The organism is Agrobacterium vacciniicorymbosi (assembly GCF_040427045.1).
GTDB lineage: Bacteria > Pseudomonadota > Alphaproteobacteria > Rhizobiales > Rhizobiaceae > Agrobacterium.
The window spans coordinates 1-230,686 of sequence record NZ_JBETMF010000007.1; the positions used below are offsets into that span (position 1 = coordinate 1).

Below are 230,686 nucleotides of genomic sequence, written 5' to 3' on the forward strand. Positions count from 1 at the left end.
GAATTTGTTCGTCGTCTTGCTTGTCATAGACCCTACTTCTCACGAGTTGGGGTCTCCGGTAAATCCGGGGCGGTTCATAGCGTCGTTTTACTTCCGCTCAATTCGATGCAAGGAGAAGCTCTTGAGTCACGATTACAAATTTGATGCTGAGCAAGCCGCAGATCTACTGAGTGTTCTAGCCAATAAGCGGCGCTTAGAAATTCTTGGGCTCATCACGGGGCAAGAATGGAGCGTATCAGCACTTGCGAATGAAGTGAACCTCAGTCAATCATTGGTGTCGCAACATCTCAGTAGATTCCGAACAGCCAAATTAGTCGATGTCAGAAGAGACGCTCAGACCCTGTATTACTCGTGTTCCTCGGAAGCGATCCTGAAAGTACTGGCCACGCTTGACGAAATTTCCCAAAGTGGTTCGTTGGAGTCCAAGACAGTCGCCTAGCCTTTATCGCTCTACGGATATAGGCTTCGGTGGCTAGCCTATTTTGGGTCCATAGCGTGACAAATGACGATGGCGAAATCGATATGACTGATCCCTTGGGCCAAGTGTTGCCTACTAAGTATGATCTACTTCCTATATGTGCAATTGGTGCATCTGCAGGTGGTGTTGGCGTTTTACAGAGCTTGTTTCGGCAGATTCCCGGTGACCTGGGACTAGCCTATGTCGTTATTCTCCATCTCTCTCCCGACGAGCCCAGTTCCCTCAGCGAAATTTTAGCGCTTTGCACGTCCATGCCTGTTTATGAGATTGGTGATTATGCAAAGCTGAATGCAAACTGTGTGTATGTCATCCCGCCAGACCACGAGCTTATCATCAACGGAGATGGTATCGAGGCTCGTCATTTCAGCGAGCCTCGAGGTAAGCGCGCTCCCATCGACATGTTTTTTCGCTCCGTCGCCGCAGCTCGTGGCGATGGCGTTGCAATCGTTCTGTCCGGAGCGGGTGCAGACGGCGCCCTGGGGGTTAAGGCCGTTAAAGAAGCTGGCGGAGTCATCATGGTCCAGGAACCCTCAGAGGCTACCTTTCCCGCTATGCCACAAAATGCAATCGCAACAGGTGCGGCAGATTTTGTAGCCCCGGTAGCCCAGCTTGTCGGATATCTGACAGAGGTTGCCCGAAGTAAGGATGCTGTCCGATCGCTTGATATGGCCGGATCCGCTAACGACCTTCGCCGCATCGTCGCGTTGCTACGTTCTCGAGTTGGTCATGATTTCTCAGCATACAAGCGCGCCACCGTCATGCGTCGTGTTGTCCGGCGCATGCAGGTTTGTCGGATGAAAAGCTTGGCAGACTATGCCGACCACCTGACGACGACGCCCGAAGAAGCTCAAAACCTTTTTTCAGATCTTTTAATTTCGGTCACAATGTTTTTTCGGGATGAATACGCTTTCAAGGCCTTGGCCAGTCAGGCCATACGACCTCTTGTTACTGATTATGACGCCGAAAGCGATGAGAGCATTAGAGTATGGGTCGTAGGCTGCGCGACAGGCGAAGAGGCATACAGTATTGCAATCCTCCTGCACGAAGAGATGGCCTTACAGAACGTCAAGGTTCCAGTGCAGATCTTCGCGACCGATCTTGATGATGCCGCACTGGCTGTGGCCAGAGAAGGACGCTATCCGCGCGCCATTGAAACCGATGTCTCTCAGGAAAGGCTTGCGAGGTTCTTCATTGACGAAGGCACCCACTTCCGTATCAGGAAGGAATTACGTGAAACGATTTTGTTTGCAAAACATAGCGTCCTGAAGGAGCCGCCATTTATGCGGCTCGACTTGATCACTTGCCGTAATTTGCTGATATACCTCGAGCGCGCACTTCAGGCGCAGGTTTGTTCACTGTTTCAATATGGGTTGCGAACGGGGCGATATCTCTTTCTTGGATCAGCAGAAACAGTAGATGTGGCGGCGGATCTTTTTGCGACTGTTGACAGACAGGCTCGAATATATGCTTCACGACCACAAAGCGGTCACCTTTTACCCATTCTTCCGCAGTTCGCCGCTCCTGAACAACCCACAAATTATACGCGACCCGCTTCAAATGTCGCCGAACGGACCTCCGTACCTGCGACGGTCCACATCGGCGCTTTGGAACAACATGCACCAGCAAGCGCGCTTGTCGACGATGCTCAAAACATTTTGCATCTGTCGCCAACAGCAGGTCGCTTCATCCTTCATTCCGCAGGGCCCGTCTCAACGTCTTTGACGTCTGTTGTGAGACCCGAGTTGCGTCTTGACCTTGGCATTGCGCTTGCTAGGGCTTTCGAGATGGGGCAGCCTAGCGTTACGCTTCCAACTGTAGTCAGTTTCGACCAGGGAAAGAGGCGCGTCTCTTTGCAAGTTACACCGCTGCCGAACGAAGGTAAGGTATCGCAGGTCCTGGTATTTTTTATGGATGGCGGCATAGTTGTCGAAACCGATGAACTTGAGAACTCTACTGACGCTCAACCAGGAGAAGTTCGGCGTGTCTACGCCGAATTAAAGGCCTCGCAAGAAGCATTAATGATGAGCCGTAACGGCCACGAGGCCTTGGTTCAGGAACTGCGTGCAGCAAACGAAGAACTTCAGTCGATGAATGAGGAATACCGGTCGACGGCTGAAGAACTCGAAACGTCCAAGGAAGAGCTTCAATCCATCAATGAGGAATTGCATACAGTCAACGCTGAGCTGAAAAGCAAACTCGATAGTATTTCAGCGGCCCATAGCGACCTGCAAAATCTTTCGGCAGCCACCGAAATTGGCACGCTTTTTCTCGACCCAGACCTACGCATCCGTATGTTTACGGCGCCTGTGGCGGAACTCTTCAATGTCACGCGGCATGATATTGGTCGCGCCATAACCGACTTCACTCACCAACTTGACTATAATTCGATGGATAAGGATGCGCGCAAAGTTCTCAAGGACCTGATACCCATTGAGCGCGAGGTCACAAGTCGGCAAGGCCGAGAATTCTCTATGCGGCTACGTCCGTATAGAACAGTGGAAGATCGCATCGATGGTACGGTCGTTACCTTTGTGGATGTTTCGGAACGCGCGAGAATAGAAGCCGCCTTGAGGGAATCTGAAGACCGTCTGCGTCAGTTTGGCGAGGCATCTCAAGACATACTCTGGATCCGCGATGCAAAGACCTTTCAGTGGTCGTATCTCACCCCGGCATTCGAGGAAATCTACGGGCTTGACCGGGAAGCGGCGCTGCGCGGAGACAATTTAGTCAGCTGGTTAGAACTGATCCTGGCGGAAGACCGGGGCATGGTCGCTGATAACTTACAACGTGTTCGAAACGGCGAATGGGTGACGTTTGAATATCGTATACGTCGACCTGAAGACGGTGCAATTCGATGGCTGAGGAACACAGATTTCCCCATCAAAGACAACCGCGGGGAAGTCTTACACATCGGTGGCATCGTCCACGATATTACCGAAATAAAACATGTGGAACAGGAACTGGCCCGAGCTGAAATCCGTCAACGTGCACTTTTGGAGGGAATCCCGCAGCTGGTTTGGCGCGCTGTTGATGGTGGGACTCTAACATGGTCCGGACCCCAGTGGACTGCATATACGGGACAGGCGGAAACGGAAAGCCATGGCATGGGTTGGCTGGATCCGGTGCATCCAGAGGACCGCGACACCGCTATGATGAACTGGTCGAAAGCTAGCACGACCGGCGGCTTCGAGGTTGAGTATCGCATTCGACAAGCGAGCACGAATGAGTATCGGTGGTTCCACACTCGTGCCACTCCTGTTCGCGACGAAAATGGCGATATTATCGAGTGGCTAGGGACGTCAACTGACGTTGAAGATCTTCGCAGCCTGCAGGCACGGCAAGAAGCGCTTGTGGCAAAGCTTCAAAATCAAGCTGCGAACCGCGTACCACAAACCGGTGAGCGAAAATCGCCCGAATGAGGGAGTTTTGTGACAGCGTTCCGCGTATTGCGTACCACTTCGCTCTACAAGCTTGCTTGATGATGCAGGTCTGGTAGCTTGAAAAATAGATCAACGGCTGAATTACCCGAGAAGTTGGCGAACTGGCACTAGCCGATTTCACAGCTAGTTTCAGGTGACTTTGTGTTCTCGAAGTCCGGTGCAATTTCCAGCATAGTTTGGCGAATATGTGCCCAGCGATACGTGAGCCGAACTCCTGGGCTGATGCGGTCGCGCGTGCTGGGCCTGCTGCATGCGGCATCGTTTCCTACACAGGTCGACATCTCCCACAATGGGGAGTTCTCGATTGCTACGAGCAATTCGTTTGTGGTTTGAAATTTGAATGTTAAAGCCAACCAATTGGCTGACAGGATCTGATTGGTCGTCCGGAATGCCTACGTAGACAAAGGAACTTTCAGAATACCTGCTACCCGGAGATTTTTATCTTTACCAGGGATACTGCGCATTATCTTCGCACGGGTTCAACCTTGTTAAGCCAGATGTTCGGCTTTCGGGGCCGCGGCATATTCCGGCTCGGCCCAATAAAAGCTCAAGATCGTCTCTCACGTTACAAGCGTTCTGGGTAGCCAATTCGAGCGGCGAATTACTTCTGCATATGGAATCATAAGCGAGATATTGCCCTACGAGCCTATCTACGTTCGGTGATGCGGTGAATGCGGGCGACGCAACTAGTGTAAACGAGAGGCACAAGACTTTCACAACGCCGTCCTCGGTGGTATTCAAAAAACTATAGGTTGAAAATATAGATAAGTCGACAAAATTCATGCTTGCTCAAGTGGCCGTTAAAGCAACAAAGCTAATATATATTTATTATCCTATAGTTGAGCCAAGCTTAATATGCTGCATTACCTATTCACGCAGGCGACCAGCGTGCTTTGTTATAATTTTGCTCGCCCCCAACGATGAAGCAATTATGGTCTGGATAATGTCGAGTTTGTTGCGGACCTTCGAGTTCGGAAGAACGGGCGAGGCAGACCCCCTCGCCCGGAAGCAAGGCACGCACTGAAAGGACTCGAACCTACCCGCGCTGTTGTTTCGCGTCGATCTCCCGAACGGTTAGGGATGTCAAAGACCTAGAATCCCAGTCCACGACACAGTTGGCACTAGAATCCTGCGCCGCTTGTCGTAAGTCAGGACTGAAGCAAGCTGCAGCTTAAGAAGAGCTACACAGAAGTCTAGTGTGCTGCTCCGCTCATATCACGCCGCGACAGACTGATGCTTAACCATATTGCCGAAACAAGAAAATAGAACGCTCCGAAGCCCGCATAACCGACGACCGTGGAGATCGAAGGTTCCAACGGCATGTGCGCTTGATACATGAAGACAGCGCCTGCTAATGCCGATTGACCGCCACTTAGAACCATAGCCCACTGACCTCCGCTCGTTTTCCCACGCCTGACAGCGGTGCCGAGCTGCAGAAGCCCTGAAAAAATCGCCCAGAGTCCAAAGGCGCCCAGAACCCAGTTCATACTCATCATCAAAGCGATGATCAAGGCGATTGTCATTATCGCGCTTGCAGTGGCGTTGATCGCCTGGCTGCGGTTGACTGCCAAGCCACCACTCCTGGCCGCGTCAAGAACGTTGGCGGCCGCATCCCAAGCCGGATAGGCGATCAGCAGTGCAGCAGCTGCCCCGAATGACTGCCGCCCGATGGTCAATGCCGCCGCGACCCACAACACAGAAAACGCCGCACGCGCAAAGTAATACTGCTTAAGCCATTGCTCGTTGCCGCTCGCGGCAATGAAGGTCTGATTGTTTGCCATTGTTTTTTCCACTTTTTGGATAATGAGATTTACTAAAGCGAGCTCGGTCAGAAAAAGCCGACATGTTTGCCAAATGCAGTATTGTCGTCCCACTTAAATCGGCCAATTCGGTCGCTTTCGCCGGAGAGCTTCGCAGCTGGCTTTTCTAGGAGCTCGACGGTCGGTGAGCGGTCGTGCGAAGGATCCACGAGAGCAATGCCTTGATGACTTTCCTGGCGCATGCGCTTGTCGAATGCCTCGGTGATCTCCCCTTGGCGCTTTGCGACCCATCGACCGTCGGGATCAGAGAGGATCGAGTTGGTTTGACCGATCTCAACAGGTGGCGAAGAAGCGATCGCTGAGACGGGCATTACTTTTTGAACTAGGCGTCTGCTCATGCGATGTGATCCCGTGGTTTGCTTTTTGATTGCCTCAGATGCCGGCGTACCATTCGTACCCGCGGTCTTCCCAATAGCCGCCGTTGCCTCCCCACAAGCCGGCAAAGCTGTCGACCAGCTCGATGCGCATGATGTATTTTGCCTGTTTGTAACCCAGCTGCCGCTCGACCCTCAGCCGCAACGGCGCGCCGTGGCCGACGCTCAGGTCTTGGCCGTTCATCTGGTAGACGAGGATGGTTTGAGGATGTACTGCGTCGATGAGATCGATGCTCTCGTAATAGCGGCCGCTCCCGTCGAGAGTCTTTTCGAGTTCGTCGGCACAATGAAGCACGACATAGCGCGCCGTGGGCTTCAACCCGGTCAGCCGCAAAAGACTGCCGAGCGGAACGCCCGTCCATTTGCCGATGGCGCTCCACCCCTCCACGCAGTCATGGCGGGTGATCTGGGTGCGGGATGGGAGCGCCTTCAGATCGGCAAGCGACAACATCTGAGGCCGATCAACAAGACCGTCGATCTTTAGTCGCCAGTTTGCAAATTTGCCTTCCAGCAATTCCTCATATTCCTCGCTGTCGGGCGCGCTCGTTCCATTGACACGGAAAGAGGGAGAAATGTCCTTTTCGTCAAACTCACGCGCCAGAGCATCACGTCCCTGAAGCAGTCTCTGTGCCTTCATCGTTAGGTCTTCGGCCGAACGGAGAACATTGGCGACGTTCGCGTTTTGGTCGAGCAGGTCACATCCGGAAAGGGTCAAGGCGCTAGCGCCAAGAGTGCCACCAATCAAGAAGCGACGTCGAGTAAAGAGCTTGCTCATGAGTTCGGGCCATTTTCCTGGATCGCATAGCGTCCGGTGATCATCGAGCGGATGTTGTTCCAAGTCCCGGAAAGCACGACCATGGCGACATGCACAATAACGAAGACGACAAGCGCCGACGCTGTGACGAAATGGATCGTGCGCGCGGACTGGCGTCCGCCGAAAACATCGACAAGGGACGGCAGAGCGGCATCGACGCCCGGCGACATGGTCAGGCCGGTCAAAACCATCAGAGGCAGGAGGACGACAATGACCGCCAGATAGGTGAGCTTTTGAAGCGCATTGTAGTGCCTAGCCTCCTTCCCTTCGGGAAAGCGCAGACGGGCGTGGTCGAGAACCTCGCGGCCGAGATGGCGAGGCGAGAGTTCGTTCACCTTCGGCGCCAGGTCTCGCTTGAAATGTCCACTTTGCAGGCTGAACCCCAGGTAGAAAATGCCATTGATCACAAACAGCCAGGCAAAAAAGAAATGCCAGCGACGTCCAGCCGCGAGATCCTGGAACGAGGGAATTGTTGCCCAGGATGGGAAAGCTCGCGCAGTCGGCTCCCCATCAACATTGGAAACACCGAGGACGCCGGTTGTAGGGATCTGTAGCCCTGCGACACGCAAGAAGCCGCTTGGCGTGCCCGCATCCTCGTCGGAGCCGATTGTCAGGACGGCCGGGTCACCGTTCGCGCCGTAATGACCCCAATAAAGCTCCGGGTGGGCATTGAAGATCTGCAACCCACTCAAAAGAAGGAAGCTTAGGCAAAGCACGTTCATCCAGTGCGTAAGCCGGGTTACAACGGAGTGGCGGCGGATGAAGATCGTCCGAGGATATTGAACATTGTCATTGGAAGCGTTTGCGCTCATCTCAACGTCTTTCATCTGTGGCATTTACGGCTTAAGACCAAGCAGCGTCGATCTGTAGTCGCTGGCCGAAGCAGTAAGGCGGCTGCTCCGGCCAGTGACGGCGTGGCTCACATGGGGGGAACCACGCCATTCTTACCGACGACCACCTGGTGGGCGATCGGGCCGGTTGCAGCCTTTTCGGCGGTAATGAAGACAACGGCGCCGGGAACGAGATCATCCTTGGTGGCTCCAGCGATGGTCACGACAGGTGTCCCATCCGGAATGGCGATCTTCTTTTCCTTGCCATGATAGGTCACGGTGACAGTCCGGCCATCGACGCCCTTAACGGCATCCGCGACCGTCGCATTGGTCATGCTGCTGTCGGGCTTCAGATCCCAACCGTAACTACCCTCGCCGGTGCCTTTCATTGCCGGCGGGAAAATGAGGACCTCAAGCGCGCCATCGCCGCCGTCGGCTTTCGGCAAGGATGCGATACCCACGAAATCGCCCGGCTTGATGTCGGTGATCTTTGCGTTGGCAACGCTGGCGACTTTCCAGTCGTTGGCTAGGGCGACGTCGACGGTCTCGCCTTCGCGCGTCTTCACTCTGAGCGTTGAACCCTGGTAGTCGACGACGCTGCCGCGGACATGGATTGGCGCAGCTTTCTTATCTTCGGCAGATGCGGGTGTCGAAAGGACTGTTACCGAAAGGATGCTGGTGAGGCCAAGGGCTAATGCAGAAATAACGTTTCCCATAAATATCTTCCTACTAGTTGGTAGTTTCGTTCAACGCGATTGACCTGAGCAGGCTGGCTACGCAGGATTAGTGAGAGACAGTTGGCATAAGGCGGCTGAGAGCAGGTGCAAGTATCGTCGAAAAGACCTCCGGTTTCCCGTAGGCTCTCGCTGAAAGCATGGCCCCGTACACCGTCGCTAGAAAAGCTTCGGCTTCAACATGCGGTTCGCTCGTGAGATTGAGCGCCCCATTTTTGCTTCCACGCTCCATCACCGTCGTCAGCCACGATGAGATGAAGCGAAAGAAATTCGTCACTTCGGTTGCGACTTCCGGCGGAAGGGATGGCAATTCACTGGCAAGCAAGGCGCACACACAGTAAGGTCTGCTTGCATCCTTGATGCATTTCGCCCAGTGGTTTGCGTAGACTTTAAGGACGTCCAATGCGTCTGGAACATTCTGTTCAAGAGTGACAACGCTTGCCTGGCCATCTTCCCGATAGCGCTTGACCAGTTCACGTACCAGATCGACCTTGCTGGGGAAATGGTGGTGAATGCTGGCCTTGCGAATGCCGACCACTTCAGAGATATCTGCATAGCTGAACCCGTTGTACCCCCCACTCATAATGAGGTTGCGCGCAGAGGCCAGGATTTCGTCGGAAGTGTTAGAAAGATTGCTCATGGGACTTGTCTACCTTCTAGTAGGCAGATCGTCAATAGCAAAAGTTCGATTTCTTGTTAGCCGTCCGTGGAGACGGTCAGAGCTTTCCAAGATGCAAGTTCCTGCTGCAAACGTTCGATCCGCGCCGTCACGTGGCTGAGGGCATCGCTACCAAGAAGGAGCTGCGGCGGAGGATTGTCCGATCCTATGAGAGTAAGCACAGCGGCAGCCAGTTTTTTGGGATCACCAAGCTGCTTGCCGCTTACCGCCTGACGCGCCTCGCGAATCGGATCGAACAGGGTATCGTAGTCCGCAATCGACCTCTCTGTTCGGACCATGGAACGCCCAGCCCAGTCTGTCCGGAATGAGCCAGGGCAAAGCGTTGTCACCTGAACTCCAAACGGCGCCATTTCCGAGCGCATGACCTCGGAAATTCCCTGAAGCGCAAACTTGCTGCCGCAGTAATATGCGATGCCGGGCATGGTGATCATACCGCCCATCGACGTGACGTTCACGATAAAGCCACGGCGCCGCTCACGGAACCTTGGAAGAAATGCCTTGGCCACAGCGACGGCGCCGAACACGTTCACGTCAAACTGACGTCGCATTTCTTCAAGTGGCGATTCCTCGAGCACACCCTCATGACCGTATCCTGCATTGTTGATCAGCACGTCGACTGGCCCGTGCTCGTCCTCCGCTTTCTGGACGACGTCGGGAATGCGGTCGAAATCGGTGACGTCGCAAAGGACCGGGCGCAGTTCCGGGAGGCTCTTTGCCAGCCCTTCGCGCGAGGCTTCGGTGCGGACGGTCCCGATGACGGTGTGACCGGCTTCCATTGCGGCAATGGCGATCGCCAATCCGAAGCCCGAATTCGCCCCTGTTATGAAAAACGTTTTGATCGACATTTCTGAAACTCCTTGATTAATCATGGATGACAGATAATCTGAAGGCAATCTGAACTCGATTGCGGATTGTCTCAAGGTTTTGCTTAATCCTATGATTATTGAAGAACAGTCCGCCGTCCATGACCGGCTGGTCGGCTTGGCCGGACAACTGGCTCCTCGCCTCGGCTACAATCAGACTGCGATCAGCTGTGTCCGCATCCTGCGCACTGAAGCGGTACTTGATGACGTTCCGGTTCTCTATAAGCCGGGGGCAGTGTTCGTATTACGGGGAAGCAAATATGGAATCCTGGAAGGCGAAATCTACCTCTATGACGAGGAACATTATCTCGCTGTCTCAGTACCCGTTCCATTCCGGATGACTTCGAAGGCAAGTCCACAACGGCCATTACTTGCCGTCTATCTGGAGTTTGATATGCAGATGGCGGCCGAGATTGCTTTGCAAGTGGAAGAACACGCAGGTCCCTCAGGCTCCAAACCGAGAGGGCTGCTATCGAGCAAAATGGATTGCAATATCGAGGACGTCCTGCTTCGCCTGCTGACTGTGCTCAGCAACCCCGTCGATGTCGCCGTGCTCGGGCGCTCCATCCTGCGTGAACTGCATTATCGGGTCATGTCAGGGCCGCAGGGTGACGCGGTGACCGCGGCCCTTCAACGCAAAGGAACCTCGGGAAGACTGATCGAGAGCGTGACGTGGCTGCGGGAGAATTACGCTTCCGAAATTGCCGTCGCGGATCTGGCCAAAGAGGTGGGCATGAGCGTTCCGTCCTATCACGTCCATTTCAAGAACCTGACCGGCTCAAGTCCGATGCAATATGTTAAGGCGATGCGGCTCCATGAGGCGCGACTTATGATCGCCCGCCGGAGCGGGACCATTGCAGACGCAGCTGCGTCGGTCGGCTACGTCAGCCCTGCCCAATTCAGCCGCGATTTCAGAAGGCATTTTGGACGCACGGCGTCGGAAGAGGCGAAGTGGGTCCACCAGCATCTTGGTGAGCAGGGCTAACCGATGCTCTAGCACACTCCCGCAAATTAATCGCCAGATTCGCAGCGTGTTACTGCAATGCAGCTCGAAGGGCTGCGTCACAGTGAACCAAGGTCGTATCGAAGACGGGGACGCCGACATTACCCTCATTCAACAGCATCCCTACCTCGGTACAACCAAGGATCAGACAATCACTGCCTTGATCAATTAGTCGCTGCGCAATCCGTTCATACGTCAATCGACTTTTCTCACGAACCACATCGCGACACAACTCGTCATAGATGATGCGGTGGGTTTCCGCTCGATCATCGGCGTCAGGAATTATTGGTGACAGTCCTTGGGCGGTCAGGCGATCGGTGTAGAAATTCTGTTCCATCGTGAAAGCGGTTGCCATTAGCCCCGGCCTACGGAAACCGCTATCAAGGATCGCTGTCGCAGTTGCATCTGCGATGTGAACGAACGGGATCGACACCCCGCCCAGGATCTTGTCCGCCACCTTGTGCATGGTATTCGTCGCCATGATGAGCAAGTCGGCACCTCCGCGCTCCAGAGCAATGGCTTTTTCGTTGAGGATGTTTGCCGCTGCGTCCCAATCAGACGATGCCTGTAATTTCTCGATTTCGTCGAAGTCGACCGATCGTATGAGCAGCTCGGGAGAATGGAGTCCTCCAAGGCTCTCGCGTGTCAGCCTGCAGAGTTCCCGATAATAAATCTGGGTCGAGGCTGCGGACATTCCGCCAAGTATACCGATTGTCTTCAAATGCTTTCTCCATATTCACAGGCTTCAGTTTTTTGCCACCAAGACAGTCGAACCAACATCCTGTCATCAGGAAAACCCGACGACAGAGTGTGGAATGTAGTTGATCTCAAGAGCTTGTATTTCAGCGCCGGTCAGCCTTATGGAAAGTGCGGCGACAGCGTCGTCCAAGTGCTGCAACTTGGTTGCGCCGATGATGGGCGCGGTGATCTCGGATTTAGACAGAACCCATGCCAGCGCGATCTGTGCTCTTGGCACGTCCCTCTCCTGCGCAATCCTGGCAACCGCCTCCGCCACGCGTCTGTCGGCGTCCTCGGTGGTTCGGGTGTAAAGGCCCTTTCCGATCTCGTCGGTTTCAGAGCGATCGCTCTGCGCGCTCCAATCGCGGGTCAGGCGACCACGTGCGAGCGGGCTCCACGGGATAACGCCAATACCCTCGTCTTTGCAGAGTGGAAGCATTTCCCTCTCCTCCTCGCGATACAACAGGTTCAGGTGGTTCTGCATGGAGACGAACCGTGTCCATCCGTTGGCCTGCGAGACAGCGAGCATTTTCGAGAACTGCCACGCGTACATCGAAGACGCACCAATGTAGCGGGCTTTGCCCGCCTTGACGACGTCATGCAGCGCTTCCAGCGTCTCCTCGATAGGTGTCTGATGGTCGAACCGATGGATTTGATAGAGATCGACGTAGTCAGTCCCCAAACGTTTTAGGCTGGCATCTATCTCGGAAAGAATGGCTTTTCGCGACAGACCTGCCCCATTTGGTCCGGGCTTCATCCGACCATTGACCTTTGTGGCGATGACCACATCGTCTCTCGTCGAGTACTCTCTTACAGCGCGGCCGAGGATTTCTTCGCTCGTTCCATCCGAGTAGACGTTGGCGGTGTCGAAGAAGTTGAACCCCAATTCGATCGCTTTGCGGATAAAGGGGCGGCTTTGTTCTTCCGTTAGCGTCCAGGGGTGGCTTCCACGATCGGGCTCGCCATAGCTCATGCACCCAAGGCAGAGCCGGGAAAGCTCAAGGCCCGTATTTCCAAGGCGTGTATATTCCATGTCTATCTCCAATTTTCGCAGCGAGAACCTGCCTGGTCGATCGGCAGTTCCCGCCTTGCTTAATGTTCAAGCGCTTATGCCGCCATCGACGAGGATGCCCGAGCCGGTGATGTAGCCAGCGCCTGGCCCCGCAAGGAATGCAACGGCCTCTGCGACCTCTCGGGTCCGACCGTATCGGGCAATAGACAGACTCGGCAAGATCGCAGGTGCCAGAGCGCCATCGGCAGGGTTCATATCGGTGTCGATCGGGCCAGGCCGGACCAGATTGACGGTAATTTCCCGCGGACCCAGTTCGCGCGCTAGACCAAGTGTAAAACTTTCCAGAGCGGACTTGGTCGCTGCATAGACAGCAATTCCCGCGAAAGGCACAGCCAGGCCTGCATTGCTGCCAGTACTGATGATGCGGCCTCCGTCCGGGATGTGCTTCAGCGCTGCCTGAGTGATTAGAAAGACGCCGCGCACATTAACGTTCAGCTGAAGATCGATCTCTTCTAGTGGCTGTGTGGAGAAATCACCGGCAACCAGGACGCCGGCATTGTTGACCAGGATGTCGAGGCCGCCGAGGTCAACGACAGTTCGCTCAACCGCGGCTTTAGCAGCTTCTGGGCTCGCGGCATCAGCTTGAATTGCAATGGCTTTGCGGCCCATCATTCGGATCTCGGCGACGAGGGCTGCGGCCTTTTCCACCGACCTCTCAAAGGTGATCGCGACGTCGGCACCATCTTCTGCCAGTTTTAAAGCGATGGCGGCACCGATACCGCGTGCCGCACCGGTCACTAGAGCTCGCCTTCCCGCAAGCGGAGGAGTGGGAATGTTGTTCATGGGGTTTACCTCAAAATGTTGCATGTCGATCGGCCGAAAAATGGATTGTCCGAGGGTGGCCGACTGGGAGTGGGAATGGTCAAACTTTTAAAGGAAGAGCCGATGGCTCAACGTTCGCACTCATCGGTGGACTTCTTTGTCCGATGGCAGGCCCGCGGAAAGCCAACCTGCAATGAGGAGACAAAGACCAATCGCGACGGCTGCGATGCTGTAGGCATGGCCGATGGATCTCTCATCGGAAGCTGAACCCAGGGTTGAGAAAAACAATCCGCCAATAAGCGCTGTTGCCAAAGCGCCCCCTATCTGGAGCATCGAATTGACCAGGCCGGAGGCCAAACCCGACCGCGCCGGGTCAACCCGCTGAACGACAGTCTTAACGAGATTTGGGAGCGCAATTCCCTGACCGGCGCCAATAAGGAACAGGGCGACGAATAGAAACTCTGGTGCTCCGAATGAGATCAGGGCAGCGGTCCCGAACAATCCAGCCGCTTCAAGCGTCATGCCTGCGGCGGCAGAATATCTCCCGAAGACGCGCAGGATGCTCCCGCTCGCGAATGGCCCCAAAACGAACCCGAGGGCCGCGGGAAGGATTGCAACTCCAGCCTCAAAAGGCGCACGGCCCAGGCCGCCCTGTTGGTAGACCGAAAATGTCAGCCAGAAAGCCGCAAAGGCGTAGAAAAACAAGGCTGAGAGCAGCCCGCGCGTCAGTCCAGGGACCTGGAGCATGCGAGGTTCGACAATCGGATCTCCCCCCGCGGCCCCTACCCTTAGCTCGTAACGCCAAAACAGCAGAAGAAGTGGCAGGGAAGCCGATAGCATCAAGATCGACCAGATCGGCCACCCTTGTTCACGGCCCTCAATGAGCGGCGAGATCAACGCAAACAACGCAACTGCGATCAGCATTGCTCCACCCATATCCAGCTTCCTTGCATGCTCCGATCGGGTCTCGCGCAACATGACCAGCGCGGCCGGCGCGGCTATTGCGATCACGGGGAGGTTGATAAGGAAAATGGCTCTCCATCCGAGGCCAAAGACATTCAGTGCAATCAGCGCCCCACCGAGAAACAGGCCAGCCATTGATGCTACCCCAAATGTCAGGGCATAAAAGCTGAGTGCCTTCGACTTTTCGTGATCGGGAAAAATGGCATTGATTGACGCCAAGGCTTGAGGTGCCATGATCGCTGCCGCAAACCCCTGGAAGATACGACCGGCGATCAAGACCGAGGGTGACCAGGCGAAGCCGCACAAGGCAGAGGCGGCGGCGAATGCGACCATTCCAGCCAGAAAGACTTTTCGCCGACCATAAAGGTCGCCAAGCCTGCCGCCGGTGATCAGCATGACTGCGTAAGTGGTGGCGTAGCCTGAAATAATGAGCTGCATCGTCGAGGCTGAGGCCTGAAAGTCCTGCCGGATCGAGGGCAGTGCCACGTTGACGATGAAGAAATCCAGCGGGGGCAGAAAAGCCCCGGTCAACAAGATGGCCAGCGCCGTCCACCTGCGCGGATCAAGACTGTCCTTGGCGTCATGGGGTTGTATCAACTTTCTCTCCATATCGAGAAGCGGAACCGCTCAGCGGTTTGCGAAATGCGTAAATTAGGAACCGATTGGTTCCTTATTAAGGTTAGTCGAGCGGCTTCAGTGCGAAGTCAACCATCGCCCTGGTGGCTTCGTGATCGGCCCCTGTTTTCCCTAGAACTCTCATTCCCTGGATCTGACACACGAGGAACCTCGCCAGAGTTCGCTCGTCCAACCCAGGATCAATCTCACCAAGTGCTTGAGCTCTTATAATGGCAGCGGCATAAAGATCCTGCAGTCGCCGAAACAGTCGCGCAATTCGAGCGGAAACCTCTTCGTCCGCGGGAAGCATTTCGACGGCAGACAATACGACAAAGCAACCGCGCAGGCCCTCTTTACCTGAAGAATCCTCGACCTGCCGCGAAAAGGCTTCTCGAATTGCGGCTTTCGGCGACGGGTTTGCATGCAGGATTTCGCCAAGCTTACGAATGGCATCTTCAATGTAGACATCAAGCGCGCGGAGATAGACTCCGCGCTTATCCACGAACGCCTTGTAAAAACTACCTTTCGATAGTTCCATGCCTTCGAGCAAGTCGGGCAAAGACGCATCGTGATATCCACGGTCCCAGAAAACGCCCAATGCCTTTCGAACTGCGTCGTCAAGCTCGAATTCACGAGGGCGCCCAACCGACCGGGATGTCTGACCGCGTTTAACCATGGATGCAATATGGAACCATTCGGTTTCTATTGCAAGTCATATTTTTTGGCATTAGGTAGTCGCTCATGATTTCGTGGCGGCGCCCTTGGCTACTTAAGCCGCAAATATTCTGAAGGAAAGTTTAGGCCAATGGATCGAGAAGTCATCATTCCCGACGAAATGCGCGAAATCGTCGCCCGTGCAGGATATGCCCCGGCGGTTAAGGTTGGCGATACGATCTACGTCGTCGGGCAAGTCGGCCGCACGATGGACTTGCAGGTGATTGAGCACCCGCGAGAACAATTCAGGGCCATGTGGGATAACCTCCGCATCGTCCTTGAGGCCGCGGACTGCACCTTCGACGACGTCGTGGAGATGACTAGCTATCATGTGGAGATGTCGAAGCACATGGATATTTTCCGGATGGCAAAGAACGAGGTCTTTCCAAAAGGAACCTACGCATGGACGCGCATCGGCGTATCTGAACTCGCGCATCCTGGCCTGCTTGCGGAGGTGAAATGCGTCGCGGTGAAGCGATAGCGGTTAGGTTCACACCGATCGGTGAGTGGCCAATGCACTCTCGGTCGGAGAGCGTTACCGCATGGAACGGGGTCCCAAGCTCTTGAAAAGCATCGAACCCGAGATCCGCGCCACAAAAGGACTAAAGGGTTGCAAGTGCTGTGACTTGTTATGCGAACGGCTTACTGTAGCGCGACGTAACTGCTCGATATGTGAGGATTAAAAAATGGCCGAAGACGCAGGCGTGATAGCTGTGGACCATACGGGACTCTCGGTCGCCTCGTTGGAGAAGGCGATCCAGTTCTGGACTGAGGCGATGGGTTTTGACCTTGCTCGCCAAGGAGAGATGAGTGGAGAGTTCTTACGGGAGGCCACGGGGGTTGACGATCCGCGCTGCCGAATGGCGCTGGCGACTGCTCCAAATGGCTACCCTATCGAGCTTCTCGAGTATTCGACAGACCTTAGGTTGGGCCGGACACCTCTTAGCGCTGGTGCGATCGGCGCCGCTCATATCGCCTTCCCGGTTACAGATATCCTCATGGCGATCGCGCGGGTCGAGAGGGCGGGGTGGGCAGTGAAGGGTGCCGCAGCCAATACCAGCCGGCCCCCGATGCGGAACAATGGTCGCGTATATCTCCGGCCCGGATGGTATCATCCATAGAGCTGATGCAGCCGCCTGTTCAACATTCCCGCATCGTGTAAGGCCCCTTAGGTCCGGGGAAAGCTGAACCTTGTGTAGGCTTTACGTTCCGTTGCTGTTACCCCTACGCCTACTGGGTCTTTCCCGAGAAGATCGATCCTGGCGAAGGATACCATGAATAGCGTCCTTGCGTTCAAAGCGACTATTAAGGGTCGTCGGCATCTGGCTGGCGGACTTGTTTTTCTCAGTGTTCCTCATTGGCGATCAGATTAATGATCTCGGGAGAAGGCATCATACACGCCTTGATAAGAATCGAACCGGCGTATGCGCTTGACAGCTATGCAAGATGATTGAAATTTCAGGGAGTTGAGGAGGGACATTAAGACCGCTCCTCCCTTCTGGTTTTTGTGTTAGCAAGAGCAAGCTAGGCCTAGACCTTTGACGCAGCGTAGTTATGACGTTGGTGAACTGAAGGTCAATAAACCGTTGTTGTTGCTCATTATGGATAGGCAGTTGCCCCATCCGGCTTGCGCGTGACCTTCCGCTCCCAGTGGACATAGTCGTCCTTCTGAAGCACCTTTTCGTCAATCTCGATGCCCCAGCCCGGACGATCAGGGCGGAGCTCCATATGCCCATCCCGTGGGATGTAGGGATCAAGCGCCCACGGCGCATGCACGTGCGGCTTGAACTCGAGCACCTGAAAATTCGGCTGTGCTGCGCAGAAATGGACGTTGACGGCGGTGGCCAGCGGTCCCATCGGATTATGCGGGGCTACGGTGACATAGTGCGCTTCCGCGATGGTCGCGATACGCCGCATTTCCGAGACGCCCCCGACCACGCAAATATCAGGCTGGATGATGTCCGCACCATGATTGGATAGGAGATTGAGGAATTCGAAGCGGTTATAAAGCGACTCGCCGGTGGCCAGCGGTACTTTTACCTTGGACTTCAATTCCTTCCATGCCGGGATATGCTCCGGGCGGATCGGCTCTTCGTAGAAAAGGGGATCGTTCGGCGCAATGGCGGCAGCAAGCTGCACAGCCTTGTAGGGCTCGAAAATCTTGGCATGCGCATCGAAAGCAAATTCGAAATGGGAAGGCGTGATCTCGCGAATGCGCCCGAACCAGTCTCCGGTCTCCTTCACCAGCTCGCCCCAGCGGCCGGAATGAAGATCGCGGCGGTAGGGGCTGAGTTTGAATGCCGTGTAGCCGTAATCCTCATTCAGCTGGAGCGTCTGCTCAAGCACCTGCTCAGGGTCAGGCGCGGTATAGACACCGCAATAGATGCGAACCCGGTCACGGACGCTACCGCCGAGCAGCATGTAGACAGGAAGCCCTGCAGCCTTGCCAGCGATATCCCACAAAGCGTGATCGATTGCGGAAATCGCGGCAAGACCGAGCGCTCCGGGAGGAAAGCGGCATTGCTGGTTAAGCTTCAGGACGAGGAATTCAACGCGCCGCGGATCCTCGCCTTCGATCTGGTGGAAAAGGTAGTCGAGCAAAGGAGGCAGCGCCCAGTCGGGACCGTGATTGTAGCACTCGCCCCAACCCGAAATGCCTTCGCTGGTTTCTATCTTGAGAAGCAGGCGCGGGCGATCGTCCACGCGCTGCATGTAGGTCTTGATTCCGGTAATATGCACGTTTTTCTCCGATCAGGCCGCGAGGGCTTCAGCCTTGACGCGATCAACGATGGCGCGAAGCGCCTCACGTTCCTCGTCATTCAGCGACACGACACCTGGCACGCGCACGGGGCCGACATTGTTGCCAAGCATGCCGAGAGCCTCCTTGACGACCGTCACGTTGGCACCGTTGTTGTACTTGGTGCGCAGTGCCTCAAATCCGGCAATCGGGTCGATGAGCGCGCGTGCACCTGCGTAATCGCCATTTTCTAAAGCACGGTGAATGGCGTGAGAGCGCTCCGGGAAGACGTTTACGAGACCGGAGGTAAAGCCACGCGCACCCATGGCGTAGAAAGCTGGCGCCCAGCCCTCAGCCAGACCGCAGACCCAGACCGCCGGCGCATCGAGCGTGGAACGAATGACGTCCGACAGAAGCATGAGGTTGGCCGAGGCAAATTTGATGCCTGCAATGTTGGGATGAAGGGCCAGTCTCCGGAAATCGGCGACTGAAAAGCTGTCGCTGCGCACATAAGCGATAACAGGTACCGTTGAGAAATCGGCAAGCTCAAGGAAATAGCCAGCTTGATAGGACGGCCCTGCGAAAGGATCCATCGGGTGGTGGCCCATGATCGCGTCGGCACCCGCGGCAATCGCGTCTTTTGCAAGCGCTTTCGCTTCCGTCAGCGACCGCCCGACAGCTGCGCTGACCAGGGATTTTCCAGCGACGGCCTCGATTGTGACGGCGTGGACTTTACGCACTTCATCGATTGTGAGGGTGAAGAACTCACCAGTATTCCCTGCCGCCATCAGATTATGCACCTTGGCGTTCGCGAGTGCCTTGATGAGACCTGTTAGTTTAGCAGTGTCGACCGAGCCGTCCTGCTGATAGGGTGTCACTGGCACACCAGAAATTCCGGTTAGCGCGTTTCTCACGGTCTGGAGTTTGTCACTCACGTCAGATTTCTCCCTCTTTCTTAAAAATGATGCTGAGATATGTGTCACCCGAACGGACGACATGGTCACGCATGGTGCGCTCTGCCCTGTCGGCGTCAGCAGCTGAAATTGCTTCTGCAATCGCTATATGCTCATCGAGCGCCTTCTTTCGTTCAGTCGGATCCAAATGGATGACCCGGCGAATGCTGGCATCGTAAAATTGCTGGCGCTCGATCAGTTTGGCAAGATAACCGCATTGCGAAGCCCGATGAATGTGATCATGAAAGCTTTCGTTGAGAGTGATCAAGCCATCGGCGTCTCCTGATGCCGTTGCCTCTCTCATGCGGTTGGCTATCGCTTGAATCTCCGCCCTGCCCTTTTTGTCTACGCGCTTAGCAGCGAGATGCGCGATCATCGATTCCAACGCAGCACGCGCCAGAATCATCTCTTCCGCCCAGGAACTGCTGAACTTCACGATTACACCTCTGCGGGGAAGTGCTTCGACAAGACCTTCCGTTTCCAGCTGGCGCAGTGCCTCTTTGATCGGCGTCGTACTGACGCCGAACTGCTCCGCAAGGTTTCGCTCATTGATCTTTTGTCCGGTTGCGAACCGCCCGGAAATGATCGCACTGCGCATTGCGCGGTGGACATGATCGCGCACCGTGACTTGGAAGCTTGCATCGATCTTTTCAAAGTCGGCCGTACTTACTGGAGACAGGTTTGCAGTTGCCATTTTCCGAAAATCCGTTGACGAGGATCGAATTGTGTGAAACTTGATATATCAGATTTGAAATCCATGTCGATATCGAAATTTCGATTTGGTGAGGTTGAGGAGCCTTGGGAGGCTGAAATGAAGACGCTCACACGCGCAGCTTTGACATGCGCAATCGCCGCTGCGGCATTTAATCCCGTTCACGCAGCGACTCCTAAAAACGAGTTGGTCATCGCCATCTCGATGACCAGTATGCGCGGGCTAGACCCGCACGAGATAAATCAGCTGGAAGCTGCCGAGGTTGTCGCAAACCTGTACGACCGTCTGATTGCGCTGCCTGCGGACAACATAACGGATCCCCAGCCATCGCTGGCCGAAAGTTGGACGATTTCCGACGATGGAAAGACCTTCACGTTCAAGATTCGTGACGGCGCGCGTTTCCATTCCGGCAATCCGGTCACGGCACGGGATGTGGAATGGTCGTTACATAGACTGGTCAAGCTCGGTCTGGCGCCGTCAACTGACCTGCGTCAGTGGGGCTTTTCTGCCAAGAATGTAGATCAACTCATCCGGGCCACAGATGACCGGACACTTGTTCTCGAAACACCTGAAGTCTGGAACTCCAACCTCATCCTTTACTCGCTGGCCAGCTTTTCCACGTCGATAGTTGATAGCAAACTCCTTGCCAGCAAGGAGAAGAATGGGGACTGGGCGCGAAACTATCTCCAGACTGCGGATGCTGGCTCTGGACCCTACGCCCTCATCACCTGGCGTTCCAACCAGCTCCTGATCGCTGACGCGTTCGAGGATTACTGGAAGGGCGTGCCTGCCATGAAGCGGGTGTATCTCGGCCACGTACCGGAATCGTCTGCGCAACGTCTGCAGATCGATGCAGGGGATGTCGACGTTGCGACCCGCCTCTCATCGACGGATCTTGCCGGTCTGGAACGTGATGGCAAAGTTACGGTGCAGAAGGTCCCCGGCTTCGGCTTCTATTACCTTGCCTTGAATCAAAAGGACGAGATTCTTTCAAACCCGAAAGTGCGCGAGGCGTTTCGCTACCTCATCGACTATGACGGTCTCGCCGGTTCGGTGATGAAATATTACGGCATCAAACAGCAAACCATCATTCCCGCAGGCCTTCCGGGTGCATCAACGGAGATGCCCTACAAGCTGGACATCGTTAAGGCGAAGCAGTTGCTTGCCGAAGCTGGGTATCCGGACGGGTTTTCGAAGGTCTATTTCGCCCAGCCCGGCACACCGGAATCCGAAGTCGGCATTTCACTGCAAAACAGTGCCGCCAAGGCAGGCGTCAAGCTCGATCTGCAAATCGGCGACCAGATCGGAAAGTTTCGTTCGCGCCAGTTTCAACTGTTCTCGTCACGAACGGGCGAGCGCCTGCCTGATCCACATTCAGTCCTTCAATCCTATGCAACAAACGCCAACAACTCCGACGAAGCCAAACTGACGGGGCTGGTCGCGTGGCGCTCGGCCTGGGACGTGCCCAAGGAAATTCAGGACATGGTCAAGGCGGCGGCCCACGAGACCGACCAAGTCAAGCGCGAAGAGCTATATACGCGGATTAACGAGGCCTACCTACGATCCTCGCCTGCGCTCGTCACATCATTCCAACGCACCGACCCGAAAGCTGTGCGCAACGAGGTGAAAGGCTACGTCGGGCACCCGACATGGCTCACCCGGTGGGACACCGTGACCAAGGGCGAGTGACGACACAACTTCAAGGACAGTGGTATGAGCATTACCCAGACCTCCGATGCCCAGCCGATCCGGAAATCCCGGTTCCCAAGGGCTGCAGGCAAGATCGCGACATCTTTTACCGTCATCCTGACGACACTCCTCGGCCTGATGATGATCACCTTCACAGTCGGACGGATGGTTCCGGCTGATCCCGTAATCGCTGTCATCGGCGACCAGGCGGATCAGGCGACCTATGACCGTGTCTACAAAGAGATGGGTCTGGACCGACCCATCTATGTGCAGTTCGGTCACTATTTAAGTGATGTTGTGCAACTAGATTTTGGCCAGTCTATCATTACCAAGCAGGACGTGTCGAAGGATTTGGCACGGGTATTCCCGGCGACCATCGAACTGGCGACGCTGGCGATAATCTTCGGTGCCGGTCTTGGCATCCCACTGGGCGTCATCGCGGCGGTACGCAAAGGTACTTGGGTCGATCATCTCGCCCGCGTCGTCGGCCTCTTGGGTTATTCCACCCCGATCTTCTGGTTGGGCACCATCGTCATCCTCGTCTTCTACGCATATCTGGGAGCAATTCCGCCGGGTGGTCGAATTTATCTTTACGACGAAGGCATAGTACACGTACGCACCAACTTCATTCTGATCGATGCCGTGCTGGGCGGTCACTGGAACGTATTCTGGAGCGCGCTCCACCACATCATCGCACCAGCAATCATCCTTGGTTACGCTTCTATGGCCTATATCAGTCGCATGACGCGCAGCTTCATGCTCGAGCAGCTTCGTCAGGAATATATATTGACGGCGCGGGCCAAGGGCCTTGGGCAAAGACCCATTGTCTGGCGACACGCCTTTCGCAATATCCGCGTCCAGCTGTTGACAATCATCGCGCTTGCCTATTGCGGCCTACTTGACGGCACCGTGCTGATCGAAACCGTTTTCGCGTGGCCGGGACTCGGGTCCTACCTCACATCGGCGCTCTTCTTCGCCGATATGAACGCCGTGCTCGGCAGCGTGCTGCTGATCGGCACCATCTCGATTGCCATCAACCTGCTCTCCGACATCGTCTACCGCTTCATCGATCCGAGGACCCGCTAATGGCCAAGTCCGGTACTTTATCAAACCTGCATAACTGGCTCATCAGCGAAGACTTCACGTCTTCGAGGCAGGCACGCATGCACAGTGCCTATCTTGGCTGGCTGAGCCTCGTCGCAAATCCGCTCGCTCTGGCTGGGTTCGCAATCGTCGTTCTGCTCGTCGTCGTCGCAGCGCTCGCACCGGTCATCGCTATTCACGATCCCTTTGTGCAAGACTTCGCAATGGCGCTGAACGCTCCGTCTGCTTCGCACTGGTTCGGCACCGATGAGTTCGGACGCGATGTCTTCTCGCGACTAGTTTTTGGTGCACGGACCACTCTCTACATCACAATTCTGGTGACGGTCATCGTCGCCCCGATAGGCTTCGTGATTGGCGCGACGGCGGGGTATCTCGGCGGCTGGGTGGATATCGTTCTAATGCGCATAACCGACATCTTCCTCTCCTTTCCAAGCCTTGTTCTCGCACTGGCCTTTTCGGCGGCACTCGGCCCCGGCATCGAAAACGCCGTAATCGCCATCGCACTCACCGTCTGGCCGCCGATTGCCCGCCTTGCACGTGCCGAAACCCTGACTTTCCGCCAAGCCGATTTCGTCGTTGCCGCCGAACTTCAAGGCGCCAGTGTGGGAAGGATCTTGCTGCGCCACATCGTTCCGCTCTGCGCGCCATCGATCATAGTTCGCCTTACGCTCAACATGTCCAGCATTATCCTTACCGCCGCAGGCCTCGGATTTCTTGGTCTCGGCGCTCAACCACCGATGGCGGAGTGGGGAGCGATGGCTGCTTCCGGTCGCCAGTATCTTCTCGATGCCTGGTGGCTGACGACTGTCCCAGGCATTGCTATCCTGACAGTCAGCCTTGCTTTCAATCTGCTCGGTGACGGGCTTCGCGACATCATGGATCCCCGCAATGGCTAACTCATCAGACACAATTTTGACGGTCGAACACATGTCCGTCCAGTTCCCGACACTCTCCGGCGTCACCACGGCAGTGAGAGATGTCTCCTTTACCGTCGGTCGGGAAAAGATCGGCATCATTGGCGAATCCGGCTCCGGCAAGAGCACGACAGGCCGAGCCATCATGCGCCTTCAGCCGCCGCAGGCGATCGTGAAAGCCAACCGCATGCGGTTCGAGGATGTCGATCTGCTGACTGCAAGCGAAGCGGAGATGCGCTCTATTCGTGGACGCCGCATCGCGATGATCCTGCAGGATCCGAAGTATTCGCTAAACCCGGTGATGACGGTTGGCGAACAAATCTCGGAGACGGTAATTCTGCACGAAAACGCCACACCGCAGGAGGCGCGCAGCCGCACCCTCGCCATGCTGGAGCGTGTCAACATCCGCGACCCGGAACGTGTATTCGGCCTCTATCCTCATGAGGTCTCCGGTGGAATGGGTCAACGCATCATGATCTCGATGATGCTCATTGCCCAGCCATCGCTGATCATCGCCGACGAGCCGACTTCGGCGCTCGATGTGACGGTGCGTCAGCAAGTCCTGTCTATCCTCGATGACCTCGTGGTTGAACGCAACATTGGCCTGATCTTCATCAGCCACGACCTTAACCTCGTGCGCAGCTTCTGCGACCGCGTCATTATCATGTATGCTGGTCGTGTTGTCGAAACGATTGCGGCGGCCAACCTCGATCAGGCCCAACATCCCTATACGCGCGGTCTGCTGAATGCGCTCCCGAGTCTCGACCACCCCAGGGACAGGCTTGAAGTCCTTCGTCGCGACCCGGCATGGCTGGAGAACTGAGAATGTCCATGATCAAAACCAAAAATCTTGCCGTCTCCTACGGTAATGGCGAAACTGCGCTCAAGGTCGTTAAGGACGTCTCCTTCGAAGTCGAAAAAGGTGAGACCTTCGGCCTTGTCGGCGAGAGCGGCTGCGGCAAGTCCACCATTCTGGGCGCTCTTGCCGGTCGAAACAGACAATGGGCAGGATCGATCGAGATCGACGGTGAAAAGATCGCCCAAAAGCGCACCCGCTCACAGCTCGCCAAGCAGCAACTGGTGTTTCAAGATCCTTTTGGCTCCATCCATCCGCGACACACGATTGGTCGTACCCTGCTGGAACCCTTGGAAATCCATAGCAAGGACAGCCGACAGGAACGCATCGAAAAAGTGCTGACAGATGTCGGCCTGCCCTTAAACTTTCGATATCGCTATCCGCACCAGCTTTCCGGCGGCCAGCGACAGCGCGTGGCGATTGCTCGCGCTCTTATTCTTGAGCCAAAAATCCTCCTGCTCGATGAGCCGACCTCTGCCCTTGACGTGTCCATTCAGGCAGAAATCCTCAATCTGCTTAAAGATTTACGTGAGCGTGAGAAACTGACTTATATCCTTGTCAGTCACGATCTCGCGGTGGTCGCACATCTGTGTGATCGGGTCGCGATCATGCAGAGCGGCGGTTTCGTTGAGATTGCCACGAGGCAGCAACTGCTCCAGAACACCGTAGAGCATCCCTATACGCGCACCTTAATGGATGGCAGCCGCGGCTATGTGAGCGAGAGGGGGAACCGTGAAAGGGTGGCATTGCCCGCATAGATCTTCTCGACAAACTTTCTATCCCCCCCAACAGAGAGACGTTTTGAACAATCAGGCCTACATTGGGCTACTCGCCTTTAGCCGCCTTGCTTATCGGAAAAATCCCGCGATAGAACGTCGAGTCTCACTTGAGAGTGTCGCCTAGCACCATGCCGTGCAGGAGGTGCCTTCAATCCAAATCGTTGAAGAAACGCTTTGGTTAAGGGTGAAGATACGCCAGGAGAACTGGCGCACAGGCTGGGATAGAGAGTCTCGTCACCGTTCGGTCGGACGGCTTCAATCCGCACAGGTGCCAAGGATCGGTGTCATCATCCTGACATGCGTATCGACGCGCTCAAGAACTTTCTGCGGCACGACTTGCCGTTCCGGCCATGACCACCAAAGTTTGTTGGCAAGTTCAACCGTCTCTTGGTCTGAGTATCGTCCGCCAAGGCGACGAGGATAATTGCACGTCGCGCAAGGGCGTCGGTATCGGCAGAAACGGTGCATTCACATCCTATGTCTGCGTTCCCTACGGCAATTGCCACACGCTGCCGGACAGTCTCGACATGGATATCGCGGCACTGGCAGAGCCGATGACAGTATGCGCGGAGGCTGTCGCGACGACTGAGGTTACGGCAGGTCAGACAATACTCGTAGTCGGGCCGGGCTTCATCGGTCAAGGTATCGCAATTCTGGCGCGCTCGCGCGGCGCTAAGGTTGTCGTCATGGGACGTGATGATGGGCCACGTCTTGAGAACTTAGCCGCTGCCGGTTTTGAGCATCTGATCGATACAAACGACAGAGACATGGAAACCGCGCTTTCCGAATTTGCGCCGTTCGATGCGATTATCGAGGCGGCGGGTGTGCCAACGCTCGTCGCCGCTACCCTGCCATTCCTGAAAAAGCGCGGAATTTTCACCGTCGTCGGCATTCATCCCAGACCCGCTGAAATCAATCTCACAACGCTTGTGCGCATGCACCAGCAAATACGCGGCTCCTATAGAGCCCACGCAGCCGACTGGGATGGCGTCATCGCCTTTCTTGATGGCCATCAGGATTTGATGCGGCAACTGATTTCGCACACCCTGCCGCTCAACGATGCTCTGGCCGGTTTTCAGGCTGCCCATGACCATGTCGCCTCCAAAGTCATTTTACGAATGGGAGAGGTTTGATGGCCGCAGCCATACTCGCACTCTGGAACGATTATCCGTCAAACCTCGCCGAAGAATACGCATCGTGGCACACGTTCGAACATGTACCCGAACGTTTGACCGTACCGGGCATGCAGGCCGCCCGTCGTTACGTGTCGGCCAGCCAAAGCGAAACCTATTTCACACTCTACGAACTTGAAAATCTCGGGGTGATCGAGCATCCCGCTTATCTCGATCTCGTCCGCAACCCCACGCCCTGGTCGCTCAAGATGCGTCAGCATTTCTCAAGGGTCCTCAGAATTCCGGGAGAGATCGCGGCGAGTGGTGGTAACGGGATTGGCGGGGCCGCAATTGTTCAGGCCTACTCCGTAGATCGAGCCAACACGCAATCATCGATACAGGCCCTTGAAGCCGGGTTGCAACAGTTAATCACGGAGGGCCACCTTGTTGGCTTTAAAGTAGCTCTCGCCGAACCAAACCAGATGTATGAAGTTTTTAGTCAGGAGGAAACGACGGACCCCAACACCGTCAATCTAGTGGTCATTGCAGAAGGCGAATCCGTTGGATCACTTACGGGGGTAAACAAAAAAATAGCCGAGCATATCCACGCTGAGTTCGGCCCACGAAAAACTCTGCGCAACGACCTTTTCAAGATGTTAGTCAGCTATCGCGGCCACGAGTTTCCAACAGATCGATCGCAAATCGCTACAACCGGATATTCGAGACGCCAGCCAGATTTCACTGACCTGTAACCCGTCGGTTCGTGGAGGAGTGATCCAGTGCGTCATGTATCAACACAGGCTGTCAACACGTACACTTTTTTCTCTTATAATAAACAAGGAAGGTAGATCTTTTCACAACTTTTTGAAATATATTATTCTATTTCAATAGCTTATGATGGCTACCGAAACTAAAAAACGGAATCAAGGGCGTTCGATTGAAGACAGCTCACCCACTTATTCTGACAGGTCGTATCGAGGACAGTGATCTCGAGCCCTTTGATCGTCTTCGGCAAGCACATTTCCCACCAGATCGAAATTTTCTTCGCGCTCATCTGACTATGTTTCATCGGCTACCCGGCGAGTATGAAGCACCGATTGTCGACAGGCTCCTCCGCATTGCGCATGAGACGGATACTATCATTGCGGAGGTGAGCGGTGTCAGGCATCTTGGAGCAGGCGTTGCCTATTCGATCGAAAGCTTGAAGCTGCAAGACGTTCGGGCAGCTTTAAAAAGAGAGTTTGTCGCGTGGCTTGGCCCCCAGGATAAACAGAATTGGCAACCGCACATAACGGTGTTGAACAAATCTACAAAAATCAAGGCCGACGACCTCTACCGTAACCTGAGCCAAGAGTTTAAGCCGCACCCAATTCGGATCACCGGACTCGATTTGTGGGAATATCTTGGTGGGCCATGGAAGCAGAAAACACATGTGTCCTTTTAGCGCTCCAACTGAAGTCACCTGAGGGTATGCAGGGCTTGGATTATACCCCTCAACGCTCACAGGTGGGGATCGCCAGTGCGGCTGCTGTTGCGGCCAAGAACATTGTGGCGCAGGGCCGTTTTGCCGGGCCGGCTCCAAAATGGAAACTACCTGCCGGGCGATCAATCCTCGCTGACGCGACAAGCCTCTCAAGCATTGACCGTAGCTCACAGAGGCACTGGGTCTGAATGCCTAGTCGTCTGGCACGAAGTCGGTGCCATCGATCGTGTTTACCGCCAGATGTTCAAATAATTGCGGTCTTGAGCGGACGAACGTTTTCACTCCCGATTTCCAGCCTGCCAAGGTCTGCGCGCCTGATCTTATGGCGTTGCGGTGGTCCAAGGCATCAAGAATGACGATGTCGGCCAATTCACCGACAGCGAACCCGTAAGGCGCGCGCATGATCTTCGCTGCGTGCGCGCCGACCATATGGAAAACCGACTCCATATCCTCATCGCGGGAGAGCTGCATGACGTTGGCATAGAGACTGGCCATTCGCACCAGCGAGGCATCTCCAAATGGGGTGAAGGGATTGAGAATGTTGTTGGTCGCGATCGCAGCCTGCACTCCCTCTTTAAGCAGGAGATGTGCGGGTGTTATGCCTCGAGGAATGTTGAATTGGTGATCGCGTCCCGTCAGAAACAAATCCGTGGCAGGCAACGTCACCACGGCGATCCCGGCATCGGCGACCTTACGTGCAATAGCTGAACGTGCTGCCGGAGCAAGCGCGGAGAGGTTGGTGACATGACCAATCGTCACTCTGCCATAATACGCGTTTGCAAGCGTAGCCTCCATGACCGCTGGCAGGTCTGTCTTTTTCGGGTCGAGGTTGAAATCCAGATGGAAGTCCACGTCGACGTCATGCTTTCGTGCCAGCGCGAATATACGCCTGATGTGCTCCTCCGGTCGGGGATCGGTGTAGGGGCAACCACCTATGAGGTCCGCTCCGGTGCGAAGCGCCTCATCCAGCATGGCTTCCGTTTCAGGCTCCTGCGTCAGCCCCTCCTGTACGAAGGCACAGATCTGGATGTCTATGGCAAAGGAAAACCGCTCGCGCACGCGCTTGATCGCTTCAAAAGAGCGCATGCCAGCTCGGGGATCGATCTCCACAAAGGTGCGCATGCGCGTGGTGCCGTGGACGATGGCTTGCCGGACGATGACAGACGCTCGCTCAAAAACGTCTTCTTCAGAGAATCCGGCCTTGGCTCTTGCCGTTTCATGCACGGCTTCTTCGAGCGTACCCGCGCAGATGGTACAGCGATCCAATATGCAAGCCTTGTCGAGATGGACATGGCTATCGACAAAGCCGGGAAACGCGACATTGCCCTCCACATCCTCCTCGATAATCGCATCGCAGCGGATGTTCGCGCCGATCGCAGCGATGCGACCATCCTTGACCGCGATATCTACCGGCCGGGGCTGATCTGTCAGCTGTGCATTTCGAATGACAAGATCGGCGTGCATTTCTACCCTCAAATACCGATGGCGCAGCCATCGCTGCGAGGATCATGTGCGCCGTCGATCCAGCCATCACCGTTCACTCGGATCACGCCCGCCTGCCCGGCCAAAGCGCTAAGCGCGGGAATGGCAATCGTTTCATGGCCCATTCCATGTAGTTTCGCGATAACCCCGTCTCCAACCGATGCCTCTATCTTGAGGTTATCGCGTGTATCGGAGAAAGTTCGACCGAGTAGGAAACGGGGGGCAGCAAGCGCCGAGAGCGGATCGAAGCAGTGGTCGATCAGACGGCTCAACAACAGTGTTAGGGTCTGTGGCTGCCCATCGGCCCCTTGTGTCCCATAAAGAAGATGCGGTTTGCCGTCTCGCAAGCCGAGGCCGGGGTTGAGCGTATAAAATGGCCTCTTTCCCGGAGCCAGAACATTGGGGCTTGCTGGATCGGCACTAAAGGCGGCACCGCGATTTTGCCAGAGAATGCCGGTGTCACCAAGCAACACACCGCTTCCCCAGTCATAATAGGTGCTGTGCAAAACGCTGGTGCAACGACCTTCGTGATCGACCGCGGCAAGATAAACCGTGTCGCCGGTTTGATGGACGGCTGGCCAAGGGCGGGCAACGTTCCGATCAATTTCTGCCGCCTTGCGTGACAGGACGATTTCGCTCAACAAACTCCCACATTCCTGCGTTACGAAATCCGGGTCCGCGATAGCACCACGATCACGAAAGGCCTGCTTCACCGCCTCCACGCAGAGATGGTAGAATTCTGCTGATGACGGGTCCACGTTTGCCATGTCGAAGTTCGACAGAACACCCATGATCCCGATTGTCGTCACGCCTTGCGATGGCGGCGGCGGTGCCAGGAGTTCAATGCCGCGATAGACCAGAGAGACAGGATCAACAATCCGTGCTGCGGTCTTTTGCATGTCGCCCAGACGGATTGGGCTGCCAGCATATTCGAGGCCAGCTACGATGCGGTGGCCAAGCTCGCCCTCATAAAATTCGCGGTGGCCGTTGAGAGCGATCCGCTCGAGTGCCGAGGCCAGTTGCGGTTGACGCTGAATGCCTTCGGTGACGAAGTGGGCGTCGAAACCGGGCCAATTTACGACTTCGTTCGCACGATAATCATACCAGTGCTTTTGGGACTCGCTGACAGGAAAGCCGTCCGCGGCAAGTTCAATCGCGTCCGCCAGCAGAGCCCCTAAGCTCTCTGTCCCCCGCCAGTTCTCGGAGGAATATCGCAGGGCTTCGCCCCAGCTATCGACCAGCGCTGCCGTTGTTAGAGCCGAGAGGGGGCCACGCTGCGGGATGGCATCCAGCACCGGCAGATTTTCAGCTGCCTGACCGATCCCCATGATTGTCTTTCGCCGACCTGTGTGGTCTGCAACGATCCATATCGCGTCTCCGCCCAGCCCGCAGAAATGCGGGTAAAGAACGGTGAGCGCTGCACCGGCGGCAATCACCGCCTCTATTGCCGTACCGCCACGCCGCAAGACTTTAGAACCAGCTTCACTCGCCGTGTGATGGGGCGTCGTGATCATGCCCTTATTCGAGCGGGCCGCCGTGTTTTCCGATTGACGCATGCACTCTCCTAATCGGATACCGAAATATAGCGGCTGAGAATCTCGGTGATATCAGGACCATCGTCCTTCTCGTCCACCTTGGCCCTGTCTTCGACGGCATGCAGGTGATGATCCATGATGCGAGTTGCCGTTTCAGCATCGAGATTTTTAAGTGCCTCGATCAACTGGACATGCTCATCGATTCCGCATTCGGCAGAATGCGGACGCCCGAAGCGTGCCAGAATAAGCGATGAGCGCGAGACAATCTGGCTGATGAAATCGATCAGCAGTTTGGAGCCCGTCAGTTCGGCAAGAAGAATGTGGAACTCGCCAGCTAGCCGGATCGAACGGGGGGACGATGCCTGCAGCGCCCGCTCTTCCTCGCGTACGTGACTGATCAGGGCATCGATCCCGTCTCTGGGCATACGCTTGCACAAACGGCCGATGACCTCGCGCTCCAGGCAGCGCCTCAACGCAAAAACTTCTTCCGCTTCTTCCAGCGTCGGCATGGCAACGGCCGCGCCACGATTGGGCTTGATCTCAACCAGACCATCGGAGGCTAGCCGTAACAAAGCATTTCGGGCGCTGGTTCGGCTTACGCCGAATGTATCGCCTATGGAGTCCTCCGGCAATTTCGTTCCGGGTTTCAACGCTTGCTCGAGGATCGCACGACGAAGCGAGGCGTAAATCGCGTCACTTCTGCTGAGATTTGTAGACATAACACACGCTCGTTATCTGGTGCAATTTTGACCGTGTATCGCACAATTATTGCACAAAATCCATTCCTTTAAATTGCATGCAATTTTTTATTGATTTCGCATTCAAACTCCATTATCCTTGGCTATAGACTGCAAAAATGAGCTTAAAAGCCGTTTGCAGCAACGGGTTTCAACAGCGGTTACTCCAGTTAGCGAGAGAGTGCCGACAACATTGAATGCAATCCGAGGGGATCTAATAAATGCAATTATCCAGAATCATGATGGCAAGTGCAGCGTTTCTGGCGCTGGCAATGCCAGCATCAGCGACGACATTGAAATGGGGAGCGTCTCGAGACATCAGCTCGCTCGACCCTTACTCCTACGGTGACAGTTTTGCGCTCGGTGTCCTCAATCATTCCTATGAAGGATTGATGCGATATGACCGCAACTTGAAGCTCGAGCCTGCCCTTGCGGTTTCGTATGAAATCGTTTCGCCCACCACATGGCGTTTCAAACTGCGCGAGGGCGTGAAATTCCACAACGGAGCCGATTTCACAGCAGACGATGTGCAGGCGTCGCTTCTGCGCGCCACCAACCCGAAATCACCGCTGCGCGGCAACATTCCGGCCTATAAGGGTTCACGCGTCATCGACGCCCACACCATCGAAATCGACGTCTCCGCCAACTACCCGCTGTTGCTGAACGATCTGACGACGATATACATTTTCGATGCGGGTTGGCTAAAGGACAACAATGCCGAAGCCCCGACAGATGTCGGCTCTGGTACCGAGGGTTACGCGACCTACAATGAAAACGGCACCGGCCCCTTCAAGGTGGAAAGTCGCCAGCCGGATGCAAAAACCGTCTTCGTGAAATATGACGGCTGGTGGGACAAGCCCCAGCACAATATCGACCGCATCGAGCTCACGCCGATTGCCTCCAGCGCCACGCGCGTCGCCGCACTTTTGTCCGGCGATATCGACTTTACGGATCAGGCACCGGTGCAGGACTTGCCGCGGCTTGAAGCCGCCTCCGGGCAGGTCAAGCTTCTCGAAGGGACCGATCTTCGCACCGTCATGATCGGCTTCAGCCAGCGCGACCAACTGCTGTCGGGTGCACCCAACCCGATGAAGGATCTGCGCGTTCGTCAGGCCATGCAGCTCGCAATCGATCTGGATTTGATCCAGAAGCGCGTGATGCGCGGCAATTCCCGCAATGCCGGCGCACTCGTAGCACCGCAGATCCCGGGATATGATGCGGCACTGGACGAACCGGTCAAAGCCGATCCAGAGAAGGCAAAGGCACTTCTCAAAGAGGCTGGTGCTGAAGGTTTTGAATTCGAATTCAACTGCGCAGATACTTTGGTCAATGAAGAGCAGATGTGTCAGGCAGTCGCATCCATGTGGTCCCGCGTCGGCCTCAAGCCAAAACTGGATCAAGGTCCGCGCGCGGTCCAGACACCGAAACGGTCTGCGGGCAAGGTCGATGTCTATACGCTCGGCTGGGCCACTCTGCCCATGCTGGATGCCTACAGTCTGACATCGCAGGTTCTCCACACCAAGGAAGGTTCGTTCGGGATTTTTAACTGGGGTGGCTGGTCTGACAAGGAATTCGACAAGGTGACAGAAGCATCGGCGGTTGAGCTCGATATGACCAAGCGCCTTGCACTGGAAGCACAATCGCTGAAGATCGCCAAGGACCACGCGCTGATGATCCCGCTCCATCAGCAGCCACTCGCCTGGGCCACAAGCGCCAAGATTGCTGATTTTCCGCTCTTTTCGGATAACCTGCCGCGTTTGTGGCTGGTGAAGATGTAATCCGCGCCCCCGCCAGGATTTTGGCGGGGGACCGCTCCTTCACGTCGGCCAGATCAAGGACACTTCACGATGCTCGCTTTCCTCATCAAGCGGATCGGCAATGCCGTTCTCGTGATGCTGACAGTTGCTTTTTTTGCCTTTCTCATCTTCCGTTTTCTGGGAGATCCCGTCGAGATGATGGTCAACGAAAGCGCGACCCAGGTTGATCGCGACGAGTTGCGCGGACGCCTCGGCTTGAACGACGGCTTCCTCGTGCAATATGTTCGCTTTGTCGCCAATGCCGCGCAGGGGGAATTCGGCCTGTCCTGGCGCAATCAGCAGTCCGTACTTGGTCTTATTGCTGAACGTTTCCCCGCAACCTTCGAACTGGTCATCATCGCTACCATTCTGTCGCTCGCCATCGGTATACCGCTGGGTGTTTTCACGGCCATCGGTCGGGGGAAGTGGTGGGCGGAAAGCCTTCAGTTCAGCTCGATCATTGGCGTATCCCTGCCGAGTTTTCTCGTAGGCATTCTCCTGATCCTGATATTTTCCGTTACGCTCGGCTGGTTGCCGGGTTATGGGCGAGGCGATGTGGTGCGCATCGGCTGGTGGTCCACGGGGCTGCTGACGCCTTCAGGCCGCGCCGCTGTCATTCTGCCGTCCCTGTCTTTGTCGCTTTTCCAGATTACTCTTGTCATGCGGCTGGTGCGGGCAGAAATGCTGGAAACGTTGCGGGCGGATTTCATCAAGTTTGCCCGTGCACGTGGCGTCAAGCGCCGCGCCCTGTGGTTTCGCCATGCACTGAAGAACTGTCTGATGCCGGTCGTCACCTTGACTGCCATGCAGGTGGGCAACCTGATTGCCTTTGCCCTCGTCACAGAAACGGTTTTCCAGTGGCCAGGCATGGGCATGCTGTTCATGCAGGCCGTCACCTTCGTCGATATCCCCGTCATGGCGGCCTATCTGTGTATCGTATCCTTCATCTTCGTAACGCTGAACACCTTCGTCGACATCGCCTATGCGGTCATAGACCCGCGTCTGCGCGCCGCGTGACAGGAGCACCACCATGACCGCCGTCCAGCCAACACCAACAACGACCAGACCATCGCGATTTGCACGATTGCTGCAATCCGATCTGGGATGGAGCTTTACGCATCATCCATCTGCGATCATAGCAGCAATCATGCTTCTAGGTCTGATCGCATCGGCTTTTCTGGCCCCTTTGTTTACGGTGCAGAACCCCTATGATCTCGCCTCTCTCGATCTGTTGAATGCCGAAATCCCGCCGATCTGGATGGCTGAGGGACAGTGGCCCTACATTCTTGGCACCGACGTTCAGGGACGCGACCTGTTATCGGCCGTCCTTTACGGATCGCGGGCGTCCATCATCATCGGTGCCGCATCCGTGGCGGTGTCGCTGGTGGTTGGCTCTACGCTCGGACTGATTGCCGGCTACCACGGCAAATGGGCCGACAGCCTGCTGATGCGGGCGGGGGATGTGCTGCTATCCATGCCGACAATGCTGATCGCCATTCTCGTCTCCGCACTCGCCCGGCAACTCCTGCCGCCCTATCTGCGCGAGGCAGGCTCATCGGGCGTCATCGTGTTTGCGATTTCGCTGTCTGCGTGGGTGCAATATGCACGAACTGTGCGAGCGCAGACGATGGTCGAGCGCAATAAGGAATATGTCCAGGCGGCAAGGCTCATCCGGGTGCCGACATGGCGCATCATGCTGAAACACATCCTTCCCAACACCACGACACCCCTGCTGGTGACAGCCACGCTGAACTTCGGTTTGGGCATCCTGATCGAGGCGACGCTGTCTTTTCTCGGCGTCGGCATGCCGCCGGAACAGCCATCGCTCGGAACGCTGATCCGCATCGGTAATCAGTATCTGTTCTCCGGTCTGTGGTGGATCGTGCTTTTCCCGGGCCTCCAGCTCTGTCTGCTCGTTGTGTCCATCAACGTGCTCGGCGACTGGCTGCGCGACGCCCTTAACCCCAAATTACGCTGAGGCATTTTGATGACCGATCTTCTGATTACCAATGCAAGACCCATGGGTGGCGCAGAGGCCGATATCCTGATCAAGGATGGCCGCATCGCTGAACTCGGCGCGAACATCGCGGCCGACGGCGTAACAGTCGAGGATGCGGGCGGCCGCATTGCCATTCCCGGTCTGGTCGATGCCCACACCCATCTTGACAAGTCGCTGTTGGGATATCCCTGGTACGTCAACACAGTCGGCCCGCGGTTGATCGACAAGATCGACAATGAGCGCGCGGTAAAGCGTGAATACGGTCTCGACGCCCATGTGCAATCCATGCGCCAGTCGTTGCAGTCTGTGGGATATGGCACGACTCTGATCCGCACCCATGTTGACATCGACACCGACCAGGGCTTGATCGCACTGGAAGGCGTGATGGAAACGCGGCGTCAGCTTTCGGGCGTGGTCGAAATTGAAATTGTCGCTTTCCCACAATCAGGACTGATGCGCAGACCCGGCACCGCCGAACTGCTGGACAAGGCCATGGAGATGGGTGCCGATCTGGTCGGCGGGCTTGATCCTTGCGGCATGGATCGTGATCCGAAAGGACATCTCGATACGATCTTCGCCATTGCTGAAAAACACGGAAAAGGCATCGATATCCATCTCCACGAAGGCGGAGAGCTGGGTGCATTCTCGATGGAGATGATCTTCGAGCGCATCCGCGCTATGGGCATGCAGGGTAAGGTCGCGGTCAGCCATGCCTTCTGCCTGGGCCTTCCGGATTGGAATGTCTCGCAAGCCCTGATCGACACCTGCGCAGAGCTGGATGTGCCTATTTTTACGACGGCACCGCCATCGCGTGAAGTCCCGTCGCTGAAACGTCTGCATGCTGCGGGTGTTCGCTTCGGTGCCGGGGTGGATGGCTTCCGCGATACGTGGGGGCCCTATGGCAATGGCGACATGCTGGAACGGGCCATGCTGCTGGGCATGAAAAACAACCTACGCCGCGATGATGAGCTTGCCATGGCTCTTGACGTCTGCACCACGGGAGGCGCTTTGGCGATGGACCGTTCCGCGCATGCACTTGAGGTGGGCGGTCGTGGTGACGTCGTGCTTGTCGAAGGTGAAAGCGTCGGCGAAGCCATCGTTACACACCAGCCGCGCAAACTCGCGGTCACCGCCGGTAATATCGTTGCACGCGACGGCGCAAGCCTGAGAGCACGGCCATGAGGAATGCTGACTGGTCCAAGCTCCCTCTCGGCAAACGTCCGGCCGGTCGCTGGGCGCTGGCCGCGCGTTACGTGATTGCCGACATGCCGGAAGGCAGGCGCCTGATAAACGGCGGCGAAGTGGTCATCGAGAACGATCGCATCATCTGGGTCGGGTCCCGTTTCGACGGCGAGCTGGCCGCGCGTTACGACATGGGCGAAGCCCTCATCGGCCCGGGCTTTGTCGATCTCGATGCGCTCTCCGATCTCGACACGACCGTGCTTGCAATGGACAACCAGCCCGGCTGGAAAAAGGGGCGCGTCTGGCCCTCCGAGTACGCCGCACGGGCCTATGAGATGTACACGCCAGAGGAACTGGCATTTCAGAAACGCTACGCTTTTGCTCAGTTGCTGCTGAACGGCATAACGTCGGCGCTACCCATCGCATCGCTTTTCTATCGCGCATGGGGTGAAACGGTCGCCGAATTCGAGGCTGCCGCCGTCGCGGCAGAAGAACTCGGCATCCGCGTCTGGCTTGGCCCGGCCTATCGCACAGGCGGCGTCATCCTCGATGAAGCGGGTGCCATGCAGCCGGTGTTTGACGAGGCACGCGGACTTCGCGAGCTTTCGGATGCTGCCGAATTTGCCAAAAGGGTTCACGGCACCGGCAAGGGCCTGATTTCTGGCATGTTCGCTCCCGACCGTGTCGAAACCTGCACGGAGGAGCTGCTGCGCCAGACATTTGCCTATGCCAATGATCTGGATCTGCCCGTACGTCTGCACATGGCGCAAGGCGAAATGGAACTGCAGACCGTCCAGCGGCTGCATGGCACCACCGCGCCGCAATGGCTTGATGGTCTCGGCTTACTCTCCTCGCGACTGATCGCACCGCATGCGACAGTGGCAACCGACGAAGATCTGCTGCGGTATGCGGCAAACGGCGTCACCGTCGCCCATTGTCCGCTTGTGTCTGCGCGGCACGGTTCCTCGCTCAAGTCCTTTTCCCTATTGAAAGCAAAAGGCATCCGCATCGGCCTGGGAACAGATACGGCCCCGCCCGACATGGTGTTGAACATGGCCGTTGGCATGATGGCAAACAGAATTGCTGAAGGACGCGGCGATGCCGGATCGGCAGCCGAGTTCTACGACGCTGCAACTCTGGCAGGGGCGGATGCCCTTCAGCGTCCCGACCTCGGACGCATTGCTGTTGACGCAAAGGCCGACATTGCCGTGTTCGACATGGCCGATCGGATGATCGCGCCGCGTATCGATCCCATCCAGACGCTTGTCTATGGCGCAACAGGTCGCGTCACCCGCGCGACAATCGTCGATGGCCGGATTTCCATGCGGGATGGACAGGTAGCCGGAATTGATCTCGTCGCCGCACGAGGTCAGGCACAGCAGCAATTTGACGGTCTGATCGCCCGTTATCCCGAGCGTACCTATGGCCATCCGCCGGTGGAGGACATCTTTCCACCCAGCTATGCTTCCCTCCAGAGTGAGGTGTCGTCATGAACTCAGCAGGTGCCTCCCCCGCTCTCGAGGTCAAAGGTCTGTCTGTCGAATTTCCAACCCGCAGTGGAGTTCTGACTGCGTTGTCGGATGTGTCCCTGACAATTGCGCAGGGCGAAATCCTCGGTGTGGTCGGGGAGTCGGGTGCTGGAAAGTCGATGACCGGCATGGCCGTTCTCGGTCTTCTCGAACCGCCCGGCCGCATCGCTTCCGGCGAAATCCATATCGGCGGCAAACGGACGGATAATCTGAACGATGACGAGATGGAAAACGTGCGAGGCCGGATGGTTGGTGCCATATTTCAGGACCCGCTGACCTCGCTCAATCCTTTGTTTTCAGTCGGTCAACAACTCATCGAAACCATCCGGCTGCATTCGGACCGCAACCGTGCGCAGGCGCGTCTTCATGGCATTCATCTGCTGCAACAGGTGGGTATTCCCGGTGCGGAAGAGCGCATCGACCATTATCCGCACCAGTTTTCCGGCGGCATGCGACAACGCGTCGTGATCGCCCTGGCACTTGCGGGAAATCCGCAACTCATCATCGCCGATGAGCCGACCACAGCGCTTGATGTTTCGATACAGGCGCAGATTACCAGCCTGCTGCGCAAGCTGTGCCGGGAGCAAGGTGCTGGCGTCATGCTGGTCACGCACGACATGGGCGTAATCGCAGAGACGGCCGACCGCGTAGCGGTGATGTATGCAGGCCGCATCATCGAGATCGGCACCGTTGAAGATGTCATAGCCCGCCCGAAACATCCCTATACGCGCGGCCTGATGGGCTCCATTCCCGCCCTTGGCGCACGTGTCGAGCACCTCACCCAGATCGACGGTTCCATGCCACGACTGAACGCCATTCCACCTGGCTGCGCCTTCAATCCACGCTGTCGTGCCGTCGGACCACGCTGTCTCAAAATCCGCCCGGCGCTGATACCCCAGGCACATGGTGCCGTAGCCTGCCTGCTTCATGACGGAGGTGTTGCATGAGAACTTCCAAGAACGCCCTTGAAGTCGACCAGCTAACGCGGGTCTTTGATGTGTCGACGCCGTGGCTGAACAGGATGATCGAGCGCAAGCCGAAACGCTATCTGCATGCCGTGCAGGATGTCACTTTCATCGTTCAGAAAGGCAAGTGCTTGGCACTTGTCGGCGAGTCCGGTTGCGGGAAATCCACTGTCGCACGGTTGGTGACGCGGCTCTACGCCCCGACCGAAGGCGCCATCGTCTTCGCACCGGCCGGCGACGGCAAGCCAATGGAAGCGCAGATGATCTTCCAGGACCCGCATGCAAGCCTCAATCCGCGCTGGCGCATCGGCGATATCATTGCCGAACCCATCCGCGAATTTGGCCTGCGCGACAGTCCGGAGGCAGTGACCGAGCGTGTGGCCGATCTGCTGAAGATCGTTGGCCTTTCACCCGATGATAGCAGGCGCTATCCGCATGAGTTTTCCGGTGGTCAAAGGCAGCGTATTTCGATTGCCCGTGCACTCGCCAGCGAGCCGGAATTCCTCGTCTGCGACGAACCGACATCGGCTCTCGATGTCTCCGTACAAGCGCAAATCCTCAATCTGATGCGCAAGCTTCAGGATGAGCTTGGGCTGACCTACCTGTTTATCAGTCACAATCTTGCCGTCGTGCGCCACATGGCAGATAGAATTGCCGTGATGTATCTTGGGCGGATCGTGGAAGAGGCTGAGACGGAAGCGCTATTTGCCAATCCGCAGCATCCCTACACAAAATTGCTGCTCCAGACGATCCCGGATGTGGCCTCCCCAAATCGCGACCGGGCGCTGATGGGTGGCGAACCGCCCAGTCCGCTTGATCCACCCAAAGGCTGTGCTTTCCACCCACGCTGTCCCTTTGCCGCCGATATTTGCAGCCGGGAGGCCCCGAAGTCACGCGAGCGCCAAGGCGGCGGTGTTGTCGCCTGCCATATGGCCTCGCTTTAGCAGTCGCCACCATTTCGACGTCGAAGACGTCATAAGTTGCATTAGGAGTTTCAATCACCATGACAAAGACTGTCTTCACCAATGCCAACCTGGCAGACGGCCTGCTGAGTGACATCAGCGTAGAGGGCGGACGGATCACATCGATCGAACCTGCCGGGTCGGATAACGCCTCTGCTTCCGTCATCGACATTGCCGGAGATATGCTTGTACCGGGATTTGTCGAAGGACATATCCATCTGGATACAAGCTTTTACGGCGACACATGGATACCGCATCGCCCCTGCACGAATGGCTTCGACGTGCATGAGCGCGTCGCATTCCAGGCGGAAAACATGGCTATCGCTGCGCCGATGGACAAACGAGCGCGCGACCAACTCGATCTTTGCATTGGCAATGGAACGCTGCACATGCGCAGCCACGTCATGGTGGATGGCTCCGTCGGCCTGAAATCGCTGGAGACCATTCTGGCAGTTCGTGAAGACTATAAGGATCTGATCGATATTCAGTTGGTCGCATTTCCCCAGAGCGGCATTCTGAAAAGTCCCGGCACACCGGAACTGCTGGATGAAGCAATCAAACTGGGTGCCGACCTGGTTGGCGGACTAGACCCGGCAAGCTTCGACCGCGATGTGAACGGCCATCTCGATGTCGTTTTCGGCGTGGCCGAAAAACATGGCGTAGACATCGACATCCATCTTCATGACGCAGGAAGCATGGGTGCGTTCACAATCGAGGAGATTTGCGCGCGAACAGTCGCGCTTGGAATGCAAGGTCATGTTGCAATCAGCCACGCCTATGGGCTTGGCGATCTTGCGCCGGACCCAGCCAGAAAAATTGCTGCGACCATTGCAAAGAGCGGCGTCTCGATCATGACAAACGCGCCCGGCAATCACAATTTCCCGCCCGTTGCCCTTTTGCGCAGCGAAGGCGTCACTGTTTTCAGCGGAAGCGACAACATTCGCGATTCCTGGTGGCCCTATGGCGACGGCGATATGCTGCACCGGGCCGAGATTATCGGCTATCGCTCCGGTTTCTATACCGATGTTGAACTAGAGATGGCATTTGACATCGTCACGGCTGAAGGCGCAACTGCTTTGCGATTGTCGGATTGGGGTCTTTCTGTTGGCGCAAAGGCTGACTTCGTTACTTTGGCGGCCACGTGCATTCCCGAAGCCGTCGTCGCTTTCCCCAAACGCCGCAACGTTTTCAAAAACGGCAAACTGGTGGCCAAGGATAACACGGTCCTCCGCTAATCGCGCCCCGTTGATGCCTTTGAGGATTGAATCCGGCGATTCAATCCTCCTCGCCTGCCGAACTGAGATGATCCCGAAATGTCGAGCCGGATTTGGTTCCGACTTGAAGGTCATCGGGGCATTTACGACCCGCCATCATATCTGTGGGGTTCGATTAAACCTAATATCCATCAAAGGTTCGAATGAGCAGGCTACGAAACGCGTCCATCCGCAGCTCTCGCGTTTGACCTGTCGGGCTCATGCCGCTGGTGAAACCATCTTTCAAAAAACGAGACATAAGCTGCGGATCATCCGTGATGATATGCGCCGGTACCGCTCTTGATGCGCCCGGCCCCGTTATGATGGACGCGGGCTGGTGATCGCCAAGAATGATGTAGGTGGCGCCACGTCCCTGCCGGGCGATGAAATCGCCCAGTGTTGCCAGAGAATAATCGATGGTCTGGATATACTGAGAGCGGACGCGGTCGGGATTGGCCCACACGACCGCGGGGGCATCCCCGCTGGTAGCCTGTTGATCGAAAGCCGATCCATCGCTTACCGCGTTCCAGTCGATGAGTTTGGGGACCGGCGTCCAGGGCGCATGGCTGGAAATGAGGGCTATTTCCGCCATAACGTTTTGGCCGCGCGCATGAGCAGGCTTTATAGCAAGGCGATCAAAGGCCGACAGGGTGTATTGATCTGGCATCGTGACCCAATTGAAGGGCTTGCCCTTATATTCCAAGCCTGACGCCGAAAGAACCTGATCATAGCCGAAATAGTCAGCCTCCGGCCAGTCCATGGTGATGGCGGGCATGACAGCCACGCTGTGCCAGCCCGCCTGTGAGAACAACCGGTTCAGGCTCGGTTGGCGGCTGATCATCAGCCGATCGTAGCGGGCCTGACTATCGACCCAAAGTCCTGACAACAAGGTGCCGTGGGCCAGCCAGCTTAGCCCACCAACCGTGGGAGAGGTAATCCAGCCGCTTGCGGAATGGAGGCCCGCCGCTGCGATCTGTTTATCCATTGCGAAGAATCTTGGTGACGTGACGCTGGCGTATTGAGGATCTTCGACAGCGGACCTTCCGTAGGATTCCACGAAGATGAGAATGACATCCTTGCCCTTCACCGCCTGGAAGAGGTTCTTTCCGTCGCGTGGGGCGATACCTGTCGCGAGCTCCCGTTCGAAAACCTGCATGTCCGCGACGGAACGCACGATGAGATTGAGCCGTGCGGAAAGATAAGTGGGCGTCGCTAAGGTGATCCTTTGCGCCCCGAGCAAGAGCAGCCCAACACCAGCGACCAAGATGGCCGCAAAGGCTCCCAGCAGCAGGTGCCTCAGGCGTCCCTTTGACTGCGCCATCCACTTCAGTGACTTGAGGAATACCGTTGCCACCAGAAGAACGATGAGGATGCCACCGACCAGCGCGGCAACGGCTGCCGGGGTGCCGATAGTGCCGGATATCAGGTTCCAGCCATCCATCAGCATTTTCAGGTCGAGATAGGGATTGAACTGCCGCTGAAACGCGCTTTGCACGCCGATATCGGCGGTCTTCAGAAACAGAACGAGAAAGACGATGAAGCCGCAGACAAAGATGGTGACGCGCCTCAGCCATCCCTGTGTGACCAACGCCAAGAGAGCCATAAGTGGCCATTCCAATGGTAGCCGGGCAAAATTGCTTGCGCCGAGTGCATCGGGGTGGTCAGGCAGCGTGAAGGCGAGGAAAGCAGTAACAGAGAATAGCGCTGCACCGATGACCGCTTTCAAGTTAATGTGTTCACGAGCTGATACGATGTTGCCCATTACTTCAATCCGCTTTCCGATACGGCTCGTATAGGCCTGCTGGAAAAACAACCATCATACAAAGGCCGCCGCGCTTGAACAAACTGCGAATAGTTGCATCCGTCGTCACGCTGGCCGTTCTTGCTGTGATCATCCTTCGCACCGATTTGGCGGCGCTTAACCAGTCGCTTGCGCGCATTTCGTGGGGCGCTATCATCGGATGTCTTGTGCTGGTGCAGGTGCAGATCGTTCTTTCGGCATTGCGGTGGCGCTTCACGTCCGCTCGTCTGGGCCAAAATATTGGGCGGTTCAAGGCGATCAGGGAATATTATGTTGCGAGCTTTCTCAACCAAACTCTGCCCGGCGGCGTGGGCGGCGATGCCGTTAGAGCCTGGAGGATGCGCAGTGACGAGCCGGGCGGCTGGAAGCAACCGGCCAAGGCGGTGGTCTTCGAAAGACTGTCTGGGCAGATTGCGTTTTTTGCTTTGGCAGCGACCGGCCTCGCCATCTGGCCATTCATCACCCGCGACGATTTGAGCCATCAGATGCGCTATATCCTCATCATCGCGATTACGGTGAGTGTCATCACCATAATTGCCGTGTTGCTGAAAAAGCGGAGTGGCGCAGCCATAAGCACGCTCAATGGGGAGTTTATGGAGGTTTTTGTCCGGCGAAAGGCCTGGCTTTTTCAAGCCGTCACCAGCGTCGGTATTCTTGCAAGCTATATTGGCGTGTTCTTCATCGCGGCGCAGGCCACGGGGTCGCAGCTGCCCTGGGTCGCGTGTCTGACGGTCATTCCCTTCTCTCTCGTTGCGATGCTCATTCCAACCGGCTTTGGTGGCTGGGGCACCCGCGAGGCTGCGGCGATGGCGCTTTGGCCCATGCTGGGAGCATCGTCCGTTGACGGCATTGCCGCCAGCATCATCTATGGGTGGCTCTCGCTTGCGGGAGCAGCGCCAGGCATCGTGTTCCTCGCCGCAGTGGATTTCCGAAAGCGGCCAAGCGACGCGTGAGGGCGATCTCACGTTCGCTTAACCTTGGCATAGATATCGCCGGACGGTGTAACTTGCGCGATGGACTGCAACGCCTCCAACATCTCGGCGCCTGTCTTCCAGTCTGGAGACACGAAGCGGTGCGTTTCTCCCTCGACGCGGTTGAAACGATAATCGGAGAGCGCCTGCAGCAACCCGGTGGCTTGAGACGCGACTGACGGCATGGCGGGGATATATTCGAAAGCGTCGAGATCGATCGGCTTGGTGAGACCAGATAGCACTTCGGCTTCTGCTCCCTCCACATCGATCTTGCAGAAGCTGGGCAAGCCAATGTCTTGATCAAATCATCCATCGTCACCATCGGCACGGTAACTTTCTTGTCCCAGTCGACATGGGCAAAGCCCGCGCTTTGTTTGACAGTATCCACGAAGCTGCTGGAGACACTGGTGACTGTTGGGTGGCGGCTTGAGATCAATAGCTCGACCTGCCCCTGTGCGCGACCGACGGCGACAGGCTCAAAGCCTTCAAGCTCGTCCCCAAAACGCTTTTCGACAAAATCCGCAAACATCGGCTGAGGCTCGATAGCAACGACTTTCGCACCAATATCCAGCAACGTCCGCGTTCGGCTGCCCACATGCGCGCCGATATCGAAGGCAAGATCACCAGGCGCGACAAGACGCCGATAAAAACGTTTCAGCGCATAACGCCGCCATGGCTGCCCGTAGTAGACGACGAGCGAACGCGCCAGCCCTAGTTAAGGCGACAGGCTGGAGGCGATTGTCATGCCCTCACGCGCTGACGCACGAGATAGACGACGTCGATGGCAAAGGAAACGACCAGCATCGCGAGTGCGACCGCTGCCAGATAGGCTGACATCGGGACCGTAATGGCTGGAACCAGAATCAGGCAAAGGGTGACAACCTGCACCACGCAAATGAACTTGCGTCGCAGCGACGGGGGCAAGTCGGCGCTGAGTAATGGTGCAGCCCAGCCTGCGGCGACAAAGATATATCGCATCAGACCTATCATGAGCACCCAGGCACCGGCCTTATCCATCATCGCCGCAGCGACCGAAAGCACCAGAATGAGGAGAGCATCAACTTCCATATCAAAGCGCGCGCCAAGCTCGGACTCCTGGCGATACCGCCGCGCGAGATAGCCATCGATCCCATCCAGAGCCAGCGCAAAAACCACGACCCCGACCAGTACCCAGAGAACGGTGTCGGTCTTGTGCAGACTTTCAAAACACAGAACCGTCGCACCTGTCAGGCTGACAAGCGATGCCCGGAACGCCGTGACCATGTTGGCATAGCCAAACCGTCGGTGCGGATAACCTGGAAGAAGATACACGACAAAACCAAAGATGATCGACAGTGAAAGCACAGCAGCGGCCACGAAATCCCAACCAAGAGACATCTCCGTGCGGAGCAAAAGAGCAACAATAACTGTACCCAACATCAGGCAGGCAAGATGCGACAAGGTATTGTGAACGAGGGGCTTTCGCCCCCTGCGATCATTGGGCACTTCGCCGTGGATCAGAGCCATTCATTCCTCCCGATCAGCGCACTCACTCGGCTGCCACCAAAGTCTTGATATCCATGAGATGCCCGGCCCGAAGAGTTTTGGTGCGGAGGTAGTTCTGATTTTCTGCCGTCACTGTTCCTGTCACCGCAGCACGTGCATCGACCTCGATACCACCTGCTCTCAAAGCACTGATCTTTGTCGGATTGTTGGTATAGACAGCCACCTTTGATATATTCATGTGCCGCAGCATGGCAACCGCTGCCTCATACCGGCGGTGGTCCTCTGCGAGGCCAAGCTCAGCGTCCGCATCGATCGTGTCGAGACCCAGATGCTGATAACCGTAGGCTCGCATTTTCGCACCGATACCGGTTCCGCGTCCTTCCTGATCGAGATAGAGCAGCACGCCGCCACCCGGCTGCTTCAAAAGGGCCAAGCCGTTGCGTAGCTGATCGCCGCAGTCGCATTTAAGCGAGCCGCAGAGGTCACCGGTGATGCACGAGGAATGGATGCGAATGGGCACGGTGCGCGAGACATTCGGTTTTCCGACGACAATTGCGACCTGATCCTTCTGCGCAAGTCCACCCCGGAAAACGACAAAGTCGCAGTCGCCCAAATCCTTGAGAGGGACGCGTGTGCGAACGACCTTTTCAAACCTCTGGCGCGCAGCGTCTGCACCGTTGAGCCGAGAGGCCGACAGCTGGCAACATCCCGCAAATCTCTCGTGAGAAGCCGAGACGTCTGCGAGAACCATTGCCGGCAGAAGCAACGCGATCCGCGCCAATTCAGCCGTTTGCGATGCAAGTTCGTCGGCTTCCACCCACTTCGTAGGACCAGCAGCCCCCAAAACATAGGACAGCGCAGAAGCTTGGTCGAAATCCACACCGGACAGTGGCGTCAAGATATCCGCGTTTCCAATGATGCCGAAACGGCTGGCACGCGGGGCGGTGAGCAACAGGGAATGGCTGCGATCCGTCGCTATGGCAAACTGATCGTACAAAGAGGGCGCAACGGCATCCAGCGCCATAACGGCCAATTTTCGTGGGCCGGATGTCAGAACGATGGGGCGACCGAAACGTAGCTCGGAAACAGCGCGCTCGACTTCGATCTCAGGCGTGGTGAACTGAAAAGCGTGCTGACTGATAGGCGACATATGACATTCTCTCCCTAGCGTTATTGTTTTTTACGGAGAAGATCGTGAGTGGATTTCTCGCGGGACTGAAATTTATTTTGGCAACCTGCACGGAACAAAACGCGCGTCTCGGCAATACGCTCCATTGAACAAGCATTTAATGGGATCACCCTTTTGGCATCTCCTACCATCACTGCAGACCCGCATCAAAAGGCGACGTGCCGAGCACTCTGGATCGAAAAAGCAAATCATTGCGTCGTTAGGGAAAGTGCCGTCGAATCCATCAACGGCGATGAGGTATTCGTCCGCACCCTCTACAGCGGCATCAGTCGGGGCACGGAATCTCTTGTCTTCAAGGGTGCCGTGCCGCAAGCTGAGTTTGACCGGATGCGCGGGCCTCATATGGAAGGCGATTTCTCGTTCCCGGTGAAATATGGCTATTCTGCTGTGGGCACAGTGGAGGCCGGGCCGGAGGAGCTTGTCGGTAAGACCGTCTTTTGCCTTCACCCTCACCAGAATTTCTTCGTCACGACGAAAGATATGATTTCCGTGCTGCCGGACAATCTTCCACCCGCACGAGCAGTGCTGGCCGCCAATATGGAAACCGCGCTCAACATTGTCTGGGATGCCCGTATTCAACCCGGTGACCGCGTCGCGGTCTTTGGCGGCGGCGTCGTCGGGACCTTGATCGCCAACCTTTCGGGCCGCATTCCCGGCACAGAGACGGTTCTGATTGATATCAATGCTAAGCGCAGCGCTCATGCACAAGCGATGGGCATCCGCTTCGTCGAGGCCAGCGGTCTCGAAGGTGATTTTGACGTGCTTATCAACGCTTCGGCATCTGATGCGGCTTTGGCAGATGCCATCCAGCATGCAGGAGTAGAGGCGCGGATCGTGGAGGCGAGCTGGTACGGCGACAAGTCCGTGACGATCCCGCTGGGTGGCACGTTTCACTCCAAGCGACTATCGCTCATCAGTTCGCAAGTCGGCTCAATTCCCGCATCGAGAAAGGCCCGCTGGACGTTTTCGCGAAGGATGGCGAAGGCGCTTGAACTGCTTCACGACGACCGTGTCGATCACCTGATTTCCGGCGAGACAGCCTTTACTGATCTGGCCATCGATTATCCACGTATCCTGTCATCGCAGGACACGCTTTGCCACCGCATCGTTTACGAATGAAAGAGAGACCATGTTCGCAGTCGAAGTTCGAGATCACATCATGATAGCCCACAGCCTTCCAAGGCCGGTTTTCGGCCCGGCTCAGGGCATGCATGGCGCAACCTTTGTGGTGGACGCGGCATTTTTCACCAAGGACGTCGATGAAGACGGTCTGGCGGTCGACATCGGGGCGGCAACGACTGTTCTTTCCGATGTCCTAAAGCCGTTGAACTACCAGAATCTCGATGAACTCGATGTCTTCAAAGGCAGAGTCAGCACGACTGAGGTCATCGCAAAACATATTTTTGATGCGCTTGCGGCTGCGATCACGGCAAAGCGTCTCGGCCCCGGCAGTCATCGGATTTCTCGCCTGAAAGTGACGTTGCATGAATCGCACGCAGCCCGTGGCTGGTACGAGGCGGATCTTTGAAACCACACCTCACCTTTGCCTATCCGGGAAATCTTGAACTGAAGACCGGCGGATATGGTTATGACAGGGAAGTCATAAAGGGTCTGCGCAACCTCGGTTGGAATGTCGACCATCTAGCGCTCGGTGAGGGCTTTCCCTCACCCAGCACTCTGACGCTGCAGGAGGCGGAGAGACGGCTTTCTACGCTCGAACACAACAGTCTCGTGATGATCGATGGGCTTGCCTTCGGCGTCATGGACGAATGGGCCGAGCGTGAGGCACAACGCCTCAGTATCATTGCACTGGTTCATCATCCTCTCGCACTTGAAACCGGGTTGAGTGAAGAACAGCAGGCACCGCTTCGGCAAAGCGAAGAGACGGCGTTGGCCGCTACGCGCCATGTTATCGTGACGTCTCCCATGACGGCCCGAGAGCTGGTCGAAAATTTCGCGGTCCGACCTGAGAAAATCAGCGTGGCCGTTCCCGGAACGGCAAAGCCCTCTGCAACAAACAGGTTGCCGAACAAAATCCCGCAAATCCTCTCAGTTGGATCTCTTACGCAGCGCAAGGGACACGATATTCTGATCGCCGCGCTGAAAAAACTCGCTCATCTTGATTGGCAGGCAACGATTATCGGAAGCAGGAATTTGGACCCGACCGTTGCGCAGGCTCTCGCCGATCAGATTGAAAAGGAGCAGCTTTCGGATCGCATCATCCTCACCGGGGAATCCGATGATGTAGCGGCGGCCTATGGGCATGCTGATATTTTTGCGCTGGCCAGCCGCTACGAGGGTTACGGCATGGTCTTCGCAGAAGCTCTGTCTCACGGACTGCCGATTGTTGCCTGTGCAGCAGGTGCGGTGCCGGATGTCGTTCCCGAAGATGCAGGTTTTTTGGTGCCCGTCGATGATGTGGACGCAACTGCGACTGCGCTTCAAGCTCTGCTAACCGATCCGCACGAGCGGGAGCGCCGTGCACAGGCAGCAGCCCGCGCCGGTACCCTGCTGCCAAGCTGGGCAGATACATCAGAGATCATTTCCAACAGATTGAAAGAATTGCTATGAGCGGCTTTGACAAGGACTGGTTGAGACTTCGAGAGCCTGCCGACCGAAACGCACGATCAGTTTCTCTGCTGGACACATTCACGCAATATCTGAGCATGCGTCCCCAGCCGCAGACCATCATGGACATAGGATGCGGCACAGGATCGACCTATCGCTCGCTTTCGCCTTTGGTGCCCGGAGCAACCTGGAAGCTTCTGGACTATGAAGTGGCTCTTCTGGACGAGGCACAGCGCCAGATCGGCGCTGCAGAGAGCGTCGAGCTCCACCGTCAGGATCTAAACCATCTTGAGGAGACGCTGCTGGATGGCGTCGATATCGTAACGGCATCAGCTCTTTTCGACCTCTGCTCGGCTGAATTCTGCAACCTGTTCGTAGAAAAGCTCGCCGCTCGCAAGATCGGGCTTTATGCGGCGCTGAATTATGATGGAAAGATGGAGTGGACCGTTCCTCATCCATTGGACGGACAGATCGTGGAAGACTTCAACCAACATCAGCGCTCTGACAAAGGCTTCGGACCGGCGCTTGGGCCGGATGCATCAGATCATCTCTCTACGTTGTGCAGAGCTCAGGGCTTTTCGGTAAAAACCGCTGAGAGCCCATGGCAGCTTGGTCCCGACATGGCCCAGTTGCAAACGGATTTTCTGGCGGGGCTTCAGCGCCCGATCCATGAAATTGGAAACACGGACGATGATGCTTTTAATGAGTGGCTCGAATTTCGCTTGTCACACACTGACGTAGAGGGCAGCGTCTGTATCGTCGGCCATACGGATTTCCTGGCTGTTCCGCATGACTGAGGGTTTTTCGGTCTTCAAGCGACAGTCGAACAGCACATCACTCCCAAGCGCGTAAATATCAGCGGTGGGGCGGTGCGCGTTACAGAGTTCGGCAATCGGCGGCAAGGAAATGCCACACGGACCCGAGCCAATGATCAGTGGCGATATGGCGACGTGGAGCCGATCGACAAGGTTCGCGTCGATGAAGCGGGCGATTGTCCTTGCCCCACCTTCGACGAGTATCCGCTTCAGGCCCCGATCCGCGAGGTGCTCAAGAATGTGACGAGGATCTAGCCCGGCAGGCCCGCGCATAAGCCCTATCACGTCGGCACCGTGCATCGCGTCTGGTGCATCATGCCCCTGAATGACGATCACCGGAGCGCCACCATCGTGAAAAAGTCCCTCATTGCCGGTCAATTCGCCGCGACAATCGATCACGACGCGCGTTGGGCTGGGACCTTTCACTTCGCGAACCGAAAGGCGCGGATTATCATTCTGGACAGTACCGATACCCACAATCACCGCATCGACCAGAGCGCGGCAGCGGTGAAGATGGGCAAGGCCATCCGGCCCGGATATGTCACGCGCGTCTCCGCTTGGCGTCGCGACGCGACCATCCAGTGACTGCCCCACTTGCGCCAGAACGAAACCTTGACGTGCCGAGGCAATAGGGCCGTAAAGCGTCAAAGCAGCATCGGCCTCCGCTCTTTTCATGACATCTTTCCCATCGCGGATGGTGAGGAGCCGTGTCCAGAGCCTGTCAGTCATATGAAGGTTGCGCATCGACATCCCTGTCTAAAGAATACGGTAAAGCGTCGTGTCTCGGCGGATCAGATGATGGAAGATCACTGCCAACATGTGTAACGTGAAAAGCGCCAAAACGATCCATGCGCTCCATTCGTGGATGGCAGACAATGTCGGCGCAATCTGCGGTGACTTCGCAAGCGGGCTCCAGATCGGCACAAGACCGAACCATTCCAGCGGGAAACCATGGGCGTTGGTTGCCAGAAACCCCGAGAAAGGCATGATGATCAAAAAGACGTAGAGCAAACCGTGGACCGTGTGTGCTGCCATGCGTTCCATCCCTGCCCCCTGAATTGGCGGGGCAGGTGCAACCAGCCGCGCACCAACCCTGAGCAACATGGCCCAGAGAACGAGGAAGCCAAGGCTTTCATGGACGAGATAGAAATCGAGTTTGACCTCGTCCTTCACGAAGCCGATCATCAGACCCAGTGGCCATGTCAAAAACAAAAGCAGTGCCACGATCCAGTGTAACGCCCGCGAAACTCTGCTGTATTTCGTGACATGATGTGTCGGATCATGGGCCATTCGTCTTCCTTCTCCAGAAACAGGCGACGTCCACCATACCAGAAGAGTACACGGTTTTACGCAGCCGGAAACAGGGCGGATCACAACATGGGAAGTCCCATCGCTTGCCATGGCATCTGTAACCAGGAATAAGGAAGACCAAGGTCTTGAAAATGCTTCTGGAGGAAACCGCATGAAGAAGATTTTGGTACTCACAATCGCCACCGCTACATGTCTGGGTCAGACCGTTCCAGTTTTCGCACAAAGCAATGATTTCAATCTGACCTATTACGTTGAACGCACCCCGGAAGCAGCACTCGACATCGAAACCTGCGGTGCAATCGTTGAAGAGACCGCCGCCAAGGCAGGCTTTGAGGCGAATGTACAGAACTTTTCGGGACAGCTCGTCCTCGTCAGTGGAGGCAAGGAGGGACACGGTGTCTTCACCGTTCAGTGTATTGCAGTCGAAAAGACGACCGTAAGCGTCGTTCAGGGCATCGACTACCGGAACAGGAAAGGTCCTCTCGGTCAGTATGCAGACTATGTTCAAGCGGCGATCATGGCTGCGAAGAAGTAGGCCGGCTTACGCTTGCGGCCACATCACGGATGAAATACCAGTTATTGGTCACGTCGGTCTTCACCGCTTATAATTGCGTTGGCGAAAGCGGCATCACACGGCGATCGTCAGAATCTCGCTGCACCACCCCTCACAGACGGGCGATCAGGTTGAGCTTTTGGGTGACGCAGGTCCGCTGAGGTAGTGATGTGTTGACTTTATAAGTGTGCGCTTTGATAGATAGCGATGAACTCGCTTGCGGGAAGAAGTTTGGAGTACAGTCCCGGCCGAGACATTCCTAGACGGTGTCCATGAGGATGATCGTGCAACGGTAATCGCAAATATGAAATTGACGGCGATCGAAAGTCGACCCTTCCAAGTCATCGACCGTGTTAAACGTGGTAAAGCCTTCGTCCGGGTACATGATTACGGTCAGTGCATCAAGAAAGCTGACGGTTACTCAACGCTCTTCACGGACATTGTCGTTGAGGCACCGCCTGCCGACACCATGGCAAGCAACTGAAACTTGCCCTGAAGGCATCTGACTGCCGGTCAACACCACGGCACTTCTCACACAACCCACGTTGGAATAGACCAACAGATCGAACGGATCAGCGTAGTTCGCCATGGTTAAGGCACACGCAGTGCATTCAGCTAATGTGCGCTATTCTTTTGAGATCAGCCACAGCACCCGGCGCCCCAGCGACTACGGGAGCGCCTTTGGTTAGCCGTTCGCCTTCGGTAGGGAACGGGTGAAACCAGCCGCCTGCTTCGCGAACGAGGCAGAAACCGGCCATGCAATCCCATGCATGCATGTAAGGCTCGTAATAACCGACCAGCCGACCGGCAGCGACGTAAGCCAGCATCAGCGCACCGGAACCGTTGCGGATGAAATTGCCGCCGGATGCGAGAAGGTCTTCGACCATGCTGGCAACGAAGGCTGGCGTCACATAATTGTTAGCCCCAATGCCGGTTACAGAATTGCGTATGTTGCGTGTGTTATCAAGCGTAAGTGCCTTGCCGTTCAGCGTCGCGCCCATGCCCAGTGCACTGCTGTACACTTCAACGTGGCATGGCGCGTTGATCACGCCGATCACCGGCTCGCCGCCACTGATCACCGCAATCGAAACGCACCAGTTGGGCATGCCATTGACGAAGGGGCTGGTGCCATCGATTGGATCGACCACCCAGGTGAAGGGGGATGTACCGGCAATCAGACCGTATTCCTCCCCGAGAAATCCATCGTCAGGAAATGCCAGCGCAACGCGGTCGCGAATGAGTTTTTCGACCTCACGGTCCGCGATAGACACCACGTCCTGCGGGTCGCGTTTTGTTTCGATAACCAAAGCATCGCGATTATTGTAATAATCGAGCGCCACGGCACCCGCCTCGCGTGCGATCTCCTGTGCCAGCTTCAGCCGGGCTTCGATATCCTGTTGTGTGGACTGCATGAACTGATCTCTCAAAAATTGACCTATAGTGAAATGATGGCGATGCCGCGCTCTTTGAAGCCAATCGCCACATCCGTTGCCGGGTGGATCGGCCGCTCCACCGAAGGATCGACAACGAAGAGCGCGCCGCCATCGGTCTCCACTTCATATTCGATGTGATCACCCAGATAGGCCGCGCTGATGATCCGCCCGGGAAAATCCGCTTTGGTCGCCGGAGAAAGCGTGACGGAATTCGGTCGCACCGCCAGTTGCCCGGGGCCGGGCTTGACGCCGCGGCTGGGTACGCGATGGACCAAATCCTGCACGCGGATGACTGCCTGATCGCCCTCGATACCCGTGACCGTGCAGGGCACGACATTGGCCTCGCCCATGAAATCGGCGATGAAGGCGGAGGCAGGGCTTTCATAGAGATCGCGCGGCGATCCCTCCTGCGCGATGTGTCCGTCCTTCATGACGATGATGCGATCCGAGACGGCCAGAGCCTCGTCCTGATCGTGGGTGACATAGACGGCGGTGAACTGAAGTCGCTGCTGCAACTCGCGAATTTCGGTGCGCACACGGCGTCGAAGACGGGCATCGAGATTGGACAGGGGCTCATCCAGCAACAACACCTGTGGCTCCAGAACCAGTGCACGGGCAACAGCAACGCGCTGCTGCTGGCCGCCCGAAAGTTCTGCCGGAAGCCGTTGTCCCATGCCCGCAAGACCGACCAGTTCGAGGCCGTTTTCTGCCTTTTGCCGGGCTTCCTTGCGGCTGAGACCGGAGGATTCCAGACCGTATGCTACGTTGTCCAGCGAGCTCATATGCGGAAAGAGCGCATAGGACTGAAACACCATCGAAACATCGCGCTCATTGGCTGGCAGCATGGTGACATCCTTGCCGCCAATCAGGATGCGGCCGGAAGTGGGGTGTTCGAGGCCAGCCAGCATGCGCAATGTCGTCGTCTTGCCGCAGCCGGATGGCCCAAGTAATGTCACAAGGGTGCCGGGCTCGATGGTGAGCGACAGATCGTGAATGGCGGTGAAAGCACCGAACTGCTTGCGGATATTCTGGAGGACGACCGAGCCGGGACGGTGGTTCATGTGGCTTTCTCCTGAGTGGCCGTGCTCCCAATCGGGGCGGCAATGGGTGTCGTCGCGGTCACGGCAATGCCGTGGACACGGTTTTCGCGACGCAAGCGGCGTTCACCGACCAGCAGCTGGAAACCGGTTATGACGGTGATCATCACGACAATCAGCATCGACGAATAGGCGATGGCGACGCCGTACTCGCCGTTCTCGACCAGGCCAACAATATAGGATGTCGCCATGTTATATTGAGCGCTGACGAGGAAGATCACGGCGCTGATGGAGGTGATGGCGCGGACGAACGAGTAGACCAGTGCCGCGGTAATTGCCGGCCGCAGCAACGGCAGGATGACCTTGCGGATGGTGCGGAAACTGTTTGCGCGCAGCGTCATGGAGGCTTCATCCAGGCTCTTGTCGAGCTGGCTCATGGCCGCAATACCGCCGCGCACGCCGACCGGCATATTGCGGAACACGAAACAGGCAACGAGGATCAACGCTGTGCCGGTCATTTCCAGCGGCGGCAGGTTGAATGCCATGATGTAGCTGATGCCGATGACCGTGCCGGGAATGGCAAAGCTCATCATCAACGCGAATTCGAACAGCCCACGCCCGGCAAATTTCTGGCGCACGATGACATAGGCCGTCGCCAGACCGACCGCTGCCGTGAGCGGTGCGGATATGAGGGCGATTTCCATGGTCGTCCAGAACGAGTTCCACGCAACGCCTGTCCAAGCAATGCCGCCATCGCGGAAGCTGAACGAAAAGGCACGTGCGTAGTGATCCAGTGTCAGCGAGTTATCCAGGCCCCAGGTTTTGACGAAGCCGCCAAAAGCGATCATGCCGTAAACAACCACCGTAAAGATCATCCAGGGAATAACCAGCGCATGTACGAAGATGGACAGCGACTTCGGCAAGGCGATATGCGACCCGGAATCGCCCTTGCCAGTGACGGTGGCGAAGTTCTTCCCGGCCAGCCAGAAGCGCTGCGCCAGAAAGGCCGAAAGCGTGAAGCAAAGCAGGATGAGGGCGAGCACGGCAGCACGCGACGGATCGTTCTGTGAGCCGACGACGGCAAAGAAGATTTCCGTCGATAGCACACCATGGCTGCCACCCAGCACCAGCGGATTGCCGAAATCCGCCATGCTCTCGATGAAGCCGATCAGGAAGGCATTGGCCAGCCCCGGCTTCATTAGCGGCAGCGAGACGCGCCAGAAGGTGCGCCAGCGATCCGCGCGCAGGGTCTGCGATGCCTCTTCCATCGATGGACTGACACCTTCGACGACACCGATCAGCACCAGAAAGGAAATCGGTGTGAAGGAGAGGACCTGCGCAATCCAGATGCCGGTCAGGCCGTAGAGCCAACGGCTGGGTTCGATGCCGAACAGGTCAGAGAGCCCCATCGTCACCATCCCGGCACGGCCAAACAGCAGCGTTAGTGCTAAGCCGATGACGAAGGGCGGCGTGATGATCGGCAAGACCGTCAGCAACCTCAGGCCCTTCTTGAAAGGAAAGCGGGTGCGGGTGGCAACCAGCGCGAACGCCAGACCCAGCAGCGTTGAGCCGGTCGCAGTCATGATCGCCAACCACAAGGTTCGCCACGCCAATCCGCAGCGGTCGCCGCCGACAATGCAACTCAGGCTCCAGATGGATGGGTCCTGAATATTACGGGCGAAGCCTGACCCGTTGAACGAGCCATCGAAATCCTGAAAACCGCCAACGAACATACTGCCGATGGGATAAAAGACGAAGATTGCGACGAGAAAGACCAGAAGCGAAATGGCGGCGACGACGAATGCATCGCCCTTCATCACACCACGCTCAGCCAGCCCGAAGGCGAAAATCAGAACGAAAAGGAAGGCCGAAAGCATGGCGCCAGCGCCCATCGCTGGCTGGCCATTGGCAAGAGCGCCGAACAGGTTTTCGGTGATTGACCAATTCCAGCCCGAAAAGCCAATCGCAAGCCCCTGTAGTGCCAGAAAGACCACGCCAACACCGCCCGCCCAGGCCAATACGGTCCCGCGCAGCATCGAATTGGTGATGAAGCGTGCACATATCGCTGCCAGTAGTGCCAGAAAGGCGACCGCCAGCCACAAGCGTCCATATGCGAAAATCTGCAACAAGCCAGGGCCATCGGCTGCATCACTGAAGAAACTCGATAGCCAGTTGAAGGACAGAAAGCCGCCTTCGATCCGATACCACGGCAGAATGAGGAAAGCTGCAATGCCAGCAATCAGCGTCAGGTCTAGCCTTCGGTTGCGATTGTCCATAACGGTCGCACGTCCTTCGATGGTCGAGTGAGACGAGGGAAAGGAGAGCTGCGCAGCCGTAACGAAGACAGCTGCGTAGCGATGGTCCGATGTATAGGATCAGTTGGCCTTTGCGCCGATCTGGGTATCCCAACGGCCCAGCAGTTCCTTGCGCTTTTCAGGATCGCCATAGGTCTTGAAGTCGTAGTCGATCAGCTTGATGTCCTCGAACTTCGGTGCCTCTTTGGGAATTTCGGCATTCTTGTTCGATGGCAGCTGGAAGGATTTGGCGTCCTTCATGTGCGATTGCACTTCCGGCTTCAGCGCCCAATCATACCAGATTTTGGCATTTTCCAGATTGCGCGCACCCTTGATGATCGACATGGAGCCTATCTCGTAGCCTGTGCCTTCGCAGGGAGCGATGGACTTGATCGGGAAACCTTCCGCTGTCTGCGCAACGGCGTCATGCATGAAGACGATGCCGATTGCCGTTTCGCCACGCGCGGCAGCCTTGACCGGTGCGGAACCGGACTTGGTATATTGGGAAATATTGGCGTTGAGCTTGCCGAGATACTCGAATGCCTTGTCCTCACCCATGATCTGGGCGAGAGATGCGAGCGCCGTATAGGCAGTGCCAGAGGAGTTCGGATTGGCGATCTGGATTTCGCCCTTGAAAGCAGGGTCCAGAAGATCGGCCCAACACTTGGGCTCCTTGTATCCCTTGGCCTTAAAAATCTCTGTATTATAACCCCAGCCAAGCGCACCGGCGTAAACACCAACGGTCTTGTAGCCAGAGCTTTCCGCCTGCTTCTTGGCCCAGTCCTGCAACTGGTCGAGCATGGGCGATTTATATTCCAGCGTCAGATTTTCGGATGCGGCCTGTAAATGCGGATCGCCCGTTCCTGCCCACCAGACATCGGTCTTCGGATTGCGAGCCTCGGCGCGGATCTTGGCATAGGTTTCGCCGGACGACAGGCGAACCATGTTGACCTTGATGCTGTTTTCCTTCTCGAACATGTCCTTCATCTGCTCGCAGATGACCACATCGGCCGAGCAGATGAGATTGAGATCGCCAGCAGCCAAAGCCGTCGATGCACTGAAAGCCAGGCCAGCCGCAAAGCCGGCCGCTGCGATATGCGCTGCGCCCATGATTCTTCCTCCCATTTTGAATGACGCCTCCACGTCACACGCTTTGCAAGCGTGTGCAAAGACTTGATGATGCCGCTGGCAATGTCAACCGACAATCTGCGATATTACCAATTTTAGAACCTAATCGGCTGTCATCAGCCTGTTGCACACTCTTGCAAACATGTGCAATGAATGCGCAAACGAGGCCGCCATGAACGACCGGAAGATTTTTGTCAGCGCCAAGGACGTAGCCGACCGAGCGGGAGTATCGCGCTCTGCCGTATCGCGCACATTTACCGCTGGCGCCAGCGTTTCAGCGGAGACCCGCCGCAAGGTGACGGAAGCGGCAGAAGCGCTGGGTTATCACGTCAACCACCTCGCGCGCGGGCTGATGCGCAACGAAAGCGGCATCGTCTGCCTGGTGGTATCCGAGCTTGATACGCCCTACCGCGCAGGTTTGATCAAGGCCTTGACGCAGGAATTGCAGGCCAATGCCAAGGTGGCGATGCTGATCAACACCGACCGCTCGGACCACAGCGTGGAACTGGCGCTCAGACAGGCCATCCGTTATCGCGCTGATGCATCGATCATTCTTTCAGGCATGCCGGATAAATCGATCACTGATCTCTGTCTGCGCAACGGTCAGCGGCTGGTGCTGATCAACCGCGACGACGAGCAGGCCGGTCCTCTGCGTATCAATCTTGACGATCGCGAAGCGGCACGCCGTGCCTTTACAGCCTTTTTGCGCGCCGGCTGTCGGGAGTTCGGTTTTGCCAATTCCCAGGCCATGACCCCGAGCCTGATGGCGCGTGAGGAAGGCTTCGTCGCTGCGGGACGCGAACGCGGCATCGAGATCAGCGTCGAACGGTTTGGCCCAACGTCCTACCAGAGCGGCACGGTTCTGGCGCAGCGTTTCATGACCCGGGCAAAGCGGCCGGATGCAGTGTTCTGCGCCACCGATCTGCTGGCTTGCGGCTTCATGGATTCCGCCCGCCACCAGTTCAAAATCGATGTCCCGTCAGAACTCTGTGTCATCGGTTTCGATGACATAGAGCAGGCGTCATGGTCATCCTACGATCTCACAACCTTTGCCCAGCCGGTAAGGCTAATCGCCCGCGAGGCCGTTTCCTGGCTCAGCCAGCCGGACGACGTGGAAATGTCTACAAACCTGTCGAAACTTATGCCGGAGTTGATCTGGCGCGGGTCCGTAAGAGGCAAGTAACTGTCTAGATTGTTTGGATTATGCGATGTCTGGAAACACGCGTAAAATGGACACCTACTGCGGCTACATAAGTAGATGAGCGTCAGGGTGACCGGTGGTGTTTCGACTGATGTGCACTTCGGCGGCGCTCAAAAGTTCAGAACAACTGGAAATGTCGTCACCCGAATTCTGAGACGCCAACACATGTCGAAGTAGGGCCGCTATCTGCGGCCCCCACCTGATCAGAACTGGCGGCGGAAGCCGACTGTAACGGCATGGCTGTTGAAATCGGTGCTCGATGTTGTGCCATCATTCGCGGTGAAATCGAAGTCATTTGCAGCTGTGTAACGATAACCGATATCGAATGTTGTGTTGGTGAAGAGGTTCGTATCACGCAAAAACGAAATCGTGTTCAGGTCAATGCCAACGCCCGCATCCAGATGATAGGCAAACTTCGTATCGTCGTCGTTCATTTGAACGCCGGTGCCAGATGTGCCCTGGCGACGGAGCTTGAGGTTCATGGCGCCAACACCGCCACCTAGATAAGGTGTGACTGCCGTGCCGGTTGGAACATCGAGATAGCCGTTGACGTAGCCCTGGATGGTGCTGGCCGAGCCGAATGATCCACCGCCAGCGCCGATGCCGTCGACCGTATGCTCATCGACATCCGCACGGCCATAGCCGATTTCGAGTTCAAGACGCGGCGAAACAAACCCGTATGAACCAAAGCTGTAACCGGCTCTCAATGCGCTGTAGGTGCCGAGATCATAATCCGTGTTGAAGCCAGAACCTACCGCACTAAAGTCCGTGTCATCCAGAAATGTCAGGCTGCTCAATGTACCGAGGTAGAAACCGCCGGGATTGGCGACAACGACAGGCTCGTTCTGAACAGCAAGGTCTGCGGCAGAAGCAGACGATGCCAGCAGTGCCAACACGCCCGTAAACTTGAGAAGACTTTTCATCTGAAAACCTTTTTGAATCAGCCCCCGCCGATAGGTTGAGCGTGGTCGATTCCGCCTTAGCTGTCTATGACGTCTTTTGTTTTCCGGTATTTTCGAAATTAGAAATGAAAAGAGCGTTGCACCACGGCAACGAATGAGCATGACGCCTAATGCGAAGGTTTGGTGGGATTTCTGCGCGTTACAACAATGCGTGACGGGTGGTCCGGGAACAAAGTGGCCCAGCGGTTGTTGTTAGTCACGACCTAAAACCGCTCATTTACGGTGTAAAATGGACCCCTACCCTTCCAACGCTACCTTGCCTGTGCTGTCATCTGACGATCTTGAAGAGATAGACCGGTTTCACACTGCGTGGTGCGAAGAAAACAATATCGGGAAAACGGACGAGAGGGCCGCCGAAGTGGCGTCAGCCCTAATCGACTGGTATTCGACAAGCCCTTCCTATCGCCAGCGCACGAAGCTTGACCATCCACCTGAGCTGCCGATCTCCCAGACTATCGAAACGCTACTTGAGCGCCTTGGTCGGGTTAGACAATAATCATTGTAGGCAATGCAGATGCCGGTGCGGGTTGTCTGAAGACAGATCATGAGCTCAGTTCAAAGAGCGCGGTCTGAGGTCAACATTAGACCCACCTGCCTGTCCATCGCTCAATCCGCTTCAACCCTATTTCCATCTCGGTCAAAGACATGGAGCTTATCTTCAGGCAGACCAACGCTGATCGATATGCCTGGCTGTAGCAACGCGCGGTCGGATGAGAATAGTTTGAAAGGTAGGCCGTGCACCTTCAAGTGCAGGATGATACCAAGACCTGTAGGCTCTACCAGTTCGACCTGCGCCTCAACACCGCCCGCTTGAGGAGCCACGATGACGTGCTCGGGTCGAATACCGAGCGTCATCGCTTCGCCTTGTTCGACCGGAAGTTTTCCGCCAAGACCAAGTTCGCTGCCGTCGGGTAGAGCCATATAGCTGCCCTCTGCCTTCTGCACACAATGCCCTTCAAGGAAGTTCATTCCCGGCGACCCGATGAAACCTGCGACAAACAGGTTTGCCGGTCGGTCGTAGAGATCGAGCGGCGCTCCGATCTGTTGAACGTAGCCCTCATTCATCGCCACGATCCTCGAGGCCAGGGTCATCGCTTCGATCTGGTCATGTGTGACGTAGACCGAAGTCGCGCCGAGGTCCGCGTGCATGCGTTTAATCTCGGCCCGCATCTGCTCCCGTAGACGAGCATCAAGGTTCGACAGCGGTTCATCGAACAGGAATGCCTTTGGCTGTCGCACGATGGCGCGTCCCATGGCGACACGCTGACGCTGTCCACCGGACAGCGCCTTCGGGCGACGTGCGAGATAGGGGTCGAGCCCAAGTTTGCTCGATGCGGACGAGACGGCGGCGGCAATCACTTCTTTGGGGCTGCGCCGCAGACGAAGGCTGTAGCTCATATTATCCGCGACGCTCATATGGGGATAAAGAGCGTAGGACTGGAAAACCATGGCGATATCCCGGTCCTTCGGCTTCAGGTCGTTGACCATCTGCCCGTCGATGGAAAGCGTGCCTGATGTAATCTCCTCCAACCCAGCGATCATGCGCAGCAAGGTGGATTTGCCGCAGCCGGATGGGCCGACGAGAACGACGAACTCGCCATCCGCAATGGAAAGGTCAACGCCGTGCAGCACAGGATGATCGCCATAGGACTTGACGACGCGGTTAAGCTCGATGGAGGCCATGGATTTATCCTTTCACCGCGCCAGCCGTCAGGCCTTGCACGAGATATCGTTGAATAAGCAGGAAGAAGAGGCACGCCGGAATGAGCGCGAGAACGCCCGCCGCCATCATTTGCCCGAAATCGACCGAGAACTTTGAGACGAACGTCAGCAGACCGACCGGGAATGTCGCACTCTCGTTTCCTGAAATGAGCATCAGCGCAAAGAGCAACTCGCTCCACGCCGCAGTAAAGACGAAGCCCAGCGTTGCCGCTATTCCCGGCAGCGTCAAAGGCAGGATGATCTGCCGGAACGCGGTGAAGCGGCTGGCACCATCAATCATCGCGGCCTCTTCCAGATCTTTCGGAATGCCGTCGAAAAAGGACTGCATCAGGAATGTGGCGAAGGGCACGTTGAACGCGGTGTAGACGATGACAAGCCCGGTCAGGCTATTGGTCAACCCAAGCGGTGAAAGCATCTTGAAGATGGGCGCCACCAACATGACCAGCGGAAACATCTGCGTAATTAGCATCAGCGCGATGATCCAGTATTTCCCACGAAAGCGGAAACGCGAGAGGGCGTAACCCGAAAGAGAGGACAAAATCGTCACGGCAAAAGCAGTTGATCCTGCCACGATGACGCTGTTCTTGAAGAAGGTCGGGAAGGCACTGTTTTCGATCACGAACCTGTAGTGGTCGAAGGTCGCGCGCGAGGGCCAAATGCGGACACCCTCGCTATAAAGCAGGTCGTTCGGCGTCACCGAAACCTTGAGAAGCCAAAACAGCGGAAATAGCGCAAAGGCAATGTAGGCGAGGATTGCCAGACGATGCGAAACGGTGACGAGAATTTTGCCGGTCATGGGTCAATCCTTCTCGATGAGACGCTGGCGCATGATGACGATCAGCATGGAGTAGGCAAGCAGAAGCACCAAAAGCACGAGGGCGATTGCCGAGGCATAACCGAAATCCAGCCGCTTGAAGGCTTGCGTGAAAATGTAGCTCGCTACGATCTGCGTGCGATCCGCCGGGCCGCCATTTGTCATGACGATGATGAGATCGGCAAAGTTGGCGATCCACACTGTGCGCAGTAGCACGGTTATAGCAATCGTCGGCGCGAGAAAGGGAAGCGTTATCGATGTGAAGCGCTGAAGCGGACTGGCCCCGTCTATGGATGCGGCCTCATAGAGATCGCGGGGTATTGCCTGTAGAGCAGCCAGCAAAGTGATGGCAAAAAAGGGAATGCCCCACCAGACATTTGCGATGATTGGGCCCCACATCGCCAAATTCGGGTCGGCAAGAATGTTGTTGGGAGCCGATAGCACTCCAAGCCACGTCAACCAGTGCGGCAGCGGGCCAATGACAGGATTGAACAGCCATGCCCAATTCAGGCCTGCCAGAAAGGTCGGCACGGCCCAGGGCAAGAAAACCAGTGCCTGCGCCAGTCCTCGCCCTGCGAAAGGTTTGTCGAGCAGCAGCGCAAGAATAAGGCCGAAGAAGAACTGCAGGAAAACCGATGCCCCGGTCCACCAAAGAGTGTTCTTGAGCGCACGGTAAAACGCTGTGTCCTGCGAGAGCGTTTTCAGATGATCAAGCCCCACAAAGCCGCCGGAAAACGGATTGAGCAACTGAACATCGCGAAACGCATAGGAAAGACCTAGCAAAAGCGGCACCATCATCACGGTTATGATGAGGACCAGTACGGGTGCGCTGTAGAGCCAGGGCTCGGCTGCGACAGCAAGCCGTCGGCGTAATGCGGGTCTACGCTGCGCCATAGGCCCGGCGTTTTGAGTGTAGGACATGTCTTGCTCCTCAGCGACATAGGGTCATGGCGGCATAAGACGCCATGCGCTGATCTCAGGTGTTCCGGTCTTGCGGCACGGTCACGCAGCGCGCCCTTTTGAGCGCGCTGCGTTTCTCGTTCACTTCGTAGACAGGAACTTCTCTTGAGCCTTCGTCATGTAATCAGCCCACTGCTTGGCAAGATCTTCCGGTGTGATGTCACCCAGAAGAGCTTCCTGCGAGGTTTTGATCACGAGCGAATCCTTGAAATAGGCGAATTCCTGGAGATAGGTTGGCATGGTGGTTGGCACCGCGTTCTTGTCTGCCAACTCCTCGAACCAGCCCTTGAACTGTTCGCTGGCGTAGAAGGGATCCTTTTCCGCAGAAGTGTGGACGGGAAGAGCGCCGGTCTTCTTGTTCCACTCAATATTGCCCTCTGGCCCTTCAAGTGTTTCGATCAGCTTCCAGGACAGGTCCTTATCCTTCGACGTTGCCATCATCGACCAGCCGGCAAACCCGATGGTCGGGAACGCTTTGCCATCAGGTCCTTTAGGCATTGTCATCACGCCAAAATCTTCCGCTTTCATGCGCTGTGCAATCGCAATCAGAGCATCCGGGTCCTGATCGAGGAACGCGCAGGTGCCAGAATAGAAACCTGCAACGATTTCATTAAAGCCCCAGTTGACGCTGTCCTTCGGTGCATAGCCATTCTTGTAGAGGTCGATGACATAGGTCAGGCCCTTGATCCAGCCCGGGCTATCGAAGGTCGATTTGCCGTCCTTTGTGAAGAATTCGTTCGAACCCGCCATCGCCGCGCCGAACATGACCCAACCGTTCAGACCACCCGCACCGCCGCGCAGGCAATAGCCATATTTGCCGGTAATGGCCGCAATCTTCTTCGAAGCGTCGGCAAACTCGTCGAGCGTCTTCGGTAGTTCCTTTACACCGGCCTGATCGAGAAGCTTTTTGTTGTAGAACATCGCGCGCAGGTAAAAGCCATAGGGCAGCATGTAAGCGGTGTTCTTGACATCGCGGCCTAGTTCCAGGGCACGTTCGCTCAAACCAGGAGTATGCTCCCACTTGGCGAGATACGGCTCCAGACTTTCGAGCATGTTGTTATTCGCATAGAGCGACAACCAGGTGTCGGGCATTTCAACGACGTCTGGAACGTCGCCCGCTGAAACCATGGTGGCGAATTTTTGAAAGGCTTCGTTCCAGGGAAGCGAAATGATCTCGACCTTCGTGCCGGGATTGGCAGCTTCGAATTTGGAGACCAGACTTTTCAATACTTCCGTGCGCTCAGGGCTTGTAATGACTTCCACAAGCTTCAGGCTTGTATCGGCAAACGCCGTACCGGCCATCATGGCGGTGAAGAATGCTGCTGCTACCAGTTTTTTCATTTCGTTCTCCCTTTTGTTTTGGTCAGTTCTTTAGAAACGTCAGGCCGCGGCGGAAGCCTCCCTGATCGCGGGTTCAAGGTCATTCCAAAGTGCGTCGGTGCCCTCCAGTCCGACATGCAGGCGCACGGAGCGCGGGCTGATGCCGAACGTATGCGCCGAATTTGGCTGCGCCTTCTGTTCGAGCACCACTTCACCGGGGACGACCAGGCTTTCATGCCCTCCCCAGGAAACTCCAAGTTTGAAAAGTTGAAGCCGGTCAGCGAAGGCGCGGACATCGACACCCTCGCGGAAAATGAAGGAAAACAGGCCGGATGTGCCGTTAAGACCAGCAGGCAGGCGGTTCGCCAAGCCGGGATGGCAGACAGTTTCCACCACATCGAGTGCCTGTAGCCGCGACGCGATTTCAAGCGCCGATTCCTGATGTGCCTTCATGCGGATTGGCAACGTACGCAGACCGCGTATCAGCAACCAGGCATCGAAGGGTGACATCTTGCCGCCAAGATAGGGATAGGCTTCTGCACGGATGCGGTCGATCATGGCTTTGGAACCGGCGACGACGCCCGAAACGACATCACTGTGTCCGCCGAGATATTTCGAAGCAGAATGGAGAACCAGATCAACACCAAGCGACAAGGGCTTCTGAAAGATCGGGCTGGCCCATGAATTATCGATCACCGAGATGGCGCCATGGCGTTTTGCAATTGCCGCCAGCGCGCCAACATCGTGCGCCTCCATGACCCAGCTTGTCGGGCTTTCCATATAGAACAGCTTTGCACCGGGCATCGCCTTTTCGATAGCCGCCTCATCCCGGCCATCTACATAGGTCACCTCGATGTTCATGCGCCTCAACAACGTGCCGAACAGACGGAAGGCATCCGGGTAAACGTGGCGTACTGCAAGGATACGATCTCCGGGCGACACGAATGACAAAACGGTAGACGAAATCGCCGCCATGCCGCTCGCAAAACCAAGCGAATCTTCCGCGCCCTCAAGCTTGGCCAGCATCTCCTCGAACATGCGCACCGTGGGGTTCAAACCGCGGGTGTAAACCGGGCGGCTCTTTTCCCCGCGATAGGTAGCGACCATTTCGTCGTAACTGGAGAAGGTGAACAGAGACGTCTGCACGATTGGCGGCACGACCGCGTCGAAAGCATGCACGCCATCATGGGCTACGATTATAGATGCGGGATCGAAAAGATCAGAGCCATCGCTCATTTGGACATGTCCTTGATATCTTCCTCGACAATGGCGAGGATTTTCAATGTCTCCGCCCGCGCAGCACCGGCGTCTTGGGCGACAATCGCGTTGAAAAGCGTGCGGTGAAATGGAAATGAGCGAGAAGCGAAATCCGGCCTGTCGAACGGCTTTGACCAGAAACGTTCGAAGCCCTCGCGCATCTGCTCCAGCAGTTGCTTGAACAGCGAATTATGGGTTGCGTCGTAAATGGACAGATGGAATGCGAGGTCGGCCTTGCCGGACGTGCCTTCGGCGAGATGAACCCGCTCCATTTCCTCAAGCCGCAGCCGCATCCGCTCAACGTCGTCATCGGTCCTGCGGCGTGCAGCCGCCATGGACGCTTCCACCTCTATGCCACGCCGCACCTCCAGCGTCATGAGCAGCGCATCACGAAGGCTTTCGGCTTCGATCGAGATTGGCATATGCACAGTCGCGCCAGAAATTGGCTTGATCAGATAATTGCCGCTGCCTTTGCGACTATCGATAACGCCCAGCGCCTGAAACTTGCGGATGACTTCGCGAATGGTGGAGCGGCCAACGCCAAGAGCCAGCATCAGCTCCCGTTCCGCTGGAAGGCGGCTGCCCGCCTTCAATCCCGCACGCTCGACAAACTCCGAAAGCGCGACCTCAACCTGTCGCACCCGGTCGACAGCGGGCAAAGGCGTCATCAATGCACTTCCGGCACCCTGCTTCATACAAGTCTCAACGCGATTAATTGGTCTGACATCTTACCGATTAACAGAGTTTGGACTTTTATCAAGAGGAGAATTTGATAGCCCACAGGCCACTATGGGGCTGCTCGCAACGGTCATTTGTGTAATTACTGCCGACCTTTAACAGCCACTTGCTAAGCAACTTTCGCGTGCTTAAAAGACCTTCAGCTTAATATGTGTTGGAGAGGACCAATTCGTGGAACAGGCAAATTCCCAGACCGGCAAGCGTAAGTCCAAGGCGCTTTTGATTTCCGCAGCGCTTATCGCTGTTGTCGTAGCCGGTGGCATGGGGGCAAAGATTTTCTACGAAGGAAAAGTCAAGGATTTGATCGCTCGCAGCGGTGCAACAGCAGGTTCCGTCGATGTTGATTTTCTGGGAAAGGTTCACGTTCGCGAACTGACCCTGCCGCTTGAAGATGGCAAGAATATTCGTATCGCGGCAATCGATGGTCGACCGAAGTTATCATTTCTGGATGGTGTTCTGGAGATGAAGGACGTCACAATCGACGCGCCCACTGGACAGATATCGATGGCTGAGGCTCGCGTCGAGAATGTTGCTTTCCAGAGAAAGCAGGGCGTGTCGGACCAACAGCGCGCTAATTCCCTTTCAAGGCGGATCGAGCGCTTTACGGCAAAGAGCATCTCCACGCCTGAGATGGTCTTCACCCAATCCACTCCGACCCTGCAGCAGAAGATCACCTACAAGAACGCGGCTCTCACAGACGTTGCCGACGGCCGCATCGCGCGTTACTCAGTTGAGACGGCCAGCTATGACATCCAGATGGATTTGCCTGATGCCAGCGGCGAGTTGAAAAAGAAGCACGTTGTCGGATCGAATGGGATGTTGGTCGGTCAGGATATCGACCTCGCTTACCTCGCCAGAATCTATTCGGAAAAGGCAGGCCCCGACGATAAGGAAGCAAAACCGCTTTACGGTCCGCTCTCAGTCAAGAGCATATCCTTTTCGGAGGGCGACAGACGTTTCGGCTATGATGAAATCCGCAGCGACGGCTTTAGCGTTCGCATGCCAGCCGAACCACTTGCGGACACCATAGCTGCACTGACAGCGAACAAAAATCCCAATGAGCTTCCACCAGCCGAGCAAAAAGCGCTTTTGACCAAAGCGCTCTCAATTTTCGACATATTCGGCAAGAGCAACATGCAGTTGCTCGGGTTCAAGGCAGATGTGCCGGATAAGGAAGAAGGGTCGACAGGGAAAAGGGTCAAAGGCGAAATCGACCGTATGGACATGCAGATGGACGGTCGCAAGGTCGACTTCGCCATGAATGGAATGCGGATTGGAAGCGACAACGACAAAATTGGAATTGATGAGTTCAGCCTGAAGGGCTTCGACTGGACTGCCACTGCAAAAGGCCTATCCGAAATCGTCGGGCTGGATGAAGCTGAACTGGCGACCTTTCAGTTTCAGCGTCTCATACCGGAACTCGGACGAATTCGTCTCGGCGGGATCAATATCGATGCCACTGCACCCGAACAGCCGGACGGAGCAACAACCGGAACGCCCGAGCGCATCAAGTTCTCGCTTCGAAACTTCGAAATGGCGCTGACAAAGCCCTTCAACGGCATCCCAACCGATGTCGAAATCAGGCAGGATGACCTTTCACTACCTGTCCCGGCAGACTCGTCTGAGGAAATCTTCATTGAGGCGCGCAAACTGGGATTGGACGCGCTGACCTTTTCCTATGGCTTCTCCGCGGGATGGGATGAACCGAGCGACAATCTCAATATCCGCGACATTTCCCTCAGCAGTAAGGATTTCGGGAGCGTCAATCTTTCAGGCCTCATCAGCGGCTTCACGCAGGAGTTCTTCTCCCTCGACATCAATCGCGCCCAAGCCGCGCTTTTTGGGCTCGCCGGTCGGGAAATGAAGCTCACGGTCAAAGACGAGGGCATGATGGCGAAAGCGATCAAGCTCTACGCCCTGCAAAACGATATGACCGAGGATCAGGTTCGTGGCACCCTTAGCTTAGGCGTCAATGTCATACTGATGCAAATCGCGGGCGAACAACCCAAACTCCAGAATGCTATGGAGGCCCTCGCCCGCTTCGCCAGCGATCCGGGTACGCTGACAATCACTGCCAAATCAACAGGCCCCAACGGCCTCGGAATCTTCGATCTCATCGCCGCGTCCGAAAACCCGATGCTCCTCTTGGATAAGGTCGATATCCAGGCGACTGCTGAGTGAGGATGCGGCAAGATTGAGATGTCCATCGGCGCTTTTTTCTGCGCCGATGGACATTAAGCGGGCCAGTTTGCTTCCCCGCTCGCTTTGTAGTCTCGGCTAAAGACGCGACATTGTTTCTTCATCGCGTTTGCCATCATAGAAGCGATGGATCGCGCGCTCAAAAAGTACGTCAGTTTCGCTGACGGCAGAAAATAGCGTCATGCAGGAGTGAAATTTCATATCGTCCGGAGAACCGAGAATGTCATGCGCGCTGTGATCCGAATGGCTTAGCATGGCCTCGGTACATTCCACCAGCCTTGCGCCAAGCAGAGGATGGTCAAGGTAGGCTCGCGCTTCCACAAGACCGGAGATGGCATAGAGACGGGCCGTTTCAGAGGTACCAAGGCCTGCTATCTGCGGAAAGATGAACCACATCCAGTGCGAACGCTTCTTGCCTGCTTGCAGCTCGCCGAGCGCAACCTCGTAGGTAATTTTCTGCGCGGCGATAAAACGCTCTAGCTTGAACTGCATGCCTTCCATCCTCTTCGAAGTGGTGGCTCTTGAACCGTGCATTGTCAAAACACGACCCGTCCAGGATTCAATTCAGCGATCATGACATGAGCGTTGTGAGCTGCCTACGGATGAATACCGATCGCAAGGAACTTTGAGAGTTAAACTCGGTTTGGGGAGGAACAGGGAGCAACGCCATGCCTGACATCAAATCTCCAGCCGTAAAATCACTCGAAGATGACGAAAAGACAAAGCGCGACCAACCCGATGTTTTAGACGTGGGGCTTGAGGGCACGTTCCCAGGATCAGATCCTGTTTCAGCCACGACCACGGCGACCACTGGTGCCGTAGAACCAGGTTCCGACAATCCTGACGTCGATCAGGCTACTGTGGCGCCTCTGGTGGATGAAGCTCTCGAAGCCGTAGCGACCCAGCACGATGACACCTACTCTGAGGCCCGAGAAGGCGTTGCGGCGCTAAAAGGCGAAATCGAGAGCGTAGCGTATCGTGGTGCTACCATGGCAGACAATGTGAGGGATCGCGTATGCGAGAGACCTATGCAGGCAGTGGGGCTCGCCACGCTTATCGGCTTCTTTTGGGGTATGAGTCACTCACGACGCTAGACCAGCCCTCGCTCTTTGCTAATCGTCTCTTGCCCACAGCTGTTCAAGTATCGCTTTAAGTTTTGCCTCTGCTTTGGTGTACAAAAACGTTCTGAATAGACCAGAGTCCTGCCTCATAGCAGGCGCCACGTAGCTTTGAAAGTTTGCTCAGCTTGATTGTTTTTTATCCTTCACTGAATGACTGGGCCGCTGGCGGCGTAACAGTATTGATATGATCGGTATTGCGCAGCTCGAAACAACCGCGGCGACGATGAACGCCGTGTTATAGCCAAAGCGCTGCGCCATCGCACCCGCACCGATGCCGCCACCCATGCTGACGATTCCATCCATGCACTGGAACAGAGTAAAATCGACCCCCGCCTGCCGAGGGTCGGACCAGCCCATGAAACAGGCGTAAAGCGCAACGAAACCGATCGACATGACGCCAGAAGAGCTTGTCACAGCCACCATCATGACGATCCAATTCGCGGTTTCACGGTGAAGGCTAAACCACGCGAAGGCGCAGAGCAGAAGGATTTGGGCAGCAATCGACAGCGTCAGCACACGCGATGGCCCATATAGACGCACGAGAAGCCCCCCAAGCAGTGCACCGCCGAAACCGACAATCATGCTACCGGCTCCGTTGGATTTCCCTAATGTCGCCAGATCGAAGCCGTAATCCACAAGGAATGGTCCGAGCATCGCCAGCCCCCATTTTTGGGCTGCGACATAGACCGCTGCAATCATGAGGCCGCTGCGTATTTGAGGCCGCTTGAGTGCCAAGACAACGGAGGGTGTGCTATTACGGGTCTCTACTCTTGCTTTCGAGGCAGGCCCAAAAACGAATGGCAACGCCAGCAATAATAAAAGGCCCGCCATGACCAATGTCGCGGTATGCCACCCATAATAATCGACAAGGACAAGAAATAGGCCCGCGCCGATGGCGGAGCCGAGATAGGAACCTCCCACCTGAGCTGCGTTACCCCAGCCGTGATGTTCGGCGGCGAGTGCTTCGACTGCGTAACCGTCACAGGCGATGTCGACCGTTGCTGTGACGACTGCGACCCCGAACAGAATGGCAATTGCCATCATCACCGATGATGGACCCGTGAACGCAAGAACCACAAGCCCACATGCGCAAAGGACGACACCCGCACCCACGATGATCCGAGATCGGTTTTTTCCCACCCTTGGCAATCGGTAACGCTCTATATAGGGCGACCAGAGAAATTTGAGCGCCCATGGCAGAACGACCAGATAAAGAAGACCGATCTGGTCGAGCGGAAGGCCAGCCATTCTTAAAACGGCTGGAAGACCGAGAAACGTCAATCCGCCGATGATGCTTTGCCCGATATAGAGACCTCCCACCGCCATGAAAACGGCAATGGGCGACGGCCTCTCAGGTCCAAAATTTTGCCGCATCATCAAAAGCGATACTTGACGCTGGCAACGACTTTTCTGCCTTCGTCATAGTAGCAGAAACCTGTCGTGCAGACCTGTTTGACATCATTGAGCAGATTGGTGGCGTTGACCTGCAACTTGACGCCTTCGAGCGACGATATCGCTTTTCCGAGATCGTAGCGCAGCGATGCATCGACGAATGTTCGGGCTTCATTGTTGAGAACAGGCGTATGCTGATTGTCCCCGAAGCTGGAGCCGACATACCGCACACCGGCACCAATGCCGAGCCCTTCGAGGGTGCCACTCTGGAACTCGTAATCCGCCCACAGGGAGAAGGTATGGTAGGGCGTCGAATTCAGTTGGTTGCCCAAAGTCTCCGGGGTGAGCCGGGTGATTTCCACATCATTGTAGGAATAGGCGGCGATGGTGCTCCAGCCGTTGTCCAGCGAAGCGGTGGCTTCCAGTTCTATACCGCGTGACCGCAGATCGAGCTGGCGCAGCAGGTTCAGGCCCGAGGATGTTTCATAGACGGTGGCATTATCCTGATCGATGTTGAAGAAGGCAGCGCTGAACAAAGCGTTGTATTCAGGAAGGGCAAATTTGACGCCCAGCTCATATTGCTTGCCTTCCGTGGGCACGGCCTGTCCGGTGACGGAGCCGGTGGTAATGATGACACCAGGATTGGCGACGAAGGATGTACCGTAACTGACATAGGGCATAATGCCGTTGTCGAACACATAACCAAGACTTGCCCGGCCCGTGGTTTTGGCGTCATCACCTTCGTAGCTGGGTGCCGTGGCTCCGCCCACTGTCTGCGCGCGATATTCCGTATCCAGCCAGTCATGGCGAATGCCTGCCGTCAGCCGCCATGCATCGATCTCGATCTGGTCCTGCGCATAGATGCCGATGGTGTTCATGCGCTGCGTCAGCAAAAGGGATACGTCCGGCACATAGGTGAAACTGTCCGTGAAGGGCAGCGATCCACTGCCCTGCTTGGACGTATAGGACATGTGACTGAAATCCACGCCGGTCACCAATGTGTGTTTCGCCGGGCCGGTGTCGAACTCTGCCTTTATGAAGTTGTCGGCGGAGATGCCGTCATTATCCTCCAGGGTGATCCCGGGATAGCTGTCGAAAACCCATTGCTGGTCGGAAGAGAGCCCCGAATATCGCGCCTTGCTGTAAAAGGTGACATTGTCGTTCAGTTCGTGTTCGAACTCGTAACCGATGCGCCATTGCTTCTGGTCAAAGTCATTGAAGCGCTTGTCTCCGCCATATACCGGCGTGGCACCGATCGAGGTTCCGCTGGAACCGTAATTGTTGATATATCCCCATGTGCCGCCGGTGGTGCTGTCCATATATTCGCCGAGGATGTTCAGCTTGGTGCCATCGTCCGGTTGCCAGGTGATCGCTGGCGCAATGAACAGCCTGTCATCCTTGATAGCGCTCACCTCATTGCGGGCGTCGCGTGCCACGCCTGTCAGCCGATAGAGAACGCTTTTGTCCTCGGTAACGGCACCTGAGAGATCAAAAGCGGCCTGAACTCTGCCGAACGAGCCATATTGAACCTCGACTTCACGAAGGGTCTCCTCCGTTGGTCGCTTGGAGATGATATCCACAATGCCACCGGAGCTGCTGGCTCCGTATATCGACGCGGCAGGGCCACGCAGAATGGATATGGCTTCGACACCATAAGGCTCAAGGCGGGCGCTGCCATTGGGGCTCGATACCTGCCGCAAACCATCACGGAAGATGCCTGTCGTGGTCAAATCGATGCCTCGAACCTTGAAGGCATCGAAGCGCGGTTCGGCACCGTACTGGCCTGCGCGGACACCGGGTGTGTAACTGACGGCTTCCGTCAGGTTCTGTGGTTTGAGATCGTCCAGTTGCTTGCGGCTGACCATCGATACGGACTGTGCCGTTTCTGCAATCGGGGTATCGGTCTTGGTGGCAGTTCGTCCCGATTTGGCAACATAGCCATCGGTCTGCGCGATGCCCGCAACGCCATCTTCTCCAGCGCCCTGAACGACAATCGTTTCCAGAACCGTGGAGCCACTGGCGCTTGCTGCGGTTTGATGTCCCGACATTGAAGGATCGAAAATTTGAACGGTGTTGGCGCCGGTGATCGTAAAGCTCAAACCGGAGCCGGCAAGAATCTGGGTCACTGCGGCAGAAACGCTGAGAGGTCCCCGGACGCCTGATGTCGTTTTACCCTTGGTAATCGCGGAGGGGTAAAGCATACGTAAGTTGGCCTGACGCCCAAGCGTGAGAATGGCGCTTTCCAACGGCCCGGCAGGAACCGACAATGTGTTTGCTGCGGGTGCGGAAGCGACATTTTGAGCCTTGGCGCATGTCGCTCCAGACAAAGTCGCGACCGACAGTCCAATCATCGCGGTCGTTGTTAGCCAGAGCGGCTTACGCACCCTCTTCGCAAAAGTCATTTCATGTCCCTTCCACACCTGATCAGCAGTTCACTGCGCAACGGCGCAATGCGTTCTGCTGACCTAGAGTGAAAAGCGGCCCGACATCCTGACGTGGTTTTGCAAAAAAATTATTGGGAGCGGACGACAACCATAATGCCGGAGAGCCTAGTTACCGCGACAGGGAGATCGGCCTCCAGAATACGAAGCGCCTGATCGGTGTCCTTGAGATCGAAGATGCCGGAAACGTTCAGTCGCGCAGCCCGCTCATCCAGAACCACGATCCGGCCATGGCGATACTGCTCAAGGACTTTCAAAACCTCACGCAATGGCTGGCCGGAAAAAACGAGTTTACCCTCGCGCCAGGCCGTGTTGTTGGCAACGTCCTGTTTGGAGCGAAGCAGCTTTCCATCGATGTCGCGTGTAACGACATCGCCCGCGCCCAACAGTGCCGCACCGGCTTGCGTCGCCACCTCGACCTGACCTTCCTCCACCTGAACTTCCTGCGGCAACGAGCCGTTTTCGGCCCGCACGGAGTAATGGGTTCCAAGCGCTTTTGCCGTCAATCCATCGCTATCGACGATGAAGGGACGTTGCGGATTTTTCGTCACATCGAAGAAAGCCTCGCCACGCAGAAGAACGATGCGGCGCTCCCGCGCCGTATAACGAATCTGGATAGCCGCATCGGTGTTCAGCGCGACCTGCGTTCCGTCTCCCAGGGTAACGACACGGGTTTCACCGACAGCCGTGTAGTAATCCGCCTGCAAACGGTCGACCACACCGATCTGCTGGAACAGCAGAGCTGCCAAACCCAAAAGACAGATGACACCGAGGGTGATCGCAACGGCGCGGCCAGATCCAAGGCCCTTTCGATCAACAGGAAGGAGAATATGCACATCGCGCATATCACCCCACAGGCTTTTCATCTCGTCATAGGCCGAAGGATGCGAGGGATGCGATGCGAGCCATTGTTGAAACGCACTGTGATCCGCCTCCGTCGCATCGGATGACTGCATGCGCGCCACCCACAAGGCGGCCTCGTCGGCAAGACCATCGTCGGGTAGGTCGCTTTGTTTTTTGCGCATGGAAGGATCGCCGTTCTCGTATCGGATCAAGTGTCATCTTTATATAAAGAGTGAGAAAGACACGAGCGCCTGACGTTCTATCATAGATTTATTTTTGCGCGGGCTGCACGGCAGTGGAGTAGGGCTTTTATGATGTGCTTTTCCACCATATTTCGGGATATGCCGAGTCTGGCTGCGATTTCGCCATTGGAAAATCCATGAATGCGGCTCAGCACGAAAACCTGCTGGCAGCGTTTTGGCAAACTCTCAATCTCGCGCGCCATGATAATAAGATGTTGGCGTCCCGCGACAATTTGCTCTTGATCCGGCCTCTCACAGGGTATGGCAAGACCGTTTTCCAAGGGGGTCGACAGCGTACGGTCACGCGACTGCCGAATGATGGTTAATCGTGCAACAGATTTTGCGATCTGAAAAAGATACGCCCTCGGGTTTTCAATTAGGTTCGCTTGCGAGACCTGCAATGCGCGTAAAGCGGTCTCCTGCATTGCGTCGGCTGCGTCTTCTCGGTCTCGAAGGCGTTGACGGAAAAAGCGGTTCAACCGGCCCTCTTCCTCCGTCGTCAAAAGGTGCAGCAATGATCTACTCATAAACAGACTTCACTCGACGGCTGCGGTCGCCTAACGCGACCAACTGCCTCGATCTAAGCGCCATAATACATGATTATTATAATCATCTTTATAACGGGTTCAGCAATGAAGCTAGCCCAAAAAAGGCCACATCGAATCGCGACGTCGATCTGAGGGCCATCCCGTCAGACGGCCAGAAAGCCCCCGTCAACGCTCAGGACAGCGCCGTTGACCATCGCCGTATCTGGCGAAAGCAGCGCGGCGATCGTGCGCGCGACGTCTTCAACCTCGGCGAAGCGGCCGACTGGGTGGCGTACCATCATCGGCTGCGACTTGACCGGATCGCTCCAGGCGGCCATTGCGAGTTCGGTGAGTGTTATGGTCGGCGCGACGGCGTTGACGCGGATGCCGTGCGGGCCGAATTCTTTGGCGAAGACGCGCGTTGCACCTTCCAGCCCTGCTTTTGAGGCGGCGTAGCAGAGATGCTCGGCGAACCCGCGGTGCCCGGCGATGGAGGTGATGTTGACGATAGCCCCGCCGCCGCCAGCGGCAACACGCGCGCGGCCAAACTCCTGGCAGGTGATGAGGGCTGCGCGCAAGTTGATGCCCATGACGGCCTCGTAGCCCTCTTCCGTCATGTCGAAACTCGTTTCCAACACATTGATGCCAGCACTGTTGATGAGGAAATCCGCTGTTCCTGCCTGCGCCATGGCCCGGCGCGTCGCTGCCGGATCGGCGAGGTCAACGACAACCGAGCGACCGCCGATTTCAGCGCGCAGACTGTCGAGATCGGAGGCGGTGCGGCTGAGAGCGACGACTTCAGCCCCTCGCTCCGCCATGATTTTGGCACAGGCGCGGCCAATCCCTTTGCCGGCGCCGGTGATGATGACGGATTTGCCTGAAAACTGCATGATGTCTCCTCCAGATATGCGCTAGTTGCGGCGGGTTAGTGCGAGCCTGCTCTCAACAATGGCTCGATGTCATCGCGCACCTCGCGCGCAAGGTTTTGAATTTTAAGAAAGGCCTTGTAGCGTGCCTCATGCAGGGCCCGGGCGGGTCCAGAGGCTGGCTCGCTTCGACCGGCAAGGCTCGACATGGCGGGCATGGCTGCCTGTAAATCGGGATAGGTTCTCGCCGCAACGGCGGCCAGCATGGCAGAGCCGAGTAGAACCGGCTCTGGGCACGCCGTCACCTCAACAGCAATGCCAGTGGCATCCGCCAGAATCTGGCGGGTCAGCTTGTGGGTTCCGGCACCGCCCGATACCGAAATCGAGGAAACAGAAACACCATGTTCTGCCTGCGTGTCGATGATCTGGCGCAGGCCGTAGCCGAGACCGCAAAGGCCTGCGATATACAGCGCCACCAGATTTTCGGGACCGGTTTCCATTCCCAACCCCATAACGACCGCACGCGCTGAGGGATCGGCGAAGGGTGCGCGATTACCGAGAAACTCGGGAACGACGTTCAACTGACCAGCAAGAAACACCGCTTGTGATGGGTCGTCAACCGAGGCCAGTGCGCGCGCAGCCAGCCATTGCGGCAGACCTAAGCCCTCGCGCGCGGCCTCCTCCTGTGCCTTTTCTGCGTAGGGATGCAGGCTCAGCAACTGGTCGATTGCCGCGCCAGCAGCAGACTGGCCACCTTCGTTGAGCCACATGCCGGGCACCATGGCGGAGTAATACGGCCCCCAGACTCCCGGCACGGAAATTGGTTCTGACGTCGTGGTCATGGTGCAGGACGACGTGCCAAAGACATAACCGAGGCAGGCGGCGGGGTTTTCTGCTCCGCCTCGCGCTGCCACGGTGCCGATGCCACCCGCATGCGCATCGATCAGCCCTGCGGCGACGGCAATGCCGGGTCGCAAACCCATCTCTTGCGCCGCCTCAAGGGTCAGGCCCGCGCCAAGTGGAGTGCCGGGAGGAACGATGCGCTCCCCGATGCGTCTGAAGCCGTCTGCGGCGAGATCGTCCAGCCCAATGGCTTCGAAGTAGCTTTCGTCCCAGCGATCCTCATGAGCGAGATAAGTCCATTTGCAGGTGACCGTGCAGGATGAGCGCTCCAAAGCATCAGTCGCTTTCCAGGTCAGGAAGTCGGTCAGATCAAAGAAATTCCGGGCGCTTGAATAAATGTCAGGTCGGTTTTCTTTCAGCCAGAGCAGTTTCGGTGTTTGCATTTCCGGCGAGATGACGCCACCAACATAGGACAGGACGGTATGGCCCATCGCGTTGATCCGTCGGGCCTGCTCGATCGCGCGATGGTCCATCCAGACGATAATGTCGCGTTCCGGGTGCTGCAGATCGCCGACACCGCCAGCGGCACCCTCGACCACCAGCGAGCAGGTTGCATCGAAACCCAGCCCGGCAACGTAAGCCGGATCAATGCTAGCAGAGGCGACGGCATCGCGAACCGCAGCGCAGACAGCGTCCCATATTTGCGCGCTCGATTGCTCTACGTGGCCACTGTCGTCGCGGAATATCAGGATGTCATGCTTGGCAGAGGCCAGCAACGTGCCGACAGCATCGAAGACCCCGGCCCGCGCGGACGCGGTGCCGACATCAACGCCAATAAAAAATCCGTCCATGACATCCTCCACTTATTAAACTCGTCGCGCCATGTCCGAAGACCAGGCGCGACGACGCCTTTATCCGTTTAGACGCGGTCAAAATTGGTCGGCAACACCAGCATATCGCGGATCGTCACATTCCGATTGCGTGTCAGAATATATTCCACAGCATCAGCGACTTCCGACGGTTCAATGATGCTGCCCGACTCCTTTGCCTTGCGAAGATTTTCTTCCGGCCAATCTGCCAGTAGTGCCGACAGCACAGGGCCCGGAGAAACCTGAGAGACGCGCACCCCATGCGGAATCATCTGGCGGCGCATGGTCTGAACGAAGCAGGTGACAGCCCATTTGGAGCCAGCATAGACCGGCTCCCAATGGGTCGGGTAATGCCCAGCAATCGAACTGGTGACGATGATGTCGCCGGTCTTGCGTTCGCTCATATGCGGCACGACGGCATGAACGTTCTTCATGACAGCGTTGATATTGAGATTGAGCATACGGTCAATCTCTTCGGCTGTTGTTTCGGTGAGATCGCCACCGATATAGGTGCCAGCGTTGCAATAGAGGATGTCGATGTGATCGACCTTCGCGAGGATCTCCGGCACCATTGCGGCGCAGCTTTCCGCATCAAGCAGGTTAGTGACCTGAGGAATGGCGTTTTTGCCGAGCTTGGCGACAAGCTCATTCAGCGCCTTCTCGTTCCAGTCGACCATGACCACGGTGCAGCCATTTTCCAGCAGCTTTTCGGTGGTCGCTAGTCCGATGCCCGAGGCAGCGCCGGTGATGACGGCAATTTTGCCTTCCAGTGATTGAGCCATTTGGTTTCTCCTGTGATGTATGGTTGGGAGGTTTTAGGTCAGCGCCATTCGCGCGCGATATAGATGGCGAGAAGGATGATGAAACCGCGGATGATGTCCTGCAGATAGGGGTTGATGCCCATGAGATTCAGGCCGTTGTTGAGAATGCCGAGCAGCACCGCGCCGATCAGCGTCCCGAGGATCGAGCCGCGCCCGCCTGCAATCGCCGTACCGCCAAGAACGACGGCGGCGATGGCATCCAGTTCGAAACCAACACCCGCATTGGGCTGGCCAGACATCAGGCGACCGGTCAGGATGATGGCGGCGAGGCCAGCAGTGAGCCCTGAGAGGGCGTAGACGGCAAGCTTGATACGCCCGGTTTTGACGCCTGAGAGTTTCGCAGCCGTTTCATTGCCGCCGATGGCATAGACGTGGCGTCCGAAGGCGGTGCGTTCCAGCAGGACCCAAGCCAGTGCATAAACGATGACCATGGCAATCACCGGCACTGGAATGATACCGATGCGACCAACGCCGAACCAGGAAATCCACGAGGGCAAACCGGAGACGGGATAGCCGCCCGAATAGATCAGGCCTGCACCGCGGGCGATGCCCATCGCGGCAAGGGTAACGATGATGGCTGGCATCCGACCCCAGGCAACAAGAATACCGTTGAACAGCCCAAGCCCGATAGCTAGAGCGACACCGGCGAGCAAACCAGCCCAGCCCGGCATGCCGAAATGCACCATAAGCCCAGCCGCAATCGTGCCCGCCAGCGCCATGACCGCACCGACAGAAAGATCGATGCCGCCTGTCAGGATAACGAAGGTCATGCCGACGGCAAGAATGGCGACGATGGATACCTGTCTCAAAACATTGAGAATGTTCGAAACGGAAAAGAAGTTGTCCGAGGCAAAACCCATCAGCAATGAGACAACAATCAACCCTGCCAGTGGCAATGCCAGCGGCGAATGGATGATCGATTTCCAGATTGGCGTCGCGGCCTCTGCCTGAGCGCCGGTAATAGCGTCCGCATCATGCGACATGTCGTGTTCTCCCGGTTGTTGCGTGGGTCATTACCTCTTCGGAGGTGATTGCGTCGCCTTCCACGGTCGCGACGATGCCTCCCGAGCGGAAAACGCAGACTCTGTCGGACATGCCGATCACTTCCGGCAGCTCCGACGAAATCATGATGATGGAATAGCCGCGCGCGGTGAAATCGCGCATGAGCTGGTAAATCTCGGTTTTGGCCCCGACATCGATACCGCGTGTCGGCTCGTCAAAGATCAGCACTTTCATATTGTGGTTGATCCAGCGCGCGATCACGACCTTCTGCTGATTACCGCCTGAGAGAGTATCGACACGTACATGCGGGTTTGGCGCCTTAACGCGCACGCTCTGCATCGCCGCGCGTGTATCGCGTAGCTCGCGGCTGCGGTTGATGAAGAAATGGCCAAGAAGATATTTGCCGTAATTGTTGAGCGAGACGTTATGCAGAATGGGGAAACTGGTGATCAGCCCCTGTTCCTTACGGCTTTCGGGCAGAAGACCGATACCGGCAGCCAGCGCTTCGGAAGGGTCGGCAAAGCGTATCTCCACGCCATTCATCCGCAGCCTGCAGCGCGCGGCGGGATAGGCTCCAAGCATGGCCAGCGCCGTTTCCGTTCGACCGGAGCCTACCAGACCGGCAAAACCTAAAATTTCCCCTGCCCGCAATTGGAAACTGGAAACAGGGCCGCCTTTAGCGAGCTGGACTTCCTCGACATCGAGAACGACATTGGCGTCGGCAGAGACGACTGGCTTTGGCGGAAAACTGTTCTCGATCCGGCGTCCAACCATCATCTCGACAAGCCGCGACTGATCCACCTCGGTAACATCGCAGGAAGCGACATATTCTCCATCGCGAAGCACGGTGATGCGGTCGCATATCTCGAAGATTTCCTCCAGGTGATGCGAGATGAAGATGATGGCAACGCCCTGCGCGCGAAGGCTTCTCATCACCCGGAAAAGGTGCTCGACTTCGGCAGGCGTCAGCGTCGCCGTCGGCTCGTCCAGCACAAGGATACGGGCGTCGAGCGCCAGTGCCTTGGCAATTTCAACGAATTGCTGTTCCGCGACAGAAAGGCTGCGAATAGGTACGCCCAGCGGAATGGCGATGCCAAGCTGCTTCATGATATCGCCAGCACGCTTGCGCATAGCGGCGCGCTTCATGAAACCGAGGCCATTGACGAGTTCGCGCGCCAGAAACATGTTTTCGACCGCGTTCAGATAGGGAACCAGCGAAAACTCCTGAAAAACGACGCCGATGCCTGCATCGATGGCCTCGTTGTAGTCGGCGAACTGGCGTATCTCACCATTGATCCGGATTTCGCCTTCGCTGGGCTTGAGAATACCGCACAGGATTTTCATCAACGTCGATTTACCGGCACCGTTTTCGCCCAGGAGAGCATGAACTTCGCCCGCCTGCACGGTGAGATCGACGCCGTGCAAAACCTCGATTTTGCCGAAGCTTTTCTTGATGCCTCTGAGTTCGAGCATCGTTTCCTCCCGCAATTGAATGGATAGGGATCACCCCCGCCTTATGGCGAGGGTGACGCTCGGGAGGCGCTTACCAGCTGAAATCGGCAGCGTTTTCCTTGGTGACAGGGCGCACATCGATTGGGACTTCCTTCGGCACCACACGCGCACCCCACTTCTGGGCAAGCGCCATGGCAAGGCCGACACGCACCTGGTCGCGTGGGAACTGTGCCGTGGTCTGAACGAACTGCGTGCCATCGGCGATAGCCTTGACGGCCTCCGGTGCGCCATCGACCGAGGTCAGCTTGACGTCACGGCCAGAACCCTGAATGGCGGCCAGAGCGCCCATCGCGCCGCCGTCATTGACGGAGAAGATACCCTTCAGGTTAGGACGCGATTGCAACATGTTTTCGACGACTCCGAGAGCGACCGAGCGGTCCTGACGGCCGTTTTGTGTATCGACCAGCTTGATACCCTTGAATTCGGCAAGGGCTTCCTTGCAGCCTTCGACACGCTGCAGGATCGGCACGACAGGGATGCCGTCGAGGATCGCAACTTCACCCTCCCCGTTAATGGCCTTGCCGAGTGCCTGGCATGACTGGTAACCGGCATCCTTGTTTTTCGATCCGACGAACGTATCAACCGGACCGTTGGCATTGGCATCCACTGCAACGACAATGACGTTCTGCGCCTTCGCCGCCTGCACTGCAGCTTCAACGCCAGCGGAGTCGGTTGGGTTGAGAAGCAGGATGTCGATTTTCTGCTGCAGCATGTCCTCAACATCGGAAATCTGCTTGGCGACGTCATGTGCGGCATCGGTGACGATCACCTGTGCACCGATGGATTTGGCTGCCTCATCCAGCGCTTCCTTCATCGATACGAAATACGGATTGTTCATTTCCTGAAAGGTCATGCCGATCTTGAGCTTGGCATCCTGCGCAAGAGCCGAACTTGCCGCCAGTGTAGCTACGGCAATCGACAACGCGGTCAGTGTCTTTTTCATCCCGGTTTCCTCCCTTTGGACGACGACAGGCAAAGCCTGTCCGTTTCCGGAAAGCACCACGCTTCCCGAATTGCTGTTCCCCGCGAAGGGGGTATGGACATGTTTCGTTTATCCCGCGGCTTTGAAGGCTCCGTTGGCGTTGAAAGTGGCGCGGAATTGCGAGGGCGGCATTCCCTTCAGTTTCTGAAAATGCCGGTTGAAGTTAGACAAATTCGAAAAGCCGATCTCGTAGCAAATTTCGGCAATTTTCGTTTCGGGCCGGGTCAACAGCGCCAGGCAGGCGAGATCGACCCGGAGTTGATTGCGGTAGCGAACCAATGTCGTACCGGTGTGCCGTTTGAAGGCCCGAGAAAACGAACTTGGGCTGTGGCCGACCATCTCGGCCAGATCGCGCTCATCAATGTCGTCGGTCAAATGTTCGCGCAGATAGGCGATCGCGCGGTTGACACCGCATTCATGGATGTTCGACAGATCGAGTTCATAACTCAAGCTGGCCAGAACTTCCGGTTCCGGCGCGGTGGCCAGCACATCGAGTATTTCCCAGAACAGGGCCAATCGCTTGAGACCGCGTGTTTCAATCAGCGTCTCGATCAGCGGTCGCACCGCATCGCTGGTGCCCTTGTCGAACAACAAGCCACGGCGACTACGCTCCAACAGCGGAGAAATTGCCTCCATCTCCACCATGCTGCCAATGCTGTCCTCGACGAACTTCTGAGGGAACTGGATGATCAGTGAGCGCGCAGGCACAATCTCATCCGGCTCAATCTCGGAAATCCAGTTTTGTGGCAGGTTGGGGCCGGTAACGATCAACTGCCCCGGTTCAAAGCGGCCTATATGATCGCCGATATAGAAGCGGCCAGAGGTCGCTACGACCAAATGTATCTCGTATTCAGGATGATAGTGCCAGCGAACGGTGCGAAATGGATAGCCATGCGTCCATGCGGCAAAGGATTCGCCTTTGCGGATATGGACGAGTTCCAGATCGGGTTGCACAGCGTCTCCTCCTACCGAGCGCGAAAAACGACTGACCAAAAATGCAAACCTCCGATTTCGCATATTCAGTCAACGGGAGGATATTAAGCACTGATTTTCCTGCGCATCTACATCATCGCGGAGTTTAAGCTGATACTTTTTTGACGCTGCACTGCGCAATAACGTGATGGTGATGGAGTGTTGAATGTTAAGGCAAATGCGGACGACCCAATATTGCTACGGCTTTAAAAGGCCATCAGCGGTAGAGTTAAAAAACGTCTCCAGTTATTTGTCCGTAACGCCCGAGCGGCTGCCGATCTTGAGCACTAAGTTTGTTTATTTATTAAATTAATTATTGACCGACGGGTACTTTTTTGATTTTTATAGCCTCGCGTCAGGTCGTGGGACCCTGGCAGGAGGAGATCACATATGAATTCGACACTGCAGTTTCTGCCGACGTCTCGTCGTCGCTTTCTTCAGGGTACGGGCGCAGCCATTGCTTCCGCCGCGCTCTCGGCACCGGCCATTGCGCAGAGCAAACAACTAACCATCATTTCAAACCGTGGCAATGCGGATCAGCGCAAGGCGTTGGAGAGCATTGCCAAGGCGTTTGGTGATGCCAATGGCGTAACCGTGACCGTCAACAATATGGATCACGAGGCGCATAAGACCGCCATTCGCAATTATCTCGTGGCAAGCCCGCCGGATGTCTGCTTCTGGTTTTCCGGCAGCCGCATGCGCAGCTTCGTGGAAAAGGGCCTGTTCGAGGACATCTCCGATCTGGTTCAGCGCGAAAAATATGCCGATGTTCTCGGCGCGACGCTCGGCTCGGTTACCGTAGATGGCAAGCAATATGGGCTGCCGACCGGTGGGATTCTATGGGGTCTCTACTATCGTCAGGATACGTTCGACCAGTTCGGTCTGAGCGTTCCCAAAACATTCGATGACTTCTTCACACTGGCCGAACAGTCCAAGAAAGCCGGTATCATTCCGATGAGCATGGGCACCAAGGACCAGTGGCCTTGCGGCGGATGGTTCGACCATATGAACCTGCGCATCAACGGTCTTCAGCACCATATGGACCTTATGGCAGGCAAGGTGAAATACACCGATCCGTCGCTCACAGAAGTGTTCGACAAGTGGGAACAGCTGATCAAGGCTGATTTCTTCACGCCAAACGGCACCTCCTTCGCGTGGGACCCCGCAGCCGCCTCGCTGGTCCAGAAGAAGGCAGCGATGATGGATCTCGGCAATTTCATCAAATACGCCTTCCCGCCGGAAGACCTTCAGCATGTGCGCTTCGCGCCCTTCCCGACCATCAAGGCAGGCGTCGAGCAGTTCGAGGATTTCTCGGTGGATTCGATCCACATGCCATCCGGTTCGAAAAACAAGGAATTGGCGCGCGAATTCCTCGCCTTCTTCTACAAGCCGGAAAATCTCAGCGCCTATCTCTCCCCGGAAGGCAATGTGCCTGCCCGCAGCGACTGCACGATCGGTGACGATCCGATCCTGAAAATGGCGGTCGAGGAGATGAAGAAGGTGAAGGGCACAGCGCAATATTACGACCGTGACAGCGACCCGGATCTGGCACTGGCAGGCCTCAAGGGCTTCCAGGAATTCATGGTCAAGCCGGATCGCCGTGAGCAGATTCTCACGCAGATCGAGCGGACGCGCCAGCGCATCCACGGCTAAGTTCCGCCTGAACACCAAACGGGAGGCGGTGACGCCTCCCCTCCTCATCGACAGGATGGTCTCATGTCTATCTGGTGGCGCCGCCATCGCAACTGGCTGACGCCTGCGCTTCTTCTTGCGCCGGGTCTAATCCTTTTTCTGGTCGTCATCGTCGCATCGTCGATCGAGACGTTCTGGATTTCCTTTCATGAATGGGACGGTATGGGGGCGAAAACCTGGGTCGGCCTGGCGAACTATGCCGAGCTGATCGATGATCCGCAGTTTTACATCTCGTTGAAAAACAATGCGATCTGGCTGGTCATGTTCCTACTGGCGCCACCCATGGGTCTGGCAATTGCGCTTCTGGTGAACCAGAAGATCGCCGGCATGCGCATCGTCAAGTCGCTGTTTTTCATGCCGCTGGTGCTGGCGGCGGTCACGGTCGGCGTTATTTTCGGCTGGTTCTACGATCCGACTTTCGGCCTTTTGGCCATCATATATCAGGCCTTTGGAGCCACGGCACCGGCACTTTTGTCCGACGAAAACCTCGTGACCTTCGCCGTCGTCATCGCGGCACTGTGGCCGCAGGTGGCCTTCTGCATGGTGCTTTTCCTGGCTGGGCTCAACAATCTCGATGAGGAAATGATCGGCGCGGGACGGGTCGATGGCGCGCGCGGCTGGCCGATGTTGCGGCATATCGTTTTGCCACAACTGACGCAGGTCGCTTTCATCGCGGTCGCTATTACGGTTGTCGGCGCGCTGCGCTCCTTCGATGCGATTTCCGTCATGACTGCGGGTGGCCCATTTGGTTCATCCACCGTGCTGGCTTACCAAATGTACGAGCAGTCGATCTTCTCATACCGCTTCGGCTATGGCGCGGCGATTGCGACGGTCCTTTTCCTCATCATGTCCATATTCATCGCATGGTATCTGCGCGGCCTCGTTAAGGCCGAGAAGGGAGCGTGATCTGATGTATCCACGTCCTATTCCCGAAAACAAACCCGCCGCTCGCATTGCCTATATGGCCATGGTCTGCGTGATCCTCGCGCTCTGGCTCCTGCCACTGTTCGCCGTCATCATGACATCCTTCCGGTCGTTCGATGATGTCATGGCAGGCAACTACTGGGGCTGGCCGACAAAGTTCAGCCTCACCGACAATTATGTTGCCGTGTTCCAGCAGACGAAGATGCTGCGCTACTTCGCCAACAGCATGATCATCACCATTCCCTCGGTGATCATGGTGCTGATCTTCTCGACGCTGACCGGCTATGTGCTCTCGCGCTACCGCTTTCGTGGTTCGATGGTGCTGTTCACGCTGTTCGTCGGCGGCAACTTTCTGCCGCAACAGGTGATGATGATCCCGATCCGCGATCTGATGGTGTGGGCCGGACTCTACGATACCTACTGGGCGCTGATGATATTCCACATTGCCTTCCAGACCGGCTTTGCGACGCTCTTCATGCGCAACTTCATCGCGGCCCTTCCCGATGAGCTGTTTCAGGCAGCCCGCGCCGAAGGTGCGTCACCCTGGCAAACGCTGATCCATATCGTCGTGCCACTGGTGCGGCCTGCATTGGCGGCACTTGCCATCCTCACCTTCACCTTCATCTGGAACGATTATTTCTGGGCGCTGGTGCTGACGCAAAGCGATGCCATCAAGCCCGTGACCGCTGGCCTTTCCAACCTCAAGGGCGAATGGGTCTCGGCATGGAACATCGTGTCGGCCGCAACGATCTTCGTCGCTGTGCCGCCCGTCGTGATGTTCTTCCTGATGCAGAAGCACTTCGTTTCCGGCCTGACCATGGGAGCCGTCAAAGGATGACCGCCTCCGCACGCCGCACCAACCCACTCTCACCGAGCAGCAAGGATACGACTGACATGAGCAGCGTCGAAATCCTCAACGTCCAGAAGCATTACACCAGCTTCCACGCCTTGAAGAACATCAACCTGACCATCGAAAAAGGCGAGTTCATCGTCATGGTCGGTCCCTCCGGCTGCGGCAAGTCCACGCTGCTGAAGACCATTGCCGGTCTGGAGACGATTTCCTCCGGCAAACTGATGATCAATGGCCGGGATGTAACCAAGGAAGAACCGGGTGATCGCGGCATCGCCATGGTGTTCCAATCCTACGCGCTTTATCCGCACATGACCGTTGCCGAAAACATGGGTTTTGGCCTGCGCATGGCAAAGCGCCCGAAAGCGGAAATCGATGCGGCGGTGAAACGCGCCGCCGGTATTTTGCGCATCACCGAACAGCTCGACAAATTGCCGAAGCAATTGTCCGGCGGCCAGCGCCAGCGCGTGGCCATTGGTCGGGCGATCACCCGTTCGCCGGAAGTGTTCCTGTTCGATGAGCCGCTGTCGAACCTCGACGCTGCCCTGCGCACCCAGATGCGCGTCGAACTATCGACCCTGCATGCCGAACTCGGCTCGACGATGATCTATGTGACCCATGATCAGGTGGAAGCCATGACCATGGCCAGCCGCATCGTCGTTCTCAACAAGGGTGAGATCGAGCAGGTCGGCTCTCCGCTGGAGCTTTACGCCAACCCGAAGAACCATTTCGTTGCGGGCTTTCTCGGCGCGCCGCGCATGAACTTCTTCGAAGGCAAGGTCATCAGAGCCGAGCAAGGCGTTGCAGTCGTCTCCTTTGCCGGTCTTGAAGAACTGCGCGTCCCCCTGAACGGCGACGCGTCGGTGAAGGCAGGTGACACGGTAACGCTGGGCGTGCGGCCAGAGCGGCTGCACACGCAGGATGCCGACGCTTCGCTCGTAACTTTCGACGCGAAGGTACGACTTGTCGAGCATCTGGGCCGTGAAACCATTGTCCATGCCGATGCCTCACCGCTGATGGCTGTCGGCTCCGACACCGGCACGCACAATGTCACGATCCAGCTCGGCAAGGTCGTGCCCTTCGATGTCGGCTCATCCATCCGCGTCGGGTTTTCCCTTGATGACTGCTACCTCTTCGGCCCCGATGGCAAAACGCTCACACTTCCCAAGCCTGTGACCAAAAAGTAAAACTGGAGTTTCCACGATGAAACGGACGAAACCTGCGCCGCTATCGGCCTGGCGCACCCTTAACCTTGACGATTTTTTGCTCGGTGTGCCGCATTATCCTGAGCATGTGGACGAAAGCTACTGGCAGCGCGATGCCGACCGGATGAAGGAAGCGGGCTTCAATGCCGTGCGCATGGGTGAATTCGCATGGCACATCTGGGAGCCCTATGAGGGCAAGTTCGATTTCGATCTGTTCGACCGTGCCATCGAAGGCCTTGGCAAGACCGGCATCAACACCATTCTGTGCACACCCACAGCAACACCTCCCCGCTGGATGAGCATGAATTATCCCGAAATCCTGCGTGTCGATCGCAAGGGGCGTCGCGCAAGCCACGGCTCGCGCCAGCATGGCGATACCACCAGCCCGGTGCTGCGCCAGCACGGCCGCCGCATTACCAAGGCGATGGCCGAGCATTACAAGGACAATCCTTACGTCATCGGCTGGCAGACGGACAATGAACTGAATACCACAGAGTCGGAATCCTTCTCCGATTCCGCAACGCTGGCGTTCCGCAATTTCCTGCGCCACAAGTATGAGAGCATCGACGCGCTGAACTTCGCATGGGGCGGCCATTTCTGGGCGACATCCTACGATAATTTCGATCAGGTCGTGCTGCCTTACCCGATGGCCCCTTCCTATCTCAGCCCCGGCCATGTGCAGGATTATCATCGCTTTCTGGCCACGGCGACTGCGACGTTCCAGCGCGATCAGGTGGAAATCCTGCGCGCGACGAACCCCGACTTGTTCATCTTCCACAATCTCGGCAATCTCACCGACATCGATTTCCGTGGTGAGTTCGGCCAAGACCTCGATTTCATTGGCTTCGATATCTACCCGATGCTCTATGACGAGTTTCGTCGCAACGGTGGACATGGTGCCACGCAGGCATTGAAGCTCGATCTTTGCCGCAGCTATACCGGCAACTTCATCGTGCCAGAACAGGCGTCTGGCTTGGGCAGCCAGCCAGCCTTCACCACCATGACGCCGGAACCGGGCGAAATGCGGCGCATGGCACTGTCATCCGTCTCGCGTGGGGCCGATGGCCTGATGTTCTTCCGCTGGCGTCCTGCGCATTTCGGTGCGGAAATCTACTGGATGGGCCTGATCGACCACGATGATGTCGGGCGGCGCCGTTTCGAGGAAGCAAAGCAGTTCGCTCGCGATATAGCCAAGATCAAGGACAAGCTGCTCGGCACATCCGTGCATATGGACCTTGGCATTGCCGGTGCGGACTTCGACAATCAGGAAGCGCACAAGACCTACCCCATTGGCCTGCCATCCCCGCAGGACGACGCCACGCTTCTGCACCGCCATTGCTATGAGCGCGGTATTTCCTGTGGTTTCATCCATCCCGAAGACGATCTGTCCCGTCTAAAGGCGCTCTACATTCCCCATTGGGTCATGTGGAACCAGGAATGGACCGCCAATGTCGAGGCCTTTGTCGAGGCCGGTGGCACGCTGATCGTCGGCGCCATGACCGGCACACGCGACATCAACAACCACATCATCCGCGAACTTGCACCGGGCGGTGCACTCGCCAAACTCTGCGGCGTTCGCGTTGAAGAATTCGGGCGCATCACGGCGAAGGACGGCGACGGCCTCTTCCAGAAGAAGGGCGTAGAGGACGGTCATTATGTACCCACACACATTCTCCCTTCCTCCTCGGCCTTCCGCAAATATACGATCGACATCGGTGGACGCACCATCGAGGCGGAGCATCTCTACGAGCTGCTGGAACTCGACAGCGACGTCGAAACCATCGCCACATGGTCCAACCGCTTTGCAAAGGGCCGTGCGGCAGCCACGCTCCGCAAGGTCGGCAAGGGTCAGGTCATCTATCTCGCAACCTACCTCACCGATAAACTTGTGGATGTATTGGACGAGGTCGTGCTGGCAAAAGCCGATATCGAGCCGCTGATCGCGGATTTGCCGGAAGGCGTGGAAGTGGTGATGCGCACGGCAGAGGACCGCAAGCTGCTGTTCGTTCTGAACACGCTTGAGACCGAACAGAAGCTCAGCAATCTTGCGTCAGGCAAGGATTTGCTGACCGGCACCGACGTCTCCGGTGAGCATACGCTCGAAGCCTATGGCTGCCTCGTTATAGAGCTTGGCTGACCCAAGCCCATAAGGTTCTCCCAGAGGGGGGTGTAAATCCCCCGAAACGAGCGGCGAAGTTGTCACAAGCACCTTCGCCGCTTTGTTATGCGGGAAAGGCGGGCGTCGTCATCTCGAAATTGAACAGGCCCTGCGTTGCCAAGGCCGCCGCACCGCTGCTCCAGAAATTGTCTCTCTCATCCGGCACCAGTGCAGGTGGCGGCGTGAAACAATTAAGCTCAAGCGCCTTTCGCATCGGATCAAACAGCAGATCGCCGAAACTCACCGCTTCACCGCCGACAATGATGATTTCGGGGTCGACAATATCTACCATGCGCGCCAGATGCAGGCCGATGGCCGCACCTGCTTCCTGCAGAATGTCTCTGGCAACAGGATCACCCTGTAGCGCGGCTTCCTTCATCGCGTAACGGTCCACATAACCGTCTTTGCCTCTGGCCTGACGCCAACGCTCAAGGATGGCAGGCTCGGAATAAAAAGCCTGAAGACAGCCATGCCGACCGCACTCGCATAAGGGTCCGTCAGGGTGGTGCATCGAATGACCAATCTTGCCCGCGTGCCCATGCGCGCCCCGTTGCACTTTTCCGTCCACTACCGTCGCACAACCGATGCCGACCCCGATTGCCACCGCCGTAAACACGCGATGCTGCCGCCCGAGACCGAAAAGATGTTGCGCCAGCGCAAAGGCCAGCGTGTCATCCTCCATCCAGACGGGGACGTTGACCCGTTCCTGCAACATACTGGCGAACGGGACATCTTCCCAGAAAAAGCGGTGGCTCTTGATGCAGATGCCTTTCTCCGCATCGATTGTGCCTGGCATGGAAAAACCGACACCGGTCAGCAGACCCGCCCCTTCCGGCGCCAGACGCTGCAATCGTGTCACGGCTTTTTCAGCCGCGTCGAGAACCGATTGGGGAGAAGGATTTTTGAACTCGATGGTCAGGGACGAGAGCGTTGCAGTGGAAAGATCGGTCAGCACACATTCCAGACTGCCGACATTCATTTTGATACCGATGGCGAGGTGTCCGGCATAATTGATCTCAAGCGGAATCGGTCGACGCCCTCCACCGCCGGGTATCGTCTTGCCCTCAATAAGGTAACCTTCTGAAATCAGATCACTGACCACGAAAGTCACCGCCGCCGGACTCAAACCTGTCGCCGCCGCGACATCCGCGCGGCTGAGCTGCTCTTCACGCCTGATGAGGTTAAGGATCAGACGACGGTTCATCGCCCGCGTCGTTTGTTGATCGATTTTCACTTGAATGCGTACCTTAGGCTTTTCTGACTGATCCCGTTCACCAATGCTTTTCAATGGCCTGCCAGTTTACGTTGCTAAAAATAGTGGTCGCACGGCTTCGCGAAAAGATCAAAGCTTCATGATTGTGATGATGGAAAAAGTTTTCCAAAGCTTGATGTGGGACGGAAACGTCGCCTATCGTTCTCACGGCAATTTACGAAGTGCTGCCATGTTAGTGTATCTCATTACTGCCGGCGTCTATATGCCTTCGCGAATATATAAAGGAACTGTATTCAAAGACGCACGTTTATCGTTTCGCATGCAGCATTCACGCTGATTGCGCCTCACGCACTTAAGACCTTCTCGCCAAAGCTATCGCACATCTGCGGGTGCCCTTTGTCGCCTTGGTCCGCGTTGTGAACGAGGATTAATTGCAGGGAAAGACAATGGAATTTCCGAAGACAATAGTCCCGGTACGATCAGCGGCGGTTGATTACAAAGCTGACGCTATTCCGAGCACCGCGTTGTCCGGTAAAACCATCCTTATCTTGATTGGAGTGGCGTTTTTGCTGCGGGTTGGACAGGAGATTTTTGTCCCTCTAGCCCTGTCGTTGCTTCTCTCTTTTACCCTTGCACCCATCGTGTCATTCCTGCGCAAGCGGTCGATCCCTAAAATTCTGGCGGTCATTCTTGCTGTCTTGTCGGCTTTCTGCGCGATCGCTCTTTTCAGTTTCGTCGTCGCTACTCAGGTAGCAAACCTTGCCGAAAACATTCCCACATATCAGCGCAACATTGTGAGCAAGGTCCAACTGCTCGCTCAGGCGGGCTCCGGAAATGGAGTGCTGGATCATCTGAGCAAGGTGGTTGAAAAAGTTGGAGCCGAAATACAGGTGCGGGCCGTTGAAAGCCAAGACGCTTCAGCACCCGAAGCGACAACGCGGGAGCCGATGCCGGTTGAAATCGTCTCACGCACCAACCCGTTGCAGACCCTCGGCAATCTTATCCTTCCGCTGATCAGTCCGTTCGCAACCGCAGGCCTTGTTATCGTGCTGGTCATTTTCATGCTCTTGGAGCGCGAAGACCTGCGTGACAGGTTCATCCGTCTTGTTGGCTTGAGCGATCTGCATCGAACGACAGCAGCGCTGCAAGACGCTGGAAAACGAGTAGGCAAATACCTGCTCATGCAACTGGTCGTGAATGCGCTTTACGCTTTGCCCATCACACTTGGCTTGTGGATTCTCGGAATTCCCAACGCTATTCTTTGGGGACTGCTGACGCTCGTCCTGAGGTTTGTGCCTTACATCGGCCCGGTCATCGGCATGGTTCTTCCACTGTTTCTAGCTTTGGCAATAGCACCCGGCTGGTCGCTGGTTGCCTGGGTTGCAGCGTTGTTCTTGACGACGGAGCTTGTGAGCAACAACGTGATCGAGCCTTGGCTTTATGGTTCGCACACGGGATTGTCTCCCTTAGCAATCATTGTTTCGGCCATTTTCTGGTCTTGGCTGTGGGGACCACTTGGATTGATGCTGTCGACACCACTCACCGTCTGCCTCGTGGTTCTCGGTCGCTATGTGCCTCAATTCGGATTTCTTGATGTTCTGCTCGGAAACGAACCTGTCCTTGAGCTTCATGAAAAACTCTATCAAAGGCTTCTGGCTGGCGATCCAAACGAGGCCACGGACACTGCAGAGGAGTATCTCAAGCAGGAATATCTCGTCGATTATTACGATAAGGTCGGCCTTGCGGCCCTTCTTCTCGGCGAGATGGATCGGCAGCGCGGTGTCATGTCGGAGCCACAGATCGAATTGTTTTCTTCAAGCTCTATGACACTCGTCGATAATCTTTCTGATATCGCCGACGAAGAGGAGAATGAAGACGACGAAGCTGTGAGCGCAACACCATCGACACTGCCCGATGAAGCAGATTTGCCTGACGGACAAGGCCAGTCAGTTCTATGTATCGGTGGTCGCGGAGCGATAGATGACGCAGCATCCACGATGTTATCGCAGGTTATTGAGGTTCAAGGTGCCAAAGTCGTAGTCGCGAGCCATGCGATTCTGAGCGAAAGAAGGTCACTCGAATCGAACATTGAAAATATCGACACCGTCGTGGTCTCATTCCTCAACGGCAATTCCAAATCCCATGCGCGCCAGATCGTTCGTCGCCTGAAACGACTGAACGCCCTGATGCGGGTCGGCATACTCATGCCAATGGCGAATGGCCAGAGCTACGCCCAAATCACGGCCGACGAAATCGGCGCTGACTTTGTGGCGATGTCGCTGAGTGAGGCCACAAAACTGGCGCTAACGCAAACAGCACCAACGAAACTTGTGACTGTTGTACGAAAGGTCAGCCGCCCGAGAGTGGGGCCGACAAAACCGATTGTGGCGGCTTAGTCTAACCTGTTTCGCCAGACAAATGGTACCGAAGTCAAGGTAGACTTCGATAGGTCTAAACGCCTGATAGCTCTCGAGAGCCTGCCATAATCTCCTGCCAAGCCTTATATGCAGACACCACCGTCTGCATCTGTGCTGTGTGGCCAGCGATGAAGCCGTCGCCGTAGATCGTTTCGTCTGGACATTCCGTGATCAGCGTCATGGGAACGGTGTGACGGTCATCTATCGATGACAGGCATGGAAAACCGTTGATGATGCGGAAGCCGGTTTCGCCCGCGTGGATTTCGTAAAGCGCTATCTGGCGATCATTGTAGTCGAGCAGGCCCGGGATGGTGCCGAGATGGCGGGTGACCTTATCGAGCAATGCCTCGGCCTGTTCCGTCCAACCGGCATGATGGCGCACGACGAGGAAGAAGCCTTTCGGCAAGGTCCACATTGCGAAGTTACGCGGGACGTAACCCGACAGCGGGCGGGTCCATTCGTGCGAGGGGTAGCCGTGCAGATTCACGTGCAGGGTGGCGCCGCTTAAGTCCTGCGCTTTGAAGCGGATTTCCTTTTCATTCAGATGGGCACCTGAATTTTCGAGTGTTCGATATTCTAGGTCATCACCCAATGCCGTATAACGCGCGGCATGATGCATATGGCGCGGATTATCGACGCGAAGACGTTGGTGGATAGCGTAGCCATCCGGGTTTTCGAGCGGCGAAATCGTGAAATGGGCACCGGCTTTCGTTTGTAGTTCGCTCGCAGCACGCAGGGCGCCGACAATGCCTGTCGTTTCGTTCGGATGCTGCCCACCGCTGATCATGACGGCAGCGTCGCTTCCGCGGACATAGCGTGCCGTCACTTGCCGGCCTGATCTGGCGCGAGCAGTGAACTCTTCGCCACCTATCTCGGTCAGCAGATTTGCAATCTGATCTGTGGAGAGCGGCGCTTCGGCAGTTTCGATTGCCTGTTCCGCGCTCTCTAAAAACGCAGTGCCCAATGTCCGGGTTTCGACCCGCACGGAAACTTCCGCACCGCTTTTGATAACCTCAGGGACGATCTGGCCCGGTTTCAGGCCGCGATCACCCAGTGGGCGACCGGATTTTTTCTGGAAGAATTCGAGAAGCGAGAAGTAGAAATCCTCATGCAGGGCTTCTCGCAGGCTGACCACTTCGTCGCCGATGGCAAGAGGTAGATCCTCGGATGGGTAATGGACGTGAATGTTGAGTTCATCGAAATAGGGCTCATCGCTTCCCCAATCATACTTTGCGACCGCGTGAATCGCGCTTTCGAACAGACGCTCATAGTCCGTTTCAAGCCGCTCATCATGCTCCCCGCGGCACAGCCAGCCGGTTGGCGAGACATTGGTTTCTCCAACGATATCCACATGGACGCGATTGGGCGCCAGCACCTTCAGCGTTTCCTTTCCCGTTTCGCGCGTCAGGACCACGTCATAAACAAATTCGCCGTCTTCACGCGGCACGAACTCAATTTTGGCGTTCCCGACCAAAGCTGCCAACGGATAAGCCTCAAGCCGGAATCGATTTGCGGGTGCGTCGGGGTAAACGGGGTATGCAATCTGAATGTTCTTGACCTCTGCCAGATCAATCTCTTCGAGAAAGCTGTGGAGCAAGGGCTTGTAGGCGCTACGGATACGGGCCGTGACACCTTTTTCGGCAAGGCGACGCTCGGCATCACGCCTGCTCTTCACATCATCGAACGTCCACGCCTCCAGAGACTGACCGGGAAGCGCTTGTTCGACCAAAACATCAAGTGTGCGCTCAAACGTATGGCTGAAAATCTCTGTCATTACATTTTACCTTGAAGTTCTGCCGGTCGGGTCGAGGCTGTCGCGCAGCCAATCGCCGAGAAGATTGAGGCCAAGCACAGTCAAAAGGATCGCCAGACCTGGGAAAACGCTAACCCACCACGCGATTTGCAGATAGGTGCGGCCATCCGCCAGCATGCCGCCCCAGCTCGGGATAGTTGGATCGACGCCCATGCCTAGGAATGTGAGACTGCTTTCCAGGAGGATGTTGTTCGCGACGTTCAGCGTCATCAGGACAATGACCGGGCCGACGAGGTTTGGCAGCAGATGCTGGAAAATGATGCGCCAGTCTTTAACGCCGATAGCGCGTGCAGACAGGATGAATTCCCGCTCACGCAACGTCAGAACCGAGCCGCGCACAAGGCGGGCATATTGCACCCACTGCGAAACGATCAGCAAAATGATGGTGTTGGTCAGGCTGCCGCCGGCAATGGCAATGAAGGTGATAGCCAAAAGAATGAAGGGCATCGCGAGCTGGATATCGGCAAAGCGCATGACGACCATGTCCCAGAAGCCGCGATAGTAGCCTGCAATCAGGCCCATCAGCACGCCAAAAACAACGGCACCGATGACGGAGGTGAAACCCACCAGCAGCGAAATCTTGCCGCCCGCGACTACACGCGCCAGAACGTCACGCCCCAATGGATCAGTACCGAATGGGTGTGCCGCGCTAGCAAACGGTTTTGCCAACCGCGCCATCAGATCGATCTTGTCGGCACCGCCGGGAAACAGCACGTCCGACAGAAGCACGGCAGCGCAGATGACGACGGTCAAGGTCGCACCCAGCACGAATTCAAGGCTGTAGAACCGCGAAAGGCGGGAGGTTTTGGTGGCCATGTCGGTTACTCCGTGCGGATACGGGGATCGACCAGCCCATAGGCGATATCGACCAGAAGATTGATGCCGACGATCATCAGCGACAGCACGGTAATGACGGCCTGCAACACGGGATAATCGCGCGCGCCAACCGCGTCGAAGGCCAGCGAGCCCATTCCCGGCCAATTGAACACCCGCTCGATAACCACGATGCCACCCAGCAATCCACCAAACTGCAGGCCGAAATAGGTGATCAGCGGAATGGCGCAATTGCGCAGCGCGTGTTTGTAGAGAACCTTGCTTTCGCTCAAGCCCTTGGCGCGCGCAACCATGATGTATTGCGATTGCAGCGTATCGAGCATTGCAGTGCGGACTAGGCGCACATTGGTGGCAGTGAGGATGACGCCCATGGTCAATGCGGGCATGATGTAGCTGACAGCGCCACCCATACCACTGGGCGGCAGCCAACCAAGCGTGATCGAAAACAGCAGGACCAGCATCAGCGCGAGCCAGAAATTCGGGAAGGACAGGCCGAGCAGCGAGAAAATGCGGATCGCCTGATCGACACCCTTGCCTTTCGACGTCGCGGCTTTGATGCCGAGCGGGATGGACAGGGCAATCGAAACGACCATGGAGATGAAAGCCAGCATCAATGTTGCCGGCAGCGCATCAGCGATCAGTCGCGAAACGGGCGTGCCGCCGACGAAGCTTTTGCCCAGATCGAATGTAACGAGGCCTTTGAGGAAGTTCAGATACTGCACGAAGAACGGCTGATCCGTGCCAAGCGCAACGCGAATGCGCATCAAATCTTCTTCCGTCATACTGCCGCCGCCCTGAAACATGGTCACGGCGGGGTCGCCGGTCAGGCGGATGGCGAATGAGACGAGCAGCGTGATGGCGATGACGACGAAAAACGCCTGCAACAATCGCTTGATGAGGAAACCGGCCACGTTCTTTTCCTTGCAAAGGGGATGGTGACGCCGCCCAAAGGGAGCGGCGTCAAACATTCATTATTACTCGACGGTGACGTCGGTCAGTTTCAGGCGATTATCCGGCGGTGCGACGAAGCCCTTGACCTTTTTGCTGACGCCGTAAATCGCATTGGTATTGTAAAGCGGCAGCTCAAGAGCCTTTTCCGCAGTCGCTTTGCCGATTTCCTTCAGGATGCGCTCACGCTCCGCGCGGTCCGTCAGCGGGCGCTGGGATTCCAGCAGCTTGTCCAGTTCAGCGTCCTTTTCATAAGGATTCCACTTTTCACCGGAGTGGTACATGGAATAGGCGGTGTTATCGTAATCGAAGGTCCAACCGCCCCACTTCTGCTGGAACATGGCCCCGGTCTTGCCCTGCGGAATGATGTCGTTCAGCAGAACGTTGGTTTCATATGGCTTGATGGTCGCAGTGATACCGACCATCTGGAGATAGCTGGCGATAACCTGAGTGACCTCGTTCATCGTCGCGTCATTGCCACGAATATCGATCTGAACTGTCGAACCCGGCTTGACGCCAGCCTCTGCCAGAAGCTTTTTTGCACCTTCAGGATCGTAAGGCAGCGGCTTCAGTTCCGGATCGTAGCCGAAGGACAGCGCGCCCTGGAAGCTTGCGATCTCGGAGCCCTGTCCTGCCAGGATCGACTTGACGATGGTGGCGCGATCAACCGCCATGATGATCGCCTTGCGAACCTTGGGGTCCTTGGTAATGCCATCACGCGTGTTGAAGCGCAGGGCATCGACCGTTGGGCCGGGAACGCTGACAATCTCCAGATTGGAGTCAGCCTGAATAACCGGCAGCATGCCAATTGGGATAGTCGGTGGAATGACGAGATCGACGCGGCCAGCCTGAAGCTCGGCAACGGCTGTCGCGGGTTCGGAGATGAAGCGGTAGTCGAGCTCAGAAAGCTTCGGTGCGCCGCCCCAATAATCCGGGTTGGCTTCGAGCTTGATGTTCACCTTCGGCGCATAGGACACGAATTTAAACGCACCCGTACCGACCGGATTGGTGTTGAAGTTGTCCTCACCCTTTTCCTGAATGTACTTCGGCGGCACGATCATGGCGCCGTAGCCAGCAAGCTTGGTCAAAAGAACCGGGTCGGGAGCCTTCAGCTTCATGTCCACGGTGTTTTCGTCGATGATCTCGACGCTTTCGATGGCCGTATAGTTGGAACGCTGCGGCCCCTTCGCGCCCTGTTCGCCCAACAGGCGATCAAAGGTGAACTTGACGGCTTCGGCGTTGAATGGCTCGCCGTTGTGGAACTTGACGTTCTGGCGCAACTTGAAGCGGATGCGCTTGCCTTCATCCAGCTCTTCCCAGGATTCAGCAAGACCCGGTACGAGTTTCAGATCCGGGCCGCGATAGGTCAGGCCATCAAAGATGTTGGTTGCAACGGCAGCCCACTGAACCAGAAACGTATCGATAGGGTCCCAGCTGCCCGGATCCTGTGGCGTGGAAATCGTCATTTTTCCGGCTGCAAGCGCGGGAGCGGCAGCAAAAGCCACGCTTGACAGGGCAAGCGCCACAAAGGCCGTCAGTCCCCTATTTGTTTTGGTCATTGATCTGTTCCTCTCAGATAGATGCGATTTTTCGCGGTTTTTCAGGCGCTTCTTGCAACGAAGTGGCCTGGATTGATTTCCTCGTAAACGAGAATGGCGGGCTCATCGCCAACGCGGCGAACAGGATTTGGGATTTCACCTTCGATCATTGCCGTCTGCCTGATAGCTGCGGGGTCTGCGACCGGGACTGCGGACAGCAGGCGGCGTGTGTAATCATGCATCGGCGTCTCAAAGACCTGACGACGGCTGCCCAGCTCCATGATCTGGCCGAGATAGAGCACCGCAACGCGATGGCTGATCTTTTCAACGACCGCCATGTCGTGGCTGATGAACAGATAGGCCAGACCACGTTCGGCCTGCAAATCCATGAAGAGATTAATGATCTGCGCCTGAATGGACACGTCGAGCGCCGACAGCGCTTCGTCGGCAATGATCAGCTTCGGATCGGATGCCAATGCGCGCGCAATGCAGACACGCTGGCGTTGGCCGCCCGAGAACTCGTGCGGGTAGCGCTCGGCCACGGCGGAGCTCAAGCCAACGCGCTCCAGCAACTCATCCACCCGGCGACGAACGGCCTTGCTGCCCGAGATCAGGCCGTGCGTGTTGATGGGCTCGGCAATCGAAAATCCAACGGTCTTGCGCGGGTCGAGCGAGGCAAATGGATCTTGAAAGATATACTGCACTTCCTGACGCATGCGAAAACGTTCAGCCGCAGACATGGACGCGTAGCTGCGTCCTCCAAATTCGATCTCGCCACCAATAGATGACTGAAGCTGCTGGATCGTGCGACCGATGGTCGATTTGCCGGAACCGGATTCACCAACCAGTGCCAATGTCTCCCCCGGATGAATGTCGAAACTAACATTCTGGACGGCACTAAGACGGTGGGTCGCCTTGCCAAACAGGTTCTTTTTCACATCGAACCGAACCAGCAAATCCTTAACCGATAGAAGCGGCTTTTCATCGTATCTTGCCGTGTCCTGGACCCGCTCATCTCCGATGATTTTCGGCTTGCCATCTTCCAGGACCGTCAGCGGCGTACGCTTGGGAAAGTCTTCGCCCGTCATGCTGCCAAGACGTGGCACGGCTGAGAGAAGCATGCGGGTATAGGGGTGTTGCGGGTTGGCGAATATCTGGCCGACAGGGCCTTCCTCCACCTTCTTGCCCTTCCACATAACAACGACATCATCTGCCATTTCGGCAACGACGCCCATGTCGTGGGTAATGAAGATCATGCCCATGCCAAGGTCTTTTTGCAGGTCGCGCATGATGTTGAGGATTTGCGCCTGAATGGTAACATCGAGCGCGGTCGTCGGCTCATCCGCGATCAAGAGTTTGGGACGGCAGGCGAGCGCCATGGCGATCATCACACGCTGGCGCATACCACCGGACAATTGGTGAGGGTACCGATCCAGAAGCGCTGCCGCATCCGGCAAGCGCACCATGTCAAGAAGCCTGCGCGCCTCCGCAGATGCCGCTGCCTTACCCATTTTCTCGTGAAGCATCAGGACTTCGCAAATCTGATCACCGACGGTGAAAACCGGATTGAGCGAGGTCATCGGCTCCTGAAAGATCATGGCGATGTCTTTGCCCCTGATGGAGCGCATGTCTTTCTGCGAAACCTGAAGCAGGTTCTTCTCACCGAACATGATCCGTCCGGTCGGAAATTTCGCGCCCATCATGTCCGCCAGACGCATGGTCGAAAGCGAAGTGATCGACTTTCCTGAACCAGACTCCCCGACGATAGCCACGGTCTTCCCAGCAGCAACCGAAAAGGAAAGATCATCGACAACGCGACTGGCGCCAAACTCGACACTCAACCCTTCAACCGAAAGGAGCGGCGTGAGTTTGTCCATTGCGTTCGTCATGTCTGCGTCTCCGGCGGCGCTTGCGCGGTCTGATTCAATTCCGTGCCCGTCGCTGAGGATGAAAACACGAGACTAAAACCAAGCCCGCATTCACCACCCGACCCACGAAAACAGGAACTGACTTGCTAATTAAGACGCTACCAAAGTAGGACAATCATGTCTATACTGTTGAACAATATTCTATCATTGCCTAACAAGTAAGCATTTGAGCAGCTTGCGTGCACAGTGCCGTTTTCCGCACAGAGCAAATTGCAATGAGATTATGTGGTTATTCAGGTGTCGCGTGGAGACGCTACACGCCCGTTAGCACTTCATGACTGAAGCGCGACGCGATAAAAAAGCGATTGGCTGTCTATGAAGATGGAAGCGCCGTGCGGCCGACACGCAATAATTTGGCTATGACGGCTGCACGCTAACGCAAGTAGACGTTATAAACATCCATCGTGGGCTCACCACTCCGCGATGTCGCACCGATCAGCGGCGTTAATGCTGTATTCGGCGCTGGACGTTAGCGACAGCTAGCGTCACCCAGAAACCGGAGCATTCAACGCCGATGATCAAGTGATCAAGTGATCAAGTGATCAAGTGATCAAGTGATCAAGTGATCAAGTGTCGTGAAAGATCAATGCCGATCTAAACGTCAAGCCGCTGCTGCGTCGTCAAGTCAAAGAAATGGACGTTTTTCGTTTTAAACGACAAGTTCACGGACTGGCCCGGCTCGAGGCTTACCCGGTCTCGAACAATCCAGGTCAATTCTTGTCCATCGACTTCTACCAGGACATGCGTTTCAGACCCTGTTGGTTCAATGAGTTTGACGACGGCCTTGAGCCCTCCCTGCTCCGCGCCCATCGAAATGTCTTCGGGTCGAATGCCAAGCATGATCGATGACCCAACCTTCTCTCGAGGTGTTTTGGACAATTCGACCTGCGAGCCGCCCTTGAGCGCCATGACGTCGCCGTCTTTCAACGTGCCTTCGAGGAAGTTCATAGCGGGCGATCCGAGAAAGCCAGCAACGAAAATGTTCTTTGGACGGTCGTAAAGTTCAAGCGGCGTTCCGATCTGCTCTACCCGCCCGCCTTGCAGCACGACGATCTTGTCGGCCATGGTCATCGCTTCGATCTGATCGTGGGTGACGTAAACGATTGTGGTCTTCAGGCGTTGATGCAACGCCTTGATTTCCGCACGCATTTTGACGCGCAATTTTGCATCCAGGTTGGACAGAGGTTCGTCAAAAAGGAAGACTTTTGGATCGCGCACGATTGCACGTCCCATCGCCACACGCTGGCGCTGGCCACCCGACAACTGGCCGGGTTTGCGTTGCAAAAGCGGCTCAAGCCCAAGGATCGCCGCTGCCTCACTGACTTTTTTCTCGATGTCCGGCTTTTTCACACCAGCCAGTTCGAGTGCGAAACCCATATTCTGGGCTACGGTCATTTGTGGATAGAGCGCGTAGTTTTGAAAGACCATTGCGATGTCGCGGTCCTTCGGCTGAAGGTTGTTGACGACTTTGCCGTCAATGCTGATCTGCCCGCCGGAAATATCCTCCAGCCCAGCAATCATACGCAGCAAAGTCGACTTGCCACATCCTGATGGTCCGACCAGGATAACGAATTCGCCATCGGCTATTTCGACATCCACGCCGTGGATGATGTTGACGGCACCGAAGGATTTCTTGACGTTGCTTATGCTCAAGCTAGACATATCTGCCCTCCCGTTCTCTATCGCGTCTTGCGAATGCGCAGTGCCTGATAAGGCTTGCGCGGGATTTCGACGCCGAAAGCGGCATCTGGCTTTCCGCCACGCACAACGGCGCCATGCCGCACCGGATGGGTGATGGGGGCCTGAACCTTTTTCGCAGGCGTGATCGTCATCTCCCAGGTATCGATCAGATCAACCTCATAATCGTCGCTGTCCATCGGCAAGCCAGATGACCAGATCACGGGCTGATGCTCACCGAAATAGATGAGCCGGAAATCTCCATCACCATCGCGGGCACCTGAAACGCGCGACCACGGCCACTGGGTGACAGGACCAAGCGGATTAAGTCCGTTCTTCACATCCGCTTCCAGCAAATCCCTCAGGAAGCCAATGCGCTTCCACGCCTCGCCATGCAACTGACCACCCTTGGCCCACCAGATGAGGTCATCAGGGTGGGAGTAGGTCTCGCCGTGACCTGCATAACCACCACGGGCCATGGTGATCCAGTATCTGTGCACGAGTTCCTGCGCGGTCAGATTGCCCCAGGATTCGAGGATATCACCCTCATATTCCGGCTCATCATTGACGACCGGCTTGCCATAGGTATCGCGCCATTCCTGGGTTAGTTTGACATCTGGGTTCTGGATGCAGGTGTGTGTGACCCAAGGCTTACGGTGATCGTAATTCGCGGTCACATTGCCATTGTGGATCGAGCGAAGATGTTGGTAGGGGTCGTTCTCTTCCAGAATGTGGAAGTAACGATCCCATTGCGCCATCGGCTTGGTGTCGAGAAGGAAATCATATTCGTTGGCAAGCGACCACCAGACGTTTCGATAGGCGGCAAGGCGCGCCGCCAGATACGCCACATAGCGGTAATCCTGCTCGGCTGGCATATCGGCATATCCCCACCGGTCGTAAGGGTGGAATATGATGATATCGGCTTCGATACCACGCTCACAAAGAGCTGCGACCTGCTTTTCGAAATGTTGGAACAGCGCGACATTCGGCTTATCGAAGTCATAGGTGCCGTCGGCTTTTTTGTCGAAGCAGTCATGCAGCGGTTCGTTGACGTTGTATGGATAGTCTTTTGGAAAAACGCCCATGCGGATCTTGTTGAACCGTGTCTTTTCAAGCGTGTCCAAGGTCTGCTGCTGCATGTCGAGCGGCTGGTGCGTCCAGGCATAGCAGGTCGTGCCGAACGAAAAGAACGGAGTGCCATCGGCATAAGCGAAGTGGAACTTGTTCCGCACGCGGACCGGACCATGATTGTTTACCGACGCGGCAGTGACTGTGAAGCCGCCGCTTTTTCCGGAGAGTTCCGGCGTTTGCGAGTTGGTTGCGAAGGTCCACTCACCTTCGGTGTCAGGCATGAAGCGCACCCGATATGTGCCGTTTCCATCGTAGAAGCCCGGAACGCGGACCTGTCTGTTCTTGTGCGTGAAGACGGCATCGAAGGAGACATCGACAAAGGGATTTCCATTCGATGGCCCTTCAAAGGATGCCTCGAATACACCCCACTTTTCGACATTTGCGTCAGACATCTTGTGTTCTCCTGAAAGAATGATTTGCATGGGCCTCAGCCCTTCACGGCACCGGATGTCAAACCCGATACGAAGTAGCGCTGGAAAATAAGATAGACGAGCGTGGCGGGCAGCACGGTCATAACGATTGCCGCATTGAGCTGACCGTAGTTGCTGGAAAACTGCCCTTGAAAGGACATCAGGCCGAGCGGCAACGTCCACATATTCTGGTCCTGAAGGAGCACCAGCGCCATAGCGAACTCGTTCCAGGTGGAGACGAAGTCCAGAATGAACAGAGCTGCGAGTACTGGCAGGCACACAGGAAGGAAAATGCGCCGGAAGATCGTAAAATGCGTGGCGCCGTCAATCAGGGCAGCCTCGGACAGCTCCTTCGGGATGCCTTTGAAAAAGCCGTGCAGGATGAAGACCTGATAGGGAACGCCAAATGCGATGTATGGCAATATCACACCGGGATAGGTGTCGATGAGGCCAAAGGAATTCACCAACGTGAACAGTGGCGCAAGCATCACCTGAAACGGTATCATCGTGCCAAACACGACAAGCAGAAGCAGCACCTTGCCGATTTTCAGCCTGATCTTGGCAAGCGCGTAGGCTGCCATGGCAGACAATGCCAGTCCCAGCGGGACCTTCACAATGGTGATGATCACGCTGTTGAAGAAGGAATTGGCGAAGTTTCCTCGGCTCCAGGCACCCGAATAATTGTCCCAGGCCAGTTGCGTGGGCGGCATGAATGCGCCCGTGCTGGTAACAGCCGCAGGCGTCTTCAAAGATGTGAACACGATGAAGACAAAAGGTGCCACCCAGATCAATGCGACAAGCAGGAGAGCGATCCACAACCCGATCAGGATCGGGTCTCGTTGAGATGCGGACGGTGCAACATCATCTTCGGAGGCGAGAGCTTTAGTCTGAATTACGGTCACGATTCCGGCTCCTCGTTCTTCTGCGACCAGCGCAGATAGGGAATGACGATCGTCATGGTGATCAAAAGCAGCACGACCGAAATCGCCGCACCACGACCGAAGTCGAAAATCTGCATCGCCTGCGTGAAGGCCCAGAGCGCCAGCATCTGCGTGCTTTGCGCAGGTCCGCCTCCGGTCAAGCCATAGACAATGTCGAAAGCCTTCAGCGACGAGATGATCGAAAGTACCAGCACGATGGTCAATGTCGGGCGCAGCGCCGGAAGCGTAACGTGTTTGAAAACGGCCCAGCGACCCGCCCCGTCGATGCGCGCGGCTTCAACCAGGGTTTGGGAGACGTTCTGCAAGCCCGCGAGGAAAAGGACCATCGAAAAGCCGACGGTCTGCCAGAGATAGGCAACGAAAACCGAGTAAAGCGCGATGTCCCTGTTCCCAAGCCAGTCCTTGATCCAGCTCTGCAAACCCCAGTCTGTCAATAACTGATTGAAAAGGCCAAAGAACGGATCGTACATCCACTTCCACATCGTCGCGACCGCGATTGGGGCGATAATGACCGGGAGGTAGAAAATGGCGCGAAGGCTGTTCCGCCCGAAAATTTTCTGGTTGAGACTGAGCGCAAGCAGCAATCCCACGATTGGCGGAAAGATCAGGCTCATCAGTGTCCAGATGACGGTATTTCGGAACGCACCCCAGAAAACCGGATCTCGGGTGAAGATCGCAGAATAATTGGCAAGCCCTACGAACTGACGCTCTGGATCCAACCCGTTCCACTTCTGAAAGCTCAAAATGACGACGTCGAGCATCGGATAGAGAGCAAAGATGGCGTAGATCGCCAGCGCTGGCACGAGCATAACGAAAGCTTGCGCGCGCGGGTCGTGTGAAGACTGTTTAAAAGACATAATCTCCTCCAGGCAGCGCTACCGCTGCTGGTCTCCTAATTGATCGCGCGAGCCGACAGGTCGTTCGTCGGCTCGCACTCGGGGAGGATCAGGTTCTTCCAGCGATGAAAGTCTGGAGTTGCTTGGCAGCGTCTGCGGGCTGGACGTTGCCCGAAGCGACTTCATTGATGACGCGGAAATATTCGGTCGTCACGTCCAGAGGGAACGCTTGGTCACCGTTCATATACACCTTGTCATAGGTCTTGAAGATTTCGAGCCATTCGGCTTCGAGCGGCTTCTGATTGGTGTATGTCACGTTCTTGTTGACCGAGATCGCGCTGATCTGGCCGACCAAATCCTGCTGAACTTTCGTGGACAGGAAGTAATCCAGGAACTTGGCCGCCGTATCCGGGCTTTTGCTCTTGGTGCTGATGTAGTTGTATTCCGCAAAGCCGTAGAGACGATTGGTGTTGGTCGGGAATGGGAAAATTCCGTAGTCGTCAAGGTTGACGCCCGTTCCCTGCAACTGGCCTACGAGCCAGTCACCTTCCAGCATCATGGCCGCGCGTCCAGCCGTAAACAAGCTGTAGGACTGCTTGTTGTCGATACCCATGAAAGGCTGGAGTGTGTAGTCCTTGGTCCATTTGGAGAATTCGGTAAAGGCATCCGTTGCGCATGCCTCTTTGGACCAGTCGAGCTTCATCGACTTCAGAGCATCGTGCTTTTCTGCACCACACTTGGTTTCAAGAATGACGTCCATAAGACGCATCACATGCCAGTTGACCGTTCCGCCGAAAGTGAACGCCGGGAAGCCCGCATCCTTCAATTTCTGCGCAGCAGCCAGAAGTTCATCATAGGTTTTTGGTTCGTCTTTGATCCCAGCCTGTTCGAAAAGCTTCTTGCTGTAATAGACCGCTTCGCCCTTAAAGGTAAAAGGCACGCCGTGTTTTCCGCCCGGGTAGAGATCAGCAAAGGCCGCCGCAGCTGGAAGAAGCTCGTCATTCCATTTGTATTCTGTGTAATATTTGTCGAGTGGCAGAGACAGACCCGCTTTGACATACTCGCCACCCAGACCCAGACCCGCCCAGCTAAAGTAGATGTCAGGACCACGGTTGGAACCAGCTGCTACGCGCAGTGCCGTTTTATGTTCATCGACGCCACGCTGGACGATCTGCACCTTGGTACCTGGATTTGCAGCTTCGAAGTCTGTCGCGACTTTTTTCAACGCAAGATTGGCCGCGTTGTTGTCGAAATTCAGCGTCCAAAGGGTCAGGTCTTCTGCTTTGGCCGACGTGATGGCCATGGTGGCAGCAGCAAGGGCTGCGAAACTGACAGTCTTTAGTTTATTCGAAAATTTCAGCATTTTTTCCTCCTCATAATAAACATCTATCGATGCACGTTTCTGCTTAGGTATCGGGCTTCGGCATCACTCCGTCGAAACCCCAACGCTTGGCTTTGCCATCAACTGTGCCAGCAGGCCCTCCCAGTTTCGCCTGCTGTGCCGACGCCAGTGGGCTGCATCTATGTGCGGATGGAACGCCGTTCGTGACGCATCCGAAACCGGCGTTTTGTCACGAAGACTGCGTAACGCCAGGGTTGCGACGCCAATTGCGCCGACCTCGGCCTGATCGCCACGCGTCACTGGTCGCTCGAGGATGTCCGCCTGCAATTGCATCAGAAAATCGTTGGAGGAAGCACCGCCATCCGCGAGCAGCCCTTCCAGTCGCGACCCGATATCTTTCTCCATCGCGGCGAAAACATCAGCAATCTGCAACACGATGGCCTCGAGTGTCGCCCGGGCGATGTGGGCGCGGGTCGTTGCCAGCGTCATGCCGGAAATGGTGCCCGAAACATTGTCATTCCAGTGTGGTGCACCAAGGCCCGCTAAGGCCGGAACGAAGGTAACTCCACCGCTGTCCGCAACTGTTTGTGCAAGATCAGAGAGCGCAGAGGCGTTGGGCAGACCCAGCATATCGGCAGCGAAAGTAGCAGCCTGCGCCGACACCGTGATATTGCCTTCGAGCGCGTAAACGACGCCGTCCCTGTCACTCCATGCAATCGTTGCGGAAAGACCGTTATTGGAAAGCACGCGTTGCGACGTCAACGTCATCAACGAAGATCCCGTGCCATATGTCGCCTTGACCAATCCCGGCTGCCGAACACCATGGCCATAAAGCGCGGCATGGCTGTCGCCCATCATGGCAAGGATCGGGACACCGGCTTTGAGGGCCGTAGCACCTTGCGCGACTTCGCCAAAACGGCTGTCCGAACTTCGAACATGCGGCAGCACCGATGACGGCACGCCGAACAAATCACACATATCTTCGTCCCACTGCAACGTGGCAGTGTTGAACAGTTGGGTGCGAGACGCATTGGAATGGTCCGTCGAGAATTCCTGTCCGCCCGTTAGCTTGTAAAGCAGCCAGCTATCTACGGTACCAGCGCGAAGGTGACCTTCGTCTGCAAGGCTCTTCGCTTCTGCCACGTTCTCCATAACCCAAGCCAGCTTGGAGGCCGGAAAGAGCGCATTGATGGAAAGGCCGGTTGCATCCACGACTGCAGGGTCCGCGCCGCTGGCGATCAGCCTTTCGCAAGCACTTGCCGTGCGGCGGCACTGCCAAAGGATCGCTGGCGCGACAGGCTTGCCGGTTGCCGCGTCCCACACCACCAGTGTTTCACGTTGGTTGGCGATTGCCAGTCCCGCGATGTCGAAGCTGCCGCTTCCGACGATCTCGGCAATAACCGCCTGAACACTGGACCAGATGTCGTCGGCGGATTGCTCAGCCCAGCTGGGTTTCGGATAGCTGGACTTCAAAGGCGCCGACGCCTTGGCCACCACCCTGCCCGTAGCATCCACCAAGATAGCTTTTGTGCTGCTTGTGCCCTGATCGATGGCTATGACATGCCCGCCGCTCATGCGCGTTTGCGTCCAATCGCCTTGCGTGCCGTTTTTGCAATCCCGGCAGGCGTCAGGCCGAAATGATCAAACAACCATTCCACTGAGCCCGTTGGAACGAAACCTGGAAAGCCCATCCGCTCCACTGGAACAGGCGTCGTTGCAGACGTATGTTCAGCCACCGCACCACCGAGACCGCCGTGAATATTGGCTTCCTCGATTGTCACGATCGCGCCAGTTTCATTCGCGGCGAGAGAAATCGCAGCCTCATCAAGCGGTGAAATCGTTGCCATGTTCAGAACGCGAGCCGAAATGCCCTCACTCTCCAGTTCCGCCGCCGCTTGGACAGCGAGATGGACCATGGTGCCGCAGGCTACGAGTGTAACGTCCGTGCCCGCACGCACCAGTTCAGCCTGACCGGGCTGGAATGTTCGGTCAGCTACGACAAGGTCGGGGACCGGCATGCGGCTCAGTCTGATATAGACAGGTCCCTCATGGGCTGCGGCCCATTTCACTGCCTCTGCCGTTTCCCAGGAATCGGCAGGCACGATGACCGTGATGTTGTGCAGGGGCCTCAGCCAAGCGAAATCCTCGATGGAATGGTGCGTTGGCCCCAATTCGCCATAGGCCACGCCCGAGGATTGGCCGACCAGTTTGACGTTGAAATTGGCATAGGCGATATCCGCCTTTATCTGCTCCAGCGCACGCCCAGTCAGAAAGCACGACGCGGCAGAGACGAAAGGAATTCGCCCGCCATTGGCAAGGCCCGCGCTGACGCCAACCATGTTCTGTTCGGCGATGCCGACATTGATCAACCGGTCGGGAAATGTCTTTTGAAAGCTACCCAGTTTCGAGGAGCCGACGGAGTCATTGACAACGGCGACAATCCGGGGGTCGTTGGCGGCCAGTTCTTCGATCGTGCGAGCCCAAGCGTCACGACAATCGTGAAAGCCTTCCTGTTTTACAGCGGGAGAAGCCATCAGACCAGTTCCTCCATAGCAATATTGTATTGTTCGGCATTAGGCACGCCATGGTGCCATGACGCCTTGTTTTCCATGAAGGACACACCCTTGCCCTTGATCGTGTTGGCGATGATGCAGAGAGGTTTCGTGCGCCCGCCAGGTTGCTCGGACAAAACGCTCACGAGAGCGTGAATGTCGTGGCCATCAACGATTTCGACATCCCAGCCAAAGGCGCGAAACTTGTCGTCGAGCGGGTCGAGACCATTGGTCTCCTCGGTGCCCAGGCCCTGTTGCAACCGGTTGCGATCCACGATCAGTGTGAACTTGCCAAGCTTGCGGTTGCCAGCCGTCATGGCGGCTTCCCAGTTCGACCCTTCCTGCAATTCGCCGTCGCCTGTCAGAACGAAAGTGCGGTAATCGCTGTTGGTCATCTGACCGGCAATTGCAATGCCGAGTGCCACCGGCACACCGTGACCCAGCGGCCCTGTATTGGTCTCTACACCGGGTAAATAGTTCCGGTTCGGGTGGCCGTTCAGTTTGGACTGCGGCTGCATATAAGTCTGCAGCCATTCTTCTGGATAATATCCGGCTGCGCAAAGCGCCGTATAAAGCGCCCCGGTCGCGTGCCCCTTCGACATGACGAAGCGATCCCGCTCCGCCATATCCGGCTTTTTCGGATCGTAGCGCATGATGCCGAAATAAAGGGTCGCGATAATGTCAATCGCCGAGAAGTCGCCGCCGGGATGGCCGAGCTGGGCATCGAAAACCATCTTGAAGGCCCTGCGGCGCATCCACAAGGCTTTCTCCCGGATCGTATCGGCGATGTCGTTCTTCAACATTGGTGTTGGCCTTTCAGTAGCAGTTCCGCGCTCTTTGGTTCGTCGCCTACATCGCGCCGAACAGAGCCTTCTGAGCGATCTTCAGCGCACCGATGGCATCGTGACGGCTCTGCGCTTCCCGCAACGCGTCGACGTCGAGCGCATCAAGCCCCTTCGACGCAGCCTTGAGGAAATCGATGGCATGGTTGGCGGTCGCAACGCTGTCTTCGCGGAACGGGAACTGGTCTAGTTGCCAGACGCCGTCCCACTTGTTCTTCCTCAGCACGTAGAAGAACTCGAAAAGTTCGATGGGATGCAGGCTGCCTGCCACGAGGTCATCATCCCAGGAACGGTAATTGTCGTTGACGTCCATACCGAACAAACGACCGTAATCGATAGCGAGCTGGGCGCTGTCGGCCGCGGATTCTCCGCCCATGATGGCATGGCCGAAATCTAGCAGGATACCGACATTCGGCAGGCCGATCTTCTCAATTCCCAGCAGGGTGCGGGCAACGGAGCCAAAACTCATCCGCACACGCGGCTCGCGTGGCTTGTATTCGATGACGAATTTGAGATCCGGATTTTCACTTGCCAGCTGACCGACACCATCGAGCGAATGCTTCCACAAGGTGCCGTAATCCACCTGGAACGGGTAGTCCCAGCCATCCTGACCGGGCCAGAGCTTGACGTAATCGGCGCCGAAATAACGAACCTGATCGCAGGCCTCCGTCACCAGCTCATGAGCTCGCCGACGTACCCCAGCATCCGGGTTGGTGAATGAGCCCTTGACGAATTCGCGCGTGTAAATTTCAGGCGTGATGCCAATAACACCAAGCTTGTTTCGATCCAGCGCTTCCTTCACTTGAGCGTTGGAAAAGTCTCCGCCAAAGAAGGGATAATTGATGTCGACGACAGACAGATCCTTGACCTGCCCCGCCAGATCGATCGCGTCGATGACGCTGCGCGGAGTGCCGTAACCGTCAGTGGCATAGCGGTCGAGATAGGTTGCGAAATGCCAGATACCGGCACCGTAACGTTGTTCGCTCATGTGTTTCCTCCATTTCACTCACCGACCGCAGATCACCTACGTTGGCGACCGCCCAAACGGTAAGACAAGACACTGCCATATGAGGCATTGACCAAAATTCGAGACCGTCTCCCAAAGCAAATTAAGCGCCAAGGAGGGCTGTTGATTGCTTTCGATCTCTTTCGTTTGATGAAGAATTTGCACAAATTATCGTCATGATCAAGTCATTTTATCGCGGATAAAATCGCGAATTTTGTTGCATCGCAACATTTATGGCGCCTATTCATTTCGATTGCCCGCGGAAAGTACCCGCAACAAAAATATATTGACAATAAACGAAAGTGATCAATAGTCTCAGCTCAAGCCACTGGAGGGTGGTGTATTCCTGGGAGGTAATTATGAAACTGACGAAGCGTCTATTGATGTCCGTGTTCGCTCTGGGTGTTGCCGGAGCTATGGCGGGAACCGCGCTGGCGGCCGATACCATCGCCATCATCACCCCAAGCCACGACAACCCGTTTTTCAAGGCTGAAGCAGACGGGGCTGCAGCCAAAGCGAAGGACCTGGGTTATGCGACGATGGTGCTTGTCCATGACGATGATGCCAACAAGCAGAACGAGCTGTTCGACAGCGCCATTGCTGCTGGCGTTAAAGCCATCATTCTCGATAATGCAGGTGCGGATGCATCTGTTGCAGCTGTACAGAAAGCCAAGGACAAAGGCATTCCCTCGTTCCTCATCGACCGCGAAATCACAACAACCGGCGTCGCCGTTTCACAAATCGTTTCCAATAATTATCAGGGTGCGCAGTTGGGGGCCGAAGAGTTCGTCAAGCTGATGGACGAGAAGGGTAACTATGCCGAGCTTATCGGCAAGGAATCCGACACCAATGCAGGCATTCGTTCCCAAGGCTACCATGACGTCATCGACCAGTATTCGGACATGAAGCTGGTGGCAAAGCAGACGGCAAACTGGTCGCAGACTGAAGCCTATACTGTGATGGAATCGATCCTTCAGGCTCACCCCGACATCAAGGGCGTGATTTCCGGCAACGACACCATGGCGATGGGTGCCTATGCTGCGCTAGAAGCGGCAGGGCGCAAGGATGTCATCGTTGTTGGCTTCGATGGATCCAACGATGTCCGTGACTCCATCAAGAAGGGTGGCATCAAGGCCACCGTCCTCCAACCTGCCTACCAGCAGGCGCAGCTGGCCGTCGAGCAGGCCGACAAGTTCATCAAGACGGGCAAGACTGGCCTTGAGGAAAAGCAATTGATGGATTGCATTCTTGTCAATGCTGACAACGCCTCCAAGCTCGAGACCTTCGCGCTGTCCAAGTAACACCGCCATCACCGCTCGGCCAAATACGTAGGCAGGGCGGTGACTGATTCGAAGAAGTGCGGGATACCGATGAAGATCAGAACCCTTTTTGTGGCAAGCCTGCTTGCTGCTTCCTTGTCCGGCTGCAAGTTTGTCAAGACCGATCACAGCGCTGGCACCGCTTCAGATCCGATTGCTGAGCTTGTGGAAACGACGTTTGATACAAAGCTCGTTCCGGCACTGGAACAGAAGGCCGTCGATCTGACTACGCTGCGCAACGCGATCAAGAACGGGCTCGACAAGGCAGGCGAAAACCAGGGCGTCCGCGTTGGTGGCGCTGGTGGGGGCTGGAATTTCGCAGTTAAAGGAAGCGGCACCGTTATCGATGAAAACCGCGCCTCGAAAGGTGCGACTGCGGAAATCGACCTCGACGGAGACGGAACCGCAGATGCGACGCTACAGCTGGGGCCAGTCATCAAGGGCACTGCGTTGCGGGATACGACGGCTCTCTATGATTTTTCGACGTTCCGCGATCAGATTGAATATGCAAAACTTGGCCGCGCGTTGAACGACAAGGCCGTCTCCAAGCTACCGGCGGCTGATATTTCGCTGAAAGGCAAGAAGATCAGTTTCCTTGGCGCGGTGGTGATCCGTTCCGCGAACGAAAAGCCTCTCGTCATGCCTGTTTCGATAGAGGTAGCGCCATGAGCGATGCTCAGACCGCTGCCCCTCATCCCATCGGCTTGTCGATCCGAAATGGCTCGAAAGTCTATCCCGGGACGCAGGCCCTCAAGAATGTCGATTTCGACCTGCGCATGGGGGCGGTCAACGTTCTCGTCGGCGAAAACGGTGCCGGCAAATCAACGCTGATGAAGATCATAGCGGGCGTTGAACAGTTGAACGGCGGAACGATTGAGCTGGATGGCCAGCAGGTCACATTCGCGGATAAATCCGACGCCGCAAAGCACGGCATCGGCATCGTCTTTCAGGAACTCAACCTGTTTCCCAACCTGACGGTGGCAGAAAACATCTTCGTGGGTCACGAAAAGACGATCAGTGGAATTCACATCGACAGCCGCGCCCAGACCGCTGCGGCACAAGCGCTGATGAAGCGTCTTGAGCAGGATATCGACCCCGGCACGCCGCTTGGGAACCTGCGGATAGGTCAGCAACAAATCGTTGAGATTGCCAAGGCGCTTGCTGGCGATGCGCGCATTCTGATCCTCGATGAGCCAACATCTGCGCTCTCGGCTGCCGAAGTGGAAGTTCTGTTCCGGGTCATCAATGATCTGAAGCGCCAAGGCGTCGGGATCGTCTATATCTCGCACCGGCTGGAAGAACTGATCCGTATCGGCGATTATATTACCGTTTTGCGCGACGGCGTCATCACAGGATCGCGCTCGATGCAGGGTGTGGACATACCCTGGATCGTCGCCAATATGATCGGTAGCGCGTCCAAGGAATTTCCGAAAACTGTCGAACATGCACTCGGCGAAGAAGTATTTCGTGTCGAGAACATTTGCCTTCCTAGCCCCGCTGGCGGTTACGCCGTGGACCATATGTCTCTGTCGGTTCGCGAAGGAGAAATCGTTGGCATGTACGGCCTGATGGGTGCAGGCCGGTCGGAGCTTCTGGAATGCATCATGGCGCAGCATCCAAACTCATCGGGTCGCCTTTTCATATCTGGAAAGCCGTTGAAGGAAAAAAGTGTTTCCGGACGCATCCGGCGTGGTCTGGCTCTGATACCGGAAGACAGAAAGCGCGATGGCTTGGTTCAGATCATGTCCATCCGCGAAAATCTGACAATGTCGTCGCTCTACGATTTCACGCGCGGGTTTCATCTGAACCTGAAGGCAGAGGCCGCGAAGGCTGCGGAATTCGTCAAGCGTATGGCGATCAAAATCGCCAGTCTCGAGCATCCCGTTTCCAGTCTTTCAGGCGGCAACCAGCAAAAGGTCGTCATCGGCAAGGCTTTAATGACAAAACCGAAAATCCTTCTGATGGACGAGCCATCGCGCGGGATCGACATCGGTGCAAAGGCGGAAATCTTTCGCACGATGCGACGTCTGGCTGGAGAAGGGCTGGGCATACTTTTCGTAACATCCGATCTGGAAGAGGTCCTCGCACTCTCAGATCGTATCCTCGTCATGGCAAATGGCAGGTTGGCGGGGCAATTCCCAGCAGGTGCCAATGCGGCGGACGTCATTTCTGCAGCAACGCCCAATCTCAACAGGGTTGAAACACAATGAGCAACATCGACGCTGCTAGCAATGTCAAGACTGTCATTGGGGGCTCAAGGTCCCGTACATCGGCGCTGTTGATGCTTCTGCACATGCGCACCTTTGTGGCGCTTATCCTCGTGTTTGCTTTTTTCGCTTTCGCGGCCCCGAATTTTCTTTCAACCGGCAACATGCTGATTATCTCAAAGCATGTGGCGCTGAATGCGCTTCTGGCCATCGGCATGACCTTTGTCATCATCGCGGGAGGCATCGACCTTTCGGTTGGTTCGATTGTCGGCCTTTGCGCCATGGTTGCGGGTTATCTCGTTCTTTACGGCATAGACCTAAACTTTCTCGGTCTGGCTTACAGCATCCAGTTCAACACGATCGAGATCTGCCTCATCGTTTTGGTGGTCGGCGTCTTCATCGGGTGGATCAACGGGCTGCTGATTACAAAGCTCAATGTCGCGCCTTTCATAGCAACGCTCGGCACGCTTTATGTGGCACGCGGCGCAGCGCTGCTCTTCTCCGATGGGCGAACCTTTCCGAACCTTGCCGGTAATCCCGAATACGGATCAGACACATTCCGCGTCATTGGCTCAGGCACGCTTTTCGGCCTTCCCGTTTCCGTCTGGATCATGGTTGTCGTTGCGCTTCTGGCTGCCTATCTCGCCAGCCGAACGCCACTCGGTCGGCACATTTATGCGGTTGGTGGAAACGAACGCGGCGCAGCTCTCTCAGGCGTCAGCGTGGATCGAATAAAGCTCTTCGTTTACATGTTCTCTGGAGTTTGCGCAGCACTGGTTGGCCTCATCATCTCCTCCCAATTACAGGCCAGCCACCCTGCAACAGGTGAAACCTTCGAACTAAACGCGATTGCGGCAGCGGTACTGGGCGGCACATCCATGTCCGGCGGTCGTGGGCGCATAGCAGGCACGATCGTTGGTGCTTTCGTCATAGGCATTCTTGCCGATGGCCTGATCATGATGGGCGTCTCGTCCTTCTGGCAGACGGTGATCAAGGGGCTTGTGATTATTGCGGCCGTCGTGGTCGATCAAATGCAGCAAAAGCTTCAGGCCCGCGTGGTTCTACAGCAGAATATCAATTGAGGATTGGAAGCTGAAGACCATTGCTGTAACGGTCTAACGAGGAGAATCGTTGTTTTGAGCGCTTTTCGAATTCTAAGTTTGGGTGGACCATAAATGGACGCGAAAGATGATCACGATGCTTCGGAATCGATGATCGGGCTGTTGTCGGAGCCAAGACGCCGCCGCATCCTCGAATGGGTCCAGGAAGAAGGTTCTGCCCGCGTCAGAGAACTGGCTGGGGCCTTCCGTGTGTCCGAAGCAACGATCCGACAGGACCTCGAAAGACTAGAGAACGAAGGTTTCATCACCCGCGAACACGGTGGGGCCTATCTCAACACGACCGCTCCTCAAACTGGCGCCATGACGCTTCATCATCAGGAGAATATGGATAAGAAGCGCCGTATAGGCGCTTTTGCCGCAAGCCTCGTCAAGGACGGAGAGACATTGATCCTGGATGCCGGGACCACCACGACCGAAATCGCGACACGGCTCAAAAGCCGACGTGACCTGACGCTGATTACAAACGCGCTCAACATCGCCATCATTCTCGGTTCAGTGCCCAGCTTCGCCGTTCACATGCCGGGCGGCCAGTTCAAATCCCCCACCCTTTCGCTTTCGGGCGACAAATCTGTCGAGTATTTTCGGAATATCTTCGCGGGAAAACTGTTTTTGGCGACCGCCGGTGTCGCACTGGACACAGGTTTGACCTATCCGAGCTTCGCAGATCTTCAACTCAAAGAGGCTATGATCAAAGCCGCTGCCCACGTCTATCTCGTTGCCGATTCCACCAAAATCAATCGGTCGTCCTTTACACGCCTGGGCTCGCTGGATGTCATACATTCGTTCATCACCGATGACGGTATTTCTGACCGAGACGCCCGCGAGTTTGAAAAACGTGGCATCGAAGTATTAATAGCCAAGTAATGCCTTCTGATCGAAGGTCAGGACCAAGTTCACCGCCACCTAACGAAAAATCCATTGAGGAACCGCCTCACGATTCACACCGCGTGTTTCGCGCCCCTGACCATTGCGCAAGCTCCTGCTCTGCCCGCTCCAATGCGCTGTAATTGAGGAGTTTCCGCAGGAATGCCACCGTCACCGCTCGAGTGCGGAGATTGTATTGGCCTCCGGGCTCACCGTCGCCACTCGTCTGGTAGACGTTGAGCTTTTCATAAAGGCTTTGGAGGCGGTTCTGGACGCTTCTGAGGGACAGGTTGCGACGACGGGCTATGGTCTTGTCCGTCAGACCAAGAGCGACGTCGATAAGGATTTCGTATTCGGAATCGCTGAAGCCCCTGACGCGGCCAAGGCTTTTTTCCTGCATTCCGCGGACTTCGCGGTCGATGACGCATTGGGCTTCGATGAAGATGCTGCGGAGCGCAAGGCGCAGACGCTCGTCCGAAGCGGACTTGAGCACATAACCATAGGCGGCACCATCAGGCACGATGCGGGAGACGCCCCTCACATAGGCCTCATCGGAGTAATTCGACCAGAACAGAATGCGGGTATCAGGGCGCTCCTTCCAGATGGTGCGCGCGGCCTCGATGCCGTTGCGCTCGCCCATCTGCAAATCCATGACGATATGGGCTGAGCGATTTTCCCGCGCCAGCTTTTCGCCCGTCTTGCCGTTTTCCGCTTCGATGACGTGATTGCATTCTGGAAGTGCAGCGCGCACCGCTTCGTTCAGATAGGAGCGATGGAGAACGTCATCTTCCACGATCAGTACTTCCATCTCACGTTTCCCCGAATATCTGCGCGTTGTCAGGCAAGGTAATGCTGACGAAAGTTCCTGGCCCCTGCCGGTTGTGCCCCATCTCGAAGCGGGCGGAGATCAGGCGGGCGCGGGTCTTCATGTTGCCGATGCCATGGCCGTGAACGGCGGCGTGTTTGCCGCAGCCGCTGCCATCGTCGCTGACGATGATGCGCAGATGACCATCGATGGGTTGGATATGCACGCTAATATTCTTCGGCTGGCCATGGCGGATGGCATTGTTGACGGCCTCCTGCACGATGCGAAACACGGAGGTTGCCACCGTCTGCTCCAGCGCTTCGATCCGGCCATCCGTTTCATCGACCACACTCCATTCGATTGCCAGACCGCTGTCGCGCACCGAGCGTTCCAGATCGTTCTCAATGGCCTGAACAACGCCGAAAAGCTGGAGGATCGAGGGCTTGGCCTCCTCGATGATCTGTCGCAAATCCTGCATGGAGTGCTGCAGGCTGCGCGCCAGCGGCTCGAGCATTTCTCCGGAAAGATCGGAGATGTGGGTCATCTGCTCCATGCGGCGCGCAAGCCGGGTGAGATCAGCAAGGGTCTGATCGTGCAAATCCATGCCGATGCGCTGGCGTTCTGCCTCCAAGGCTTGCGTCAGTTTCAGCGCGCCGAGGCGCAATCCTTCTTCGCGTGCATGGGCCTCGGCCTCCACGATGGCGGACCGTTTGGCCTGATCTGCTGCACGGATGGCGAAAAAATACGGCGCCAGCAGGTCAGCTACCGCGCGGGCATTGGCCACGTCTTCCATGGTGTAGGCATTCGCCTCCAGTGACGAGCAACTGAGCGCGCCGATGATATCGCCATGGACCTTCATCGGAACATGCAGGCGGCTGTGAAGACCGAGTTCTATGATTGGGCTGGAGAAGGAGCCTTCGAAATGAAAGCGCGGATCGCAGCATGCATCGCCACTCAGCAGAAAATCGACTTGCCCGGCTAGAAGGGAGCGAATGGGGCTACCGGTGAGTAGTGCTGGCGGCTGCTGGCTCCAGGCGCTGTCCATGCCACTCTCATAAGCAATATGATATTTGCCATCGATGAGCTTGATGCAGACGTCCAAATGATCATGCGGAATGATGTGGGTAATTTCGGTGTCGACGGCCTGAATGATGGCATTGAATTCCAGCTGCCCGGCCAGCAGCCGCGAAATGCCCATATAATGGTGAAACAGCGATGATCGTGGTGTGTCGAGCATTGGCGGACGCCCTCCCAAGCGTCTGCAACATGGCCTGAAGTCGCAATCGACCTCAGGCCACATATCTTGCGCCGTCGTGGCGCTTGCGTCCTGCGGAAACCCGCATAAATTCTGCGGGAACCCGCAACCAGATTGCCTTGAACAGCCTGTACATCAAAGGCTTTCCCGGTCATGCTTATTTAGTACTGGGGAAAGGAGCCCCGGTGCAACGGGAATCTCAGCTCAACGTCGAGGAGGCGTCGCGAAGGTTTCTTTGCCCGGAGACGGGTGGGCCACTAGGGAGGAAAATCAATGGCTATCAGGAAGATGCTTCTGGCATCGGTTGCTGTCGCATGTGCGACCTTACCGATGACCGCACATGCCGAGACATCAAGCAAAAAAATTGCGCTTTCGAACAATTACGCGGGCAATTCATGGCGCCAGGCCATGCTGACCAGCTGGGACAAGATTACCAAGGACGCCGTCAAGGCTGGCACCGTTGCCGCTGCCGACCCGTTCACGACAGCGGAAAATCAGGCAACCGAACAGGCGGCCCAGATTCAGAACCTCATTCTGCAAGGCTATGATGCCATTGTCATCAACGCTGCTTCGCCGACCGCGCTGAACGGCGCCATCAAAGAAGCATGCGATGCCGGTATCACCGTCGTATCCTTCGACGGCACCGTGACCGAGCCCTGCGCATGGCGCATTGCCGTGGACTTCAAGGCCATGGGTGAAAGCCAGATCGATTACCTTGCGAAGAAAATGCCGAAGGGCGGCAACCTGCTTGAAATTCGTGGGCTTGCCGGTGTGTCCGTCGATGACGAAATTCACGCAGGTATTGCCGCTGGTGTTGCCAAGAACACGCAGTTCAAGATCGTCGGTTCTGTGAACGGCGACTGGGCGCAGGATGTGGCACAGCGCGCTGTTGCCGGTATTCTGCCAAGCCTGCCGGAAGTGGCGGCCGTCGTCACCCAGGGTGGGGATGGTTACGGTGCTGCACAGGCATTTGCCGCAGCCAAGCGTCCGACACCAACTATCGTCATGGGCAACCGTGAAGACGAGTTGCAGTGGTGGAAGCAGCAGAAGGATGCCAGCGGGTATGAGACCATGTCGGTTTCCATCGCCCCCGGCGTCTCCACACTCGCTTTCTGGGTCGCACAGCAAATCCTCGACGGCAAGGACGTGAAAAAAGATTTGACCGTTCCGTTCCTGCGCATCGATCAGGCCAATCTTGAGGAGAACCTCAAGAACACCCAGAAGGGCGGCGTCGCAAACGTCGAATACAGCCTGGAAGATGCACAGAAGGTCATCGCCTCCGCAAAGTAAGCGCAGACCCTCCCAGCACCAAGACATCGCAGTGCCGCCCGGCGGCGCTGCGATGGATGTAAAGCCGTGGCGTAAAGCCGCAAAACTGGCGTAACTGCTCATGAACGAAGTGATATCCACACAGGAAGTCGTCGCAGCGCGGGGCGTGAAGGTGGTGTTCGGTGCCGTCAAAGCGCTGGATGGTGCCGATCTCGTCATTCGCTCCCGCGAGTGCCTTGGCCTCGTCGGCCACAATGGCGCGGGAAAATCCACCATCGTCAACGTCATCAATGGCGGGCTGACGCCGCATGAGGGCTCCGTCTCCTATGGCGGCAAGCCGAGCAGCTATGGCATTGCCGCAGCGCGGGCAAGCGGCGTGCGCTGTGTGTTTCAGGAACTGTCGCTCTGCCCCAATCTGACGATCAACGAAAATGTCCGCATCATGCATACCGACATGAAGGGCAGCAATTGGCGCAGCCGCGCGCTTTCTCTCATCAGTAAAAAGCTGGACGAGATATTTCCCGGCCATGGGATTGATTGCGATCTGACCATTTCGGAACTCTCCATCGCCGAACGGCAGATGGTGGAAATTGCCATCAACTTTGCAGGCGTCAACGAACAGCCGAAGCTGGTCATTCTCGATGAGCCGACATCATCGCTGGATGCGGGGCTTGCCGAACAGTTGATGGATTATGTGCGCCGCTTCGTGCGCACCGGCGGCGCGGTGCTGCTGATTTCCCATATTCTCGGCGAAATTCTTTCCACAGCAACCCGTGTCGTCGTGATGAAGGACGGCAAAGTGGTGGCAGATCGCCCGGCCGCGGAGTTTTCCAATAAGACCCTTGTGGAAGCCATGGGCAGTGTCGTGAAAGAGCAGGGCTGGAAGCGTTCACTGGAACGCAAGGCTGGCCCGACCGCCCTGTCCATGCCGCCGAGAAAAGGACAGGGATTACCTTTCGAGGCATACCGCGGCGAGATCATCGGGCTAGCAGGTCTCGGTGGCCACGGACAGACGGAAGCCTTGCTGGACCTTTATCTCTCCCGCAATAGCAGCTGGTTTCCGACGCGGCATCAGGGCATCGCCTTCGTTGCCGGCGACCGAAGCCTGAACGGCACGTTTCCGCTGTGGAGCATTCTGAAAAATCTAAGCATCGCATCCCTGCGCGACTTTTCACCTGCAGGTCTCGTCAATCGCGCCAGGGAAGACGAACTCGGGGCCAGCTGGAAAAAGCGGATCGAAATCCGCACACCCGATGTCGACAACAAAATCCTCTCTCTGTCAGGCGGCAACCAGCAAAAGGTGCTGTTTGCCCGCGCATTGGCAACCACAGCCAGCACCGTGCTGATGGACGACCCGATGCGTGGCGTCGATATCGGCACCAAGCAGGAGGTCTACGACATCCTGCGCAGCGAAGCCGCCAATGGCCGAACCTTCATCTGGTACTCGACCGAAATGGACGAAATCCGCCTGTGCGACCGCGTCTATGTGTTTCGCGAGGGCAGCATTCAGGCTGAACTCACCGGCGATGACATCAACGAACAGGCAGTGCTTGCTGCATCTTTTTCCGGGGACGCGCACGCATGAAACTTTCCGCCAACGCCCTACGCCTCATCATTCCGGCCGCATCTCTCGCCGTGCTGTTGATCGCCGTATTCTACATGCAGCCACGCGCCATGAGCTATACGGGCCTCAACCTGCTGTTCAATCTGGCCGTTCCCATAGCGCTTGCGACAATCGCACAGATGCTGATCATGTCGGTCAACGATCTCGATCTATCCATGGGAACCTTCGTCAGCTTCTGCGCCTGTGTTACCGCGACGTTTCTGCAAACCTCGCCGGTGGTCGGCATCCTCATTTTTGCAGCCGCCATTGCTGTTTATGCCGCCATGGGCGCGATCATCCATATCCGTGCGCTGCCCTCCATCGTCGTGACTTTGGGCATGAGCTTTGTCTGGGGCGGGCTGGCCGTTCTGTTGTTGCCATCCCCGGGCGGTCAGGCACCTGTGTGGATACGCACGATCATGACGGCGAAGCCGCCCTTCATCCCCATGGCCATCGTCGCCAGCATCGTGATTGCCGCCATTGCCCATTACATCGTCATGCGCTCGTCCTTTGGCGTGCTGATGCGCGGTGTGGGAGGCAATTTCAGGTCGGTTGAACGCTCCGGCTGGTCTGTCATCGGCATCCGCGCCGCGACATTTGCGCTAGCTGGTTTCTTCGCCGTGCTGGCAGGCATTGCGCTGGTCGGCCTCACCACCTCGGCGGATGCCAATATCGCACTGCGTTACACGCTGCTCTCCATTGCCGGTGTCATTCTGGGCGGCGGTGAATTCGTCGGCGGTCGCGTCTCGCCCATCGGTGCCGTCATCGGTGCTTTGACGCTGACGCTTGCGGGCTCGTTCCTGTCCTTCATGCGCATTTCGCCGGATTGGCAGATCGGTGCGCAGGGCGCCATCCTCATCGTCGTGCTCGGCCTTCGCCTACTGCTGAACCGCCTCGAAAAGCGGGAGAAAAACCAATGAGTGCCTTGCAGAGATTTTCGAAGAAACCGTGGATCTGGTCTTTCGCTGCCACGATTGCGGTGTGGATCATCACCGTGCTGTTTACCGGCGGTTCCAGCTCCTTCGGCCTATCGCATGCGGCACTGACATTTGCGGCCTTTTCCGTCATCGTCGGCATCGGCCAGATGTTCGTCATCACGCTTGGCCCCGGCAATATTGATCTGTGCGTACCGGCTACCATGACGCTATCCGGTACTGTTGCCCTGAAGTTCATGGATGTCTCTGACAACCTCATCCTGCCGGGGCTGCTGGTTGCCATCGGCATCGGTGTTGCGGTTGGCATCGGCAATTATGCGCTCATCAAACTTCTGCGCATCCCACCCATCATCGCCACCTTGTCCATGAGCTTCATCGTGCAATCAACGGCCATCTGGACCAACCGCGGCCTGCGCATCAAGCCGCCGCAGATGCTGGCAGACTTCGCCATCTCCAGCACCTTCGGCATCCCCAACGTCGCCCTCGTTGCACTGCTGCTTTCGGCAATCGCCTGGGTTCTCCTTGATCGCAGCTTTTACGGACGCTGGATATCCGCCATCGGCCAAAGCACCTTTGCCGCCAGGATGACAGGCATACCGGTGGATGGCACGCGCTTCATCACCTACGTGCTTTGCGCCGTCCTTGCAGCCATCGCGGGCTATCTGCTGGCCAGCTTCTCCGGCGGCGCCGCGCTTAACATGGGTGCCGAGTATCTGCTGATGTCGATTGCCGTCGTCGTCATCGGCGGCACGGCGGTTGCGGGTGGCGATTCCAATGTTCCGGGCATCTGGGGCGCATCGCTTTTCATGTTCCTCGTCGTGTCCATGCTCAACACCTACGGGTTCGGTGCGGGCATTCGCCTCATTCTGACAGGCCTTATCATCATCTCCGTCATTCTTCTTGCGAGCGGCCCTAAAAAGCTGCGCTGAACGCGACCCCAATTTTCGGATCAAGCCCATGCCGACAGATACCTCTTCCCTCTATGAAATCCGCGACGAGCGTTTCCGCCAATTGATTGTCGGCAATGCTGAGCTTGAAGAGCTTTATTCCGGCTGCCGCTGGGCCGAAGGCCCGGTCTGGTTCTCCGACCTCAATTGCCTGTTGTGGAGCGATATTCCCAACCAGCGGATATTGCGCTGGGTGCCGGAAGACGGCGTCTCCGTGTTTCGCCAACCCTCCAATTTCGCCAATGGAAACACCCGCGACCGGCAGGGCAGACTGGTTTCCTGCGAACACGGCACACGGCGCGTGACCCGCACAGAGGTTGACGGCTCCATCACTGTGCTGGCCGACAGCTATCGCGGCAAGAGACTGAATTCCCCCAACGACGTCATCGTCCGCTCCGATGGCAGCGTATGGTTTACCGATCCGACCTATGGAATTCTGTCCGACTACGAGGGCTACAAATCGGAGCCCGAGCAGGAAACGCGCAACGTCTACCGCCTCGATCCATTGACAGGCGAGATCGACATCATGGTGGATGATTTCGGCCAACCCAACGGATTGGCCTTCTCACCGGACGAAACCAAGCTTTACGTTGCCGATAGCTCATCCAGCCACGACATTACCCGCCCGCGCCATATCCGCGTTTTCGATGTGGTTGACGACAAGCGTCTGACGGGCGGGCAGGAATTCTGCGCGCTGGACAACGGCTTGCCTGACGGTTTCCGTCTGGATGTCGCGGGCAATCTCTGGACCAGCGCTGGAGACGGCGTGCATTGCTTTTCGCCCGAGGGCACGCTGCTGGGCAAGATCAAGATACCGCAGACGGTCGCGAACCTCACCTTCGGTGGCCCGCGCAAGAACAGGCTGTTCATCACGGCGACGAAGTCGTTGTATTCGATTTACGTGGCGGCCACGGGTGCGCAGTACCCTTGAGCAGCGGCCGTTCGCGACAACCAACGGGTTGCCTTACCAAATTTACGGTTAGGCAACTTTGGGAAAAAGTGCTGTTGGCGTAACGGGGATTGCCAACTTTTCAAAGCTTGGCTTCGCCAGCAGATATCCTTGGATAAGGGATACTCCGAGATCCCTCAGTGCAGCCAGCTCGTCCTCAGTCTCTACGCCTTCGCACAGGGGGACGATTGCCAAGTCCTGCAGCATATTCAGGGTGTGTTTGACAATTGTGCGTCTTACCGGATCGGTGTCGATGCCACGGATCATATCCATATCGAGCTTGACGATGTCGGGCTGGAAATGGGTGAGAAGACCCAGTCCTGAGTGACCCGCACCAAAGTCGTCTATTGCCGTCTTGAAACCCATATCCCTGTATGTTCTCAAGATGTGGAGCACATGCTTGGTATCGAGCACTTCGTTTTCCGTGAACTCGAAAATGATGCGGTCCAGCGGAAAGCCGGTTTTCATAGCCGTTGCCAATGTGAGGCGAATGCAGGCCCGCGGCTCGTAGACGGCGTTGGGCATGAAGTTGATCGAGAGCTTCACATCGTCAGCCGGGTCGTAAAGGCTTGACGCGAGCTCAATTGCCTTGACCCGGCATTGCTGATCGAAGGCGTAGCGATTGTCGGCCTTCACCTGCCCAAGAACGGTGCCCGCACCTTCGCCATTCGGCCCGCGCACCAATGCTTCGTGAGCAAAGACCTTGCCTGTGCTGATATCGACAATGGGCTGAAACGCCATAGAGAATGGCACATCGAAAGCTGCACCATCGCGGCAACCATTGCACTGTGTCGGCATTGTTCATGCTCCCCATGTCGTTGTTTTTCGGAATATTAGATTATAAGGCATTAAGCTTCTGTTGCTGTACCATTTCCAATTGCAACCTTTCCCAGATGACCATGCGCTTCGTCTGCACGGCGCTCGCTTTTCGCCATCAGAGACGGCATGATGATCAGACGTGATTTCCACCCAGCGCATTCGAGACCGATATGAACGACGTTCCCAAGCCACCCAGGATCAACCGCGGCAGTCTTCAGGAACTGATAGGGGGCTTGAGCGACGGCATCATCTTTCTGGAGCCTGACGGCAATGTTGCCTGGGCCAATGAATCAGCGCTAGACATGCACCGCGTCGAGAGCGTCGAGGCGCTTGGGGCGGATGCCAAAGAGTATCGGCGCAGATTTACGCTGCGCTATCGCAACAACCATCTTCTCGAAGAAGGCCAATACCCGCTCGAGCGTCTGCTATCGGGCGAGACGATAGACGACGTCACGGTGGAGATTTCGCCAGCCAGCGATCTCGATCTGGTCTGGGTGCACACGGTGCGCAGCATGATCATTTCCGACGGCACCGACAAGCCGGATGTGCTGGCTTTGATCCTGCGGGACGAGACGCCACGCTTCGAGGCGGAAGAACGGTTCGAACGCTCATTCAACGCGAACCCCGCGCCCGGCCTCATTTGTCGCCTGGATGACCACCGTTTCATCCGGGTCAATGAAGGCTTTCTGGAAATGACGGGCTTTACCAAAGAAGAAGTCGTTGGAAAGACGGTCGAGGCAATAGGTCTGTTTTCGAACTGCGAAACCGGCGAGGATGCCTTGACCAAGCTGAACGATGGCAGGGTTATCCGCCACCGTGAAGCGCTGGTGCCACTGCCCGATGGCGGGGACCGGTTGGTGATCGTCGCCGGTGAGCCGATTTCCGTGGTTGAAGAACCCTGTATGCTCTTCACCTTCGCCGATCTCGATGCAAGACGCAAAGCCCAGAATGCGCTGCGCCAGAGCGAGGAGCGTTTTTCGAAATCCTTCAAGCTTTCACCCGCACCCGCAGCCGTTTCCCGGCTGGATGATTTCGTGTTCACCGAAGTCAACGACGCGTTTTTGCAAGTCTCCGGTTACAGCGCCACCGAGATCACCGGTCGCACGGCAAGCGATCTGCGCCTTTGGGAAGACGTGGGCGCACGGCGTGCGCTGGAGGAGAAGCTGCGTGACAATATTTTCGTTCGCAACGAAGCCATGCGCATGCGCCAGAAAGACGGTGGCATGGCCGATTGCCTCGTTTCCGCCGAGCGCGTGGAAATCAATGATGAACAATGCGTGATCTGGGCGCTGCAGGATATAACCGAGCGCAGGCGCAGCGAAGCGCAACTGGTGGAAGCCATCGAAAGTGTGATGGCGGATACATCTTGGTTCAGCCGTTCCATCGTTGACCGTCTGGCGACACTCAAGCACCAATCAACAGCAGCGCCCACAGCACAACTGATGGAGTTAAGCGACCGTGAGCGTGAAATTTTAGGCCTGATCTGCAACGGCCAGAGCGATGCGGAAATGGGAGAGACCTTGCATCTTTCCAAAAACACCATCCGCAACCACATCGCCTCGCTCTATGGCAAAATCGGTGTGAACCGACGGGCAGCGGCGGTCATCTGGGCGCGAGAGCGCGGCTTCACCGGCACGACCGACGCCAAGGCCAAAGCCAAAAAATAATCAAAAACAGGCCGATTTTCGTAAAAAAGGTCATTTTCTACCAATTCGAATAGTACTTTCCACTCTGCAAAAGCTTGGCTTGCAGCTGTATCTCCTATGGCATGGCGTTGGCTCCCACCGACGCCGGATGATTAAGAACACAGTCTTAGGAAGGATACATCATGGATAAGAACCGTATCGAAGGTGCCGCCAAGGAACTGAAGGGCACGATCAAGCAGGCAGCCGGAAAGCTGACGGGCAACAAGAAGCTGGAAGCCGAAGGCCGGGGCGAGAAGCTTGCTGGCGAGGTTCAGGGCAGCGTCGGCAAGGGTGTCGATGCCGTCAAGGGCGCTCTGAAGTAAGCGTTGATCCAGCAATCCGGCTTGCCGCACTGGCAAGCCGGATCTAGGAGGCAATCCCGCAATGTTTTTCCCCGTCTTCTCAGCGCCGTCAGCACCATCTTCTGGCCAGTGTGCAACCAGTGCCGCTATCAAATCGTTATTGGCCTACGCACAGGGTCTAGAAGATTGCCAGATCGATGTTGAGGTTACGTCTGACGTCGTCATGCTCACCGGCAAAGCGTCATGCAACGCAGCCGTGGACAAGGCGATAGGGATTGCCGCCGATGTTTCATCAAGGCCCGTCTTCAGCGACATCGATGTGCGTGAGACATGCCTGACCCCACCCATACCGCCTGCCCTCGACCTCAAAAAAGATCGACGGACATCCGGCAAGATTCTTCACATGAAAAGAGACATAAAATGAAAAAGACACTCATCCTCGCGCTTGCTGGCGCAATGGCCATGACTTCTGCCGCCTCTGCTGCCAGCATGCATCACAACCGCAAACCTGCTGAAAAAGTGGTGGCGCAGCCCAAGCAGCGTCTGGGTACCCTGTCTTGCGAAGTTGCAGGCGGTATCGGTCTTCTTGTAGGCTCCAGCCGCGCGGTTGACTGCCAGTTCAAGCAGCGCACCGGCAAGGTCGAGCGCTACACCGGCACCATCGGCAAGCTCGGCCTCGACGTCGGCGTTACCGGCAAGTCCTATCTCAGCTGGATCGTCGTCAACACCGAACCAACGACCATCGGCCAGGGCAGCCTTGCAGGCACCTATGTCGGCGCATCTGCCCGCGCTTCGGTTGGTGTAGGCCTTGGAGCCAACGCGCTGGTCGGCGGCAACAACAAGAACTTCGGTTTGCAGCCACTGAGCGCCGAGGCTGGCCTTGGCCTGAACGTAGCAGCGGGCGTATCGCGCCTTCAGCTGCGCACAGCAGGCTAACCAAGGATACACGACGCATGGCACCGGGGTGCCATGCGTTTTTTAATCTGCGTCAATACTGAATATGCGATTGCTCGCGCTGCACTCTAGATTGCAACACCATGCGCAACGCAGACTTAGGTTGATCGCATGAGAGCGCAAGAAATCGCTAAATTAAGTCCTCATTAACCATGATCCGCTAGGAATTGTTACTCGTCCGCCGATGTAGGCTGACGCTCTTAGCATTGGTTAGCGCATGACCCACCAGCTGCTTCCGGAATCATCCCGGCGCCTCGGCTTGTTTACAGCATTGGTCTCGCTCGCCCTCACGACACCTTCTTTCGGTCAGTCCGTCTGGACCGGCAGCGCCAACAATGAATTCAGCGATGGAGCAAACTGGAACCCTAACCTTCCGGGTGAAACGGATGCCGCATCGGTAAACAGCGGCTCGCCGCAGGTGACGAATGGTGTGACAATCGACCAACTCGGTGTGGGTGGTGGCAATGTCACGATCACCAACACAGGCACGCTGACGGTCACGAATGACAGCACCATCACGGCTGGCAGCGTCGCCATCAATGCAGGCGGCGTGCTGAACTCGGACGTCAGTCTCAACGGCGGCAGCCTTGGGGTTGACGGTACGCTCAATGGCGAACTGAAGCTGAACAACGGCAATGTGACGGTGAATGGCACGCTTGGCAGTGGCGTCGTTGGCGTGGGCACTGCGCTCTCCAACAATGGTACGGTGGGCAACGTGTCCGTTTCATCAGGCGGAACCTTTGCCAATAATAGCAGCGGCACCGCAGGTGCTGTCGCCAATGCCGGCACCGCCTCCAATGCTGGCACCATACAGTCACTGACGAACACGGCGGGCAATTTTACCAATAATGCAGGCGGGACCATTACCGGAAAGACCACTGTCTCCGGCGGGACCGTGACGAACAATTTCGTCATGACGGATGCCGATGTTGCAGCGGCGGCGGCCTTCGTCAACAATACAGGGGCCACGGCTGGAACCATCAGAAACTCTGGCGCCGTGTCCAACACCGGTACGATTGACTCGGTTCAAAATGATGCGGGGACGTTCACGAACAATGCCGGAGGCGTTGTGACGGGCGTCACGACGGTTTCCGGCGGAAGCGTCACGAACAATGCGCAACTGAGCGAGGTCAATATCGGGGCTGGCGGTACCTTCACCAACACCACCAATGCCAGTGCGGGCGCGGTGACGAATGCCGGAACTGCTTCGAATGCCGGTTCGATTGCCTCTCTGACAAATACCGCAGGAAACTTCACAAACAACAGTGGTGGCGAAATCACCGGAAAGACCGTTGTTTCCGGCGGGACGGTGACAAACAACTTCGTGGTGACGGACGTGGACGTCGCAGCCGCTGCGGCCTTCGTCAACAACGGCGGAGCGACGGCTGGCAATGTCAGGAACTCCGGCACATCGACCAATGCAGGCACCATTGCTTCTGTTCAAAACGATGGCGGCAGCTTCACGAATAATGGGTCGGTGACCGGCGTGACGACCGTCTCCGGCGGAACCGTGACGAACAACTTCATTGTTACGGACGCCGATGTCGCGGCGGCGGCGGCATTCGTCAACAACACAAATGCCACTGCGGGTGCCATCCGCAATGCAGGCACGGTGACCAATGCGGGCACCATCGCGTCACTGCAAAACAACGGCGGGCAGTTCACCAACAATGCCGGTGGTGAGGTTACGGGGACGACACAGGTCGTTGGAGGAACAGTCGTCAACAACGCTAGGCTGGGCGATGTCGAAGTCGGCAAACAAGGCACTTTCACCAACAACAGCGGGGCAACGGCAGGCGCGGTGACAAATGAGGGCACCGCAGCAAATGACGGCACCATTGCTTCTCTTGTTAATGTGGACGGCGCTTTCTCCAACACCGGCATCATCACCGGGACGGCGACGATCTCAGGCGGCGAACTCGTCAATCAGGGAACGGTGACTGGAACAATCGATGTATTTGACGGCGGGCTCTTATCCGGCAGTGGGAGGTCTGGCGGACTGGTCGTCAATTCGGGCGGCACACTTGCTCCCGGACCGGGTATCGCGACGCTGAACGTGGGCGGAAATCTGACGTTTCGCAATGGCTCGATCTATCAACTCGACATCAACGGCAGCGGCGCGTCCGACCGGGTCGATGCGGACACGATCACCATTGACGGCGGCACCTTGCAGATCCGTGCTGCCAGTGGCCGCTATGGTCTTTCGACGGACTATACAATCCTGACAGCCAACAGCATCACGGGCTCCTTCGACAGTGTCGCAAGCGATTTTGCCTTCCTGTCGCCGACGCTTACCTATGGCAACAGCAGCGTTGATCTCAATCTCGATCGCAACACTGTCCGCTTCGAGGACGTTGCGTTGACCGCGAATGATCGAGCCACAGCGGCTGCCGTTGAAAATCTTGGCGTCTCGAACACGCTATTTTCAGCGGTGCTACCGCTTGATGTTCAGACCGCGCAAAGCGCATTCGCCCAGCTTAATGGCGAAATTCACGCGTCTCTCCAGAGTGCTTTCCTATCGGACAGCCAGTTTACCCGCGAAACGATCATCGACCAGATGAACCCTTTGAATGATCGGCGGGCCGCAGATGCCGATGGCGTTTCCTTCTGGACATCGGGCATTCTTGCGCAAAACAATTTCACCAGTGACGGCAATGCCAGAGGGCTGAATACCAGCCTCGCCGGAACCGTCGTAGGTGCTGATGTGGCGGTTTCCGACCATTTGCGACTGGGCGGCGTGATTGGATACAGCCATCTTGCTGCGCAGCCGCAGGCCAGTGCAGATTCCTACCATGTCGGCCTTTACGCAGCGGGCGATATGGGACCTTTAAATATCATCGGTGGCGCGATCTACTCGAAAAACGAAGTTTCGACGCAGCGTGATATCGCATTTGGCACATTCACAGACCAGCTTTCCGCAAAATATAATAGCGCCACAACGCAGGTGTTCGGTGGTATTTCCTGGACTCTGGAAGCAGATGATTTCAGCGTTCAGCCCTTCGCCAATCTGGCCTACATCAACCTCGATACCGATGACTTCAGTGAGAGTGGCGGTGCAGCGGCGCTGTCCGTATCGGGCAGCGACCGTGAGGTGTCTCTATCGACCCTTGGCATCCGCTGGTCGGCCGCTTTGCAAACCAGCGATCTGCCCGTCGTTGCCTCAGGCATGATTGGCTGGCGTCATGCGGCGGGTGACCTGACGCCCGGTATTCTGACCAGCTTCGCTGGCGGCTCGCCATTCGTTCTCGAAGGCATCACCGTTCCGCAAGATGCGCTCGTGTTGAGGGCAGGCATCACAGCCCATCTTTCCAAGTCGGCCCGCCTCTCGCTGACCTATTCCGGGGAGTTTGCGAGCGGCTTTCAGTCGAATGCCGCCCACGCAAACCTGTCGATCGATTTCTAAATCTAGCCACTTGCTCAGCCGCTCTTTCCTTCGATCAGGTCCATCGGCCAGACCTTGCGTTTGATGGCATCGGGATAGTGCGCCTGATAGTCCGGCATAACGGATAACAGGCTTTCGGCAAGGCTGATGCCGAGATCGCGAAGAGACAGGCTGAAGCAGGTAAGGCTTGGCTGCAAAAACTGCGCCTGTGAGCTCTGCCGCCCGATAATGGCGATATCCTTACCAGGCATCAAGCCGACTTCCTCCAGCCCGCGATAGAGGCCTGTCACCAATGTTTCGTTGACGAGAACGACAGCGGTGGGGCGGGTTTCGCAGGCCATGATCTGGCGAGCGACGCCATAACCGCCCGTTTCGCTCGGCGTTGCGCGGAAGATGTGATTGTCTGCCAAAGACAGACCGTGCCGACCGAGCACATCGCGCGCACTCTGGACGAACAGATGACCGAGATTGAGATCGCCGTGTGGCCAAATCAGGCCGATGTGTCTGTGGCCGTTCTTCACCAGTCTTTCGATAGCGACTTCCGCCATGCCCTCAAAATCAAGGTCGATCCAAGGCTGACCGACATCCGTCTGGCTTCGTCCAAGGGTTATGAAGGGAATGTTGTGGCGAGCGAGCAGTTCGAAACGAGCATCGTGGAGACGGGTGGCCGAGAGAATGATGGCGTCGGCAAAACCCCGCGCCACGACACGCTGGAGATAGGCATCCGGGTCTTCGTCGGATGAGCAGAGCAGCGCCACCAGATCAAGCTTATGCCGGGCAAAAACGGTCTGCACGCCATCGAAGACGCTCATGAAGAATGTGTCGCCTTGCCCGGTAATTTCAGGGCCTGTCTGCATCATGAAGCCGATAACGCCGGTCGATCCCTTGCGCAACGAACGTCCCGACTGGTTGGCGACATAGCCCAGCCTGTCGGCCGCTTCGAGAACACGGCGACGCGTTTCCTCATTGACATCCGCTTTTCCATTCAGGGCACGGGAGACCGTACCGATAGAAATATCAAGATGTTCTGCAAGCTGGCGAATGCCTTTCATGAAGTGCCTTTCCACGGCTCTCAAAGCGATTTCCCAAACAGTATTGACAAAAATAGCCTCCTGTCCATAGTATCGTAAACGTTTACGGAGAACCGGAAGAGAAGTTTCGGTTGCCGTAGGAGGAGGATTTCAGTGACATACAATGCCGTTTTGTGTGGATGCGGAGCTATGGCTAAAGGCTGGCTCCGCGCGTTGCAGGCCACACCGCAAATGAAAGAGGCTGTCAGGATCGTTGGTCTGGTCGACCTGAACCGGGCGACAGCCGAGGCGCTTGCTGCCGAGTTCGATATTCAGAACGCCGTGATCGGCACCGATCTGGAAACCGTGCTCACGGAAACCAGGCCGGATATTCTCTTTGACGTGGTCATCCCTATAGCCCGCCATTCCGTGGTCAAAATCGGCCTCGCCCATGGCTGCCATGTGTTGAGCGAAAAGCCGATGGCGACATCCATGAAGGAAGCCAAGGATTTGCGTCGCGCCGCCAAAGATGCGGGCCGCGTCCACGCGGTCGTTCAAAACCGGCGCTTTATTCCCGGCGTGCGCCGCATGCGCCGTCTGGTCGAGAGCGGCATTATCGGTCAGGTGACGGGCATTCATTGCGATTTCTTTTTGGGCCCGCATTTCGGCGGCTTCCGTGAGCAAATGGACAATGTGCTGCTTCTCGATATGGCCATTCACACTTTCGATGCCGCGCGCTTCGTTTCAGGCAAATCACCGCTCTCGGTCTATTGCGTCGAAACCAACCCCGTCGGCTCCTGGTATGCGCACGGTGCTGCGGCCAATGCTATCTTCCGTTTTGCGGATGATGTTGTCTTCACCTATCGCGGCTCCTGGTGCGCCGAAGGTGAACGGACCAGTTGGGAAAGCGCGTGGCGCATCGTTGGCTCTAAGGGCATGCTGACCTGGGATGGCGAGGAGACCTTCAAGGCCGCCGTCGCCGGGACAGAGTCTGGGCTGCTGCATGGCTTCACCCCGGTCGATGTCCCGCTTCCTGATAGCGAAGATGAAACCCACGGCCACGCCAGCGTGATTTCCGATTTCCTTGATGCCATCCACACCGGACGCGAGCCTGAGACAGTCAGTCACGACAACATCAAAAGCCTGGCCATGGTGCTTGGCGCGATTGAAAGCGCCAAGTCAGGCCAGCCCGTTGACATTGCAGCATAAGGACCGGAATAGTGAGCAATCTACAGGGACAATCCATTCGCATAGGCACCATGGTCAGCGCCACAAAGGGGCAGGCCGCTGAGCGTATCGCGCAGATCGCCGACATGGGGTTTGAGAGCTTCGAGCCGTTTTTCTGGCAGACGACCAACGGGCAGGATATCGCCGAACTCGGCAAACGATGCCGTGAAGCCATTGGAGACCGCGACATCACGATCTCGACTATCGGCATGTTCGGCAATCCGCTGGAGGAAACCGATATGGACCTTCAGACCTTGCAGGGCTGGAAGGATTGCATCGATAATGCCCACCACTTCGGTGCTACCTGCGTCGCCGGCTTTACCGGTCGAATCCGCAACAAACCGCTGACCGACAGCCTACCACGCTATAAGCAGGTATGGAGCGAGCTTGCCAAACGTGCAGCCGACAAGGGCGTGAAGATCGCCTTTGAGAACTGCGCAATGGATGGCAACTGGGCGACCGGTGACTGGAACATTGCGCACAATCCCGATGCCTGGGAACTCATCTTCAACGAGACGCCGGACGACAACATCGGTCTCGAGTGGGAGCCCTGCCATCAGATGGTCTATCTGATCGACCCGCTTCCGCAAATCCGCAAATGGGCTTCGAAAATCTTCCACGTTCACGGCAAGGATGCGACCATTCGCTGGGACGTCATTCGTGAACACGGCATTTTCGGCAAGCATCCGTTCGTGTTCATGCGCACGCCCGGCTTTGGTGACAGCAACTGGACGGACATCATTTCCGAGCTGCGGCTGGCTGGCTGGTCCGGCTCCATCGATATCGAAGGTTGGCACGATCCGGTCTACCGCGACGCGCTGGAAATGACCGGGCAGGTTCACGGGCTCAACCACCTCAAGCAAGCGCGCGGCGGCAGCTTCGTCGTCGATCCGGTCTAACGCATGCAATGCAAAGGGATGCCGCGCGGAGGAGTGCGCATCCCGGTCGATGAAACATGGATAACCACAAGGAGGAGAACATGGGTATCCGCAATTACACGATTGCCATAGCAACAGCGCTTGCAACGAGCGTTTCACTCTTCGGCATAAGCGCGCAAGCAGAGGACGTAAAGTTGACGCTGTGGTCGCTCGACCGCGACATTCAGCCAGCGCCGAACCTCATCAAGGAATTCAACGCGCAAAAGAACGGCATCCAGATCGAGTATCGCCAGATACAGTTCGATGATGTGGTGAGCGAAGCGATGCGCGCCTACTCGACCGGCAACGCGCCTGATATCATCACTATCGACAACCCAAACCATGCCATGTTCGCATCGCGAAAAGCCTTTGTCGATCTGACCGACATGATTGCCAAATCGACGGTTATCAAGCCCGAGAATTATTTCCCCGGCCCCCTCGCCTCCGCCACATGGGACGGAAAATATTACGGTGTGCCGAAAGCCACGAATACGATAGCGCTTTATTACAACAAGGATTTGTTCAAGGCCGCTGGGCTTGACCCGGAAAAGCCGCCGCAGACTTGGGATGAGCTGCTGGAAACAGCCAAGAAGCTGACTGATCCGTCCAAGAATGTCTACGGCATTACCTTCTCGGCCAAGGCCAACGAGGAAGGTACCTTCCAGTTCCTGCCTTGGGCACAGATGGGTGGTGCGACCTACAAGTCCATCAACAGCGAAGGGGCGGTCCGCGCACTGACAATCTGGAAGCAATTGCTGGACGGTAAGATGACGTCTCCCGATACGCTGACGCGCAGCCAGTGGGATTCCACGGCAACCTTCAATGCGGGCAATGCCGCCATGGCCATTTCCGGCCCGTGGGAAATCGACCGCATGCTGACGGATGCCAAATTCGACTGGGGAACGGCCTTGTTGCCGGTGCCACAGCAGGGAGCCGAGCGCTCTTCCGCCATGGGCGATTACAACTGGGCGATTTTCTCCAATACCAAACATCCTGAAGAGGCCTTCAAGGCGCTTGAGTTCTTCGCCTCCAAGGATGTGACGATGTATAAGGATTTCGGCCAGATCCCCGCTCGCTCTGACGTGCCGATCCCGCCAACGGGCAATACGCTGAAAGATGCGGCTCTAAAGACCTTCGTAGAGCAGCTGAAATATGCCAAGCCACGCGGCCCTTCGCCGGAATGGCCGAAGATTTCCAAGGCAATTCAGGACGCCATACAGGCGGCATTAACCGGCCAGATGGAGCCAAAGGCAGCACTCGATCAGGCTGCAGAGAAGATCAAGCTCATCGAAGGTTGAGGCTGACGCCTTTCTCGAAAACCGATGGCATGCGTGCCATCCAGCTTTTCCTCCCGCGGCGAGCTGTCTGATGCTTCGGCATTGGGCAGCTCAAAGCAGGCTCTCATGAGGTTTCCATGAAAAGGATACTTTCCAGCATCACGGATGGGCGCGGCTTCGACATCGGTCTGGTCGGCGTTCCCTTCGTCTTCCTCTTCATTCTCGCGGGCCTGCCACTGCTCTACAATATTCTGATGAGCTTTCAGGAAGTGGACATGTTCAGCCTGGGAAGCATCATCCGCCCCTTCGTAGGCTTCAAGAACTACATCGATCTGTTCAAGCAGCCTGAAACCCTACCCATTCTCTACAACACCGTCATTTTCGTTGTCGGCTCCATCGCCGGGCAGTTTCTCGTCGGGTTCGGCCTTGCACTGTTTTTCTGGATAAACTTTCCCGGCTCATCATGGCTGCGCGGACTGTTTCTGGTGTCCTGGGTCATGCCCGGTCTGGTGGTTGGCGCGATCTGGAACTGGATATTGTCGGGTGATTTCGGTGTGCTGAATTTCTTCCTGCGCGAAAGCGGCCTGATCGACAGCAATATCTTTTGGCGCTCCGATCCGCATTTCTCCCTATGGGCCGTCATCCTCGCCAATATCTGGCTCGGCACCTCATTCAACATGATCCTGCTATCCGTTGGCCTGTCGTCCATTCCCGATGATCTCTACGAGGCCGCGGAACTCGATGGTGCCAACGCATGGCAGCGCTTCTGGACGATCACGCTGCCGATGATGCGCTCCACCATCGGTGCCATCATTTCGCTCGGGCTGATCTTCACTCTGCAACAGTTCGATCTCTTCGCCGCCATCACGGATGGCGGACCGAACAACTCCTCCAATGTTGCCCAATATTGGGCATGGGACCTCTCCTTCCGGCAATATGACTTTGGCAAGGGCGCGACGATCTCCGTCATCATGACCGTCTTCGTGATGTTCGCGGCCATCGTCTATGTGCGCTCGACACGTCATGAGGTGCGCGGATGAGTGATACCAGCAGAAATCGAATGATGCTTGCTATCGCCATCATCATGGCAGCGATCTATCTCTTTCCGCTTTACTGGATGTATATCACGGCGCTCAAAACCGGCTCCGAGATGTTTGCCAGCCCGCCCAGCTTCTGGCCATCGACAGCACAATGGAACACCTTCGTCTATGTCTGGGAAAGCCGGAACATGGGGCGTTATCTCTGGAATTCCACGCTCATCGCCTTTGGCTCGGTGGCGCTAATCGCTGTTCTCGGCACCGGCTGCGCCTATGTTCTGGCGCGGTATCGCAATGGCTGGGTGGATATCGGGCTGTTCCTCATCCTGATGCTGCAGGTTCTTCCGGCATCCTTGATGATCACACCGATCTTCGTTGGCTTCTCGCAGGTTGGTTTGCTGGACTATCCCCGCTTTGCCGTCATTCTGGCCATTGCGGCAAAGAGCATGCCCTTCTTCGTCGTGCTGGTTCGAGCCACCTTCATGGCCGTACCGATGGAGCTTGAGGAGGCGGCGCTCGTGGATGGCAATTCCCGCATCGGCGCTTTCTTCAACATCGTGCTGCCACTGGCACGCAACGGCATCCTCGTCAGTGCCATTCTCATCTTCATGCAGGCCTTCGGAGAGTTCGTCTATTCCAAGTCGATGATCCAGAATGTCGAGTTGCAGCCCGCAAGCGTCGGTCTCAACTCCTTCATGGGTCCAAACACCAGCGAATGGAACAACATCATGGCCTATGCCACCATGTATGTGACCCCGATCCTTGCCATCTTTGTCCTCTTGCAGCGCCGCATCGTTTCCGGCCTCACATCGGGAGCTCTCAAATGACCAATCAAATCGAATTGTCAGGCGTCAACAAATATTACGGCGCCTACCACGCGCTCAAGGACATCGATCTCACCATCCGCAAGGGTGCATTCGTGGCGCTGGTGGGGCCATCCGGTTGCGGCAAGTCTACGCTTTTGCGCTCGCTTGCAGGGCTGGAATCGATCTCGGCGGGTGATCTCGTCATTGCTGGCGAGCGCATGAACAACATTCCGCCGCGCAAGAGGGATTTGGCCATGGTCTTCCAGTCATATGCGCTTTATCCGCACATGACGGTCGAGGAAAACCTGACCTATAGCCTGCGCATTCGCGGGACCAAAAAGGTAGAGGCCAGAAAAGCGGCAGAGGATGTGGCGGCCATTACCGGCCTGTCGGACCTGCTGCATCGTTATCCGCGCGAACTCTCCGGCGGGCAACGTCAGCGCGTCGCTATGAGCCGCGCCATTATCCGCAACCCAAAGGCCTTCCTGTTCGATGAGCCCCTCTCCAATCTCGATGCCGCTCTGCGCGTCCATATGCGCAAGGAAATCCGGGCGCTGCATGACCGGCTGGGTGCGACATCGGTTTACGTCACACATGACCAGATCGAAGCGATGACGATGGCCGACCATGTGGTCGTGATGCGCCAAGGCGTGATCGAACAGCAGGGACAGCCGCTCGAGCTCTACGACCGACCCGTGAACCGCTTCGTTGCGGGTTTTATCGGTTCGCCTGCCATGAACTTCATTCCGGCAACGGCGGGCGCAGATGGTAAAACCCTCGTTCTGGAGCTTGGAGAGCCACAGACGATCAGTCTGGATCGCAGCATTCCTGCCAATCGCAAACTTGTGGTGGGCTTGAGACCCGAACATCTGACGATCTCTGACAACATGGCGGGGGCGTTAAACGTGCCCGTCGCCATGGTGGAATCCACTGGTTCAACGACCTACGTCACCACAGCAACGACGCCCGAATGCATCGTGGTGGTCAACGGGCGCGTTCCGATAAGCGGTGGTCAGACGATCGGTCTGGATTTCGCGCAGGAACATATCCATTTGTTCGATGCGGATACCGGCATGCGGATCGAGTAAGAGATACGGGATGCTGATGCCCTCCGGCAAAACTGAGCATACCACAATCATTGCTGGTGATTTACGTCATTAGATGGTCATAAACGACCTCTAACTTCAATCATCAGTATAGATCTCAGGATCGGTCTCGAAGCCAGAATTCGGCTTTGTTTGGAGGGATGACATGGTTCGAAAGACAACCGGCCGTGCCAAATCTGCCAATGTCAGCGAAGACGATTTGCGCCGATTTATTCGGGCAAAGGGTGCTGATTATCTCAACGATCCAAACATAACCTCAGTCGGCATTGGTCTGAAAAACGGCAACGGGCCAGTCTGCCTGCAATTTACCGTCAGACAAAAAGGGGAGTCGGCGCTCGAGTCCCTGTCAACGACCCGCGTGCCTGAAACAATCGATGTCGATGGCACAGCTGTACCGACGGATGTTATCGAGCGATCATACACTCCGTCTTACAAGCTCGTCGAACCGGAGCAGATTGATCTGCGCAAACAGCGCATCGACCCGATAAGGCCGGGCGTCAGTGTTTCTCACATCGCGGAAACGGCTGGCACGATTGGTCTTATCGTTTTTGACCGGTCTACTGGCGCGCCTTGCATTCTCTCGAACTGGCATGTGCTTCACGGCAACATGGGTCGCATCGGTGACACGATTGTCCAACCCGGCTCCTATGACGACAACAACACATCGCAAAACGGTGTAGGACAGCTACTACGCAGCCATCTGGGTGCCGCCGGGGATTGCGCCCTCGCTCGCATCCGCCTTCGAGACTATGATCGATCCGTCTACGCACTGGACGTGGTGCCGACGCGCATGGCGCGGGTTTCGTTGGGTGACAAGGTCATCAAATCCGGACGCACCACGGCAGACACCCAAGGGATTGTTCGCCGCGTCGATGTCATGGCCAAAATCAATTATGGCTCGCCAGCGGGAGAACAGGCCATCGGCTGCTTCGAGATCGGCCCCGACCCGGATGCTTTGCCCGATGATGGCGAGATCAGCAAGGGTGGAGATTCAGGTTCCGCATGGCTCATTTTCGATAAGGGCAAAGCAACGGATATCTTCGCTGGACTTCATTTCGCTGGCGAAAGTGATGGCGTTGCGGATGAACATGCGCTGGCATGCTATCCCGCATCGGTCCAGAAGAAACTGGACTTCATTCTGGAGCCGGAAACCGACGGCGCCGAAACCAGCGAAGGCATGGAAACGGCTGTGCCGCGGTCTGGCTATGATCCGGAGTTTCTTGGCCTCGCCTTCCCGGAACCGGGATTGTCCACTTCGCTAAAACGCGATGCCGTCAATTTCGGTCGTGGTCAGAGCATACCCTATACGCATTTCTCTGTGTGCCTCAGTTCCAAGCGCCGCATTGCACGCTATGTCGCCTGGAACATCGATGGCGCCAAAATGGTGAAGTTGCCGAGAAAAGGCTTTTCGCTGGATCCTCGCATCGATGCAAAGTACCAGCTTGGCGATGAATTCTACGTAGACAATCGTATAGACCGCGGCCACATCGCCCGGCGTGCAGATTTATGCTGGGGCTCTGTTGCCGAGGCCAGACAGGCAAACAGCGACTCCTTTTACTTCACGAACATTGCGCCTCAGCACGAGCGTTACAATCAGTCCTCCCGCAACGGCCTTTGGGGCGAGCTCGAAAACCTCATCTTTGAGCAGGCTGAACTTCAGGAAATCCGACTTTCGGTCCAGGGCGGGCCGATTTTTGGCGATGATGACATTCCTTACCGCGGCGCGCAGATTCCGCGCGCCTTCTGGAAGGCCATTGGTTATGTCGGCACAGATGGAAAACTGCGCTGCGCGAGCTTCATTCTCTCGCAGGAAAACCTTCTCAACGATCTCGAAACGCTCGATCTCGACCCGTTCCGGCTCTATCAGGTTTCACTTGAAGACCTCGCGGTAAGGACAAGCCTTGATTTCAGTGCCATCGAGCAAAGCGATCTTGTCCGGCATCCTGAACTGGTATCCAGGGTCAACATGCGCGAGACGCTGGAGCGTTCAGGCAGCGCCGTCGTCGAAATTCGCGCCTTCAGCGACGTGGTGATTTAAGGCTTGAAGCTGACGTTATTGGTATGATCTGGGCGATGCAGCTGTAGCAGCGTCGCCCAGTGCGCGTGCCCTCAGATATCCCGCAGACCTGCGAACAGAGCCTCTTGTGCGCAACCGGCTCTGTAGAAAACAGGCGGTTGGCCGAGTGGTGCCGCGATCTGGATTTCTGCGCCGCCCTTGAATTCTTCGCCCGTCCAGACATGTACCCAGCGCTCACCCTGAGGAAGATAGACGGCGCGCTCTTCTTTGGCAGCTTGCCACACCGGCGCTACAAGCATGTCGGCACCGTACAGGTAACTGTCTTGAATGGTGTAGGTTTGCCGGTCCTGCTGGTGATGCAGGAAAAGCGGGCGTTGCACGGGTAGACCCCGCTCCACCGCCTCTACCGATAAAGACTTGAGATAGGGCGCGAGATGTCGATAAATCCGCGTCATCCGGGCAAAATGCGACAGGACATCCGGGTCTTGGTCGATCTGAACATTTTCGCGCGGACGGTTTCCTTCATGGGTGCGCATGACGGGCGTGAACGCCGCCATTTCGGCCCAGCGCATCAAAAGCTCCGGCGTGCGGACATTGCCGAACAGGCTGGTATAACCGCCAATATCGGAGTGGTGATAGGCGTTGCCCAGCAGGCCGGAAGACAGCGCGCCGCAGATGACGGTGACGAGACCATCATGCCGCGAGAAATCAACCGACTGGTCGCCACCCCACAGAAGCGGGCAATGTTTTTGCACGCCCGTAAAGCCTGCGCGCATGAAGAACAGGGCGGCGCTGGTTTTATCGCGTGACGCAACGGCCTTGGCGTTGACCTCGGCCCATAATGTCGGCCAGGCATTGTGCATCAGCTTGGCATCGATCCCATTCGACAGATGCACATCGATCGGCAGATATTCGCCGAAATCCGCCATCCAGCCGGATAGACCGAAGTCCAGCATATTCTTGCCGATGATCTCTTCTGCGAACCAGTCCGCCGCCGCTTCATTGGTGAAATCGACCACGCCACAATCAAATTCGCCGAAATCCACGAGGGCGGTTTTGCCGGCTCCATCCGTTGCGAAATAGCCTGCCTTTTCCGCAACTTGGAACAGCGGCCCATCAACGCAGAGATAGGGGTTCACATAGCCCATAAAGTGGATGCCGCTCTCGTGTAACTCACCGATCTTCTGACGAAGACCCGGATAGCGTGTCTCGTTGGCTTGCCAGTCCCAGAACAACCGTGAGCCAAACGATGTCTGTCTCAGACCGACCCAGTCCTCGCACCAAAGGGCGGAGACTTGCACCCCGGCATTACGGATCACGTCGAGACGAGCAAAGGAATTTTCACCATCCTTCAGGCCGATGATCGCGCCATTGTAAACCCAATCTGGCAGCGGCGGCTGTCGCCCGAAGCGCAGGGAAAGCGCCTCTACCAGTTCCACGAATGTTGTAGCAGCAAACAACTCGAGGCGGTCAGGAATTGCCCATATCTCGATCTCATGAAAAGCTTTCTGCCGGAAGTCAAAGACCGAATAGGCAGCTGTGTCCACATGCAGGGCATAGAGCGCCGATGATACATAAGTCGGTTGCGGATAGTTGGTGTTGAAATAATCGCCCCCGGCTTTGTCCTTGACGTTGGCCTTGAAGGTAATCTCGCTTGCCGGGTCGCGACCGACACCGGGCTCGGATGTCCAGAGCGGGAAACGGCGTCCGCGCATGTCGAAATAGGACATCTGCTCGCCACCACCCCAGACATGTTCGTCTTCATCGGCCTTGATACGAATCCAGAGGCGGTTGAGTTTTGGATCATTTGCTTCAAACTCGATGGCGTTTTCAACGACTTTGAGGATGAGACGAGCGGGAAGTCCTGCGGCGTCGGAGAGCAAGACGCGATTGCCTTCGATCTGGGCATGGGCGAGACCACGGCGCTCGATGACATAATCTTCGATGTCGAAATTACCGCGATACATGTCCATGCGCTCTTCACCGTAACCGACAAAGATTGCAGGTGATGTACCACTGTGATCAAGGATCGTCCGGCCATTCAGGGACAGCGTAAAGCCGGTCGGTGTCTGCTCGAGTTTCATTCCACAGTCTTTCAAGGTCTTTGATATCAGTTGGTTCTCAGCGCAAACGCACTTATCCCTTGATGCCGCCCGCCGTCAGGCCGGAGACAACACGTTCTTGGAAGATAACGATGAGAATGGCGACCGGCACGATGCCGACGACGAGGGCGGCGGAAATGACCGGCCAGGGGAATGCGAACTCGCCCTGATACAGCTGAATGCCAACGGGCAGAGTGCGCAAGCTGGGATTGGAGTTGAAGGACAGAGCCAGCAGGAATTCATCCCATGCATTGACGAAGGCGAGAATACCAGCGGTGAACACACCGGGGGCGCACAGGGGCACCACCACTTTGAACAAAGCCCCCAGCCGCGTGCAGCCATCGATCATGGCAGCGTTTTCCAGATCGCGCGGAATGCCCTCGAAAAACGAGACGAGCATCAGCGTGCAGACCGGGAGGCTCAGCACCGTGTAGGGCAAGACCAGCGCGGTCCAGCTGTTGAGAAGATTGAGCGCCCGCATGATTTCAAACAGTGGCACGAGCAGCGTGACCAGCGGAAAAGTGGAAACCGCAATGATGAGCGACAGGATCAAACCGCGATAGGCGAGGTTGAGCCGCGCCAGCGCATAGGCCGCGAGAACTGAGACAAGCAAGGTCAACGCTGTCGATAGCAGCGCGACCATGAAGCTGTTGAACAGAAAGATATGCAAAGGCTGGTCGGAAAAGGCCTGCATATAGTTCTGCAGCGTCGGCGCGTGCGGTATCCACGTAATCGGCTTTGCCGTGAGCTCCGCTTCTGATTTCAGCGAGGTGAAGAGAATCCACAAGGCCGGAAACATGCCGTTGATGAGCAGAATGCCAGCGGCGATAAAACGCAGCGGTTTGCCGGACAGGAAGGACATCGAACCGGAGGCTGTCGTCGTGCTCATGGCTGCTACTCCTTCGTCCGTATCATGCGCAGATACACGGCGGTCACACACATCGACAGTATGAACATGACGACGGCAAGCGCGGAGCCGTAGCCGAGATCGAGAAACGAGACGGTGTTCTGGTGGATATACATGGCAAGCGTTGCAGTAGACGTACCCGGCCCGCCGCCCGTCATCATGTAGGGAATGTCGAATGTCTGAAGCGCCGTGATGGTACGGAAAATCAGGGCCACGACGATGGAGGGCTTGAGCAGCGGCAGGGTGATCTCGAAGAACTGCCGCAGTCTGCCTGCACCATCAACATCGGCAGCTTCGTAAAGCGAGCGCGGAATGGTCTGCAGGCCTGCCAGAATGATCAGCGCCATGAAGGATGATGTCTTCCAGATGATTGTCAGGCAGATGGCCGCAAAGGCCCAGTTTGGCGAATTGAACCAGATAATCCCTTCAAAGCCGAGCCGGTTGAGAACATCGTTGACGACGCCATATTCGGAATGGAAGAACCACGCGAAGATCAGTCCGGCAAAGGATAGCGGCAGCGCCCACGGAATGAGCAGCGACAGGCGAACTGGCCACTGCATGCCGAATGGAAGATTTGCCATCAGCGCCAGACCTAGGCCGACCAGCAACGCGCCCGGCACAGTGATGAGGGTGATCAGCACGGTGTTCCAGGTCGTTTCCCAAAACACAGGATCTTCGATCATCAGCTGGTAGTTTTCAAACCCCACAAATGCCGCTGGTAGCCCAGACGTCAGGGAAAGGCTGAAAAAGCTCGTATAGATCAGTCGGCATACCGGATAGACGATGATCAACGCCAGAAGCAGTGCCGCAGGTGCCAGAAGCAGGACCGCCAGCGAACGGTCGCTCAGGTCGAGCCACCGCGTCCAGCTTGGCGAGGGTGCCGACTGTTTGTCGTCCGCTTTGAATGGGGTTGTCATTGCCATGGTTTCGTTCCGAGACATTGTAAGGGCTGGAGGCGATGCAATGCGTCGCCTCCAGCGATCGGAGCAGTTGGAGGGCAGGCCCTTCCCCTAAATCAGGAAGAAGGCGATCCAGCCGTTTTATCGCAAGATGCGCTTCAAGCGGGCTTCGATCTGATCAGCACCCTGCTCTGGCGTGGAAACACCCGCGAGAACCGAATTGACGGTGGTGCGGATGACTTCGCTGACCTCGTTGTAGCGCGGCGTCACCGGACGAGGCTTTGCAGTTTCGACGACCTGAAGAGCATCTGCAAACCATGGCGCGCTCTTGAGGACATCCGCATCCTTGTAGAGACCGGCATAGGTTGGAAGCAGAGAGCCGTTGATGGCCATGAACTTGGACACGTCCTGTGAGGACAGGTATTCTACTAGTTTCTTGGCTTCATCCTGATGCTTGGAATAGGCCGAAACGCCCCATTCCCAGCCACCAAGGCACGTCGCCTGCTCTCCACCGGTTACCGCAGGAAGACGCGCAACACCGACCTTGTCGGCAACGGCGGATTCTTTGCCCTGCGCCTGCGCCCAGGCATAAGACCAATTGACAGCGAAGATGGCGTTACCGGCCTGGAATTCCTTGCGGGTATCGTCCGTACCGACTTCGGCAATGTTCTTCTTGGCCACGCCGTCATCAACAAAGCTCTTCCACAGGCTAAGCGACTTGATCGCAGCATCGCGGTCGAAGGTCAGCTTACCGTTTTCGGTCAGATTTTTGCCCTGGCTCCAATAAGGCAGCAGGAATGTGCAGACCGCACCTTCGATGGCTTTGCCCTGGAAAGACAGCCCCTGAAGATTGGCATTGCCCTCACCTTCAGAAATCTTCTTGGCTGCGGCCTTCAGCTCGTCCCACGTCTTGGGCGGCTGGATGCCGTATTTTTCCAGAAGGTCTTTTCGGTAATAAAGGAACTGCGAGTCCGCGAAAGCCGGAAGCGCGATGACGTTTCCATCGACGGTATTGGCACCTGCATAGGCAGGCAGATACACCGACATATCCTTATTGGCGAAATCGCTCGTCCAGCCAGCGGCTGCAAACTGCGCCGGGCGGATGACATCGAGGATCAGCACGTCGAGCGATGTGTCCTTTGCCGACATGACTGTATTGAGGTACTGCGCCTGCGCTTCAGATGTGTTGCCACCGGTTTCGATCTTGACCTTCACGTCAGGATTGGCAGCCTCATATTTATCGAGAGCCTGACGCCAGACCTGCGGTTGATGCTGGCTGGAAATATAAACGCTCAGTGTCGTCTCGGCTGCTGCCGGCATCGCGAAAGCCAGCATCGTGCCGCAGAACAGGGCGCCGGTTAATTTTGTCAAAGTCATTATGTCATTTCCTCCCGTTTGGTCTGTTTCACGCGGCGCTATCCTCCCCGCGCGGAATTTTCGTTTAAACTGCGCGTTCTGTCTCTGCATCGAAGAGGTGGATTTTTGCGGGATCCACACCAATTTTCAATGTTTCACCAGCTTTGATTTGCGTTTCCGGGGGCATACGCGCCGTCAAGGTTTCGTCACCAATGGCGAAATGAACCAACGTATCGGATCCAAGGGGTTCGACAACCTGCACCTGACAGGTCAACGAAACCTCAGAGGCACTCGCGCTGAAATGTTCCGGGCGAATGCCGACGATAAATTCACGACCATCGACAGAGCCTGCATGGCTGGCTGCGCGCAGCATCGAAATCGGCAGGCTATCGCCGTTTGAAAACACCAGATTGCGACCATCGACGCGCGCTCTTGCGAAATTCATCGCAGGTGAACCGACGAAGCCGCCGACAAAAACGCTGGCTGGGTGATTATAAACCTCATCCGGCGTTCCGACCTGTTCGATCTCACCACCGCGCAGAATGACGATACGGTCAGCAAGCGTCATGGCCTCGACCTGATCGTGCGTGACGTAGATGATCGTTGTCCCAATGGTCTGATGCAGCTTTTTGATCTCAGTGCGGACCTGCCCGCGCAGTTTGGCATCGAGGTTGGACAGGGGCTCGTCGAACAGAAAGACCTGCGGGCGACGCACGATGGCGCGACCCATGGCCACGCGCTGGCGCTGGCCACCGGACAACTGTCCTGGCCGCCGATCCAGCAAATGGGAGATGCCAAGCATGTTGGCTGCTTCATCGACGCGGGTAGCGGCTTCGCCAGCGGCGATACCTCGCACTTTCAGGCTGAAACCCATATTTTCACGCACGGTCTTGTGCGGATAAAGCGCGTAGTCCTGAAAGACCATGGCGATATCACGTTCACGCGGGGCCAGACGATTGACGACGCGGTCGCCAATTTTCACCTCACCACCCGTGATTGTTTCCAGACCTGCGACCATGCGCAGGGTCGTGGATTTGCCACAGCCGGAAGGACCCACGAAAACAACGAACTCCCCGTCGTTGATCTCCAGATCGATACCTTTGACGATGCGCAGAGCGCCATAACTCTTTTCGAGCTTGGTAAGCTTAACTGATGCCATTCTCAATCACCCAACCCTCGGCGATGTTGCTTCGGGCTCCTCTAAAATTGAGCATACGCAAGGATTTAAGGAAATCAATGGTGTATCAATTTAATTTATTCTGTTTAAAATTGAAATCTACATTTTGATTTCACAGGAGAATTTTGATTTGGTTTAAAACGCGAGATGAGGCAAATTCATGCCGCTCAGGTCGAAGATTCGCGCAAACCCCTACCTCAGTCTATTGACGTAACGGGCGATATCAGGGTCGTACCATGTGTGCGAAACCTCGGCCATGGCACCTTCATGGGAGTGGCTAACGCGCAATATATGGGGAAGTGGCTCCCCGATTTTCGGACCGAATGCCTCCGGCGCCCACTCCGGCACATGACCGAGGCCGATGTGGTCTTCCGCTTTGGCGATCCATAGCCCCAGCCGCGTACGGTAGTAGAGATAGAGCGATTCTGACAAATCTTCGGCGGCGACCTTTTCTATGTAGGATCCGTCCAGCCAAATTTCTTCGATCGCGGCAGCCTGCCCCGCAATACGTCTGATCCGACGAATTCGGTGCCCTTCTTTAGAGGCACCGAAGGCAGGTAGTTCCGCAGGCTTGACCTCTCGGCTGACGCTCAGAATTTCCGCAGTTGGAAAGCCGCCACCCGCCACCAATTCTAGGCGGAACATGGCATAGACGCTTTTTGGGTCGGTAACGGCGCGGATGTAATTGCCGGAGCCCTGAATGCGCTCCAGCAATCCGCGACTATGGAGTTCGGCCAGCGTCTTTCGCAACGTTCCAACCGCAATCCCCAGTGTCGTCGCCATCTCGCGCTCCGGTGGAAGCTTCTCCCCATCGATCAGGCGGCCAGCCGTTATATCCCGCACCAGCGTCTCGGCGATCTGGAGATACACTGGCAAACTTCCTTTGGAACTCCGCATTTTCAATGCCTTCCGGTGCGCGGGAGAAATAATTGATACATTATTGATTTACTAAATACCTGATGTTAGTTAATTGGGCAACGTCCTGTGAGGAGGATTTCATGACGATTGTGCCTGTAACGTCTGCTGATCTCGATGCTGCGGAAGTGTCCTGGTTTTCAGCACTCTGCTCCGATGACTACGCCTATCTCGGCGTCCCCGACGGGTCCTTACGCTCAAGCTGGGATCACTGCTCCGCCATCGTCAAGAAAGCCGAAGAGCTTGGATTTCGCAATATCCTGTGTCCGTCCTCCTATCAGGTCGGACAGGATACAATGAGCTTCGTCGCCGGTTGCGCGCCGATTACCGACAAGATCAACATGCTGGCTGCGATTCGCTGTGGTGAGATGCAGCCAATCATGCTGGCACGCACCGTGGCCACGCTCGACCACATGCTCAAGGGTCGCCTGACGCTGAATGTCATCAGCTCCGATTTTCCTGGTGAAGTCGCCGACAGCGCTTTCCGTTACCGCCGCAGTCACGAAGTCGTGGAAATCCTGCGTCAGGCGTGGACCCGCGATACGATCGACCATGATGGGGAAATCTATCAGTTCAAGGGCGTTTCCACCGAACCCGCACGCCCCTATCAGCAAAATGGCGGTCCTCTGCTCTATTTCGGCGGTTATTCGCCCGATGCTCTGGAACTTTGCGGCGCGCAATGTGATGTTTACCTCATGTGGCCGGAAACGAAGGATCAACTCGCCGAGCGCATGCGTGCCGTTCACGCCCGCGCCGAAGCCCACGGCAGAACGCTGGATTACGGCCTTCGTGTTCACATGATCGTCCGCGACACGGAACAGGAAGCCAAGGAATATGCCGAGCATCTCGTTTCCAAGCTCGACGATGAATATGGCCAGCTTATACGCAACCGTGCCCATGACAGCATCTCGCTTGGCGTTGCGCATCAGGCAAAAGCACGCGAACTGGCAGACAGGTTCGGTTATATCGAGCCAAACCTGTGGACCGGGATTGGACGGGCCCGCTCAGGCTGCGGAGCTGCCTTGGTCGGGTCTACCGATCAGGTCATGAGCGCCATTGAAGACTACCAGAAGATGGGCATTCGCGCCTTCATCTTCTCGGGCTACCCGCATCTGGACGAGGCTGAACATTTTGGTCGCAAAGTCTTGCCGCTGTTGAAAACCTGTTCCCTGCCCCATATTCACGGGCGCGTGCCGGCAACAACACCAGCAACACCCCTTGGAATTGGAGAACGCCACTAATGGACCGCATCGAACTTACCTCCAACCTGTCTGTCAGCCGCATCGTCTACGGTATGTGGCGCATTGGCGACGACACGGACACGTCGGCGAAGCATGTCCAGGCCAAGATCGAAGCGTGCCTTGCGCAGGGCATCACGACCCTCGATCAGGCCGATATCTATGGCGGCTACACCGCCGAGGCGATCCTGGGCGAGGCCTTCAAGGCGTCCCCGTCGCTGCGTGACAAGGTCGAAATCGTAACGAAATGCGGCATCGTCGCACCGGCAGGCCGCCATTCAGCCGCCCGCGTTAAGCATTACGACACGACAGTAGACCACATTAACGCTTCCGTCGATGCATCCCTGCGGGACATGGCGACCGATCATATCGACCTGCTTTTGATCCATCGCCCGGACCCGATGATGGACCCGGATGAAACCGGCGCGGCTCTCGATGAACTGGTCGCCTCCGGTAAAGTTCGAAGCGTTGGCGTGTCGAACTTCCGCCCGTGGGATTTTTCCTTGCTGCAGACGCACATGGAAAACGAACTGGTGACGAACCAGGTCGAACTCAGCCTGGCTGAAACGTCACCTTTCACCAATGGTGATCTTGCCTATCTCCAAGAGCGAAACCTAGCCGTTATGGCTTGGTCCCCACTCGGTGGCGGCGCGCTGATGACCGCAGGCGGCGCTTTGGCCGATGCCATGGGCAAAATCGCTCAGGATCAGGGTGTCGATAGCGCTGCGGTTGCCGTTGCCTGGCTGCTGCGGCATCCGGCAAAGATTTTGCCCGTGCTTGGGACTAACAATCTCCAGCGCATCGCCACGATTTCACAGGCCAGCAAAGTCGTCATGGATCGACAGACATGGTTTGAACTCTACACGCTTGCAAAAGGTCACGAGGTGCCCTGATGACGTCCCTTGCCAGCATGCACAATCACAATGAACACAGGTTCGTTCCGAATGCTGAAAACACACGCAGCTTTCGCACTGCGCTTGGAAATTTCCCGACAGGCATCACAGTCGTAACGGCCCAGACTGCAGTCGGGCCAATCGGCATGACGGTCAACAGCTTTTCTTCGGTGTCGCTGGATCCGCCGTTGATCCTGTGGTCTCCGGCGAAGACTTCATCCCGGCATGACCTCTTCGCCGGCGCCACACATTTCGCAATCCACGTTCTTGCCGCAGATCAAGGCGATCTCAGCAGTCGCTTTACCCGTGGTGGACTTGGTTTCGAAGAGTTTGAATGGGACGCGAACCCCGAAGGTGTTCCCGTTATTCCAGGGACACTCAGCCGTTTCGAATGCGAACGCGCATCGATCTATGATGGTGGTGATCATTCTATCCTGCTCGGCCGCGTGTTGCGCGCGGCCCACCGTGATGGAGAGCCATTGTGCTTCGCGCGCGGTGCGCTGGGTCGGTTCGCCGCTGTATCCTGATCTCTCCAGCGACTATGCGTGGAGAGCGGAAATCACGACGAAATAGCTGACGACCACGAGCAGAAGCAGCGAGATGGACGATGCAAGGATGACACGTCCACCCGCACTTGCCACCGTGCGGATATCGACCGACAGCCCCAATCCAGCCATCGCGACGACGGTCAAACCACCCGAGACGGTCAGCAATATATTCACGATGTTGAGCGGGATAACCCCCAGAGACCGCGCGACAACCACAAGCATGAAGCCGATGATGAACCATGGGACGAGGTTTCGGTAGGACGTAGGACGGCCAGCGCGGCGGGCTGCCTTGCCTTGAAGAATACCCAGCGTAAAAATCACCGGTCCGAGCATGAGAACGCGCAGAAGTTTGATGACCGTTCCTGTCTGGACCGCAACCAGACCAGCCGGGGTTGCGGCAGCCAGAACCTGCGGAACGGCGTAGACTGTAAGACCGGTCAGGGCGCCATACTGCGCGGCACCAAGGCCCCCATAAGTGTAAAGAAGCGGCAGAAGAAGGACGGAGGCGACGCCGAGGACGGCTGTGAAGGCAAGCGCCGAAGCGACTTCATCGGAATTGGCCTCAATGACAGGCGCAACCGCGACGATGGCCGAGTTTCCGCAGATGGAATTTCCACAGGCAATCAGCATGGCCAGCCGCGGCGACAGCCGCAGCAAGCGAGCGACGGCAAAACTCACATAGATCGACATGCTGACGATAGCCGCGACCGAGATGATCAACGTCAAACCAGCGCTTCTGATCGTCGCGAAGCTAATCGAAGCACCGAGAAGGACGATGGCAATTTCAAGCAAGGTTTTGGAACTGAAACTGATGCCGGGCCGCCAGGACTGTCTGTCAGAAAACATGGTGCGGATGACGATGCCGATGATGATCGCAAAGACCAACGGCTCCAGTAATCCTGCGCCGAACAGAGCATGCTCGAAATGAGCCACAAGATAGGCTGCACCGGCGACCGTGACACAAAGGGCAAGGCCGGGAATGATTTGGAACGCGCGGGGGGAATTCATGATGGAATGTCTCTGTGATGCTTTGTAACAGTTTTTTCACCTAATTTAATTTACTTCCATCGAATATAATTCTACGTTTCATTCGGAAAAACAGAACGATTTCCTATGACTTTCGAACAACTCTCAATTTTCGTCGCCGTCGCAGAGCGTGAGCACCTGACAAAGGCTGCCGCCGCAATCCATTTGACGCCATCGGCAGTCAGCGCATCGATACGCAATCTCGAGCAGCATTACGGTGTCGAGCTTTTTCACCGGATCGGCAGGCGCATTGAACTCACCGCCACGGGACGCATCTTCCTGGATGAGGCGCGAAAGCTTCTCGCACGGTCTCGCTCGGTCGAACTTATTCTCAGCGAGCTCGGCGGCATGCAGCGTGGTTCGCTCAGTGTTTTTGCCAGCCAGACAATTGCCAGCTACTGGTTGCCGCCACGCCTGATGGAGTTTCACAACAGGTTCCCCGGCATCGAGCTAAGCTTGACGATTGGCAACACACGCACCGTCGCGGATGCGGTCATCAGCGGTGAAGCCGATATTGGCTTTGTCGAAGGCGAACTTGATGAGCCGGCATTTGCCGCTTCAATCGTCGCACACGATGAACTGGTCGTTGTCGTCGGCCCTTCTCACCCTTGGGCGGGCAAGAAGACCTTGGGCATCGATGACATAAGAGATGGCCAGTGGGTGATGCGCGAAGTCGGGTCCGGTACTCGGTCTGCCTTTGAAGAAAGCCTGACAGAGATGGGCATCAAAGCAGGCACGCTCAATACGATACTCGTTTTGCCATCCAATGAATCGATCTTATCTGCCCTGCTGGCTGGCGGCAGTGCCGCAGCCGTATCGCGACTTGCCGCTCAGCAATATATCGAAAGCGGCAGACTGTGCGAAGTCGATTTCCCCGCATCTGCGCGTGAGTTTCGCCTGCTGAGACATAAGGAGCGGCATGCGAGCAAGGCAGCGCTGACGTTGCTCGACATCTGTCATCAAACGGGATGATGACGGGCCTTAAGCGGTGGTGAGAACCCCGCACAAAGGAGCGAGGCACGCCAAACTAACGATGCCTCGCCGCGACAATGTTTATTCTACGCTTCCACCGGTTCCCGTACTTCATCCAGTAGGAAGTGAACGATCACATATTTCGTTTCGTGAACCATGCCGCTTGGCAGGTTCCTCTGCTCACTCCCACCATCGGCGGGGTGCCAATGCTGGTAATGAGGATTACTGGTAATCAAGGTGATTGCCGAGCCCGCGCGTTCACCCTGCAAGCGAAAACGCATTTCAGCGAGCGGCCAGATTTTTTCGTAGTCCTGCTGGGAAAGCCGAACCTTCAGTGCCTTACGCGTCACCTTGGGATGATCACTGTCTGGACTGGATAGTGTGAGAGTGACTTCTTCCGCGCCGTCTAACAATGAGCCGAACTCATCAGGCCAGTTCCGTTTCATGAAACGCTCCTCCCAAAGCTGGTTTCCATCAACAGGATGTAGTTTCGCTGTCACACGGCGCAAGTCAACCTAAATTCTCTGTTTGAATTTCAGAAACGGGTACGGCGTGCGAAACCCAACCAAGAAATCAAACCTCTGTCACCAGATGGCCCGGTGAGACCTCGCGAAATTTCGGTGGAACAGCCTGGTAATCGACTGGTCGTATCGGGCTTTTCAGTTCCTCCGCGACTGATCCGCTCTTGATGCGGCGACGATCCGGATCAGGTACGGGCACCGCCGACATCAGGCGTTTCGTATAGGCATGCTGCGGATTGCCAAACACTGCCGCGCGCGGCCCAATCTCAACGATCTCGCCCAGATACATGACCGCCACCCGGTGGCTGACGCGTTCCACAACGGCCATATCGTGGGAAATGAAGAGGAAGGCGAGATCGAGGCTCTGCTGCAGATCCAGCATGAGATTGATGACCTGCGCCTTGATCGAGACATCGAGCGCCGAAACGCTTTCGTCTGCCACGATGACTTTCGGCTGAAGTGCCAGCGCGCGGGCAATGCAGACACGCTGGCGCTGGCCACCGGAGAATTCATGTGGGTATCGCTTGGCCATGTCAGGTGTCAGCCCGACTTTCACCAGCATATCGGCAACCACGTCCTTCGCCTGTTTTTTGTCGCCCATCTTGTGTTCAAGAAAGGGTTCGGCGATGGCGGCGCCAACCGTCATGCGCGGATTGAGCGAGGCGAAGGGGTCCTGAAAGATCATCTGGACCGTCTTGCGCATCTCGCGCATTTCCTGCTTGTCCAGCGTCAGCACCTCACGCCCATCGACCAGAACGGAGCCGCTTCCCGGCTCTATCAGCCGCATGATCGCGCGGCCCGTGGTGGACTTGCCGCAGCCGGATTCACCAACCAGCGAAAGTGTTTCCCCAGCATGGAGATCGAAGGATACGTTCTCCACCGCATGCACACGGCCCGTGAGTTTGCCGAACAGGCCGGAATGAATGTCGAAGTGTTTGGTGAGGTTTTTGACCTGCAACACCGACTGGCCCTTCGCCACGGTATCGCTAACCTCGACCGGCACATCGGACTCGCCGGTGGCGACATTGACGACAGGAAAACGACGCGGTCTCTGGTAGTCCTGCATCGAGCCAAGCACCGGCACTGCTGATAGCAGCGCGCGTGTATACGGGTGCTGGCCACGATGAAAGATGTCGGCGGTCGCGCCCGTTTCCACCTGCTCGCCCTGATACATCACGACGGTCCGGTCCGCGATCTCTGCTACAACGCCCATGTCGTGAGTGATGAAGAGAACCGACGTCCCCTCTTCTTCCTGCAATGTCTTGATGAGATCGAGTATCTGGCCCTGGATGGTGACGTCGAGCGCGGTTGTTGGCTCATCGGCAATCAGCAGCTTCGGTTTGGTGGCAAGCGCCATGGCAATCATCACGCGCTGGCGCATGCCGCCGGAAAAACGGTGCGGATATTCATCGAAACGGGATGCCGCGGCGGGAATACGAACCTTTTCAAGAATGCGGATCGTTTCCGCTCTCGCCTCATGTTTGCTCATCGGCGCATGACACAGCAGCGCCTCGGAAATCTGGTCGCCAATAGTGAAGAGCGGGTTGAGGCTCGTCATCGGCTCCTGAAAAATCATCGCCACATCGTTGCCGCGCACCTTGCGCATCTCATGCTCCGGCAGCGCCAGCAGATCGCGACCGCCGAGCATGACCTTACCCTCGATGCGGCTGGTATCGGGCTGCAACAGACGCATGATCGACAGTGATGTGACCGATTTACCCGAACCGCTTTCTCCTACAATCGCGACTGTCTCACCCGGCGCGACCGTGAAGGAAATATCACGAACGACCGGCTTCCAAACACCATCGACCATGAAGGACGTGCGCAGCTTTTCGACCGACAGAACCGGGTCGGTGGCTTGTGGCGCAATGGGCATGGTCTTTGCGAGGTTGGTCATGATCGTTCCCTTATGTTCTTTCTGCCTGAACCAATCCCACTGATCCGCCCGATGGATGGATCAGTGGGATGCAATAGGTCAGTCAGGCCATTTCAAAGCGCCATCGAAACGATGCCTGCTCAAATCCTCGAAAGGTGTCGCGATGATCTCGTTGGAGGCGCGGGCCTTGTCCAGTTCCTCTGCAAGCCTTGCCGCCACCACGGTTTCCTGGCCCGGATGCAGATTGCAGGGGTCGAGATAGAAGTAGTGATGCTCCACTTCATGATCCCGCACGATGATCGGCTGCGGGCCTTGGCGCAGGGCGGCGGCCAAATCCCAGGCGGTGATGTGGGCTTCCTCCGTCGAGATGATGACCCGCATGCGGTCCAGCGGATTGTTGGTCGGGTCGGGTTCGATGAGCGCGGTGACACCCGGGCGGTTGGCAAGCGTCTGCTTCCACAGGTTCAGATAGCTGGTTTCACGCTCGCGGATGCCGGTATGGTCACGCTTTTCCCAGGCTTCCAGCGCCGCCATGACGCCGTAAATGCTTTCCTTGCCAACCTTCATGCCACGGCCAATGCCCATGTTCTGAAGGAATGCGTTGCGCACGAGCTCTTTCTTGCCAGCGACGATGCCCGATGTCGGGCCACCGAGAAACTTGTGGCCGGAATAGAGGGCGATATCAGCGCCTTGCTCGAGAAACAGCTTCAGGTCATATTCCGATGCCGCATCCACAATCACGGGCACGCCCCTGGCATGCGCGATCTCCACGAATTCTTTGAGATTAAGGAGGCCGTAATCCACAACGTGATGCGACACGACAAAGACCGCTGCTGCCGTTTTATCGGTAATGGCGTTTTCCATGTGGTAGCGATGCGTCGATGTTGCCTGACCGATCATCACGACCTTGCCGCCAGCCAGACGGATGGATTGGTCCACCGGTGCGCCGTAGCTCACCACATGGCCCATTTGCACAAGAACCTCGTTCTTGGGCGTCGATGTTTCCGGTAGCCTCTCAATTGCCAGAAGGTCTGGCCCGGTAATCGTTCCAGCAACAGCCAGGCTGATGCCGGATGAGCAGGACGCCGTGACGAACCCGGCTTCACCACCGGTCAGCCGCGCAATGATGGTGCTTGCCTTGCGCTGAAGATCGTTGATCTCAACAAATTGCGGAAGGATAGCTGCCATGGCGGCAACCGCTTCCGGCACCACGATGGAGGCCCCGAGGCTGGTCATCGTGCCGGATACGTTGATCACAGGGCGCAGGCCGAGCTTCGTGCGGATATCGTCGGACATTGTCATTCTCCAGTCTGTGAGCCGTCGATACCGGCTCTAATTTCGGTTGCCCCGCACACGCCTATGCCATAGTAATGCAATATGTTCTTTAAGGTGCAGGAGCTTGGTTTTGGATTTGAAGACATCATCGGACCTTTCCGAGGTGACATCGGCGGTTGACGGTGACGGCAAGGCGCGTCGCTCGCGTGTCAGCGGCATCGACCGTGCCTTGCAGGTCATCGATTATCTCTATGAAACTGGTGCGCCCGCCGGTGCCTATGCCATTGCCAAGGCCGTCAAGGCTCCGCTTTCCACCGTCTACGTGATCATCGATGATCTGGTGGAAAAGAACATGCTGGCTCGCAATGCCGACGGCATGATCTGGCTTGGCGCGCGGCTTTATCATTACGGCTTGGCCTACGCTCGCTCGCTGGACTTCATGAGTGTCGCCACCCACGAAATGCACGATCTTTGCCGCGAGGCGGGCGAAACCGTTCAGGTCTGTGGTCGTGATGCCGAACATATGCTGGTGCTGGCCATGGCGGATGGCCCCAGCCATTTTCAGGTGGCATCCCGTGTCGGCACCCGTGTTCCCCTCAATTGGACGGCGTCCGGGCGTCTTCTCGTCGGCCATATGCCGGAAGACGAGCGTATCGAGCTGTTCAAACGCGGCGCGCGCATATCGCCCACCGGTCGCGCCACCATCGATGCGACCACGCTGTCGGACGCAGCGCGCAAGGCTTTTGAAGAGCGTCTGTCCATTCAAGCCGGGGAGTCCGATTACTCCGTGGCCTGCATTGCATCGCCCATTGTCGATAACAGGGGCGATTGCGTGGCGACGATTTCCATCGTGCTTCCCGAGCAGAAAGTGCTTGCCGACAAGTCCGGTTATGCCGACCGCGTCAAGGCGTCGGCAGCACGGATCGAAAAGCTGATGGGCTGGCGCAACCACTGACCGTCTCCCCCTAGCCGTGTAATGCCACGATGGCTTCAATCTCCACCGTGATGTTTCCCGGAAGTGAACCGAAACCGACAGCGGAGCGGGCGTGCTGCCCCGCCTCTCCAAACACGGCATTGAAAAGATCAGAGCAGCCGTTGATGACCTGCGGATGCTCCAGAAAATCAGGCGCGGCATTGACCATGCCGAGCAGTTTCACGACGCGACGCACGCGGGACAAATCGCCCAGCGCGTCGTGCATGACGGCCAGCAGGTTGACACCTGTCAGTCGTGCATCGGCATAGGCCTTCTCTGCCGAAACATTTGTTCCAACCTTGCCGGTGTGCATGAAACCATCGGCCTCGCGCGGGCCTTGGCCTGAAAGATAGAGCATGTTGCCTTCGATGACATGTGTCACGAAGTTGGCGATGGGCGGCGCTGGCGGCGGCAGTTCGATGCCGAGCGCGGCAAGCCGGTCATAGGGCGTTTCCGCCTTTGCTTCTGACTTGATCGGGGACTGGGTCACGCAAACTCCTGTATCATGCGAAATTCTCTGTTCATGTCTGGCAGCCCTCAGCGATAGGAATAGCCGTGGCTGTGGCGAACCAGTTTGCGCGCACGCGGAATGTACCGGCTGGCGACAGTGGCTTCCGCGCCAATGACGGCGTAACGCGGCTCGAACAGTTGTTTGAGTTGCGAAACGTCACCATTGGAATCGGTCGCTTCGAGATCGGAGTCGATGACATCGAAAATCGTGAAATCGGCTCGCGCACCGACTGACAGGCGGTTTTGCATGTCGAGCTTGATAACTTCGGCAGGCGCATGCGTCACAGCATTGACGACCTTGTCGAACGGCATGCCGACAGACATCAGCTTCGACATCGTCGTCGCCAAATCCCAGACCGGGAAGTTCATCGAATGACCGTGAAGGTCTGTCGAAATTGAATGTGGCAACAGACCCCTTGCAATCGCCGCTTCAGCAACCTTGAACGAGAAGGATGCTCCGCCGTGGCCGATATCCAGCCGCACGCCTTCCGATGCGCAGCGTTCGGCCAGATTGAACAGGTCTTCGTCTTCCAATATTGACGAACCTGCCTTGCCGTTAAAGCAGTGGGTAACGACATCGCCAGGGCCGAGGATTTCCAGCACTTCGTCGTATAGTGCTGGCGGTTCGCCCACATGCACCATCATCGGTATTTTCAGGATTTTGGCGATCTTTTTGCCAAGTTTGACCGGGGTCACGCCCCATGAACCAGTGATGACGTGGCTGGCTCGGACCTTCAGGCCTACAATGTGTTCGCTGTTTTCGGCATAACATTCAAGAATGCGATCGAGGTCGATGTCTCTGATATCACGCAGTTCCGCAACACGATTACAGGCAACGAGGCCGATGGAACCGAGATTGAGGAAAGCCTTGATGCGTTCCTTGGATGGCTCGATGATATATTCGCGGAAGCCATGGAAGTTGGCTTCACCGGCAGAACCGGCATCGACCAATGTGGTGACGCCACGTTCCGCGCCGCATTCCGAAGGGCGGATCGAAATATCTGTACCGCCGTGCCAGATGTGGACGTGCAAATCCACCCAGCCGGGGGAAATCCATGCGCCCTTGCCGTCGATAAGCGTGGCATCTGCGGGAGCAGCGATGGACTGACCGATGGCGGCAATCTTGCCGTCACCGCCGACCAGAATATCGGTCGTGCTAGTCTGTGCGGTTTCGCCGAAAGCCATTGGCTTGACGTTGGTGAGGAGGAGCGGTTTCGCGTTTTCCCCGGTCATATTACAAATCCCTTCGCAGTCTTGGATCGAGCATGTCCCGCAAACCATCGCCAACCATTTGCAGCGACAGCACGGAAAGAATGATGGCAAAGCCGGGGAAATAGGTCATCCAGTCGGCCTGCCCGATATATTGGCGACCGCTGGCGATCATCGTTCCCCAGGTTGGAATTTCCGGGCTCACACCGAGCCCGAGAAAGGAAAGGCCAGCCTCCGCCAGCATGGCGCTGGCAAACAGGAATGTGGCCTGCACGAGAATAGGCGAGAGCAGATTGCGCAGCACATGCCGCGTCATGATGTGGAAGGTCGAAATGCCCAGTGCCTGTGCCGCCTCCACATAAGGCAGTTCGCGGATCACCAATGTCGAGGCGCGAACGATACGGGCAAGACGCGGTGAGTACACAATCGATAGTGCGATGATGACTGTGGTGAGCGAAGGCCCAAGGGCAGCGACCAGCGCGATGGCAAGAAGAATATCCGGAAACGCCATCATCGCATCGATCAGACGGGCAATCGGCGTATCGAGTTTTTGGAAGAAACCGGCAAGAAGTCCTAGCGTCACACCGATAGTCGCCGACAGCACGACGACAGAAGCACCAATCAGCAACGATAACCGCGCGGAATAGATCGTTCGCGAAAAGACATCGCGGCCGAATTCGTCTGTGCCAAACCAGAAGATTTCGCTCGGCGGCTTCAGTCGGTTGACGATGGACAGCTTGGAGGGCGAGTAAGGCGCAATCCACGGCGCAAGCGCGGCCAGCAGAACGAAGATCACCAGAATGATGAGGCCAAAAGCCACGGTTTTGCGCTTCAGGAACCGGCGCAGGAACTTGGAGTCTTCGCTGGGGGCAGGCTTTGGGGTGGTTGCTGTCAAATCGACCATCCGTCGCGCCCCCCTCAATAACGCACACGCGGATCGATCGCCAAATACAGCATATCGATTGCGAAATTGATGAGGACGTAGAGCGCTGCAATGACCAGCAGAGCTCCCTGAATGACTGGATAATCCCGTCGCAGAACGGCCGACACCACCAGACTGCCAACACCCGGCAGACCGAACACGGTCTCCGTAACGACGGCACCGGAGATCAGCACGGCAGCGGTCAAGCCGATGACGGTCAGGATAGGGATCAACGCGTTCTTCAGCGCGTGTTTGAGAATGACGCGGCGCTCGACCAGACCTTTGGCACGGGCGGTGCGAATATAATCGTCACCCAGAACATCCAGCATGGAAGCGCGCGTGAAACGCAGAATGAGGGCAGAGGAGACAATGCCAAGAGCGAAAGCCGGAAGCGTCAAATGGTACATGCGTTCCATGAAGCTCGAACCCGGCCCGCCGTAACCGGACACGGGAAACAGATTCAGCCGCACGGCGAAGAACTGCATGAGAATGAGTCCGAGCCAGAAACTGGGAATACTGGCCGCCAGCATGGCAATGGTCGTTGCGGCCTGATCGATAAATGAGCCACGGCGATAGGCCGCATAGATGCCGATGGGCAGAGCGATGACACTGGCAATCAGAAGCGAAAAGAGCGTCAGGAAAAAGGTCGGCTCAGCCCGTGCCATCAGCGCAGAGGTCACCGGCATATTGAGGAAGATCGACTGACCGAGATCGCCTTTCAGCATCTGGCCGATGTAGATCAGATATTGAACGATAAGGGACTGATCAAGCCCCAGCCGCATGCGCAGATCAGCAATGTCCTGTGCGGACGCATCTGGACCCAGCATGACGGCAGCCGGGTCGCCCGGCGTGACGCGCACGATGACGAAAACGATGGTCACGACGAGGAACATCACGACGATCATGCCGAACAGGCGCTGGAGAATATAACGGATCATAAATGTCTCTCTTCATGCTACAAGGCAGAAACATTTCCGAAACCGGAGCCGCGGCAAAGCGGCATCCGGCCCATCGAAAAGCGTTACTTCTTGATCGAAGCATTCCAGAAATATGGCCACGGAGCAGGATCGACGCCCTCAACCTTCTTGGCCTTGGCAGTCAGACCATTGAAATCGCCGATCTTCATGTATGGAATTTCCGCATACATCGCCTTTTGAACATCAGCCCAGAGCGCAACGCGCTTTTCTGGATCGGATTCGGCAGAGAAGGCTTCGACCGTCTGCTTGCGCAGCGGCGTATCCCACCAGCCGGGAGATGTTGGGGCGAGCGAACCAATCAATGCAGGTTCTGGCAGGAACGGGCTGTGGGTTATGTAGATATCCCATAGACCCTTGTCGGCGCGACGCTGCGTGAGCGTTGCCCAATCGACCACCTGCATATCCACCTTGAAACCGGCGAGCTTCAGATATTCTGCCGCAACCTGCGCCATCTTGTAATGGAATTCATACTGGCGGCTGGTCAGAATACGGATCGGCTTTTCGCCGTCATAGCCAGCAGCCTTGGCCGCTGCGGCAGCGCCCTCAGGGTCTGCGAGATTGTAATTGCCTTCAACACCGGCATCTGTGTTCCAGACGAAATTCTTCGGATAGATATCGCCATCCAGCGCGTAAAAATCGGTGCTGCCAAACGCTGCGGCCATCATGTCTTCCATGCTCAGAGCCTGGCGAATGGCTTTACGAATGGCGACATCCTTGGCAATACCCTCTGCCGTGTTGAACACGAAAACCGGATAGCCGAAAGGCTTGAGAACGACCGGCTCGGTCACCGTGGACGACTTGATCTTGTCGAAGGATTCGACCGGGAGACTATCGATGTAGTCATACTGACCGGAGACTGCCGCTTCCACTCGCGTATTGGCGTCCGGCACGGGCACGAAGCGGATTTCATCGAGATACTGATGGCGCGCACCGCCATAACCATTGCTCTCGCCAGAGCGCGGCGTGTAACCATCGAAGCGCACGAGCTGGATGTACTGGTCGGCCTTGCGCTCTTTCAGCATATAGGGACCAGTGCCGATGAACTCCTTCATCGGCTCATCCTGCTTCTCGGCTGGCAGAATAATCGCCGCAGAATTGTTGAAGGCGAGCAGTGAAACAAGCGGCGCATAAGGCTGCTTCAATGTAATCGTCACTGTGGACGAATCGGTCGCCTCGATCTTGTCGATGAAAGATGCTGCCTGCTTGCCGCGCGAGGCAACCTTGATCCAACGATTCAGCGACGCAACGACGTCATCAGATGCCATATCGGAACCATCGTGAAACTTGATGCCGGAGCGCAGCTTGATGGTGTAGGTTTTACCATCCGCACTGATCTCTGGCAGGCTTTCAGCCAGCAAAGGCGTCGTCTTCCAGTCCTTGTCGAATGTGTAGAGCGTCTCGAACATATGCTGCGTAACGATGCCGACGAGGTCCGCAGTCGATGCCATCGGATCGAGTGTCGGCGGCTCGCCAATCGTCGCTACATTGATGACGCCACCCTTTTCCTGTGCGGAAAGAAGCGACGGGGCAGCAACAAGCGCGGTGGCAATAAGAAGTGCTAGCTTGAGTCTCATACAAAGCTCCCGGTTTTCAGATGTTCCACTATTATGTTATATAAGCTTTTATAACAGAATAACTGAAAGCGAAGGGCTGTCAATTGCGTTCCTTAAACAGGAGCCACTTTGTAAGCACATGATAATATCGCAATGGAACCGCCCGCACCCGTCTCCGTTGTTTTTTACGTAGACAGTCGGGAGATAAAACGTGAGCGACTTCGACCTTTACTATTGGCCCGTGCCGTTTCGCGGCCAGTTCATCCGCGCCATTCTGGCCTATGGTGGCCGCTCTTGGGATGAACATGATTCCAACGAGATCGGCGAAATGATGGAGCGTGACGCAGGTCAGCAGCCCATCGCCTTCATGGGCCCACCCATTCTGATCGACCGCGAACGAGACTTCGCCATATCGCAAATGCCCGCAATCGCCCTTTATCTGGGCGAACGTCTCGATCTTTTACCAGACACCGCCGAAGGTCGTGCACTCACGACCAAAATCATAAATGACACCAATGACGTGATCGACGAACTGACGCTTGATGGCGGGCGAGAAATGTGGACCGATGAAAAGTGGAAAGAGTTCGTGCCACGGCTTCAAAAATGGATGCGGATTTTTGAGGACACCGGACAGCGCAACGGCCTTACGCGCGATACGGGTTACATACTCGGAACAAAGCAGCCAGGCATCGCCGACATCGTCACCGCTACGCTCTGGGCGACGATGAGTGATCGCTTCCCCGCAATCGATGCCATTTTCAAATCGACGGCACCGATTATCCGTGGGCTTTCGGAGCGGATGCAAGCGATGCCATCTCTTGTTGAGCTCAATAAGAGCACCCTAGAGAAATATGGAGACCAATATTGCGGCGGGCAGATTGAAAAATCACTGCGGAGGGTTGCGGAGTAGGCATCAGGAGATGCAATACCGTCCTGGAATCTCCTGATCGCTCCATGTCTGTTGGTATTCGCACTGCGCCATCATCAATCGATGAACTCGCAACCGGCCTCCTTCAGGACCTTATCCACCCAATCACGGTTCACCGTGCCTGCCTCGGTTTCCATCATTTGCTTGGTTTCGGCCTCATGCTTTTTGATTGTTGCCTTGAGGACATCCGCCGCAGCGGCTTTTGGAACGCATACCACGCCATCGAGATCACCGAGTATCAGATCGCCGGGCTCTATCACCGTCCCGTTGATGGCGATGGGAAGCCCGATTTCGCCAGGGCCGGTGCGATAGGGGCCGCGATGGGTTACGCCGCTGGCAAAAACGGGGAGGTTGCGCTCCATAAATGCTTCGGCGTCGCGAATTGCACCGTTGAGCACAAAGCCTGCTAAGCCCCGCCGGATTGCGTGGGCAAGCATCAACTCACCCATCAGGGAGTTGGCGGTTTCGCCAGCGGCATCGACAACGATGATGTCGCCCGGTTGTGCCATATCGATTGCCTTGTGAAGCATCAGATTGTCGCCAGGGCGGGTTCTGACGGTCAGTGCGGGGCCAGCGAGATTGCCAGAGCGGTGCATGGGTCTCATACCCGTGCCAAGGGCACAAATGCGCGACATGGAATCGCTGACATTGGCTACAGGAAGGCTTCGGAATGAATCGATGAGCGTTGGCTCGATACGATCCCAGTTCAGTTTCACGCGAAATCCGTAAGTCATGGGAGCCTCAGGTAGCAGAAAGTTCGGTTGGTCGGGCGACGGAGCGCTCGTCGGGCGCATTGCCGTCGAGAACGCTGATAATGTGCTGAGCGGCGATAATTGCCATGGCATCTGCGGAGCCGTAGGTGACGCCACCGATATGAGGAGTGGCGATGAGTGTGCCTAGTGACCACAGCGGATTGTCGGGTGCCGGTGGCTCGGTGGCGAAGCTGTCGAGCGCTGCACCTGCGATGGCACCAGTAGACAGTGCTTCAGCAAGCGCCGCCTCATTGATAATGCCGCCACGGGCCGTGTTTACGAGGACGGCGGTCTTCTTCATCATGCTGAGACGACGCCCGTCAATCAGATCGCGTGTCGTCGCCGTCAGCGGGCAATGGATGCTCAAAATGTCGAGGGCTGGCAGCATGAGATTGATGTCGCTGGCAGAGGCGAACCCGTCGGCTTCTGCTGCGCCCGGCGCGAAGGGATCGTAGACCACAACCTCCATTCCAAGCGCTTCAGCCATGCGAGCCGTTTCGCGCCCAATGCCACCATAACCGATCAGGCCAAGCGTAGCTCCGAGGAAATCCTTGCCGATAAAGGTCGGCTTAGGCCATTCACCACTTTTCACCGCCCTGTCGAGCGGCAGCACCTCTTTGATAAGGCTCAGTGCCAAAGCAATCGTATGCTCTGCAACAGCACGAGAATTCGATCCCATGGCTCTTAGCACCGGGATGCCAAGCTTTGCGGCAGCCGCGATGTCGACGTTATCGATGCCAACACCATGTTTGGCTATGACTTTGAGGTTGGATGAAGCGGCAATCACCTCCTCCGTAATGCGGCCCTGCCGGACCATCATGCCGTCAATCTTAAGCTCCGCAGCCCGCTTGGCGACGATTTCGGAGGCATCGTAAGGTGGAGAGAAAAACACGTCGACGTCGTGAGCGTTCAGCAATCGGATCGCTTTTTCAGCAATCTTGTTATGGGTCACGAGGATGCGGCGGCTGCGATGGCCGTACTGTGCGCCCTGAATGATGTCATGGGTCATGAGGTGGCCCGTCCTTTCTCAAATCGTGCAAGAAGATTTTGGGCCCGCGTCACGATTGGCGCATCTATGAACTTACCGTTCAGCATAAAGGCCCCTCGCCCCGCCGCAGCCTCTTGGGTATTCGCTGCGATGACTTTCTGCGCCCACGCAACCTCGTCCAAACTGGGAGCGAAGCATTGGTTCAGGATCGGCACGACAGATGGATGGATGCATGTTGCGCCGTCGAAACCGAAGTCACGCGCCTCAAGTGCAGCCGAACGAAGTGCCTCCTTATCGGCGAAATCGACCGTGGTGCGCAGCATTCCGAAGGAAAGCACACCCGCCTCCTTGGCCGCATAATGGATCATCAGCTTGGGATAGCGCAGCACATCCGGTGTCGGCTGAGCTCCCATTGCTGTCGCCAGATCCTCCCCGCCGGATGTCAGTGCCAGAACGCGTGGGCCGTGGGCAATTGCCCGGACTTCAAACAGTCCCTTCATATCCTCGATCAAAGGCACGAAATCGATGGGCGGACGTGAGGCCTCATACTGCTGAAGGCGTTGCGCCAAATCTGTGAGAACATCTGCGGTGTTGACCTTTGGAATATAGAGCGCATCGGCTCCCGCAACGGTCGCTGCCACAGCATCCTCGAACAATCGCTCGGAGTTGTCGACGCGAACGAAAACCTTGCAGCCGCTCTGCTGTATTTCCGGCACCCATTTTTCAAGCGCATCGCGTGCTTCCGTCTTGGCATCTTCCGGCACGGCATCCTCAAGGTCGATGATGACGACATCCGCGCCCCGCTGGCCTGCTTTTTCCAGAAAGCGGGGCGCATTGCCTGGAACATAAAGGAGAGACGCGATCATTCTTCGCCCTCCAGATCAGCAGGGGTCAGACCGACTTCGGCCAGAATTGCCTCTGTCTGCTCGCCCACATCCGGTGCCGGATGACGGAAAACACCCGGTGTCTTCGAAAAACGTGGAAAAATATTGTGCTGCGGAATACTGCCGAGATCGGCATCCTCGACATTCACGACGATTTCCCGTTCGGCAAAATGCCGATCCGTGCTGATGTCGGCGATGTCATAGACCGGCCCGACGGTGGCACCTGCCTTGCGCATCTCCGCAAGCGCTTCATCTCGGGTTCGCGTCACGAACCAAGCCCCGAGCGCGGCATCGACCAGTTCGCGATGTTTTACCCGTTCTGCATTGCTGGCAAAGCGTGGGTCATCCTTCATGTCGGGCCGCCCAACGATATCGAATATCCGCATCGCAATGACCTGCGTGGAGCCGGATAGCGCCACGTATTTGCCGTCACTGCACAGATAGACGTTGCGCGGTGAAACCGTGTTGGAGCCTGAGCCGGACCTTTGCTTGACCTTGCCGGTAACGTGATAAATCGACGCCTCTGGTCCCAACGACGCGAAGATTGGCTCAAGAAGCGACAGGTCAATGACCTGACCTGCGGCATCCCCCCGTTCGCGCGCAAACAGCGCCATCATGACAGCATTTGCCCCCGTCAGACCGGAGATCATGTCGGCCAGGGCCAACGGTGGGAGGACCGGTTCGCGATCCGGGAAACCGGTGCGCATGGCAAAGCCGCTCATCGCCTCAACCAATGTGCCGAAACCGGGAAGCTTTGCATAGGGACCGGTCTGACCGAAGCCGGAAATCCGCACGATGATGAGCTTCGGGTTAAGCGCCGCCAGGCTTTCCGGCGAGAGTCCCATTTCCTCAAGCGTGCCAGGCCGGAAGTTCTCTATGAAGACATCCGCCGTTTCGAGCAGTTTCTTCAACGCCTCCAAAGCTTTTGGATTGCGCAGGTTGAGGGCAATCGACCTTTTGTTTCTGCCATAAGTCTTCCAGTGCAGGGAATGGCCATTGTCACGCCATTCACGCAACGCGTCGCCTTGCGGTGGTTCGACCTTGATGACATCAGCCCCGAAGTCTCCGAGCTGCAACGAGAGCATGTTACCGGCGACCACACGACTGAGATCAACGACCCGGATGCCGTGTAGCGGGCCTTTTTGATCTGCCTGAAAACGGACGGTTTTTGGATTCTCTACCATTGAAGGCCTCAATTCTGGTCACGTGTTCCGGGAAAAACGGCACAAAACTCCTGAGGAAGATGAACCAGAATGGACGAGTCCTTCAGCTCCAATGGTGTCTGGATACGAAACTCGATCGGGCCGGAGCGCACCGCATATTGCCAGACGGAACCCAGATAAGTGCGCTGCTCTATGGAAACCCGCATCGTGTTCGGGCCGCCCTCACCGACAATTTCGATCTTTTCCGGCCTGATGGCGACCACGACAGCGCCGTTAGGGTCAGATGGTCCTGCTGGCGTTACGATTTCGCTGCCATCGACAAGCCGGATGCGTGCTGTGTCCGTCCCGCTCTCAATCATCGTGCCATCGAAGAAGTTTGACGAGCCGATGAAGTCAGCAACGAAGCTGTCGGCGGGACGCTCATAGATATCGCGTGGGCTGCCAAGCTGGCGCATTCGCCCCATGCTCATCACGGCAATGCGGTCGGACACGGCAAGCGCTTCGGCCTGATCATGGGTGACGTAAATGGTCGTCACTTTCAACCGCTCCTGCAGCTCGCGCAGCCACACACGCGCACGCTCTCGCAGTTTTGCGTCGAGGTTTGAGAGCGGCTCATCGAGGAGCAGAAGCGGCGGGCGATAGACGAGCGCGCGGGCAAGGGCAACGCGCTGCTGCTGTCCACCGGAAAGTTCGAACGGGTAACGATCCGCATAGGGCAGCATCTCAACGAGCCCCAATGCATCCTTGATGCGCTCATCCCGCTCTGCTCTGCCAATCTTGCGTAGCGTCAGAGGAAAAGCGAGGTTTTCAGCCACCGTTTTGTGTGGCCACAGAGCGTAAGACTGGAAAACGAGGCCGATATTGCGTTTTTCCGGGGGCACGGTGTTGCTGGGATTGCCATCGAACAAGACACGGTCACCGATCCGGATCGTGCCTGACGTGGCGTGGTTGAGACCGGCGACTGCAAAGAGTGACGTGGACTTTCCACAGCCGGAAGGGCCGAGCAAGGTCAGGAATTCGCCGGACGCAACGTGAATGTTGAGATTATCGACCGCCGTAACGGCCCCGTATTTGATGGTGAGGTTTTGGAGAACGAGATCAGCCATAGATTTTGGCTCCCATGACGCGGCGTGCGAGAAGAACGAACGCGGCGGTAATGATGACTTGGATGGTTGCAAGAGCAGAGACCGGGCCATTATCGCCCTGGGCAACAAGCTGAAGCATGGTCGTGCCGATGATTTCGGACCCAGGCTGATAGAGGAAGGCCGCCGTCACATATTCCTTGAAGAAGTGGATGAAGAGCAGCGCATAACAGCTAAACAATGCGGGCTTCAGGATAGGCACGATGATGCGTGTCACTGTCGTCCACCAGTCCGCACCGGAAATGCGTGCGCCGCGGTCCAGCTCCTCACCCACCTGGGCAAGAGCCGGAGCGATAGCGCCGAAACCAACCGGTATATAGCGGATCATGAATGCAAGGATCAGCACGGCGATGGTGCCACGAATGACATCGGCTCCCGGTAGCCAGATCACCGCATAGAAGAAGCCAAGGCCTGCAATGATGCCCGGCAGAGCGCGCGGAAACAGCGCGATATATTCGAGCGTCCGCCTGTAGCTGAAGTCCGAGCGGCGCGCGACGAGCGCGATGACGAGAATGAAGAAAGTGCCGATGGCTGCGCCAATCGTGGCGACCAGAACGGAATTGACGATCGATCTCACATAGTTGGCTGAACCCAAGACATGTTCGAAATTGGCGGTGGTCAGCACTTTCCAGAAAGGAATGAGCGGCGTGAGAAAGCTGACCGCAGAGCGCATGAAGATGCCTCCGAAGATAGAAATGATCGTCAAAAATGCAAAGGCAAAAACGAAGAGGAAAGCGGGCCAGCGCCATGCGCCAAGATCGAGTGTCGATGGACGGCTGGCCTTGCCCCGCACCGTCACGAAACGGCCTGAGGATTTCATCAGGAAGCCCTGAAGCCAGACAAGGAACGCCACCACAATCAAAAGAATGACGGCTGCGGCACCGACGATGCCATATTCCGGGCGCACCGAGGCGTTGATGCCGGCATTGTAGAGAAACGTCGTTACCGTCTGGATGCCGGACGGGCCGCCGAACAGAAGAGGAATGGCGAGCATTTCGATGCCGACGACGAAATTCAGCACGGCGGAATAGATGATGGCCGGACGGATCATCGGAATGGTGACCGAAAACAAGGCGCGGAACGGGCCAGCCCCTGTGGAGCGGGCCGCATCTTCCAGAAGCGGATCGGCCTTGGTGACGGCGGCAAGACACATCAGATAGGTCAGCGGCGCCTGGCTGAGACCCGCAACAATGCCCATGCCGGTCACGCTATAAAGATTCCACGGCGCACCACCGAGATAAGTCTTGGCGGCAAGTGTCATGAAGCCTGAAGGGCCATACATGGTGAACCAGCCAAAGGCGATCACGAGATTAGACACAAACAGCGGCCAGATGAAAATCTCGCCCAACCATTTGCGACCCGGCAGATTGGTACGCCCGACGAGAACCGCCATGACTGCGCCGAAAAGCTGCGCAACGAGCATCGTCAGCGCGCCAAAATAGAGCGTGTTCCAGAATATGCCTGCCATGCCCGGTTCACTGAACAGACGGCTGAAATTGCCGACCGTCATGACAGCCGTGTCGTCATAGAGAGGCTTGTCGAGGAATGCCTGGAAGATGATAGGGGTGATCGGACCGAATACGAGGATCGTCGTCAGCGCCGCAACGCCCCAGTAGATCGCACGCGATCGGTCTATCCCCCTTCCGGCCGCGCCGGGGTGGCTGATATCCGTCATCGAATTTTCCTGTCAGGGTTGGTAAGAGGGCCGCCACCGAAAGGCGGCTGACCCTCGAAGCACGGCCTTAACGGCCAGCGATTGCTGCGTTCCACTTCTCAACGAAGGGACCCGCTTCGGTGATCAAGCGTTGATCGAAGCCAGCAATGATCATGTTGTCGTTGCCGACGATGCCACCGATCTTCTGGAAGGTGTAACGTACCTGATCTTCCGGCACATCTTCACGGTAGGGAACAAGACCACCCTTGCCCACCTGCGTCTGGCCATCCTGGCTCAAAGCGTAATCGACAAACAGCTTGGCTGAATTCGGGTTGGCGACACCCTTGGGAATACCCATGCCGCGAAGCATCATGATCGTGCCGTCATCGGGGAAAGCAAAACCGAGAATCTCGCCGCCTGGCTGCTCAAGGCGCGGGAAAATGGTGATCCCAGAAACCGCAACGCCCATCAGATACTCGCCGGTGGCGATCTTTTCATTCATCGGGCCGCCGGATGTTTCGCCACGGATCATCGGGCCGATCTTGCGCAGATCGCTCCAGCCCTCTTCACCTTTCTTGTTCATGTAGCTCCACCACGCGCTGAGACCGAAGCTGTTGCGCGAAGCATCGTAAGTTGTAATCTTGCCTTTGAACGTGTCGGGATCAGCTGTGGCCGCCGCAACCATCGATGAGAAACCCTTCGGGCGCTGGTCATCTGGAAGAAGCGCTGCATTGTACGTAATGACAAGCGGATCGGTTGAGAGCACGTTCACGCCCGGATAGGGATGTGCGAACTCTGGAAGCTTGGCGATTTCAGGGCTTTTGTAATCTTCCATCAAGCCATCCTTGCCATAGGAAGCCCAGCGGTCGTTGGCACCGGAAACAAGAATGTCGGCGGTGCGGGCGCTAGACCCCTTCTCGGCCTCCCAGCGCGAATGCACGGTGCCCGATCCCAGATCGACCGTCTCGACCTTCACCCACGGATATTTGGCGTTGAAACCCTTGATGATGGGCTGCCAGTTGTTATCGGCCATGTTGGAATAGATCATCACACCTGACTCAGTGCGGGAAGCTTCGATGACCTTCGAGTAATCGGCTGGATAGCCGGCCGGGACTTCCTGCGCTTGGGCAATGCTGGCAATGCCGGCAAACAAACCGGCAATGGCCGAAAGCGTGGTGAATTTCATTGTTATTACCTCCCTTTTGATAGACGACGACTGCGACGCGCCAGCTCCTCACTGATTGCGACGGCAGTTTCTCTGACCACTTCACTGATGCGGCCGGAATTTGAAATGAACCTTGCCTGGGGACCAGAGATGTTGAATGCGGCAACGGCTTCACCGCTCGCTCCGAGGATTGGCGCCGCCGCACCCGCGGCCCCCTCAACGATACCCAATGGATTGAGATAGAAGCCAGACGCCCGGGCACTTGCCACGGCTTCTCGAAGTTTCGTTTGCTCGGCCTCCGAAAGGGAGGTCGCGGACATATAATGATCAATCTTCGTATCGCTGCCAGCGGCAAGAAGAACGATACCACTCGCGACCTTGTGCGCGGGCCGCGTTGGCACGATATCGCGATCGTACAGGATCTCGCGCTTCGGCAAGACCTTGTTGAGATAACGGATCGACTGCCCCTCCAGAACCGCGACAAAGCCGCTTTCTCCGGTCTCTTCCACAGCCTGGAGAATATAGGGCGATATCAGCGCGATCAGCGCACCGTAGTTGTGACCATCAGAGGAAATTTCCCCCGGAAGGCGCCGCAACTCATACTCACCGCTTCCCAGCCTGTGAACATAACCGCGCTCAGTCAACGACTGGAGCATCTGCAACGCACTCGATTTCGGCATCGCAAGAGCGTTTGCAATCTCAGAAAGGCCCGCAGGACCCGTCGAAGCAGCAAACCACTCGATCATATCAAGAACACGCTCGACACCGCGACCACTCAAAAACAAATCCTCCCAGATCGTTCACTATAATGAACATATACATAATATTGAATAAGATAGACGTAGTCAATCCACGAAACGACACGGTTGCCTCTCGAGCAGTTGCGGGGTGAACGCGATGGCAGCGAACCGACGAACGGCGATGTTGGGATGTCTTGAGGGAGGCTAGGTCAATGTCTGTATGACCTGAGCAAGCTTTCTTAAAGCCAGCCCAGCGCCGTCGCTGCCCTGATTGCTTCCGCACGACGTTTGCAGTCGAGTTTTTTGAACAGGTTCCCAAGGTGGAACTTGACCGTCACTTCGGAGATGTTGAGGGCTTGCGCGATACGTTTATTGGACATGCCACCCGCCAGAAATTGCAACATCTGCACCTCCCGCTGAGACAATCCGCCGTGCAAGGCGCGTGCCTGTGGCGAATTGATGGAGGATGCGAAGATCGACAGCGCAGCGCGGACATCGGATGAGGTTTCGATGAAGCTGCGGATGCGGCGGTTTTCCAAGAGAGGAGACAGGAATATCCGCTCTTCGGATAGCACGCCGTGGCAGCCGAGACGTTTGGCCGACTCCAGCGCCAGAAGAATATGCGAGCGCGCTGCGGCATTATCGCGGCGTTGGTGGGCGGTGTAGCTTTGCCATATGTGCAGTGCGACCCTCTCACGATTTGTCACCTTTGGATTGGCGATCAGGGCATCGAGCTGGCGGGAAAGATAGGGGCGTGGCGTCCACAGGTGAACGGCATCGCGCATCCACGCCATGACATAGGCAATCTCATCCCGCCGCGTCAGGCGCGAAAGCTCGTCCTGCGCGGTTTCCACCCAGTTCCGGCCCATGGGCATGCGGATCGACATCAGTGTTGCAGCGGCTTCAGCCCAGCGGTTGGTGTTTTGATAGGCGATGGCCGTGCGGATTTCCATCATCGCATGGAACTGCAGCCCCTCCGAAAGATGAATCCAGAGGCCATCCAGAAATCCCGGCCTTATGGTCGTGGGGAAATGATCGATCACGGCCTGCGTTGCATAATGCAAGCCGAACTGCATGAGGCTCGGCCATATCTCCGATGCCGCGAATTGTTCGAAATCATTCTGTACGAACTGCAGAAGATCATGCGAGCGGCCTGCCTCATAGTTGATGCAAGCGTCCGCAAGCCGCAACATCCGAAACTCCGTCTCGGCTTCGTGGTTGACCTGTTGCAGCCTGTCGCGGGCATCTTGCGCCGCGCGCCGCGCCATCAGCACATCGCCGCTCATCAGACGCAGGACGATCTGGTGCAGATGGATGAAGAACTCGAGAAGCGGCTGACCGCCCATTTTTCGGAGATAGATGAGCGCGCGGGCAGCGGCGGCTTCCGCCTCACGGAAATTGCGGCGGCGAATTTCGAACTCGAGAAGTGCGTTGTAATAGCTCGCCCATTTGGCGTGGTCCCCCATGGGGTAATCAGCCATGAATTCCCCAAGCCGGTTGATCACGGCATCATTGGGCGTCAAATCCTCGCTGATCATCAGATTGAGACGGAAAGTGCGAGCGGCGAAGGAAAATCTCGATCCGAGCGACAGCACTTTGAGCGGATCGAGATAATCCGAGCCGAGATGCTTGCTGACAAGATGGCGAACGCGTTGAAGTTCTCCCTGCTTGAGGAGCGAGCGACAGACGGCAAACAACACCGTCTCGTTCGTGGCAATCATTTCATGCGAGAAGCGCGTGATGATGTCCTGAAATGAACTGACACTGGTGCGGTAGATCAGTTCGCGACCATGGGCGCGCTCAAGAATCTGTGCCGCATGGGTTTCGTATCCATGATCGAGCAGAAGGGACATGGCGCGCAACGATTGACCTGATGCTTCCAGTGCAGACGCCAGTTCGACCACGGCACTGCCGGTCTCAAAAGCTGCAAGGCGCTCCCGAACGGCTATGGACAGAAGCCGCAGAAGCTCGGTGTGCTTTTGCGGCTCACGCGTTAGAAAGGGCGGCAACTGACTTTCCCAAGGCTCATTTTCGGAGGCTGTGGGAGCTTCGAGCCATAGGTTGAGCGCCATGGTTTGCGATGGCGAGAGATGGGCGAGAAAAGCCTCTCGCAGATAGTCGATCCGCGTCGGCTCATCTATGCCCTCATCAAGGCCCAGAAATGCTGGCCAACCCGCGTATTCGTTGCGTATGCGAGCCGCTGTTGTAACCGGCAGACCTGCAAGTTCACCATCGCTCAGCGTCAGATCGTCCGCATGGATCGTGTCGGACCCGAAATGCAATATTTGCCGCGCCAGACCGCTGATGCGTTGGTCGGCACGGCATGCAATCACCAGCGTGCGCACGATCTCAACGACCGCAGCCGGCAACCGCGCTGTTCTGACAGAGACCGGAATATCCCAAAACAGCCAGCCATCCTGCACATCTGTCGCGCCCGGTTGGCGAGACGTGCAAACGTGTCTCCCTACCTGCTCTGCCACCATGTTCAGCAGCACTGTCTTACCAGCACCTGCCGGGGCGCGCAGAAAGATGACGCCCGCTTTGTTGCTTAGAATGCGCGAGCACAAAACCGGACGTTGGATGATCGAAGTCATAAAATCGGAATAGGCGAAACCGCGTCAAAAACCTATACCATAAAGCAAAAAAACTATACCTTTCTCGGATTGCTGTCATCCGATCTGCGGGGGATGTTCGCTCATCAGGAAGCGACAACCAAGAAAGCCTCCCCGATGCAGCAACATCCTTTGTTGGCAGTCATGACCAGGCTTGGCACCTTCGTGCTGGTCATGGTTGCTCTGTCGATCATGATCTTCACACTGGCACGCGTGGTGCCCGGCGACCCGGCACGCATGGCGCTAGGCCCTGCTGCGACACCAGAACAGGTAGAGGCGTTGCGCCTTCAGATGGGCTTGGACAAGCCGCTGGCGCTGCAATATTTCGATTACGTCGGCCATGCCCTACAGGGTGATCTCGGCCAGTCACTGGTCTCTCAGCGGCCTGTAACGACGGACCTTGCCCAGACAGTTCCTGCCACGGTCGAGCTGGTTCTCGTCTCCGTCATCTTCATGTTTCTGGTCGCGATACCGCTTGGCGTGATTACCGCGCACTACAGGGACAGAGGCCTTGATCATATTGGTCGGATACTGTCGCTCACCGGCGTCACCATCCCGAGCTTCCTTTTCGCCATAACGCTTCAATTGCTGGCAGCAAAATTCATTTCCGGCTGGCCCATCATCGGCAGGCTTGATCACTCCTTGGGTTGGCAGGGCGGACCGACGGGCTTTCTGATACTGGATGGTTTGCTGGCTGGCCGCTTCGATGTTGTGCTCGATGCGCTGAAACACCTTGCACTTCCAGCCTTCGCGCTCTCCATGGCAGGCATCGGGCAGATCACTCGCATCACGCGCTCCTCGATGATCGAAAACCAGCGCAAGGACCATGTGCTGACGCTGCAAAGTTTCGGCGTGCCTGAGCGCGTCATCATCTTTCGTTATCTGCTCAAGCTGTCGTCCATCGCGCCCTTGACGATCATGGGACTGGAATTCGCCTCACTGATTGGAAATGCCTTCGTGATCGAGATGGTCTTCGCCTGGGGCGGATTCGCATCCTACGGGCTGACCTCGATCCTGCAAAAAGATCTCAACGCCGTGACCGCCGTGGTGCTGGTTGCAGGCCTGTTTTTCATCGTTGCGAACATGATCGTCGACATCCTGATCTCGATCATCGACCCGCGCCTGGGCCGAAAGGAGGCACGTTGATGGCCGATATGAAAATGCTCGACACATCCGATCGGCCGCTGAGTGCCGGATACATCATGTGGTACCGCTTCAGCCACAATCCGACGGCGGTCATCGGCGCGCTGATACTGCTTTCGGTCATCATCCTCGCCGTGTTCGCACCCTGGCTAACGCCCTACCCCAAACATGTCGGCGCTGTGGTTGATTTCCGTGCCCGACATATGGCTCCCGATGCCCTTCACTGGTTCGGCACCGACAAAGCGGGTCGCGACATCTTTTCACGTACCGTGTTCGGCTTGCGGGTGTCACTGCTTCTAGTCATCGGCGTTCTCGGCATTTCCGTCCCAATCGGCACCGTTCTGGGTCTGATCGCTGGTTATTTCGGTGGCTGGACGGAAAAGCTCATCACCGGATTGACCAATGTCATGCTGGCCATGCCGCCGCTGGTCATGGCGCTTGCCGTTTCCAACCTTCTGGAACCGACACTGACCAACGCCATGATCGCGATTACGTTGTTGTGGTGGACCTGGCACGCACGGCTGATCTACTCCGTCTCGAAATCCATCGCTTCCGAAGATTACATCGAAGCCGCGCGTCTGGCCGGCGCAGGACCGATGCACATTCTGTTTCGCGAGATTTTGCCGAACTGCGTATCGGTCATCTCGGTCAAGACCACCTTGGATGCAGCCTTCGTCATCCTGTTTGGGGCGACACTCAGCTTCCTCGGTTTTGGCGTGAAACCACCGACACCGGATCTCGGCTCGATGGTCGCAGACGGTCGCCAGTTCATGCCCGACTTCTGGTGGGAGGTCCTCTGCCCGGGTGCTGCGGTGTTCTACGTCACGCTGGGCTTCAACCTGCTGGGCGATGGCCTTCGCGACATGTTTGACGTGGAGAACTGATCCATGAGCGAAGCGCTTCTCAAAGTCGAAGGTCTCGACGTCTCCTTCACCACCTATGGCCGCACCCGCCAGGTATTGCGAAATGTCAGCTTTACCGTTGCGGCGGGTGAGCGTGTGGCGCTGATCGGCGAGACCGGGTCCGGCAAGTCGGTCACGGCTAAGGCGATCATTGGCACTTTGCCGAAGAACGCGGCTATCACCTCCGGTTCCATCCTTGTCGGCGGCAAGAACATTCTGGACATGCGGGCAGCAGAACGCGAAGCACTGAAAGGTACCGCCTTTTCGCTGATCATGCAGGACCCGCTTTCATCCTTCAATCCGGTGTTCAAAATCGGCACTCACTTGGATGACGTGATGCGGTTTGCAGATCGCCGCAATGGTATCTCATCACCAAAGGCCGAGCGCCGGACACGTATTGCGGAAGTTTTGCGCCGAGTGCAACTTGCCGATACCGACCGCATCATGAACGCCTACCCGTCCGAACTGTCCGGCGGCATGCGCCAGCGGGTGCTGATTGGTCTGGCACTGTTACACCGCCCGAAACTACTGATCGCCGATGAGCCCGGCACGGCGCTCGACGTGACCACGCAGGACGAGATTCTCAATCTCATCAACCGACTGGTAATCGAAGAAAACATGGCGCTGCTGATGATCACCCATAATCTGGGTGTCGTGCGCAAAGTGGCGGATCGTGTGGTGGTGATGCACCATGGCGACATCGTTGAAACCGGTGCCTGTGCGGACATTCTTCACAGCCCCAAGGACGCTTACACCAACGCGCTGCTGAACGCCGTTCCGCCGCTTTACGGATCAAAGGTCAAGGATGCGCAGCAAAGTGACCGGCAGCCAATCGTGCGCATCGAAGGCCTGAACAAGATTTTCGGGAGACGTAACGGCTATCATGCGGTGCGGGATGTTTCCCTCACTCTGCGCGAGGGCGAGGTTTTCGGGCTTGCGGGCGAATCCGGTTCTGGAAAGACGACCGTGGCGCGCATGATCATGGGGCTGGTCACGCCCACATCGGGCGTGCTTGCCATCGACGCGCCGCAGCCGGAACACGGCAAGCGATTGACGCAGATCGTCTATCAAAACCCCGGCACATCGCTCAATCCCAAGCGCTCGGTTCGGCAGACGCTATCACTGCCGTTGAAATCCATCGGTATGGACACGTCAGCACGCGAAGCGCGGATGGCTGAATTGATGGATTTGGTGCGATTGCCGCAGGCCTATCTTGCGAAATATCCGCATGAGCTTTCCGGCGGGCAGAAACAGCGTGTGGCAATTGCCCGCGCGCTGGCCGCCGAACCGAAGATTCTGATTCTGGACGAGCCAACCGCAGCACTGGATGTGTCCGTGCAAAAGACCGTCATCGAATTGCTGGAACAACTGCGCCGGGAACTCGGGCTGACCTATCTGATGATTTCGCACGACCTGTCGCTGATGCGCAATTTCTGCTCGCGCATCGCCATCATGCTGCGTGGTGAAATCATCGAGGACGGGCCAACCGGTGATGTCTTCGCCAATCCGCAACACCCCTATACCCGCGCTTTGATTGCCGCAATTCCCGTCGTCACGGACGAAGAAGAGCGCCTGAAACCGATTGTGACCGCCGAGGAGCGTCAGCGCTTCCTGGTCAAAACGACAGACTGATTGAGGAGGAACTGACGTGTATCGCGTTGGAATCGACGTAGGCGGCACCAATACTGACGCCGTTGTCCTGAAGGATAAAACCGTTTTAGCGGGGGTCAAGGCATCGACCACCGAGGATGTGACATCCGGCGTTATCGAAGCGCTGGAAAAAGTCATCGCCGCATCCGGTATCGACCGCAGTGGTATCTCCGCGGTCATGATCGGCACGACCCATTTCACCAATGCGGTCATCGAGCGTCGTCACATGGAAGAGGTCGCGGCGATCCGCCTCGGCCTGCCATCGGGCGCTGGCCTGCCGCCGATGGTGGACTGGCCGGACGACCTGCGGGAAATCGTCGGCAATCACGGCTATCAGGTAAAAGGTGGCTATGAGTTCGACGGGCGTGAAATCTCGCCTCTGGATGAAGATGCGATCATTCGTATTGCCGGTGATATTCGTGCCAAGGGCCTCAAAGCTGCCGCCGTAACCTGCGTGTTCAGCGGCATCAACGACGCCATGGAGCAGCGCGCCAAGCAAATCCTGCAGGAGCGCTGCCCCGGCCTGCCGGTGGTGATGTCCAAGGATATCGGTCGGCATGGCCTGCTGGCGCGCGAAAGTGCCGCCATCATGAATGCCAGCCTGTTGTCGCTGGCTGACCGCACCGTGACCGCCTTTGGCAAAGCGCTCTCTGCCGCTGGTTTGACCTGCCCGTTCTACATCACCCAGAACGACGGTACCCTGATGGCTGCCGATGTCGTGCGGGCTTTCCCGGTTCTGACGTTTGCTTCTGGCCCCACAAACTCCATGCGCGGTGCTGCTTTCCTCACCGGTCTGAAGGATGCCGTCGTGGTCGATGTCGGCGGCACGACGTCGGATGTCGGCTCATTGTCACACGGCTTCCCGCGTCAGGCTTCGACCACCGTCGATATTGGCGGCGTGCGCACCAATTTCCGTATGCCGGATGTGTTTTCCATCGGTCTGGGCGGCGGCTCGCTGGTTGTGAACGGCGACAAGGGCATCACCGTAGGCCCCAAATCGGTTGGCTACCGCGTGCGCGGCGACGCTCTGTGCTTTGGCGGCTCGACCCTGACGGCAACCGATATCGCGGTCGCTTCCGGCAAAGCTGACATTGGCGATAGGGCGCTGGTTGAAGGGTTGGATTCCAAGCTGGTCGAAGCAGCCGTAGCGAAGATCAACGCCATGCTTGAGGCCTGTGTCGAACGCAGCCGCATTTCCAACACCCCGGTTCCTGTGATTGCCGTGGGCGGCGGATCGATCCTGATGCCCGACCGGATCGGCGAACTCGACGTGATCCGCCCCGAGAACTTTGCAGTAGCGAATGCCGTGGGTGCCGCCATCGCCCAGATCAGCGGCGAGACTGATCGTGTCTTTTCGCTGATCGATGGTCGTACCCGCGAGAGCGCCTTGGCCGAGGCCGAAGCTGAAGCCCGTGAAAAGGCGATTGCGGCGGGTGCCATGGCTGAAACGCTTGAGGTCATCGAGCGCGAAGATATGCCGCTTGCCTACCTGCCGGGCAATGCCACCCGCATTCATGTGAAAGTCGTCGGAGAAATGGGAGCCCACCATGGCTGAAACGCGCAAGCTGAAATATGACGAGGCCGATCTGCGGACATTGACGCGCGAAGACCTCGACGCTCTCGAAATCGGCGCGGGCATCCTCGGCACCGGCGGCGGCGGCAATCCCTATCAGGGCAAGTTGCTGGTTCTGGAAGCCATGAAGGCCGGTTACGAGATGAAGATACTCGCGACCGACGCCATCGAACCCGACGCTCTCTGCATGTCTCTCGGCGGCATCGGCGCACCGGTGGTCGGCGTGGAGCGCATACGTGAGGGTCGCGAAGGCCTGCGCTGCCTGCGCGCCATGGAAGAACTGATCCGCACGCCCATCGATGCCATCGTCTGCGAAGAAATCGGCGGTGCAAACTCCATGAACCCGCTGGTAACCGCCGCCCTCGGCGGCCTGCCGATCCTCGATTGCGATGGCATGGGCCGCGCTTTTCCGGAAATGCAGATGACGACATTTTCGATCTATGGGCATAGCTCCACGCCATCTGTCATGTGCGACCTACACGGCAATGCGGTGATCTTCAGCCACGCCGTCTCAGAAGTCTGGCACGAGCGCATGGCGCGCGCCTGCGTCGTGGCGCAAGGCGGTGGCGCGATGCTGGCGACCGCGCCGATGCAGGCACATTATGTGCATCAATATGGCATTCCCAAAAGCTACACCAAGGCTATCGCGCTGGGTGAAGCGGTTATCAACGCCCGCAAGGCGCAGGAAGATCCGATTGCAGCCGTCTGCGCGCTCGAAGGTGGCCGACGCATCTTCAATGGCAAGATCACCGACCTGAAACGGCACCTGCGCGGCGGTTTTTCCGTGGGCGATCTGGAGCTTGCAGGCTTCGACGATTTCAGCGGCCAGACCGCTGGCGTCGCCATTCAAAACGAGTTCCTGATCTTCCGCCGCAACGGCCAGGTCGAGGTTTGTGTGCCTGATCTTATCGTTCTGCTGGATGTGGATACCGGCTATCCGATCACCACCGAAATGCTGCGCTATGGCCAGCGCGTCGCGGTCATTGCCATCCCCTGCCACGACCTGCTGCGCAGTGCCCGCGCTCTAGAAGTGGTGGGACCAACTGCCTTCGGATACCCGGACATCGATTTCTCGCCCCTGCCCGCGCCGGTGCGAAAAGCTGCCTGATAACAAGCGGGGCCGTTCCGTTCCCGCATATAAAGAGGAGAACTTCCATGACGTCACATACCAGACACTCCCGCCTGGCCGCCTTGGCGCTGGGCACAGCAATGGCTCTGAACTTCGGCTTTTCCGCACAGGCGGCGGATGAAAAAGTGTCCATCGCCGTCAACACTATGCAGATCTTCAGCTCGCTCGATCCGGCAAAGGTCACCGATTACACCGGCTACATGGCCGTGGTGAATATGTATGACGGCCTGACGACGGTCAGCCCTTCGGGCGAGGTCATCCCGCATCTGGCGAAATCCTGGGAGATTTCATCCGATGGTCAGACCTACACCTTCCATCTTCGCGACGACGTGAAGTTTCAGGATGGCACCGCGCTGAAGGCCGCCGATATGGTTTGGTCGATCCAGCGTCTGATCGGCATCAACAAAGGCCCGTCGAACCTCGTCGTCGGCCTCGTCAAGCCGGAGAATATCACCGCGCCTGACGAAAAGACCGTCGTCATCAAGCTCGACCGCAAATTCTCACCCTTCCTGTCGATCACGCCGTTGATGGTTGCGCTGAACGAAAAGCTGGTGACGGCGAATGCCAAGCCCGATGACAAATGGGGCGAGGCCTATGTCGGCGAACATTCTGCCGGTTCCGGCCCGTATAGCCTTGTCAGCTATAACCGCTCTGCCGACATGGTTATTGCCCGCAACCCGGATTACTTTGGCGGCTGGAGCAAGGGCAAGCCGATCGATGAAGTCCGCTTCATCCAGACAAGCGACGATGCCACGGTCAAGGCACTGGCGGAAAAAGGCGATCTTGGCCTCAGCTCGCATGGCCTCGGCAACGACACTTATGAATCCATCGGCAAGATGCCGAACTACAAGCTGATCCAGACCCGCATCTCGGGCGGCTTCGTCATCAAGCTGAACACCAAGACCTATCCGACCGACGATATCCACGTCCGCCGCGCCATTGCCTATGCGACGGACTACAAGACCATTCAGGAAGTGATCTATCCCGGCTTCGACATGCAGGGACCGCTGTCTACGGCCTTCAAGGACGCCCATAATGACGGCATCCAGCCAGGCGTCTTCGATCTCGAAAAAGCCAAGGAAGAACTGGCGAAGTCGAAATATGCTGGCCAGAAGATCACGCTGGTCAACAGCTACGTCGCATCCCTCGCTTTTGAAGCGGAAGTGGCTCTGATGCTCCAGGCCAATCTCGAACAGATCGGCATCACACTCGACATCAAGCCCGAGCCATGGAACCGCATCGTTGAGTTGTCCTCCAAGGCAGAAACGACACCTGCCTCGACACAGGTCAACATTTCGCCCACGTACCCTTCGCCGGACGCAATGTTCTACAATCAGTATCACTCCAAGGCATCAGGCACATGGATGTCGATGGAATGGCTGCAAAACCCTGAGATCGACGCGCTGATCGACAAGGCGCGTGGCACGACTGACGTCAGCGAACAGAACGCCACATACAAAGAACTTCAGACGAAGATTACCGATCTTCAGCCTGATGTCTGGGCCGTCTCGCCAAACCGTCGCTATGCCGCAAACAAATGCCTTCAGGGCTACGAGTTCATTCCCATGCAGAGCTGGGATCTGAACTTCTCGCGCTTCCACTGGGATTGCGCGGCCAATTGATAGCCGGATGAACGCTGGCCCCGCATTGTTGCGGGGCCGCAGATGCCATTGCCGAAGGTGATACATGCTTCAGGAATTTGCAGAAGAAAATATCGAGCCGCTGGCCACCGGCGCGTGGATTTTAGGTACGGGCGGCGGGGGCAATCCCTATATCTCGACGCTGAACCTGAGACGGCTCTACGCCGAGGGAAAGCGCGTACAGGTCATGGACCCGATGGCGCTTGACGATGACGATATGGTCGCGGTCGTTTCGATGATGGGTGCACCGCTTGTCAGCCAGGAACGTCTGGGCGATCCGGCCCATCTGGCCCGTGCAGTCGAAGTGATGGAGGATTATCTCGGCAAGCCGTTCCGCGCCATCATGAGCGTGGAAATCGGTGGTTCCAATGCCATCTCGTCCTTCCTCGCCGCAGCCATGCTGGACCGTCCGGTGGTCAATGCCGATGCCATGGGCCGCGCCTATCCGGAAGCGCAGATGACCTCTTTTGCCATCGGCAACCTGCCGATGTTCCCGCTCTCGCTGGTCGATGTTCGCGACAACGAAGTCATCGTGACGCGCGCAGCATCTTGGAAGTGGATGGAGCGTATCTCGCGCAAGGTCTGCACCGAGGTTGGTTCGACCGCTGCCACCTGCAAGGCACCTCGGACCGGTAAAGAAGTCAAAGAGTGGGGCATCCACTACACCGTCACCAAGGCGGTTGAACTCGGTCGCGCCGTCATGGACGCACGCGCACGTCATGACGATCCGGTCAAAGCCGTTCTCGATCATGAGGGTGGCAAGCAGCTTTTCCGCGGCAAGGTCGTAGACGTGGCCCGCGAAACCACCGGCGGCTTTTTGCGCGGACGCACCATCATCGAAGGCAGCGATGCCGATCGCGGTTCACGCATGGAACTCGGCTTTCAGAACGAGTGGGCCGTTGCCTTCCGCGATGGTGAGCCCGTGGCGATGACCCCCGACCTCCTGTGCCTGCTCGATACGGTATCCGGCAGCGCCATCGGCACGGAATCCGTTCGTTACGGTCAGCGGGTAACCGTCGTTGCCCTGCCTGCACCGGAACTGCTGACGACCCCGGCGGGAATAGCGGCAGTGGGGCCGCGTGCCTTCGGTTACGACATTGATTTCAGATCGGTATTTCCATGAAACGCATTGGTATTGACGTAGGCGGCACCAACACGGATGCCGTGCTGATTGATGGTGATACGATCATCACCTCCATCAAGGTTCCAACCACGACGGATGTCCTTTCGGGCGTTCGCGCCGCACTCGCACATGTGTCTGCTCACCCGCAGGCGGCTGGTCGCCCGGTTGATGCTGTCATGATCGGCACCACCCATTTCACCAATGCCGTGGTGGAGCGAGCACGGCTGGAGCGCGTTGCCGCCATTCGCATCGCGCTACCGACAGGCGCTTCTCTGCCACCGATGTGCGACTGGCCGGACGATCTGCGCGCCGCTATCGACCCGATGATCTTCATGGTGCATGGCGGCCATGAATATGACGGCACCCCATTGGTTCCGATGATCCCGGATGAAATCCGCGAAGCGGCGATGAAAATCCGTGACGCTGGCATCACCTCCATCGCCATCTCCGCGACATTCTCGCCGCTGACGACGGAATGCGAAGTCAAGGCCGCCGAAATTGTTCGCTCGGTCATCCCGCAGGCACGCATCACGCTTTCGCATACGCTGGGCCGCATCGGCCTGCTGGAACGCGAAAACGTCGCTATTCTGAACGCTGCCTTGCAGTCTCTCGGCAAAACAACCGTGCAGGCATTTTCCGATGCGCTCCGCGATGCAGGTGTTACCGCGCCGTTTTTCCTGACGCAAAACGATGGCACCGTGGCGCTGGCGGACGTTGCCTCGGCCAACCCCGTCCATAGTTTCGCATCCGGCCCGACCAACTCCATGCGTGGCGCGGCATTCCTGACCGGACTGACCGACGCCATGGTTGTCGATGTTGGGGGAACAACGTCGGATATCGGTTGTCTGGTGGGAGGCTTCCCACGCGAGGCGAACAACATCGTCCATATTGGTGGCGTGCGTACTCTGTTCCGTATGCCCGATCTGCTGCCGATAGCCCTGGGCGGCGGCACAATCATCGACCCGGAAACAGGCAAGATCGGCCCACGGTCTGTGGGTTATCGCATCCTCACCAAGGCCCGCGTTTTTGGCGGCGAGACATTGACGACCTCTGACATCGCGGTTGCGGCAGGGTTGATCGACATGGGCGACCGCGACCGGGTGAAAAACCTCGACCCCGCTTTCGTGAAGGCAAGCCTTGCCCGAATCCGCGATATGGTCGCCGACAATTTCGATCAGATGAAAACCTCGGCGGATGGTGTTCCGCTGATTGCCGTGGGCGGTGGCGCGTTTCTGATACCGGACGAAATTCCAGGCGCGTCCGAAGTGCTTCGTGTGGAAAATGCCGGAGTGGCCAATGCGCTGGGTGCCGCCATGGCACAGGTTTCCGGCGAGGTCGACCAGGTGTTTTCAGGCATGAGCCGCGATGAGGCGCTGGCAAAAGCGGAAGCCGATGCGCAGGATGCTGCTGTTGCCTCAGGTGCGGGACGCAACACGCTCAAGACACTGGAAGTCGAAGATATTCCGATTGCCTATCTGCCGGGCGGAGCACGCCGCGTGCGGGTGCGCGTTATCGGAGATATCGACTTCAACTGAAAAGGGAGCGGCGGCAATTGCCGCCCCGGATGACGGAAGCAAGACATGACGAAAATTGCATTGGCCATTCATGGTGGCTGCGGCGTGCTGCCGGAAGACAGCATGACACCACAGGAATGGACTGAAGCCAGACAGGATTTGGCAAAGGCCCTGCGCGCCGGTTACAGCGTTCTCGCATCTGGCGGCGGAGCCGTGGATGCGGTGGAAGCTGCTGTCATTGCGATGGAGGACAGCCCGCATTTCAATGCCGGTCACGGGGCGGCGCTCAACGAAAACGGTGTGCACGAACTGGATTCCTCGATCATGGATGGCACAACGCTTGAAGCCGGTGCCATCAGTGCCGCACGTGCCATCCGCAACCCGATCAAGGCGGCCCGCGCATTGATGGAGGACGGTCGCGCCGTCTACCTCACCGGTGCCGCAGCGGATGCTTTCGCCCGTTCGAAAGGTGTGAAAACCGAGCCGCAATCCTATTTCACCACGCAAAAACGTGTCGAGGCACTTGAGGCGATGAAGGCCCACGCTGCAGCAGGCACTGATGCGACGGAGAATGAGAAACATGGCACGGTCGGCGCCGTGGCACTCGATGCCAGTGGACATCTTGCTGCGGCAACCTCGACAGGCGGCTATACAAACAAGCCCGACGGTCGCGTTGGTGACAGCCCCATCATTGGAGCGGGAACCTATGCACGCAACGGAGCCTGTGCCGTTTCCGGCACCGGCAAGGGCGAGTTCTTTATCCGCTACGTCGTCGGCCACGAGATCGCCGCCCGCATATCCTATCTCAACCAGAGCTTGGACACCGCTGCAAATGGCTTGGTGCATGACGATCTGGCACCCCACAGCATAGGTGCTGGCCTTGTCGCCGTGGATGCAGAAGGCAATATCTCAGCCCCATACAATACGCCCGGCATGTTTCGCGGCTGGGTGACATCCGAAGGCAAAGGATTCGTCGCGACCCATGACGAGGTTTTTGAAATTGCGCTGTGAGGCGACAGCGGGGCCTAACTAAAGGCCCGCGCCGTTACGCGCGGTCGGCCCGATAGGCGACGCAATCAATCTCGACTTTGCAATCCACCATCATGCGCGATTGAACGCAGGCGCGTGCGGGAGGGTTCTCTCCGAAATATTCCGCATAAACGCCGTTGAAGCTCCAGAAATCTCTGGGATCATCGAGCCAGACGCCAACGCGGACCACATCCTCGATGCCGTAACCGGCCTCGTGGAGAATTGCGATCAGATTTTCGATTGTTTTGCGAGTTTCCGAAACGATGCCGCCGCGAACGATCTCACCCTTTTCCATAGCAACCTGACCGGAAACATGAAGCCATCCGCCAGCTTCGACAGCGCGTGCAAAGGGAAGCGCCTGCCCGCCCGCGCCGGTTTCGCCCGCACCATATCGCTTGATCGTCATCAGTTTCTCTCTTTCTGATATTTGAAACAGGGTGTCTGAAGTTCCCGTTGTCCTGTGGATGTTTCGTTGATTGACATATCACGGCTTGGGCATGAAGACTTGTCAATAGGGCCTGCTCACACCTAAGCCTGTGCCACAATTCTCTCGCTGCACATCATTTCTATCGAGGTCAAAATGCCTTTTTCGCATGAAGAACTGACTGCCATCAGCACACCCGCCGTCCTCGTCGATCTCGATATTGTCAATCGCAATATCGAGCGGTTTCAGCGTTATGCGGATGCCAATGGTCTGAATGTTCGCCCACACATCAAGACACATAAGCTTCCCGCAATCGCGCAGATGCAGTTGGAAGCGGGGGCTATTGGCATCACCTGCCAGAAAGTGTCTGAAGCGGAAGCCATGATTTCGGGCGAGGCAAAAATCCGCGATATCCTCATCACCTACAACATTGTTGGCCGTGAGAAGCTTGAAAAGCTGAGAGAGCTTGCGAAACGCGTAATGCTTTCAGTCGTGGCCGATAGCACGGCTGTGGTGGATGGACTGTCGGCAACGTTCAGGAATGAGCCGCAGCCACTTTCGGTTCTCGTGGAATGCGATACGGGGGCCCGACGCTGCGGTGTTCTCACCCCTGAGGCTGCGGAGGATTTGGGTGCCTATATCGATGCAGCGCCCGGACTTACCTTTGGTGGCCTCATGACGTTTCCACCAGTGGGACAGGAAACCTCAGTTGAAAGCTTCATGAAGGAGGCTAAAACCCGGATCGAAGCGCGCGGCATTGCCGTTCCGGTCATCACCTCCGGCGGTAGCCCTTCCATGATGCATGCCGCTGATGCACCGGTCACGACAGAATATCGACCGGGAACATATGTCTATAACGACCGCTCTCTGGTCGCGCGTGGCGCGTGCGGCTGGGATGATTGCGCATTGCATGTTCTGGCGACAGTCGTTTCCGTACCAGCACCGGATCGCGCGATTATCGACGCTGGCTCCAAAACGCTGACCTCCGATCTCTTCGGCCTCACCAACCATGGGCATGTGGTCGGTCGTGATGATATCACCATCGATCAGTTATCCGAAGAACACGGACGTCTGGTCAGCAACGGACCTATCGGCCTCGTCGTCGGCCAGAAGATCAGGATCGTGCCCAATCACGCGTGCGTGGTGACCAATATGGTCGATTCCGTGGTCGTCAAAGGCCACGGACGATCTGTGCCGGAAAACTGGGCTGTCGCGGCGCGCGGAAAGATTACGTGATAAAAAGCTTCCTCATCAAACGCGTTAAAAGAGCTCAAATCTTTTTTTGAAAACCATTTGACTAAATAGAGATGCGATGTCAGTCTTCCCTCATTCGGGGACTTCTGACATGGCATTACGTGGCACCAATCAGGAATCTGGAAGGCCGTATAACCGGCGGATCGTGCTGGAATCCATCCGGCTGCGCGGACCGACGACACGCGGCGACATTGCCGACAGCGTGGGTCTGACAGTCCAGACGGTGTCCACCATCGTGCGCGAGCTGGAAGAGCATGACCTCATCCGCTCCGTAAAAGAAGAACCCAAAGGCCGCGGCATTCCGCCATCGACACTCAGCATCAATCCCGATGGCGGCTTGGCCGTGGGCATTCACCTGACGCCGCTTTTCATCGAGGCGGCGCTGGTCAATCTTCTCGGTGATGTCGTCGAAAGCCGCCACCGTCACGCGTCAAACCCCACACCGGACGAGGCCTTTGCCCTGATCGGCGAAATGGTGACGGAACTGAAAGCAAGTCTGCGCGGTGGCCGGTTGTTGGGTGCTGGCCTTGCCCTTCCTGGCCCATTCGATGTGGAATCCATGAGCTTCGTTGGCCCGACGACTATGACCGGATGGCAGAATGTGGACATTCGCCAGCGCCTTGCAGAAGCGACAGGCCTTCCATCCTTCATCGAAAACGATATGGCAGCAGCCGCACTCGGCGAGCAGCTTTATGGTCTCGGGCAACAGCTTTCGGATTATTATTATCTGTTCTTCAGCGTGGGCCTCGGTGGGGCTATGATGCATGACGGGCTCGTAATGCGCGGTGCCTGGGGAAATGCAGGAGAAATAGGCCACATCCCAGCAGTGCCAGATGGCGAACCATGTCCCTGCGGAAACCATGGATGCCTTGAGCGGTATCTGTCACTTGAAGCCTTCACGCGCCGGGGCATACCCGAAGAGGAATGGGTGCGCGAAATCGCGCCGATTTTCCGAAACGCGATCCGCACCATCGAAAACCTCTTCGACCCCGAAACCGTCGTCCTCGGCGGACTGGCGCCGCAACCTTTGATCGACCAATTGGCGACGCTCGTTGAAGGCCTCAACAATTCCGTGTCCGTCCGTCCAAACCGATCCTACCCACGCGTCGTCATTGCCAGTGACTGCCAGCACTCCGCGCTTCGCGGTGCTGCGGCACTTGCCGTGTTCGGTGTTCTCTCACCACGATACGGCCAAATGTTCGAAACCTAAGAAAACAGGGGAATGCCTGATGAACGAGAAGCTGCTTGTGCTCGATAATATTCGAATGAATTTCGGCGCGATTGAAGCGCTGAAGGGCATCAGCTTCTCGATTGGCAAGGGCGAGGTCGTGGCGCTTCTAGGGGACAATGGCGCGGGCAAATCGACCTTGGTAAAGATCATTTCCGGCGGCCTCAAACCGACTTCCGGACGCATGCTGTTCGAAGGACAGGAATATAACGCGACGACACCTGCGCAGGCCAAGGCGGCGGGCATCGAAACCGTCTATCAGGACCTTTCGCTCTGCACCAATGTCGATGTCGTCGGCAATTTTTTCATGGGCCGGGAGATCACCCGCAAGATCGCGGGAATACCTTTTCTGGACGAGCGTGCGATGGAGGATATCACAGCCAAGGCACTGGCAAGTGCAGGCACGCGTATTCCTTCCATGCGCACCAAAGTCGAACATCTTTCCGGCGGTCAGAGACAGGCCATCGAGCTGAACCGCTTCGTCCACTGGGGCGGAAAGCTGGTTCTTTTGGATGAACCATTCGCGGCCCTCGGCGTGGAACAGACACGGCGTGGGCTGGACATGATCCGTCATGTTGCCAACCAGGGCATCGGCGTCGTCATCATCACGCATATCATGCAGCAGGCCTTTCAGGTCGCCGACCGCATTGTCGTCATCCGCCACGGCGTCGTCGCCGGTGATGTCGAGCGCAATCAAACAAGCCCGGATGCAGTGATCGAGATGATCACAGGGCAAACCCTCGCCGGTGCCGGACCGGCGGGCCAATAATGACAAGGGGTCCGGCTAAAACTGGAGAGAACGACCATGAAGCGAATAGGATTGATGCTGCTGAGCGTATTGGTGCTCGGCCTTTCCATGCTTTCGACTGCCAATGCTCAAACCAAGGGCACCGTCTATTACCTCGTACCAACGCTGCTTGATGAGTTCCAGACCGGGTCTGTCAGCGCGCTGGAAATGTTTCTGAAGCAGGCCGGCTATGAGATGAAGACGCTCAATGCCGATAACAAAACCGACGCGCAGCAATCGCAGATGAACGACGTCATCGCGCTGAAACCCGCAGCGATCATTCTCGCTGCTGTGGATTTCAACGCGCTGAAACCCTCTATTGAGGCGGCACGCGCAGCGGGCATTCCGGTGGCCGAGTTCGACCGCCAGATCACCACCACAAAGTCAGACTTTACGTCCGTGGCGGGAACGATAGAGATCGGCCATGTTGCCGCCGATCAAGCGCAGGCTATGCTGAAAGCGAAGAAAGGCGACGTAAAAGGCAAAATCCTGCAGGTGCTGGGTGACCCCGGTGATCCCTATACGCTCGACATCCAGAAGGGTTTCGAAGAAAAGATGAAGGCCTTTCCCGGCATCACCATCATTTCTGTGCCAGCACTTCAGTGGGAAGCCAGCAATGCGGGAACGATCGTTTCCGACCAGATGCTGGCCAATCCTGATATCGATCTGATTTTCCTCCATGCGGCCCATCTTTCGGTTGCAGCCGTTGCCTCGCTTGAGGCAGCTGGTAAAAAGCCCGGTGACGTCATGATGATGAGTTCAAACGGTGCGCCCGTTGGCCTCGACCTCATTCGCAAGGGCTGGCTGAATGCGGAAGTGGAGCAGCCGCTTTACGCGCAGGCAGCAGCGATTGCCATGTTCATGGACAAGATTGTCGGCAAGCAGGAAATCAAGGCTGGAGAGTACGACGTGCTCGGTCTCAAGGGCGTGGTGACCATCGAAGCCTGGGGCCCCAACATCAAGATTCCAGGTTCGGCGATCACCAAGGAGAATGTCAACGACCCGGCTTTCTGGGGCAACCTGAAGCCGCCGACATCGAAAATCGAATCCGTCAAATAAAGGCGGCTCGTCCATCCGGGGTCTCAACGACCCCGGCTTCCTTCTCCTCCCATCCCGGATTGCCGTATGACGCCTCGTACCCGCACAACTCTTGAATTCGTGCTGGACAATCTTGTCTGGTTCATGCTCATCCTCGTGCTCGCCCTGTTTTCAGCGCTGATCCCGAACTATTTTCAACTCGGAATTTTTACAAACATCATCGAGGCTTCCAGTGTGCTCGGCGTCATGTCTATCGGGCTGGCGTTGGTCATTATCACCGGTCACATGGACTTGTCCGTAGAGTCCGTGGCAGCTTTATCGGCCATGGCGGTGGGCATTCTGTTCTGCTCGGCAGGCATCGGGCTGGGCATCAAGCTTTCGCCTGAGTGGCTGATGGTGCCCGTTTCGCTGTTGATCGCCTGTGCCATCGGCGCGCTGATCGGATTTCTCAACGGCGTCCTCGTCGTCAAACTGAAGATGAGCGCCTTCATCATCACGCTCGCTTCCTTCATTTGGGTGCGCGGTATTGTGCTGGCGGTTTCCGGCGGCAGGTCGGCGCAGGATCTTGCGCCCTCCATACGGTGGTTTGCAATCGAACGTTTCCTCGGCATCCCGCTTTCCGCCTGGATCGCGATAAGCTGCTTTGTCATCTTTTCCGTTCTCATGGCGAAAACCCCGTTCGGGCGGCATCTGGTGATGATCGGCGGCAATGAAACAGCGACGTTTAGAGCCGGTATTCGCGTGACCCGCAATCTCATCATCGCCTTCGTCATGGCTGGCGCCATTGCAGGTCTTGCGGGCTGGCTGCTGGCCATTCGCACATCTGGCGCAACCGCCAATCTGGGCGTTGGGTTGCTGTTCAACGCTTTCGCTGCGGTCGTCATCGGCGGCGTCAGCCTGAAGGGCGGTGTCGGTTCACTGCCGGGGGTTTATGCGGGTGTACTTTTGCTTTCCTCCATCAACACCGCCATCAACCTCATGGGCCTTCCCGCAAACTACACGCAGGTCATCCATGGCTTTCTGGTGCTGGCGGCCGTCCTTCTCGATACGTTCAAACAGAAACTTCGCCAGAGGCTCGCATGACAGACAGATTAAAAGACAAAGTCGCGCTGGTCATTGGTGCCTCACGCGGCATCGGCAAAGCGATTGCGCAGCGCTTCCTTGAAGAAGGCGCTAAAGTCGTGGTGTCGGATTTCGAGGTCGATGAAGGTAAGGCAACGGCGGAAGAATTCGGCGTCGATTTTATCCAGACGGACATTTCGAAAATGGATGACGCAGTGGCAGCCGTCACCCACACACTGTCGCGCCATGGACGGCTGGACATCATCGTCCAGAATGCTGGCATTTATCCTTGGCAACTCATTGAAAATACCAGCCCCGACGATTGGGACCGGGTGATGGCCGTCAACCTGCGTGGCTGTTTCAACGCAGCGCGCGCCGCACTGACACCGATGAAGGCGCAAGGATCAGGCCGCATCCTGTTTACATCCTCCATCACCGGCCCGCATGTGACCAGTCCCGGGCACGGCCATTACGCCGCGACGAAAGCAGGCATCAACGGCTTCATTCGCTCTGCGGCACTGGAGTTTTCGTCCTATGGCATCACCGTCAACGGTGTGGAACCGGGCAATATTCTGACAGAAGCCGTCCAACTGCATCGGAGCCCTGCCTTCATCGAAAATATGAAAGTGTCCATCCCGCTTGGCCGCCTCGGCTCACCAAGAGATGTCGCCAACGCCTTCCTCTTTCTGGCGTCAGACGATGCAAGCTACATAACCGGCACGACAATCGTCGTCGATGGCGGGCAGCTTCTGCCGGAAGGTGCGGATTTCCGGCTTCTGCCTTCGTAAAAACGGCCCGTATTTCGCTTCCCTGCAACGCGGCGTCTCGCGTTGTTCGCATAATCTCGGGAACCCCTGTGACTTGCGCGGGTTATTTATGCATGACCCCAACGAGGAGTGGAACCATGCCTAGCAACGATAGCTTCCCGACCGACCCGGCATCCTCACCACGAGGCCCGACATCGACGCCCGGAATTCCCGACCGAGTTCAGGAAAAACCGCCGACACCTCCCGTTCTAGACCCGGGCGATAGCAAAAATCCGAACGATCCAACGCTTGATCCTGCGCTTTTGCCGATAGGTGACCCTGCCGGCGCGGCGTAATCGGTAAACTGCTTAAAACTTAAGGCGCTTGAAAGACTTTGCTCACGGAGCTGGTTTTCAGGCGCTTTTTCATGTGTTTTTGTACGGGTTGGTCGAAGTATACCGTCAAAGCATATGAGATACAGACCGTTGCTACTATAAAGGTCAGGCCAGCCGGAATTGCCCAGCCCGCGTCGCTGGCACGGGGCATGAGAAAGACCGTCCAGGCAAGCAGTGGAATGTGCAGCACGTAGACGGCGTAAGACGCTGTTCCCAGAAAGCTCGAAACCCGATCAAGCCGGCCGCCTGCCTCAATTGAGGACGAGACACTTAATAGGATCGGCCAGACAATCAGCACGATGACGAGGTCGAATATCGGGCGAATTTCGTCGGTGATGGGCAGAAACAGCACCAAAGCAACGACTGACAGGCACAACACGGCCAGCGCCGGGCGGGTTTTGATGGATCTACTGCGAAAACGGTAAATCAATACACCAGCGAAGAACGAAAAGAATACTCTTCCCATGCCTGCATACATCTCGTGCCAGCGAAAACCGAGATGAAGCTTTCCAGAATGGATGGCTGCGATGATGAGGACACAGGCGCTCAACGCTAAAATGACGCCAATTGTCTTTACATGCGCGCGAGCGCCCTTGAGTGCATAGGCAATGTTAACCACGAGTTCATTGAACAGCGACCAAGCCGGACTAACCAGAAACAGCGCACCATTGAGCGTCAGCGTAAAGGGAGCCGGTAAAAACAGCAGCCCCGTCACCAAGGCAAAACCCAGTTCTGCAGGCTGTATCTTCCGATGAAGATCATCGATAGGTGTGGGCAGATCGAGGATATAAAGGCAGACGAAGAAAGCTGTCATCAGCAAAAGCGCCAGACCATAAAGCGGGCATAGCCGCAGGAACCGCACCTTCATGAAGCTCAGCGGCTTCATTTGTCCGTTCGCAAGCCGCTCGCCATAGGCGTGAGCCAGCACGAAACCGCTGAGTGCGAAGAAAAGGTCCACGGCCAGATAGCTCGACGCTTCCGGTCTGCCAAAAAAGACTTCAGCATGCCGATGCACAATCGCAACCGCCGCCAGCCCCCGTATTCCATCGAGCAGCACAAACCGTTGCGGGACGTGAGTATCTGTCATTTATGATCCTGAAAGGCAGAAAGCGAATGGATCAAACGCATTGAGCTTCAATCGGTTCACCATACAAGCCAAAGCATATGTGGTCCAATACTCCATCGGAGGTTGGGGAGCCTTCGTTGATCAATTCCGCCCTTGGTGGTAACTGATAGTATCAACGAAGGGCGCAACATGCGATTTTTGCTATCATGAGCGACTATAGCCAGATCACGGGCCGTCAGATTGCTGCCGCACGCGCTTTGCTGGGATTGGATCAGGCAGGTCTCGCCGGGGCGTCAGATATTTCAGAAGATGCGTTGCGTGCTATAGAAGCAAAACACGAGACCATGAAAGACGACTCCGATGATCTGCGGGCGGTAGTAAGCGCGCTCCAATCGGCTGGCATCTCCTTTATTGATGACAACCAAACGTCTTCAGCGGGCGGTCCGGGCGTTCGGTTGTTGAAGTCGCCGGGCGAATTCGATACCGATCAGTCTCAGACCGTTCAATATCCCGAACATTTGGCGCCGGATGCGCCGACAGGTGCAGGTGGCTGATGCCAAAGAAACAGAAGTTGGAACATTCCGAATTTTCAGGCGAGTTCGAGGACGACGGCGTGACCGTGCTGGTCGATATTTTTCGGCCTGCTGGCACCCAGCAGGATTGGCAGATGGAAGTCGTCAGTGAAGAGGATGACGTGACCTCCTGGGACGAACCCTTCGCGACGGACAAGGATGCCTGGGAAGAGTTTCTCGCGACCGTCGAGAAGGACGGTATCAAGACTTTCCTTGAGGGCGAAGAACCAGCCGTGCACTGAAGCCGACTGGTTTCCGCATCTACTATTTGCGAGCATGGCGGCACCCGGAAGTGCCGCCATCTGTATCAATTGATCTTCGGCAGCAATTCCGACACCGATTTCTTGGCATCGCCATAGAACATGCGCGTGTTTTCCTTGTAAAACAGCGGGTTCTCGATGCCTGAATAGCCGGTGCCTTGGCCACGCTTGGACACAAACACCTGCCGCGCCTTCCACACTTCCAGCACCGGCATACCGGCAATCGGTGAGTTGGGGTCTTCCTGTGCTGCCGGATTGACGATGTCGTTGGAGCCGATGACGATCACCACGTCTGTCTCGGGGAAATCATCGTTAATCTCATCCATTTCCAGAACGATGTCATAGGGAACACGGGCTTCTGCCAGCAGCACATTCATATGGCCGGGAAGGCGTCCCGCCACCGGATGGATGGCGAAACGTACGGTCTTGTTGGCCGCACGCAGTTTGCGGGTCAGTTCCGAGACTGCCTGCTGGGCCTGCGCCACCGCCATGCCATAGCCGGGAACGATGACGATGCTGTCGGCATCATTGAGGGCTGCCGCCACACCATCGGCGTCGATAGCGATTTGTTCGCCTTCGATTTCCATGGCAGGCCCGGTGGTGCCACCAAAGCCACCCAGAATGACCGAGATGAAGGAGCGGTTCATCGCCTTGCACATGATGTAGGAGAGGATCGCACCCGATGAGCCCACCAGCGCACCGGTAACGATCAGCAAATCATTGCCCAGCGTAAAGCCGATGGCCGCCGCTGCCCATCCAGAATATGAATTGAGCATCGACACCACGACCGGCATATCCGCGCCACCAATACCCATGATCAGATGGTAGCCGATGAAGAAGGCAAACAGCGTCATCAGGATTAAGGTCCAGACGCCCGCTCCATTCGCATACATCATCAACAGAATGAGCGAGAAGATTGCCGCACCGGCATTGAGGAAATGCCCGCCCGGCAGTTTTTTCGCCTTGCCATCCAGCTTGCCCGCAAGCTTGCCGAAGGCAACGACGGAACCGGTGAAGGTGACGGCGCCGATGAAGACGCCAAGGAAAACCTCGACCTTCATGATGGCGAGTTCCACCGGGGTCTTGTGGGCGAGAATGCCCGCAAAACCGACAAGACCCGCCCGCTCCACCGCATCCATGCCTGCTACGCGCCATGCTTCGATATGGGCGTTGAAGCCGATGAAGACGGCTGCCAGACCCACAAAGGAATGCAGCGCGGCCACCAGCTGCGGCATTTCCGTCATCTGCACGCGCTGCGCCACATAGGTTCCCAGCACCGCACCGACTGCAATCATGACGATGATGACAAACCAGTTTTCGACACCGGGGCCGAAAATGGTGGCGATGACGGCAAGCGCCATGCCGACGATGCCGTACCAGATGGCGCGTCTGGCGCTTTCCTGACCGGAGAGGCCGCCGAGCGAAAGGATGAAGAGAACAGCCGCAGAGATATAGGCCGCCGAAACGATTCCGATTGTCATGTTGATCTACCCCTACCCGCTCAAGACTTCTGGAACATGGCGAGCATGCGCCGTGTCACGAGAAAGCCGCCGACGATATTGACCGTCGCAACCAGTACGGACAGTGCGGCGAGGATCACCACGAGCCAGTTACCCGACCCGACCTGCAGGAGTGCACCGAGAATGACGATGCCGGAAATGGCATTGGTCACGGCCATCAACGGCGTGTGCAGCGAATGCGAGACATTCCAGATGACTTGGAAACCGATGAAGCAGGACAACACGAAGACCACGAAGTGGCTCATGAAACTGGCCGGAGCAACCGCACCGACCAGCAAAAGCAGCCCCGTCCCCACCGCCAGCAACAGGCCCTGGTTTCTGGTCTGCGCCTTGAATGCGGCCAGCTCCTGCGCCTTCTTTTCCTCAGCCGTCGGCTCCTTGGCCTTGGCTCTGGGTTTGGCCGCCGCAATGGCCTGCACCTTCGGCGGTGGTGGCGGGAAGGTAATCTCGCCCTCATAGGCAACCGTCGCACCCCGGATGACATCATCTTCCATATTGTGGACGAGCTTGCCATCCTTGCCGGGTGTCAGGTCGGCAATCATGTGGCGGATATTGGTCGCATAAAGCGTGGATGCCTGCGCGGCCATGCGGCTTGGAAAATCAGTATAGCCAATGACGACGACGCCGTTATCGGAAACGATCCGCTGGTCGGCAACGGTCAGATCGCAATTGCCTCCGCGCTCAGCGGCGAGATCGATGATGACGGAACCCAGCTTCATCATCGCAACCATGTCGGAAAGCCAAAGCTTCGGCGCATCCCGGCCAGGGATCAGCGCCGTAGTAATGACGATATCGATCTGCGGTGCCAGTTCGCGGAACTTTGCCAGCTGCTTCTCGCGAAACTCGGGCGAAGACGGCGCGGCATAGCCACCAGTGGCGGCACCATCCTGATGCTGGTCGCTGAAATCGAGATAGACGAATTCCGCCCCCATGCTTTCAATCTGCTCGGCGACTTCCGGGCGGACATCGAAGGCATAGGTCACAGCACCCAGCGACGTCGCCGTACCAATGGCTGCAAGACCTGCGACACCGGCGCCAATCACCAGCACCTTGGCCGGCGGCACCTTGCCCGCAGCCGTCACCTGCCCGGTGAAGAACCGTCCAAAATTGTTACCGGCTTCGATCACCGCGCGGTAACCGGCAATGTTGGCCATGGAGGAGAGCGCATCCATTTTCTGGGCGCGGGAAATGCGCGGCACCATATCCATGGCGATGACATTGGCGCCTGTACCTTTGGCCTGCTCCAGCAAATCCTTGTTCTGGCCGGGATAGAAGAACGAGATCAACGTTTTTCCGGCCTGCAAACGTTCAAGCTCCGCCTGTTCAGGTGGGCGAACCTTGGTAATGACGTCGGCTTGCGCAAACAGCTGATCGGCACTCTCGACCACCGTCACACCGGCCGCGCGATAGGTCTCATCGGAAAAACCCGCATCCACTCCAGCCCCGGTCTCGACAAGACACTCATGTCCCAGTTTCTGTAACTGCAAAGCACTTTCAGGTGTCAGTGCGCAACGGGCCTCTCCCGGATATCGTTCTTTCGGCGATCCAATTTTCATGTCAAAGCCTTAGTAAGATGCCGCCCTGCTCCGCAAAGGAAGCAAACTGGCCAAATGAATACTGATTTGGCAATGAACCTCGTCTTTTTAAAAGCGTCAACTACAGCTGCGGGGCATAGGCGTCGCAAGCGTGCGTTATTTTTACGCAGCTGGAGATCAAGACCTGAAGTCCAGGCGTTTCGACGGTGAGGTCTACCAGATTTTGCTTTGGTGCATGAACACCGTTACATGTGCGAGGCAACGGCAGTGCTCACTATGGGTGATGAGTCATTTCGTCATCCTGAGTGCGCGAGGATGGGAGGACTATTGCATGAAGATTACCGCAATCGAGACCTTGCGGACGGAGGAGTTTGCGAATGTGTTATGGGTGCGGCTCCACACCGACGCCGGGCATATCGGGCTTGGAGAAACCTTTTACGGCGCTGGGTCAGTAGAAGCGCATATTCACGATATCCTCGCCAGTCGTCTGCTCGGCAAGGACCCGTTGCGCATAGAAGCGCTTTCTCGAGAGCTTGTGAATTTGCCGATGGCGCAAGCCTCTACCGGGGCGGAATACCGCGCAGCGTCCGCAATCGATCTCGCGTTGTGGGACATTTTCGGAAAGGTCTGCGACCAGCCTGTGCATCAGATGCTTGGCGGCCTGTGTCATGACCGTATTCCCGTTTACAACACTTGCGCCGGCTATGGCTATGTACGCTCCAACAAGATCAAGCCTGTCGATACGTGGAATTTTCGCGATGACCCGGAAGGTCCCTATGAAGACCTCAGGGGGTTCATGACCGACGCAGGCGCGCTTGCCGAAAATCTGCTCGAGCAGGGTATTTCCGCGATGAAGATTTGGCCGTTCGACCCGGCTGCCATTGAAAATGACGGTCGCTACATCACCGCCGAGCAATTGCGGATGGCCATCAAGCCCTTCGAGCAAATCCGCAAACGGGTGGGCGATCAAATGCGTGTCATGGTCGAGTTTCACAGCCTCTGGAACCTGCCGACGATCAAGAGGATCGCGCGCGAGTTGGAGGCATTCGACCCCACTTGGTACGAAGATCCGATACGGATGAACTCCGTCTCGGCCCTGTCCGAACTCGCCGCGTCCACCAGCGTGCCGATCTGCGCATCCGAAACTCTGGGCTCTCGCTTTCCCTACAAGGACATGCTGGAAGCCGGTGCCATCGGCATTGTCATGACCGATCTGGTGTGGACAGGCGGTTTGACAGAAGGCCGCAAGATCGCCTCGCTCGCCGATACCTACCACCGCCCCTATGCCCCGCATGATTGCACGGGGCCGGTTGCCTATGCAGCGGCGGTCCACTCGTCGTTCTCTCAGACCAACACAATGATTCAGGAATCTGTGCGGGCTTTCTATACGGGATGGTATAGCGAGCTGGTGACGAACGTCCCAGTGATCGAAAATGGCTATGTCCTGCCGATGGAAGGACCGGGACTTGGCACGGAATTGCTGCCACAGCTATTCGAACGCCCGGACCTGACGGTTCGCCGCAGTTCGCTTTGAGGAGGATACTATGAACACCCCTGGAATTTTCGATCTTTCCGGAAAGACCGCCTTGGTCACCGGCTCGTCTCGCGGGCTTGGGAGAGCCATGGCGGAAGGACTTGCCAATGCCGGTGCAAGCATTCTCGTCAACGGAACAGATGCGGTGCGCGTGGCCGAAACCGTTGCTTGGTTCAAAGACGCGGGCCATTCTGCAGACGCTGCGGCTTTTGACGTGACCTCAGAAGCATCCATCCTCGAAGCCTTCGCACGCTTTGATGCAGATGGGATCAACATCGACATTCTCGTCAACAATGCCGGCATCCAGTTTCGCAAACCCATGATCGAGCTGGAGACGGCTGACTGGCAGCGGGTGATCGACACCAATCTGACCAGTGCTTTCGTGATTGGTCGGGAAGCAGCGAAACGGATGATCCCTCGCGGTTACGGCAAGATCGTCAATATCGGCTCCCTGACAAGCGAACTCGCCCGCGCAACCGTGGCGCCATATACCGTTGCCAAGGGCGGCATCAAAATGCTGACCCGCGCCATGGCCGCCGAATGGGCGCAACACGGCATTCAGTCGAACGCAATCGGCCCCGGTTACATGCTGACGGACATGAACCAGGCGCTCATCGACAATCCGGAATTCGATGCCTGGGTAAAGGCACGCACACCGTCGAAGCGCTGGGGCAAGCCGGAGGAACTGATCGGGACAGCCGTCTTTCTGGCGTCTTCAGCATCCGACTACATCAATGGCCAGATCATCTATGTCGATGGCGGCATGCTCGCTGTTCTCTAAGCGGTTTGCAAAACACGTCGAGAAGAGGAATATGCGAGGCGTCGTTATCGACGCCTTGAGCCGCTGTCATCCTTTACCGGGTGGCCGGCTCAGGCTGCCGCTTGGGCTGGCGGTATGGTCTCGGAGGCGTCGCGCCTGCAATCGACTTGTAGATTTCAGCCGTCCTCAGGCCAATCGTCCGCCAATCGTATTTTGACATGATGCGCGAGCCGTTCAGGCGAGATGCGCGGGTAGCGGATTTGTTTTCCATTTTGGTTTGCAGCGAGTTCGACAAAGCGTGGATGTTGCCGAGCGGGAAGTATGAGGCGTCATCCAGAGCCAGCGCAAGATTGGCTTCAATGTCACTGGCCAGAACCGGCAGCCCATGCGCCATGGCTTCGAGAAGTGCAATCGGCATGCCTTCATGGCTCGAAGGCAGAACAAAAAGCCCGGCATTTGCGAACAGACTGGCGAGTTTACGACCTGACTGAACGCCCGTGAGAACGACATTCGGATTGTCGTTTGCCCGCGCCTTAAGCTCCGTCACATAGCCGCTTTCCAGATCGCCGCCACCGACGAGAACGAGCTTTGTGCCTTTAAGATTCGTGCGGGCAAAGGCTTCGACCAGATCGAGCTGGCGTTTTTCGGCGACCAAGCGGGCAACGAGCAGGATGTAGCGTCCTTTTTCCAGGCCGAATTCACTCAGAACGCTATCTTCCAGATTGCGCGTATCGACTTTCACGCCGTTGGGAATGAAATGCACAGGTGCCTGAAAATCCTTCTGCATCCTGTCTGCAATATGTTTGGCAATAGCGATACGCGCATGCGAGAAGCGCATTCCGGCCCATTCGCCAAGCTGCAAGACCCGCTTTTCAAACGAATTCCATTTCTCGCGGTCATAGTCATAACCATGATGAGTAAAGACCACGCGCAGGCCCAGTATGCGCGCCAGCGGCGCTACCAGAGACGGCCCGACTGCGTGAATGTGGACGATATCCGGGTGCAGAAACCGTGCTTTCACCAAGGCAAGGGCGGTATGAAAAATCGCCTCGAACCGGGTGCTGCGTGGTGCCCATAATGGATGAACGGTGATGCCGCGCCAGATGTAAGGCTTGGTGTCGGCTACATAGTTTTTGCGGGCAAAGACATGCACGTCCGCACCCAGATCGACAAGGTTGGAAACCAGCTGCTCGACATGGGTTTCGACCCCGCCCTGCACGTTCGGTATGCCGCGCAAACCGATCATGCAGATGCGCATTTGATCGAGCATCCGCTTATCTTCATCCCGGCGATCAGCGGTCTCTTCCACCTCAAGTGCAGGCTGATCGTCTTGCGTGTGACCGTAATCCATAACCCGCTCCTAATTACATTAGAACATTAGGATATAATAACTTAAAATGAGGATTAGGCTAGTGGGGTCGCAACATCACCCTTCTGAACTCACCGACATAGTAAACGGCGTGGCTGTGGAAACCCGTCTTCTAGACGGCTATCTTCGACTCAGTATTATCCTCACGCCTAATAAACCTATACCCAAGGTTGATCATTGGCTTCTCCAAATACTCGTAGACGAAGACTGAGATAAGGATGGTGAGGACGAGGCTGGTAATCCCTATGGGTAGGTCCGCCCATGTGCCCGTGAGCGGCAGGAACGCAAAAACCAGAAGTGCCGCGATGCCGTGGAACAGATAGATCGAATAGCTGAGCGCGCCGAGCCATGAGAGCAGTGGGTGGTTTGGCATTCCCGTTTTGACCGAAAACACGAAGACACAAAGTGCGGCGACATAGCTGATCAGGATCGGAACGGACCCGACCAGAAAGAAACCATCCTGCCGCGACAGGGAGAATTCCCCGATTGTCAGAAGAATAATGGCCTGCGTGAGCAGCACGCCTATTGCGCCGAACTTAGCACCCGCAAGCCTGTCGATCAGCGTCATCCGCAGCAGCAAGCCGAGATAGAGAAAGGAAACGTGCAGGCTGATATATTGAACGGGCAGCGATATCCCGTAGGATCGCAACAGAATGGGAATGGCGGTGGCCAGCGCGAGCAATATGGCGAAGAGCGCAATAATCGCGGGCCGGTAAAGCGCGCCCAATGCAAAAAGGCCTGCGGACAGGGCGTAAAATACCAGTTCGATGGTGAGGGTCCAGTAAGCGCCGGACATCCATGGCTGGCGGAATGAAGCTGGCAGCATCGTCATATTCGCCAGAAATGTGGGCAGCGAAAGCGTTTGGCCGTGGAAGAGTGACGCAGCCGCCAGGCAGAAAAGCGCCAGCCACATGGCGGGAAAAAGCCGGACAAATCTCGATATTGCAAAGCGATGTAGCGGATAACTTCCCTTGATGCTGAAGGGAACGACGAACCCGCTGATGAGAAAGAACAGGACCACGCCAAACCGACCGGCATCGAAATATGAGACGCTGGACGAGGCAACATGGACCGCGACACCCTGCTGATCCGTTGCCTCCCGAATGATGTCGCCGAAGAAGTGCTGAACCACCACTGCAAGGGCGGCAATTGCACGAAGGGCATCAATGTTTTCATATCGGTTCGCCGGTCTTCGAGCAGTGCCTTGATCGAGAACGACCGTGACCGGCACTGCCGACCCGCTGTGTGTAACGTCTGAAGACTGCATCGAACCACACCTCTCCGCTGTATCGGACCGCGCACTGGATTGGATCCGGCATTTGCAGATTTAGTGTATTGCAGTAAATTCTAAAATAACTAATTCCCCTCTACGATTGCATGGATGTTGACGCGGCCCTTGAATATCGGCGCGTAAATATCTGAAATGCCGACGAACCGGCTGAATTCAACATTGCACGGGTCTGGAAATGCCAATTTTCTTACGGAATTTTCTGTTCAAAATTTTCGGCGCTATGATCCTGTTCAGCGTCTGGGCCAAGCATCGCTTGATGGGGTATCGCAAGCCCAACACAGTATCTGCAGACGACCGCGATGCCCGGATCGACTATGTCCATGATGTCATGCAATCATGGCTCAGGTTTTTGCCTGCGGATGTTTCGGTCAGAGACCGTGCGGTACTAGAGCTTGGGCCGGGATCTTCGCTGGCGACGGGCGGGCTTTTGCTTGCCCATGGCGCGAAGTCCTATACGGCAGTGGATGCCTTCAGGCTGGCGGCGGGCGAGACCGGAGACTTCAGGCGCGATGCAATTGCGCGTTTCAATGGCACGATGCAGCCTGATGACATCAAAGCTGCCAATGCCGTGCTGGACGATTTTTCTCCGCTCTTTCAATATCATGTGGATGCCAGCTTTGACATTCCGGCCATCTGCAAAGGGCAGACATTCGATCTCATCCTCAGTTGCGCCGCCTTCGAGCATTTCGACGCCATCGAGACGACCATAGATGGCCTGACCAAGGTCGCAAAAAGCGGCTGCGTCAGCCTGCACATCGTCGATCTTCAGACACACACCAACGCTATCCGCCAACATGATCCCAACAACATCTATCGTTTTTCCGACTGGTTCTATACGCTGCTCGCCTTTCCCGGCCAACCGAACCGCAAACGTCCGATCGACTATGTCAGGGCATTCGAGCGAAATGGATGGGTGGATATCGAGGTGATTGCAGCAAAATCGATCCCAGAAGATCAGCGCAAAATGCTGACGGCTGGCCTTGCAAATCGGTTTCGTTCGCCGGACATGGACATGCACATGCTGGATGCCGTCATCATCAGCCGGTATCCTTGAAGCCTCAAGGCCGAACGCCGAGTTCGCGGTAGAGCGTCGTCGTGCGATCCAGATAGGCAGCCTGCGAAAAATCCTGCTGCACCCAGGCACGACCGCGAGCGCCCATGTCCCGGCGCGCGCTTTCTGACATATCGCTCATGGAGGTCAGCGCCCGAGCCAGATCCTGCGGATCGGATGGCTGTGCAATCAGGCCGGTCTCACCGTCCCTGATCAATTCCGGAATACCGCCAATATTGGTGCCGATGACAGGGCGACCAAGGGCATAGGCTTCAAGCAGGCTCACAGGCGCGTTTTCATACCACTCGGATGGCAGCACAAGAGCCTTAGCGCCAGCAATCGTTTCATGCAGCGCCCGTCCCGTCATATAGCCCAGAAACTCCACCTCCGCACTGGCCTCCTGCGCCAATGCACGAAGTGCTGCCTCGTCTGGCCCTGTACCTGCGATGCGAAGACGTTGTCCAGAGAGACCCGCCGCCTTGATCAGCGTCGCGATGCCCTTTTCAGGTGCCAACCGCCCGGCAAACAGGAAATAGTTGCCTTCATCGACCGAAACTGGATGGTCGGTGATCGACTGATCCACGAAGTTTGGAATGTGGACAAGCTGCTCGCTGGGCCAACCCCATTCCATGAGTTTGGCCTGATAGAACCGGCTGGGGACGATGATCTTGTCCAAATGGTTGCGATAGAGGCCGAGCGTGCGGTGAACCGCCGTCTCCACCATCACAAGGCCGCTCAGCGCCACGGATTCCTTCATGCAGCGATTGACGAGCACGTTGTATATTTTGCCGCCCTTGCATTTCTCACAGATGCCCTGCGGCGACAGCATCTTGTAGGCCGGACAGGCCAGCTTCAGGTCATGCGCCGTTAGAACCGTCGGTATTCCCCTTTTCTTCAGAAGCGGAAAAATCGAAGGGGAAATATGGTGATAGACATTGTGGGCATGGGCGACATCTGGGCGCACCGCATCGATCAGACGGTTCAAATGGGCGCGCGCTTTTCTTGAATAAATGACCTCCAGACTATGCTCGACCTTGGTCATCAAGCCGCTTTGGCGACCGAACTCGATCTCGGGAATGAAATAGGATGACCAATCCGAACTCAGATTGTTGGGATGCTGCATGGAAAACGGCACCGCCTGCCAGCCTGCACGCTCGAACATATCCATCTGGTCGAGAAAGATCGCCTCTGCGCCGCCACGGCGGTAGAAGTAGTTGTTGATTGCAAGCAGCGTCCCTGCCATCCTCCGGCGTTCCTATTCTGCAATGTGCTGAAGGGCGTCACGCACGGGCAAGACAAGACAGCCCTTTGAGACGGCGTAATCAACGAGCGTGGCGAAGGTTTCAGGCCGACAGCCATAGGGGGTCGGCGTTTCGCTCACATCATGCGTGAAGAAAATCAGCCAGCCCGGCTGCGCAACCACGGTATCGATCTGACTGGTCAGAGCCAGAGCATCGCTTTCCGGCTGTCTTATCTCCATGCCCCAGAGATAGGAGCGATTGACCACGCCGCGATTGATACGATCTCCACCAGCGCGCGCTGTCGTATAGCGCTTCGCAAAGGCCTGCCGATGGCGAAGGGAGCCTTGATTATAGGGATAGGCAAAGTTTCGTCTCCCGATGTTGGGATCGAAGCTGTCCAGCATGTTCCTGTTGCGGTCGAGATCGCGTTCCAGCGCCGCGCTCGACAGGGTACGCACTGCCCTGTGCGCGAAGGTGTGACATCCAATTTCGTGACCGGCATCCGCAAGCAGCTTGCAGCCTTCAACCGAGATCAGTTCGCGGTCCGGCTCCTTGTTGCCTAGGAGACCACCCGCGATGTAAAACGTTCCCTTGACGCCATGTTCGTCAAGAATACGCGCGCCTGCGGAATGCGCTGTTTCGGGCACATCGTCGAAGGTGAAGGACACGATAGGACGCGTGCACATCACGTTCAATGTGGAAACGGGAAAGGCGCGGACGGCCCGCTCCGCGACGCGATCCCGCACATACTGCAGCTTCGAAAATGCCTTAGACAGCAACAGCATGTTTCCCCTCCCACTCGGCTTTCCGCTCTTCCACAAGGTTCATGCGCGACTGCATTTCCAGCCCGAAAATGGAAACCAGCAGGAAAAAGCAGATTGGGCTGCCGCTTTGAAAGAATATGACTTCGAGACAACCGGCATAAATGACGTAGAGCCACACACGCATGAACAAGCGCGACAGCGCGGGGCTATTCGGAGCTGGCCCAAGCCGCCCCACCGCGCGCAGAGGCACGAAAATCACCAATGCGACGGTCAGGAGAAACCCCGGAATTCCAGTCGTCAGCAGGGCATCGACATAGGCGTTATGCCCGTTGAATGCCTTCACCGCCCATGTTTCCAGACCGGCAGAACTCTGCGTGATATCAGAGGTTTGCCAGAAGCCTTGGAACCCGTAGCCAAGAATGGGCGACTGGGTGATGGCGTCAAAGGCGATCTTCCAGATGTCGGTTCTGTTGGTGAAAGTGGGATCGACGCCGAGTGCCGCGATCAATCCGCGAAAGCCTTCGGACTGTGCAGCGCCGAGAGCCAGGAGATTGAATGCCAGAATACCGCCGACAGCAATGGGCCATCTGGTCCAGCGGAATTTCTCGAAGACCCATTGCAGACCAAGGATCAGCGGCAGCATGGCGGTCGAGGATTTACCGCCCGTCTGAATGAGGAAGAAGACGGACAGGACGATGACCGCGAGCCCGCTCTTTTTGTAACCGACACTGCGAAAATAGAGCCCGAAGAACGCGGCCACCAGCATGACGGCGGCAGCCAGATTTTTGTGGGAATATTGCCCTCTCCAGAAGCCCGCATTCATGGGCTCAATCAACTCGTCCGCCTGATGGATGGACAGCCGTGGCAGAAAAATCACGCCAAAATAGGCCATTCCAAGCGTAATGGCCGTTCCGATCAACATCAGCCGTGCGAACTGCTGTTCGGAACGCGGAAGCAGCAGGAACATTCCCGCATTGGCGCAAGTCAATATGGCAAGGATCGTTCTTTTGATCCCATCGACCGGATAATGCGAAAGAGCAGACGAGATCAGGAACCATGAAAACAGGGCAATAACGAGCCATTGCGGCTGGCATATTCGCGACCGCAGGGGGTGGGTGAGCGCGGCATAGACCGTCAGCAACGTCAAAACGAGAAAGGTCAGCTGGTTGATGAGATTGGAGCCGCCGGTGGCATCCGACCCGCTTGCCTCGACGCTGACGAGATCAACAAAGGGATTGGTGGTGATCCAGAAAAACAGGAAGAGGCCCATGAAGACCAGCGTTCTGATCCTGGCTTGAAGCCCCGTTCCGTCCACCCCCAACGCCGCCGCTTTCTGCATCAGCTTACTCGCTCAAAACGCCAATTGTTCTGTTTGAAAACGATGAAGAGACGTGTTGCCAGAACGGCGATGACGCCGAGGATCAGGCCAGCGAGAACGCCACCAATGGCAAGAAGCAATGTTGGCGGTGGCCAGCTGCGCTTTTCCGGTGGCACGGGTTCTGTGACGATACGCAGGTTTGAGACGCTGATCTGCTGCTGCTCGCTGGTTTCCCCAACGCGTTTCAGGAACGTATCGTAAAGTGCGGATTTTGCCTGGCTGTTGCGCTCCAGCTCCTGCAACTGAACCTGCGCGCTGTCATCGGTGGAGACTCGTTTCTGCGCTTCTTCAAGCTGGGTGCGCAGCGTCGCAACGGAGTTTTCCGCCTGGTTGAGATCGACTTGAATGGTCTGTAGCGACCTCTCCGTCTCCCGCGCCATTTCAGCCCTTAGCGTACCGAGCTGTGCACGCGCGCTGACAAGCCTTGGATAACGTGTGCCGTAAGTCAGCGCCAGTTCCTCATATTGCTGCTTCAGCACGCTATATTGCGACCGCAGTGCAATCAGCGTCGGCGAATCCAGCGTGTCGGAAGGCGCCACGCCATCGGCGGCCGGTTGGCTGAGACGGCGGTAACGTGACTGAACGTCTGACAGCCGCGACGACGCCTCGTTCAAAAGCGTGTTCAGTTGCGAGACGCTCTGAATATTAACGGAGCCAGTGCCGCCGAGATTTTGAAGATTGTTATCCTGACGGAACTGCACGACGGCATTTGCCGCCTGCGTTGCCGCCTGCCTCAACTCCTCAAGCCGGTTGGAAAGAGCCTGGCTTGCATTTTTGGCAAGGTCGGTCTGTGTTGCCTCCAACTCTTCACGGAAAGACTGGGCCAGTGTTGAGAGCACACTGACCGACCTGCCGGAATCTCGGGTCCAGAGGCTGATGGAGACCAGATAAGTGCCGCCCTGTCGCGCGACCTTGATGCGCTTGGCAAGGTTACGCATGGCAACGACCACGCCATCATCTGCGGGGGCTGGGCTTGCCGGTTTAAGCCAACTGAACAGCCCTTCCTCGGTATCGACGGCGGAATTGAATTCAGGCAATTGCTGAAGATTCTCGCGCTCGACGGTCCGACGCAGGACATTGCCGGAGGTGATCAGCAGCAGCTTGCTCGAAATATCCAGAATTTGCGCGTCGCTTTGAATATTGGGTGTCGTCAGTTCATTCGGCACCACCTGACCCGTGGGTGGCGGCAAAAGAATGTCCATGCTGGATGTGTAGCGCGGCTTCACCGCCATTCCAAAACCAACCGCAATCACACCACCAAGAAGTGCAAAAATAACGATAAACAGCAGGCCACGCCGGAGCCATATCAGCAGTTTTGCAGGCGTTATCAAGGGTTCGGCAGTGGTCGAACCGCGTGGGTGAACGCTTACGCGAGGCGCTGAATCGTCAAAAACGGGTTTCGCCCGCTTTTCGGCTGGGTACTCGTACATGCGCTACCGTAACCCCTATATCAATCAAAACGAAACGTTTTTAGTATATACGATCTTACTAAATCACATAGTCCGCTGATAAATAGTTTACAGCACGTCTATTTTTGCGGCATGGAGATGAACCGTATGAGCAGCAGCGATAAAAAGGACAAGTCACGGTTGATCGGCATGCTGCTGTCCTACAGCGCATCCTCGGCCAGCCTGTTGATTGCCAATGCGGCGCAGCTCGTCACCTTCGCGATTCTGGCACGCTCCTTCGGTGCGGAGGAATTCGGGCGCTATGTCTCTTTCATCGCCATCACCAGCATCGCCGTGCATTTATGCGGCCTTGGTGCATCGGAATGCCTTGTGCGACGCGTGCCGCAGGACCCCAACTGTTTCCCGCGCATTTTCGGCCACAACCTCATCCTCACCTTCGTCAGCGGTGCAGTTCTGGTGGCGCTCGGCACAGCCGTATTGCCGGAATTCATAAGTTTCGGCGAAACGACCAGCCAAAGCGTTCTGACCACCTTTCAGCTGGTGCTGACCAATGTCGTGCTGGTGCGGCTGATCATGCTGGGCGAAAGCATTTTTCTCGCCCATGGCAAATACGGCGCCGCCAACGCTTCCGTCGTCGGCTTCGCTTTCATTCGCACGGTTACGGCAGCGCTCGCCTGTTTTGCGTTCCATGTTTCAACGGTTGAAAGCTGGGCGACGTGGCAGCTTGCGGCCCATCTCGTCACACTCATTCTTTATGCCTTCATCGCGTTTCGCATCGGGCGTCCCAAATATGTCATCGAGCGAGACGAAATCCGGCTTGGGCTTTTGTTCGCGACGCCCTTTATTTTCCGTGCCATCCGCCAGAATGTCGATTTGCTGGTGCTTGGCTTTGTGGCCGGTGCCGAACTGGTGGGCAGCTACGGCGTTGCGCGCCGAATTACAGACAGCAGCTACATGGCCATCGATGCGCTGAACCGACTGGTTTATCCACGCCTTGCCGTGGCCAGTATGACCGGCATTCACAACGCCTTTCGCCTGACAATCCGTATTCTTGGCGTGGCTCTCGCGCTCGGTCTCGTGGCGGCCATCGTGATTTACGTCTCCGCCTCCTTCATGCCTTTGATCTTCGGCCCGGAATATGTCTCCCTGCCGCATTTCCTGCGGATCATGGCGTGGCTCATCGTTCTGGTCGCCGTCTGGTCTATCGCCGTGGATTTGCTGGGAGCAGCGGGTCGGCATTCGTCACGCGCATGGGTTTTGAACCTGTCCAACGGCATCGGCGCGATCCTTATCGGAGCCGCCGCTTGGGCCTGGCCGCCCTACGGCATTTTCATCGCAGGTTACATGATTGAGCTGAGCATCGTCGTGGCGGCATGGATCGTCGTCAAAGTCCATGTCACGCGCTCACTGGAAAAAAGTCGGGAGGTCCAGCCATGACACCAGATAACGCTACCAAGATCAGACCTGCGGAACCGGCTGACGTGCCTCAAATCGCCGACCTGTTTGCCAGCGTCTTCCGAAAACGCACCAAGCCGGATAAGGCGGACCTTAGCGCTTACATGTCCCAACTCCTGTTTTCGCACCCAAACTATACGCCTGAAAACGGCAGCATGGTATCTGTCGATTATGCCGGCAATGTCAAAAGCGCACTGACGACCTTGCCGCTTTCCTATCGCATCGGCGAGGAAAGGGTGATCGCACGGCTGGCCTGCACCTTCATGGCAGCAGAGGATGCCAATCCGCGCGGCATTGCGTCGCTTATTTTTCAGCTACGGCCGCGCGCGAACCAGATCAGCTTTTCCGATAGCGCCGCCCCCGTCAGCATTTCCCACCTGAAGGCCATTGGCGGCACAGAACTGCCGGTCCAGGGCCTGCGCTGGTACAAGCTCTTCAAGCCTTTACCATCTGCGTTGGGCTATATCCGGCGTCGTATCTCGCACAAATATCCGTTCATTTTGAGCGCAGGCGCGCTGCATGAACCTGTCACTCTTGCAGAGACGACAACGCAGGAAGGATATACCGCCTCGCAGGCAACGCCTGCTGTCTTCGCAGAATACGCCAATCGTTTCCTCAGCAGCTACGTAGTCGCACCAGTCTACACACCCGAGGAGATTGAGTGGACGATCAACGCTTCAAGCGGTCCAAGTGGCCGTGGCAAGCTCGCTCTTGCACAGGTGCATGACGAAAATGGCGATATCTGCGGCGTCTTCTCTTTCGCCGGCGCGCGCGGTGGTGAAGCGCAAATCCTCGACTTTCTAGCGCATGATGGCAAACAGGACGCGGTGTTGGAGACCGCTTTCGCGGCACTGAAAGAGGCTGGCTTCGCCTTCGCTTCCGCCCAGCTTAGACCGGAAATGATACCGTCCTTGTCGAAATATAACGGCATCTGGTATCGGCACGTTACCGGCGTTTCCGCTTCCTCCCGCTCCTCTGAATTCAGGCAGGCCATGCTCAGCGGCCAGGCCTATATTGGCGGCATCGCCGGTGAAAGCTGGAGCCGTCTGGTGCGGGATTTTTACTGAGTGATTTTTTCGAGAAGAAAATAAGTGGTCGGCCCTTGAGGCGTATCATTGGTCAGCGTCACCACCTCCGCGCCTGCCGCAGTAATCACCGGTGGATAAACTCGTCCATCCAGACCGACCGGAGAAATCCTGAAAGGACCAGCGGCTTTGAATTTTAGACCGATCTCCATCCGGCGGATCATGACCGGAAGACGCCCAAAGTCCTCGATAACGCGTTCATCCGCATCTCGAAACGTCATGCCCGTATTGTGAGCATCGGAAGCCATGATCAGCAATTGTCTCTTGCTGCTTTCCAGCGGCAGGTCATCCAGCGATGACGTTGCGAACAACCCATGCCCATCTGCCGATTGCAAAGTGGCAAAGCCAAGATCGACGGGCGTATCGATCTTCTCAAAGGCCAGCGCCTCGGTCTTGGGGGAGCGTAGCGCAAGGCTTTTCTCCGGCGCATCCAGCTGTAATTCGCCGGTTTGGCTGACAACACGTCCCTGCTCGAGATCGGTTGGGTGGGCTGCATCCAGGGTGCCTGCCTGTTTCAATTGTGCGACGATTTGCATCGGCGTCTGGCCGCTGCGCACGGGTTGAACGGCGACAGTACCATCTCCGCCATTCGCGGAATGAAGGCCGATTGCCCCGACCAATCCGAGGCGGGTCAACATCTCCGGCTCCATATCGTTGATGCCATCAGGTAAACCCGCCTGCCCATCGACGAGAAACGGGATGCGGAGCGAGGCCGCTGTCGCATCGCCCCTTCGAAAGACGAGCGCGCTCAATGTTTCCCCGGCACGCGCGACGGGATCGAGCGCAATGGCATAGGGAAGCATCTGTTTTTTGTGCGGAACATCTTCGCCATAAGACAGGACGATGGGACCGTGGGCATGCCTGCACAACACGTCCCAGTCCTGCAAAGCAGCGAAGGCAGGCGCGGCAAGCCCTGCCTCATATCGATAAGGGCTCCAGAACAGATGGTCATACTCGGTCACAAAAAACGGCCGCCCCAGCCAACGCGCAGCCCCTATGGTTCTGAGATAAAGAAGGCCGTCTTCCAGAGAGCTTTTGCCCTGAATGCTGGTGCCCGGCGCGTAGGAATCGACCCAATCCTGATAGGTGTTCATTGCCACCGCATCCTGAATGCTGCGGGTAACTCCAGTCTGAATCGTCGGCCAATTGTTATAGGGAAGAATGATGCCCTGAAAGCCGAGGTCCCGAAGCGCCTTTGTCATCCGCCCTGTGGCCTGATGCTCCACATCGATGAAAAAGGATTGCAGGTCGCGCATCCGCTCACTGCGCTCGTAACGATTGGTTGGCAAAGCGATGGACCGGTTGGAAAGATCGCCGCTCGTGACCCACCATCCCCACTTCGCGGCAAGCGCTTCCGTCGTGCTGTATTTCTTGAAAAGCCAATCGTTGAACAGCGGCTTCAGGCGCTCGGAAAACACGCTGCCCCGCACATTCTCCTGCATCATGGAGTCGAACTCCAGACCGTTCTCGTTGAACGGCACGATTGCGACGAGGGCTGGATCACGAATAGGCGCTACACCGGTATAAGGATTGACCTTGGCCAGAACGAGCTGCTGGAACTTGAGCCAGTGATCAAAATCCGCATCATCGATCTGAACACCCAGCTTCAGATCGCCCTTCACCTCCCAACGATCATCAAAACCGCCAAAGGCTCCGCGCGATGAGCTGAGCCCGTCCATGATCCAATAGATGCCGCTCCGCTTCAACGCGGCCATAAGATAATGGATGCGGTCGAGAACCTCCGGATTAAAATCGAAATCTACCGTGCGTCCTTCCATCAGCGCTGCATCGACATAGTGAAAACGCGCAATGTTATAGCCGTGCATCTTCAGTTGCGCCGCATAGCGATCTGCCGTTACGTGGTCGGGAAACCCACCGGATGCGGGGCTCCATGCCAGAGAGGCGCAAAGGAAGCGCTGAGTTGTCTCGCTTTCACCAGCCTTCGCCAGTTTCCCGGCGGAATTGATGACAATCCGGGCGGCGTCATTGATAGGCGAGTTAGGAAGAATGGTGGAGAAATCCAGCGGACTGCCGGGCTGAACTTCCAGCGACACTTCCTGCACGGGCAGCCATTCAGCCGCACGAACCTGCTGACAAAACAGCAGGCAGGCGAGGAAGCTGGCTAAAACGGTATGCTTCATTGCGACTTCAGAAGTTTGCTTTCGATCCATCGATCCGGCGGCTGGCGAGAGCCGAAGAAGCCGAGCGGCAAGGCCGCGGCATGGAAGCACCAAGCAACAACGGCATAGAACCCCAAAGACAGGCTTTTCTGCTTGATGCTCATGAGAGCGACCGGGAGAAGAAGGGCAACGAGGAATGCGATGAAGCCGTAGCCACTGAAAAAGCCTGCAATCAGACACACCAGCAATATGGCCCACCACAGATAAACACCGAACCACAGCCGTATCTCGGAAAGCTCATTGGTCAAAGCTTTCAATCGCGACTGTTCCGACCCGGCCCGCAATAGCTCTCCGACGCCGCGAAGATATTTCGAGGACCAGCGGCGTGTCAGCAGCACATAGGAATTGATGCTGTGGCCGAAGTGATCGACAAATTTTCTGTCGAGACGGTAAAGCGTCCAGCCGCGCATGCGCAGACGCTGACCCAGATCGAACTCCTCATAGCCATGAAGATTTCGATCGGAAAAATATCCCACCTCTTCAATCGCCGCACGCCGATAAAGCCCGCCCCCATTCAGGCGATCAAGAACACCACTGCGATTTTCCGGTGCGTTTCGCTGCACCCGCCGGGTGAATTCGAGATTGTCGAGATTGACCTCATTGACATGCCCACTCACGCCTGCGACCTTCGGGTTGTCATTCAGATAGTCCAAAGCGGCGGGCAAAAACGCCGCATCCAGCAGCATATCGCCATCCATCAGGCAAACAAATTCGCCTTTGCTGTACTGAAATCCAAGCTGCGGACCAATGCCGCAACTGGCTTTGGCAGGCGCTTCTATTTGTGCGATGATGACGGGATAGCCGGAGGCGATCTCAACAGTCCTGTCCCGCGACCCACTATCGGCAACGATAATCTCGCCTTCCATGCCCTGCAAAGCAGCCATGACGCTTTCGATAGCCGCTGCAATGCGCTTCTCTTCGTTGAGCGTTTTGAGGATGACCGATATCTTCAAACCCGAATCCTGCAACCAGTAAGCGATGGCGTAAAATTACACTCTACGGCCCGAATGTATATACGAATTTGCTTAAATGATTAACAAGGGTTGCGCAGTCGTGCCTGCTTAATCGGCAGCGTGCCACAAGCGATCCGCAAAAAATCTCTGGCGGGTGATGGCCATGATCGCTGCGTGCTTCGTCGGCAGATTGACGCTCTTCACATGGGAAAAGCCTGATTTTTGGAGATTGCGCAATTGCCGATGATGGTTGCTGCTTGGCTCCTGCACGATAGATTGCGTGCGGGGGTCGTCCAGAAACATGAAGTGGAGAAGTGAAGGCAGCCATGCGGTGAACCAGTTACGACCACGGCAAGCTTCATCCCCGACGATCAAATGGCAGCCTCTGTCATAATCTCCGGCGTCGCAGAATGTGCCGACAATATCTTCTTTAGCCCAATAGACTTCGAAATAGGCGAATGCCTTGCCATCGAAACGGCCGATCAGTGGCATGATATGTGGATCGGCAAACATGCCCTCCAGATAGCGGCGATGCCGGTCTTCGTCGCCAGCCTCGTGCCAGAACTCGTTCACCCGTGGATCATTCATCCAGCGATGAACGATGGGCAGATCGTCAAGCGTAGCCACATCGAGCGAAAACAAGCCGCCTAACCAGGGAATGTAGCGAGCGTAGACTGTTCCCTTTGGCTTTGATGGCCGCAAGGGATGGGCTATCCTACCATCGAAAATATCATGCCGTGGGAAAGCGGCTGGGGCAGACGACGTCCACAAGCCGGTGGTCTGCCAGAACATATCTGCAAGCACCACCAGCTCCGTAGCCGACGCATTCTCCTGCAGCCAAATTCCGTTGCGGGATAACTCATCGCGAAAACCGAACCACGCCTCATCCTTGAGCACCAAAGATTGAAGCGCGGGCAGTGAAGAAAACAGATACTCGAAAACGGCACTCACCAACCGCCAGCGGCTACCCACATCGCTTGAAATATCGACAAGCTCAATATGCGCATGAGAACCGTTCAGAGCAAACCGGAACGTAGCATTCGCTCCTCGTTCGGAGGAGACGAGCAAGACAAAATCTCTTCGACGCACCTCGACGGCATGCGGACCGTCGAGGCAAAAGGCTTGATACACGACAGGGTCGGACGCCCAAGCCGATAAAGGGCGTCCTAGGGTGTTGACGATACCGTGCCGTATGTCACCCTGATGATCCATCAGAAGACTTTCGTTAGCGACACGGCGAAAGTACGACCGCGCCCCTTGTAGTCGAAGACGGCTTCATTTGCCAAAGAGCCATAGAGTGCTTTCGCACGCGCGCTCCACACAGTCGTGTACTCCGTGTCAAACACATTCATGACGCCGAAGCGCAAGGTCGTATTCTGCTCTTCAAACCGATACGCACCTGTCAGATCAAAGAGTGTGTACGGGTCGATCTCCTTGCCTTTATCGTCACTCAAACTAAAGATGTGCTGCCCCGAAAGTTTCACGTTGAAGCTATCTTTTGTCCAACCGACATAACTACCCAACTTGGAAACACTTGCGGTGCCGATGGATTCCTTTTCCCAGCCGTCATCGGTTTTGACTTCCGTCTTAACCCAGTGGCCCGATGCACCCACGTCGAAACCATGGTCCAGTTTCACGCTGGCGCTGGCTTCGATACCATAGACTCGACGATCCTGATCAACCGTGTCGACGGCAAGCGTCGTATTGTTGAGGACAATCGAGCGGTCTGACAGCGAATAGTATCCCGCCGTTTCAAAAGTGTAGGTGCCGTCGTCAAAACGATATCCCAACTCAACGGAATTGGTTTTAATCGCTTGAAGTGCGGAATCGCCGACATTCACGCTGTTCACCAGCGTGTAATGGCCACCGGCTAAGGTGTAACTTCCTCTGCCGTAATATTTCGCCGGATCAGGAAGTTCAAAACCCTGGCTGAAATTGGCGTAGACCTGCTGCGTGTTCGTCAGTTCGTATGTTGCCCCCGCATTAAAGAGAATAGCGTCGTAACTGACATCTCCACCTGGTATCTTGTCCGCCGATGATCCAGTACCATTGAGCATCGCGATTTGTTGTGGTGCGCCGACGAAGTCTGATACTTCTGTCGTGACATATTGGTAACGGACACCGCCATTGATTGTCAGTCGATCTGTTGCTTCATAAGATGCCTGAACAAATCCAGCGACAGTGGAAACATCGATATCAGGATAAAGCCCAGTGATACCGATCGTATTGAAATCCATGCCTCCTGTTTGCAACGCCGTGCTGAGGTCAAAAATATTCTGTTTTGACTTGAAGGAATCCCGATCAGCATCGATACCGTAAGTTACCTTCAATCCATCAAGAGGTTCGGATATCATCGACGCCTTCAGGCTATAGTAATCCGTATTCTGGGAACTACCGCCGAAGTAAAAGGAAGGCGAAGTGCCTGGAAATGGATGAAACTGAATTTCTTCTCGACGGAAGCTACCTTGAACGAGAAGCTCCTGCCCGAGAAAATCACTGTCTGTATAGGTTGCGTTGACCATCGCACGACGAGTGCGGGGATCAAAATCTGACTGGTAGCCATCACGGGTTTCCAATAGAGAGGAATTTAATATGCCTCCCGGCACTGTCCCCAAACCCGGTACTGTTGTAGACGGCCCCAGATACAAACCAAAGGGGGAGTTCTGCCCACTGTCAAAAAACTGACCGGTTACCTCTAAACGTTTAGCATCGTCGATCTGTACACCGACGCTCCCCATAACATCTACCCGCTTGTTGAAGGCAGTAGATGTTTGTGTGATATCCGGTGTTATCATGGTACCGGAGCCATCGTAGAATGCTCCAGTTTGGTTTCCGGCGACCGAGAGACGAGCATCCCAATTTTCACTATTATATGTGACAGCACCCGCAGCATTTCGATCAATGTCGCGCGTTTCACCAAAGCCTGTGCCAAGCCCTGTCGTCACTTCGCCATGGACGCCCTCTTCTGCGTCCTTGCCCTTTTTTGTAATGATGTTGATGACGCCACCCGTTGCATTGCCACCATAGATCGCGGTTGCGCCTGAAAGAACCTCGATACGCTCCACATTAAATGGATCGATAGCATCAAACTGGCGGCTGAGTGTGCGCGCGGAATTCATTGAGACGCCATCGATAAGAATAAGCGCCGTCCGTCCTCGCAGGTTCTGGCCGTACGCCGTACGTGCACCTTCACTTGCCGGATCGAAACTCGGAACCTTTTCTGAGAGGATTTGCTGAAGCGATTTTCCAGACCGAGCTTCCGCCGCGAGTGTATCGCTATCGACAACGTAGATGGTGCGGGCTGTCCGTGAGATTTGCTGCGGTATGCGGCTGCCGGTAACAACAATTGGCTCCAAAACGGTGGAACCGCCACCACTCTCTGCATCCTGCGCTTTCGCATTTGCATGCAACCCTGTCGCAACGGCGATAGCCAACAGGCTAACACCAATATTCCATTTTCCGTTCATTTCGCCCCCGATGCACAAAAAATCCCCGCAGCCGTCCAACTGCGAAAAATACAAGACTATTTTTATCATGTTTTATGAGTTAAGACGTTGAAGCGCTTGGATGAGAACGAACACGTTTTGGATAATTGCGAACATCAACAATAAAGACGGGTTGATTTTTAATGGAAATAATTCGGCCTCTCAAACTCGGGACCATTTCGCTGCCCGACTCGGAAAGCAGGCTCGTTTGCCGCACCATTTTGCTGGATATGCTGGGTGAAGCGACGATCACAGTCGAGGATGGTGATCTGGCTGGTGTCACCGGGCTTTTCTGGAAACACGTCGATCTTTCGCTTGCAACGCTCTACCTCCCCAAAACACCGCTGCGCCTCACCGCAAACGGCATTGGCACCCCTGATATCGTTATGCTTCGCGCGACTGATGGCCCGATGATCGTGCATCATCGTCAGCAGACATTCACGCTGGCATCGCGGGATGTCATTCTGCTTCCAGCGGATACGTCTTCGGAAATTGTTTTGCCAGAGGGCGGCAGGTTCGATTGTGCGCATCTGCCGCATTCTGCCATTGCACCGGTACGGAAATCGCTCGATAGCCTGCTGCTGCGACGGTTTCAGGCGGAGTGCCTGCCCCTACAACTGCTGACGAATTACGCGGGCTATCTGTTGCGACAAGACCATCAGGACAAAGACCATGCCAGCATGATGGTCGCGCACTTCTATTCTCTGCTGCCGGTTCTGGCGCAACAGGTGAAGGACGATGCCAACCCGCCGGATGTGCCGCAAAACCGGGTGGAAACGATGAAGGCGTTGATTGAGGACAATCTGGCGGATGGCTCATTTTCCATCACCGATGTCGCCAAGGCCGAAGGCATTACGCCGCGAGCCATCCAGAAGATTTTCAGCCGGACGGGCACGACATTCTCTCGCTATGTGCTGGAACGGCGGCTCGTCCTGGCCAAGACCCTGATCCTGTCCGACACTGCGGCAACGCCGATCAGCCAGATCGTCTATAGCGTCGGATTCAATGACCTGTCCTATTTCAACCGCACATTCCGCAGCCGGTATGGCATACGCCCCACGGATTTGCGGCGTATGACAGGGCAAAACGAAGAGGTGTGACCGAGGGCTCGCGCCCTCAATCTTCGCTCAAGCTGCTTCTTTCTTCTGGTCGAAATGGACCAGTGGATTGCTGACCATGCCCTGGAAGTCCGGCACCGGACGCTCGTCATCATCGGCATAACCATGGGTGAAGAGGCGAACGCGGTTGAGGCAAAGCCTCGGATATTCGTCACCGAACAGATCGAAAATCTCGAAGCGGTCGGCCATGTCAGGGAACCGAGCCTGATACCGCTTCACGGCGTCTCCAGCCAAGGCCCAGAATGCCTCTTCCGAAAGACCGGATTTCTTGTCCAGCAGCACCGACATGTAGCGGAAGACGCAAACGAAGAGCGTTGTCTGAATGAAGTGGATCAGGAAGTCTGGCGGCAGGCGAAGGAGAACGTCCTCGACTTTCGCTGGAAGGCTGGAAGTCTCTGGGAAGTTCAGGTCGCATACGATGACATCATCGATGAAGTCACGCAGCGCCAGCCGCTCCGGCAGACCGTCTTTCAAAATCAGCGTCGCATTCTGGCCGTGGGCGGAGAAGGCCAGACCGTGACGGGCGAGCAGATGGAAGACGGGCGGCAAGACAACATCGAAGAACCGCGCCATCCATGTTTCAACGCTGACACCAGCCTTTTCCGCCAAGGCCTGAACAACCGGCTTGCCATCGCTGCCCGCATGCATGAAGGCGGCCAATGGCATGCCGGTCTCACCGGTTTTGAGGTGACCGGCAAGGCTATCGCGCCACAGGCATCCCAGCATTTCATTAAACTGGTAAGGCGCACCCGGAATGTTAGAAAATTGCGGATGGACATAATGCATGCCCGCGCGTTCGCCGAGGAGAATAAGGCCGCATTCCTCGGATAGGAAAGGGTCGTCTGCCAGCAGCTTATCCAGCCACGTCGTAAAGGGGGCCGCCGTCAGGGCGCGCTTGCCCGGAATGCCACGATAAACCGCAGTGTTAAGTATGGTCATGCACAGCTTCAGCGTCGACTTTGCCGGCGCGCTGACATTCGACATGGTGCGGACGGACTGCTGCGGCAGGTAGAGATCATCCCCCTCGCCCAGGAGAACGATATGCCCCGACGAAATATCCGCAGCGAAATGCGGCACGATCATGTGATCCCACTGCCACGGATGAACCGGCATGATGTCATGTGTCGTCAATGATGCACCGGCGGCTTCCAGCTTTTGGACAAAGGCTGCGAAAGTCTCAGCGCCAACAGCATCAGTAACGAGTGTCTCATTCGTCATGCCATCTTCAGCAACAAAGGACGCGCGCTCGCGGCTGACGCCGATCCAGACGATTTTCATCGCCGCACGGTTTTCCGGCGTATAGGCCAGATAGTCGGCATAACCCAGACCGATGCGCCCCTTGCTGACCGTGACCCAAGGATGGCCGGTCGTCTCGCCTTCCATACGGATGTCGTCCAGCTCGGCCAGTTCGGCTCCCGTCTTGCTGGCGCGGGCCGCGATATGGGCATCCGAGACCAGCGTATTGCCAAGTTCGCGAATGAAATGGGCAACCGTCATCGGCTTTACGCCAAGCTCTGGCAGCACCTCTGCACAAAAGGCGAGTGGATCGTGAACGGGCGTATCGATGCCATCGGCGTGTTTTACGATGCTGTTTGGTTCGACCGAAAGGTTGTCGAACACATAGCGCTTTGCCTTAAAGCTGTAGGATGCGTTGGAAAATTCGATCCGGTAATGGCCGGACTTTTCCTGCGTCACCGGGAACACGCGCTCATAGGCGAATTCTTCGATGACCTTGGCCAGCAGGCGACGGGATGTTTCTTTCCACAGGGTCGGTGCGAAGGCGGGCTGAAAGGGTGCTTCAAACGGCGCGGGCATAGACATCTCCTGATATTTTCGAGGATTGGGCTGGGTCTTGTGGCACTCCAAAGCTCTGGAATGCAGAGCGTGCGGTGACCCGGTAATGCTCTTTTTCGAGCAACTGGTTGATGATGACAGCGTTGCGGAATGCACCGAGCCCAAGATCGGGCGCGCCGACACCATGCTGGAAAGTTTCGGCGTTCTGAACGAAGACGGCACCCTTGCCACCATCGCGGCGTTGCGCCCGGAAATCCGCGCCAACGACGAGATCGCCGCGCTCACAGGTTTCCAGAACATCGCCTTTCAGCCGGTCCAGCCATTCCGGCCACGCATGGCGATATCCTGTCGCGGCCACGATTGCATCGGCCTCGACAATGCTTTCCTCCTCGGAAAGATTGTGACGGACGCCAATCTTCAAGCCGCCGGAGAAGCCTGTGCCTTCGACATTGGTGACTTCGCAATTGGGCGAAAGGGAAAGGCCGGGATCGCGGCCGCCAATGGAGCGCTCATAGAGAAGGTCAAAAATGTCGGAGATGGTCGAGAAGCTGATGCCTTTATAAAGCAGCCCCTGATCGGCAACGACATCGCGTCTTTTCGAGCGCGGCAGCGTGTGGAACGCACGCATATAATCGGGCGTGAAATATTCCAGACCGAGCTTGGAATATTCCATGGGGAAGAAGCCTGCCGAACGGGTGATCCAGCGAATGGAAGCTCCGGCTGAAATCCTCTCAGGCGTCAATTCGTTGAACAGCGCTAGCACGCATTCGGCAGCACTCTGGCCTGAACCGATGACGGTGACCCGACGCGCCTTGGTCAGTTCGGCCTTTCGCTTTGCAAATTCGGCAGAATGGAAAATCGGCGCGTTGCCGCGAAGCCCTGCCCATGCGGGCAAATGCGGTGCGGTGCCGATGCCCAAAGCGATGTTGCGGCTGTGATAACTGCGCACAGCGCCGGTTGGAGAACGCGTCTCCGTCACGAATGTTTGCGAGGCCGCATCGTGCCGTACATCGATCACACTTTCACCAAACCGGCAGCTTTCAAGCTGTTGCGATGCCCAGCGGCAGTAATCATCATATTCCTGACGCGGGATCAGGAAGTTTTCATAGAAATAGAATTTGTACAGCCGGTCGTGCACCGCAAGGTAATTGAGGAAGCTCAAACGATGCGTCGGGTCCGCCATGGAAACGAGATCGGCAAGGAACGGCACCTGCAGCGTGGTGCCCGGAAGAATGAGGCCCTCATGCCAGCGAAAGCTCGGTTTACGTTCCAGAAACGTGGCCGAAACCTCCGGGTGGGATGACAGAAGCGAGGCAAGGCCAAGATTGAATGGCCCGATACCGACGCCGGTCAGATCGAGTGTTGTCATGATCAAAGTCCAAATTGTTCGGTAAAACGCTGCCTGTGGCAAAACATCAGCTTGGCACGCTTGTCCGGAAGATCGATTTCGCCCTGCTCCTCGAAGGCGCAGACGGGGGCGTAGCGAAGCAGGCGACGGGCGGCCACGCTCGGTTCGCCCACCACCTTTTCGGTGGCGGAATCATCCAGAAACAGAAAACGCGTGAAGGCGCGGATGACAGCAGGCGCGATGCCGTGGCCCAGAAAGGATGGCTCCCCCACCAGCATGTGCCAGCCACGATCCTTCTCCGCCGCCGGGTAATGGCGTCCGAGAATATCGTCTTTCGCCCAATAGGCTTCCCAATAGCTCATAGGCGAGCCATCGATGAAGCCGATATACGGGTCCTGATGCGGATCGGCCAGATTGGTGTCGATGTAGGCGGCAATGTCCTCTTTCGGCTTTGCCATCTTCCATTGCGGCACCACATGCGGCTGGTTCATCCAGCGCCACAGCAGATCGAGATCGCAGTTCTTGTCCAGCATCCGGAAACTGACCGTGCGGCCAATATCCGGATCGTATCTCGAATAGGCAAACTGGCTGCTGGCCGTGGTCAGATCAGCCATGGGCCTGCACCCGGGCGTTCTGAAACAGCGGATTGTGGATTTCCAGATAGACGGACTGCGTTTCAAGCGGCCCGACCAGCTCGTCCATCTGCGCAAGCCGCGTTCTGAGGTTTGCCTTGCATTGCAGAACCGGTGCCAGCATCTTGCTGACGAGGCGTGACTGGCTACCTTCCTTCGCGTCCAGTTGCACCAGCGCCTCGCGCAGCATCGCGATCAGCCGTTGCTCGTCGATCAGGCCTTCGCGACCAAGCGCGCCGATCATGCCCAGCGTTGAATTGATGAAGCCGTAATAGAGCACACGTTCGTCCACAGCGTCCTCGCCAAACACGGATTCGCTGCGCTCGCCAATGCCCGGAATGGCCGCATACAGCGGCCCGTGGGCGCGCTCATGGTGGAAGAAGCCTTGATTGTCCCGGTAAAAAGCCGCCGCAGGATAACCCTCGGCAATTTCCAGCAGCATGTTCTGCTGGTGCGCTTCAATAGCGATACCGTGGCGCAGGTAAAGCGCAAACACCGGCGTTACGAAGACGGAGAGGAAACGCGCGAACCAGTCGTCCGTGACAGCCTCGACCGGGCGGTTTTCAATGTCGGCCCGGTTGCGGATCAACACCCCAAGCCGGCTGCCACGTTCCGGCAAATGCTCGCATAGCGCCGCCAGAAGCGTGACATTGCGGTCAACCTCTGTGCCATGGAACGGGTTTTCGCGCATAGACACGGACAGCCCATCGATTACCTCGCCGCCCACTGCAACACCGATATAGGCCGGGTCGGGCAAGAAGTTCAGACCGGGATAGTCAGTTGCGAGAGCGCTCCCCAACGCGCTTGCCCGGAAGCGATACATGTCATCGCCACGCAGAAGCTCACGCGCCAGATTGATGCGCACGGAGTTGGTGATGCCAATGCCAAGCGAGAGCTTCAGCATGAAAGGCGCATCATGCCGATAAAGCGTACGGACCGAGGACGTGGGAAACCAAGGCTTTCCAGCCTCTCCGCAATCCACGATTTTTCCCGAAGACACCAGTGCGGCGACGTTTGCGTCTTTCAGCATGGCATCCGCCTGCCACGGGTGCACCGGCAGCAATGCAAAGTCTCCCTCAGGCAACCGGCTGCGCATAGCATCTAGCGTTTCGGACTCTACTGCATTCAACCAGTCATCGACAGAAGGCGAGCCATTGGAATGGCCCGCGTGATAGATGTCACGGGCGATGGCAAACCAGCGCAATGGAAAGCTTGCAGCGAATTCCGGTGAATATCGCTTGCCCTCTTCTTCCGTCATGCCATCGCGGCTTTTCGGGCAAGGGTGAATGCCGTGCCCGGCGATCAGGCCCTGTTCCGCCTCGATAAAGGAAACGTCCTCGCCAATGAGTTTTTCGAGATCAGCTTGGCGGTCCTGAAGGGCGGCTTCAACCAGCAGGCGGCTGGAATGAGCACGGCTCAAGAGGTCGCGACGGCCTTCGTCGGAAGCATTTGCCTCCAGCCGTTCGATGACGATGCTGATTGTGTCGCTGGCGCTGACGGCGCGCGTACCGTTATCATCGGTCACCACAATTGACTCGCCGAACAGGTGATGGCCAGTCGCGGAGCGATAAAGGACCGGGATTTTCAGGCTGCCGCCGTGGCCTGGGAAGTTCAGTGTCAGTTTCTGGCCGCTGCTGTCATGGCCCCAGACGATGCGGCTGGCATATTCGCGTGTCACGCAGTTGAGAAGAGATCGAAGGGCGAGTGTTGCTGCTTTACGGGCGTACATGGTCGTTCTCCAGTTCGAGCGCCATGGTTCCAACCGCGTCCAGAACGCGGTCGATGACGTCAGGTGTCGAATTAGGGTTGAGAAGCGTCAGTTTGAAATTAACCCGTCCATCAAAAACGGTGGTCGCAAGTGCTGCGGTGCCGTTGCGGAAAAGCCCGGCTCGTATGGCCAGCGTCAATTCGTCGGATCGCGCAGCACCGTGCGGCGAGACGTAACGAAAAAGGACGGTGGACAGGGTGGGCTGCTGCGCCAATCGCAGATAATCACGAGCGCGGATGGAATCAGCCGCCGCAAGCGCATTATCCAGTGTCCGGCAGATCAACGCATCGAGACCATCCTGGCCGATGGCACGCAGCGTCATTAAAACTTTCAAGGCATCGCTTCTACGTGTGGTCTGGACGGATGATTCCACGAAGTTCGGCACATCTCCGAAAATCGAAACCTCGGGGTTGAGGTAATCGGCTTTCATCGACAGAGGTGAGAAATGCGCGCCGTCACTCAGCAGCAAGGCTCCGCAGCTGATTGGCTGAAACAGCATCTTGTGGAAATCGAGCGCGACGGAATCGGCCCTCTCGATGCCGTCGAGGCGATCCCGATGCCGGGAAAATAGAAGCCCGCCGCCATAGGCCGCATCCACATGCAGCCATAGGCCTTGAGATGCCGCAAGATCAGAAATTTCGCCTAATGGATCGATCGCACCGAGATCGGTCGTGCCCGCCGTCGCCACGACAACGAAGGGTAAGCGGCCCTGCTCTTTGGCGTGATCGACAGCCTCTTTCAAAGCCGAAACCGACATGCGGCCTTCTATATCGGTTGGCACGGTGACAACGGCATCGCTGGCAAAGCCCAGAACGGAGGCGCTTTTGCGGATGCTGAAATGCGACTGCTCCGAGGTGAAAATCACGCCCCGGCTTCTTGCCGCCGAACCGTGACGTTCCGTTGCCAGATAGAGCGCCGTCATGTTGGATTGGCTGCCACCACTGGTGAAGCTGCCGCTTGCTGTTGAGAGCAAACCAGCGAACTGCGTCAGCCATGTCAGCACCCGCTCCTCCACCAGCGTCGCGAAGGGCGACTGGTCCCAGGAATCGAGAGACTGGTTGGTGGCCGAAATCAGAACTTCAGCCGCCAGCGCGGGCACGGCCACCGGGCAATGCAGATGCGCCATGGTTGCGGGATTCCCCACATCAAGCGCATGCCTAACCGCCAGAACACCAATTTCCTCAAGCGCCGCAGATAGACCGGTGCCCTGATTCGGGAAGACATCCAGCGAAGAGAGGAAGCCGCGCAGATCATCCGCATCCACACCAGAATGAACCCGGTGTCTGGACGCGTTCTGCACGACCAGATCCACCGCTTCGATCATTGCCTCGCGATAGGATGCCTGCGATGGGAGGCCGGGACCGAGAATGGACGCTGAAAGCTCATCCCCGGCGGCAAGCATTTGTTTGCTTTGCAATACGGTCACGTTCATGCCGCGTTGCGTCCAAGGCGCGAAAACGTATCGGACAAAATGTTAGACACCTGATCGATCTCGGCATCCGAAATGGTGAGCGGCGGCAGGAACCGCAGCACGCTGCCATGACGTCCACCGGTTTCGAGAATGAGCCCCGCTCTGAAGGCCTCGCCCTGCACTGCACGCGCCATATCCCCACCATGCGGGGGTTGGCCGGAACTATCAGGCTTGCGCGTTGGATCGATCATTTCGACACCGAGCATAAGGCCCTCACCGCGCACATCGCCAATATAGCGCGTCTGCATCTGGATGCGCTCCAGATTGGCGCGCAGCCTGCGTCCGGCAATGGCCGCCCGTTCGACCAGACCATCCCGCTTGATGATTTCGAGCGTTTTGGAGCCCGCCGCCATGGCGAGCTGGTTGCCACGGAACGTGCCGGCGTGGGCACCCGGCTTCCACACATCGAGACCTTCGCGGTATATCATGACAGCCATTGGCAGACCGCCGCCGATGGCCTTGGAAAGAATGATGATGTCAGGAACGATGCCTGCCTTCTGGAAGGCGTAGAATGTTCCGGTACGACCAACGCCGCTCTGCACCTCATCTAGGATCAGCGGAATACCAAGTTCACGCGTCACGGCACGAACCCGGCGCAACCACTCCACTGGCGCGGGGATAACACCGCCCTCACCCTGAACAGCCTCCAGAATGACGGCAGCGGGCAGATTGATGCCACCTTCGGGATCACGCAGCGCAGATTCGAAATAGTCTGCGGCAAGCGTTGCGGTTTCCGCCCCGCCTCGTCCGAAAGGGCAACGATAGGCATATGGATAAGGGAAGAAGTGCGTGCCCGGCATCAACTGGCCGATATCTGCCTTTGGCCCCAGAGACCCCATGAGGGAGAGCGAGCCTTGCGACATGCCGTGATAGGCACCCCGAAATGCGACAATATCGGTGCGGCCCGTGGCCGTCTTGGCAAGCTTTATCGCTGCTTCTACAGCATCCGTGCCGCTGGGTGAGCAGAACTGGATTTTGGCTTCTTCGCGCAGACCGGCAGGCAGCGTTTCGTAAATATCCGATACGAATTTGTCTTTGACCGGGGTCACGAGATCAAGCGTGTGCAGCGGGAGACCCGAGGTGAGGACCTCTTGCAGGCTTGCAATGACCTCGGGGTGGTTGTGGCCGAGTGCCAGAGTTCCGGCACCGGCAAGGCAATCGAGATAGGTTCGGCCTTCGACATCGGTTACCATGCAGCCGGAGGCGGATTTCAGGGCCAGCGGGAAGCGGCGTGGATAGCTGCGGGCATTGGATTCTCGGCGCGCCTGACGCTTGAGATAGAACTCGTTATCGTGCCGTTGGAACGTGTCCATAAGATCAACTCCAGTGGAATCTTTCGTGGAATTCGCGTTCGCTCAGACACCTGCCGTAACAGGTGCCTTCGAACAGCGCCCGAGCCTTTGGAGAAACCAGACAGACAGCGCCATGCCAGCGAGCGAGATGACGGTCGCTGTGGAAAACAGAGCGGAATAACCCAGCTTGTCGGCGACGATACCGGCAACGGATGCGCCAGCCATATAGATTATGAGTTCCGCGCAAGTCAGGATCGTGAAATCCGTGCCGGGCTGATCATGTGATGAAGATTTCATGAAGAAGGAATAGATGGCGACGAGTTCCATATAGCGGATCAGTGTCTGAAACGCCGAGGCCGACAGCGCCACCCAGATACCAGGCAGAATGCCTGCTGCGTTCAGCGTGAATGCCAGGAAGCAGATGCTTCTGAGACCACCCAGAAGAATAAGCGTGGCTGTCAACCCTGCCTTGCGGATGAGGAATGCGGCAATCGCCACCCCAATCAGGCCAGCCGTTGCGGCAGCACCGCCGGAGAGATAACCGATCCAGTCTGTCGGCACCTTTATATCGACGAGATAGGTGCCTTCCATGCCGCGCACGAGGCCTTCGCTGGCGCGATATGTGAGCGCAAAACCGAGGATCAGCCAGGCATTCGGGCGACGGAAGAAGCCGAGCAGACTTGCAGGCTCCTGGCTTTTCTCCGCAGTCGGCGCTTCCGGCTGCATGGCGACAGCAGCGGCAAGCGGCAGCAGAGACAAGGCCGCGACAAGCAGAATCATGGTCTGCCATCCGGCAAGGTGAAATACCACCAGAGCCGCCGTTCCGCCAATGATAACGCCCAGCGCGACGGCCCCGGCTTGGACCGCATTTCCCATGGACCGCGTCCGGTCCGTCAGTTGTCGCACCGCATAGCCATCTGTCGCAATGTCCTGAATGGAGGAGATAACGGTGATGCAAATGCAGATGGCAAAGAGAACTGACACGTTGCTGGGATCGACCAGAGCCATCGACGCAATACCTGCGCTCACCAGAAGCTGGGTGGGAACCACCCATCCCCGGCGATGCCCGATCTTTGGCCAGGGCGACCAACGGTCCACCAGTGGCGCCACGAGAAACTTCAGGATCAAGGGCAACATCAGCAGAGAAAACAACCCGATAGCCGTGCGCGATGCGCCGCTTTCTCGCATGATCGGCGGCAGGGCGACCAGCAGCAGATAGGTTGGAATGCCCTGAGCAAGATAAAGACCGCCCAACACGCCCATCAACCGCCGCTCGAATGGCGTCGTCAAAACAGCGCGGTCAGAAATCGTGTCGTTGATGTGGGCCATGCAGGAACCGAATTGTTTGGCCGGGATCGCGACAGACCTCGAAAGTTTGGCGTTAAGCGCCATCGCGTACCGGTGAATTAAACAGGAGTAATATTATCATGTTTAATTCCAGACGATCCGTAAAGCTTGGATATGAGCGAACCCGGTTAAGACAATAACGAACCGTGATTGTCGGCGGGGATTTTTCATCAGCAATCGACTTAGGGCGTCAAGATAAATGGTATAAATGACATAACCTTATAATCTTTTAAATTGCGCCGCGCGACCCGCTATGAGATTGTTCGTTCATAAACAGAAACGGTTTTGGGCGGAGCAAATGAGTGATGCGGGGCGCGGGCGCGAAACGATAGCGGTGATTGGTGGTGGACTGATCGGGACGAGTTGGTCTGCGCTTTTTCTGGCCTATGGTTATGACGTGGCACTGTTCGAGCCCTCCGTTGCTGACCGCGATCACGTCGCTGTCCGCATTGATGCGGCAATGGCGCAGATTGCGGAGGTGGCTCAAACGCTACCTGCACCGGGCCAGCTCCGTTTGACGGAAAACGTGGCGGATGCCGCATTCGGCGCAATTTG

General features: G+C 56.7%; 199 protein-coding genes and 2 pseudogenes (1 of these 201 cut by a window edge). 89 read left to right on the forward strand and 112 right to left on the reverse strand.

The genetic code is table 11. The features are described 5' to 3' along the window. Positions 1-121 precede the first annotated feature (121 nt). Together ABUK73_RS12365 and ABUK73_RS12370 are read left to right on the forward strand one after the other, a co-directional pair. Positions 122-439: an ArsR/SmtB family transcription factor gene (locus ABUK73_RS12365; protein WP_113086970.1), complete on the forward strand. Its 318-nt coding sequence runs from the start codon at positions 122-124 to the stop codon at positions 437-439. A 56-nt stretch (positions 440-495) separates the two neighbouring features. Further along, a complete protein-coding gene (locus ABUK73_RS12370; RefSeq protein ID WP_353577537.1) occupies positions 496-3,897 on the forward strand; it encodes a chemotaxis protein CheB in 3,402 nt (1,133 codons plus the stop codon). A gap of 1,214 nt (positions 3,898-5,111) precedes the next feature. Here the strand turns inward: ABUK73_RS12370 and ABUK73_RS12375 are convergent. The 7 genes from ABUK73_RS12375 to ABUK73_RS12405 all read right to left on the reverse strand — a co-directional run bounded on the left by ABUK73_RS12375 (position 5,112) and on the right by ABUK73_RS12405 (position 10,014). Then, on the reverse strand, positions 5,112-5,699 hold the full coding sequence (locus ABUK73_RS12375; RefSeq protein ID WP_353577538.1) for a DUF308 domain-containing protein: 588 nt from the start codon (positions 5,697-5,699) through the stop codon (positions 5,112-5,114). A 47-nt stretch (positions 5,700-5,746) separates the two neighbouring features. Beyond that, a complete protein-coding gene (locus ABUK73_RS12380) occupies positions 5,747-6,076 on the reverse strand; it encodes a hypothetical protein (RefSeq protein ID WP_353577539.1) in 330 nt (109 codons plus the stop codon). A gap of 34 nt (positions 6,077-6,110) precedes the next feature. After that, the gene (locus tag ABUK73_RS12385; protein WP_353577540.1) at positions 6,111-6,887 is read right to left on the reverse strand and encodes a molybdopterin-binding protein; all 777 of its coding nucleotides are present in this window, start codon (positions 6,885-6,887) and stop codon (positions 6,111-6,113) included. Next, positions 6,884-7,738 (reverse strand): cytochrome b/b6 domain-containing protein, encoded by an 855-nt coding sequence (locus tag ABUK73_RS12390; RefSeq protein WP_353577759.1) that lies wholly within the window; start codon positions 7,736-7,738, stop codon positions 6,884-6,886. The genes ABUK73_RS12385 and ABUK73_RS12390 overlap by 4 nt, the downstream gene beginning before the upstream one ends. Positions 7,739-7,845: 107 nt before the next feature. After that, a complete protein-coding gene (locus ABUK73_RS12395; RefSeq protein WP_353577541.1) occupies positions 7,846-8,472 on the reverse strand; it encodes a hypothetical protein in 627 nt (208 codons plus the stop codon). A gap of 67 nt (positions 8,473-8,539) precedes the next feature. Further along, a complete protein-coding gene (locus ABUK73_RS12400) occupies positions 8,540-9,130 on the reverse strand; it encodes a TetR/AcrR family transcriptional regulator (protein ID WP_353577542.1) in 591 nt (196 codons plus the stop codon). Between the two features lie 56 nt (positions 9,131-9,186). Beyond that, entirely contained in the window at positions 9,187-10,014 is an 828-nt protein-coding gene (locus tag ABUK73_RS12405; RefSeq protein WP_353577543.1) for an oxidoreductase, read from the reverse strand. Between the two features lie 91 nt (positions 10,015-10,105). Here ABUK73_RS12405 and ABUK73_RS12410 point away from each other — a divergent pair, with 91 nt between their 5' ends. Continuing rightward, entirely contained in the window at positions 10,106-11,017 is a 912-nt protein-coding gene (locus tag ABUK73_RS12410; protein WP_353577544.1) for an AraC family transcriptional regulator, read from the forward strand. Positions 11,018-11,066: 49 nt separating this feature from the next. Here ABUK73_RS12410 and ABUK73_RS12415 read toward each other — a convergent pair whose 3' ends face one another. From ABUK73_RS12415 to ABUK73_RS12435, 5 genes are all read right to left on the reverse strand, one after another. Beyond that, a complete protein-coding gene (locus ABUK73_RS12415; RefSeq protein ID WP_353577545.1) occupies positions 11,067-11,756 on the reverse strand; it encodes an aspartate/glutamate racemase family protein in 690 nt (229 codons plus the stop codon). Positions 11,757-11,822: 66 nt separating this feature from the next. Continuing rightward, complete coding sequence (locus ABUK73_RS12420) at positions 11,823-12,806, reverse strand: aldo/keto reductase (protein WP_353577546.1); 984 nt, start codon at positions 12,804-12,806, stop codon at positions 11,823-11,825. A gap of 66 nt (positions 12,807-12,872) precedes the next feature. Further along, positions 12,873-13,628 (reverse strand): SDR family oxidoreductase, encoded by a 756-nt coding sequence (locus ABUK73_RS12425; RefSeq protein ID WP_353577547.1) that lies wholly within the window; start codon positions 13,626-13,628, stop codon positions 12,873-12,875. Positions 13,629-13,748: 120 nt separating this feature from the next. Next, positions 13,749-15,167, reverse strand: a complete 1,419-nt coding sequence (locus ABUK73_RS12430; protein WP_353577548.1) for an MFS transporter — start codon at positions 15,165-15,167, stop codon at positions 13,749-13,751. An 82-nt stretch (positions 15,168-15,249) separates the two neighbouring features. Continuing rightward, entirely contained in the window at positions 15,250-15,861 is a 612-nt protein-coding gene (locus ABUK73_RS12435; RefSeq protein WP_454892362.1) for a TetR/AcrR family transcriptional regulator, read from the reverse strand. Positions 15,862-15,990: 129 nt separating this feature from the next. Here ABUK73_RS12435 and ABUK73_RS12440 point away from each other — a divergent pair, with 129 nt between their 5' ends. After that, on the forward strand, positions 15,991-16,380 hold the full coding sequence (locus ABUK73_RS12440) for a RidA family protein (protein WP_353577550.1): 390 nt from the start codon (positions 15,991-15,993) through the stop codon (positions 16,378-16,380). 205 nt (positions 16,381-16,585) lie between these two features. Continuing rightward, the gene (locus ABUK73_RS12445) at positions 16,586-17,020 is read left to right on the forward strand and encodes a VOC family protein (RefSeq protein ID WP_353577551.1); all 435 of its coding nucleotides are present in this window, start codon (positions 16,586-16,588) and stop codon (positions 17,018-17,020) included. A gap of 478 nt (positions 17,021-17,498) precedes the next feature. Here the strand turns inward: ABUK73_RS12445 and ABUK73_RS12450 are convergent, their stop codons facing one another. The 3 genes from ABUK73_RS12450 to ABUK73_RS12460 are packed head-to-tail and all read right to left on the reverse strand — an operon-like array spanning position 17,499 to position 20,283. Beyond that, positions 17,499-18,638 carry a mandelate racemase/muconate lactonizing enzyme family protein gene (locus ABUK73_RS12450; RefSeq protein ID WP_113089597.1) on the reverse strand — a complete coding sequence of 380 codons (1,140 nt, stop codon included), beginning with the start codon at positions 18,636-18,638 and terminating at the stop codon, positions 17,499-17,501. 12 nt (positions 18,639-18,650) lie between these two features. Further along, on the reverse strand, positions 18,651-19,571 hold the full coding sequence (locus ABUK73_RS12455; protein ID WP_353577552.1) for a dihydrodipicolinate synthase family protein: 921 nt from the start codon (positions 19,569-19,571) through the stop codon (positions 18,651-18,653). 1 nt (position 19,572) lies between these two features. Further along, a complete protein-coding gene (locus ABUK73_RS12460) occupies positions 19,573-20,283 on the reverse strand; it encodes a GntR family transcriptional regulator (RefSeq protein ID WP_353577553.1) in 711 nt (236 codons plus the stop codon). A 117-nt stretch (positions 20,284-20,400) separates the two neighbouring features. On the opposite strand from ABUK73_RS12460, the gene ABUK73_RS12465 reads away from it, so the two are divergent. The 8 genes from ABUK73_RS12465 to ABUK73_RS12505 all read left to right on the forward strand — a co-directional run bounded on the left by ABUK73_RS12465 (position 20,401) and on the right by ABUK73_RS12505 (position 28,199). Next, positions 20,401-21,990, forward strand: coding sequence for an ABC transporter substrate-binding protein (locus tag ABUK73_RS12465; protein WP_353577554.1), 1,590 nt, complete (start codon positions 20,401-20,403; stop codon positions 21,988-21,990). A gap of 24 nt (positions 21,991-22,014) precedes the next feature. Next, positions 22,015-23,076 (forward strand): ABC transporter permease, encoded by a 1,062-nt coding sequence (locus ABUK73_RS12470; RefSeq protein WP_353577555.1) that lies wholly within the window; start codon positions 22,015-22,017, stop codon positions 23,074-23,076. Beyond that, positions 23,076-23,990: an ABC transporter permease gene (locus ABUK73_RS12475; protein WP_353577556.1), complete on the forward strand. Its 915-nt coding sequence runs from the start codon at positions 23,076-23,078 to the stop codon at positions 23,988-23,990. The genes ABUK73_RS12470 and ABUK73_RS12475 overlap by 1 nt, the downstream gene beginning before the upstream one ends. Then, on the forward strand, positions 23,983-24,831 hold the full coding sequence (locus ABUK73_RS12480) for an ABC transporter ATP-binding protein (RefSeq protein ID WP_353577557.1): 849 nt from the start codon (positions 23,983-23,985) through the stop codon (positions 24,829-24,831). Before ABUK73_RS12475 ends, ABUK73_RS12480 begins: the two co-directional genes overlap by 8 nt. A gap of 2 nt (positions 24,832-24,833) precedes the next feature. Next, complete coding sequence (locus ABUK73_RS12485) at positions 24,834-25,622, forward strand: ABC transporter ATP-binding protein (protein ID WP_353577558.1); 789 nt, start codon at positions 24,834-24,836, stop codon at positions 25,620-25,622. 371 nt (positions 25,623-25,993) lie between these two features. After that, complete coding sequence (locus ABUK73_RS12495) at positions 25,994-26,776, forward strand: zinc-dependent alcohol dehydrogenase (protein WP_454892363.1); 783 nt, start codon at positions 25,994-25,996, stop codon at positions 26,774-26,776. Beyond that, entirely contained in the window at positions 26,776-27,507 is a 732-nt protein-coding gene (locus ABUK73_RS12500; protein ID WP_353577560.1) for a hypothetical protein, read from the forward strand. Before ABUK73_RS12495 ends, ABUK73_RS12500 begins: the two co-directional genes overlap by 1 nt. 185 nt (positions 27,508-27,692) lie before the next feature. Then, on the forward strand, positions 27,693-28,199 hold the full coding sequence (locus ABUK73_RS12505; protein ID WP_353577561.1) for a 2'-5' RNA ligase family protein: 507 nt from the start codon (positions 27,693-27,695) through the stop codon (positions 28,197-28,199). Between the two features lie 231 nt (positions 28,200-28,430). On the opposite strand, the gene ABUK73_RS12510 is transcribed toward ABUK73_RS12505, so the two are convergent. From ABUK73_RS12510 to ABUK73_RS12520, 3 genes are read right to left on the reverse strand one after another with little or no spacing between them, the layout of a single operon-like run. Beyond that, positions 28,431-29,702: an amidohydrolase family protein gene (locus tag ABUK73_RS12510; RefSeq protein ID WP_353577562.1), complete on the reverse strand. Its 1,272-nt coding sequence runs from the start codon at positions 29,700-29,702 to the stop codon at positions 28,431-28,433. Positions 29,703-29,710: 8 nt separating this feature from the next. Further along, positions 29,711-31,276 (reverse strand): gamma-glutamyltransferase family protein, encoded by a 1,566-nt coding sequence (locus ABUK73_RS12515; RefSeq protein ID WP_353577563.1) that lies wholly within the window; start codon positions 31,274-31,276, stop codon positions 29,711-29,713. An 8-nt stretch (positions 31,277-31,284) separates the two neighbouring features. Further along, positions 31,285-31,974 (reverse strand): GntR family transcriptional regulator, encoded by a 690-nt coding sequence (locus ABUK73_RS12520; RefSeq protein WP_353577564.1) that lies wholly within the window; start codon positions 31,972-31,974, stop codon positions 31,285-31,287. 239 nt (positions 31,975-32,213) lie between these two features. Between ABUK73_RS12520 and ABUK73_RS12525 the strand changes: the two genes are divergently transcribed. The 8 genes from ABUK73_RS12525 to ABUK73_RS12560 all read left to right on the forward strand — a co-directional run bounded on the left by ABUK73_RS12525 (position 32,214) and on the right by ABUK73_RS12560 (position 41,660). Beyond that, complete coding sequence (locus ABUK73_RS12525) at positions 32,214-33,770, forward strand: ABC transporter substrate-binding protein (protein ID WP_454892364.1); 1,557 nt, start codon at positions 32,214-32,216, stop codon at positions 33,768-33,770. Positions 33,771-33,839: 69 nt separating this feature from the next. Further along, positions 33,840-34,805 (forward strand): ABC transporter permease, encoded by a 966-nt coding sequence (locus ABUK73_RS12530; RefSeq protein ID WP_111839308.1) that lies wholly within the window; start codon positions 33,840-33,842, stop codon positions 34,803-34,805. A 13-nt stretch (positions 34,806-34,818) separates the two neighbouring features. Then, the gene (locus ABUK73_RS12535) at positions 34,819-35,766 is read left to right on the forward strand and encodes an ABC transporter permease (protein WP_353577565.1); all 948 of its coding nucleotides are present in this window, start codon (positions 34,819-34,821) and stop codon (positions 35,764-35,766) included. A gap of 9 nt (positions 35,767-35,775) precedes the next feature. Continuing rightward, positions 35,776-36,969 carry an amidohydrolase family protein gene (locus ABUK73_RS12540; protein WP_353577566.1) on the forward strand — a complete coding sequence of 398 codons (1,194 nt, stop codon included), beginning with the start codon at positions 35,776-35,778 and terminating at the stop codon, positions 36,967-36,969. After that, a complete protein-coding gene (locus tag ABUK73_RS12545) occupies positions 36,966-38,462 on the forward strand; it encodes an amidohydrolase family protein (RefSeq protein ID WP_353577567.1) in 1,497 nt (498 codons plus the stop codon). The genes ABUK73_RS12540 and ABUK73_RS12545 overlap by 4 nt, the downstream gene beginning before the upstream one ends. Next, a complete protein-coding gene (locus ABUK73_RS12550) occupies positions 38,459-39,445 on the forward strand; it encodes an ABC transporter ATP-binding protein (protein ID WP_353577568.1) in 987 nt (328 codons plus the stop codon). The genes ABUK73_RS12545 and ABUK73_RS12550 overlap by 4 nt, the downstream gene beginning before the upstream one ends. Further along, positions 39,442-40,407 (forward strand): ABC transporter ATP-binding protein, encoded by a 966-nt coding sequence (locus tag ABUK73_RS12555; RefSeq protein WP_353577569.1) that lies wholly within the window; start codon positions 39,442-39,444, stop codon positions 40,405-40,407. Before ABUK73_RS12550 ends, ABUK73_RS12555 begins: the two co-directional genes overlap by 4 nt. 59 nt (positions 40,408-40,466) lie before the next feature. Beyond that, a complete protein-coding gene (locus ABUK73_RS12560; protein WP_353577570.1) occupies positions 40,467-41,660 on the forward strand; it encodes an amidohydrolase family protein in 1,194 nt (397 codons plus the stop codon). Between the two features lie 160 nt (positions 41,661-41,820). Here ABUK73_RS12560 and ABUK73_RS12565 read toward each other — a convergent pair whose 3' ends face one another. Beyond that, positions 41,821-43,404 carry an LTA synthase family protein gene (locus ABUK73_RS12565; protein ID WP_353577571.1) on the reverse strand — a complete coding sequence of 528 codons (1,584 nt, stop codon included), beginning with the start codon at positions 43,402-43,404 and terminating at the stop codon, positions 41,821-41,823. Between the two features lie 110 nt (positions 43,405-43,514). Between ABUK73_RS12565 and ABUK73_RS12570 the strand changes: the two genes are divergently transcribed. Then, on the forward strand, positions 43,515-44,432 hold the full coding sequence (locus tag ABUK73_RS12570) for a lysylphosphatidylglycerol synthase transmembrane domain-containing protein (protein ID WP_353577572.1): 918 nt from the start codon (positions 43,515-43,517) through the stop codon (positions 44,430-44,432). An 8-nt stretch (positions 44,433-44,440) separates the two neighbouring features. On the opposite strand, the gene ABUK73_RS12575 is transcribed toward ABUK73_RS12570, so the two are convergent. From ABUK73_RS12575 to ribA, 4 genes and pseudogenes are all read right to left on the reverse strand, one after another. Continuing rightward, positions 44,441-44,737, reverse strand: a complete 297-nt coding sequence (locus ABUK73_RS12575; protein ID WP_353577573.1) for a class I SAM-dependent methyltransferase — start codon at positions 44,735-44,737, stop codon at positions 44,441-44,443. A gap of 65 nt (positions 44,738-44,802) precedes the next feature. Continuing rightward, positions 44,803-45,045, reverse strand: a pseudogene (locus tag ABUK73_RS12580) (FkbM family methyltransferase); the annotation flags it as partial. Between the two features lie 146 nt (positions 45,046-45,191). After that, on the reverse strand, positions 45,192-45,956 hold the full coding sequence (locus ABUK73_RS12585) for a CDP-alcohol phosphatidyltransferase family protein (protein ID WP_353577574.1): 765 nt from the start codon (positions 45,954-45,956) through the stop codon (positions 45,192-45,194). 22 nt (positions 45,957-45,978) lie between these two features. After that, positions 45,979-47,085, reverse strand: coding sequence for a GTP cyclohydrolase II RibA (gene ribA / locus ABUK73_RS12590; RefSeq protein WP_353577575.1), 1,107 nt, complete (start codon positions 47,083-47,085; stop codon positions 45,979-45,981). A 153-nt stretch (positions 47,086-47,238) separates the two neighbouring features. Here ribA and ABUK73_RS12595 point away from each other — a divergent pair, with 153 nt between their 5' ends. Genes ABUK73_RS12595 through ABUK73_RS12610 form a run of 4 tightly spaced genes read left to right on the forward strand, consistent with a single transcriptional unit; the run spans position 47,239 to position 50,489 of the window. After that, positions 47,239-48,243 carry a zinc-dependent alcohol dehydrogenase gene (locus ABUK73_RS12595; protein WP_353577576.1) on the forward strand — a complete coding sequence of 335 codons (1,005 nt, stop codon included), beginning with the start codon at positions 47,239-47,241 and terminating at the stop codon, positions 48,241-48,243. A 10-nt stretch (positions 48,244-48,253) separates the two neighbouring features. Further along, a complete protein-coding gene (locus ABUK73_RS12600) occupies positions 48,254-48,652 on the forward strand; it encodes a 6-pyruvoyl trahydropterin synthase family protein (protein ID WP_353577577.1) in 399 nt (132 codons plus the stop codon). Beyond that, complete coding sequence (locus ABUK73_RS12605) at positions 48,649-49,695, forward strand: glycosyltransferase family 4 protein (RefSeq protein ID WP_353577578.1); 1,047 nt, start codon at positions 48,649-48,651, stop codon at positions 49,693-49,695. Before ABUK73_RS12600 ends, ABUK73_RS12605 begins: the two co-directional genes overlap by 4 nt. Next, positions 49,692-50,489: a class I SAM-dependent methyltransferase gene (locus tag ABUK73_RS12610; protein ID WP_353577579.1), complete on the forward strand. Its 798-nt coding sequence runs from the start codon at positions 49,692-49,694 to the stop codon at positions 50,487-50,489. Before ABUK73_RS12605 ends, ABUK73_RS12610 begins: the two co-directional genes overlap by 4 nt. Here ABUK73_RS12610 and ABUK73_RS12615 read toward each other — a convergent pair. After that, the gene (locus ABUK73_RS12615; protein ID WP_353577580.1) at positions 50,418-51,182 is read right to left on the reverse strand and encodes a RibD family protein; all 765 of its coding nucleotides are present in this window, start codon (positions 51,180-51,182) and stop codon (positions 50,418-50,420) included. The two genes, ABUK73_RS12610 and ABUK73_RS12615, sit on opposite strands and share 72 nt — an antisense overlap. Positions 51,183-51,263: 81 nt before the next feature. Then, the gene (locus tag ABUK73_RS12620) at positions 51,264-51,797 is read right to left on the reverse strand and encodes a cytochrome b (protein WP_353577581.1); all 534 of its coding nucleotides are present in this window, start codon (positions 51,795-51,797) and stop codon (positions 51,264-51,266) included. Positions 51,798-51,969: 172 nt separating this feature from the next. Here ABUK73_RS12620 and ABUK73_RS12625 point away from each other — a divergent pair, with 172 nt between their 5' ends. Then, positions 51,970-52,353 (forward strand): DUF6180 family protein, encoded by a 384-nt coding sequence (locus ABUK73_RS12625; RefSeq protein ID WP_353577582.1) that lies wholly within the window; start codon positions 51,970-51,972, stop codon positions 52,351-52,353. 629 nt (positions 52,354-52,982) lie between these two features. Here the strand turns inward: ABUK73_RS12625 and ABUK73_RS12630 are convergent. From ABUK73_RS12630 to ABUK73_RS12645, 4 genes are all read right to left on the reverse strand, one after another. Next, the gene (locus ABUK73_RS12630; RefSeq protein WP_353577583.1) at positions 52,983-53,783 is read right to left on the reverse strand and encodes an inositol monophosphatase family protein; all 801 of its coding nucleotides are present in this window, start codon (positions 53,781-53,783) and stop codon (positions 52,983-52,985) included. 23 nt (positions 53,784-53,806) lie between these two features. Further along, positions 53,807-54,865, reverse strand: coding sequence for an ABC transporter ATP-binding protein (locus ABUK73_RS12635; protein WP_353577584.1), 1,059 nt, complete (start codon positions 54,863-54,865; stop codon positions 53,807-53,809). Beyond that, a complete protein-coding gene (locus ABUK73_RS12640) occupies positions 54,862-57,117 on the reverse strand; it encodes an ABC transporter permease (protein WP_353577585.1) in 2,256 nt (751 codons plus the stop codon). The genes ABUK73_RS12635 and ABUK73_RS12640 overlap by 4 nt, the downstream gene beginning before the upstream one ends. Positions 57,118-57,216: 99 nt before the next feature. Continuing rightward, the gene (locus ABUK73_RS12645; RefSeq protein WP_353577586.1) at positions 57,217-58,245 is read right to left on the reverse strand and encodes an ABC transporter substrate-binding protein; all 1,029 of its coding nucleotides are present in this window, start codon (positions 58,243-58,245) and stop codon (positions 57,217-57,219) included. Positions 58,246-58,435: 190 nt separating this feature from the next. Between ABUK73_RS12645 and ABUK73_RS12650 the strand changes: the two genes are divergently transcribed. Continuing rightward, on the forward strand, positions 58,436-59,446 hold the full coding sequence (locus ABUK73_RS12650; RefSeq protein ID WP_353577587.1) for a LacI family DNA-binding transcriptional regulator: 1,011 nt from the start codon (positions 58,436-58,438) through the stop codon (positions 59,444-59,446). 221 nt (positions 59,447-59,667) lie between these two features. On the opposite strand, the gene ABUK73_RS12655 is transcribed toward ABUK73_RS12650, so the two are convergent. The 7 genes from ABUK73_RS12655 to ABUK73_RS12685 form a co-directional block, all read right to left on the reverse strand. Next, a complete protein-coding gene (locus ABUK73_RS12655; RefSeq protein WP_353577588.1) occupies positions 59,668-60,387 on the reverse strand; it encodes an outer membrane protein in 720 nt (239 codons plus the stop codon). A gap of 645 nt (positions 60,388-61,032) precedes the next feature. Then, a complete protein-coding gene (locus ABUK73_RS12660; protein ID WP_353577589.1) occupies positions 61,033-62,109 on the reverse strand; it encodes an ABC transporter ATP-binding protein in 1,077 nt (358 codons plus the stop codon). A gap of 4 nt (positions 62,110-62,113) precedes the next feature. Next, positions 62,114-62,944: a carbohydrate ABC transporter permease gene (locus ABUK73_RS12665; protein WP_113085837.1), complete on the reverse strand. Its 831-nt coding sequence runs from the start codon at positions 62,942-62,944 to the stop codon at positions 62,114-62,116. Positions 62,945-62,947: 3 nt separating this feature from the next. Further along, a complete protein-coding gene (locus ABUK73_RS12670; protein ID WP_353577590.1) occupies positions 62,948-63,883 on the reverse strand; it encodes a carbohydrate ABC transporter permease in 936 nt (311 codons plus the stop codon). Positions 63,884-64,003: 120 nt separating this feature from the next. After that, on the reverse strand, positions 64,004-65,263 hold the full coding sequence (locus ABUK73_RS12675) for an ABC transporter substrate-binding protein (RefSeq protein ID WP_353577591.1): 1,260 nt from the start codon (positions 65,261-65,263) through the stop codon (positions 64,004-64,006). Between the two features lie 39 nt (positions 65,264-65,302). After that, a complete protein-coding gene (locus tag ABUK73_RS12680; RefSeq protein ID WP_353577592.1) occupies positions 65,303-66,478 on the reverse strand; it encodes a PLP-dependent transferase in 1,176 nt (391 codons plus the stop codon). Next, positions 66,475-67,167 carry a FadR/GntR family transcriptional regulator gene (locus tag ABUK73_RS12685; RefSeq protein ID WP_113085889.1) on the reverse strand — a complete coding sequence of 231 codons (693 nt, stop codon included), beginning with the start codon at positions 67,165-67,167 and terminating at the stop codon, positions 66,475-66,477. Before ABUK73_RS12685 ends, ABUK73_RS12680 begins: the two co-directional genes overlap by 4 nt. A 241-nt stretch (positions 67,168-67,408) precedes the next feature. Here ABUK73_RS12685 and ABUK73_RS12690 point away from each other — a divergent pair, with 241 nt between their 5' ends. Further along, positions 67,409-69,418 carry a hypothetical protein gene (locus tag ABUK73_RS12690; RefSeq protein WP_353577593.1) on the forward strand — a complete coding sequence of 670 codons (2,010 nt, stop codon included), beginning with the start codon at positions 67,409-67,411 and terminating at the stop codon, positions 69,416-69,418. A 96-nt stretch (positions 69,419-69,514) separates the two neighbouring features. Here the strand turns inward: ABUK73_RS12690 and ABUK73_RS12695 are convergent, their stop codons facing one another. Continuing rightward, positions 69,515-69,928: a DUF1810 domain-containing protein gene (locus ABUK73_RS12695; protein WP_454892368.1), complete on the reverse strand. Its 414-nt coding sequence runs from the start codon at positions 69,926-69,928 to the stop codon at positions 69,515-69,517. 176 nt (positions 69,929-70,104) lie between these two features. Between ABUK73_RS12695 and ABUK73_RS12700 the strand changes: the two genes are divergently transcribed. Next, positions 70,105-70,530 (forward strand): hypothetical protein, encoded by a 426-nt coding sequence (locus tag ABUK73_RS12700; protein WP_353577595.1) that lies wholly within the window; start codon positions 70,105-70,107, stop codon positions 70,528-70,530. Positions 70,531-70,677: 147 nt separating this feature from the next. On the opposite strand, the gene ABUK73_RS12705 is transcribed toward ABUK73_RS12700, so the two are convergent. The 11 genes from ABUK73_RS12705 to ABUK73_RS12755 form a co-directional block, all read right to left on the reverse strand. Continuing rightward, positions 70,678-71,934, reverse strand: coding sequence for an MFS transporter (locus ABUK73_RS12705; protein WP_353577596.1), 1,257 nt, complete (start codon positions 71,932-71,934; stop codon positions 70,678-70,680). Beyond that, entirely contained in the window at positions 71,934-74,351 is a 2,418-nt protein-coding gene (locus ABUK73_RS12710) for a TonB-dependent siderophore receptor (RefSeq protein WP_353577597.1), read from the reverse strand. Before ABUK73_RS12710 ends, ABUK73_RS12705 begins: the two co-directional genes overlap by 1 nt. Before the next feature lie 110 nt (positions 74,352-74,461). Continuing rightward, positions 74,462-75,415: a FecR family protein gene (locus tag ABUK73_RS12715; protein ID WP_353577598.1), complete on the reverse strand. Its 954-nt coding sequence runs from the start codon at positions 75,413-75,415 to the stop codon at positions 74,462-74,464. A gap of 80 nt (positions 75,416-75,495) precedes the next feature. Next, positions 75,496-76,002 (reverse strand): RNA polymerase sigma factor, encoded by a 507-nt coding sequence (locus ABUK73_RS12720; protein ID WP_353577599.1) that lies wholly within the window; start codon positions 76,000-76,002, stop codon positions 75,496-75,498. 164 nt (positions 76,003-76,166) lie between these two features. Further along, positions 76,167-76,892 (reverse strand): SDR family oxidoreductase, encoded by a 726-nt coding sequence (locus ABUK73_RS12725; protein ID WP_353577600.1) that lies wholly within the window; start codon positions 76,890-76,892, stop codon positions 76,167-76,169. A 35-nt stretch (positions 76,893-76,927) separates the two neighbouring features. Beyond that, positions 76,928-78,562 (reverse strand): FGGY-family carbohydrate kinase, encoded by a 1,635-nt coding sequence (locus tag ABUK73_RS12730; RefSeq protein WP_353577601.1) that lies wholly within the window; start codon positions 78,560-78,562, stop codon positions 76,928-76,930. Between the two features lie 68 nt (positions 78,563-78,630). Next, positions 78,631-79,362, reverse strand: a complete 732-nt coding sequence (locus ABUK73_RS12735) for an SDR family oxidoreductase (protein WP_113085825.1) — start codon at positions 79,360-79,362, stop codon at positions 78,631-78,633. 38 nt (positions 79,363-79,400) lie between these two features. After that, the gene (locus tag ABUK73_RS12740) at positions 79,401-80,384 is read right to left on the reverse strand and encodes an ABC transporter permease (protein ID WP_353577602.1); all 984 of its coding nucleotides are present in this window, start codon (positions 80,382-80,384) and stop codon (positions 79,401-79,403) included. After that, positions 80,374-81,876 (reverse strand): sugar ABC transporter ATP-binding protein, encoded by a 1,503-nt coding sequence (locus tag ABUK73_RS12745; RefSeq protein ID WP_353577603.1) that lies wholly within the window; start codon positions 81,874-81,876, stop codon positions 80,374-80,376. Before ABUK73_RS12745 ends, ABUK73_RS12740 begins: the two co-directional genes overlap by 11 nt. A gap of 70 nt (positions 81,877-81,946) precedes the next feature. Beyond that, positions 81,947-82,858, reverse strand: a complete 912-nt coding sequence (locus ABUK73_RS12750) for an ABC transporter substrate-binding protein (protein ID WP_353577604.1) — start codon at positions 82,856-82,858, stop codon at positions 81,947-81,949. A gap of 108 nt (positions 82,859-82,966) precedes the next feature. Continuing rightward, positions 82,967-83,851, reverse strand: a complete 885-nt coding sequence (locus ABUK73_RS12755; RefSeq protein ID WP_353577605.1) for an AraC family transcriptional regulator — start codon at positions 83,849-83,851, stop codon at positions 82,967-82,969. A 408-nt stretch (positions 83,852-84,259) separates the two neighbouring features. Here ABUK73_RS12755 and ABUK73_RS12760 point away from each other — a divergent pair, with 408 nt between their 5' ends. From ABUK73_RS12760 to ABUK73_RS12780, 5 genes are all read left to right on the forward strand, one after another. Continuing rightward, a complete protein-coding gene (locus ABUK73_RS12760; RefSeq protein WP_353577606.1) occupies positions 84,260-85,522 on the forward strand; it encodes an ABC transporter substrate-binding protein in 1,263 nt (420 codons plus the stop codon). 63 nt (positions 85,523-85,585) lie between these two features. Continuing rightward, positions 85,586-86,467 carry a carbohydrate ABC transporter permease gene (locus tag ABUK73_RS12765; protein ID WP_353577607.1) on the forward strand — a complete coding sequence of 294 codons (882 nt, stop codon included), beginning with the start codon at positions 85,586-85,588 and terminating at the stop codon, positions 86,465-86,467. A gap of 4 nt (positions 86,468-86,471) precedes the next feature. Then, positions 86,472-87,323, forward strand: coding sequence for a carbohydrate ABC transporter permease (locus ABUK73_RS12770; protein ID WP_353577608.1), 852 nt, complete (start codon positions 86,472-86,474; stop codon positions 87,321-87,323). A gap of 56 nt (positions 87,324-87,379) precedes the next feature. Continuing rightward, on the forward strand, positions 87,380-88,522 hold the full coding sequence (locus ABUK73_RS12775) for an ABC transporter ATP-binding protein (protein ID WP_353577761.1): 1,143 nt from the start codon (positions 87,380-87,382) through the stop codon (positions 88,520-88,522). A gap of 16 nt (positions 88,523-88,538) precedes the next feature. Beyond that, positions 88,539-90,677 (forward strand): beta-galactosidase, encoded by a 2,139-nt coding sequence (locus tag ABUK73_RS12780; protein WP_353577609.1) that lies wholly within the window; start codon positions 88,539-88,541, stop codon positions 90,675-90,677. Between the two features lie 85 nt (positions 90,678-90,762). Here the strand turns inward: ABUK73_RS12780 and ABUK73_RS12785 are convergent, their stop codons facing one another. Next, complete coding sequence (locus tag ABUK73_RS12785) at positions 90,763-91,902, reverse strand: ROK family transcriptional regulator (RefSeq protein ID WP_353577762.1); 1,140 nt, start codon at positions 91,900-91,902, stop codon at positions 90,763-90,765. Positions 91,903-92,357: 455 nt separating this feature from the next. On the opposite strand from ABUK73_RS12785, the gene ABUK73_RS12790 reads away from it, so the two are divergent. Next, positions 92,358-94,307 (forward strand): AI-2E family transporter, encoded by a 1,950-nt coding sequence (locus ABUK73_RS12790; RefSeq protein ID WP_353577610.1) that lies wholly within the window; start codon positions 92,358-92,360, stop codon positions 94,305-94,307. 55 nt (positions 94,308-94,362) lie between these two features. On the opposite strand, the gene ABUK73_RS12795 is transcribed toward ABUK73_RS12790, so the two are convergent. From ABUK73_RS12795 to ABUK73_RS12860, 14 genes are all read right to left on the reverse strand, one after another. Continuing rightward, positions 94,363-96,102: a M14 family metallopeptidase gene (locus ABUK73_RS12795; RefSeq protein ID WP_353577611.1), complete on the reverse strand. Its 1,740-nt coding sequence runs from the start codon at positions 96,100-96,102 to the stop codon at positions 94,363-94,365. Positions 96,103-96,108: 6 nt separating this feature from the next. Further along, positions 96,109-96,957: an ABC transporter permease gene (locus ABUK73_RS12800; protein WP_353577612.1), complete on the reverse strand. Its 849-nt coding sequence runs from the start codon at positions 96,955-96,957 to the stop codon at positions 96,109-96,111. Positions 96,958-96,962: 5 nt separating this feature from the next. Beyond that, positions 96,963-97,886, reverse strand: a complete 924-nt coding sequence (locus tag ABUK73_RS12805; protein ID WP_353577613.1) for an ABC transporter permease — start codon at positions 97,884-97,886, stop codon at positions 96,963-96,965. Between the two features lie 63 nt (positions 97,887-97,949). Next, positions 97,950-99,482: an ABC transporter substrate-binding protein gene (locus ABUK73_RS12810; protein WP_353577614.1), complete on the reverse strand. Its 1,533-nt coding sequence runs from the start codon at positions 99,480-99,482 to the stop codon at positions 97,950-97,952. A 41-nt stretch (positions 99,483-99,523) separates the two neighbouring features. Then, positions 99,524-101,350: an ABC transporter ATP-binding protein gene (locus ABUK73_RS12815; RefSeq protein ID WP_353577615.1), complete on the reverse strand. Its 1,827-nt coding sequence runs from the start codon at positions 101,348-101,350 to the stop codon at positions 99,524-99,526. A gap of 633 nt (positions 101,351-101,983) precedes the next feature. Beyond that, a complete protein-coding gene (locus tag ABUK73_RS12820) occupies positions 101,984-103,051 on the reverse strand; it encodes an ABC transporter ATP-binding protein (RefSeq protein ID WP_353577616.1) in 1,068 nt (355 codons plus the stop codon). Positions 103,052-103,068: 17 nt separating this feature from the next. Next, positions 103,069-104,589: a DUF5060 domain-containing protein gene (locus ABUK73_RS12825; RefSeq protein ID WP_353577617.1), complete on the reverse strand. Its 1,521-nt coding sequence runs from the start codon at positions 104,587-104,589 to the stop codon at positions 103,069-103,071. Between the two features lie 35 nt (positions 104,590-104,624). Beyond that, on the reverse strand, positions 104,625-105,509 hold the full coding sequence (locus ABUK73_RS12830; protein WP_454892365.1) for a carbohydrate ABC transporter permease: 885 nt from the start codon (positions 105,507-105,509) through the stop codon (positions 104,625-104,627). After that, positions 105,506-106,405 carry a carbohydrate ABC transporter permease gene (locus tag ABUK73_RS12835; protein WP_353577618.1) on the reverse strand — a complete coding sequence of 300 codons (900 nt, stop codon included), beginning with the start codon at positions 106,403-106,405 and terminating at the stop codon, positions 105,506-105,508. Before ABUK73_RS12835 ends, ABUK73_RS12830 begins: the two co-directional genes overlap by 4 nt. Before the next feature lie 88 nt (positions 106,406-106,493). After that, entirely contained in the window at positions 106,494-107,747 is a 1,254-nt protein-coding gene (locus ABUK73_RS12840) for an ABC transporter substrate-binding protein (RefSeq protein WP_353577619.1), read from the reverse strand. Between the two features lie 63 nt (positions 107,748-107,810). Continuing rightward, positions 107,811-109,301 carry an FGGY-family carbohydrate kinase gene (locus tag ABUK73_RS12845; protein ID WP_353577620.1) on the reverse strand — a complete coding sequence of 497 codons (1,491 nt, stop codon included), beginning with the start codon at positions 109,299-109,301 and terminating at the stop codon, positions 107,811-107,813. After that, entirely contained in the window at positions 109,298-110,260 is a 963-nt protein-coding gene (locus ABUK73_RS12850; protein WP_353577621.1) for a transketolase family protein, read from the reverse strand. The genes ABUK73_RS12845 and ABUK73_RS12850 overlap by 4 nt, the downstream gene beginning before the upstream one ends. After that, positions 110,260-111,081 (reverse strand): transketolase, encoded by an 822-nt coding sequence (locus tag ABUK73_RS12855; protein ID WP_353577622.1) that lies wholly within the window; start codon positions 111,079-111,081, stop codon positions 110,260-110,262. The genes ABUK73_RS12850 and ABUK73_RS12855 overlap by 1 nt, the downstream gene beginning before the upstream one ends. A gap of 46 nt (positions 111,082-111,127) precedes the next feature. Next, entirely contained in the window at positions 111,128-112,108 is a 981-nt protein-coding gene (locus ABUK73_RS12860) for a sugar phosphate isomerase/epimerase family protein (RefSeq protein ID WP_353577623.1), read from the reverse strand. 377 nt (positions 112,109-112,485) lie between these two features. On the opposite strand from ABUK73_RS12860, the gene ABUK73_RS12865 reads away from it, so the two are divergent. The 5 genes from ABUK73_RS12865 to ABUK73_RS12885 all read left to right on the forward strand — a co-directional run bounded on the left by ABUK73_RS12865 (position 112,486) and on the right by ABUK73_RS12885 (position 117,637). Next, entirely contained in the window at positions 112,486-113,427 is a 942-nt protein-coding gene (locus ABUK73_RS12865; RefSeq protein WP_353577624.1) for a D-ribose ABC transporter substrate-binding protein, read from the forward strand. Positions 113,428-113,496: 69 nt separating this feature from the next. After that, the gene (locus ABUK73_RS12870; RefSeq protein ID WP_353577625.1) at positions 113,497-114,114 is read left to right on the forward strand and encodes a DUF2291 family protein; all 618 of its coding nucleotides are present in this window, start codon (positions 113,497-113,499) and stop codon (positions 114,112-114,114) included. Beyond that, complete coding sequence (locus ABUK73_RS12875; RefSeq protein ID WP_353577626.1) at positions 114,111-115,655, forward strand: sugar ABC transporter ATP-binding protein; 1,545 nt, start codon at positions 114,111-114,113, stop codon at positions 115,653-115,655. Before ABUK73_RS12870 ends, ABUK73_RS12875 begins: the two co-directional genes overlap by 4 nt. Positions 115,656-115,726: 71 nt before the next feature. Continuing rightward, positions 115,727-116,734: an ABC transporter permease gene (locus ABUK73_RS12880; RefSeq protein WP_454892369.1), complete on the forward strand. Its 1,008-nt coding sequence runs from the start codon at positions 115,727-115,729 to the stop codon at positions 116,732-116,734. Positions 116,735-116,827: 93 nt separating this feature from the next. After that, on the forward strand, positions 116,828-117,637 hold the full coding sequence (locus ABUK73_RS12885) for a DeoR/GlpR family DNA-binding transcription regulator (protein WP_353577628.1): 810 nt from the start codon (positions 116,828-116,830) through the stop codon (positions 117,635-117,637). 67 nt (positions 117,638-117,704) lie between these two features. On the opposite strand, the gene ABUK73_RS12890 is transcribed toward ABUK73_RS12885, so the two are convergent. Then, positions 117,705-118,445, reverse strand: coding sequence for a response regulator transcription factor (locus ABUK73_RS12890; RefSeq protein WP_353577629.1), 741 nt, complete (start codon positions 118,443-118,445; stop codon positions 117,705-117,707). 1 nt (position 118,446) lies between these two features. Then, on the reverse strand, positions 118,447-119,679 hold the full coding sequence (locus ABUK73_RS12895) for a GAF domain-containing sensor histidine kinase (RefSeq protein WP_353577630.1): 1,233 nt from the start codon (positions 119,677-119,679) through the stop codon (positions 118,447-118,449). A gap of 291 nt (positions 119,680-119,970) precedes the next feature. Here ABUK73_RS12895 and ABUK73_RS12900 point away from each other — a divergent pair, with 291 nt between their 5' ends. From ABUK73_RS12900 to ABUK73_RS12920, 5 genes are all read left to right on the forward strand, one after another. After that, entirely contained in the window at positions 119,971-120,987 is a 1,017-nt protein-coding gene (locus tag ABUK73_RS12900; protein WP_353577631.1) for an ABC transporter substrate-binding protein, read from the forward strand. A gap of 100 nt (positions 120,988-121,087) precedes the next feature. Further along, positions 121,088-122,551, forward strand: coding sequence for a sugar ABC transporter ATP-binding protein (locus ABUK73_RS12905; RefSeq protein WP_353577632.1), 1,464 nt, complete (start codon positions 121,088-121,090; stop codon positions 122,549-122,551). Further along, positions 122,548-123,489, forward strand: coding sequence for an ABC transporter permease (locus tag ABUK73_RS12910; RefSeq protein WP_353577633.1), 942 nt, complete (start codon positions 122,548-122,550; stop codon positions 123,487-123,489). The genes ABUK73_RS12905 and ABUK73_RS12910 overlap by 4 nt, the downstream gene beginning before the upstream one ends. Further along, positions 123,486-124,433, forward strand: a complete 948-nt coding sequence (locus ABUK73_RS12915; protein ID WP_353577634.1) for an ABC transporter permease — start codon at positions 123,486-123,488, stop codon at positions 124,431-124,433. Before ABUK73_RS12910 ends, ABUK73_RS12915 begins: the two co-directional genes overlap by 4 nt. 28 nt (positions 124,434-124,461) lie before the next feature. Further along, a complete protein-coding gene (locus tag ABUK73_RS12920) occupies positions 124,462-125,382 on the forward strand; it encodes an SMP-30/gluconolactonase/LRE family protein (RefSeq protein ID WP_353577635.1) in 921 nt (306 codons plus the stop codon). Positions 125,383-125,430: 48 nt separating this feature from the next. Here ABUK73_RS12920 and ABUK73_RS12925 read toward each other — a convergent pair whose 3' ends face one another. Beyond that, positions 125,431-126,198 (reverse strand): EAL domain-containing protein, encoded by a 768-nt coding sequence (locus ABUK73_RS12925; RefSeq protein ID WP_353577636.1) that lies wholly within the window; start codon positions 126,196-126,198, stop codon positions 125,431-125,433. Between the two features lie 191 nt (positions 126,199-126,389). Between ABUK73_RS12925 and ABUK73_RS12930 the strand changes: the two genes are divergently transcribed. The 5 genes from ABUK73_RS12930 (at position 126,390) to ABUK73_RS12950 (ending at position 132,563) form a co-directional block, all read left to right on the forward strand. Then, positions 126,390-127,886 carry a helix-turn-helix transcriptional regulator gene (locus ABUK73_RS12930; RefSeq protein ID WP_353577637.1) on the forward strand — a complete coding sequence of 499 codons (1,497 nt, stop codon included), beginning with the start codon at positions 126,390-126,392 and terminating at the stop codon, positions 127,884-127,886. A 161-nt stretch (positions 127,887-128,047) separates the two neighbouring features. After that, entirely contained in the window at positions 128,048-128,227 is a 180-nt protein-coding gene (locus ABUK73_RS12935; protein ID WP_113085781.1) for a CsbD family protein, read from the forward strand. A 61-nt stretch (positions 128,228-128,288) separates the two neighbouring features. Beyond that, positions 128,289-128,630 (forward strand): BON domain-containing protein, encoded by a 342-nt coding sequence (locus tag ABUK73_RS12940; RefSeq protein WP_353577638.1) that lies wholly within the window; start codon positions 128,289-128,291, stop codon positions 128,628-128,630. Further along, a complete protein-coding gene (locus tag ABUK73_RS12945; protein ID WP_353577639.1) occupies positions 128,627-129,142 on the forward strand; it encodes a DUF992 domain-containing protein in 516 nt (171 codons plus the stop codon). The genes ABUK73_RS12940 and ABUK73_RS12945 overlap by 4 nt, the downstream gene beginning before the upstream one ends. 277 nt (positions 129,143-129,419) lie before the next feature. Next, on the forward strand, positions 129,420-132,563 hold the full coding sequence (locus ABUK73_RS12950) for an autotransporter outer membrane beta-barrel domain-containing protein (RefSeq protein ID WP_353577640.1): 3,144 nt from the start codon (positions 129,420-129,422) through the stop codon (positions 132,561-132,563). Positions 132,564-132,577: 14 nt separating this feature from the next. Here ABUK73_RS12950 and ABUK73_RS12955 read toward each other — a convergent pair whose 3' ends face one another. Then, the gene (locus tag ABUK73_RS12955) at positions 132,578-133,594 is read right to left on the reverse strand and encodes a LacI family DNA-binding transcriptional regulator (RefSeq protein ID WP_353577641.1); all 1,017 of its coding nucleotides are present in this window, start codon (positions 133,592-133,594) and stop codon (positions 132,578-132,580) included. Positions 133,595-133,726: 132 nt separating this feature from the next. Here ABUK73_RS12955 and ABUK73_RS12960 point away from each other — a divergent pair, with 132 nt between their 5' ends. The 7 genes from ABUK73_RS12960 to ABUK73_RS12990 all read left to right on the forward strand — a co-directional run bounded on the left by ABUK73_RS12960 (position 133,727) and on the right by ABUK73_RS12990 (position 141,960). Then, positions 133,727-134,761, forward strand: coding sequence for a Gfo/Idh/MocA family protein (locus ABUK73_RS12960; RefSeq protein WP_353577642.1), 1,035 nt, complete (start codon positions 133,727-133,729; stop codon positions 134,759-134,761). A gap of 50 nt (positions 134,762-134,811) precedes the next feature. Beyond that, on the forward strand, positions 134,812-135,678 hold the full coding sequence (locus ABUK73_RS12965; protein WP_454892370.1) for a sugar phosphate isomerase/epimerase family protein: 867 nt from the start codon (positions 134,812-134,814) through the stop codon (positions 135,676-135,678). Positions 135,679-135,758: 80 nt separating this feature from the next. Continuing rightward, entirely contained in the window at positions 135,759-136,994 is a 1,236-nt protein-coding gene (locus ABUK73_RS12970; protein ID WP_353577643.1) for an ABC transporter substrate-binding protein, read from the forward strand. Between the two features lie 116 nt (positions 136,995-137,110). Then, complete coding sequence (locus ABUK73_RS12975; RefSeq protein ID WP_353577644.1) at positions 137,111-138,013, forward strand: carbohydrate ABC transporter permease; 903 nt, start codon at positions 137,111-137,113, stop codon at positions 138,011-138,013. Then, positions 138,010-138,837: a carbohydrate ABC transporter permease gene (locus ABUK73_RS12980; protein ID WP_113085773.1), complete on the forward strand. Its 828-nt coding sequence runs from the start codon at positions 138,010-138,012 to the stop codon at positions 138,835-138,837. The genes ABUK73_RS12975 and ABUK73_RS12980 overlap by 4 nt, the downstream gene beginning before the upstream one ends. Beyond that, entirely contained in the window at positions 138,834-139,904 is a 1,071-nt protein-coding gene (locus ABUK73_RS12985) for an ABC transporter ATP-binding protein (protein WP_353577645.1), read from the forward strand. Before ABUK73_RS12980 ends, ABUK73_RS12985 begins: the two co-directional genes overlap by 4 nt. A 163-nt stretch (positions 139,905-140,067) precedes the next feature. Beyond that, positions 140,068-141,960 (forward strand): DNA/RNA non-specific endonuclease, encoded by a 1,893-nt coding sequence (locus ABUK73_RS12990; RefSeq protein WP_353577646.1) that lies wholly within the window; start codon positions 140,068-140,070, stop codon positions 141,958-141,960. Positions 141,961-142,031: 71 nt separating this feature from the next. Here the strand turns inward: ABUK73_RS12990 and ABUK73_RS12995 are convergent, their stop codons facing one another. The 6 genes from ABUK73_RS12995 to ABUK73_RS13020 form a co-directional block, all read right to left on the reverse strand. Beyond that, positions 142,032-144,023, reverse strand: a complete 1,992-nt coding sequence (locus tag ABUK73_RS12995; protein ID WP_353577647.1) for an alpha-glucosidase — start codon at positions 144,021-144,023, stop codon at positions 142,032-142,034. A gap of 52 nt (positions 144,024-144,075) precedes the next feature. Beyond that, positions 144,076-144,930 carry a carbohydrate ABC transporter permease gene (locus ABUK73_RS13000; protein WP_113085769.1) on the reverse strand — a complete coding sequence of 285 codons (855 nt, stop codon included), beginning with the start codon at positions 144,928-144,930 and terminating at the stop codon, positions 144,076-144,078. A gap of 5 nt (positions 144,931-144,935) precedes the next feature. Then, on the reverse strand, positions 144,936-145,871 hold the full coding sequence (locus tag ABUK73_RS13005; RefSeq protein WP_353577648.1) for a carbohydrate ABC transporter permease: 936 nt from the start codon (positions 145,869-145,871) through the stop codon (positions 144,936-144,938). A gap of 117 nt (positions 145,872-145,988) precedes the next feature. Next, positions 145,989-147,224 (reverse strand): ABC transporter substrate-binding protein, encoded by a 1,236-nt coding sequence (locus ABUK73_RS13010; RefSeq protein ID WP_353577649.1) that lies wholly within the window; start codon positions 147,222-147,224, stop codon positions 145,989-145,991. 64 nt (positions 147,225-147,288) lie between these two features. Beyond that, entirely contained in the window at positions 147,289-148,362 is a 1,074-nt protein-coding gene (locus tag ABUK73_RS13015; RefSeq protein WP_353577650.1) for an ABC transporter ATP-binding protein, read from the reverse strand. A 210-nt stretch (positions 148,363-148,572) separates the two neighbouring features. Further along, on the reverse strand, positions 148,573-149,277 hold the full coding sequence (locus ABUK73_RS13020; RefSeq protein WP_353577651.1) for a GntR family transcriptional regulator: 705 nt from the start codon (positions 149,275-149,277) through the stop codon (positions 148,573-148,575). Between the two features lie 101 nt (positions 149,278-149,378). Between ABUK73_RS13020 and ABUK73_RS13025 the strand changes: the two genes are divergently transcribed. The 3 genes from ABUK73_RS13025 to ABUK73_RS13035 are packed head-to-tail and all read left to right on the forward strand — an operon-like array spanning position 149,379 to position 151,953. Then, the gene (locus tag ABUK73_RS13025) at positions 149,379-150,536 is read left to right on the forward strand and encodes an LLM class flavin-dependent oxidoreductase (protein WP_353577652.1); all 1,158 of its coding nucleotides are present in this window, start codon (positions 149,379-149,381) and stop codon (positions 150,534-150,536) included. Next, on the forward strand, positions 150,536-151,426 hold the full coding sequence (locus ABUK73_RS13030) for an aldo/keto reductase (protein ID WP_353577653.1): 891 nt from the start codon (positions 150,536-150,538) through the stop codon (positions 151,424-151,426). Before ABUK73_RS13025 ends, ABUK73_RS13030 begins: the two co-directional genes overlap by 1 nt. After that, complete coding sequence (locus ABUK73_RS13035) at positions 151,426-151,953, forward strand: flavin reductase family protein (RefSeq protein ID WP_353577654.1); 528 nt, start codon at positions 151,426-151,428, stop codon at positions 151,951-151,953. The genes ABUK73_RS13030 and ABUK73_RS13035 overlap by 1 nt, the downstream gene beginning before the upstream one ends. A 12-nt stretch (positions 151,954-151,965) precedes the next feature. On the opposite strand, the gene ABUK73_RS13040 is transcribed toward ABUK73_RS13035, so the two are convergent. Further along, entirely contained in the window at positions 151,966-152,982 is a 1,017-nt protein-coding gene (locus ABUK73_RS13040; RefSeq protein WP_353577655.1) for a YeiH family protein, read from the reverse strand. 105 nt (positions 152,983-153,087) lie between these two features. Here ABUK73_RS13040 and ABUK73_RS13045 point away from each other — a divergent pair, with 105 nt between their 5' ends. Next, positions 153,088-153,972, forward strand: coding sequence for a LysR substrate-binding domain-containing protein (locus tag ABUK73_RS13045; protein WP_353577656.1), 885 nt, complete (start codon positions 153,088-153,090; stop codon positions 153,970-153,972). Positions 153,973-154,058: 86 nt separating this feature from the next. Here the strand turns inward: ABUK73_RS13045 and ABUK73_RS13050 are convergent, their stop codons facing one another. The 3 genes from ABUK73_RS13050 to ABUK73_RS13060 all read right to left on the reverse strand — a co-directional run bounded on the left by ABUK73_RS13050 (position 154,059) and on the right by ABUK73_RS13060 (position 157,665). Further along, complete coding sequence (locus ABUK73_RS13050; protein WP_353577657.1) at positions 154,059-154,418, reverse strand: hypothetical protein; 360 nt, start codon at positions 154,416-154,418, stop codon at positions 154,059-154,061. Between the two features lie 127 nt (positions 154,419-154,545). Continuing rightward, a complete protein-coding gene (locus ABUK73_RS13055) occupies positions 154,546-156,390 on the reverse strand; it encodes an ABC transporter ATP-binding protein (RefSeq protein WP_353577658.1) in 1,845 nt (614 codons plus the stop codon). A gap of 78 nt (positions 156,391-156,468) precedes the next feature. After that, positions 156,469-157,665, reverse strand: coding sequence for an aminotransferase class V-fold PLP-dependent enzyme (locus tag ABUK73_RS13060; RefSeq protein ID WP_353577659.1), 1,197 nt, complete (start codon positions 157,663-157,665; stop codon positions 156,469-156,471). A gap of 103 nt (positions 157,666-157,768) precedes the next feature. Here ABUK73_RS13060 and ABUK73_RS13065 point away from each other — a divergent pair, with 103 nt between their 5' ends. Next, positions 157,769-158,599 (forward strand): IclR family transcriptional regulator, encoded by an 831-nt coding sequence (locus ABUK73_RS13065; RefSeq protein ID WP_454892366.1) that lies wholly within the window; start codon positions 157,769-157,771, stop codon positions 158,597-158,599. Between the two features lie 10 nt (positions 158,600-158,609). On the opposite strand, the gene ABUK73_RS13070 is transcribed toward ABUK73_RS13065, so the two are convergent. The 5 genes from ABUK73_RS13070 to ABUK73_RS13090 form a co-directional block, all read right to left on the reverse strand. Beyond that, positions 158,610-159,107 carry a RidA family protein gene (locus tag ABUK73_RS13070; RefSeq protein WP_353577660.1) on the reverse strand — a complete coding sequence of 166 codons (498 nt, stop codon included), beginning with the start codon at positions 159,105-159,107 and terminating at the stop codon, positions 158,610-158,612. A 47-nt stretch (positions 159,108-159,154) separates the two neighbouring features. Beyond that, positions 159,155-160,360 (reverse strand): amidohydrolase/deacetylase family metallohydrolase, encoded by a 1,206-nt coding sequence (locus tag ABUK73_RS13075; RefSeq protein ID WP_353577661.1) that lies wholly within the window; start codon positions 160,358-160,360, stop codon positions 159,155-159,157. Position 160,361: 1 nt separating this feature from the next. Further along, entirely contained in the window at positions 160,362-161,240 is an 879-nt protein-coding gene (locus ABUK73_RS13080; protein ID WP_353577662.1) for an ABC transporter permease, read from the reverse strand. A gap of 14 nt (positions 161,241-161,254) precedes the next feature. Continuing rightward, positions 161,255-162,196, reverse strand: coding sequence for an ABC transporter permease (locus ABUK73_RS13085; protein WP_353577663.1), 942 nt, complete (start codon positions 162,194-162,196; stop codon positions 161,255-161,257). 83 nt (positions 162,197-162,279) lie between these two features. Further along, positions 162,280-163,809, reverse strand: a complete 1,530-nt coding sequence (locus tag ABUK73_RS13090; RefSeq protein WP_353577664.1) for an ABC transporter substrate-binding protein — start codon at positions 163,807-163,809, stop codon at positions 162,280-162,282. Positions 163,810-163,999: 190 nt separating this feature from the next. On the opposite strand from ABUK73_RS13090, the gene ABUK73_RS13095 reads away from it, so the two are divergent. Continuing rightward, positions 164,000-164,698, forward strand: a complete 699-nt coding sequence (locus tag ABUK73_RS13095) for a glutathione S-transferase (protein WP_353577665.1) — start codon at positions 164,000-164,002, stop codon at positions 164,696-164,698. 74 nt (positions 164,699-164,772) lie between these two features. On the opposite strand, the gene ABUK73_RS13100 is transcribed toward ABUK73_RS13095, so the two are convergent. The 9 genes from ABUK73_RS13100 to ABUK73_RS13140 all read right to left on the reverse strand — a co-directional run bounded on the left by ABUK73_RS13100 (position 164,773) and on the right by ABUK73_RS13140 (position 175,798). Continuing rightward, a complete protein-coding gene (locus ABUK73_RS13100) occupies positions 164,773-165,450 on the reverse strand; it encodes an RraA family protein (protein ID WP_353577666.1) in 678 nt (225 codons plus the stop codon). A 7-nt stretch (positions 165,451-165,457) separates the two neighbouring features. Beyond that, positions 165,458-166,477, reverse strand: a complete 1,020-nt coding sequence (locus tag ABUK73_RS13105) for a hydroxyacid dehydrogenase (protein ID WP_353577667.1) — start codon at positions 166,475-166,477, stop codon at positions 165,458-165,460. Beyond that, positions 166,474-167,322: an HpcH/HpaI aldolase/citrate lyase family protein gene (locus ABUK73_RS13110; RefSeq protein WP_353577668.1), complete on the reverse strand. Its 849-nt coding sequence runs from the start codon at positions 167,320-167,322 to the stop codon at positions 166,474-166,476. The genes ABUK73_RS13105 and ABUK73_RS13110 overlap by 4 nt, the downstream gene beginning before the upstream one ends. Further along, positions 167,319-168,524 carry a CaiB/BaiF CoA transferase family protein gene (locus ABUK73_RS13115; RefSeq protein WP_353577669.1) on the reverse strand — a complete coding sequence of 402 codons (1,206 nt, stop codon included), beginning with the start codon at positions 168,522-168,524 and terminating at the stop codon, positions 167,319-167,321. The genes ABUK73_RS13110 and ABUK73_RS13115 overlap by 4 nt, the downstream gene beginning before the upstream one ends. 8 nt (positions 168,525-168,532) lie before the next feature. Beyond that, positions 168,533-169,609 carry an ABC transporter ATP-binding protein gene (locus tag ABUK73_RS13120; protein WP_353577670.1) on the reverse strand — a complete coding sequence of 359 codons (1,077 nt, stop codon included), beginning with the start codon at positions 169,607-169,609 and terminating at the stop codon, positions 168,533-168,535. Then, positions 169,602-171,320 (reverse strand): ABC transporter permease, encoded by a 1,719-nt coding sequence (locus tag ABUK73_RS13125; protein ID WP_353577671.1) that lies wholly within the window; start codon positions 171,318-171,320, stop codon positions 169,602-169,604. The genes ABUK73_RS13120 and ABUK73_RS13125 overlap by 8 nt, the downstream gene beginning before the upstream one ends. 67 nt (positions 171,321-171,387) lie before the next feature. Beyond that, the gene (locus tag ABUK73_RS13130) at positions 171,388-172,485 is read right to left on the reverse strand and encodes an ABC transporter substrate-binding protein (RefSeq protein WP_353577672.1); all 1,098 of its coding nucleotides are present in this window, start codon (positions 172,483-172,485) and stop codon (positions 171,388-171,390) included. Between the two features lie 5 nt (positions 172,486-172,490). Then, on the reverse strand, positions 172,491-173,243 hold the full coding sequence (locus tag ABUK73_RS13135) for an IclR family transcriptional regulator (protein WP_353577673.1): 753 nt from the start codon (positions 173,241-173,243) through the stop codon (positions 172,491-172,493). 200 nt (positions 173,244-173,443) lie between these two features. Further along, positions 173,444-175,798 (reverse strand): helix-turn-helix transcriptional regulator, encoded by a 2,355-nt coding sequence (locus ABUK73_RS13140; RefSeq protein ID WP_353577674.1) that lies wholly within the window; start codon positions 175,796-175,798, stop codon positions 173,444-173,446. A 135-nt stretch (positions 175,799-175,933) separates the two neighbouring features. Between ABUK73_RS13140 and ABUK73_RS13145 the strand changes: the two genes are divergently transcribed. From ABUK73_RS13145 to ABUK73_RS13185, 9 genes are all read left to right on the forward strand, one after another. Beyond that, positions 175,934-176,962, forward strand: a complete 1,029-nt coding sequence (locus ABUK73_RS13145; RefSeq protein ID WP_113085877.1) for an ABC transporter permease — start codon at positions 175,934-175,936, stop codon at positions 176,960-176,962. Continuing rightward, complete coding sequence (locus ABUK73_RS13150; protein ID WP_353577675.1) at positions 176,962-177,843, forward strand: ABC transporter permease; 882 nt, start codon at positions 176,962-176,964, stop codon at positions 177,841-177,843. Before ABUK73_RS13145 ends, ABUK73_RS13150 begins: the two co-directional genes overlap by 1 nt. 3 nt (positions 177,844-177,846) lie before the next feature. After that, on the forward strand, positions 177,847-179,493 hold the full coding sequence (gene nikE, locus ABUK73_RS13155; protein WP_353577676.1) for an ABC transporter ATP-binding protein: 1,647 nt from the start codon (positions 177,847-177,849) through the stop codon (positions 179,491-179,493). Between the two features lie 16 nt (positions 179,494-179,509). Then, entirely contained in the window at positions 179,510-181,066 is a 1,557-nt protein-coding gene (locus ABUK73_RS13160) for a hydantoinase/oxoprolinase family protein (protein ID WP_353577677.1), read from the forward strand. Next, positions 181,059-182,192 carry a DUF917 domain-containing protein gene (locus ABUK73_RS13165; protein ID WP_353577678.1) on the forward strand — a complete coding sequence of 378 codons (1,134 nt, stop codon included), beginning with the start codon at positions 181,059-181,061 and terminating at the stop codon, positions 182,190-182,192. Before ABUK73_RS13160 ends, ABUK73_RS13165 begins: the two co-directional genes overlap by 8 nt. Before the next feature lie 47 nt (positions 182,193-182,239). Then, on the forward strand, positions 182,240-183,835 hold the full coding sequence (locus ABUK73_RS13170) for an ABC transporter substrate-binding protein (protein ID WP_353577679.1): 1,596 nt from the start codon (positions 182,240-182,242) through the stop codon (positions 183,833-183,835). A 64-nt stretch (positions 183,836-183,899) separates the two neighbouring features. Next, entirely contained in the window at positions 183,900-184,976 is a 1,077-nt protein-coding gene (locus tag ABUK73_RS13175) for a DUF917 domain-containing protein (protein WP_353577680.1), read from the forward strand. After that, positions 184,973-186,511, forward strand: a complete 1,539-nt coding sequence (locus ABUK73_RS13180) for a hydantoinase/oxoprolinase family protein (protein ID WP_353577681.1) — start codon at positions 184,973-184,975, stop codon at positions 186,509-186,511. Before ABUK73_RS13175 ends, ABUK73_RS13180 begins: the two co-directional genes overlap by 4 nt. Positions 186,512-186,556: 45 nt before the next feature. Next, positions 186,557-187,501, forward strand: coding sequence for an isoaspartyl peptidase/L-asparaginase family protein (locus ABUK73_RS13185; protein WP_353577682.1), 945 nt, complete (start codon positions 186,557-186,559; stop codon positions 187,499-187,501). A 34-nt stretch (positions 187,502-187,535) separates the two neighbouring features. On the opposite strand, the gene ABUK73_RS13190 is transcribed toward ABUK73_RS13185, so the two are convergent. Further along, positions 187,536-187,925: a RidA family protein gene (locus tag ABUK73_RS13190; RefSeq protein ID WP_353577683.1), complete on the reverse strand. Its 390-nt coding sequence runs from the start codon at positions 187,923-187,925 to the stop codon at positions 187,536-187,538. Between the two features lie 174 nt (positions 187,926-188,099). On the opposite strand from ABUK73_RS13190, the gene ABUK73_RS13195 reads away from it, so the two are divergent. From ABUK73_RS13195 to ABUK73_RS13225, 7 genes are all read left to right on the forward strand, one after another. Beyond that, a complete protein-coding gene (locus tag ABUK73_RS13195; protein ID WP_353577684.1) occupies positions 188,100-189,179 on the forward strand; it encodes a D-TA family PLP-dependent enzyme in 1,080 nt (359 codons plus the stop codon). Between the two features lie 109 nt (positions 189,180-189,288). Then, a complete protein-coding gene (locus ABUK73_RS13200; RefSeq protein WP_113085715.1) occupies positions 189,289-190,407 on the forward strand; it encodes an ROK family transcriptional regulator in 1,119 nt (372 codons plus the stop codon). A 19-nt stretch (positions 190,408-190,426) separates the two neighbouring features. Next, complete coding sequence (locus tag ABUK73_RS13205) at positions 190,427-191,194, forward strand: ATP-binding cassette domain-containing protein (protein ID WP_353577685.1); 768 nt, start codon at positions 190,427-190,429, stop codon at positions 191,192-191,194. Between the two features lie 36 nt (positions 191,195-191,230). Then, positions 191,231-192,271, forward strand: coding sequence for a sugar ABC transporter substrate-binding protein (locus ABUK73_RS13210; RefSeq protein WP_353577686.1), 1,041 nt, complete (start codon positions 191,231-191,233; stop codon positions 192,269-192,271). Positions 192,272-192,337: 66 nt separating this feature from the next. Continuing rightward, positions 192,338-193,333: an ABC transporter permease gene (locus ABUK73_RS13215; RefSeq protein WP_113085712.1), complete on the forward strand. Its 996-nt coding sequence runs from the start codon at positions 192,338-192,340 to the stop codon at positions 193,331-193,333. Continuing rightward, positions 193,330-194,100 carry an SDR family NAD(P)-dependent oxidoreductase gene (locus ABUK73_RS13220; protein WP_353577687.1) on the forward strand — a complete coding sequence of 257 codons (771 nt, stop codon included), beginning with the start codon at positions 193,330-193,332 and terminating at the stop codon, positions 194,098-194,100. The genes ABUK73_RS13215 and ABUK73_RS13220 overlap by 4 nt, the downstream gene beginning before the upstream one ends. Positions 194,101-194,216: 116 nt before the next feature. Beyond that, the gene (locus ABUK73_RS13225; protein ID WP_353577688.1) at positions 194,217-194,414 is read left to right on the forward strand and encodes a hypothetical protein; all 198 of its coding nucleotides are present in this window, start codon (positions 194,217-194,219) and stop codon (positions 194,412-194,414) included. A 19-nt stretch (positions 194,415-194,433) separates the two neighbouring features. Here the strand turns inward: ABUK73_RS13225 and ABUK73_RS13230 are convergent, their stop codons facing one another. Continuing rightward, positions 194,434-195,540 carry an acyltransferase family protein gene (locus ABUK73_RS13230; protein WP_353577689.1) on the reverse strand — a complete coding sequence of 369 codons (1,107 nt, stop codon included), beginning with the start codon at positions 195,538-195,540 and terminating at the stop codon, positions 194,434-194,436. A 185-nt stretch (positions 195,541-195,725) separates the two neighbouring features. Between ABUK73_RS13230 and ABUK73_RS13235 the strand changes: the two genes are divergently transcribed. Continuing rightward, entirely contained in the window at positions 195,726-196,073 is a 348-nt protein-coding gene (locus tag ABUK73_RS13235; protein ID WP_353577690.1) for a helix-turn-helix domain-containing protein, read from the forward strand. Next, complete coding sequence (locus ABUK73_RS13240) at positions 196,073-196,333, forward strand: hypothetical protein (RefSeq protein WP_113085682.1); 261 nt, start codon at positions 196,073-196,075, stop codon at positions 196,331-196,333. Before ABUK73_RS13235 ends, ABUK73_RS13240 begins: the two co-directional genes overlap by 1 nt. A gap of 65 nt (positions 196,334-196,398) precedes the next feature. Here ABUK73_RS13240 and ABUK73_RS13245 read toward each other — a convergent pair whose 3' ends face one another. Both ABUK73_RS13245 and ABUK73_RS13250 read right to left on the reverse strand, forming a co-directional pair. After that, positions 196,399-197,832, reverse strand: coding sequence for an NAD(P)(+) transhydrogenase (Re/Si-specific) subunit beta (locus ABUK73_RS13245; RefSeq protein WP_353577691.1), 1,434 nt, complete (start codon positions 197,830-197,832; stop codon positions 196,399-196,401). Between the two features lie 20 nt (positions 197,833-197,852). Next, complete coding sequence (locus tag ABUK73_RS13250; protein WP_353577692.1) at positions 197,853-199,427, reverse strand: Re/Si-specific NAD(P)(+) transhydrogenase subunit alpha; 1,575 nt, start codon at positions 199,425-199,427, stop codon at positions 197,853-197,855. A 310-nt stretch (positions 199,428-199,737) separates the two neighbouring features. Here ABUK73_RS13250 and ABUK73_RS13255 point away from each other — a divergent pair, with 310 nt between their 5' ends. Both ABUK73_RS13255 and ABUK73_RS13260 read left to right on the forward strand, forming a co-directional pair. Continuing rightward, positions 199,738-200,940, forward strand: coding sequence for a mandelate racemase/muconate lactonizing enzyme family protein (locus tag ABUK73_RS13255; RefSeq protein ID WP_353577693.1), 1,203 nt, complete (start codon positions 199,738-199,740; stop codon positions 200,938-200,940). 10 nt (positions 200,941-200,950) lie between these two features. Further along, positions 200,951-201,721, forward strand: coding sequence for an SDR family oxidoreductase (locus tag ABUK73_RS13260; RefSeq protein WP_353577694.1), 771 nt, complete (start codon positions 200,951-200,953; stop codon positions 201,719-201,721). A gap of 73 nt (positions 201,722-201,794) precedes the next feature. On the opposite strand, the gene ABUK73_RS13265 is transcribed toward ABUK73_RS13260, so the two are convergent. Next, entirely contained in the window at positions 201,795-203,051 is a 1,257-nt protein-coding gene (locus ABUK73_RS13265; protein ID WP_353577695.1) for a glycosyltransferase family 4 protein, read from the reverse strand. A 130-nt stretch (positions 203,052-203,181) separates the two neighbouring features. Then, a complete protein-coding gene (locus ABUK73_RS13270; RefSeq protein WP_353577696.1) occupies positions 203,182-204,336 on the reverse strand; it encodes an acyltransferase family protein in 1,155 nt (384 codons plus the stop codon). A gap of 199 nt (positions 204,337-204,535) precedes the next feature. Between ABUK73_RS13270 and ABUK73_RS13275 the strand changes: the two genes are divergently transcribed. Then, positions 204,536-205,414, forward strand: a complete 879-nt coding sequence (locus ABUK73_RS13275) for a class I SAM-dependent methyltransferase (protein WP_353577697.1) — start codon at positions 204,536-204,538, stop codon at positions 205,412-205,414. A gap of 4 nt (positions 205,415-205,418) precedes the next feature. On the opposite strand, the gene ABUK73_RS13280 is transcribed toward ABUK73_RS13275, so the two are convergent. The 4 genes from ABUK73_RS13280 to ABUK73_RS13295 are packed head-to-tail and all read right to left on the reverse strand — an operon-like array spanning position 205,419 to position 210,224. Next, positions 205,419-206,654 carry a glycosyltransferase family 4 protein gene (locus tag ABUK73_RS13280; RefSeq protein WP_353577698.1) on the reverse strand — a complete coding sequence of 412 codons (1,236 nt, stop codon included), beginning with the start codon at positions 206,652-206,654 and terminating at the stop codon, positions 205,419-205,421. 12 nt (positions 206,655-206,666) lie between these two features. Then, positions 206,667-207,437: a polysaccharide deacetylase family protein gene (locus ABUK73_RS13285; RefSeq protein ID WP_353577699.1), complete on the reverse strand. Its 771-nt coding sequence runs from the start codon at positions 207,435-207,437 to the stop codon at positions 206,667-206,669. Further along, complete coding sequence (locus ABUK73_RS13290; RefSeq protein ID WP_353577700.1) at positions 207,421-208,755, reverse strand: O-antigen ligase family protein; 1,335 nt, start codon at positions 208,753-208,755, stop codon at positions 207,421-207,423. The genes ABUK73_RS13285 and ABUK73_RS13290 overlap by 17 nt, the downstream gene beginning before the upstream one ends. Next, on the reverse strand, positions 208,755-210,224 hold the full coding sequence (locus ABUK73_RS13295; protein WP_353577701.1) for a GumC family protein: 1,470 nt from the start codon (positions 210,222-210,224) through the stop codon (positions 208,755-208,757). The genes ABUK73_RS13290 and ABUK73_RS13295 overlap by 1 nt, the downstream gene beginning before the upstream one ends. Before the next feature lie 126 nt (positions 210,225-210,350). On the opposite strand from ABUK73_RS13295, the gene ABUK73_RS13300 reads away from it, so the two are divergent. Both ABUK73_RS13300 and ABUK73_RS13305 read left to right on the forward strand, forming a co-directional pair. Then, positions 210,351-211,640 (forward strand): lipopolysaccharide biosynthesis protein, encoded by a 1,290-nt coding sequence (locus ABUK73_RS13300; RefSeq protein ID WP_353577702.1) that lies wholly within the window; start codon positions 210,351-210,353, stop codon positions 211,638-211,640. Next, the gene (locus ABUK73_RS13305) at positions 211,637-212,725 is read left to right on the forward strand and encodes a hypothetical protein (protein ID WP_353577703.1); all 1,089 of its coding nucleotides are present in this window, start codon (positions 211,637-211,639) and stop codon (positions 212,723-212,725) included. The genes ABUK73_RS13300 and ABUK73_RS13305 overlap by 4 nt, the downstream gene beginning before the upstream one ends. On the opposite strand, the gene ABUK73_RS13310 is transcribed toward ABUK73_RS13305, so the two are convergent. From ABUK73_RS13310 to ABUK73_RS13325, 4 genes are all read right to left on the reverse strand, one after another. Further along, complete coding sequence (locus ABUK73_RS13310) at positions 212,719-214,884, reverse strand: glycoside hydrolase (protein WP_353577704.1); 2,166 nt, start codon at positions 214,882-214,884, stop codon at positions 212,719-212,721. The two genes, ABUK73_RS13305 and ABUK73_RS13310, sit on opposite strands and share 7 nt — an antisense overlap. Continuing rightward, entirely contained in the window at positions 214,881-215,876 is a 996-nt protein-coding gene (locus tag ABUK73_RS13315) for a glycosyltransferase family 2 protein (RefSeq protein ID WP_353577705.1), read from the reverse strand. The genes ABUK73_RS13310 and ABUK73_RS13315 overlap by 4 nt, the downstream gene beginning before the upstream one ends. Before the next feature lie 108 nt (positions 215,877-215,984). Further along, positions 215,985-217,088, reverse strand: a complete 1,104-nt coding sequence (locus tag ABUK73_RS13320) for a GNAT family N-acetyltransferase (protein WP_353577706.1) — start codon at positions 217,086-217,088, stop codon at positions 215,985-215,987. Next, a complete protein-coding gene (locus ABUK73_RS13325) occupies positions 217,088-219,343 on the reverse strand; it encodes a TonB-dependent receptor (RefSeq protein ID WP_353577707.1) in 2,256 nt (751 codons plus the stop codon). Before ABUK73_RS13325 ends, ABUK73_RS13320 begins: the two co-directional genes overlap by 1 nt. Positions 219,344-219,504: 161 nt before the next feature. On the opposite strand from ABUK73_RS13325, the gene ABUK73_RS13330 reads away from it, so the two are divergent. Continuing rightward, positions 219,505-220,461, forward strand: coding sequence for a helix-turn-helix transcriptional regulator (locus tag ABUK73_RS13330; protein WP_353577708.1), 957 nt, complete (start codon positions 219,505-219,507; stop codon positions 220,459-220,461). A gap of 27 nt (positions 220,462-220,488) precedes the next feature. Here the strand turns inward: ABUK73_RS13330 and ABUK73_RS13335 are convergent, their stop codons facing one another. From ABUK73_RS13335 to ABUK73_RS13365, 7 genes and pseudogenes are all read right to left on the reverse strand, one after another. Further along, positions 220,489-222,294: an IucA/IucC family protein gene (locus ABUK73_RS13335; RefSeq protein ID WP_353577709.1), complete on the reverse strand. Its 1,806-nt coding sequence runs from the start codon at positions 222,292-222,294 to the stop codon at positions 220,489-220,491. Next, entirely contained in the window at positions 222,278-223,642 is a 1,365-nt protein-coding gene (basC, locus tag ABUK73_RS13340) for a putative histamine N-monooxygenase (protein ID WP_353577710.1), read from the reverse strand. Before basC ends, ABUK73_RS13335 begins: the two co-directional genes overlap by 17 nt. A gap of 2 nt (positions 223,643-223,644) precedes the next feature. Continuing rightward, positions 223,645-224,235 carry a GNAT family N-acetyltransferase gene (locus ABUK73_RS13345; RefSeq protein WP_353577711.1) on the reverse strand — a complete coding sequence of 197 codons (591 nt, stop codon included), beginning with the start codon at positions 224,233-224,235 and terminating at the stop codon, positions 223,645-223,647. Next, positions 224,228-225,982, reverse strand: coding sequence for an IucA/IucC family protein (locus tag ABUK73_RS13350; RefSeq protein ID WP_353577712.1), 1,755 nt, complete (start codon positions 225,980-225,982; stop codon positions 224,228-224,230). Before ABUK73_RS13350 ends, ABUK73_RS13345 begins: the two co-directional genes overlap by 8 nt. Further along, positions 225,969-227,453 (reverse strand): pyridoxal phosphate-dependent decarboxylase family protein, encoded by a 1,485-nt coding sequence (locus ABUK73_RS13355; protein WP_353577713.1) that lies wholly within the window; start codon positions 227,451-227,453, stop codon positions 225,969-225,971. Before ABUK73_RS13355 ends, ABUK73_RS13350 begins: the two co-directional genes overlap by 14 nt. After that, a pseudogene (gene rhbA, locus ABUK73_RS13360) lies at positions 227,450-228,820 on the reverse strand (diaminobutyrate--2-oxoglutarate transaminase); the annotation flags it as partial. The gene ABUK73_RS13355 and the pseudogene rhbA, both read right to left, overlap by 4 nt. 27 nt (positions 228,821-228,847) lie before the next feature. Further along, the gene (locus tag ABUK73_RS13365) at positions 228,848-230,113 is read right to left on the reverse strand and encodes a RhtX/FptX family siderophore transporter (protein WP_454892367.1); all 1,266 of its coding nucleotides are present in this window, start codon (positions 230,111-230,113) and stop codon (positions 228,848-228,850) included. A gap of 316 nt (positions 230,114-230,429) precedes the next feature. On the opposite strand from ABUK73_RS13365, the gene ABUK73_RS13370 reads away from it, so the two are divergent. Further along, positions 230,430-230,686, forward strand: the beginning of a protein-coding gene (locus ABUK73_RS13370) for a 3-hydroxyacyl-CoA dehydrogenase NAD-binding domain-containing protein (RefSeq protein WP_353577714.1). It continues 676 nt past the right edge of the window; 257 of the gene's 933 nt are visible here — the first part of the coding sequence; it begins with the start codon at positions 230,430-230,432; the stop codon falls past the right edge of the window.

Bases quoted from the DNA above. Each gene is read 5' to 3' on its own strand.
- ABUK73_RS13085 (WP_353577663.1), bottom strand. From the start codon at position 162,196: ATGATCCGTTATATTCTCCAGCGCCTGTTCGGCATGATCGTCGTGATG.
- ABUK73_RS12965 (WP_454892370.1), top strand. From the start codon at position 134,812: ATGGTCAGCGCCACAAAGGGGCAGGCCGCTGAGCGTATCGCGCAGATC.
- ABUK73_RS12460 (WP_353577553.1), bottom strand. From the start codon at position 20,283: ATGGCAACTGCAAACCTGTCTCCAGTAAGTACGGCCGACTTTGAAAAG.
- ABUK73_RS12800 (WP_353577612.1), bottom strand. From the start codon at position 96,957: ATGGCCACCAAAACCTCCCGCCTTTCGCGGTTCTACAGCCTTGAATTC.
- ABUK73_RS13130 (WP_353577672.1), bottom strand. From the start codon at position 172,485: ATGAAATTCACCACGCTTTCGGCCATTGCCGGTTTGTTTGCCGGCATT.
- ABUK73_RS13045 (WP_353577656.1), top strand. From the start codon at position 153,088: ATGACTTTCGAACAACTCTCAATTTTCGTCGCCGTCGCAGAGCGTGAG.
- ABUK73_RS12710 (WP_353577597.1), bottom strand. From the start codon at position 74,351: ATGACTTTTGCGAAGAGGGTGCGTAAGCCGCTCTGGCTAACAACGACC.
- ABUK73_RS12940 (WP_353577638.1), top strand. From the start codon at position 128,289: ATGTTTTTCCCCGTCTTCTCAGCGCCGTCAGCACCATCTTCTGGCCAG.
- ABUK73_RS13110 (WP_353577668.1), bottom strand. From the start codon at position 167,322: ATGATCGCGTCTCTCCTTTATGTTCCAGGCAATGCGCCCCGCTTTCTG.
- ABUK73_RS12845 (WP_353577620.1), bottom strand. From the start codon at position 109,301: ATGAGCGGCGGGCATGTCATAGCCATCGATCAGGGCACAAGCAGCACA.
- ABUK73_RS13145 (WP_113085877.1), top strand. From the start codon at position 175,934: ATGCAGCAACATCCTTTGTTGGCAGTCATGACCAGGCTTGGCACCTTC.
- ABUK73_RS13015 (WP_353577650.1), bottom strand. From the start codon at position 148,362: ATGGCATCAGTTAAGCTTACCAAGCTCGAAAAGAGTTATGGCGCTCTG.
- basC (WP_353577710.1), bottom strand. From the start codon at position 223,642: ATGACAACACTCGATCTGACCGGCGTCGGTATCGGGCCATTCAATCTT.
- ABUK73_RS12770 (WP_353577608.1), top strand. From the start codon at position 86,472: ATGTATCCACGTCCTATTCCCGAAAACAAACCCGCCGCTCGCATTGCC.
- ABUK73_RS13365 (WP_454892367.1), bottom strand. From the start codon at position 230,113: ATGGCCCACATCAACGACACGATTTCTGACCGCGCTGTTTTGACGACG.
- ABUK73_RS13050 (WP_353577657.1), bottom strand. From the start codon at position 154,418: ATGAAACGGAACTGGCCTGATGAGTTCGGCTCATTGTTAGACGGCGCG.
- ABUK73_RS12510 (WP_353577562.1), bottom strand. From the start codon at position 29,702: ATGCACGCCGATCTTGTCATTCGAAATGCACAGCTGACAGATCAGCCC.
- ABUK73_RS12645 (WP_353577586.1), bottom strand. From the start codon at position 58,245: ATGGGCGCAGCGCATATCGCAGCGGCCGGCTTTGCGGCTGGCCTGGCT.
- ABUK73_RS13020 (WP_353577651.1), bottom strand. From the start codon at position 149,277: ATGCGGAGTTCCAAAGGAAGTTTGCCAGTGTATCTCCAGATCGCCGAG.
- ABUK73_RS12495 (WP_454892363.1), top strand. From the start codon at position 25,994: ATGACCACCAAAGTTTGTTGGCAAGTTCAACCGTCTCTTGGTCTGAGT.
- ABUK73_RS12650 (WP_353577587.1), top strand. From the start codon at position 58,436: ATGAACGACCGGAAGATTTTTGTCAGCGCCAAGGACGTAGCCGACCGA.
- ABUK73_RS12725 (WP_353577600.1), bottom strand. From the start codon at position 76,892: ATGCAGTTTTCAGGCAAATCCGTCATCATCACCGGCGCCGGCAAAGGG.
- ABUK73_RS12385 (WP_353577540.1), bottom strand. From the start codon at position 6,887: ATGAGCAAGCTCTTTACTCGACGTCGCTTCTTGATTGGTGGCACTCTT.
- ABUK73_RS12855 (WP_353577622.1), bottom strand. From the start codon at position 111,081: ATGTTGAAGAACGACATCGCCGATACGATCCGGGAGAAAGCCTTGTGG.
- ABUK73_RS12840 (WP_353577619.1), bottom strand. From the start codon at position 107,747: ATGCTGAAATTTTCGAATAAACTAAAGACTGTCAGTTTCGCAGCCCTT.
- ABUK73_RS13150 (WP_353577675.1), top strand. From the start codon at position 176,962: ATGGCCGATATGAAAATGCTCGACACATCCGATCGGCCGCTGAGTGCC.
- ABUK73_RS12935 (WP_113085781.1), top strand. From the start codon at position 128,048: ATGGATAAGAACCGTATCGAAGGTGCCGCCAAGGAACTGAAGGGCACG.
- ABUK73_RS12900 (WP_353577631.1), top strand. From the start codon at position 119,971: ATGGCTATCAGGAAGATGCTTCTGGCATCGGTTGCTGTCGCATGTGCG.
- ABUK73_RS13355 (WP_353577713.1), bottom strand. From the start codon at position 227,453: ATGAACGTGACCGTATTGCAAAGCAAACAAATGCTTGCCGCCGGGGAT.
- ABUK73_RS12875 (WP_353577626.1), top strand. From the start codon at position 114,111: ATGAGCGATGCTCAGACCGCTGCCCCTCATCCCATCGGCTTGTCGATC.
- ABUK73_RS13075 (WP_353577661.1), bottom strand. From the start codon at position 160,360: ATGACCGGGGAAAACGCGAAACCGCTCCTCCTCACCAACGTCAAGCCA.
- ABUK73_RS13180 (WP_353577681.1), top strand. From the start codon at position 184,973: ATGAAACGCATTGGTATTGACGTAGGCGGCACCAACACGGATGCCGTG.
- ABUK73_RS12660 (WP_353577589.1), bottom strand. From the start codon at position 62,109: ATGGCCTCCATCGAGCTTAACCGCGTCGTCAAGTCCTATGGCGATCAT.
- ABUK73_RS13310 (WP_353577704.1), bottom strand. From the start codon at position 214,884: ATGAAGCATACCGTTTTAGCCAGCTTCCTCGCCTGCCTGCTGTTTTGT.
- ABUK73_RS12765 (WP_353577607.1), top strand. From the start codon at position 85,586: ATGTCTATCTGGTGGCGCCGCCATCGCAACTGGCTGACGCCTGCGCTT.
- ABUK73_RS12775 (WP_353577761.1), top strand. From the start codon at position 87,380: ATGAGCAGCGTCGAAATCCTCAACGTCCAGAAGCATTACACCAGCTTC.
- ABUK73_RS12670 (WP_353577590.1), bottom strand. From the start codon at position 63,883: ATGTCCTACACTCAAAACGCCGGGCCTATGGCGCAGCGTAGACCCGCA.
- ABUK73_RS12785 (WP_353577762.1), bottom strand. From the start codon at position 91,902: ATGAACCGTCGTCTGATCCTTAACCTCATCAGGCGTGAAGAGCAGCTC.
- ABUK73_RS12625 (WP_353577582.1), top strand. From the start codon at position 51,970: ATGAAGAAGATTTTGGTACTCACAATCGCCACCGCTACATGTCTGGGT.
- ABUK73_RS13230 (WP_353577689.1), bottom strand. From the start codon at position 195,540: ATGACAGATACTCACGTCCCGCAACGGTTTGTGCTGCTCGATGGAATA.
- ABUK73_RS12550 (WP_353577568.1), top strand. From the start codon at position 38,459: ATGAACTCAGCAGGTGCCTCCCCCGCTCTCGAGGTCAAAGGTCTGTCT.
- ABUK73_RS13005 (WP_353577648.1), bottom strand. From the start codon at position 145,871: ATGGCAATGACAACCCCATTCAAAGCGGACGACAAACAGTCGGCACCC.
- ABUK73_RS12380 (WP_353577539.1), bottom strand. From the start codon at position 6,076: ATGAGCAGACGCCTAGTTCAAAAAGTAATGCCCGTCTCAGCGATCGCT.
- ABUK73_RS12930 (WP_353577637.1), top strand. From the start codon at position 126,390: ATGAACGACGTTCCCAAGCCACCCAGGATCAACCGCGGCAGTCTTCAG.
- ABUK73_RS12640 (WP_353577585.1), bottom strand. From the start codon at position 57,117: ATGGACAATCGCAACCGAAGGCTAGACCTGACGCTGATTGCTGGCATT.
- ABUK73_RS12665 (WP_113085837.1), bottom strand. From the start codon at position 62,944: ATGACCGGCAAAATTCTCGTCACCGTTTCGCATCGTCTGGCAATCCTC.
- ABUK73_RS13010 (WP_353577649.1), bottom strand. From the start codon at position 147,224: ATGACTTTGACAAAATTAACCGGCGCCCTGTTCTGCGGCACGATGCTG.
- ABUK73_RS12435 (WP_454892362.1), bottom strand. From the start codon at position 15,861: ATGGTTAAACGCGGTCAGACATCCCGGTCGGTTGGGCGCCCTCGTGAA.
- ABUK73_RS12730 (WP_353577601.1), bottom strand. From the start codon at position 78,562: ATGGACGGATTTTTTATTGGCGTTGATGTCGGCACCGCGTCCGCGCGG.
- ABUK73_RS13335 (WP_353577709.1), bottom strand. From the start codon at position 222,294: ATGCCCGCGCCGTTTGAAGCACCCTTTCAGCCCGCCTTCGCACCGACC.
- ABUK73_RS12975 (WP_353577644.1), top strand. From the start codon at position 137,111: ATGAAAAGGATACTTTCCAGCATCACGGATGGGCGCGGCTTCGACATC.
- ABUK73_RS13260 (WP_353577694.1), top strand. From the start codon at position 200,951: ATGAACACCCCTGGAATTTTCGATCTTTCCGGAAAGACCGCCTTGGTC.
- ABUK73_RS12480 (WP_353577557.1), top strand. From the start codon at position 23,983: ATGGCTAACTCATCAGACACAATTTTGACGGTCGAACACATGTCCGTC.
- ABUK73_RS12485 (WP_353577558.1), top strand. From the start codon at position 24,834: ATGTCCATGATCAAAACCAAAAATCTTGCCGTCTCCTACGGTAATGGC.
- ABUK73_RS12945 (WP_353577639.1), top strand. From the start codon at position 128,627: ATGAAAAAGACACTCATCCTCGCGCTTGCTGGCGCAATGGCCATGACT.
- ABUK73_RS12500 (WP_353577560.1), top strand. From the start codon at position 26,776: ATGGCCGCAGCCATACTCGCACTCTGGAACGATTATCCGTCAAACCTC.
- ABUK73_RS12685 (WP_113085889.1), bottom strand. From the start codon at position 67,167: ATGACGCCTTTGCCCGCTGTCGACCGGGTGCGACAGGTTGAGGTCGCG.
- ABUK73_RS13090 (WP_353577664.1), bottom strand. From the start codon at position 163,809: ATGAGACTCAAGCTAGCACTTCTTATTGCCACCGCGCTTGTTGCTGCC.
- ABUK73_RS12980 (WP_113085773.1), top strand. From the start codon at position 138,010: ATGAGTGATACCAGCAGAAATCGAATGATGCTTGCTATCGCCATCATC.
- ABUK73_RS12880 (WP_454892369.1), top strand. From the start codon at position 115,727: ATGCTTCTGCACATGCGCACCTTTGTGGCGCTTATCCTCGTGTTTGCT.
- ABUK73_RS12905 (WP_353577632.1), top strand. From the start codon at position 121,088: ATGAACGAAGTGATATCCACACAGGAAGTCGTCGCAGCGCGGGGCGTG.
- ABUK73_RS12835 (WP_353577618.1), bottom strand. From the start codon at position 106,405: ATGTCTTTTAAACAGTCTTCACACGACCCGCGCGCGCAAGCTTTCGTT.
- ABUK73_RS12525 (WP_454892364.1), top strand. From the start codon at position 32,214: ATGCAATTATCCAGAATCATGATGGCAAGTGCAGCGTTTCTGGCGCTG.
- ABUK73_RS12465 (WP_353577554.1), top strand. From the start codon at position 20,401: ATGAAGACGCTCACACGCGCAGCTTTGACATGCGCAATCGCCGCTGCG.
- ABUK73_RS12585 (WP_353577574.1), bottom strand. From the start codon at position 45,956: ATGGCTCTGATCCACGGCGAAGTGCCCAATGATCGCAGGGGGCGAAAG.
- ABUK73_RS12895 (WP_353577630.1), bottom strand. From the start codon at position 119,679: ATGCTCGACACACCACGATCATCGCTGTTTCACCATTATATGGGCATT.
- ABUK73_RS12610 (WP_353577579.1), top strand. From the start codon at position 49,692: ATGAGCGGCTTTGACAAGGACTGGTTGAGACTTCGAGAGCCTGCCGAC.
- ABUK73_RS13200 (WP_113085715.1), top strand. From the start codon at position 189,289: ATGGCATTACGTGGCACCAATCAGGAATCTGGAAGGCCGTATAACCGG.
- ABUK73_RS13120 (WP_353577670.1), bottom strand. From the start codon at position 169,609: ATGGCTGATCTCGTTCTCCAAAACCTCACCATCAAATACGGGGCCGTT.
- ABUK73_RS12870 (WP_353577625.1), top strand. From the start codon at position 113,497: ATGAAGATCAGAACCCTTTTTGTGGCAAGCCTGCTTGCTGCTTCCTTG.
- ABUK73_RS12985 (WP_353577645.1), top strand. From the start codon at position 138,834: ATGACCAATCAAATCGAATTGTCAGGCGTCAACAAATATTACGGCGCC.
- ABUK73_RS12375 (WP_353577538.1), bottom strand. From the start codon at position 5,699: ATGGCAAACAATCAGACCTTCATTGCCGCGAGCGGCAACGAGCAATGG.
- ABUK73_RS12615 (WP_353577580.1), bottom strand. From the start codon at position 51,182: ATGAAAAGAGCGGAGGCCGATGCTGCTTTGACGCTTTACGGCCCTATT.
- ABUK73_RS12890 (WP_353577629.1), bottom strand. From the start codon at position 118,445: ATGGAAGTACTGATCGTGGAAGATGACGTTCTCCATCGCTCCTATCTG.
- ABUK73_RS12735 (WP_113085825.1), bottom strand. From the start codon at position 79,362: ATGGCTCAATCACTGGAAGGCAAAATTGCCGTCATCACCGGCGCTGCC.
- ABUK73_RS12620 (WP_353577581.1), bottom strand. From the start codon at position 51,797: ATGGCCCATGATCCGACACATCATGTCACGAAATACAGCAGAGTTTCG.
- ABUK73_RS13300 (WP_353577702.1), top strand. From the start codon at position 210,351: ATGAGCAGCAGCGATAAAAAGGACAAGTCACGGTTGATCGGCATGCTG.
- ABUK73_RS12925 (WP_353577636.1), bottom strand. From the start codon at position 126,198: ATGCCGACACAGTGCAATGGTTGCCGCGATGGTGCAGCTTTCGATGTG.
- ABUK73_RS12750 (WP_353577604.1), bottom strand. From the start codon at position 82,858: ATGAAAAAGACACTGACCGCGTTGTCGATTGCCGTAGCTACACTGGCG.
- ABUK73_RS13290 (WP_353577700.1), bottom strand. From the start codon at position 208,755: ATGCAGAAAGCGGCGGCGTTGGGGGTGGACGGAACGGGGCTTCAAGCC.
- ABUK73_RS12440 (WP_353577550.1), top strand. From the start codon at position 15,991: ATGGATCGAGAAGTCATCATTCCCGACGAAATGCGCGAAATCGTCGCC.
- ABUK73_RS12920 (WP_353577635.1), top strand. From the start codon at position 124,462: ATGCCGACAGATACCTCTTCCCTCTATGAAATCCGCGACGAGCGTTTC.
- ABUK73_RS12635 (WP_353577584.1), bottom strand. From the start codon at position 54,865: ATGAACCACCGTCCCGGCTCGGTCGTCCTCCAGAATATCCGCAAGCAG.
- ABUK73_RS12390 (WP_353577759.1), bottom strand. From the start codon at position 7,738: ATGAGCGCAAACGCTTCCAATGACAATGTTCAATATCCTCGGACGATC.
- ABUK73_RS12860 (WP_353577623.1), bottom strand. From the start codon at position 112,108: ATGAGCGAACAACGTTACGGTGCCGGTATCTGGCATTTCGCAACCTAT.
- ABUK73_RS12600 (WP_353577577.1), top strand. From the start codon at position 48,254: ATGTTCGCAGTCGAAGTTCGAGATCACATCATGATAGCCCACAGCCTT.
- ABUK73_RS12915 (WP_353577634.1), top strand. From the start codon at position 123,486: ATGAGTGCCTTGCAGAGATTTTCGAAGAAACCGTGGATCTGGTCTTTC.
- ABUK73_RS13350 (WP_353577712.1), bottom strand. From the start codon at position 225,982: ATGTACGCCCGTAAAGCAGCAACACTCGCCCTTCGATCTCTTCTCAAC.
- ABUK73_RS13035 (WP_353577654.1), top strand. From the start codon at position 151,426: ATGACGTCCCTTGCCAGCATGCACAATCACAATGAACACAGGTTCGTT.
- ABUK73_RS12395 (WP_353577541.1), bottom strand. From the start codon at position 8,472: ATGGGAAACGTTATTTCTGCATTAGCCCTTGGCCTCACCAGCATCCTT.
- ABUK73_RS12695 (WP_454892368.1), bottom strand. From the start codon at position 69,928: ATGCAGTTCAAGCTAGAGCGTTTTATCGCCGCGCAGAAAATTACCTAC.
- ABUK73_RS12425 (WP_353577547.1), bottom strand. From the start codon at position 13,628: ATGAACAACATTCCCACTCCTCCGCTTGCGGGAAGGCGAGCTCTAGTG.
- ABUK73_RS12680 (WP_353577592.1), bottom strand. From the start codon at position 66,478: ATGAGCGATGGCTCTGATCTTTTCGATCCCGCATCTATAATCGTAGCC.
- ABUK73_RS12520 (WP_353577564.1), bottom strand. From the start codon at position 31,974: ATGTCTACAAATCTCAGCAGAAGTGACGCGATTTACGCCTCGCTTCGT.
- ABUK73_RS13280 (WP_353577698.1), bottom strand. From the start codon at position 206,654: ATGGCAGGGACGCTGCTTGCAATCAACAACTACTTCTACCGCCGTGGC.
- ABUK73_RS13030 (WP_353577653.1), top strand. From the start codon at position 150,536: ATGGACCGCATCGAACTTACCTCCAACCTGTCTGTCAGCCGCATCGTC.
- ribA (WP_353577575.1), bottom strand. From the start codon at position 47,085: ATGTCGCCTATCAGTCAGCACGCTTTTCAGTTCACCACGCCTGAGATC.
- ABUK73_RS12655 (WP_353577588.1), bottom strand. From the start codon at position 60,387: ATGAAAAGTCTTCTCAAGTTTACGGGCGTGTTGGCACTGCTGGCATCG.
- ABUK73_RS12790 (WP_353577610.1), top strand. From the start codon at position 92,358: ATGGAATTTCCGAAGACAATAGTCCCGGTACGATCAGCGGCGGTTGAT.
- ABUK73_RS12555 (WP_353577569.1), top strand. From the start codon at position 39,442: ATGAGAACTTCCAAGAACGCCCTTGAAGTCGACCAGCTAACGCGGGTC.
- ABUK73_RS12675 (WP_353577591.1), bottom strand. From the start codon at position 65,263: ATGAAAAAACTGGTAGCAGCAGCATTCTTCACCGCCATGATGGCCGGT.
- ABUK73_RS12445 (WP_353577551.1), top strand. From the start codon at position 16,586: ATGGCCGAAGACGCAGGCGTGATAGCTGTGGACCATACGGGACTCTCG.
- ABUK73_RS13195 (WP_353577684.1), top strand. From the start codon at position 188,100: ATGCCTTTTTCGCATGAAGAACTGACTGCCATCAGCACACCCGCCGTC.
- ABUK73_RS12810 (WP_353577614.1), bottom strand. From the start codon at position 99,482: ATGACCAAAACAAATAGGGGACTGACGGCCTTTGTGGCGCTTGCCCTG.
- ABUK73_RS13225 (WP_353577688.1), top strand. From the start codon at position 194,217: ATGCCTAGCAACGATAGCTTCCCGACCGACCCGGCATCCTCACCACGA.
- ABUK73_RS12530 (WP_111839308.1), top strand. From the start codon at position 33,840: ATGCTCGCTTTCCTCATCAAGCGGATCGGCAATGCCGTTCTCGTGATG.
- ABUK73_RS12630 (WP_353577583.1), bottom strand. From the start codon at position 53,783: ATGCAGTCCACACAACAGGATATCGAAGCCCGGCTGAAGCTGGCACAG.
- ABUK73_RS13080 (WP_353577662.1), bottom strand. From the start codon at position 161,240: ATGGTCGATTTGACAGCAACCACCCCAAAGCCTGCCCCCAGCGAAGAC.
- ABUK73_RS12410 (WP_353577544.1), top strand. From the start codon at position 10,106: ATGATTATTGAAGAACAGTCCGCCGTCCATGACCGGCTGGTCGGCTTG.
- ABUK73_RS13165 (WP_353577678.1), top strand. From the start codon at position 181,059: ATGGCTGAAACGCGCAAGCTGAAATATGACGAGGCCGATCTGCGGACA.
- ABUK73_RS12535 (WP_353577565.1), top strand. From the start codon at position 34,819: ATGACCGCCGTCCAGCCAACACCAACAACGACCAGACCATCGCGATTT.
- ABUK73_RS12820 (WP_353577616.1), bottom strand. From the start codon at position 103,051: ATGTCTAGCTTGAGCATAAGCAACGTCAAGAAATCCTTCGGTGCCGTC.
- ABUK73_RS12995 (WP_353577647.1), bottom strand. From the start codon at position 144,023: ATGAAACTCGAGCAGACACCGACCGGCTTTACGCTGTCCCTGAATGGC.
- ABUK73_RS12760 (WP_353577606.1), top strand. From the start codon at position 84,260: ATGAATTCGACACTGCAGTTTCTGCCGACGTCTCGTCGTCGCTTTCTT.
- ABUK73_RS12700 (WP_353577595.1), top strand. From the start codon at position 70,105: ATGCCTGACATCAAATCTCCAGCCGTAAAATCACTCGAAGATGACGAA.
- ABUK73_RS12910 (WP_353577633.1), top strand. From the start codon at position 122,548: ATGAAACTTTCCGCCAACGCCCTACGCCTCATCATTCCGGCCGCATCT.
- ABUK73_RS13235 (WP_353577690.1), top strand. From the start codon at position 195,726: ATGAGCGACTATAGCCAGATCACGGGCCGTCAGATTGCTGCCGCACGC.
- ABUK73_RS12745 (WP_353577603.1), bottom strand. From the start codon at position 81,876: ATGCTCGAACTCAGAGGCATCAAGAAAAGCTTCGGCAAAATCGAGGTT.
- nikE (WP_353577676.1), top strand. From the start codon at position 177,847: ATGAGCGAAGCGCTTCTCAAAGTCGAAGGTCTCGACGTCTCCTTCACC.
- ABUK73_RS13240 (WP_113085682.1), top strand. From the start codon at position 196,073: ATGCCAAAGAAACAGAAGTTGGAACATTCCGAATTTTCAGGCGAGTTC.
- ABUK73_RS13265 (WP_353577695.1), bottom strand. From the start codon at position 203,051: ATGGATTACGGTCACACGCAAGACGATCAGCCTGCACTTGAGGTGGAA.
- ABUK73_RS13210 (WP_353577686.1), top strand. From the start codon at position 191,231: ATGAAGCGAATAGGATTGATGCTGCTGAGCGTATTGGTGCTCGGCCTT.
- ABUK73_RS12865 (WP_353577624.1), top strand. From the start codon at position 112,486: ATGAAACTGACGAAGCGTCTATTGATGTCCGTGTTCGCTCTGGGTGTT.
- ABUK73_RS13060 (WP_353577659.1), bottom strand. From the start codon at position 157,665: ATGTCCGACGATATCCGCACGAAGCTCGGCCTGCGCCCTGTGATCAAC.
- ABUK73_RS13125 (WP_353577671.1), bottom strand. From the start codon at position 171,320: ATGACGGATATCAGCCACCCCGGCGCGGCCGGAAGGGGGATAGACCGA.
- ABUK73_RS13325 (WP_353577707.1), bottom strand. From the start codon at position 219,343: ATGAACGGAAAATGGAATATTGGTGTTAGCCTGTTGGCTATCGCCGTT.
- ABUK73_RS13115 (WP_353577669.1), bottom strand. From the start codon at position 168,524: ATGGTAGAGAATCCAAAAACCGTCCGTTTTCAGGCAGATCAAAAAGGC.
- ABUK73_RS12955 (WP_353577641.1), bottom strand. From the start codon at position 133,594: ATGAAAGGCATTCGCCAGCTTGCAGAACATCTTGATATTTCTATCGGT.
- ABUK73_RS12560 (WP_353577570.1), top strand. From the start codon at position 40,467: ATGACAAAGACTGTCTTCACCAATGCCAACCTGGCAGACGGCCTGCTG.
- ABUK73_RS13055 (WP_353577658.1), bottom strand. From the start codon at position 156,390: ATGACCAACCTCGCAAAGACCATGCCCATTGCGCCACAAGCCACCGAC.
- ABUK73_RS13330 (WP_353577708.1), top strand. From the start codon at position 219,505: ATGGAAATAATTCGGCCTCTCAAACTCGGGACCATTTCGCTGCCCGAC.
- ABUK73_RS12720 (WP_353577599.1), bottom strand. From the start codon at position 76,002: ATGAGTAGATCATTGCTGCACCTTTTGACGACGGAGGAAGAGGGCCGG.
- ABUK73_RS12515 (WP_353577563.1), bottom strand. From the start codon at position 31,276: ATGCGTCAATCGGAAAACACGGCGGCCCGCTCGAATAAGGGCATGATC.
- ABUK73_RS12470 (WP_353577555.1), top strand. From the start codon at position 22,015: ATGAGCATTACCCAGACCTCCGATGCCCAGCCGATCCGGAAATCCCGG.
- ABUK73_RS13270 (WP_353577696.1), bottom strand. From the start codon at position 204,336: ATGCAGTCTTCAGACGTTACACACAGCGGGTCGGCAGTGCCGGTCACG.
- ABUK73_RS12815 (WP_353577615.1), bottom strand. From the start codon at position 101,350: ATGACGAACGCAATGGACAAACTCACGCCGCTCCTTTCGGTTGAAGGG.
- ABUK73_RS12990 (WP_353577646.1), top strand. From the start codon at position 140,068: ATGGTTCGAAAGACAACCGGCCGTGCCAAATCTGCCAATGTCAGCGAA.
- ABUK73_RS13305 (WP_353577703.1), top strand. From the start codon at position 211,637: ATGACACCAGATAACGCTACCAAGATCAGACCTGCGGAACCGGCTGAC.
- ABUK73_RS13345 (WP_353577711.1), bottom strand. From the start codon at position 224,235: ATGGCTGATCTGACCACGGCCAGCAGCCAGTTTGCCTATTCGAGATAC.
- ABUK73_RS12705 (WP_353577596.1), bottom strand. From the start codon at position 71,934: ATGATGCGGCAAAATTTTGGACCTGAGAGGCCGTCGCCCATTGCCGTT.
- ABUK73_RS12545 (WP_353577567.1), top strand. From the start codon at position 36,966: ATGAGGAATGCTGACTGGTCCAAGCTCCCTCTCGGCAAACGTCCGGCC.
- ABUK73_RS13190 (WP_353577683.1), bottom strand. From the start codon at position 187,925: ATGACGATCAAGCGATATGGTGCGGGCGAAACCGGCGCGGGCGGGCAG.
- ABUK73_RS12420 (WP_353577546.1), bottom strand. From the start codon at position 12,806: ATGGAATATACACGCCTTGGAAATACGGGCCTTGAGCTTTCCCGGCTC.
- ABUK73_RS12970 (WP_353577643.1), top strand. From the start codon at position 135,759: ATGGGTATCCGCAATTACACGATTGCCATAGCAACAGCGCTTGCAACG.
- ABUK73_RS13215 (WP_113085712.1), top strand. From the start codon at position 192,338: ATGACGCCTCGTACCCGCACAACTCTTGAATTCGTGCTGGACAATCTT.
- ABUK73_RS13205 (WP_353577685.1), top strand. From the start codon at position 190,427: ATGAACGAGAAGCTGCTTGTGCTCGATAATATTCGAATGAATTTCGGC.
- ABUK73_RS12885 (WP_353577628.1), top strand. From the start codon at position 116,828: ATGGACGCGAAAGATGATCACGATGCTTCGGAATCGATGATCGGGCTG.
- ABUK73_RS13245 (WP_353577691.1), bottom strand. From the start codon at position 197,832: ATGACAATCGGAATCGTTTCGGCGGCCTATATCTCTGCGGCTGTTCTC.
- ABUK73_RS12475 (WP_353577556.1), top strand. From the start codon at position 23,076: ATGGCCAAGTCCGGTACTTTATCAAACCTGCATAACTGGCTCATCAGC.
- ABUK73_RS12740 (WP_353577602.1), bottom strand. From the start codon at position 80,384: ATGTCGCATGATGCGGACGCTATTACCGGCGCTCAGGCAGAGGCCGCG.
- ABUK73_RS12540 (WP_353577566.1), top strand. From the start codon at position 35,776: ATGACCGATCTTCTGATTACCAATGCAAGACCCATGGGTGGCGCAGAG.
- ABUK73_RS13185 (WP_353577682.1), top strand. From the start codon at position 186,557: ATGACGAAAATTGCATTGGCCATTCATGGTGGCTGCGGCGTGCTGCCG.
- ABUK73_RS12400 (WP_353577542.1), bottom strand. From the start codon at position 9,130: ATGAGCAATCTTTCTAACACTTCCGACGAAATCCTGGCCTCTGCGCGC.
- ABUK73_RS13100 (WP_353577666.1), bottom strand. From the start codon at position 165,450: ATGACTTACGGATTTCGCGTGAAACTGAACTGGGATCGTATCGAGCCA.
- ABUK73_RS12715 (WP_353577598.1), bottom strand. From the start codon at position 75,415: ATGCGCAAAAAACAAAGCGACCTACCCGACGATGGTCTTGCCGACGAG.
- ABUK73_RS13255 (WP_353577693.1), top strand. From the start codon at position 199,738: ATGAAGATTACCGCAATCGAGACCTTGCGGACGGAGGAGTTTGCGAAT.
- ABUK73_RS13220 (WP_353577687.1), top strand. From the start codon at position 193,330: ATGACAGACAGATTAAAAGACAAAGTCGCGCTGGTCATTGGTGCCTCA.
- ABUK73_RS13285 (WP_353577699.1), bottom strand. From the start codon at position 207,437: ATGCTGTTGCTGTCTAAGGCATTTTCGAAGCTGCAGTATGTGCGGGAT.
- ABUK73_RS13000 (WP_113085769.1), bottom strand. From the start codon at position 144,930: ATGAGCACGACGACAGCCTCCGGTTCGATGTCCTTCCTGTCCGGCAAA.
- ABUK73_RS13140 (WP_353577674.1), bottom strand. From the start codon at position 175,798: ATGACTTCGATCATCCAACGTCCGGTTTTGTGCTCGCGCATTCTAAGC.
- ABUK73_RS12405 (WP_353577543.1), bottom strand. From the start codon at position 10,014: ATGTCGATCAAAACGTTTTTCATAACAGGGGCGAATTCGGGCTTCGGA.
- ABUK73_RS12780 (WP_353577609.1), top strand. From the start codon at position 88,539: ATGAAACGGACGAAACCTGCGCCGCTATCGGCCTGGCGCACCCTTAAC.
- ABUK73_RS13250 (WP_353577692.1), bottom strand. From the start codon at position 199,427: ATGAAAATTGGATCGCCGAAAGAACGATATCCGGGAGAGGCCCGTTGC.
- ABUK73_RS13175 (WP_353577680.1), top strand. From the start codon at position 183,900: ATGCTTCAGGAATTTGCAGAAGAAAATATCGAGCCGCTGGCCACCGGC.
- ABUK73_RS13170 (WP_353577679.1), top strand. From the start codon at position 182,240: ATGACGTCACATACCAGACACTCCCGCCTGGCCGCCTTGGCGCTGGGC.
- ABUK73_RS12825 (WP_353577617.1), bottom strand. From the start codon at position 104,589: ATGTCTGACGCAAATGTCGAAAAGTGGGGTGTATTCGAGGCATCCTTT.
- ABUK73_RS13275 (WP_353577697.1), top strand. From the start codon at position 204,536: ATGCCAATTTTCTTACGGAATTTTCTGTTCAAAATTTTCGGCGCTATG.
- ABUK73_RS12795 (WP_353577611.1), bottom strand. From the start codon at position 96,102: ATGACAGAGATTTTCAGCCATACGTTTGAGCGCACACTTGATGTTTTG.
- ABUK73_RS13105 (WP_353577667.1), bottom strand. From the start codon at position 166,477: ATGACCCATGACATCATTCAGGGCGCACAGTACGGCCATCGCAGCCGC.
- ABUK73_RS13040 (WP_353577655.1), bottom strand. From the start codon at position 152,982: ATGAATTCCCCCCGCGCGTTCCAAATCATTCCCGGCCTTGCCCTTTGT.
- ABUK73_RS12850 (WP_353577621.1), bottom strand. From the start codon at position 110,260: ATGGCTTCTCCCGCTGTAAAACAGGAAGGCTTTCACGATTGTCGTGAC.
- ABUK73_RS13025 (WP_353577652.1), top strand. From the start codon at position 149,379: ATGACGATTGTGCCTGTAACGTCTGCTGATCTCGATGCTGCGGAAGTG.
- ABUK73_RS13295 (WP_353577701.1), bottom strand. From the start codon at position 210,224: ATGTACGAGTACCCAGCCGAAAAGCGGGCGAAACCCGTTTTTGACGAT.
- ABUK73_RS13320 (WP_353577706.1), bottom strand. From the start codon at position 217,088: ATGGATCATCAGGGTGACATACGGCACGGTATCGTCAACACCCTAGGA.